The organism is Oleiharenicola lentus, assembly GCF_004118375.1.
In the GTDB taxonomy this organism is placed as follows: domain Bacteria; phylum Verrucomicrobiota; class Verrucomicrobiia; order Opitutales; family Opitutaceae; genus Lacunisphaera; species Lacunisphaera lenta.
The window spans coordinates 1,202,297-1,432,982 of the sequence record NZ_SDHX01000001.1 but is presented as its reverse complement, the minus strand read 5'-3'; the positions used below and the strand labels follow the sequence as shown (position 1 = coordinate 1,432,982).

201 protein-coding genes (2 of these 201 cut by a window edge) are annotated in these 230,686 nt (G+C 66.0%); 121 read left to right on the top strand and 80 right to left on the bottom strand.

Going from position 1 to position 230,686, the window contains the following annotated elements:
- The 3 genes in view from ESB00_RS05970 to ESB00_RS05960 are tightly spaced (at most 7 nt apart) and all read left to right on the top strand, a layout consistent with a single transcriptional unit that may run on beyond the window.
- A protein-coding gene (locus ESB00_RS05970; RefSeq protein ID WP_129046811.1) for a glycosyltransferase crosses the window boundary here: on the top strand, positions 1-2,865 show its 3' portion. Its footprint begins 1,194 nt before the window's first position; the window shows 2,865 of its 4,059 coding nt (coding positions 1,195-4,059); its start codon lies off the left edge, out of view; it ends in the stop codon at positions 2,863-2,865.
- A gap of 6 nt (positions 2,866-2,871) precedes the next feature.
- Positions 2,872-5,022, top strand: coding sequence for a glycosyltransferase family 4 protein (locus ESB00_RS05965; RefSeq protein WP_129046810.1), 2,151 nt, complete (start codon positions 2,872-2,874; stop codon positions 5,020-5,022).
- Between the two features lie 7 nt (positions 5,023-5,029).
- Positions 5,030-7,276 carry a glycosyltransferase gene (locus tag ESB00_RS05960; RefSeq protein ID WP_129046809.1) on the top strand — a complete coding sequence of 749 codons (2,247 nt, stop codon included), beginning with the start codon at positions 5,030-5,032 and terminating at the stop codon, positions 7,274-7,276.
- 2 nt (positions 7,277-7,278) lie between these two features.
- On the opposite strand, the gene ESB00_RS05955 is transcribed toward ESB00_RS05960, so the two are convergent.
- On the bottom strand, positions 7,279-9,366 hold the full coding sequence (locus tag ESB00_RS05955; protein ID WP_129046808.1) for an ArnT family glycosyltransferase: 2,088 nt from the start codon (positions 9,364-9,366) through the stop codon (positions 7,279-7,281).
- 187 nt (positions 9,367-9,553) lie between these two features.
- On the opposite strand from ESB00_RS05955, the gene ESB00_RS05950 reads away from it, so the two are divergent.
- On the top strand, positions 9,554-11,755 hold the full coding sequence (locus ESB00_RS05950; protein WP_129046807.1) for a glycosyltransferase family 4 protein: 2,202 nt from the start codon (positions 9,554-9,556) through the stop codon (positions 11,753-11,755).
- A gap of 48 nt (positions 11,756-11,803) precedes the next feature.
- On the opposite strand, the gene ESB00_RS05945 is transcribed toward ESB00_RS05950, so the two are convergent.
- The 3 genes from ESB00_RS05945 to ESB00_RS05935 all read right to left on the bottom strand — a co-directional run bounded on the left by ESB00_RS05945 (position 11,804) and on the right by ESB00_RS05935 (position 13,289).
- Complete coding sequence (locus ESB00_RS05945; protein ID WP_129046806.1) at positions 11,804-12,433, bottom strand: class I SAM-dependent methyltransferase; 630 nt, start codon at positions 12,431-12,433, stop codon at positions 11,804-11,806.
- A gap of 197 nt (positions 12,434-12,630) precedes the next feature.
- Complete coding sequence (locus tag ESB00_RS19950) at positions 12,631-12,864, bottom strand: translation initiation factor (protein ID WP_246026413.1); 234 nt, start codon at positions 12,862-12,864, stop codon at positions 12,631-12,633.
- A 167-nt stretch (positions 12,865-13,031) separates the two neighbouring features.
- Positions 13,032-13,289 (bottom strand): hypothetical protein, encoded by a 258-nt coding sequence (locus tag ESB00_RS05935; RefSeq protein WP_129046804.1) that lies wholly within the window; start codon positions 13,287-13,289, stop codon positions 13,032-13,034.
- Positions 13,290-13,468: 179 nt separating this feature from the next.
- On the opposite strand from ESB00_RS05935, the gene ESB00_RS05930 reads away from it, so the two are divergent.
- The 5 genes from ESB00_RS05930 to ESB00_RS05910 all read left to right on the top strand — a co-directional run bounded on the left by ESB00_RS05930 (position 13,469) and on the right by ESB00_RS05910 (position 20,709).
- The gene (locus ESB00_RS05930; protein ID WP_129046803.1) at positions 13,469-16,249 is read left to right on the top strand and encodes a 2-oxoglutarate dehydrogenase E1 component; all 2,781 of its coding nucleotides are present in this window, start codon (positions 13,469-13,471) and stop codon (positions 16,247-16,249) included.
- A 48-nt stretch (positions 16,250-16,297) separates the two neighbouring features.
- On the top strand, positions 16,298-17,497 hold the full coding sequence (odhB, locus tag ESB00_RS05925) for a 2-oxoglutarate dehydrogenase complex dihydrolipoyllysine-residue succinyltransferase (RefSeq protein WP_129046802.1): 1,200 nt from the start codon (positions 16,298-16,300) through the stop codon (positions 17,495-17,497).
- Between the two features lie 77 nt (positions 17,498-17,574).
- Positions 17,575-18,954, top strand: coding sequence for a dihydrolipoyl dehydrogenase (gene lpdA, locus ESB00_RS05920; protein WP_129046801.1), 1,380 nt, complete (start codon positions 17,575-17,577; stop codon positions 18,952-18,954).
- 63 nt (positions 18,955-19,017) lie between these two features.
- Positions 19,018-19,899, top strand: coding sequence for a DMT family transporter (locus ESB00_RS05915; RefSeq protein ID WP_129046800.1), 882 nt, complete (start codon positions 19,018-19,020; stop codon positions 19,897-19,899).
- 123 nt (positions 19,900-20,022) lie between these two features.
- A complete protein-coding gene (locus tag ESB00_RS05910; RefSeq protein WP_129046799.1) occupies positions 20,023-20,709 on the top strand; it encodes an HAD family hydrolase in 687 nt (228 codons plus the stop codon).
- A gap of 66 nt (positions 20,710-20,775) precedes the next feature.
- Here the strand turns inward: ESB00_RS05910 and ESB00_RS05905 are convergent, their stop codons facing one another.
- Positions 20,776-21,201 (bottom strand): hypothetical protein, encoded by a 426-nt coding sequence (locus ESB00_RS05905; protein ID WP_129046798.1) that lies wholly within the window; start codon positions 21,199-21,201, stop codon positions 20,776-20,778.
- 87 nt (positions 21,202-21,288) lie between these two features.
- Here ESB00_RS05905 and rpiB point away from each other — a divergent pair, with 87 nt between their 5' ends.
- The 11 genes from rpiB to ESB00_RS05850 all read left to right on the top strand — a co-directional run bounded on the left by rpiB (position 21,289) and on the right by ESB00_RS05850 (position 28,797).
- Positions 21,289-21,726, top strand: a complete 438-nt coding sequence (gene rpiB, locus ESB00_RS05900) for a ribose 5-phosphate isomerase B (RefSeq protein ID WP_129046797.1) — start codon at positions 21,289-21,291, stop codon at positions 21,724-21,726.
- Positions 21,727-21,903: 177 nt separating this feature from the next.
- On the top strand, positions 21,904-22,347 hold the full coding sequence (locus ESB00_RS05895; protein WP_129046796.1) for a MarR family winged helix-turn-helix transcriptional regulator: 444 nt from the start codon (positions 21,904-21,906) through the stop codon (positions 22,345-22,347).
- 34 nt (positions 22,348-22,381) lie between these two features.
- Entirely contained in the window at positions 22,382-23,326 is a 945-nt protein-coding gene (locus tag ESB00_RS05890; RefSeq protein ID WP_129046795.1) for a ring-cleaving dioxygenase, read from the top strand.
- Positions 23,327-23,459: 133 nt separating this feature from the next.
- Complete coding sequence (locus ESB00_RS05885; protein WP_129046794.1) at positions 23,460-24,080, top strand: alpha/beta hydrolase; 621 nt, start codon at positions 23,460-23,462, stop codon at positions 24,078-24,080.
- Positions 24,081-24,279: 199 nt separating this feature from the next.
- A complete protein-coding gene (locus tag ESB00_RS05880; protein ID WP_246026412.1) occupies positions 24,280-24,804 on the top strand; it encodes a KdsC family phosphatase in 525 nt (174 codons plus the stop codon).
- Between the two features lie 6 nt (positions 24,805-24,810).
- Positions 24,811-25,248, top strand: a complete 438-nt coding sequence (gene lptC, locus ESB00_RS05875; protein ID WP_129046793.1) for an LPS export ABC transporter periplasmic protein LptC — start codon at positions 24,811-24,813, stop codon at positions 25,246-25,248.
- On the top strand, positions 25,245-25,808 hold the full coding sequence (locus tag ESB00_RS05870; RefSeq protein ID WP_129046792.1) for an LptA/OstA family protein: 564 nt from the start codon (positions 25,245-25,247) through the stop codon (positions 25,806-25,808). Before lptC ends, ESB00_RS05870 begins: the two co-directional genes overlap by 4 nt.
- A 2-nt stretch (positions 25,809-25,810) precedes the next feature.
- Positions 25,811-26,551, top strand: a complete 741-nt coding sequence (gene lptB, locus ESB00_RS05865) for an LPS export ABC transporter ATP-binding protein (protein WP_129046791.1) — start codon at positions 25,811-25,813, stop codon at positions 26,549-26,551.
- 176 nt (positions 26,552-26,727) lie between these two features.
- Entirely contained in the window at positions 26,728-27,771 is a 1,044-nt protein-coding gene (hprK, locus tag ESB00_RS05860; protein WP_129046790.1) for an HPr(Ser) kinase/phosphatase, read from the top strand.
- Between the two features lie 4 nt (positions 27,772-27,775).
- Entirely contained in the window at positions 27,776-28,528 is a 753-nt protein-coding gene (gene rph / locus ESB00_RS05855; RefSeq protein WP_129046789.1) for a ribonuclease PH, read from the top strand.
- A gap of 32 nt (positions 28,529-28,560) precedes the next feature.
- Positions 28,561-28,797 carry a hypothetical protein gene (locus ESB00_RS05850; RefSeq protein WP_129046788.1) on the top strand — a complete coding sequence of 79 codons (237 nt, stop codon included), beginning with the start codon at positions 28,561-28,563 and terminating at the stop codon, positions 28,795-28,797.
- A 62-nt stretch (positions 28,798-28,859) separates the two neighbouring features.
- Here the strand turns inward: ESB00_RS05850 and ESB00_RS05845 are convergent, their stop codons facing one another.
- From ESB00_RS05845 to ESB00_RS05830, 4 genes are all read right to left on the bottom strand, one after another.
- Positions 28,860-29,657, bottom strand: a complete 798-nt coding sequence (locus tag ESB00_RS05845) for an urease accessory protein UreD (RefSeq protein ID WP_246026411.1) — start codon at positions 29,655-29,657, stop codon at positions 28,860-28,862.
- 178 nt (positions 29,658-29,835) lie between these two features.
- Complete coding sequence (gene ureG, locus ESB00_RS05840) at positions 29,836-30,456, bottom strand: urease accessory protein UreG (protein WP_129046786.1); 621 nt, start codon at positions 30,454-30,456, stop codon at positions 29,836-29,838.
- A 31-nt stretch (positions 30,457-30,487) separates the two neighbouring features.
- Positions 30,488-31,201 (bottom strand): urease accessory protein UreF, encoded by a 714-nt coding sequence (locus tag ESB00_RS05835; protein WP_129046785.1) that lies wholly within the window; start codon positions 31,199-31,201, stop codon positions 30,488-30,490.
- Positions 31,173-31,637 (bottom strand): urease accessory protein UreE, encoded by a 465-nt coding sequence (locus ESB00_RS05830; protein ID WP_129046784.1) that lies wholly within the window; start codon positions 31,635-31,637, stop codon positions 31,173-31,175. Before ESB00_RS05830 ends, ESB00_RS05835 begins: the two co-directional genes overlap by 29 nt.
- Positions 31,638-31,771: 134 nt before the next feature.
- Here ESB00_RS05830 and ESB00_RS05825 point away from each other — a divergent pair, with 134 nt between their 5' ends.
- Complete coding sequence (locus ESB00_RS05825; RefSeq protein WP_129046783.1) at positions 31,772-32,101, top strand: DMT family transporter; 330 nt, start codon at positions 31,772-31,774, stop codon at positions 32,099-32,101.
- 76 nt (positions 32,102-32,177) lie between these two features.
- Here the strand turns inward: ESB00_RS05825 and ureC are convergent, their stop codons facing one another.
- The 10 genes from ureC to ESB00_RS05775 all read right to left on the bottom strand — a co-directional run bounded on the left by ureC (position 32,178) and on the right by ESB00_RS05775 (position 42,711).
- Complete coding sequence (gene ureC, locus ESB00_RS05820) at positions 32,178-33,947, bottom strand: urease subunit alpha (protein WP_129046782.1); 1,770 nt, start codon at positions 33,945-33,947, stop codon at positions 32,178-32,180.
- On the bottom strand, positions 33,944-34,309 hold the full coding sequence (locus ESB00_RS05815; protein ID WP_129046781.1) for an urease subunit beta: 366 nt from the start codon (positions 34,307-34,309) through the stop codon (positions 33,944-33,946). The genes ureC and ESB00_RS05815 overlap by 4 nt, the downstream gene beginning before the upstream one ends.
- Positions 34,310-34,421: 112 nt before the next feature.
- Positions 34,422-34,724, bottom strand: coding sequence for an urease subunit gamma (locus ESB00_RS05810; protein ID WP_129046780.1), 303 nt, complete (start codon positions 34,722-34,724; stop codon positions 34,422-34,424).
- Between the two features lie 10 nt (positions 34,725-34,734).
- Positions 34,735-35,529 carry an ABC transporter ATP-binding protein gene (locus ESB00_RS05805; RefSeq protein ID WP_129046779.1) on the bottom strand — a complete coding sequence of 265 codons (795 nt, stop codon included), beginning with the start codon at positions 35,527-35,529 and terminating at the stop codon, positions 34,735-34,737.
- A gap of 91 nt (positions 35,530-35,620) precedes the next feature.
- Positions 35,621-36,397: an urea ABC transporter ATP-binding protein UrtD gene (gene urtD / locus ESB00_RS05800; RefSeq protein WP_129046778.1), complete on the bottom strand. Its 777-nt coding sequence runs from the start codon at positions 36,395-36,397 to the stop codon at positions 35,621-35,623.
- A gap of 23 nt (positions 36,398-36,420) precedes the next feature.
- A complete protein-coding gene (gene urtC / locus ESB00_RS05795; RefSeq protein ID WP_129046777.1) occupies positions 36,421-37,575 on the bottom strand; it encodes an urea ABC transporter permease subunit UrtC in 1,155 nt (384 codons plus the stop codon).
- Entirely contained in the window at positions 37,568-39,340 is a 1,773-nt protein-coding gene (gene urtB, locus ESB00_RS05790; RefSeq protein ID WP_129046776.1) for an urea ABC transporter permease subunit UrtB, read from the bottom strand. Before urtB ends, urtC begins: the two co-directional genes overlap by 8 nt.
- 222 nt (positions 39,341-39,562) lie before the next feature.
- Positions 39,563-40,810, bottom strand: a complete 1,248-nt coding sequence (urtA, locus tag ESB00_RS05785; protein WP_129046775.1) for an urea ABC transporter substrate-binding protein — start codon at positions 40,808-40,810, stop codon at positions 39,563-39,565.
- A gap of 153 nt (positions 40,811-40,963) precedes the next feature.
- Positions 40,964-41,956 carry an outer membrane beta-barrel protein gene (locus ESB00_RS05780; protein WP_129046774.1) on the bottom strand — a complete coding sequence of 331 codons (993 nt, stop codon included), beginning with the start codon at positions 41,954-41,956 and terminating at the stop codon, positions 40,964-40,966.
- Positions 41,957-42,213: 257 nt separating this feature from the next.
- Positions 42,214-42,711, bottom strand: a complete 498-nt coding sequence (locus ESB00_RS05775) for a phage regulatory CII family protein (RefSeq protein ID WP_129046773.1) — start codon at positions 42,709-42,711, stop codon at positions 42,214-42,216.
- Positions 42,712-42,915: 204 nt separating this feature from the next.
- Here ESB00_RS05775 and sucC point away from each other — a divergent pair, with 204 nt between their 5' ends.
- From sucC to ESB00_RS05755, 4 genes are all read left to right on the top strand, one after another.
- Complete coding sequence (sucC, locus tag ESB00_RS05770; RefSeq protein WP_129046772.1) at positions 42,916-44,100, top strand: ADP-forming succinate--CoA ligase subunit beta; 1,185 nt, start codon at positions 42,916-42,918, stop codon at positions 44,098-44,100.
- 99 nt (positions 44,101-44,199) lie between these two features.
- On the top strand, positions 44,200-45,123 hold the full coding sequence (gene sucD / locus ESB00_RS05765; protein ID WP_129046771.1) for a succinate--CoA ligase subunit alpha: 924 nt from the start codon (positions 44,200-44,202) through the stop codon (positions 45,121-45,123).
- A gap of 79 nt (positions 45,124-45,202) precedes the next feature.
- Entirely contained in the window at positions 45,203-45,631 is a 429-nt protein-coding gene (locus ESB00_RS05760) for an HIT family protein (RefSeq protein WP_129046770.1), read from the top strand.
- An 87-nt stretch (positions 45,632-45,718) separates the two neighbouring features.
- Positions 45,719-46,582: a rhomboid family intramembrane serine protease gene (locus ESB00_RS05755; RefSeq protein ID WP_129046769.1), complete on the top strand. Its 864-nt coding sequence runs from the start codon at positions 45,719-45,721 to the stop codon at positions 46,580-46,582.
- 135 nt (positions 46,583-46,717) lie between these two features.
- Here ESB00_RS05755 and ESB00_RS05750 read toward each other — a convergent pair whose 3' ends face one another.
- A complete protein-coding gene (locus ESB00_RS05750; RefSeq protein ID WP_129046768.1) occupies positions 46,718-47,557 on the bottom strand; it encodes an inositol monophosphatase family protein in 840 nt (279 codons plus the stop codon).
- A gap of 107 nt (positions 47,558-47,664) precedes the next feature.
- Here ESB00_RS05750 and ESB00_RS05745 point away from each other — a divergent pair, with 107 nt between their 5' ends.
- On the top strand, positions 47,665-48,414 hold the full coding sequence (locus tag ESB00_RS05745; RefSeq protein WP_129046767.1) for a metallophosphoesterase family protein: 750 nt from the start codon (positions 47,665-47,667) through the stop codon (positions 48,412-48,414).
- 135 nt (positions 48,415-48,549) lie between these two features.
- On the opposite strand, the gene ESB00_RS05740 is transcribed toward ESB00_RS05745, so the two are convergent.
- Positions 48,550-49,014, bottom strand: coding sequence for a Crp/Fnr family transcriptional regulator (locus ESB00_RS05740; protein WP_129046766.1), 465 nt, complete (start codon positions 49,012-49,014; stop codon positions 48,550-48,552).
- Positions 49,015-49,189: 175 nt separating this feature from the next.
- Between ESB00_RS05740 and ESB00_RS05735 the strand changes: the two genes are divergently transcribed.
- Complete coding sequence (locus tag ESB00_RS05735; protein WP_129046765.1) at positions 49,190-49,945, top strand: GAF domain-containing protein; 756 nt, start codon at positions 49,190-49,192, stop codon at positions 49,943-49,945.
- A 170-nt stretch (positions 49,946-50,115) separates the two neighbouring features.
- Here the strand turns inward: ESB00_RS05735 and ESB00_RS05730 are convergent, their stop codons facing one another.
- The 7 genes from ESB00_RS05730 to ESB00_RS05700 all read right to left on the bottom strand — a co-directional run bounded on the left by ESB00_RS05730 (position 50,116) and on the right by ESB00_RS05700 (position 56,782).
- A complete protein-coding gene (locus tag ESB00_RS05730) occupies positions 50,116-51,585 on the bottom strand; it encodes an alpha-L-fucosidase (protein ID WP_129046764.1) in 1,470 nt (489 codons plus the stop codon).
- A 222-nt stretch (positions 51,586-51,807) separates the two neighbouring features.
- Positions 51,808-53,652 (bottom strand): OPT family oligopeptide transporter, encoded by a 1,845-nt coding sequence (locus ESB00_RS05725; protein WP_129046763.1) that lies wholly within the window; start codon positions 53,650-53,652, stop codon positions 51,808-51,810.
- A 320-nt stretch (positions 53,653-53,972) separates the two neighbouring features.
- Entirely contained in the window at positions 53,973-54,320 is a 348-nt protein-coding gene (locus tag ESB00_RS05720) for a hypothetical protein (protein ID WP_129046762.1), read from the bottom strand.
- A gap of 23 nt (positions 54,321-54,343) precedes the next feature.
- Positions 54,344-54,796, bottom strand: coding sequence for a hypothetical protein (locus tag ESB00_RS05715; protein ID WP_164976069.1), 453 nt, complete (start codon positions 54,794-54,796; stop codon positions 54,344-54,346).
- A 100-nt stretch (positions 54,797-54,896) separates the two neighbouring features.
- Positions 54,897-55,388, bottom strand: a complete 492-nt coding sequence (locus tag ESB00_RS05710; protein ID WP_129046760.1) for a hypothetical protein — start codon at positions 55,386-55,388, stop codon at positions 54,897-54,899.
- 42 nt (positions 55,389-55,430) lie between these two features.
- Positions 55,431-55,961 (bottom strand): P-loop NTPase family protein, encoded by a 531-nt coding sequence (locus ESB00_RS05705; RefSeq protein WP_129046759.1) that lies wholly within the window; start codon positions 55,959-55,961, stop codon positions 55,431-55,433.
- 152 nt (positions 55,962-56,113) lie between these two features.
- Positions 56,114-56,782, bottom strand: a complete 669-nt coding sequence (locus tag ESB00_RS05700; protein ID WP_129046758.1) for a DTW domain-containing protein — start codon at positions 56,780-56,782, stop codon at positions 56,114-56,116.
- Positions 56,783-57,189: 407 nt separating this feature from the next.
- On the opposite strand from ESB00_RS05700, the gene ESB00_RS05695 reads away from it, so the two are divergent.
- Positions 57,190-57,705, top strand: a complete 516-nt coding sequence (locus ESB00_RS05695; RefSeq protein WP_218938688.1) for a hypothetical protein — start codon at positions 57,190-57,192, stop codon at positions 57,703-57,705.
- Between the two features lie 49 nt (positions 57,706-57,754).
- Here ESB00_RS05695 and ESB00_RS20225 read toward each other — a convergent pair whose 3' ends face one another.
- Positions 57,755-59,668, bottom strand: a complete 1,914-nt coding sequence (locus ESB00_RS20225; RefSeq protein WP_129046756.1) for a methyl-accepting chemotaxis protein — start codon at positions 59,666-59,668, stop codon at positions 57,755-57,757.
- A 227-nt stretch (positions 59,669-59,895) separates the two neighbouring features.
- On the opposite strand from ESB00_RS20225, the gene ESB00_RS05685 reads away from it, so the two are divergent.
- The gene (locus tag ESB00_RS05685; RefSeq protein ID WP_129046755.1) at positions 59,896-60,204 is read left to right on the top strand and encodes a DUF1272 domain-containing protein; all 309 of its coding nucleotides are present in this window, start codon (positions 59,896-59,898) and stop codon (positions 60,202-60,204) included.
- Between the two features lie 125 nt (positions 60,205-60,329).
- Here ESB00_RS05685 and ESB00_RS05680 read toward each other — a convergent pair whose 3' ends face one another.
- Complete coding sequence (locus ESB00_RS05680) at positions 60,330-60,815, bottom strand: FKBP-type peptidyl-prolyl cis-trans isomerase (RefSeq protein WP_129046754.1); 486 nt, start codon at positions 60,813-60,815, stop codon at positions 60,330-60,332.
- Positions 60,816-60,905: 90 nt separating this feature from the next.
- Here ESB00_RS05680 and ESB00_RS05675 point away from each other — a divergent pair, with 90 nt between their 5' ends.
- The 5 genes from ESB00_RS05675 (at position 60,906) to ESB00_RS05655 (ending at position 63,731) form a co-directional block, all read left to right on the top strand.
- The gene (locus tag ESB00_RS05675) at positions 60,906-61,235 is read left to right on the top strand and encodes a metalloregulator ArsR/SmtB family transcription factor (protein WP_129046753.1); all 330 of its coding nucleotides are present in this window, start codon (positions 60,906-60,908) and stop codon (positions 61,233-61,235) included.
- Positions 61,232-61,789, top strand: coding sequence for an SRPBCC family protein (locus tag ESB00_RS05670; RefSeq protein WP_129046752.1), 558 nt, complete (start codon positions 61,232-61,234; stop codon positions 61,787-61,789). The genes ESB00_RS05675 and ESB00_RS05670 overlap by 4 nt, the downstream gene beginning before the upstream one ends.
- 93 nt (positions 61,790-61,882) lie before the next feature.
- Positions 61,883-62,605 (top strand): DUF899 domain-containing protein, encoded by a 723-nt coding sequence (locus ESB00_RS05665; RefSeq protein ID WP_129046751.1) that lies wholly within the window; start codon positions 61,883-61,885, stop codon positions 62,603-62,605.
- Positions 62,589-62,825: a hypothetical protein gene (locus tag ESB00_RS05660; RefSeq protein ID WP_129046750.1), complete on the top strand. Its 237-nt coding sequence runs from the start codon at positions 62,589-62,591 to the stop codon at positions 62,823-62,825. Before ESB00_RS05665 ends, ESB00_RS05660 begins: the two co-directional genes overlap by 17 nt.
- 63 nt (positions 62,826-62,888) lie before the next feature.
- Positions 62,889-63,731 carry an HDOD domain-containing protein gene (locus tag ESB00_RS05655; RefSeq protein WP_129046749.1) on the top strand — a complete coding sequence of 281 codons (843 nt, stop codon included), beginning with the start codon at positions 62,889-62,891 and terminating at the stop codon, positions 63,729-63,731.
- Between the two features lie 6 nt (positions 63,732-63,737).
- On the opposite strand, the gene ESB00_RS05650 is transcribed toward ESB00_RS05655, so the two are convergent.
- Positions 63,738-66,149, bottom strand: a complete 2,412-nt coding sequence (locus ESB00_RS05650; protein WP_129046748.1) for an alpha-L-rhamnosidase-related protein — start codon at positions 66,147-66,149, stop codon at positions 63,738-63,740.
- 122 nt (positions 66,150-66,271) lie between these two features.
- Between ESB00_RS05650 and ESB00_RS05645 the strand changes: the two genes are divergently transcribed.
- The 3 genes from ESB00_RS05645 to ESB00_RS05635 all read left to right on the top strand — a co-directional run bounded on the left by ESB00_RS05645 (position 66,272) and on the right by ESB00_RS05635 (position 69,135).
- Entirely contained in the window at positions 66,272-66,637 is a 366-nt protein-coding gene (locus ESB00_RS05645) for a DUF1428 domain-containing protein (protein ID WP_129046747.1), read from the top strand.
- Positions 66,634-67,476, top strand: coding sequence for an endonuclease/exonuclease/phosphatase family protein (locus tag ESB00_RS05640; RefSeq protein WP_218938687.1), 843 nt, complete (start codon positions 66,634-66,636; stop codon positions 67,474-67,476). The genes ESB00_RS05645 and ESB00_RS05640 overlap by 4 nt, the downstream gene beginning before the upstream one ends.
- A 159-nt stretch (positions 67,477-67,635) precedes the next feature.
- A complete protein-coding gene (locus tag ESB00_RS05635; RefSeq protein WP_129046746.1) occupies positions 67,636-69,135 on the top strand; it encodes an SLC5 family protein in 1,500 nt (499 codons plus the stop codon).
- Between the two features lie 219 nt (positions 69,136-69,354).
- Here the strand turns inward: ESB00_RS05635 and ESB00_RS05630 are convergent, their stop codons facing one another.
- Positions 69,355-69,753 (bottom strand): VOC family protein, encoded by a 399-nt coding sequence (locus tag ESB00_RS05630; RefSeq protein ID WP_129046745.1) that lies wholly within the window; start codon positions 69,751-69,753, stop codon positions 69,355-69,357.
- Positions 69,754-69,898: 145 nt separating this feature from the next.
- On the opposite strand from ESB00_RS05630, the gene ESB00_RS05625 reads away from it, so the two are divergent.
- The 4 genes from ESB00_RS05625 to ESB00_RS05610 all read left to right on the top strand — a co-directional run bounded on the left by ESB00_RS05625 (position 69,899) and on the right by ESB00_RS05610 (position 73,250).
- On the top strand, positions 69,899-70,270 hold the full coding sequence (locus ESB00_RS05625) for a Dabb family protein (protein ID WP_129046744.1): 372 nt from the start codon (positions 69,899-69,901) through the stop codon (positions 70,268-70,270).
- Positions 70,271-70,429: 159 nt separating this feature from the next.
- Entirely contained in the window at positions 70,430-71,389 is a 960-nt protein-coding gene (locus tag ESB00_RS05620; protein ID WP_129046743.1) for a glycoside hydrolase family 43 protein, read from the top strand.
- A 211-nt stretch (positions 71,390-71,600) separates the two neighbouring features.
- On the top strand, positions 71,601-72,065 hold the full coding sequence (locus ESB00_RS05615) for a hypothetical protein (RefSeq protein WP_129046742.1): 465 nt from the start codon (positions 71,601-71,603) through the stop codon (positions 72,063-72,065).
- 276 nt (positions 72,066-72,341) lie between these two features.
- A complete protein-coding gene (locus ESB00_RS05610) occupies positions 72,342-73,250 on the top strand; it encodes a hypothetical protein (protein WP_129046741.1) in 909 nt (302 codons plus the stop codon).
- A 10-nt stretch (positions 73,251-73,260) separates the two neighbouring features.
- On the opposite strand, the gene ESB00_RS05605 is transcribed toward ESB00_RS05610, so the two are convergent.
- The gene (locus ESB00_RS05605; RefSeq protein ID WP_129046740.1) at positions 73,261-75,381 is read right to left on the bottom strand and encodes an outer membrane protein assembly factor BamB family protein; all 2,121 of its coding nucleotides are present in this window, start codon (positions 75,379-75,381) and stop codon (positions 73,261-73,263) included.
- A 280-nt stretch (positions 75,382-75,661) separates the two neighbouring features.
- On the opposite strand from ESB00_RS05605, the gene ESB00_RS05600 reads away from it, so the two are divergent.
- From ESB00_RS05600 to ESB00_RS05580, 5 genes are all read left to right on the top strand, one after another.
- Complete coding sequence (locus ESB00_RS05600; protein ID WP_129046739.1) at positions 75,662-76,507, top strand: alpha/beta hydrolase; 846 nt, start codon at positions 75,662-75,664, stop codon at positions 76,505-76,507.
- Positions 76,508-76,612: 105 nt separating this feature from the next.
- A complete protein-coding gene (locus ESB00_RS05595; protein WP_129046738.1) occupies positions 76,613-77,038 on the top strand; it encodes a response regulator in 426 nt (141 codons plus the stop codon).
- Between the two features lie 86 nt (positions 77,039-77,124).
- Positions 77,125-79,284: a M3 family metallopeptidase gene (locus tag ESB00_RS05590; RefSeq protein ID WP_129046737.1), complete on the top strand. Its 2,160-nt coding sequence runs from the start codon at positions 77,125-77,127 to the stop codon at positions 79,282-79,284.
- Positions 79,285-79,375: 91 nt separating this feature from the next.
- The gene (locus ESB00_RS05585) at positions 79,376-79,780 is read left to right on the top strand and encodes a response regulator (RefSeq protein ID WP_129046736.1); all 405 of its coding nucleotides are present in this window, start codon (positions 79,376-79,378) and stop codon (positions 79,778-79,780) included.
- 84 nt (positions 79,781-79,864) lie between these two features.
- Positions 79,865-80,290, top strand: a complete 426-nt coding sequence (locus ESB00_RS05580; protein ID WP_129046735.1) for a hypothetical protein — start codon at positions 79,865-79,867, stop codon at positions 80,288-80,290.
- A gap of 12 nt (positions 80,291-80,302) precedes the next feature.
- On the opposite strand, the gene ESB00_RS05575 is transcribed toward ESB00_RS05580, so the two are convergent.
- The gene (locus tag ESB00_RS05575; protein WP_129046734.1) at positions 80,303-80,869 is read right to left on the bottom strand and encodes a pseudouridine synthase; all 567 of its coding nucleotides are present in this window, start codon (positions 80,867-80,869) and stop codon (positions 80,303-80,305) included.
- A gap of 86 nt (positions 80,870-80,955) precedes the next feature.
- On the bottom strand, positions 80,956-81,606 hold the full coding sequence (locus ESB00_RS05570) for an NADPH-dependent F420 reductase (RefSeq protein WP_129046733.1): 651 nt from the start codon (positions 81,604-81,606) through the stop codon (positions 80,956-80,958).
- Positions 81,607-81,674: 68 nt separating this feature from the next.
- Between ESB00_RS05570 and ESB00_RS05565 the strand changes: the two genes are divergently transcribed.
- The gene (locus ESB00_RS05565) at positions 81,675-82,850 is read left to right on the top strand and encodes a hydrolase (protein WP_129046732.1); all 1,176 of its coding nucleotides are present in this window, start codon (positions 81,675-81,677) and stop codon (positions 82,848-82,850) included.
- Positions 82,851-83,057: 207 nt separating this feature from the next.
- Here the strand turns inward: ESB00_RS05565 and ESB00_RS05560 are convergent, their stop codons facing one another.
- The 3 genes from ESB00_RS05560 to ESB00_RS05550 all read right to left on the bottom strand — a co-directional run bounded on the left by ESB00_RS05560 (position 83,058) and on the right by ESB00_RS05550 (position 86,306).
- Entirely contained in the window at positions 83,058-83,501 is a 444-nt protein-coding gene (locus ESB00_RS05560; protein ID WP_129046731.1) for a Crp/Fnr family transcriptional regulator, read from the bottom strand.
- Positions 83,502-83,637: 136 nt separating this feature from the next.
- Complete coding sequence (trhA, locus tag ESB00_RS05555; RefSeq protein WP_129046730.1) at positions 83,638-84,291, bottom strand: PAQR family membrane homeostasis protein TrhA; 654 nt, start codon at positions 84,289-84,291, stop codon at positions 83,638-83,640.
- A gap of 56 nt (positions 84,292-84,347) precedes the next feature.
- On the bottom strand, positions 84,348-86,306 hold the full coding sequence (locus ESB00_RS05550) for a tetratricopeptide repeat protein (RefSeq protein ID WP_129046729.1): 1,959 nt from the start codon (positions 86,304-86,306) through the stop codon (positions 84,348-84,350).
- A 267-nt stretch (positions 86,307-86,573) separates the two neighbouring features.
- Between ESB00_RS05550 and ESB00_RS05545 the strand changes: the two genes are divergently transcribed.
- The 5 genes from ESB00_RS05545 (at position 86,574) to ESB00_RS05525 (ending at position 98,063) form a co-directional block, all read left to right on the top strand.
- A complete protein-coding gene (locus ESB00_RS05545) occupies positions 86,574-89,825 on the top strand; it encodes a TonB-dependent receptor (protein ID WP_164976068.1) in 3,252 nt (1,083 codons plus the stop codon).
- A 1,203-nt stretch (positions 89,826-91,028) separates the two neighbouring features.
- The gene (locus ESB00_RS05540; protein ID WP_129046727.1) at positions 91,029-92,114 is read left to right on the top strand and encodes a ribonucleotide-diphosphate reductase subunit beta; all 1,086 of its coding nucleotides are present in this window, start codon (positions 91,029-91,031) and stop codon (positions 92,112-92,114) included.
- Positions 92,115-92,232: 118 nt separating this feature from the next.
- Positions 92,233-95,643: a ribonucleoside-diphosphate reductase subunit alpha gene (locus ESB00_RS05535; RefSeq protein WP_129046726.1), complete on the top strand. Its 3,411-nt coding sequence runs from the start codon at positions 92,233-92,235 to the stop codon at positions 95,641-95,643.
- A 432-nt stretch (positions 95,644-96,075) separates the two neighbouring features.
- On the top strand, positions 96,076-97,074 hold the full coding sequence (locus tag ESB00_RS05530) for a YecA family protein (RefSeq protein WP_218938686.1): 999 nt from the start codon (positions 96,076-96,078) through the stop codon (positions 97,072-97,074).
- Positions 97,075-97,367: 293 nt separating this feature from the next.
- Positions 97,368-98,063, top strand: coding sequence for a DUF6624 domain-containing protein (locus tag ESB00_RS05525; RefSeq protein ID WP_129046724.1), 696 nt, complete (start codon positions 97,368-97,370; stop codon positions 98,061-98,063).
- 751 nt (positions 98,064-98,814) lie between these two features.
- On the opposite strand, the gene ESB00_RS05520 is transcribed toward ESB00_RS05525, so the two are convergent.
- The 4 genes from ESB00_RS05520 to ESB00_RS05505 all read right to left on the bottom strand — a co-directional run bounded on the left by ESB00_RS05520 (position 98,815) and on the right by ESB00_RS05505 (position 102,605).
- Positions 98,815-99,138, bottom strand: a complete 324-nt coding sequence (locus tag ESB00_RS05520; protein WP_129046723.1) for a hypothetical protein — start codon at positions 99,136-99,138, stop codon at positions 98,815-98,817.
- A 232-nt stretch (positions 99,139-99,370) separates the two neighbouring features.
- The gene (locus tag ESB00_RS05515) at positions 99,371-99,838 is read right to left on the bottom strand and encodes a DUF4440 domain-containing protein (RefSeq protein ID WP_129046722.1); all 468 of its coding nucleotides are present in this window, start codon (positions 99,836-99,838) and stop codon (positions 99,371-99,373) included.
- 194 nt (positions 99,839-100,032) lie between these two features.
- The gene (locus tag ESB00_RS05510) at positions 100,033-101,271 is read right to left on the bottom strand and encodes an amidohydrolase family protein (RefSeq protein ID WP_129046721.1); all 1,239 of its coding nucleotides are present in this window, start codon (positions 101,269-101,271) and stop codon (positions 100,033-100,035) included.
- The gene (locus tag ESB00_RS05505; protein ID WP_129046720.1) at positions 101,268-102,605 is read right to left on the bottom strand and encodes an amidohydrolase family protein; all 1,338 of its coding nucleotides are present in this window, start codon (positions 102,603-102,605) and stop codon (positions 101,268-101,270) included. Before ESB00_RS05505 ends, ESB00_RS05510 begins: the two co-directional genes overlap by 4 nt.
- A 265-nt stretch (positions 102,606-102,870) precedes the next feature.
- Here ESB00_RS05505 and ESB00_RS05500 point away from each other — a divergent pair, with 265 nt between their 5' ends.
- Positions 102,871-103,446 (top strand): hypothetical protein, encoded by a 576-nt coding sequence (locus tag ESB00_RS05500; RefSeq protein WP_129046719.1) that lies wholly within the window; start codon positions 102,871-102,873, stop codon positions 103,444-103,446.
- A 236-nt stretch (positions 103,447-103,682) separates the two neighbouring features.
- On the top strand, positions 103,683-104,309 hold the full coding sequence (locus ESB00_RS05495) for a hypothetical protein (protein WP_129046718.1): 627 nt from the start codon (positions 103,683-103,685) through the stop codon (positions 104,307-104,309).
- A gap of 200 nt (positions 104,310-104,509) precedes the next feature.
- Here the strand turns inward: ESB00_RS05495 and ESB00_RS05490 are convergent, their stop codons facing one another.
- Positions 104,510-105,373, bottom strand: a complete 864-nt coding sequence (locus tag ESB00_RS05490; protein WP_129046717.1) for a hypothetical protein — start codon at positions 105,371-105,373, stop codon at positions 104,510-104,512.
- A gap of 355 nt (positions 105,374-105,728) precedes the next feature.
- Here ESB00_RS05490 and ESB00_RS05485 point away from each other — a divergent pair, with 355 nt between their 5' ends.
- The gene (locus ESB00_RS05485; protein ID WP_129046716.1) at positions 105,729-107,594 is read left to right on the top strand and encodes a sulfatase-like hydrolase/transferase; all 1,866 of its coding nucleotides are present in this window, start codon (positions 105,729-105,731) and stop codon (positions 107,592-107,594) included.
- Positions 107,595-107,791: 197 nt separating this feature from the next.
- On the opposite strand, the gene ESB00_RS05480 is transcribed toward ESB00_RS05485, so the two are convergent.
- Positions 107,792-109,096, bottom strand: coding sequence for a DNA polymerase Y family protein (locus ESB00_RS05480; protein WP_129046715.1), 1,305 nt, complete (start codon positions 109,094-109,096; stop codon positions 107,792-107,794).
- A gap of 211 nt (positions 109,097-109,307) precedes the next feature.
- Positions 109,308-109,916 (bottom strand): hypothetical protein, encoded by a 609-nt coding sequence (locus ESB00_RS05475; protein WP_129046714.1) that lies wholly within the window; start codon positions 109,914-109,916, stop codon positions 109,308-109,310.
- Positions 109,917-110,227: 311 nt separating this feature from the next.
- Here ESB00_RS05475 and ESB00_RS05470 point away from each other — a divergent pair, with 311 nt between their 5' ends.
- From ESB00_RS05470 to ESB00_RS05450, 5 genes are all read left to right on the top strand, one after another.
- Entirely contained in the window at positions 110,228-110,641 is a 414-nt protein-coding gene (locus tag ESB00_RS05470) for a DUF1801 domain-containing protein (protein WP_129046713.1), read from the top strand.
- Between the two features lie 106 nt (positions 110,642-110,747).
- Positions 110,748-111,011 carry a YkgJ family cysteine cluster protein gene (locus ESB00_RS05465; RefSeq protein ID WP_129046712.1) on the top strand — a complete coding sequence of 88 codons (264 nt, stop codon included), beginning with the start codon at positions 110,748-110,750 and terminating at the stop codon, positions 111,009-111,011.
- A 354-nt stretch (positions 111,012-111,365) separates the two neighbouring features.
- Positions 111,366-111,833, top strand: coding sequence for a GNAT family N-acetyltransferase (locus ESB00_RS05460; protein WP_179954372.1), 468 nt, complete (start codon positions 111,366-111,368; stop codon positions 111,831-111,833).
- A gap of 288 nt (positions 111,834-112,121) precedes the next feature.
- Positions 112,122-112,889, top strand: a complete 768-nt coding sequence (deoC, locus tag ESB00_RS05455; protein ID WP_129046711.1) for a deoxyribose-phosphate aldolase — start codon at positions 112,122-112,124, stop codon at positions 112,887-112,889.
- Positions 112,890-112,964: 75 nt separating this feature from the next.
- Complete coding sequence (locus tag ESB00_RS05450) at positions 112,965-113,312, top strand: DUF4174 domain-containing protein (protein ID WP_129046710.1); 348 nt, start codon at positions 112,965-112,967, stop codon at positions 113,310-113,312.
- Between the two features lie 113 nt (positions 113,313-113,425).
- On the opposite strand, the gene ESB00_RS05445 is transcribed toward ESB00_RS05450, so the two are convergent.
- From ESB00_RS05445 to ESB00_RS05435, 3 genes are all read right to left on the bottom strand, one after another.
- Positions 113,426-113,761, bottom strand: a complete 336-nt coding sequence (locus ESB00_RS05445) for an RNA recognition motif domain-containing protein (protein ID WP_164976067.1) — start codon at positions 113,759-113,761, stop codon at positions 113,426-113,428.
- Between the two features lie 431 nt (positions 113,762-114,192).
- Positions 114,193-115,080, bottom strand: a complete 888-nt coding sequence (locus ESB00_RS05440) for a hypothetical protein (RefSeq protein WP_129046708.1) — start codon at positions 115,078-115,080, stop codon at positions 114,193-114,195.
- Positions 115,081-115,183: 103 nt separating this feature from the next.
- Positions 115,184-116,164: a DUF533 domain-containing protein gene (locus tag ESB00_RS05435; protein WP_129046707.1), complete on the bottom strand. Its 981-nt coding sequence runs from the start codon at positions 116,162-116,164 to the stop codon at positions 115,184-115,186.
- A gap of 257 nt (positions 116,165-116,421) precedes the next feature.
- Between ESB00_RS05435 and ESB00_RS05430 the strand changes: the two genes are divergently transcribed.
- From ESB00_RS05430 to ESB00_RS05420, 3 genes are read left to right on the top strand one after another with little or no spacing between them, the layout of a single operon-like run.
- The gene (locus tag ESB00_RS05430) at positions 116,422-117,264 is read left to right on the top strand and encodes an oxidoreductase (RefSeq protein ID WP_164976066.1); all 843 of its coding nucleotides are present in this window, start codon (positions 116,422-116,424) and stop codon (positions 117,262-117,264) included.
- A 5-nt stretch (positions 117,265-117,269) separates the two neighbouring features.
- Positions 117,270-117,440: a DUF2256 domain-containing protein gene (locus ESB00_RS20165; RefSeq protein WP_129046705.1), complete on the top strand. Its 171-nt coding sequence runs from the start codon at positions 117,270-117,272 to the stop codon at positions 117,438-117,440.
- Complete coding sequence (locus tag ESB00_RS05420; protein ID WP_129046704.1) at positions 117,437-117,868, top strand: acyl-CoA thioesterase; 432 nt, start codon at positions 117,437-117,439, stop codon at positions 117,866-117,868. Before ESB00_RS20165 ends, ESB00_RS05420 begins: the two co-directional genes overlap by 4 nt.
- A 19-nt stretch (positions 117,869-117,887) precedes the next feature.
- Here the strand turns inward: ESB00_RS05420 and ESB00_RS05415 are convergent, their stop codons facing one another.
- Positions 117,888-118,439: a lipocalin family protein gene (locus ESB00_RS05415; RefSeq protein ID WP_129046703.1), complete on the bottom strand. Its 552-nt coding sequence runs from the start codon at positions 118,437-118,439 to the stop codon at positions 117,888-117,890.
- 90 nt (positions 118,440-118,529) lie between these two features.
- Here ESB00_RS05415 and ESB00_RS05410 point away from each other — a divergent pair, with 90 nt between their 5' ends.
- The 4 genes from ESB00_RS05410 to ESB00_RS05395 all read left to right on the top strand — a co-directional run bounded on the left by ESB00_RS05410 (position 118,530) and on the right by ESB00_RS05395 (position 122,299).
- Entirely contained in the window at positions 118,530-119,453 is a 924-nt protein-coding gene (locus tag ESB00_RS05410) for an MBL fold metallo-hydrolase (protein ID WP_129046702.1), read from the top strand.
- 122 nt (positions 119,454-119,575) lie between these two features.
- A complete protein-coding gene (locus tag ESB00_RS05405) occupies positions 119,576-120,280 on the top strand; it encodes a YkgJ family cysteine cluster protein (protein ID WP_129046701.1) in 705 nt (234 codons plus the stop codon).
- A complete protein-coding gene (gene yihA, locus ESB00_RS05400; RefSeq protein WP_129046700.1) occupies positions 120,277-120,864 on the top strand; it encodes a ribosome biogenesis GTP-binding protein YihA/YsxC in 588 nt (195 codons plus the stop codon). The genes ESB00_RS05405 and yihA overlap by 4 nt, the downstream gene beginning before the upstream one ends.
- 118 nt (positions 120,865-120,982) lie before the next feature.
- Positions 120,983-122,299: an MFS transporter gene (locus tag ESB00_RS05395; RefSeq protein ID WP_164976065.1), complete on the top strand. Its 1,317-nt coding sequence runs from the start codon at positions 120,983-120,985 to the stop codon at positions 122,297-122,299.
- 9 nt (positions 122,300-122,308) lie between these two features.
- On the opposite strand, the gene ESB00_RS05390 is transcribed toward ESB00_RS05395, so the two are convergent.
- The gene (locus ESB00_RS05390) at positions 122,309-122,734 is read right to left on the bottom strand and encodes an ExbD/TolR family protein (RefSeq protein WP_129046698.1); all 426 of its coding nucleotides are present in this window, start codon (positions 122,732-122,734) and stop codon (positions 122,309-122,311) included.
- A gap of 203 nt (positions 122,735-122,937) precedes the next feature.
- Here ESB00_RS05390 and ESB00_RS05385 point away from each other — a divergent pair, with 203 nt between their 5' ends.
- The 3 genes from ESB00_RS05385 (at position 122,938) to ESB00_RS05375 (ending at position 125,584) form a co-directional block, all read left to right on the top strand.
- A complete protein-coding gene (locus ESB00_RS05385; protein ID WP_129046697.1) occupies positions 122,938-123,648 on the top strand; it encodes a hypothetical protein in 711 nt (236 codons plus the stop codon).
- A 281-nt stretch (positions 123,649-123,929) separates the two neighbouring features.
- Positions 123,930-125,009: a 16S rRNA (cytosine(1402)-N(4))-methyltransferase RsmH gene (gene rsmH / locus ESB00_RS05380; RefSeq protein ID WP_218938684.1), complete on the top strand. Its 1,080-nt coding sequence runs from the start codon at positions 123,930-123,932 to the stop codon at positions 125,007-125,009.
- 185 nt (positions 125,010-125,194) lie between these two features.
- On the top strand, positions 125,195-125,584 hold the full coding sequence (locus tag ESB00_RS05375) for a hypothetical protein (RefSeq protein WP_129046695.1): 390 nt from the start codon (positions 125,195-125,197) through the stop codon (positions 125,582-125,584).
- Between the two features lie 74 nt (positions 125,585-125,658).
- Here the strand turns inward: ESB00_RS05375 and ESB00_RS05370 are convergent, their stop codons facing one another.
- A complete protein-coding gene (locus ESB00_RS05370) occupies positions 125,659-126,474 on the bottom strand; it encodes a metallophosphoesterase (protein WP_164976064.1) in 816 nt (271 codons plus the stop codon).
- Positions 126,475-126,612: 138 nt separating this feature from the next.
- Between ESB00_RS05370 and ESB00_RS05365 the strand changes: the two genes are divergently transcribed.
- On the top strand, positions 126,613-127,215 hold the full coding sequence (locus ESB00_RS05365; protein ID WP_129046693.1) for a DUF2306 domain-containing protein: 603 nt from the start codon (positions 126,613-126,615) through the stop codon (positions 127,213-127,215).
- Between the two features lie 8 nt (positions 127,216-127,223).
- Here the strand turns inward: ESB00_RS05365 and sixA are convergent, their stop codons facing one another.
- From sixA to ESB00_RS05350, 3 genes are all read right to left on the bottom strand, one after another.
- Complete coding sequence (sixA, locus tag ESB00_RS05360) at positions 127,224-127,688, bottom strand: phosphohistidine phosphatase SixA (RefSeq protein WP_164976063.1); 465 nt, start codon at positions 127,686-127,688, stop codon at positions 127,224-127,226.
- A 105-nt stretch (positions 127,689-127,793) separates the two neighbouring features.
- On the bottom strand, positions 127,794-128,189 hold the full coding sequence (locus ESB00_RS05355; protein WP_129046691.1) for a hypothetical protein: 396 nt from the start codon (positions 128,187-128,189) through the stop codon (positions 127,794-127,796).
- 412 nt (positions 128,190-128,601) lie between these two features.
- Positions 128,602-128,817, bottom strand: coding sequence for a hypothetical protein (locus ESB00_RS05350; RefSeq protein ID WP_129046690.1), 216 nt, complete (start codon positions 128,815-128,817; stop codon positions 128,602-128,604).
- A gap of 343 nt (positions 128,818-129,160) precedes the next feature.
- On the opposite strand from ESB00_RS05350, the gene ESB00_RS05345 reads away from it, so the two are divergent.
- The gene (locus ESB00_RS05345; protein WP_129046689.1) at positions 129,161-129,844 is read left to right on the top strand and encodes a choice-of-anchor N protein; all 684 of its coding nucleotides are present in this window, start codon (positions 129,161-129,163) and stop codon (positions 129,842-129,844) included.
- Between the two features lie 541 nt (positions 129,845-130,385).
- A complete protein-coding gene (locus tag ESB00_RS05340; protein ID WP_129046688.1) occupies positions 130,386-130,736 on the top strand; it encodes a hypothetical protein in 351 nt (116 codons plus the stop codon).
- A gap of 409 nt (positions 130,737-131,145) precedes the next feature.
- On the opposite strand, the gene ESB00_RS05335 is transcribed toward ESB00_RS05340, so the two are convergent.
- A complete protein-coding gene (locus ESB00_RS05335; protein WP_129046687.1) occupies positions 131,146-131,997 on the bottom strand; it encodes a hypothetical protein in 852 nt (283 codons plus the stop codon).
- A 174-nt stretch (positions 131,998-132,171) separates the two neighbouring features.
- Here ESB00_RS05335 and ESB00_RS05330 point away from each other — a divergent pair, with 174 nt between their 5' ends.
- On the top strand, positions 132,172-133,335 hold the full coding sequence (locus tag ESB00_RS05330) for a XylR family transcriptional regulator (RefSeq protein WP_129046686.1): 1,164 nt from the start codon (positions 132,172-132,174) through the stop codon (positions 133,333-133,335).
- Between the two features lie 155 nt (positions 133,336-133,490).
- Positions 133,491-134,027, top strand: coding sequence for a malectin (locus tag ESB00_RS05325; RefSeq protein ID WP_129046685.1), 537 nt, complete (start codon positions 133,491-133,493; stop codon positions 134,025-134,027).
- A 79-nt stretch (positions 134,028-134,106) separates the two neighbouring features.
- On the opposite strand, the gene ESB00_RS05320 is transcribed toward ESB00_RS05325, so the two are convergent.
- The 3 genes from ESB00_RS05320 to ESB00_RS05310 form a co-directional block, all read right to left on the bottom strand.
- Positions 134,107-135,897 carry an outer membrane protein assembly factor BamB family protein gene (locus tag ESB00_RS05320; RefSeq protein ID WP_164976062.1) on the bottom strand — a complete coding sequence of 597 codons (1,791 nt, stop codon included), beginning with the start codon at positions 135,895-135,897 and terminating at the stop codon, positions 134,107-134,109.
- A 197-nt stretch (positions 135,898-136,094) separates the two neighbouring features.
- Positions 136,095-136,931 (bottom strand): hypothetical protein, encoded by an 837-nt coding sequence (locus ESB00_RS05315; RefSeq protein ID WP_129046683.1) that lies wholly within the window; start codon positions 136,929-136,931, stop codon positions 136,095-136,097.
- Positions 136,932-136,983: 52 nt separating this feature from the next.
- Complete coding sequence (locus ESB00_RS05310) at positions 136,984-137,712, bottom strand: class I SAM-dependent methyltransferase (protein ID WP_164976061.1); 729 nt, start codon at positions 137,710-137,712, stop codon at positions 136,984-136,986.
- 103 nt (positions 137,713-137,815) lie between these two features.
- On the opposite strand from ESB00_RS05310, the gene ESB00_RS05305 reads away from it, so the two are divergent.
- A complete protein-coding gene (locus ESB00_RS05305; RefSeq protein ID WP_164976060.1) occupies positions 137,816-138,787 on the top strand; it encodes a lysylphosphatidylglycerol synthase transmembrane domain-containing protein in 972 nt (323 codons plus the stop codon).
- Between the two features lie 13 nt (positions 138,788-138,800).
- Here ESB00_RS05305 and ESB00_RS05300 read toward each other — a convergent pair whose 3' ends face one another.
- A complete protein-coding gene (locus ESB00_RS05300; RefSeq protein ID WP_129046680.1) occupies positions 138,801-139,634 on the bottom strand; it encodes a hypothetical protein in 834 nt (277 codons plus the stop codon).
- Positions 139,635-139,748: 114 nt separating this feature from the next.
- Between ESB00_RS05300 and ESB00_RS05295 the strand changes: the two genes are divergently transcribed.
- The 6 genes from ESB00_RS05295 (at position 139,749) to ESB00_RS05275 (ending at position 147,391) form a co-directional block, all read left to right on the top strand.
- Complete coding sequence (locus tag ESB00_RS05295) at positions 139,749-140,234, top strand: asparaginase domain-containing protein (RefSeq protein ID WP_129046679.1); 486 nt, start codon at positions 139,749-139,751, stop codon at positions 140,232-140,234.
- The gene (locus ESB00_RS19600) at positions 140,231-140,395 is read left to right on the top strand and encodes a hypothetical protein (RefSeq protein WP_164976059.1); all 165 of its coding nucleotides are present in this window, start codon (positions 140,231-140,233) and stop codon (positions 140,393-140,395) included. The genes ESB00_RS05295 and ESB00_RS19600 overlap by 4 nt, the downstream gene beginning before the upstream one ends.
- Positions 140,396-140,406: 11 nt before the next feature.
- Positions 140,407-141,414, top strand: coding sequence for a L,D-transpeptidase family protein (locus tag ESB00_RS05290; RefSeq protein ID WP_129046678.1), 1,008 nt, complete (start codon positions 140,407-140,409; stop codon positions 141,412-141,414).
- Positions 141,415-141,529: 115 nt separating this feature from the next.
- Complete coding sequence (locus ESB00_RS05285; RefSeq protein ID WP_129046677.1) at positions 141,530-142,546, top strand: glycoside hydrolase family 5 protein; 1,017 nt, start codon at positions 141,530-141,532, stop codon at positions 142,544-142,546.
- Between the two features lie 84 nt (positions 142,547-142,630).
- A complete protein-coding gene (locus tag ESB00_RS05280) occupies positions 142,631-145,264 on the top strand; it encodes a DEAD/DEAH box helicase (protein ID WP_129046676.1) in 2,634 nt (877 codons plus the stop codon).
- A gap of 105 nt (positions 145,265-145,369) precedes the next feature.
- Complete coding sequence (locus tag ESB00_RS05275) at positions 145,370-147,391, top strand: alpha/beta hydrolase family protein (RefSeq protein ID WP_164976058.1); 2,022 nt, start codon at positions 145,370-145,372, stop codon at positions 147,389-147,391.
- 96 nt (positions 147,392-147,487) lie between these two features.
- Here ESB00_RS05275 and ESB00_RS05270 read toward each other — a convergent pair whose 3' ends face one another.
- On the bottom strand, positions 147,488-148,645 hold the full coding sequence (locus tag ESB00_RS05270; RefSeq protein WP_129046674.1) for a redoxin domain-containing protein: 1,158 nt from the start codon (positions 148,643-148,645) through the stop codon (positions 147,488-147,490).
- Between the two features lie 101 nt (positions 148,646-148,746).
- Between ESB00_RS05270 and ESB00_RS05265 the strand changes: the two genes are divergently transcribed.
- From ESB00_RS05265 to ESB00_RS05245, 5 genes are all read left to right on the top strand, one after another.
- A complete protein-coding gene (locus ESB00_RS05265) occupies positions 148,747-149,781 on the top strand; it encodes a glycosyl hydrolase (protein ID WP_164976057.1) in 1,035 nt (344 codons plus the stop codon).
- Between the two features lie 169 nt (positions 149,782-149,950).
- Positions 149,951-150,391 carry a TlpA family protein disulfide reductase gene (locus ESB00_RS05260; RefSeq protein WP_129046672.1) on the top strand — a complete coding sequence of 147 codons (441 nt, stop codon included), beginning with the start codon at positions 149,951-149,953 and terminating at the stop codon, positions 150,389-150,391.
- A 5-nt stretch (positions 150,392-150,396) separates the two neighbouring features.
- The gene (locus tag ESB00_RS05255) at positions 150,397-151,290 is read left to right on the top strand and encodes a DUF1684 domain-containing protein (protein WP_129046671.1); all 894 of its coding nucleotides are present in this window, start codon (positions 150,397-150,399) and stop codon (positions 151,288-151,290) included.
- Between the two features lie 4 nt (positions 151,291-151,294).
- Positions 151,295-151,723 (top strand): TlpA family protein disulfide reductase, encoded by a 429-nt coding sequence (locus tag ESB00_RS05250; protein WP_129046670.1) that lies wholly within the window; start codon positions 151,295-151,297, stop codon positions 151,721-151,723.
- A 191-nt stretch (positions 151,724-151,914) separates the two neighbouring features.
- A complete protein-coding gene (locus ESB00_RS05245; RefSeq protein ID WP_129046669.1) occupies positions 151,915-152,139 on the top strand; it encodes a hypothetical protein in 225 nt (74 codons plus the stop codon).
- A 64-nt stretch (positions 152,140-152,203) separates the two neighbouring features.
- Here ESB00_RS05245 and ESB00_RS05240 read toward each other — a convergent pair whose 3' ends face one another.
- From ESB00_RS05240 to ESB00_RS05225, 4 genes are all read right to left on the bottom strand, one after another.
- Entirely contained in the window at positions 152,204-152,887 is a 684-nt protein-coding gene (locus ESB00_RS05240; protein ID WP_129046668.1) for a DsbA family oxidoreductase, read from the bottom strand.
- A 98-nt stretch (positions 152,888-152,985) separates the two neighbouring features.
- Positions 152,986-153,732, bottom strand: coding sequence for a DUF748 domain-containing protein (locus ESB00_RS05235; protein ID WP_129046667.1), 747 nt, complete (start codon positions 153,730-153,732; stop codon positions 152,986-152,988).
- A 55-nt stretch (positions 153,733-153,787) separates the two neighbouring features.
- A complete protein-coding gene (locus ESB00_RS05230; RefSeq protein ID WP_129046666.1) occupies positions 153,788-154,519 on the bottom strand; it encodes a response regulator in 732 nt (243 codons plus the stop codon).
- Positions 154,520-154,571: 52 nt separating this feature from the next.
- Positions 154,572-155,300 carry a response regulator transcription factor gene (locus ESB00_RS05225; RefSeq protein WP_129046665.1) on the bottom strand — a complete coding sequence of 243 codons (729 nt, stop codon included), beginning with the start codon at positions 155,298-155,300 and terminating at the stop codon, positions 154,572-154,574.
- A 118-nt stretch (positions 155,301-155,418) separates the two neighbouring features.
- Here ESB00_RS05225 and ESB00_RS05220 point away from each other — a divergent pair, with 118 nt between their 5' ends.
- Together ESB00_RS05220 and ESB00_RS05215 are read left to right on the top strand one after the other, a co-directional pair.
- Complete coding sequence (locus tag ESB00_RS05220) at positions 155,419-157,050, top strand: methyl-accepting chemotaxis protein (protein WP_246026410.1); 1,632 nt, start codon at positions 155,419-155,421, stop codon at positions 157,048-157,050.
- 324 nt (positions 157,051-157,374) lie between these two features.
- Entirely contained in the window at positions 157,375-159,216 is a 1,842-nt protein-coding gene (locus ESB00_RS05215; protein WP_129046664.1) for a toprim domain-containing protein, read from the top strand.
- A gap of 368 nt (positions 159,217-159,584) precedes the next feature.
- Here ESB00_RS05215 and ESB00_RS05210 read toward each other — a convergent pair whose 3' ends face one another.
- Positions 159,585-160,637 (bottom strand): VPDSG-CTERM sorting domain-containing protein, encoded by a 1,053-nt coding sequence (locus tag ESB00_RS05210; protein ID WP_218938683.1) that lies wholly within the window; start codon positions 160,635-160,637, stop codon positions 159,585-159,587.
- Between the two features lie 333 nt (positions 160,638-160,970).
- Here ESB00_RS05210 and ESB00_RS05205 point away from each other — a divergent pair, with 333 nt between their 5' ends.
- From ESB00_RS05205 to ESB00_RS05165, 9 genes are all read left to right on the top strand, one after another.
- On the top strand, positions 160,971-162,800 hold the full coding sequence (locus ESB00_RS05205; RefSeq protein WP_129046663.1) for a tetratricopeptide repeat protein: 1,830 nt from the start codon (positions 160,971-160,973) through the stop codon (positions 162,798-162,800).
- 208 nt (positions 162,801-163,008) lie between these two features.
- A complete protein-coding gene (locus ESB00_RS05200; RefSeq protein ID WP_129046662.1) occupies positions 163,009-165,216 on the top strand; it encodes a DNA gyrase/topoisomerase IV subunit A in 2,208 nt (735 codons plus the stop codon).
- Between the two features lie 14 nt (positions 165,217-165,230).
- Positions 165,231-166,781 (top strand): ATP-binding protein, encoded by a 1,551-nt coding sequence (locus ESB00_RS05195; RefSeq protein WP_129046661.1) that lies wholly within the window; start codon positions 165,231-165,233, stop codon positions 166,779-166,781.
- Positions 166,766-167,794, top strand: a complete 1,029-nt coding sequence (locus ESB00_RS05190) for a PD-(D/E)XK motif protein (RefSeq protein ID WP_218938682.1) — start codon at positions 166,766-166,768, stop codon at positions 167,792-167,794. The genes ESB00_RS05195 and ESB00_RS05190 overlap by 16 nt, the downstream gene beginning before the upstream one ends.
- Positions 167,791-170,619, top strand: a complete 2,829-nt coding sequence (locus ESB00_RS05185; protein ID WP_129046659.1) for a Z1 domain-containing protein — start codon at positions 167,791-167,793, stop codon at positions 170,617-170,619. Before ESB00_RS05190 ends, ESB00_RS05185 begins: the two co-directional genes overlap by 4 nt.
- Positions 170,620-170,859: 240 nt before the next feature.
- The gene (gene dcm, locus ESB00_RS05180; protein WP_342791787.1) at positions 170,860-171,963 is read left to right on the top strand and encodes a DNA (cytosine-5-)-methyltransferase; all 1,104 of its coding nucleotides are present in this window, start codon (positions 170,860-170,862) and stop codon (positions 171,961-171,963) included.
- Between the two features lie 21 nt (positions 171,964-171,984).
- A complete protein-coding gene (locus tag ESB00_RS05175) occupies positions 171,985-172,959 on the top strand; it encodes an HNH endonuclease (RefSeq protein ID WP_129046657.1) in 975 nt (324 codons plus the stop codon).
- Between the two features lie 3 nt (positions 172,960-172,962).
- Positions 172,963-173,460 carry a very short patch repair endonuclease gene (locus ESB00_RS05170; protein ID WP_281278154.1) on the top strand — a complete coding sequence of 166 codons (498 nt, stop codon included), beginning with the start codon at positions 172,963-172,965 and terminating at the stop codon, positions 173,458-173,460.
- A 566-nt stretch (positions 173,461-174,026) separates the two neighbouring features.
- Positions 174,027-174,647 (top strand): hypothetical protein, encoded by a 621-nt coding sequence (locus tag ESB00_RS05165; RefSeq protein WP_129046655.1) that lies wholly within the window; start codon positions 174,027-174,029, stop codon positions 174,645-174,647.
- 33 nt (positions 174,648-174,680) lie between these two features.
- Here ESB00_RS05165 and ESB00_RS05160 read toward each other — a convergent pair whose 3' ends face one another.
- Together ESB00_RS05160 and ESB00_RS05155 are read right to left on the bottom strand one after the other, a co-directional pair.
- Positions 174,681-176,765 (bottom strand): ArnT family glycosyltransferase, encoded by a 2,085-nt coding sequence (locus tag ESB00_RS05160; protein ID WP_129046654.1) that lies wholly within the window; start codon positions 176,763-176,765, stop codon positions 174,681-174,683.
- Between the two features lie 58 nt (positions 176,766-176,823).
- Entirely contained in the window at positions 176,824-178,911 is a 2,088-nt protein-coding gene (locus ESB00_RS05155; protein WP_164976055.1) for an ArnT family glycosyltransferase, read from the bottom strand.
- Positions 178,912-179,186: 275 nt separating this feature from the next.
- On the opposite strand from ESB00_RS05155, the gene ESB00_RS05150 reads away from it, so the two are divergent.
- The 5 genes from ESB00_RS05150 to ESB00_RS05130 all read left to right on the top strand — a co-directional run bounded on the left by ESB00_RS05150 (position 179,187) and on the right by ESB00_RS05130 (position 188,078).
- The gene (locus ESB00_RS05150) at positions 179,187-181,433 is read left to right on the top strand and encodes a glycosyltransferase family 4 protein (RefSeq protein WP_129046652.1); all 2,247 of its coding nucleotides are present in this window, start codon (positions 179,187-179,189) and stop codon (positions 181,431-181,433) included.
- 3 nt (positions 181,434-181,436) lie between these two features.
- Positions 181,437-183,344 (top strand): glycosyltransferase, encoded by a 1,908-nt coding sequence (locus ESB00_RS05145; RefSeq protein ID WP_129046651.1) that lies wholly within the window; start codon positions 181,437-181,439, stop codon positions 183,342-183,344.
- Positions 183,345-183,504: 160 nt separating this feature from the next.
- Complete coding sequence (locus ESB00_RS05140) at positions 183,505-183,747, top strand: plasmid mobilization protein (RefSeq protein ID WP_129046650.1); 243 nt, start codon at positions 183,505-183,507, stop codon at positions 183,745-183,747.
- A complete protein-coding gene (locus tag ESB00_RS05135; RefSeq protein ID WP_129046649.1) occupies positions 183,744-184,136 on the top strand; it encodes a PIN domain-containing protein in 393 nt (130 codons plus the stop codon). Before ESB00_RS05140 ends, ESB00_RS05135 begins: the two co-directional genes overlap by 4 nt.
- Positions 184,137-184,199: 63 nt before the next feature.
- Positions 184,200-188,078 (top strand): glycosyltransferase, encoded by a 3,879-nt coding sequence (locus ESB00_RS05130; RefSeq protein ID WP_129046648.1) that lies wholly within the window; start codon positions 184,200-184,202, stop codon positions 188,076-188,078.
- 7 nt (positions 188,079-188,085) lie between these two features.
- Here ESB00_RS05130 and ESB00_RS05125 read toward each other — a convergent pair whose 3' ends face one another.
- The gene (locus ESB00_RS05125) at positions 188,086-190,554 is read right to left on the bottom strand and encodes a hypothetical protein (protein WP_129046647.1); all 2,469 of its coding nucleotides are present in this window, start codon (positions 190,552-190,554) and stop codon (positions 188,086-188,088) included.
- A gap of 109 nt (positions 190,555-190,663) precedes the next feature.
- Positions 190,664-193,087 carry a hypothetical protein gene (locus tag ESB00_RS05120; protein WP_129046646.1) on the bottom strand — a complete coding sequence of 808 codons (2,424 nt, stop codon included), beginning with the start codon at positions 193,085-193,087 and terminating at the stop codon, positions 190,664-190,666.
- A gap of 239 nt (positions 193,088-193,326) precedes the next feature.
- On the opposite strand from ESB00_RS05120, the gene ESB00_RS05115 reads away from it, so the two are divergent.
- From ESB00_RS05115 to ESB00_RS05095, 5 genes are read left to right on the top strand one after another with little or no spacing between them, the layout of a single operon-like run.
- Positions 193,327-195,348 carry a hypothetical protein gene (locus ESB00_RS05115; protein WP_129046645.1) on the top strand — a complete coding sequence of 674 codons (2,022 nt, stop codon included), beginning with the start codon at positions 193,327-193,329 and terminating at the stop codon, positions 195,346-195,348.
- A gap of 6 nt (positions 195,349-195,354) precedes the next feature.
- Positions 195,355-197,451, top strand: coding sequence for an ArnT family glycosyltransferase (locus ESB00_RS05110; RefSeq protein WP_129046644.1), 2,097 nt, complete (start codon positions 195,355-195,357; stop codon positions 197,449-197,451).
- A gap of 14 nt (positions 197,452-197,465) precedes the next feature.
- Entirely contained in the window at positions 197,466-199,814 is a 2,349-nt protein-coding gene (locus tag ESB00_RS05105; protein ID WP_129046643.1) for a hypothetical protein, read from the top strand.
- A gap of 40 nt (positions 199,815-199,854) precedes the next feature.
- The gene (locus tag ESB00_RS05100; RefSeq protein WP_129046642.1) at positions 199,855-202,215 is read left to right on the top strand and encodes a hypothetical protein; all 2,361 of its coding nucleotides are present in this window, start codon (positions 199,855-199,857) and stop codon (positions 202,213-202,215) included.
- 22 nt (positions 202,216-202,237) lie between these two features.
- Complete coding sequence (locus ESB00_RS05095) at positions 202,238-206,095, top strand: hypothetical protein (RefSeq protein ID WP_129046641.1); 3,858 nt, start codon at positions 202,238-202,240, stop codon at positions 206,093-206,095.
- 392 nt (positions 206,096-206,487) lie between these two features.
- Here ESB00_RS05095 and ESB00_RS05090 read toward each other — a convergent pair whose 3' ends face one another.
- The 3 genes from ESB00_RS05090 to ESB00_RS05080 form a co-directional block, all read right to left on the bottom strand.
- On the bottom strand, positions 206,488-206,817 hold the full coding sequence (locus ESB00_RS05090) for a DUF7677 family protein (RefSeq protein WP_129046640.1): 330 nt from the start codon (positions 206,815-206,817) through the stop codon (positions 206,488-206,490).
- A gap of 29 nt (positions 206,818-206,846) precedes the next feature.
- Positions 206,847-207,446, bottom strand: coding sequence for a DUF805 domain-containing protein (locus ESB00_RS05085; RefSeq protein WP_129046639.1), 600 nt, complete (start codon positions 207,444-207,446; stop codon positions 206,847-206,849).
- Between the two features lie 80 nt (positions 207,447-207,526).
- Positions 207,527-207,898 carry a hypothetical protein gene (locus ESB00_RS05080; protein WP_129046638.1) on the bottom strand — a complete coding sequence of 124 codons (372 nt, stop codon included), beginning with the start codon at positions 207,896-207,898 and terminating at the stop codon, positions 207,527-207,529.
- Between the two features lie 323 nt (positions 207,899-208,221).
- On the opposite strand from ESB00_RS05080, the gene ESB00_RS05075 reads away from it, so the two are divergent.
- From ESB00_RS05075 to ESB00_RS05055, 5 genes are all read left to right on the top strand, one after another.
- Positions 208,222-208,407 (top strand): hypothetical protein, encoded by a 186-nt coding sequence (locus ESB00_RS05075; RefSeq protein WP_129046637.1) that lies wholly within the window; start codon positions 208,222-208,224, stop codon positions 208,405-208,407.
- 257 nt (positions 208,408-208,664) lie between these two features.
- The gene (locus ESB00_RS05070; RefSeq protein WP_129046636.1) at positions 208,665-209,291 is read left to right on the top strand and encodes an RNA polymerase sigma factor; all 627 of its coding nucleotides are present in this window, start codon (positions 208,665-208,667) and stop codon (positions 209,289-209,291) included.
- Positions 209,288-210,292, top strand: a complete 1,005-nt coding sequence (locus ESB00_RS05065) for a FecR domain-containing protein (RefSeq protein ID WP_129046635.1) — start codon at positions 209,288-209,290, stop codon at positions 210,290-210,292. The genes ESB00_RS05070 and ESB00_RS05065 overlap by 4 nt, the downstream gene beginning before the upstream one ends.
- A 174-nt stretch (positions 210,293-210,466) precedes the next feature.
- On the top strand, positions 210,467-213,751 hold the full coding sequence (locus tag ESB00_RS05060; RefSeq protein ID WP_129046634.1) for a TonB-dependent receptor plug domain-containing protein: 3,285 nt from the start codon (positions 210,467-210,469) through the stop codon (positions 213,749-213,751).
- A gap of 70 nt (positions 213,752-213,821) precedes the next feature.
- A complete protein-coding gene (locus ESB00_RS05055) occupies positions 213,822-214,292 on the top strand; it encodes an energy transducer TonB (RefSeq protein ID WP_164976054.1) in 471 nt (156 codons plus the stop codon).
- 333 nt (positions 214,293-214,625) lie between these two features.
- Here ESB00_RS05055 and ESB00_RS05050 read toward each other — a convergent pair whose 3' ends face one another.
- Entirely contained in the window at positions 214,626-215,123 is a 498-nt protein-coding gene (locus ESB00_RS05050; protein WP_129046632.1) for a nucleotidyltransferase, read from the bottom strand.
- On the bottom strand, positions 215,086-215,280 hold the full coding sequence (locus tag ESB00_RS05045; RefSeq protein WP_129046631.1) for a hypothetical protein: 195 nt from the start codon (positions 215,278-215,280) through the stop codon (positions 215,086-215,088). Before ESB00_RS05045 ends, ESB00_RS05050 begins: the two co-directional genes overlap by 38 nt.
- 195 nt (positions 215,281-215,475) lie before the next feature.
- On the opposite strand from ESB00_RS05045, the gene ESB00_RS05040 reads away from it, so the two are divergent.
- Positions 215,476-216,669, top strand: coding sequence for a glycosyltransferase family 2 protein (locus tag ESB00_RS05040; protein ID WP_246026409.1), 1,194 nt, complete (start codon positions 215,476-215,478; stop codon positions 216,667-216,669).
- Positions 216,666-219,674, top strand: a complete 3,009-nt coding sequence (locus tag ESB00_RS05035) for a hypothetical protein (RefSeq protein ID WP_129046629.1) — start codon at positions 216,666-216,668, stop codon at positions 219,672-219,674. The genes ESB00_RS05040 and ESB00_RS05035 overlap by 4 nt, the downstream gene beginning before the upstream one ends.
- 34 nt (positions 219,675-219,708) lie before the next feature.
- Here the strand turns inward: ESB00_RS05035 and ESB00_RS05030 are convergent, their stop codons facing one another.
- Positions 219,709-220,152, bottom strand: coding sequence for a hypothetical protein (locus tag ESB00_RS05030; RefSeq protein WP_129046628.1), 444 nt, complete (start codon positions 220,150-220,152; stop codon positions 219,709-219,711).
- A 107-nt stretch (positions 220,153-220,259) separates the two neighbouring features.
- On the opposite strand from ESB00_RS05030, the gene ESB00_RS05025 reads away from it, so the two are divergent.
- Entirely contained in the window at positions 220,260-221,318 is a 1,059-nt protein-coding gene (locus ESB00_RS05025) for an NAD-dependent epimerase/dehydratase family protein (protein ID WP_129046627.1), read from the top strand.
- 48 nt (positions 221,319-221,366) lie between these two features.
- Positions 221,367-223,067, top strand: coding sequence for a uroporphyrinogen decarboxylase/cobalamine-independent methonine synthase family protein (locus tag ESB00_RS05020; RefSeq protein ID WP_129046626.1), 1,701 nt, complete (start codon positions 221,367-221,369; stop codon positions 223,065-223,067).
- A 19-nt stretch (positions 223,068-223,086) separates the two neighbouring features.
- Here the strand turns inward: ESB00_RS05020 and ESB00_RS05015 are convergent, their stop codons facing one another.
- Positions 223,087-223,512, bottom strand: a complete 426-nt coding sequence (locus ESB00_RS05015; protein ID WP_129046625.1) for a hypothetical protein — start codon at positions 223,510-223,512, stop codon at positions 223,087-223,089.
- Positions 223,513-223,577: 65 nt separating this feature from the next.
- Complete coding sequence (locus ESB00_RS05010; protein WP_129046624.1) at positions 223,578-224,639, bottom strand: 3-keto-disaccharide hydrolase; 1,062 nt, start codon at positions 224,637-224,639, stop codon at positions 223,578-223,580.
- A gap of 122 nt (positions 224,640-224,761) precedes the next feature.
- On the opposite strand from ESB00_RS05010, the gene ESB00_RS05005 reads away from it, so the two are divergent.
- Positions 224,762-225,178, top strand: coding sequence for a hypothetical protein (locus ESB00_RS05005; protein ID WP_129046623.1), 417 nt, complete (start codon positions 224,762-224,764; stop codon positions 225,176-225,178).
- A gap of 16 nt (positions 225,179-225,194) precedes the next feature.
- On the opposite strand, the gene ESB00_RS05000 is transcribed toward ESB00_RS05005, so the two are convergent.
- Positions 225,195-226,223: a sodium:calcium symporter gene (locus ESB00_RS05000; protein WP_246026408.1), complete on the bottom strand. Its 1,029-nt coding sequence runs from the start codon at positions 226,221-226,223 to the stop codon at positions 225,195-225,197.
- A 148-nt stretch (positions 226,224-226,371) separates the two neighbouring features.
- Here ESB00_RS05000 and def point away from each other — a divergent pair, with 148 nt between their 5' ends.
- From def to ESB00_RS04985, 3 genes are all read left to right on the top strand, one after another.
- The gene (gene def / locus ESB00_RS04995) at positions 226,372-226,941 is read left to right on the top strand and encodes a peptide deformylase (RefSeq protein ID WP_129046622.1); all 570 of its coding nucleotides are present in this window, start codon (positions 226,372-226,374) and stop codon (positions 226,939-226,941) included.
- 3 nt (positions 226,942-226,944) lie between these two features.
- On the top strand, positions 226,945-227,490 hold the full coding sequence (locus ESB00_RS04990) for a cob(I)yrinic acid a,c-diamide adenosyltransferase (RefSeq protein WP_129046621.1): 546 nt from the start codon (positions 226,945-226,947) through the stop codon (positions 227,488-227,490).
- Positions 227,491-227,560: 70 nt separating this feature from the next.
- Positions 227,561-228,184 (top strand): DUF6580 family putative transport protein, encoded by a 624-nt coding sequence (locus tag ESB00_RS04985; RefSeq protein ID WP_129046620.1) that lies wholly within the window; start codon positions 227,561-227,563, stop codon positions 228,182-228,184.
- 222 nt (positions 228,185-228,406) lie between these two features.
- Here the strand turns inward: ESB00_RS04985 and ESB00_RS04980 are convergent, their stop codons facing one another.
- Both ESB00_RS04980 and ESB00_RS04975 read right to left on the bottom strand, forming a co-directional pair.
- Complete coding sequence (locus tag ESB00_RS04980; RefSeq protein WP_129046619.1) at positions 228,407-230,683, bottom strand: GAF domain-containing protein; 2,277 nt, start codon at positions 230,681-230,683, stop codon at positions 228,407-228,409.
- Positions 230,673-230,686, bottom strand: partial view of a hypothetical protein gene (locus tag ESB00_RS04975; protein WP_129046618.1) — the 3' portion only. It continues 454 nt past the right edge of the window; 14 of the gene's 468 nt are visible here — the last part of the coding sequence; its start codon lies beyond the right edge, outside the window; the stop codon is at positions 230,673-230,675. The genes ESB00_RS04980 and ESB00_RS04975 overlap by 11 nt, the downstream gene beginning before the upstream one ends.

Genomic DNA, 230,686 nt, shown 5'->3' with positions numbered 1-230,686 from the left:
CCGGAGAAATACCTGCGCGAGCTCCTCGACTGCCTGCGGCAGCAGCTCTACCCGCGCTGGGAACTCTGCATCGCGGACGACGCCTCCCCGCAGCCGCACGTGCGCCGCATCCTCGAGGAAGCCGCCCGCGCCGACGCCCGGATCAAACCCGTTTTCCGCGCCGAGAACGGCCACATCTCCCGCGCGACCAACTCCGCACTCGATGTCGCCACCGGTGACTTCGTTGCCCTGCTCGATCACGACGATGTGCTGCCGCACGACTCGCTGCTGCACGTGGCCGAGGCGATCCTGCGCCACCCGACCGCTGGTTACCTCTATACCGACGAGGACAAGATCGACGACACCGGCCGGCGCTTCGACCCGCAGTTCAAGGGCGGTTGGAGCCCCGAGATGGCGATCACGCACAACTACACGCATCATCTCACCGTCATCCGCCGCGCCATCGTCGAAAAAGCCGGCCGGTTGCGCCCGGAGTTCAACGGCGCGCAGGACATCGATCTCTTCCTCCGCTGCTGGGAGCTGATCGACGCGAAGGACGTCATTCACGTTCCCTTCATCGGCTACCACTGGCGCGCCCACGCCGAGAGCACGGCCACGCGCGGCGACCAGAAGGGCTACCTCTTCGCCGCCGCCCGCAACGGCATCGCGGAAGCCATCGCGCGGCGTGGCCTGCGCGCCGAGCCAATGCTGCCGGAGTTCGCCAAAAATTACGCTCTCTGCCTCCACCAGCTGAAGTGGAGCCCCGACATCCTGCGCGAAAATCCGGTCACCATCGTCATCCCGACCAGGAACCGCGCCGACCTGCTCCAGACCTGCCTCGACTCACTCGCCCGCACCACGCCGCGCGAATCGGTGAAGGTCGTCATCGTGGACGACAACTCCGACGATCCGGCCACCCTCGCCTATCTCGCCTCCCTGCCCGCCCGCACCGATCTCCGGGTCGAGGTCGTGCACGCGCCGGCTCTGGCTGGCTCGAAGAACGATTCCGGCATCACCGTGCCCAAGACCGCCGAAACCGCGTCGCTCGCCGCCGCCGGCAAGGCGCTGCCCCCGGCCACTTCCGGTTTCAACTACTCGCGCCTAGTCAATCTCGGCACCGCCCGGGCGGACACGCCGTTGGTGCTTCATCTCAACAACGACGTCGAGGCGCTCGCGCCGGGCTGGCTGGAAGACATGGCCGGCTGGCTCAACGTGCCCGGCGTCGGCGTCGTCGGCGCCAAGCTCCTCTACCCTGACGGCACGGTGAACCACGCCGGCATCTCGCTCAGCCACGCGGACGGGCTGCCCCACGTGCTTTTCGAACGTGAACCCGCTGAGGAGCTCGGCTACATGTTTCTGCCGCACGCCGCACGCAACGTCGCCGCTGTCACCGGCGCGTGCCTGCTCACCCGCACCGATCTCTACCGCCGGCTCGACGGTTTCGACGAACCGAGCCTTCAAGTCGCCTACAACGACGTGGACTTCTGCCTTCGCGCGGGCGACGCCGGTTTCCGCACGGTCGTCAGCCCGCAGGCCGTGCTCCGCCACGTCGGCAGCGCCTCGCGCGGCCGGGTTTATGCCGAGCGCGAGCACGTCGCCTACATCGCCCGCCACGGCACACGGCGCGACCCCTACATCAGTGAGACGCTCGCGTTTCCGCCGCGCAACCTCCCGCTCAATCCCTACCACCAGCGCTGCGCCGAGACCCCGCGCCCCTTCCGCGCGCTGCTTATCACGCCCAATCTCAAGTTCGAGGGCGCGCCCATCTTCCTGTTCGAGCTCGCGCGCTTCCTCGCCGCGCAGCCCGGGGTGAGTCTAACGGTCGCCACCGCCGAGGACGGCCCGCTCCGCGCGCGCTTCGAGGGCGCCGGCCTCAAGGTCGAGCGCTGGGATGTGTCCGCGCTCACGGGCGCGCAAAACCCGGAAGCCTTCGCCGCGGCGCTGAAACAGTTTGCCGCCACCCGGAACTGGGACGCCGCCGAGGTCATCATCGGCAACACGCTGCTCAGCTTCTGGGCCGTGCATCTCGCGGCGCATCTCGGCCGGCCGTCGGCGCTTTACCTCCACGAAAGCAGCGCGGTGAAACGCTTCTTCCACGCCTCGCTGCCCGTGCTCATGCACCCGGTGGCCGAGGAGGCGCTGCGGCTCGCCACCCGCGTGGTGTTCACCGCGCAGTCCACGCGCGACATCCACGAGGAACTAAACCTCAACGACAATTTCCGCCTGCTGCCCAGCTGGGTGGATTTCGCCCGCATCGACGCCTTCGCCGCCGCCCACGCGCCGGCCGAACTCCGTCGCAAGCACGGCCTCGACCCCGACGCCGCCATCGTCGTCAACGTCGGCTCCGTCTGCGAGCGCAAGGGCCAGCACATCTACATCCGCGGCATCGACCTCCTGCGCAAGGAACTGCCCGATCTCTTCCCCGGAAAGAAAATCCAGTGGGTCATCGTTGGTGCGCGCGACGGACTCTACATGGAGACGCTGCGCGAGGACATCGCGCTCATGGGCCTGCAGGACACGGTCAAGATCTTCGCCGAGACGCCCGACATCTACGACTTCTACCGCCTGGCCGACCTGCTCGTCTGCACGAGCTTCGAGGAATCATTCCCGCGCGTGATCCTCGAGGCCATGGTCTTCGGCAACCGTATCGTCAGCACCGATGTGAACGGCATCGCCGAGATGCTCACCAACACCGACGAGGCCTACCTCGTGCCCGCCGGCGACCAGCACAAGCTCGCGGCCGCGCTTAAACGCGCGCTCGCCGACCACTTCGCCGGCAGCACCAAGATGCTCTCGATGGCCCGCGCTCGCGCCGCCCGCCACTACCACCACAGCCGCACCCTGCCCCGGCACCTGCAGGTGATCCGCGAGGCGTGGCTCGGCTGATCCTCCATGACCCCGCCCGACTGGCAGTCCGCGATCGAGATCCATCCGACCGGGTGGGTTTGCCCGTCGGAACCGTTCTGGGTCGCCGGCTGGGTGGCGTCTCCTGCTCTCGTTCCCGTGGACGTGCGCGCGTGGCTCGGGCCGATGCCATTTCTCGGTCTCTCCGGCCTGCCGCGTCCGGACAAGGAAATCGCGACCCGCGGACGCGCCGGCCCGCCGCAGGCAGGATTTTCCTTTCTCCTGAAACCAGTCCCCGGTGCGAACAACCTCCGCATCGAGGTGCGTGACCAGCACGGCCGGTGGACGGAAATCTTCCGGCAACCGGTCACCTCCGCCGGAACCCCACTCCCGGCTCCGCCGGCGCCCTCCGGTCCCGAGCCGCTGCTCGATCTGCTGCGCGCGCACCAGACGCGGCCCGGCGAAAGCTGGAGCACCCTCGCCCAGGAAATCCTGACGGCTGCCGTCGCCGAGAATTTCGACGTGATGCCGAGCCCGCCCTTCCAAGGCGCACTGGAGGAGATGGGCCCGCGCACCGCGATCTCCTACGATCATCTGCTTGTCACCGGTTGGATCGCCCACCGCGAACAGCGCATCACCGCGCTCACCGCCTTTCTCGACACCTCCGCGCCGCGGCCGCTGCTGCACGGCCTGTCTCGCCCCGATGTCGGCTCGCTGTTTCCCGGCCTCGTGGACGGCGCGCGGTCCCGCTTCGCCGGCTACCTGCGAATTCCGCCCGCCGCGCCGCGTCCGCTGGCGCTGCGGATCTTTGCCGATCTGGCCGACGGGCGGCGCGAACTCGTCTTCCTGAAACGCTTCCGGCCAGTGCTCGTGAGCGGCGCCGGCACCGACCTGCCGCCTTTCTCGCGCTGGAAATTCGCGCGGGCCTCCTGGGCGCTGAAACAGGCCGGCTGGCCGGCTTCGGACGCCCGTCGCACCCTGCGCGAAGCCTGGACCGCCTGGCGCCACGCCGCACCGGTTGCGGACGCACTCCCGCCGACCACAACCGAGCCCGCCGCCACTGCGTCACGCCCGCTGCGCGTCACGCTCGTGTCGCACAACCTCAACTTCGAGGGCGCGCCGCTCTTCCTGCTCGAATATGCGCGCTACCTTGCGACCTTGCCCGGCTGGCAGGTGCGCGTGGTTTCGCCGAGCGAGGGCCCGCTGCGCGCGGCTTTCGCCGCCCTCGGCGTGGCGGTGACGTTGGCTGACCCCTCGGAATCTTCCGACGCCTCCCCCGAATGGCAGCAAGCCGACGTGATCGTGGCCAATACCCTGGTCGCCACTTGGGCCGTGCATCTCGCGCACCGCATCGGGAAACCGGCCATTCTCTACGTTCACGAGAGCGTCAATGCGCGCCGCTTTTTCGCCCTCCAACTCGACCGGCCCGCGATCGAGCGCGTCGAGCAGGCCTTCGCCCTCGCCAGCCGCGTGGTCTTCATCGCCGATGCCGCCCGCCGCGTGCACGCGGCGCTGGAACGCTCCGCCAACTTCCGCGTCATACCCGGTTGGATCGACATCGCCCGCATCGACGCCTACGCCGCCGCGCACGACCGCGCCGCCCTGCGCCGGGAACTCGGCCTGACCGACGACGCCGTCGTGTTCGCAGCCATCGGTTCACTCATGCCCCGCAAGGGCCAGCATGTTTTCCTCTCCACCGTCGCCCGCCTGCGCTCGCTAGCCCCGGCCGGCGCCCCGCTCGTGTTCCTCCTCGTCGGCGGCCAGGCGCCCATCGATCCCTATGCCGACCTGCTGCGCGCCCAGGCCGCCGGTCTGCCCGGCGCGGACATCCGCTTCATCGGACACTCGGCGGATCCCTACCGCTTCTTCCTCACGGCCGATGTCTTCGTGTGCGCCAGCCTTGAGGAGGCCCTGCCGCGCGTCGTGATGGAAGCCGCGGCGTTTGGCCGGCTCATCGTGACCACCCACGTGAACGGCATCCCGGAACTGCTCGGGCCGGAAGACGCGTGGTTTGCCCCGCCCGACGACGCCGGCCGGCTCGCCGACGCCATGCTCGCCGCCCTCGCCGCGCAGCAGCGCGGCGACTTCTCCCGTGGCCAGCGCGCACGCGCCGCTGTCGCACCGCACTTTGACAGCGCTGGCCTCCTGCCCCGGCACGCCGATCTGATTCGCACCGTGGCGGCGGTTCCGTCCTCCTAAGCCACCGATGAGCGAGACCACCCACGCTTACTCCCATCTCGAATCCCCCGCCCCGGGCGCCCGCCTGCCGCAGGGGCGGCACACGCTGCGCGGTTGGGTCTGGCCGAAAACCGGCGGTGTGTTTTGTGACGTCCGCGCACGCATCGGCGCCCGCTTGTTCGCCGGCGTGCACGGTTTGCCGCGGCAGGATCTAGCGACGCATTTCAACACCGGCCGCCCCGTCGCCCTCGCCGAGTTCTACGTGAACGTGTGGCTCGAACCGGGCCCGGTCGAGATTGTCCTAGAAGCCCTCGAGATTGACGGACGCTGGCGCGCTTTCCAGTCGGTCATCTACACCGTGGGTCCGGCCCAGCCTCCGGTGGATTTCGCCGTGCCCGCCGGTCCGTTGCGGTGGATCGATCACGGCCACGGGCTCCGCCGGCTGCTGCACGCAGCCGCCCGGCAGCCGGAGCAACCCTTGCCCGCGCTCGCGCGGCAGCTCGCCGGCGAAATTTCGTGGCCGCGCGTGCTGCGCGACGCGCCCGCGCCGCTGCTGGGTTTTGTGGACGAACCCGCGTCCGCCTGCTGCTGCCGCTTCGGTCGCATCCCGGCTTTCGGTCATCTCTTCCATCCGCAGATCCCCACCCGTCGCATCCTCGCCACGGTGGATCTCCAGTCGTGGCAGCCGCTCGAGATTCATCGTCCCTCACCCGGGCCCGCGGCCCACTACGCCCAGTTCCCCAACGCCCAGGCCTGTGGCTTCACCGGTCTCGTGGACGTGCCGGCGCAGCTGCCGAATCCGGTCAGTCTCCGCCTCTACGCCGAGTTGGAGGACGGCAGTCTGCACCTCGGACCGGTGGTGCGCACCCGCCTGCACACGCAGGAAGACGAGAAACCCCTCCCGACGACCCGGGCGTTTTCCTTCGACGAGGCGCTTGCGGCGTGGGACGCAGCCTTGGCAGAACTCGGACTGCCCGTGACCCGTGATGCAGAATTGGAGCGCTATCTCTCCACGCTGCGCGTCGAGCACGAGTCCACCTCCCGCCCGCGTCCCGCCGCCACCGCGCGCCTGCAGGAATCACCGCCGCGCCCGACCCAGCCGATCCCGCAGCGCGTGCTTCTCGCCACCCACGGCCTGAGCCTGCAGGGCGCCCCGCGGTTCCTGCTCGAACTCGGCCGGGCCCTCGCCGCCGCGGGCGCGAGCCTCGATGTCGTCAGCGCCGAGGACGGCCCGCTGCGGGCGGAGTTCGAACAGCTCGGCGCGCGCGTGCAGGTTCTCGACTGCGCCGCGGTCATGAGCGCCGACACCGCCGAAGCCGGCGCAACCGCCGTGGCCGCCCTCGCCCGCGCCGGCGGCTGGGCTTCCGCCGACCTCGTGATCGCGAACAGCTTCACGACCTTCTGGGCGGTGCATGCGGCCAAGGCCGCGCAGCGTCCCGTGCTCTTCTACGTTCACGAGAGCACCACGCCGGCAGTCTTCTACGGGACGCGGGTTCCTCCCGCGGTCGTCACGCTCGCCGAGCAGGCCTTCGCCCTCGCCGACGCCGTGTCCTTCACCACCGCCTCGACCCGCCGCTGCCACCTCGCCTACGGGCGGCCCGAGCGGCACCATTTCACTCCCGGCTGGGTGGACATCGCCGGACTCGACCACTGGATCGCAGCCCAGAACCGCGACGCCCTGCGTCAGGCGCTCGGCGTGCAGCCGGGCGAACAGCTCGTCTGCAACATCGGCACCGTCTCCGACCGCAAAGGCCAGCACACCTTCGCGCGCGCCGTTGACCTGCTCTGGCGCCGTCACCCTGAGCTCGCGAGCCGCACGCGCTTCATACTGCTCGGTGGACGCGACACGCCCTTCGACACGATGTTGGGCGATGCGCTCGCCAACCTCGGCCGCGCCAATCTCGTCGTGCATGAGGAGACCACCGACTACCTGCGCTACTACCTCGCGGCGGATCTGTTCGTCTGCTCCAGCTACGAGGAATCGTCCCCGCGCGTCGTGTTCGAGGCGATGGCCTGCCGCACGCCGATCCTTGCCTCCGCGGTGCATGGGATTCCCGAGCTTGTGCGCGACGGTCTGGAAGCCGTGTTGCTGCCGCCCGGTGACACCGTCGCATGGAGCCATGGCCTCGCTCGTTTGCTTGCGACTCCCGCCCTCGGCCGCGAACTGGCCGCCCGGGCCCGCGCCCGGGCGGAAAACCTTTTCGCCGTTCCGGCAGTCATGCCGCGCCATCTCGCGCTCGCCGCCCTGGTGGCCGCCGGACCTCGGACAGCCTGAATTTATTTCACCTCGATCCTCGCCCAATAAAGCCAGTCAAAGGCCGAGCCCTGGCGCGGGCGCGCGGAGAAACGCAGTATCTCACCGGGCACCGGCTCATGGGGGATCACTAGTTTCAACTTTCCGCGGTCCCCGGGTTGATTGGCCGGATCCAGCTCACGCCGGAAAATCTCCCGTTCGGCACCACCCATGATGGCCGTGATCGTGAGCTCGACCCCGTCGGTCTTGGCGCCCTCACGGGTGTAGGCCTCCTCCACCAGTCCAGCGTCCCACTCAATGTGGGTGGCGCCGCGGGGCGGCTTGATCCAGAGATCGCACGCCGGGTGCGCAAAGATCGCCTTCTCCTTCTCTGGCTCCGGCCAGACATAGCCCAACCCCTGCTCGAAATACGCCCGCAGCGGCGCGGGAGAAATCTTCGGATAATCCGACATCGCATAGGCTGCCAGCACCGCCTGGGGCTTCTGCGGACCAGGAGTGACCGGCGGCAGCGGTGGGTTGATGATGTCGCCGTAATTGTTCACCTTGCGGAGGCTTTCCTTAAAACGGTCGCGGTAGCGCAGACTGCAATAGATCTCCGCCAAGGGATGGATGGCCGTCGGCTCGCGCTCGAGATTGAAGGCGGCCGCCGCCCGGGCTGCGATGGCCTTGTTGCCGCGCTGCGCCCCCACGAGCACCAGGGCCGCGACATCCTCGTCCATGAGCTCACCGAACGCCCGGTCCAGGTAGGCGGCATCATTCTCCAAGCCAGCCCGGATCATGAGCGCCTTGCGCTGCGCGTAGTAGGGAATGATCGCGGACCAATCGGCGCCGGAAATGATGATCACCGTGTCCTGCGGCAGGTAGTCCCGGATCGCCAGCGTGTAGGAAAAACCGCCGTCCGTCGGCGCGACCTGTTGGGGATAATAGCTGCGGAAGTAGGTGTGCAGGTTCGCCGCCACCGGCACGATCAGCAGCGGCCAGCACACCCACCGTGGCAGGCGGGAATCCAGCGCACCGAGGAACATCCAGCCGAACGCGGCGCACAGAAACAGCGCGCACGAGTAGAAATAGTAGTCCTGATAGGCGTAGGCCCACGGGAAGAGAAATTGCGAAACAAAGAACACCCCCGCCAGGCCGAGGGCCGGCCATCGCACCCGCGGCAGTGCCACCAGGCCCGCCACCAGGAGCGTCAGCAGCAACCACGGCGCCATGATACCCTCGGCCCAGCGGTTCGACAAAATGCCCCAGGTTTTCGGCGCCAGTCCGGCCGCAAGGTCGCTGAAACCCCAGTTGCCCTGCACCAGGTTTTTCGAGGTGAAGATCCAGGCCGAGGCATGCGCCTCCTTGATCGGGTCCGTCACCGTGATCCACCAGCGCAAGGTTCCGAGCGGCACCAACACCCCGGCCAGCCCCCAGAACACCGTATCCGCCGACCGCCCCCACTGCCGCGTGCGCAGGTCGCTCCACAGGAGCCAGGCCCCGTAGGCCGCCCCGGGGATCAGCCAGACCGCATAGACCGCGCTCTTCACCAGCGCCGCCAGCGTGCCGGCGAAAGTGGCAAACAGAAACCAGGTCCAGCGCCGCCGCTCCATCATCCGCACGAACGCATACAGCCACCACGCGCTGCCCATCAGGGCCATCGCATCGATCAGAAAGGCCCGCGAATAAAAGATATAGAGCGGACACGGCAGGATCAGGCCGACCACGAACAGCCGGCGGGTCCGCGAAACCAGTCCCATCCGCCCCAGCAGAAGGAACGCCGCGGGCAACGTGAGATAGAAACAGCCGAGCGATATCGCCCGCGCGGCCACATGATGGGGCAGATCCAGCAACCGGCTCAGGCCGACGACCGACCACTGGTAAATCGGCACCTCCAGGAGGACCGAAACCCAAGGTTTTCCGACGATCGGCGCCTCATACAGCAGCGAAAAATCATTCTGCCGGTCGATGAAGTGGGTGATCAACCCGGTCTGCGTCTGCCGGAACTCATGTCCCGCCAGAAAACCCGAACTCCAGCTGCGGGTGACCAACCAGAAATGCCCCAGCAGCAGGACGCAGAAGATCCCGACCAGGATCTGGCCTTCGCGGCGGGCTGGAGGTTGCTCTGGCATCAAGGTCTGAAAACTAGGGACTCAACGGAGCGGCAACGATTTTTTGGAGAGGGTCGACGACCGCGGAGCCAGATTCGCCTCATGACCGGTGAACGCATACAACCCGCCATCCGGTCACACCGAACATCCGGCGCATTTCCTGAGTTGTGCCGGCCCGGATAGTTTCGCACCGTCCCGCCTCATTTTCATGCACGAGACCCCCTCCGCATTCCTGCACTTCGACCCGCCGCTCCCCGGCCTGGTCGGCGGCACGATCCTGCAGGGCTGGCTGGTGGGAAAACCGGGCCACGACTACACGGATGTGCGCACGGTGTGCGGCAACGCGGTCTTTCCCGGCGTCCATGGCAACCCGCGGCGCGACCTCGCGGAATTCTTCAAGGCGCCCCAGCCCTTCCTGCTCGCCGGCTTCTCCATCACCATGACGCTGCCGGAAGGCCGGCACCGCCTGCGCTTCGAGGCGCTGGCGATCACCGGCCGCTGGGAGGAACTCGGAGCGCTCGACTGGAACGTGAACGCTGCCGAGGCCCGGCCCGACCCCGAGGGACTCACGCCGCTCAACGCCGACGCCTTTGGCGAAGCCCTGCGCGTGGCTCTGCGCCGGCTGGCTCAGCCTTCAGCCACCATCGAGGAAACCGTCCGCGATGTGATTGCGGAAACCCCGCTCCGCCACCACCTCCAGCACCCGCCCCGCCCCTTCCACGGGCATCTCGACCAACCGCGCACCTGGGAGCGTTCACTCTTCGGGCGTCTGCCCATTTCCGGTTGGATTTACCACGAGTCCCAACCGATCAAGCGCGTGCTCGCCACGGTGGACCTGCAGGCCGTGCAGGTGCTGAAGCTCGGCCGCGCCACCGAGTTTCTGAAGGAGCGCTCAGGGAATTCCCCGCTGGCCACGCACTGCGGCTACGACGGCTTTCTTGACCTTCCCTCCCAGCTGCCGCTGCCGGTCACCGTCCGCATCTACGCCGAGCTCGCCGACGGCAGCTGGCACCTCGGCTCCGTGGCGCGCTTCACGCAAACCGACCACGAGTTCCTCAAGCAGGCTTACGGACGCTTCTCCCCGTTCACCTTCTGGCGCACCTGGCGCGCCCTCTCCCGCAAGGCGACATCCGCCGGTTGGCATCTGCCCGAGGGACGCGGTGCAGTGGTCCGGCAGGTCTGGCAGGAATATGGTGAGCAGGCCCCCCGCGGCCACGGACCAGCCCCGCGTCGTCCGGTTACGGGCGTGCCGCGCCCGGGAATTCATTTGTTCACGCACAACCTCAACCGCGAGGGTGCTCCGCTTTTCCTCTTGGAATACGCCCGCCAGTTGCGCCAGCAGTCCGCCGGCCCGATCACGGTCACCAGCGGAGCCGAGGGCCGTTTGCGCCAGGATTTCGAGCAACTCGGCGCAAAGGTGCAGGTGGTTGACGCGACCCCGCTGCTCCGCGGCCGGACCGCCGGCCAGGTTCGGGCCCAGATCGGTGAACTCGCGCGCCAGGTGGATCTGACCGGCGCGGGCCTCGTGGTCGCGAACACGCTCTCCGCCTGGTGGGGCGTGCATCTGGCCCGGGCCGCCAGCGTACCGTCCTTGTTCTACATCCACGAAAGCACCTCGCCCAACGGATTTTTCCGCGGACTGCTGCCGGCCCCGGCTCTCGCCGAAGTGGAGGAAACCTTTCGCCTGGCCGATCGGGTCTCCTTCCTCACCGCGACTACCCGGCACTACTACCAGGCGTTGTCCGACGGGTCCAACTACCGGCTCAATCCGGGTTGGATCGAACGTGAAGCAATCGAGGCCTTTCGCCGCCAGCATCCGCGCGGGATGCTTCGCGCGGAACTGGGCGTCGCGCCCGAGCGCCGCCTCGTGATCAACGTTGGCAGCGTGTGCGAGCGCAAGGGCCAGCATGTCTTCGCCCGCGCCGTGGACCTGCTCTGGCGCCGGGCGCCGGCGCTGGCGGCTTCCGCCGACTTCCTCATGGTCGGGGGACGCAACACAACCTACGACGAGGACCTCGCGCACTTTCTCGCCGGGCTCGGCAGGCCCAATCTGCGGATCGTGCCCGAAAACGCGGGCGTTTACCGGTATTACGGTGCGGCCGACCTATTCGTTTGCTCCAGCTACGAGGAATCGTTCCCGCGCGTAGTGCTCGAAGCGATGGCCTTTGCGCTGCCGATCCTCAGCACCAACGTGCACGGCATACCCGAAATGGCGCGACCGGACCGCGAAGCCCTCCTGGTCCCGCCCGGTGACACCGCCGCGCTCGCGGAGGGATTGCATCGCTTGCTCGCCGCTCCCGAGCCCGGACGCTCCCTTGCGGCCTCCGCCTTGGCCCGGGTGGGAGAGTTTGACCTTGCCCGCGTGCTGCCCCGCCACCTCGCCCTCGCCCGCGAACTGGCCCCGATCTGAGCGGCCGCTCCACTCCCGGACCGCAGCGGGCTGCCCTGGGCCCGCTCCTCAGGCCTTCTGCAGCAAGAGCCCCTCGTAAACGCCAAATTGGGCCGGCACGTAATCCACGCAGGATACCCGACGCCTGATCTCCGTGGCGTGTCTTTCCGGAAAGTCGGTTTCCCCCTCCCAAAAATTCCGATCATCCCAGTTGTCGAGATACACATGGCCGCCGCTCCTCACCTTGCGGAAGCCGTTTGCCAGACAACGCCCACGCGGGCCTCCATCAATGAACAACAGGTCGAGACTGCCATCCTCCACGCCGGCAAAATCGGCCATCCGGTCGGCCTGCCATTCATGGCGCAAATCGACGTTTCCGATCCTTTCCTGACGGATGATCGCGGCGAGACGGTCATGCCACTCCCTCGAAGCCTCGATGCTGACCACGCAGCTGGCGCGGGCCGAAAGCCAAAGCGTCGAATAGCCGGCCCCGACCTCCCACACCACGGCATCCCGGGTCAGAATCGCCGCCAGTTCCTTCTGGGCCGCAAACGGTATCCAAGGCTGTCGCGGGATGCGTCCGAAGGCCTTTCGGATCACGGCCTGCCCGATCGCGCGCACCCCGTTGGGCAGCTGTCGCCAGCCGACAAATGTCCCCGTGGAGGTATGGAACCGTGCCATATGACCGGAGAGGTTCACGACGGTGCACCGCCCAGCTCAAACCTGTTTTTGCAACCCGCCTCATCGTTGTGTGGCTGACGTTGCGCGTCGGGCTGCTGTCGTTACCCGGGAGCTTGGGCGGCCGATGTGCGGCACCTCAGCAAATGCGCGGCCAACAGGCTTTCGACCAGTGAACACGGCCGCGAGGCGGCGAGCTCGGCCCTGTTACCCGCGGCTTATCCGCCCGCAAATACCGGCCGGAAGCCGGCGGCACTCAGGATCTGCGCGATCTTCTCGCGCTGGTCGCCCTGGATCTCAATGTCGCCGTCCTTCACCGTGCCGCCGCAGCCGCAGGCATTGCGCATTTTTTTCGCAAGCGATTCTTTCTCCGGCAGACCGATGCCCACGAAGCCGGTGACCAGCGTCACGGTCTTGCCGCCGCGCCCGGCGGTTGTGCGTTTGATGTCCACCCGGCCGCGGTTCTTGGCAGGCGGAGGTGTAATTGGGGTCGGTGATCCCGGTTTACCGGGTGCACCACGCCCGGCCGGGGCCTGTGGCAAACCCGCTGCACTCAGGGATGCGAACGGATTGGCACCGAGCGATTGGCCGCCGTCGGTGGGAATTTTATCGGGCGGGGTCATGCGTGCCCTCCTCCGCATCCGCCCGGCGGAGAGGAAGGCCGCGCGCCGAGTTCGTCGGCCGCGCCCAGCCAGGCCAGCGCCTTGGCGTAACTGCGACCTTCCAGAAAGTGCCGGAGCTGCGGGTGCAGTTCCTGCCGATGCGTGCTCAGCAGGGCCTCGACCTCGTTCAACGCGCTGGAGAGCGCCACCCCATCAGAACTCTTTATCGCGCCATTGAAACGGATAAGCGCGGCTTTGATTTTGGTTTCGGCCATGGCGTTATGACTTTATTAAGTTATCTAAACCAATGGTTTAAATCGCTGCCAATCCAATCGGCGCGGCGGGAAGCGCCCGGGAATCCACTTGTCTCGTTTTCGGCGTGATGCATTGATGCACCTCCCCCGTTTACTAACCGCCTCCGCGGTAGCAAGCGGGGACACCTCTTTTTCCTTCCATGAATTCCGTCACCGTTTCCCCCAGCGCCAATGCTGCCCTCATCGAGGAGTATCATCAGCGCTGGCTCGACAATCCCGACTCGGTCGATCCGACCTGGCGCGCGTTCTTCCAGGGCTTCACGCTCGGTGGCGGCCAACTCGCTCCTTCGGCCGCGCCGGCCGCCGGGAGTGTAGCCATTGTGGACAGCCTGAAACAGGCCAGCGTCCACTACCTCATCAACGCCTACCGCGCCATCGGCCACACCCAGGCTCACCTCGACCCGCTCAGCGGCACCCCTGCCCCGCAACCGCGCCTCCAGCTGGATCAGTTCAACCTCTCCGCGGCCGATCTCGACACCTCCTTTGACACCGGCACCTACCTCGGCGGCGGCCAGATGAAGCTCCGCGACATCGTCGCCACCCTCGAGAAAACCTACTGCGGCCACGTCGGCGTTGAATACGCCCATATCCAGGACACCGAGGCCCGCCGCTGGCTCCAGGAACGCATCGAGTCCACTCGCCTCCAGCCGAAGTTCACCAAGCCGCAGAAAGTCCGCATCCTCCGCCGCGTCCACAAGGCCGAGCTCTTCGAAAAATTTCTCCATACGAAATACGTCGGCCAGAAGCGCTTCTCCCTGGAGGGTGGCGAGACCATCATTGCCGCGCTCGACGCCGTGATCGACCACTGTCCCGGCGCCGGCGTCGAGGAGATCGTCATGGGCATGGCCCACCGCGGCCGCCTCAACGTCCTGTGCAGCGTGATGCGCAAGTCCTTCGACCAGCTCTTCGAGCAGTTCTCCGAGAATTACATCCCCGACACCGTGGCCGGCGACGGAGACGTGAAGTATCACCTCGGCTACGAGTCCATTCTCACCACCACCTCGGGCAAGAAGGTCGAGGTCCGCCTCGCCGCCAATCCGTCGCACCTCGAGATCGTCAACCCCGTGGTCGAGGGCAAGGCCCGCGCCCGCCAGCGCATCCGCGGCGACGCCAAGGAACGCCGCAAGGTCATGCCGCTGCTCATCCACGGCGACGCCGCCGTGGCCGGCCAGGGCATCGTGGCCGAGACACTCAATTTCTCGCAACTCCCCGGCTACCGCACGGGCGGCACCGTGCACTTCGTCATCAACAACCAGATCGGCTTCACCACCGATCCGCGCGACTCGCGCTCGACCCGCTATTGCACCGACATCGCCAAGCTCGTCGAGGCGCCGATCTTCCACGTCAACGGCGACGACCCCGAGGCCGTCTGCATGATCGCGCAGCTCGCCGTGGATTTCCGCGTGCAGTTCAAGCGCGACGTGTTCGTGGACATGTATTGCTACCGCAAGCACGGCCACAACGAGACCGACGAGCCGTCGTTCACCCAGCCGATGCTCTACCGCAAGATCGCGGCCCACAAGCAGGTGTCCGCACTCTACACGCGCCAGCTCGTCGAAGCCGGCACCATCTCCGAGGCCGAGGGCGAGGAGATCAAGGCCGAGTATTCCGCCGCGCTCGACGAGAACCTGGCCAAGGCCAAGACCCGCGAGGCCGCCAAGGCCGAGAAGCGAAAGGCCGCCGCTGCGACCATCGAGAACCCCGGCGCCGCCGCCTTCAAGGGTTCCAACGCGGTCTTCCAGCCGGCCTTCAAGCACACGCCGGTGAACACCGCTGTCGACGCCGCCACGCTCGACCAGGTCGTGCGCGCGCTCACCACCGTGCCGGAGAACTTCAAGGTCCACTCCAAGATCAAGCGCTTCACCGAGGCCCGCGCCGAGGCCCACAAGCACGGCGGTCCCTACGACTGGGGCATGGGCGAGGCCCTCGCCTTCGGCACGCTCCTGCTCGACGGCACGCCCGTCCGCCTCAGCGGCCAGGACTGCGAGCGCGGCACCTTCACCCACCGCCACGCGGTGTTCAACGACACCGAGACCGGTGAGAAATACACGCCGTTGAACGCCATCGCGCCGGACAAGCAGGGCAAGCTCTGCGTCTATAACTCCCTTCTCTCCGAGGCCGCCGTGCTCGGCTTCGACTACGGCTACTCGCTCGATTACCCGGAGATGCTCTGCATCTGGGAGGCCCAGTTCGGCGACTTCGCCAACGGCGCGCAGGTCGTCATCGACCAGTTCATCACCAGCGGCGAGTCGAAGTGGCAGCGTTGCAGCGGCATCACGCTCCTCCTCCCGCATGGCTACGAGGGGCAGGGCCCCGAGCACTCCTCCGCCCGCCTCGAGCGCTTCCTCCAGCTCTGCGCCGAGAACAACATCCAGGTGGTCAATCTCACCACGCCCGCCCAGCTCTTCCACGGCCTGCGCCGCCAGATGAAGCGCGACTTCAAGAAGCCGCTCGTCGTGATGTCGCCCAAATCCCTCCTTCGCCACCCGGGCGCTGTTTCCAAATTGGAGGATTTCACCACCGGCTCGTTCCAGGAGATCATCGACGATCCCATCGAGTCGGAGAAGTGCGACCGCGTGATCCTTTGCTCGGGCAAGGTCTATTACGACCTCATCGACTACCGGGAGAAGAACAAGGTGGCCAACACCGCCATCATCCGCGTCGAGCAGCTCTACCCGCTGCACCGCGACCGCCTCGCCGAGCTCGCCGACGCCTACGGCCGCGACGCCCGCCTCGTCTGGTGCCAGGAGGAGCCGCAGAACATGGGCGCGTGGTCCTTCATCGCTCCGCAGCTCGAGGAAATCTTCGGCCGCAAGCCCGCCTACGCCGGCCGCGATGCCGCCTCCTCGCCTGCCGTCGGCCTCCTCGCCTTGCACCGCATGCAGCTCGCCACCTTCCTCCGCAACGCCTTCACGCTCTGATCTGGCACCTCCCCAGATCCAAGAACCCAGACCCTAGACCCAACTCTCATGGCCATTGACGTCAAAATCCCCCCGATGGGCGAATCCATCACCTCCGGCGTGCTCGCCAAGTGGCACGTCGCTGATGGCACCATCGTCAAGAAAGACCAGCCTCTCTTCGAACTGGAGACCGACAAGATCACCTCCGAGGGCACCGCCGAAGCTGACGGCAAGCTCACCATCAAGGTCGCCGCCGGCACCGACGTGAAGATCGGCGAAGTCGTCGCCACCATTGACGAAACGGCGACGGCTGGCGCGTCAGTGCCCGCGGCCTCCAGCCAAAAATTGGAAGTCGAAAATCAAAAATCTGGCGACGTTGTCGCCTCCCCCGCCGTCCGCCGCCTCGCCGCGGAAACGGGGATTGATCCCGCGACGGTCACCGGCACCGGCAAGGCCGGACGCGTCACCAAGGGCGACATGCTCGCCGCCTCGGTCAGCAAACCGCCCTTCGCCGCACCGGCACCCGCTGCCACCGCTCCAGTGGCGGCACCCTCCGTAGCTTCAGCTAAGGAGAGGCAGACGCGCACCAAGATGAGCAAGCTGCGCCAGACCATCGCCAAGCGCCTGGTCTCCGCCCAGCACGAGGCCGCCATGCTCACCACGTTCAACGAGGTGGACATGTCCGCCGTGATGGAGCTGCGCAAAAAATACCAGGACGACTTCGTCAAGAAGCACGGCGTGAAGCTCGGCTTCATGAGCTTCTTCACCAAGGCCGTCGTTCACGCCCTCCGCGAGGTGCCCGGCGTCAACGCCACCATCGACGGCGACACCGTCGTCCAAAATCACTATTACGACATCAGCATGGCCGTCTCGACGGACAAGGGCCTCATGGTCCCCGTCATCCGCGGGTGCGATACGCTCGACATGGCCGGTATCGAAAAGGCCATCGCCGAGACCGCCAAGAAGGCCCGCGAGGGCAAGATCGGCCTCGACGACCTCAGCGGCGGTGTCTTCACCATCACCAACGGCGGGATCTTTGGCTCGATGCTCTCCACGCCGATCCTCAACGCCCCGCAGAGCGCCATCCTCGGGCTCCACGCCATCAACGAGCGCCCGATCGCGCTCAACGGCCAGGTTGTCATCCGTCCGATGATGTATCTCGCCCTCAGCTACGACCACCGCCTCGTGGACGGCAAGGAAGCCGTCACCTTCCTCGTGAAGGTGAAGCAGGCCATCGAGGACCCCGCCCGCCTCCTGATCGGAGCCTAAGCCATCCAACCTTTCACAGGAGATAACGGAGGTAGCAGAGAATCCCTCGCTCCGTTCTCTCCGTTTCCTCCTGTAAAATGTCCTCTGAAAATTTCGACCTGATCGTCATCGGCGCCGGCCCCGGCGGCTATGTCTGCGCGTTCCGTGCCGCGCAACTCGGCCTCAAGGTCGCGCTCGTCGAGAAACGCCCCACCCTCGGTGGCACCTGCCTCAACGTCGGCTGCATTCCCAGCAAGGCCCTGCTCCATTCCTCCGAGCAGTTCGTCTTCGCCAAGCACCACGCCGCCGCCCACGGCATCAAGCTCGCCGGCGTCGAGGTGGACCTCGCGACCATGCTGAAGAAGAAGGACGACGTCGTGACCAAGCTCACCGGCGGCGTCGCCCAGCTCGCCAAGGCCCGCAAGATCACCGTAGTCACCGGCGCCGCGTCCTTCGTCAACGCCACCACGGTGGCGGTCGGCGACCGCTCGCTGACCGCCAAAAACATTGTCATCGCCACCGGCTCCGCCCCGGTCGAGCTGCCCTTCCTCAAGTTCGACGGCCAGACCGTCATCTCCAGCGACCACGCCATCGCGTTGCCCGCCGTGCCCAAGAAGCTCGTCGTGGTCGGCGGCGGCGTCATCGGTCTCGAGCTCGGTTCCGTCTGGGCCCGCCTCGGCGCCGAGGTCACCGTCGTTGAGTTCCTGCCGAAGATCGCCGCGACCTATGACGACGACATCGTCCGCAATTTCACGCGCCTGCTCCAGAAACAAGGCCTCAAGATCGAGGTGAACGCCAAGGTGACGGGCTACACTCACGGCATCCTCACGGCCGAGCGCGAGGGCCAGAAACTCGAATTCCCCGCCGACGTCGTACTCGTGGCCGTCGGCCGCCGCCCCTTCACCGACGGCCTCGGTTTGGAGAAGGCTGGCGTCCAGCTCACCGACAAGAAGCGCATCAAGGTGGACGCGCACCTCAAGACCACCGCCCCCGGCGTCTGGGCCATCGGCGACGTCATTGACGGCCCGATGCTCGCCCACAAGGCCGAGGAGGACGGCGTCGCCGTCGCCGAGTGGATCGCGGGCAAGCCCGGCCACATCAACTGGGACCTCATGCCCGGCATCGTCTATACCGACCCGGAGGTCGCCTCTGTCGGCCTCGGCGAGGACGAGGCGAAGAAGCGCGGCCTCGCGATCAACGTCGGCAAGTTCAACTTTGCCGCCAACGGCCGCGCCATCGCCGCCGACGCCACCGACGGCTACGTGAAGATCATCGCCGACGCGAAGACCGACAAGATCCTCGGTGCCCAGATCATCGGCCGCGGCGCCGGCGAACTCATCAGCGAGATCGTGACTCACATGGAATACGGCGGCAGCGCCGAAGACCTCGGTCGCACGATCCACGCCCACCCCACCATGAGCGAAGCCGTGAAAGAAGCCGGCCTGGCCGTGAGCAAGTCGGCAATACACAGCCTGTGATCGCGGCCCATACAGCCTGACCTCCCTTGACCGCGCCGGCCTTGGCGCGGTCTTTTTCTTTTCATGTCCGCTTCCGCCCATCGCCGTGCCCTCGCCCTGATGCTGCTTTCCGCCGCGTCTTTCACGGCCAACGTGCTGCTGGTGCGCGCGCTCGACAACCTGCACTTTGCGAACATCTGGCTCGTGTCCTGCGCACGCTTCCTCGTCGGCCTGGGGGTCGTCGCCGTGGTCTATCGCCGCGAATGGCAGCCGCTGCACCTCGTGCGCAATCCCCGGCTGATTGAGCGCGGCCTGCTCGGCGGGATTGGCGTTTACCTGACCTATCTCTGCGTGGTGAAACTCGGCGCGGGTCGCGCCACCTTCATCAACAACACCTACGTCATCTGGGGCGCGCTGCTCGCCGCGTGGGTGCTGCGGGAAAAACTGCGACCCTCCCTGCTCGTGGGCGGCGTGGGCGCACTCACGGGGCTGGCGCTGCTCACCAACGTGCTCGGCGGTGGCAACGCACCCGGACCCTACGACGGACTTGCGGTGCTCTCGGCCCTCGTGTCCGCGTGGGTGGTGGTCACGATCCGCCAACTGCATGCCAGTGAGCATTCCTCCACGATCTTCGCCGCGCAGTGCTTCTACGGCCTGCTGATCTGCGGCATCCCGGCGCTGCTGCAGCTGCAACCCATCAGCGGACTCGGCCTCGCCGTGACGGCCATCGCCAGCGTCACCGCCGCTGTCGGCCAGCTGGCCATGACGCGTGCCTTCCGCGACCTCAGCGTGGCCGAGGGTTCGCTGCTCCAGATGCTCGTGCCCGTGGGCATCGCGGTCGGCGGAGTGGTGTTCTTCCACGAGCGGTTCACCACGCACGAACTCATCGGCGCCGCCCTGATCCTCGGCGGCACGACCTTCATCGCCCTCCGCCAGCCCATCCGCGCGAACGCCGAGGCGGAATGAGTTATTTCTGCAGGGGCGTGCCTTGTGCGCGCCCTTGCCTCAATCCGGGCGCGGTCAAGCCACGCGCCTACTACACGGCTCATTTTTCGTGTCTTTCGTGTGTTTCGTGGTCTCCTGCTTTCCGTGAAAAAACTCATTCTCTGGGACATCGACGGCACGCTCATCGTCTCGCACGGCGCGGGCATTCGCGCCATGGAGAAGGCGCTGACCAAACGCTTCGGCGTCAAGGTGAGCCTCGACACGATCGACTGGGCCGGCCGCACCGACACCTGGCTCACGGGCGAAATCTTCCGCCATGTCGGCCTGCCCGACACGCCGCAAAACGCCCACGACTACCTCGAGGCCTACCTTGAGCTGCTGCCGCAGGAACTGGCGGCCGGCCCGCAGGGCCACGTGTTGCCGGGCGTGTTCGAACTGCTTGAGCAACTGCACCGTCGTGCCGACGTCGCCCAGGGCCTGCTCACGGGCAACCTGAAGCGTGGCGCGGAGTTCAAGCTCACCCACTACAAGGTCTGGCACTACTTCGAGTTCGGCGCCTTCGCCGACGACAGCCCGCGCCGCAATGACCTAGGCCCGCACGCCCTGCGCCGCGCGAAGGAACGGCATGCCGTGGAATTCGATCCGGCGAACACTTTTATCCTCGGCGACACTCCGCACGACATCGAATGCGGCAAGGTCATCGGCGCGAAAACCATCGGCGTCGCCACCGGCCGCTACCACGTCGAGGAACTGGCCGCGCACCAACCTACAGCGGTGTTCAAAGATTTCAGCGACACCGCGGCGTTTTTGCGGGTGATCGACGCGGGGTGAAATTTTTGGAGGGCTCAGCTCCAGCTGAGCCGCGGCCCGGCCCATCGGGAGATGGGCCCTCCACGGCTACCGCGTCACCGTCTCCACCGCCACCACGTGGCCGTCGCGCAGGATCAAGCGCATCGTCTCCATGTCGGCATCGGGCGTGGAACTCATGCTGATGCCCGTGCTGGTGCTGCGATAGCCACCGCTGCCGATGGCCAGGCCGATGCTCAGGCGCGGACGGTTGCGGTAATAAACCCAGACCTCGCTCTCCTCGTTGGTCTCGTCGCGGCGGGAGAGTTTCCGTCCCGGCTTGCCCAGCGCCATCTCGGCCATCTCCGCCGTGTAGCCCACCTCGACGCGGCCTTCGCGGATGTTGCGGCGCACATCGGACGGATATTCCGAGAAGGCACCGCGGTTGGCGTCGATGCGGCTTTGCGGCGTGGACGTCGCACAACCGGCCGTGAAAGCGGTGACGAGCAGCAGGAGGAAGGCGGATAAGACGCGCATGGCGGGATTTTGGTTTGCCGCGCAAGGCGGCGGGCGAATTATGGACAGCCTGCCCGGAAACGGGTTCATTTTCCAGCGCCACGACCCATGAAAAAATTCACCATCGCCATCGGTTCCGACCACGCCGGCTTCGCCTACAAGGAGAAGATCAAAGCCATGCTCCTCGCCGAGGGCCACACGGTCCGCGACTACGGCACCAGCTCCGACGCGCCCTGCGATTATCCCGATTTCATTCGCCCCGTGGCCGAGGCCGTCGCCCGCGGTGAATATGAGCGCGGCATCGTGCTCGGCGGATCGGGCAACGGCGAGGCCATCGTGGCCAACCGGGTGAAAGGCGTTCGCTGCGGCCTCTGCTGGACCGAACAGGTCGCCATCTGGAACCGCTCACACAACGATGGCAATGTCCTCTCCCTCGGCCAGCGCACCGTGACCGAGGATGAAGCACTCAAGATCGTTAAGATCTGGCTCGCCACCGAGTTCGAAGGCGGTCGCCACCTCGGCCGCATCAACAAGATCGACGCCTGAGCGGACAAGCACCGTTGGGTCTTCCTTGGATCGTTTTAGGGGCGGCGCTTGCGCCGCCCTCGCGCTCTAGGTCGCCGCAAGCGGCGACCCTACAACGCTGATAACGGAAACATTTTCCCATCAGTGTCTTATATAAATGATTTGACATTGTAGCATTATTCTGGATCCTCTCGCGTCATGGGAACAAGACACCGCGGCTCCATCGAAGAAATCAACGCCCTGAATGCCTTCATCAAGCTTCAGCGGGCGGCGGAGTCGGTATCAGCCCGGGTTCACAGTGTGTTGCCGGACGATCTCACGATCACTCAGTTCGGCGTCCTGGAAGCCCTGCACCACATCGGGCCGCTGTGCCAGAGCGAGTTGGCCGAAAAACTCCTCAAGAGCGGGGGCAATCTCACCCTCGTCGTGGACAACCTCGAGAAGGCCGGCCTCGTCTTGCGCGAACGCGATCCCGCCGACCGGCGCTTCGTGGTCGTGAAGCTGACCCCCAAGGGGCAGACCTTCATCGCCGCGCTTTTCCCGAAGGTCGTTGCCAACGTCACCCGCGAGATGGCCACCCTCTCTTCCACCGAGCTCTTCGACCTCGGCCGCCTGTGCAAGAAGATCGGCCGCCAGGCCTGAGTTCTTCATGCCCATTACTTCAACATCAAAGTTTATGAAAACCCAAACATCCCACGTCACCGGCCTCCACCACATCACGGCCATCTCTTCGGACGTTAAGCGCAACGTCCAGTTCTACACCCAGGTCCTCGGCCTGCGCTTCGTGAAGAAGTCCGTCAACCAGGACGACACCGGGACCTACCACCTCTACTACGGCAACTACACCGGCGCCCCCGGCACCGCGCTCACGTTCTTCCCGTGGGCCGGTCTGCCGCGCGGTCGTCCGGGCCGCGGTCAGGCCTACGCCACCGCCTTCTCCGTGCCCGCCGGTTCACTCCCTTTCTGGCAGGAACGGCTCGCGCGCCTGAAGGTCGCGACCTTCCCGGTCGAGGAACGCTACGGCGACCAAGTCCTGCCCTTCATGGATCATGACGGCCTGCGCCTCGAGCTAGTCGCCACGGCGGAAAACGATCCGCGTCCGCCGACGCCTTCCAAGGAAATCCCGGCCGAGCACGCCATCCGTGGCTTCCACAGCACAACGCTCGCACTGAACGACGCGTCCGCCACCGCGGCCGTGCTCACGGAGCAGATGGGTTACCGCCAAGTAGAAGAGGGTGGCTACCGCGCGCGCTTCACCGCGGGCGACGGCGGTCCCGGCACCTACGTGGACCTGCTCGTTGATCCCGCCATCCCGCGTGGCCTCAACGGCGCGGGCACCGTCCACCACGTGGCCTTCCGCGTACCCGACGACGATGCGCAGGTCGCCGCCCGCTCCGTGCTCCAGGAGAACGCCCTGATGGTCAGCCCGGTCATCGACCGTGCTTACTTCAAGTCGATCTACTATCGCGAGCCCGCCGGCGTGCTTTTCGAGATCGCCACGGACCAGCCCGGCTTCGCCATCGACGAACCCGTCGAGACGCTCGGCACGAAACTCTCACTGCCGCCGCATCTCGAACCCCACCGCGCCGAGATCGAAGCCTCCCTGCCGAAGCTCAGCTGAACCTAATTCTGTCATTGCGAGCCCTGCTCAGCAGGACGTGGCATTCCAGTCCCTCGACAGGCCCGGGACCTTGAACTTGTCGAAACGGCTGGACCGCTTCGTCGCTGCGCTCCTCGCGCTGACACTCCTTTCCATGAGCACCCTCTCCTACACCCACCGCTTCGAACCCGCCACCGCCGCCGGCGCATCTCCCCTGCTGCTTCTCCACGGCACAGGCGGCAACGAGCATGATCTCATCCCGCTCGGCCAGCAACTCGCCCCGGGTTCGGCGCTGCTGAGCCCGCGTGGCGACGTCAGCGAACACGGCATGCCGCGCTTCTTCCGGCGCTTTGCCGAAGGCGTTTTCGACCTCGACGATGTCGCAAAGCGCACCCACGCGCTGGCCGATTTCATCGCGGCTGCCGCGACGCAATACAGCTTCAACGCCGCCAAGCTGACCGCGCTCGGCTACTCCAACGGCGCCAACATCGCGGCCTCGATGTTCCTACTCCGGGCCGAGGCGCTCGCCGGCGCGGTGCTGCTGCGCCCGATGGTTGTGCTCGAACCGGCCCAGGTGCCCGACCTGACCGGCAAGCGCATCCTGCTGCTCTCCGGCCGACGCGACCCGATCGTGCCGGTGGACCACCCGGAGCGCCTCGCCTCGCAGTTCCGCGCCGCCGGCGCCAACATCACCCTCCAGTGGATCGACACCGGGCATCAGCTCACCGAAGCCGACCTCGCCCATGCCGCCCGGTTCCTGCAAGGGATACGCTAAACGCATAACGGTCGGATTGGTTTGTGGTCGGATTTTCCGTGTAGGGTCGGCGCTTGCGCCGACCTCCTCCGCGAGGTCGGAGCAAGGTCCGACCCTACATCCGAGCCATCATGCGCCCACGAGCGGGTTGCCCACCTTGCTCTGAGATTTTGATTCCCGCGGGGGGGAATACCCGGCAACCTGCCGCCACTTCCCTCCCGTGGCCAAGTCCTCCTCCCGCACCTCGAAATCCAAAATCAGCCGCGCCCGTTGGGCCGCCATCCGGCTGTTCGCCATGGATGTGGACGGCGTGCTGACCGACGGCACGGTCGAGATTCACTCCGACGGCACGGAATCAAAACAGTTCTCCATCCTCGACGGCATGGGCATCGTGCGCCTCCACAAGGCCGGCATCGCCGTCGCCTGGATCTCCGGCCGGGCCTCCGGCGCCACCACGGCCCGCGCGACCGAGCTCCGCGTCCCCCACCTCATCCAGGGCCGCACCGACAAGCTCATGGCCCTGCAGGAGTTGGCCAGCCAGCTCGGCCTCGCCTCCGCGCAGGTTTGCTACATGGGTGACGACGACATCGACGCCCCGGCCATCAACTGGGCCGGCATCGGCGTGGCGCCCGCGACTTCCATGCCCGCCGCCCTCAAGGTCGCCGACCTGGTGGCCACCCGCGAGGCCGGACGCGGCGCCGTGCGCGAAGTGTGTGAACAAATCCTGGCCAACCGGGGTCAGTAACGCCGCATGCGTCTCATCCTGAGCCTCCTTTCGCTGCTGTCGGCTGCCACCTTGGCGTTCGCCGCGACCACCCGCATCGCCACCGACAAGCCAATCGTGAATTTCCGCCTGCCGCACTTCACGCCCGAGGGCTACCGCTCCTGGCTGGTGCGCGGCACCGAGGCACGTTACGTCAACGAGGACCTGGTCGAGATCAAGGAGCTCAACCTGACCCGGTTCAACCGGCAAGCCGACGAGAAAGTCGAGACCATGATCCTGAGTCCGGCGGCCCAACTGCGCCTTACCGACCGCCAGGTCAGCGGGCCCGAGTCCATCCGCATCATCAACGACCGCTTCGAGGCCTCCGGCTCGCAATGGAGCTACGACCATGAGGCGAATAAGATTTCCATCGCCAAAAACGTGCGCGTAATCCTGCACACCCAGCTGAACGACATCCTGAAATGAAGCTTCTTCGCCTTGGCCTGATCGCCAGCCTCGCCCTCGCCGGCGCCCTCCTCCGGGCGCAGAATGTCGAGCCGCAGAACACCGTCATCGAGAGCGAGTCCTTCGACTGGCGCAGCACCGACAAGGAAACCACTTCCGTCTTCACCGGCCGCGTGGTCGTGACCGCGACCAACATGAAGCTCACCTGCGACCGCCTCGAGATCGTCGCCCTGCGCTCCGGCGATCCCAAGGCCACCATCGGCAAGATCGAGGCCTTCAAGTCCCTCGTCGCCACCGGCAACGTCCGTATCATCCAGGGCGACCGCGAGGCCGCGTGCGGCAAGGCGGAGGTGCTGCCCGGCGACGACAAAATCATCCTCACTGGCTCGCCCGTTATTGTGGACCATTCCGTCAACTGGACCTGGACCGGCGACGAGCTCCACATGCTTCGCGGCGAACGCCGCATCACCGGAACCAACCCGCGCTTCACTGGCCCCGAGATCCAGGACCTCGGCGTGGACCTCGGCAAGAAGCCCGAGGCCGCCCCCGCCCCGGCTCCGGAAACGCCCAAGCAACCCTGAGCATGGTCGCCCCCTTCGACGCCACCGAGATCCGCACCGAGGCCCTGGTCAAGACCTACGGCCCGCGCTCCGTCGTGAACGGCGTGAACATCCGCGTCCGCGCCGGCGAGGTCGTCGGCCTGCTCGGCCCCAACGGCGCGGGCAAGACCACCACGTTCTACATGGTGGTCGGCCTCGTGCCCTCGTCCTCCGGCCGCGTGTTCATCGGCGACAAGGACGCCACCGACCTCCGTATGCACCGCCGCGCCCGCCTCGGCGTGGGCTACCTGCCGCAGGAGGCCTCCATCTTTCGCAAGCTCACCGTCGAGGAAAACGTCCTCGCCATCGTCGAGACGCTGCGCGTGTCGTCCGCCGACCGCCCGGCGCTGGTGAAGCACCACCTCGACGAACTCAGCCTCGGCCACCTCGCCAAGCAGAAGGCCTACACCCTTTCGGGCGGCGAGCGCCGCCGTCTCGAAATTGCCCGCGCGCTGGTCACCCGTCCGAAGTTCCTGCTGATGGATGAACCCTTTGCCGGCGTGGACCCCATCTCCGTGGCCGAGGTGCAGAAAATCATCCTCGAGCTGAAGCAACGCGGCATCGGCGTGCTCATCACCGACCACAACGTCCGCGAGACCCTGCGCATCGTGGACCGCGGCTATATCATCAACAAGGGCAAGGTCCTCACCGAGGGCGACGGCGACTTCCTCATCAACGACCCCCAGGCCCGCGAAATCTACCTCGGCAAGGACTTCGACCTGTAGCCCGGGCGGGCTCGCGTCCCGGCGAGCCGGGGTGGTGCAGAGCCGGCCTCCTGTCGGCGCCAAGCCTATGGCTGACACGCCGCACCGGCCGCCCAACAGCGAGTAGGAGCTTGTTGTCCGGTCATTCTTCCCCTACTCACTACCCGCCGCCCGCCCCTCACCACATCGGTCCAACCATGCCCGCCAAAGCCCTTCACGGCATCACTGTCTCGCACTTCTTCGAGACCTACGGCGCCAAACTCCAGCTCCAGCTCCTGCACGGCAGCAACGGCCTGCATCGCCTCATCCGGGAGGGCTCCATCAACCGCCCCGCCCTCGCGCTGACCGGTTTCTTCAAGTATTTCGCGAACAAGCGCATTCAGGTTCTCGGTGCCGCCGAGATGACCTACCTCAAGACCCTCACCCAGAAGCAGCAGGTCGAGATCTTCGGCGAAATGGCCAAACGCGGAATTCCCGCGATGGTCCTCACCCGCAATTACACCGCCACGCACCCGATGCTCGCGGTCTCGGAGGAGATGAACCTGCCCATCTTCCGTACGCCGCTCATCACGATGAACTTCGTGAACGCCGCGACGCTGTGCATCGACAACGAGTTCGCGCCGACCACCACCGAGCACGCCACCACCCTCGATGTGAAGGGCATCGGCGTGATGATCCGCGGCGACAGCGGCATCGGCAAATCCGAGTGCGCCCTGGCCCTGATCGAGCGCGGCCACTCCCTCGTGGCCGACGACCTCACCTGCATCCGGCTCATGGACGAACGCGAGCTCTCCGCCAGCTCCCGTCCGCTCAACCGCGGCTACATGGAGTGCCGCGGCATCGGCATCATCAACATCGCCGAGATGTTCGGCGTGAAGAGCATCCGCCTCGACAAGCGCATCGACCTCGTCGTTTCCCTCCGCGAGTGGTCGCCCGATGTCATCGAGGAGCGCACCGGTCTCGAAGAGAATTACTACAACATCCTCGGCGTGAAGGTGCCGCACATCGAGTTCTACGTCCGCCCCGGCCGCGACATCGCCCGCCTCATCGAGGTGGCCGCGCTCGTGCAGGCCCTCAAGCTCATGGGCCACGACCCGGCCCGCACCTTCAACGAGCGTCTCATCGCCCACATGGCCGAGCAGCAGTCGGCCGCCACCACCAGCCACCGCGTGGACTCCACCGTACCCTTCCCGCCCGATCAGGATGAAGACCCCGGTATCGCGGAAGACGCCCGCTCCTGAATTCATGCCCGCCCCCCGCTCCGACTCCCGCCTACCCGCCCAATTGCGCCCCATCACACTCGAGGCCGGCATCGCCCCCTACGCCTCGGGTTCCGTTCTCATCGGGTTCGGCAACACGCGCGTCATCTGCGCCGCCACGATCGAGCCCAAGGTCCCGTCCTGGATGAAACAGCAGGGCGTCAAGGGCGGCTGGCTCACCGCCGAGTATTCGATGCTGCCCTACAGCACGCTCGACCGGAAGCCCCGCGACATCAGCAAGGGCAAGATCGACGGCCGCACGATCGAAATCCAGCGCCTCATCGGCCGCTCCCTGCGCGCCGTGCTCGACCTCCAGAAACTCGGCGAAAACACCCTGTGGATTGACTGCGATGTGCTCCAGGCCGACGGCGGCACCCGCACCGCCTCCATCACCGGGGCCTACCTCGCCGCGCGCCTCGCCATCCAAAAGCTCCTCGACGCGAAGAAAATTGCCGAGAGCCCGCTCGTGGACTCCGTCGCCGCCGTCAGCGTCGGCCTGTTCAAAGGCGAGGCCCTCCTCGACCTCAATTACGTCGAGGACAAAGACGCCGAAGTGGACGCCAACGTCGTGATGACCGGCCGCGGCCAGTTCGTGGAAGTGCAAAGCAGCGGCGAGGAATCCACTTTCTCGCAGGAGCAGCTCGACGCCCTCCTCGGCCTCGCCAAGTCCGGCCTGCAGGAGCTGGCCGGCATCCAAAACGCCTTTCTGGCCAAGCACCTGCTGGCCGGAGCCTCCTGACCCGTTTGGCCCGCAAACTGCTTTTCTGACCTATGAAATCGCCCCGTCGCCTTTCGCTCGCCCTCGTCTCCTTAGCCCTGCCCGTGCTGGCGCACGCCCACCCCGGCCACGACGGTGACCACGACTTTGGTTGGGACTTCGAGCATCTGGTCAACCATCCCTTGGCGACCATCGCCTGCCTGTCCGTGCTCGTCGCGGCCGTCTGGGGCGTCCGGAAACTCGTGATATCGCGCAACGCCGCCAAGACCGAGCGCGCCAAGCGCGAGTGAGGTGTGGAGGGCTCGGCTCCAGCTGAGCCGCGGCCCATCGGGAAAGGGGTCCTCCAATATTCCTACAGCTTCCGCGGATCACACGCCATCCGCGGGTAGTTCGCCGCCAGAATCTCCCGAAGCGCCTTCAGGGTCCTGCGCAGCCGGATGCTGTCCGCCGCCACAAACTTGATGCTCCATCCGCCGCGGCGCAGCGTAGAAACGCCCACCCATACGCCGTCGCCATGTAGCATCCGGGCAGCTTCCACCCACGGTGCTTCGCCTTCCGCGATCAGCACCGCGTTGCCAAAGCAGGCCTTAGCGCCGGAACCGGTGAACGCGGCCAGCGCTTTCAGTCCGGCTCCACTTTGGTCGAAGCGTTCACGCAAAACCAACTCTCCGCCCACGCGGACCTCGGTCTCGAGGCACAGGCGGTCCCACAACCAGGCCTCGCCTTTGTGCGCGATGCGGCCGGGCATGAGCAAATCCACGAAAAACAACCCGCCGCCTGACTCCACTTCCACCGTCGTCGTCTGCCGGTAGCGGCTGCCGCGATGCGGCACGAGGGGCTCCGGCAGCACTTCCAGCCACCCGTCCTTGGCCACGGCGAAATGCTGCCGGCACTCCGCCGAGCCGTCCTTCATCTTGAAGACGCGGCTTGCGCTCGGAGTTGTGACGAGCAGTGCTGCACCCTTGGCCACGGCGATGTCCGACTCGAGGAAATCTCCTTCAAGGATGCCGGCCGTGGGATTGACGACCTGCACGAGCAGCGTGCCGGAATCCGCATCCCAGTAGGGCTTGCTCACATGATACGGCGCCCGGAAAGACTGCCCCGTCAGCGCCGTGCGCCCGTTCGCACCGGCGGTGGCTTTGAGTCGCATATGTCCGGAGAACTTTGTCATGCGCGAAACCCATCACAATCGCCCCTGCCTGTCATCCTGAGCGCAGCGAAGGATCCAGCGGCACGACCGCAAGCGCACATCCATCTGGATTCTTCGCTTGGCTCAGAATGACAATTGCGGGCCGTCATTGCTTCTCCTCGTGCCTGTTTGTCACCCATCATGCCTTGGCCTTCTTGCCGAACAGCACCTCGTGTTCGATCCAGGCGATCACCTGGTCGAGGTTGTGTTCGCGCTTGAGATCGCAGAACAGGAACGGCCGAGCCCCGCGCTGCACCTTGGCGTCGCGCTCCATCACGCCCAGATCGGCGCCGACCAGTGGGGCCAGGTCGATCTTGTTGATCACGAGCAGATCGCTGAACCGGATCGCGGGGCCGCCCTTGCGCGGAATCTTGTCCCCCTCGGCGACGTCGATCACGTAGATGAACGCGTCCACCAGTTCCGGTGAGAAGGTCGCGGTCAGGTTGTCGCCGCCGCTCTCCACGAGCAGCAGCTGCAGGTCGGGAAACTTCGCCTCCAGCGCGCGGCAGGCCTGTTCGTTCATCGTCGTGTCGTCGCGGATGGCCGTGTGCGGGCAACCGCCCGTTTCCACGCCCGCGATGCGCTCGGCCGGCAGCGCGCTGTGCTTGATCAGGAACTGCGCGTCCTCGGAGCAATAGATGTCATTCGTGACGACCGCCATCGAATAGCGGTCCCGCAGCTTCTGCGAGAGCCGGAGACAAAGCATGGTCTTGCCCGAACCAACCGGGCCGCCGATGCCGATGCGTGGAGCGCGCTTCATGATTTTCGATTTTGGATTCTCGATTTTCGATTTAGGAAATGAACATGCGACTGTCCGCGTGCTCGTGCCGGGCCGCCGCGATATCCAGCCAGGGGTTGAACCAGCCGATCTCCGCCACCGGCACCTGCTCGGCCGCGGCGACGACCACCGGTGCCTGCTGGAGCAGTTCGGTCAGCAGCGACTGACTGGCATTCTGACCCAGCCGCAGAAGCTTCATCGCCGCCGACAGCTGAGCCGCGACCGCCGCATAATACACCCCCGCCAACACGGCCGGCACAGGTGCGCCCAGCACCCGCCCCTCCAGCGCCGCGGCGATGGCCGCGGAAAAGGGCCAGCCCCCGGCATTCGAGCGTTTGAGATATTCCGAGGCCAGCGGATGCGGCCGCAGCGTCGCGATCAGCTCGGTGCGCTGCCGACCGATGTTGTCCGCCGCGAGCCGGGCCTCCTTCGCAGTCTTCAGGGCGGACGACAACCGGCAGAGTTCTCCGACCTGCGACCAGTTCTCCTCGCCGAGCGCGCGCCACGCCTGCGCCGCAAGGGGCAGTTCCGCCTGCCGCAACGCCGGCACCACCGACAGCAGCATGAAGTCCCGCAGCGTCGCGCGATCATGCACCACGCCTTCCTGCACCAAGCCCTCCAAGCCAAAGGAATGAGCGTAGCTCCCCGTCGGATAAAACGAATCGCCGGCCTGCAACAGACCCGCAATCCACGCGGCCTCAGTGTTGGTGACTTGGTCCGAGTTCATGGATGGACAGGTTGCCGCGAGCGAAGCGTCCCGGACGGAAAACCGCAGTCGTGGGCTTGAATGGCAGACCCAACCGCCCGAAAAGTTGACGAACCGCCGGTTCGTCGGGCGCCAGCAGGCGCGTCGGCTCGCTCTGCAGTTCCAAGTGCAAGTTGCCGACCGCCCAGCCGATGCCCGCCGCGGCGGACGGCGCCAGCTCCAGCGAAACCTCCAAGACCGCTTCCGGCATTTGACGGACGACATAGCGCTTCGTGCCCGTCTGCCAAAATGCTTCGCCGGGCTGCAGGCGTTTCTCCAACTCGAAGCCAAACTCCGCTCCGTCCTCTGCGGTTCCGCGCCAGATGCGCTTGGCCAGCGTGAGGCGCTCCACCGCCAACACCACTTCCGGCAGACTCGCGTCCGGAGTTCCAACAGGGGCGGTGATCAACTGGAGCATGGAAACCGGCAGCTAAGCGCCCCGCGTGCCAGTGAGGCAAGCCCGGGCATGCTCTGGACCGAAATTGGTTTGCTGCTTCCCGCCTCGCGTCCAATCAGGTGACACCACCCACGGCCATCACCACCCAAGTCCATATGAATTCCTGGTTCATTCTCATTGTCGCCGGCCTGCTCGAAGTTTGCTGGGCCAGCGCCCTCAAGTCCACGGCCGGATTCACCCGCCTGTGGCCAACTCTCTTTTTCGGCGTCACGCTGATTGGCAGCATGTATCTGCTAAGCGTGGCGGTGAAAACCTTGCCTGTGGGCACGGCCTACGCCGTCTGGGTCGGAATCGGCGCCGCCGGCACGGCGATCTTCGCCATGCTCTTTCACGGGGAAGCTATGACCGTCGCGAGGGGCGTGTTCCTGAGCCTGCTAATCTTTTCGATCGTGGGTTTGAAGATGACCACGATTACGGCAGCTTAATCGTCTCCTTATAGAGTCGCCGCTTTCGGCGACCTCGCGCATGAGGTCGGCGCAAGCACCGTCTCTACAATACAGATCAGAACAGGAAATAACGCTGGGCCAGCGGCAGGACCTTGGCGGGCTCGCAGGTCAGGTGCACGCCGTCGGCTTTGACGGTGTAGGTCTCGGGATCGACCTCGATCTTCGGCATGGCGTCGTTGAGGACCATGTCCTTCTTGCCGACCGTGCGGCAGGATTTGACGGGCTCAAGGCGGCGCGACAGGCCGAGCTGCTTGGGGCCGGTCTTGCTGCGGAGCGAGGCGGCGCTGACGAAGGTGACGCTCGTCTTGCCAATGGCCTTGCCGGCGGCGCCGAACTGCGGCCGATAGAAGGTCGGCTGCGGCGTGGGAATGGAGGCGTTCGGGTCGCCCATGTTGGCCCAGGCAATAAAGCCGCCCTTGAGCACGAGCTCGGGCTTCACGCCGAAGAGCGCGGGCTTGAAGATCACGAGGTCCGCGAGCTTGCCCACCTCGAGCGAGCCGACGATATGGGAGATGCCGTGCGCGATGGCGGGATTGATCGTGTATTTCGCAAGGTATCGGAGGGCGCGGAAGTTGTCGGCGGCCGGGTGCGACTTGTGCGTCATCGCGCCGAACTGCAGCTTCATCTTGTGCGCGGTCTGCCAGGTGCGGAGGATGACCTCGCCGATGCGGCCCATGGCCTGCGAGTCGGACGACATCATCGAAATGGCGCCGAGGTCATGCAGGCGATCCTCGGCGGCGATGGTCTCGGGGCGAATGCGCGACTCGGCGAAAGCCACGTCCTCGGGAATCTTGGCGTCGAGGTGGTGGCAGACCATGAGCATGTCGAGGTGCTCGTCGATGGTGTTGACCGTGTAAGGCCGCGTCGGGTTGGTGGACGACGGCAGGACGTTGGCCTCGCTGCACACGCGGATGATGTCAGGGGCATGACCGCCACCGGCGCCCTCGGAGTGGAAGGTGTGGATCGTGCGACCCTTGAAGGCGCGGATCGTGTCGTCCACGTAGCCGGACTCGTTGAGCGTGTCGGTGTGAATCGCGACCTGCACGTCGTAATCATCGGCCACGCCGAGGCACACGTCGATGGCGCCGGGCGTGGTGCCCCAGTCCTCGTGGAGTTTCAGGCCGATGGCGCCGGCCAGGATCTGGTCCTTGAGCGGCGCGGCGGTGCCGCAGTTGCCCTTGCCGAGGAAACCGAGGTTCATCGGGTAGGCTTCGGCGGCCTCGAGCATGCGGTGGATGTTCCATGCACCGGGCGTGCAGGTCGTGGCGAAGGTGCCGTGGGCCGGGCCGGTGCCGCCGCCGAGCATCGTGGTGATGCCGGAGCTGATGGCCTCGTCGATCTGCTGCGGGCAGATGAAATGGATGTGCGTGTCGATGCCGCCGGCGGTCATGATGCTCCCCTCGCCCGCGATGACCTCGGTGCCGGCGCCGACGATCATCGGGTTTTTCCTCTTGGTGCGCGGATCGACAAAGATGGAACCGATGCCGTTCTGGATGCCGGGATTGCCGGCGTGGCCAATTCCAACGATGAGGCCGTGCTTGATGCCGAGGTCGGCCTTGATGACACCGAGTACGGGATCGAGAATCGTGGCGTTCGTGATGACGAGGTCGAGTGACTCGGCATCCGTCGCGGTGGAAGACTGGCCCATGCCGTCGCGGATGACCTTGCCGCCGCCGAACTTCACCTCGTTGCCGTAGCCGCCGCCCTCAGCGATGAGGTCGCGCTCGACCTGAACAAACAGCTCGGTATCGGCGAGGCGCACACGGTCACCGACGGTGGGGCCGAACATCTCGGCGTATTGGCGACGGGAGAGCTTCAGACTCATTTTCGGGTTTTGATTTTTGATTTTGGATTGGCCGAGGCCTTGGGCTTGGCGTCCAGCTTGCCGTTGATCTTGGCCTGGAGGCCATAGACCTCACGCAGGCCGGCGAGGGCGACGAGTTCGACGCGCTTGGTGTCGCCGGCCTCAAAGCGCACGGCGGTGCCGGCGGGAATGTTGAGCCGGAAGCCGCGAGCGGCGGCACGGTCGAACTCCAGCGCCTCGTTGGTCTCGAAGAAATGGTAATGCGATCCCACCTGGATGGGACGATCCCCGGTGTTGGTGATGTCGAGCGTGAGCGTCTTGAGCCCGAGGTTGGCATCGAGCGCGGTCGCGTCGGGCGCGGGGATGATTTCGCCGGGAATCATGTAATTTTTGATTTTGGATTCTCGATTCTCGATTGGCCAAAGGACTGCGTGGCGGCCATGGCAGGCAGCGGTTTCCGCCTTAATCCAAAATCGAGAATCAAAAATCGAAAATTCATCTGATCGGATTATGCACCGTCACCAGCTTCGTGCCATCGGGGAACGTGGCCTCGACCTGCACGTCGTGGATCATCTCGGGGATGCCCTCCATGACGTCGCTTCGCTTGAGGATGGTGGTGCCGAAGCTCATGAGCTCGGCCACCGACTTGCCGTCACGGGCGCCTTCCATGATCTCGTAGGTGATGATGGCGACAGTCTCGGGATAGTTGAGCTTGAGACCGCGGGCCTGGCGGCGGCGGGCGAGGTCGGCGGCGGTGACGACCAGCAGTTTCTCACGTTCGCGGGGGGTCAGGTGCATGGGCGGCGGATCAGACCTGCAAGTGTTCCTTAACAACCTCGTCGGTCAAGCTGGCGATGGGACCGGAGACGACCACGACGCCGCGGTCCATGGCGTAGAAACGGTCGGCGACCTCTCGGCAGAAATCCACATATTGCTCAACGAGGAGGATGGCGAGGGCGTGGGTCTGCTTGAGCTTTTTGACGGCGCCCTTGATCTCTTCGACGTCCTTCGCCGCCTGATCGATGGCCTCGGGCGGGGCGGCCGGGGCCTTGAGCTTCTTCAGGGTGTCGCCGATCTGATCAATGATCGACGGCTGGATGCCCTCGGTGGGTTCATCGAGGATGAGAAGCTTGGGGTTGGTCAGCAGGGCGCGGGCGATGGCGAGCTGCTGTTGCTGGCCGCCGGAAAGTACACCGCCCTTGCGCTTCAGAAAGTCCTTCAGGATGGGGAAAAGCTCATAGACGCGCTCGAGCGCGGACTTGGCGTCGGCGCCCTTGCGACCGTGGACCACGAGGCCGATCTGGAGATTTTCCTCCACGGTCATGTGCGGAAAAATGTCGCGGCCCTGCGGCACGTAGCCGATGCCCGCCCGGGCGCGCACGTCCATGGGCAGCTTCTCAATCGGCTTGCCGTCAAACAGGATCGAGCCGGCCCGCACCGGGAGCACCCCGGTGATCGAGCGGAGCGTGGTGGTCTTGCCCACGCCGTTGCGGCCCATGAGGGCAACGACCTCGCCGGGATGCATCTCGAACTCAACGCCGCGCAGGATGCGCGAACCACCGATATAGGTTTCGAGTGCTGTAATTTTAAGCAGGGCAGTCATTTTGAACCACGAAGACACAGAGGCACAAAGAACCGAACCAAGACCCGCCGGGCCTTGGTGCCGTTGCCGTGGAAGACGGGGCGCAGCATCTTCATCGCGTGCCGTGTTTGCCGCGGCCGAGATAGACCTCGCGGACTTTTTGGTTGGACTGGACCTCGTCGAACTTGCCCTCGCAGAGCACCGTGCCCTGGTGCAGCACCGTGACCGTCCCATCGCGGGCGATCTGCTTCACGAACGCCATGTCGTGCTCGACGACGACGATGCTGTGCTTGCCCGAGAGGCTGATGAGCAGCTCGCCGGTGCGGTGGGTCTCCTCGTCGGTCATGCCCGCGGCGGGTTCGTCCACGAGGAGCAGCTTGGGTTGCTGCGCAAGCAACATGCCGATCTCGAGCCACTGCTTCTCGCCGTGGGCGAGCAAGCCGGCCTTCCAGTCGCGCTTGCCGTCGAGGCGCACGAGCTTGAGCAGCTCGTCAATGCGGTCGCGGTCGGTGGAGGAGAGGCGACGGAACAGTGACGCGAAGACCCCGCGCGGGCCGTTCAGCGAGAGGACGAGGTTGTCGAAGACGGTGTGCTCGGTATAGACGCTCGGGGTCTGGAACTTCCGGCTGATGCCGAGGCGGTTGATTTCGTATTCGTTGAGCGTGGTCAGGTCGTGATCCGTGGCGGGGTCGGCGCCGAACTCGATCTTGCCCTTGTCGGGCTGGGCGCGGCCGGTGATGAGGTCGAAGAAGGTGGACTTGCCCGCGCCGTTCGGACCGATGACGGTGCGCAGCTCGCCCTCGTAGAGGTAGAAGTTGAGGTTCGTGATGGCCTTGAAGCCATCGTAGGTCTTGGAGACATCCTCGACGGTGAGAATCGCGCGCGGCATCGGGAGAAGTTACAAAGGACGAATTACGATTTGGTCGGAGCCGAGGCCGGTGTCTCGGGGGAGGCGGTCTCCGCCTTGGGTTTGGTGAACTTCCGCCCCAGCGCCTTCAGGCGGGCGGGCAGGCTGACGAGTCCGCCGGGCAGGAAGAGCACGACGAGGATGAAGAGGCCGCCGAGGATGATGAGCCAGAGGTCGGGATAGGCGCGCGTGGCCCAGCTTTTGAGGAAGTTGATGCTGACCGCGCCGAGGATGGGACCGAGCAGCGTGCCGCGTCCGCCCACGGCCACCCACACGACAGCCTCCAGTGATTTTTCCGCCTGCATCTCGCCCGGGTTGATGATGCCGACCAGCGGCACGTAGAGCGCACCGCCGATGGCGGCGATAAGCGCGGCCAGCACGAAGACGAAGAGCTTGTAGTGCGCCGTGGCGTAGCCGCTGAAGAGCACGCGGTTCTCGCCGTCGCGGATCGCCTGCTGCACGAGGCCGAACTTTGTCCGCCCCAGCCAGCGGCAGAAGAGATAGACCAGCAGGAGCGTGACGGCCGCGGCGACATAGAGTCCGCGCTGCGTGCCGGAAGCCTGGATGTCGTGCCCGAGGATGAACTTGAAATCCGTGAACCCATTGTTGCCGCCAAGGAGCAGGTTGTTGCGGAAAAACATGATCGAGGCCGCGTAGGTCAGCGCCTGCGTGAGGATCGAGAAATAGACACCCTTGATGCGCGACCGGAACGCCAGAAACCCAAACAGGTAGGCCACCAATCCGGGCAGCAGCAGCACCATCATCATCGCGAAGGGGAAGCTGTCGAAGGGTTCCCAAAAGGCCGGCAACCGGTCCCAACCCAGAAACACGAGAAAGTCGGGAATCGGCTTCTTGTATTGGCCGAGTTCGCCGATCATGCGCATCAGATACATGCCGTGCATGTAGCCGCCCAAGGTGAAGAACAGCGCCTGGCCGAGGCTGAGCAGGCCGGTGGACCCCCAGAGCAGATTCACCGAAAGGGCGAGCAGCGCATAACAGAGGTATTTGCCCCAAAGCCGGATCGTGAAGTCGCTGACCACGCCGCTGGCATGCAGCAGCGGAAACACCACGATCATGGCGAAGGCCACGACCGCCACGATGCCGAGTTCGACCCGGTGGCGCGCCAGCCAGTTGTCAGGAGCGGGGGTGGAATTACTCATCGAGGCTGCGGCTGCGGGTGACAAAGAGGCCGGCGGGTTTCCACTGGAGGAAGAGGATGATGCCGCCGAGCACGAGAATCTTGCCGAACACGGCGGCATCCTGCGCGAGGTTCTGGAGGAAGCCGCCGATGCCCGGCACCCACGCGAGGCCGGGCGCCCAGTAGGGCAGATATTGTTGCAGCACCTGGTCGATGCCACCGATGCCGAAGGCACTGATGATCGTGCCGGCGATGCTCCCCACCCCGCCGACAACCACAACCATGAACGAATCGATGATATAACTCTGTCCGAGTGAGGGACCGACATTGCCAATCTGACTGAGGAAGGCGCCCGCGAGCCCCGCGAGGCCGCTGCCAAGGCCGAAGGTCAGCATGTTCACGCGCTCCGTGCGCACGCCCATGCAGGCGGCCATCTGCCGGTTCTGCATCGAAGCGCGGATGAGCAGGCCGAGGGAGGTCTTGGACAGCACCAGCCACATGCCGAACACGATGAGAATCGCGAACCCGATCACGAAGACACGATTCCAGCCGAGCAGCACGTCGTTCACCGTCCAGTTCCCGCTGAGATAGACCGGACTGGAGACCTGCACGTTGTTCGCGCCGAACATCAGGCGGAACACCTGCTGCAAAATCAGCGACACGCCCCAGGTCGCCAGCAGGCTTTCGAGCGGGCGCCGGTAAAGCCATTGAATGACGCTGCGCTCGAGCCCGATGCCAACGATGGCCGCCGCGAGAAAACTGAGCGGGAGGGCGGCAATGAAATACCACTGATAGGCCGAACCCGTGAGCCCCATGCCCGGAATCGGCAGGCTGAAACCGAAGAACGGGATCGTCACCCCCGCGCCAAAAATATTCTGCACGAGGTAGGTCGTGTAGGCGCCCACCGCGATCATCTCGCCGTGCGCCATATTGATGACGCGCATGAGGCCGAACGTGATGGCAAGGCCGAGCGCGGCGACGAGCAGGATGCTGCCGAGGCTGAAGCCGCGGAAGAGCGTGCCGAGAAAATCCACGGTCGAACGGTGCGATTCGACCGCATACATCGCCGACTTGGCGGCGGTGGCCACCGGCTCGTTCTTCTTTTCCTCAGCCTCCTTGAGGGCCCGCTGGAGAAAGTCGGTGCTCGAGAGCGTGTGCAACGCCTTGAGCTCGGCGAGCGCGGCGAGTTTCACCTCGTCCTTCGCATCCTTGAGTTGGATGAGAGCAACGGCCTCGCGCAAGGCCCGGTGGACGCGCGGGTCGGTTTCGCGCGGCAGGCGTTCCAGGAGGATGGCGAGCTTGGTGGTGTCCTGGGCGAGGCCGAAGGACTGGATCGCCTTGCTGCGGCGGTTGGGATCAGGCGAAACGATGTCGAACACGTCGAGCACGCCCTTCATGGCGCGGCGCAGGCTGGTCGTGTGGTCCACGGCCTTGAGCCCGCTGGACGCGAGGCGCAATGGCTGTCCCGCGGCGTCCAGCAGCGGCTCGCCGGAGTCCACCCGCAGGGCGGCGCGCGCTCCGTCGGCATCTTTTTCGCCGGTGAGCTGGACTGGCACGGGGGTTTCACCGTGGCGGTAAATGAAAAGCTGGTCGGTGCGCCAGGCCTCCAGGAGTGGCGGGATGACCTCGTCGGGATTGCCGGTGAGCGAGGTGATGAGCGTGCGCGTCTGGGCGGCATCCGGCGCGAGGATGGCCTGGACGATGGTGGCGCGGGCCGACTCGGCGGCCGGCGCGATCACGCCGAGGGGTAGCAGGGTGATCAGAAGCAAACGCTGAATATATTTCATGCTAACGGGAACTGACAGATGCTGGATTCATGCCAAAAAAAGCGGGGCGGGCTGTTAAACCCGCCCCGCGTCCAATACCTACAAACAAAGTGTGAGGCACTCGCCCTGCGCCTGTCATTACGAGCAGGCCCGTCTCCGGACGGACGAAGCAATCCAACTGGCTGGATCACACCCCGCCCGGCCATGCCGGACTCGCGATGACAAGGCGGTTTCGGCCGCGCCTTACTTGAACTTACCCTTGAGCCAGGGCTCGCCGTAAACGTTGTCGAAGGACTTCACGATCTTGAACTGGCCGTCGGCCTTGGTCTCGCCGATGAAGACGTTCTTCGTGACGTGCATGTTGGGCTGCGAGGTGACCCTGCCGCCGGGACCGTCGAAGGAGATCCCGCTCTTGAAGGCGGCGCGGACCTTGTCCACGTCGAAGGAGCCGGCCTTCTCGACCGCGGCCTTCCACAGGTAAACGCCCACATAGGAAAGCACCATCGGCGAGCAGGTCACGCGGCCTTCCTTCACGACGCCGGGGACGGTGGTCTTCTTGAGCCAGGCCTGGAAATCAGCGACGAACTTCTTGTTGGCCGGAGAGTCGATCGACTGGAAGTAGGTCCAGCAGCCGAGCTGGCCGACGAGCTGGTCGGCGGGCAGGCCGCGGAACTCATCCTCGGAGATCGAGAAGGAGACGACCGGGCAGGTCTCGGCAGTGAGGCCGGAGGCGGCGTATTCCTTGAAGAAGGGAACGTTGGTGTCGCCGTTGAGGGTCGAGATCACGCAGGCGTCGCCGGAGGCGGCGAACTGTTTGATCTCGGCGACGATCTGCTGGTAGTCGGTGTGGCCGAACGGCGTGTATTTGCCGGCGGAGATGATCTTGCCGGAACCGTCGCGACGGAAACCGCCGCCGATGTTGTCGAGCGGCACGCCCTTCGAGAGGAGATACTCGAGGAGCACGAGGTTCGTGGTCTGCGGATAGACGTAGTCGGAGCCGAGCAGGTAGAACTTCTTCTTGCCCTCGGCGAGGTAGTAGTCGACGGCGGGCGTGGCCTGCTGGTTGACGGCCTCGGCGGTGTACGCGACGTTCTGGGACTCTTCTTCACCCTCGTATTGCACCGGGTAGAAGAGCAGGCCGTTGTTCTTCTCGAACACGGGCAGCACGGACTTGCGGGACACGGAGGTCCAGCAACCGAAGGTCACGGCGACCTTGTCCTGCTCGAGGAGCTGGGTGGCCTTCTCGGCGAAGAGCGGCCAGTTCGAGGCGCCGTCCACGACGACGGGCTCGATCTTTTTGCCGAGCACGCCGCCCTTGGCGTTGATCTCGTCGAAGGTGAACAGGAGCACGTCGCGCAGCGAGGTTTCGCTGATCGCCATCGTGCCGGAGAGGGAGTGAAGCACGCCGACCTTGACGGTATCGGCGGCCTGGGCGTAAGCGGAGGCGAGAAGCGCGCCCGCGGCAATGAGGTAACGGGATGACTTGAACATGGTGTGTGACGGAAAAAATGTTTTTGAGGCGTGGGCCGGACGGCGCGGCGGATCAGCGCGCGCCGGCGGCGGGGATTCAAACAGCGGCCCGCTCCGGCGCGGCGATTTTCAAGATCGCCGCGGGAGGGAGGACGGCCGCGTCAGCGGACCGGATTAGAACTTGAAGATGACCTGCGCGCCGAAGAACGAGGCGCTCTCGGTGGAGAAGTCGTCGTATTTCGTGTAGCTGTATTCGAACAGCACGCCGAGGTTCGGCGTCACGGTCACGGCCGGGGAGATGGTGGCCTTGAAGAAGGTCGGGGTCGAGGTGGTCACGGCGACGGCCTCGTTCTCGCCGCCGGAGAGACGGCCGGTGAGGGTCCACTTGTCGTTCAGCGGGGCCATGGCGAGGAGCAGCCAGAAGTAGCCGTCGGCGTCGCCGGCGGCGGAATCGAGCTTCGAGTAGCAGTATTCCGCGGCGAGCGTGGTGCTGCCGACCTTGGTCTGGCCCCAGATGTCGAAGGTCGTGCGGTTGTCCTCGCTGCCGGCGACACCGCCGTCATAGGCGATGGCCGCGAAGAGGCTGGAGTCACCCTGGGTGAACTTCAGGTAGCCTTCGAAGCCGGCGCCGTTGTCGAGGTCGCCGTCACCCTTGTAGTAGGTCGGGCCATAGACGGAATCGAGCACGGCGAAGCCGCCGGTCACGCCCTCGGCCGTGTACTCCATCTTCACGCCGGAGTGATAGGCGGGGATGAAGCCGGAGAAGTCGTTGGCGTAGGAGATCTGCAGCATGTTCGGATAATCGAAGGCCTCATAGCCGAGCCAGCTGAGGAACTTGCCGACGGTGACCGTGGTGCCGGAATCGATCGTGTAGGTGGCATACGCATCGAGCACGACGGGGTCGTGGCTCGTGAAGGTGTGCAGGCTGATCGTGCCGGTGGTCTTCTCAAAGGTGGCGGTGGACTGCAGCTTGACCGAATCCACATCCATGAAGGAGTCGTCGGTGTCACCGGCGGTGCCGTTGTCCCACTCGGTGTAGGCGGCCGAACCGCTGATGTAGCCGGAGACGGAGAAGTTTTCGTTCAACTTCACCTCGGCCTGGGCCGTGGCGGCGAGAGCCAGGAGGGCGGAGGCCCATCCCGCGAGACGGAAGGATTGCTTGGTCATGAGTGCAGTAGGTTTTTGCTGGGTTTGTGTTGCGGACCGCCGGGCAAATGCCGCCCGTTGCGTCCGCCGCTGATTCAGCAACTCCCCTGCCAGCCCGAAACGAGCCCATTGTCATAACGGGCTCAAACGATTCATTGAAACCCCAGCGGGTGATGAAATGTTTTCATCCCTGGTGATTCTCCGAGTGAAAACACCCGGCCGCTTTCGGGTTCAACCGCTTGCCCGACGCGCCTCCGCGCCGCCAAACTCAACACGAACTAATCGCGCGGCTTGGCCGCATCAGGCTTCGTAATGGCCGCGGCCTGCAGCGCACCGAAATTCCCCTCCTCGCAGCTGTGCACGAAACCCTCGGTCACGGATTTCAGGTCTTCCCAGCGGCGACGGATCGCTTTCGCCTCGTCCTTGGAGATCGCATTGTCGGCCGCCGCGACCGCGATCACACCCAGCATGTCGGCAAATTCCTGCACGATGCTGTTCGTGAGCGGAATCAATTGGTAGGGATGCGGCTTGGCCTTGGGGTTCGTGATGAAGAAGCCGCCGGCACGCTCGCACACCCACTGGGCGATGCGCGTATCGTTGGTGATGCGCAGCAGCTGCTCGATGCGGTCGAGCGGGTTGTTGGCGCCGCTGCCGGTCTCGTCCTGCGGCGGCTCGGCCCACTTGTAAATGAGCGAAAGCGACAGGCCCATGTCGGCCGAAATCTGCTTCGCGCTGGTTTTCTTCAGGACCTCCTTGAGCAGCTCATGCGATTGCATGCGCGGATCTTGGCCTTTGGCCCTCCGATGGCAATCCTCCCTTGCCGCGCCGCGTGTCATGGCCGTCACTCCGGGCATAGATGAACTGTCCGACCACCCCCTGCCGCCCCACCCGCCGGGCCCCGCTTGGCGACTCCGCCGCGGGCCGCGCTTTTTTGTGTCAATTGCCCGGCCTTTGTGGCTAAAAGTCAGGTCCTCTTTCCCATGAACATTCACGAGTATCAGGCCAAGGCCCTCTTTGAAAAATACGGCGTCGCCGTCCCCCGGGGCGTCGCTGCCCGCACCCCCGCCGAGTTCGAGTCGGCGCTCGCCACCCTCGGCCACGAAGGCCCCATCATCGTCAAGTCCCAGATCCACGCGGGCGGCCGCGGCAAGGGCACCTTCACCGACGGCTTCAAGGGCGGCGTGAAGTTCGCCAAGACCAAGGCCGAGGCCCTTGAGCTGGCGAACCGGATGTTCAACAACACCCTCGTCACCGCCCAGACCGGCCCCGCCGGCCGCAAGGTCCAGACCGTCTATTTCACCCAGGCCTGCGACATCCAGAAGGAATACTACCTCGCCATCCTCCTCGACCGCGTGACATCCCGCCCGGTCATCGTCGCCTCCACCGAGGGCGGCGTCGAGATCGAGAAGGTCGCCCACGAGACCCCGGAGAAGATCTTCAAGATCGTCGTCGATCCCGCCGTCGGTCTCCAGGGCTACCAGGCCCGCGAGCTGGCCTTCCGTCTCGGCCTCACCGGTGATTATTTCAAGAACGCGGTGAAGCTCATCCCGGCCCTCTACAGGATGTTCTGGGAAACCGACGCCGCCATGGTCGAGGTCAACCCCCTCATCACCACCCCCACCGGCCAGGTGCTAGCCCTCGACGCCAAGGTCTCCTTCGACGACAACGCACTCTTCCGCCACCCCGAGATCGTCGCCCTCCGCGACCTCAACGAGGAAGACCCCAAGGAAATCGAGGCCTCGAAATACTCGCTCTCCTACATCGCCCTCGACGGCAACATCGCCTGCCTCGTCAACGGCGCCGGCCTCGCCATGAGCACGATGGACATCATCAAGCACTTTGGCGGCAGCCCGGCCAACTTCCTCGACGTCGGCGGCGGCGCCTCCAAGGACCAGGTCACCGCGGCCTTCAAGATCATCCTCACCGACCCCAACGTGAAGGGCATCCTCGTGAACATCTTCGGCGGCATCATGGACTGCAACACGATCGCCACCGGCGTCGTCGCCGCGGCCCGCGAGCTCACGCTCAAGATCCCGCTCGTCGTCCGCCTCGAGGGCAACAACGTCGCCGCCGGCAAGAAGACCCTCGCCGAGTCCGGCCTGAAGATCGACTCCGCCGACACCATGGCCGACGCCGCCCAGAAGATCGTCAAACTCGTCGCCTAAATAATTTGCCCACGGAACACACGGAATACACCGAAACCAAACCCTGAATTTCTTCTGTGTATTCCGTGTGTTCCGTGGGCCCAAAACTCCTTTCCTAAAATGTCCATTCTCATCACTCCTGAAACCAAGGTCCTCGTCCAGGGCATCACCGGCGAGTTCGGCGGACGCCACACCAAGCTCTCCCTCGACTACGGCACCACGATCGCCGCCGGCGTCACGCCCGGCAAGGGTGGCCAGTTCTTCGAGCACAACGGCCACAAGGTCCCGATCTTCAACACCGTCGCCGACGCCGTCGCCGCCACCGGCGCCACCGTCTCCGCCGTGTTTGTACCGCCGCCCTTCGCGGCCGACGCCATCCTCGAGGGCGCCGACGCCGGTCTCGACCTCGTGGTAGCAATCACCGAGGGCATTCCGATCCGCGACATGATCGCCGCCAAGCGCGCCATGGCCGGCAAGAAGACCCGTCTCATCGGGCCCAACTGCCCCGGCCTCGTCACGCCCGGCACCGGCAAGGACTCCACCGGCGGCTGCCGCATCGGCATCGCCCCCGGCTACATTCACAAGAAGGGCCACGTCGGCGTCGTCTCCCGCTCCGGCACCCTCACCTACGAAGCCGTGTTCCAGCTCACGTCCAAAGGCCTAGGCCAGACCACCTCCGTCGGCATCGGCGGCGACCCGGTCAACGGCACGTCGCACCTCGACGTCATCAAGATGTTCAACGACGACCCCGAGACCTGGGGCATCATCATGATCGGCGAGATCGGCGGCAACGCCGAGGTCGAGGCCGCGCGCTGGATCAAGGCCAACTGCAAGAAGCCCGTCGCGGGCTTCATCGCCGGCGCCACCGCCCCCGCGGGCCGCCGCATGGGCCACGCCGGCGCCGTCGTTGGCGGAGCCGAGGACACCGCCGCCGCCAAGATCGCCGTCTTCAAGGAGTGCGGCATCGAGTGCGCCGTCACCCCGTCCGACATGGCCGACGCCCTGATCCGCGCCGCCCAAGCCCGTGGCGCGAAGCTGGCGTAAGCCATTTCGTAATTCTATATTCTGGGCCGGACAACCATGTCCGGCCTTTTTTCCGCCTCACCCCGTCTGACAATACCCCATGAGCACCCTCCCCGACTGTTTCTATTGCCGCAAAGATCAGCGGCTGCACGACCTCATGATCGAGCTGGCGCCGCTCTCGGTCTCGACGCTCTACCTGTTCAAGGAACAAACCTACCGTGGTCGCTGCATCGTCGCCTTTCACGGCCACGTCAACGAACTCTACGAACTGCCCGAGGTCGAGCTGGCGAAGTTCACGGCGGATGTCGCCCGCGCCGCCAAGGCCATCCGCACCGCGATGGGCGCGGCCAAGATCAACTACGGCGCCTATTCCGACAAGCTTCCCCACCTGCACGTTCATCTCGTGCCCAAATACGTGGACGGTCCGGCCTGGGGCACGACCTTCACGATGATGCCCGACCCGAAGGTCCTGCTCTCCGTCGAGGAGTATGCCGCCTTGGGCGCCAAGATCCGCGCCGAGCTCGGCTGAGGCCAACTTGGCCGCCCAGTCCTCCCCGGAGGCATCCCGCGCTTGCGGAAATCAACCCGCGGCCGCATCCTGATTCAGATTACTCGCATGATCCGCTTCGATCCCAGCGACCAGACCCGCCCCGTGCTCCATATCGGCGAATACCCGCTGTATTCGCCGCATGTCATCGTGCTCGGCTATGTCTTGTCGATGCTGGTGACGACCACCTGTCTCGCGCTCCGGGTGAGCGCCCCGTTCGAGTGGTTGCCGTTCACCGCCACGGAAGTCCTGCGCGGCCAGGTGTGGCGGGTGTTCACCTACGGCCTGGTGAACGCCCCGAGCCTCTGGTTCGTGATCGATATGTTCATGCTCGTGTGGTTCGGGCGCGAGGTGGAGAAATTCTTCGGACGCCGCATCTTTCTCCAGCTCTACGCCGGACTCTACCTGCTGACGCCGGTGCTGTTCACGGTTCTCGGTCTGTTCGGCTGGAAACAGAGCATCAGCGGGCAGACCGGATCGTTCGGCGTCTTCATCGCCTTCGCCACGCTGTATCCTTCCGCGCCCTTCTTCTTCAACATCCTGGCCAAGTGGCTGGCCTGGGTTCTGGTCGCCATCTACTCCCTGATCCACCTGGCCAACCGTGATCTGCCGAGCCTGCTCTCGCTCTGGGCAGGAGCCGGCTTCGCGCACGGCTACGTGCGCTACGAGCAGGGCCGCTTCACGCTGCCCAAAATCCCCAACCCCTTTGCCCGCCTCCGTGGCCCGAAGTTCAAGGTTCTGCCCGGCCAAGCCCCGGAGAAACCCCGCACCGCTGCGCCGATCACCGCCCAGGGCATGGCCGATGTGGATGCCCTCCTCGACAAAATCGCCCGGTCGGGCATCCACAGCCTCACCCCCGAGGAGCGCGCCCAGCTCGATCGTTCCAGCGCCGAGTTGATGAAACGCAAGGGCGGCGCCCCGCGCTCGCGTTGAACGTCTCGCCTCTCCGGGACTGCCCGAAGTTTGGCCTGATTGGAGGCATGGCACTTCGGGAGGGCTCGCGTCCCTGCGAGCCTAACCCGGTCCGCAGAGATGCGGACCCTCCGCTTTGAGTCTGGTGCGCTGCTGTCAGCCGCCCGCAACCGAGGCCAGCACCGCCCGCATCTCCGCGTGGAGGCGGCCGTTGCTGGCCACGTAGCGCCCGCGATCCTGCCGCTGCGGATGCGACCCGCCGGCGTAGTCCGTCACCATGCCGCCGGCCTCGCGGGCGATGAGCATCCCCGCCATCGCGTCCCATGGCTTGAGATCCTTTTCCCAATAACCGTCGAGCCGGCCGGCGCCGAGCCAGCACAGGTCCAAAGCCGCGCTCCCCAGTCGGCGCTCGCCGCGGATGTGCTGCAGGAAAGCCGCCCATTCCCGCAGGTTGTTGTCGGGATTGGTATGCTTGTCGTAGGGGAATCCGCTGGAGACCACCGCGTCGCTCAACTTGTCCGTGAGCGTGACCCCGATGCGCTGTCCGTTCAACTGTGCCCCCTGCCCCGCCACCGCGGTGAAGAGCTCTCCGCGCACGGGATCATAAACGACGCCGAGCAGCGGTTCGCGCTCCGCCGTGGCGAGCGCGATGCTCGTGCAGAAATGAGGGAGCTTCGCCGCAAAGTTCACCGTGCCGTCCACCGGGTCCACAAACCAGTGATACGGCGCCGACGCGGCCGACGCGCCTTGTCCGCCGCCCTCTTCGCCCACGATATGATGATCCGGAAACCGCGCGAGCAGCTCGCGCACGATGAAGGCCTCCGCCTCGGTGTCGGCCGCCGTCACGACATCGGACCGGCTGCTCTTGCGCCCGGAAATCGGGATCGGCGCGGCGAAATGCCGCAGGATGATGTCCCCGGCGCCCCGCGCGATGGCGGCGACTGCAGGAAGGATTGAACCCGGCTGGAGCATGCCGCTGGTCTGCGGGATCAGCACGTGCGAATCAACTTCCGAAACACCCCGCTGCCCGCGCGACCCAAGCCTCTGGGCGGAATTGCGGGCGTCGCTGGCACGGGACAGGCTCTGTCCGGTCCACCTACCCCATGAAACTGCTCGTCGTGTCGGACCTGCACTTCAGCCTGCCCCAATTCGACTGGATTGCGCAGCAGGCGGAGCGTTTCGACGTGGTGATCATCGCGGGCGACCTGCTGGATGTCGCGGGGCACCTCGACCTGGATTCCCAGATTACCGTCGTGGTGAAATACCTTCGCACCATCAGCGCGAAGACCCGGCTGCTGGCCTGCTCGGGCAACCACGACGGCGACGAGAAGAACGAGTCGCAGGAGTATGTCGCCCGCTGGCTGCAGCGCGTGCGGGCCGCCGGTCTCACCGTGGACGGCGCCGGCGTTGACCTGAACGGCCTGCGCCTTTCGGTCTGCCCGTGGTGGGACGGCCCGGCCACGCGGGAGAAGATGCGCGCCTTCCTGCGCACGGAGCGCGCCGCTGCAACCGGCGCCTGGCTGTGGGTACATCACGCCCCGCCCGACGGCGTCGGCGTCAGCTGGACCGGCAAGGCCCACGCGGGTGACGCCTTCCTGGTGGAAACCATCGCCGAGTTGGCGCCCGACTTTGTGTTCTCCGGCCATATCCATAACTCGCCCTTCCGCAGCGGTGGTGCTTGGGCGGCGCGCGTCGGGCGCACCTGGGTTTTCAATCCCGGCCGCCAGTCCGGCGCGCCCCCGGCCTTCATCGAGCTCGACCTTGAGCGGCGAACCGCCCGCTGGGTTTCACAGGCGGGTGACGAGGAAGTCTCGCTCGATGCCGCCGAAGCCCCGCAATCAACTGGCTCCTAGTCAGGTTCCATTCGAACCCTGATCCCGGAAACAGGTAACCACGGTGAGTCCCGCCAAGGCGGGATGAAAGCGTGGCCGCACACAGAACCACGCTGTCGCTGCGCTCCAGCGCGGCTACACTCTGATTTTTCCGCCCTAATCATCCTGCGGCCGACGCGGGATGTTGCGCGGGTGCTTGTGCATCAGCGCGTCGAGCATCTCGTCGATCATGCCGAGGTGGTCCGACCGGTCGCGGAACTGGTGCTTGATGTCCACAAGGTAGCGGTTGAGCGAGTCGAGCCGCCGGGCGAGGATCGTCGCGGTATGCAGGGCGACGCCCGGCGTGGTCGCAAAAAACACCGCCGGATCGGACACATGCCGGAAAACGGTCTCGGTCAGCGCCTTCACCGTGGCGGTCGGGGTGGTCCCGAGCAGGAACGCCATGTCGCCGAACACCGCGCCCGGTTCGTAAACTTCGGCGATCAACTCGCCCTCCTTCAGGACCTCGACTTCACCACTCTCGAGAAAATACAGGCCGGCCAGCGGCTGGCCCTCGGTGATGACCACTTGGCCGGGTGCGAAGGCCACGGCAGGAAGATGCTTCAGCAGGCTCAAATCCATGGGGAAAGGGGTTGCTCCGGTTGAGCAGATTCCGGGCCGAAGCGCGGCCGTTCCCGTCAAACGGTGGCGAATAAGCAAAGTAACTAAACCCGATTCGGCGGCAGGAACCCATTGTTTGAAGGGAACCGCCGCGGTATAGTCTGCACGTCAAGGGCCCGGGTTTCCCCAACCCGTCATGTCTAAGCTTTCATCGTCACCTCCACCGGTAGCCGCACTTTCGCCCGCACTGCTCATCCGGGCCGTGCAGGATGTCTCCACCGCCGAATCACTCGACGCGATCATCACCATCGTGACTCACGCCGCGCGCACCGGCACCGGGGCCGATGGCGTGTCCTTCGTCCTCCGCGACGGCCACCAGTGCTTCTACGTGGACGAGGACAGCATCGCGCCGCTCTGGAAGGGTCGCCGCTTCCCGATGAGCGAATGTGTCAGCGGCTGGGCCATGCTGCATCGACAGGCGGTGGCGATTCCTGACATCACCCTGGATTTACGGATACCCCAGAACGCCTACCGTGCGACCTTCGTGCGCAGCCTCGTGATGGTGCCGATCCGCAGCCAGGATCCTCTCGGGGCGATCGGGGCCTACTGGGCATCCACCCATCATGTCTCGGCTGAGGCCGTGCACTGGCTGCAAGCGCTCGCCGATGCCACCAGCGCCGGCATCGAGGCGGTGCGTGCCGCCGACGAGGTGGCCGAGCTCCGGCGCAGTGCCTCGAGTGCACCGTTCGCCGACGGTCCGCGCGAGATGGTGCGCATGTGCGCCTGGACCAAGCGACTCTTCCACGACGGCCAATGGATGTCCATCGAGGCCTACCTCCGCTCCCGCTACGGCGTCACGGTCACGCACGGCATGTCCGACGACGCCCTCGCCCGCTTCAAGCAGGAGATCGACAGCGTCATGGGCGTCCCCCGCCCGCTCACCAAGGCGTAGAGGCTCGCAATAGTGAAGCCGGAGCGTGTCCGCGAAACTGGGGCCGGTCTCCGCACCGGCCGGATCGAAAACTATAGATCGGGGGGGGGCTCCGACTGGCCCGCACACGGCGTCGGGCGTAAAGCCCGACCTACTTCGGCCCCGCGGGAGCCGGGCCCTCCAGCGAACCTCTATCGTTTCACCGTCGCACCCGGGAGCTTCAGCACGTGCGCGTAGCGGCTCGGCGCCTCGTCGGGGCCCAGGTCGGGCAGCGTCACGACCAGCGCTGCGCCGCGACGCTCGACTTTCAGTTCACCAGACACACCGAGCAGAGTCACGCTGGCCCCGGCGGGCAGATCCACGTCGTGCAGAGTGAGTGTGCGGCCCGGCCAGCCGGCAGTAATGGCGTAGAGCGTGCCGGGCTTCTGCGTGAAGAAAACCTGCTTAACGGCCCGGCCGTCGCGCGGTTGCTGGCCGACCTGCTCGAGCAGTTCGTAGCGCACCTGGTAGTCACCATAGGCCTGTTCGGGGCGTTTGCCCTCGGTCCACTGGGCGGCGCGCGCGGCCGGCCGCGTGCCGTGGATGGCTTCGCCGTTCACGCGCAGCCAGTCGCCGATCTCGAGCAGGCGCTGCTCCATGAGCGGCGGGATGGTGCCGTCGGCCGCCGGCCCGATGTCGAGCAGCAGGTTGCCACCGCGACTGACGGTGTCGATCAGCAGGAGCACGAGTTCGCGTGTGCTGCGATAATCCTCCGCGCGCTCGGCGCGGTTGAGACCGTAGGAATGACCCATACCGCGGTTCTCCTCCCACGGGTGCGACCCGTCGGCGAGGCCGGCGGCGTATTCCGTGGTCCAGTAGCCGCCATGCTTGTGGCGCGTTTCTCCGCCCCAGCGGTCGTTGACCACGACTTCATCGCGCACGGGTGATTCGTTGAACAGCCATGCCAGCAGTTCCTCGCTGCGCCACCCGGCCGAGGGCATCTCCCACTCGCCATCGTTGAAGATCAGCGAGGGCCGGTAGCGGGTGACGACGTCCTTGAACTGCGGGATCATGTGCTCGTCCACGAAGCGCTTCCTGTCGGACAGCCAGAGCGGGTTGAACCACTCGTAGTAGGAAAAGTAGATGCCGAAGGTCAGCCCGCGCGCGCGGGTGGCGTCGGCGAGGTCGCCCAGCAGGTCGCGCTTCGGGCCGGTCTCGACGGCGTTCCACGGCCGGCCCCAGGTGCGGCTCGCCTCGGTGCTCGGCCAGAGGGCAAAGCCGTCGTGGTGCTTCGAGGTGAGCACGACGTATTTCGCGCCGGAGCGCGCGAAGACGTCCGCCCACTGCTCGGGCTTGAACAGCTCCGCCCGGAACTGCGGCGCGAAATCCCGGTAGTCGAAACCCGCGCCAAAGGTCGCCTCGTGATACGGCCGCCACGCCGCCTTCTTGGGGTCCTTGCTCAGCACGCACTGCCAATACCATTCCGCATACTGCCCCACCGGCGCCCAGGCCGGCACGGAATACACGCCCCAATGGATGAAGATGCCGAACTTCGCCTCGCCGAACCACGCCGGCGTCGGCCGCCGGTCGAGCGATTCCCACTTGGGTTCGTAGGGCGCGGCCGGAACGTTTGCACCAGCGGTCAGCAACAGGGACAGGGCAACCAGCGTCTTAATCTTCATGGGGTGGCTGCAGCATGCCCGGACCGCAGACTTTGCTCAAGTCCCCAAAACACCGGACACGGCCGGAGCCGGGTAGCCATGTAGACGCATTGGATCCCGCGGACGCGGGAGACAATGTGGTCTTCCCCGCGCGTCATCACACCCGTTTCCCGCTTGCGCGGCCACGCTTTCGTCCTGCGTCCGCTGGACTCAAGTGCGGCTAGTTTCTCGCACCGTTCCGCCTCAACCCGCGATCACCCCGGACACGATCAAAAACGCGATGAGGATGCCCATCAGGCTCTCGCCGGCGATGAGGCCCGAAGCCACGGGCACGACCAGTTTGTCCGCAACCGCGGGCCACTTCCGGCGCATCCATTCCGCAACGGCCGACCCGAGGAACATGGCGATGCAGTTGCTGCCCGGGATGACCATGGCGATGCCGAGGCCCGAGGCCGAGGGCAGCAGGGGACGGAGTTTGCGCGGCGCGAACTTCTCGAACAGCGAGAGCGCCACGCCGAGAATGAGCCCGACCACGATGGCGGTCTTGGACGACGGATGCAGCGCCGCGATGCCGCCTGAGAAAGCCTGCGACACGCCGGCCCACACCACGCACGATGGCGCCGGCCAGGCCTCGCCACCCAGCACGCTGGGATCGGGCAAAATGATGTTGAAGGCCGGCACCACGATCGCCGCTCCGGCCATCACGCCGAAGAGCTGCGCGTAAAGCTGGTGCCGGGGCTTGGCGCCGAGCAGCCAGCCGGTCTTGAGCGTCGTCAGCAGGTCTGCGGCATGCAGGCCGACGCCACCCGTGACGTTGGCGGACATGATGTTTCCGGCTACGTTGCCGGGCGTGATGATACCGTAGATCATCTGCGTAACCGGGCCCAGCGCCTTGGTCGGCGTGACATCGGTCTCGCCGGTCACGCGCGCGGCCACGAAACCCATCACGACCGCCAGCGGCACGGCGACCAATCCGGCCCAGAGAGGAATCTGAAACAGCCAGACCATCAGGCCGGTGACCACCGGCGCGAGCACGAGAAAGCCGACGGGGAACCACCACTCCGGACACTCCACCGCCTCGATCCCGCTCTCGGCGGGTTGCGCGCCCTTGCGACCAAAAATCCGACCGAGCCCGGAGAACGAGCGGGCGATGCTCTTGTAATCCAGCGCGAACGACGTGAGCCCCGACGCGACCAAAATCGCCGCGCCCGGCCAGAGCGTCCACGCCACGATGGCCTTGTAGCTGACGGTGGTGACGATCCCCTGCGCCACGAGCGCGGGCGCCAGCACGGCGTAGGTCAGGATGCCGCCGAGCAGCAAAGACCAGCCCGTGCGGAAACTCATGAGCGCGCCGCCGCCAAGCAACACGACCTCGGCCTTCAGCGAGAGCGTCCATTGCGCCAGCGTGTGCCCGGCCAGGCTGACCGGCAGGCCGAAGGTGCCGGGAATCCAGTGCCATGCGTCACGCAGCCACGTCAGCACCGCCGCCACGCCCGCCGACCCGGCGAGCCACGCAGCCTTGCCCTTGCCGCCGCCCGCCGCGGCGTCGTGGATCGAGCGGATGGTCTCCGCCGTCGCCGTGCCCGTGGGGAACGCGAGGCCCTCATGGTTGATGAGCTGGCGCTTGATCGGGATGGCCGCAAACACACCCAGCGCCGCGATGACGCCGAACCACACGATCATCGCTGTGGAATCGGGCCGCACCGTGGTGATCATGAACAGCGCGCCAAAGGCCGCCATGTTGCCTCCGCCCGTCATGAAACCCGCGCCCGAGGCTACCGTGGTCAGCGCGTTGTTCTCCAGCACGCCGAGCGGCTTCTTCACGATCCGCAGCGCCTGCAGGAACTGGAACGAGCCGAAGGCGAGGATGCACGCCGTCAGCGTCACGCCGAGACTCCAGCCCGTCTTGAAGAAGACGTAGATGTTCGAGAGGCACATCGCCGCCCCGATGAGCATGCCGACGACCACCGCGCGCACCGTGAGGTTGGCCTCGTGGGGCCGGTAGATGTTCTTCAGCCAGTCGGCCTCGCGCTCGTGAGCAGGAACTGTCGGGTTGGACACAGCGGGAGGAACGGAGGGGGCGGACATGCGATGGGGATGAAGAAGGACGGTGCCACCCAACCGTTATGACACAGCGCTCCGGTGAACAAGCCTTAGATGCCGCCAGTCATAAAAGTTTCAGCGAACAGCGCCCCAGGGCACTGGATCCTGAACTGCGTAAAGGCGGGCTGCACGATCTCCCGCGGCAGTCGTCATCCATCCTACTCGTTCCGTCCGCCGCCACCGCGTGCCCAACACAAAGCGTATCAGTGTTCCCAAACCTACTACGGCTCGCCGCGCCGTAGCTTCAGAGAAGGCGGGGCTTGTTCAACCGGCGTTCTGCTGCGCGCTACGGCGCAGCAGAACGCTCAGAGATCGGCCTCCTCCTTAAGAATCCATCGCCAACCTGATCGCGACATTTCTTCTCGAAGAACTTTGAACTTTTCTGGGGCGCGAGGGCCAACCCATGCCGTGTCGCTAGGAATCTCTATGCCGCACGATACGCAGGAAAAGCACGTATTGAACACCGACACTCTCTTCTTCAGGTCGCTCGCATCCAGGTAGGCTGTGTCGACTTCATACTCCAGCAGGTAGACATGGCGACAAAACGGGCACGCAAACACAGCAAAATCTTCGTCACCGCAGTTGGCCCCTCCGCGGGCCATGACTTTCGCGTAGTCAATCTCACCCTCGCCGATGTAGTCGCTATCGCTCATGGTTCTTGGCCGATTGATTGAGGTCAGCCACGGAGGGCAGCGGCAGCTGCCCAGAGTTGGCTGTGCCGGCTCAGAGATCGGCGTTCTTGAGGCGAATCGAACGCCGATGTGTCCACTGAATCCAGCGTGAACTGACCATTCTTCTCGGTGTAGGTATAGTGAATCACGAAGAACCCGCCTTCTTTGGAACCGAGGATGAACAGTCGGGCACTGCCTTTCGTGGCACCTTGGCTGCGGACGCGCGTCCAGTCGTCACGGAAAAAGCGAGCCAGCACGGCCAGGCCCTCTTTCTTCTGAGTGGTAAACGACGCGGTCCGGACACTTCCGACACGGGTTGTGATCTCCGAATGCGAGTAAGCTACCCGCAAAATCTCAGCGCGCTCTTTGTCGTAATCGGGGTCGAGCACCTTCGCGCCCAAGTATAGTGCCGCGAAAAGCCCGACAACGGAAACAAGGACTATCAACGCATGCTTCATCTTTCTTCCGCCGATCGTTAGAGATGTGCCGCGCGCGGGCGAGCGGAGAGTGAACCCTTCTGAATTACTGCATATGTGGAGCGGAGGAGGCCCATGCGAATCACGTTCCATTCCCGCGCGTTGGCACTGGCGACTGGATCGGCTCTCTCGCAGTAGCGCCGTGCGAACCACAGTGTCCGCGGTAGAGGAGGACTAGAATGAAGGGAAGACCGACGACCATGCATACGGCGAGAAAGACGAATGAAAGGGCCTGGAATCCAAATCCACCTATACCGAGGTTGAGGGTAAGGAATCCCAAAAGAGCGATTGCTTGAAGCAGCAATAATCCTTTTGCCAGCGGGTGTTTGAAATTCGCTATGCCAATCCAGATCGCAGCGGGGATGAGTCCGAGAGCACTCCAGAATGCAGCCGCCATGATCTTCGGCCAAACACCGTAATGAGGATCGGTCGGCGTAATAGTCGAGATGACGATGGCAGTAGCGGTCGTAGCCACCATGATTGCCGAGGGACCGATGACTGCGCTTTTCTTCATCTTTTCTTCGCCGATCGTTAAAGATGAGCCACGGCGCTCGATGGCGCGACTCGTGCGCAAGCACGAGGCGTGACAGCGAGTGCCGTTGGCTCTGGCGACTGGTTAGGCTGTTTTGGCATGGGCGTCGACTTCGCGGTTAAACTGCCGCAGCTCGGCAAGTGAGCGAATCACGATCACTCGCCTCGATTCACGCTGCGCATCAACCAGGGCACGCAAGCGCGGCATCGCATCTCGATCAATCAACCAAAGCATCTTCATAAGCGGCCAAGTCATCGGAAGCATCGGACAACCGGACGGTCCGTCAATTCGTGGGCGAAACAGACACATGAACTGACGCTTCAGCGCCCACCAATAATGCCGCCAAAGAGGAAAATCGATGAGCACAACGGTATCGCAGCGACGAAACCTTGCTTCAATCGCGTCGAACTCGCCCCAGCCGTCGATGATCCAACGCGGCTCTGAAACAAGCTTCGCATGCACCGTCGCGAACTCTTCTGCCGCCACGCGCTTCCATCCCGGACGCCACTGGAGCTGATCAACCGGATGAAGCGGCAACCGCAGCGCGTCGCGAAGTCTTCGAGAGAGCGTCGACTTTCCGCCACCCGCATTACCGATAACTGCGATGCGCGTCATTTTTTGCCTAACAGTATATTCAGCGGAACTCAGTTCCGCATAACATTCAGGGTTGGTTTTCCGCGAGCAAAGACACAAAGGCTTGCCGCGCAATGCTTGGTTTTGACGGATTCCGGTTTTGCCCAACGCATTTTACCGGACCAAAGCGGAACTCAAACCAACGGCCGCCGCCTATGTAGTTCGGTGAGCAGGTCGGGGAAGGCTTCCTTGATGGGCGACGCAACGAGAAATTCCTCGGCCTGGACCACAGCGCCGCGGGTGCGGAGGCCGGCATAGACGTGGAGTTCAAACTGCAGGCGCAGCTGGCGCTCGACCTCGGTCAGGCCAAGGGCGGCGAGGAGGAACAAAAGTGCCTCGGCGGTGGCGTATTTGCCCGACTGTTCCTGGCGACGCAGGCTGCTGCGGCTCTCGCCGGCGTCGGGCAGGCAGATGAGCCGGCCCCACCCCGCGACGTGCGACGACATGCGCGCGGCCTCGCCCCAGCTGCCGTCGAGCAGCAGCACCTGCACCTGCGAAAGATCGGCCCCGGTCGGCACGGCCTCGCCGCGCGGGTGCAGGATCCACAGCTCACGGCCGGGCCGGGCGATCTCCTCGCGCGGGGGCGGTTTTTCGCGGTGGAACACATGCTGCCGTGAACCCGCCAGCACGCGGTTCACCAGCCGCCCGGTGCTGGTGGGGCGCCAGAGCTCGCGCTGGTGGATCAGCACGTCCACCACCAGCGGGCTCGCGATCTCCGTGTGCGCCGCGCAGATGCACCAGCGCGGTGCGAAACGGCAGCGTTCGCACCGCGAGGTATGGTTGGTGATCAGGCTCCGGGCCATGGCGCCAAGCAGGCCGGCCCGCCCCCAGCGGGTCAACCTGAACCACGCCGGTTGTCTTCCCAGGTCCTCTCCAAAATCTCCCTATTGTCATCCTGAACGAAGTGAAGGATCCAGCATGATGGCCGCAGGCGGTTGCGCTCCTGGATCCTCCGCACGGCTCAGGATGACGGTAAGGATGTTTATTGGTGGTCCCACCCAAACAGGCTTCGGTTTGGTCCTGGCTCGCAGAATGACTACCTTCCTCAGTTTTGCGTCTTTTGTGCTTCCAGCCACTGCGTCGGCAGGGCGACTGGTCCTGGGCGGCGAGAGCGCCGCAACAGGATGTGGCCAATCCCTCCGTGGAATTGGATTCCGACGGCCTAATGTGTTGCCGGAACCGCCGTCCGACCCAAGGGTCACAGCACCCCATGGTTATCCTCCGCATGCTTCGCCCGGTCTGGTTTTTGTCGGGATGGCTGATGACCGGTGCGCCCGGTCTCCACGCCGATGATACCGTTCCCGCCTCGACCGTGACCCAGCCGGCGGAGCGCCCGACCCTGAGTGCGGCGCAGACCGACCAACTCGCGGCCCTCGCGGCCGAGGAATTGTCCCGCCCCGCGCCCAAGCCGCGTCCGCGACTCAAGGAGGGCGACGTGCTCAGCGAGCAAGGCCGCCTGCGCGTACACGGCGGCATGAGCGTGACCGTCGGGGCCAGCAGCCAGGGCAGTTTCTACGGCACCTCGGGCTGGGTCGGTTTTCACGACCCGGTCACTGGCCTCAGCGTGAGCTTCTCGTACTCGAGCTACAAGGGTGACGGCCTCGGCGGTTACTACCCGGGCTATGGCTACCCGTTGTTTTATCCCAGCGTCGGACCGGTCAGCGAAGCCCTCCCGGCGATGCGGGCGATGCCCTTCGTGAACGGCGAGCGCGGCGGCCGGCGCTGAGAGCGGCAAATCCGGGGTGAGGGCACCCCGGCTCCATTCGCTTTCCGTCTTAAACTCCGGCCAACACCGGACCGGGCGCAGGACGTCTTGAACCGGAATGAGAGGGTTTCTCGCTGCCGATCTTCGCGCGACGGGCAGTTGTGATCATGGCGTCGAGCCGGGCGACGGCGGCGGCGAGGCGTTCGATCTGCGCGCGCATTTCCGCGGCGGCGGCGGCGTTTTCCTCGGCCATCGCGGCGGTGCGGCGGGTGATCTCGCCGACGTGACCGATGGCCTGGTTGACCTGGGCCACGCCCTCCGTGCTCTGGTGCGAGGCCTGCTCCACCTCGCGGACGATCGCGTGATGGTCGGCCGTGATGCGGGAAATCTCGAGGAAGCTGGATTCCGTGCGCTTCGTAAGCTCGGTGCCCTGCCGGCTGTTGTGGACGGCAGTCTCGATCTTGGCGGCGGTCTCGCGGGCAGCCTGCGCGCTGCGCTGGGCGAGGTTGCGCACTTCCTCGGCCACGACCGAGAAGCCCGCGCCGGCCTCGCCGGCCCGCGCGGCCTCAACCGCGGCGTTGAGCGCAAGAACGTTGGTCTGAAAAGCGATGTCGTCGATGGTCTTGAGAATGCCGGCCACCTCGCCGGTGGACTTCTCGATACCGGCCATGGCGGCGGTCAACTCACCGAGACCGCGCTTGCCCTCCTCGGTGGCGGTCGCGGAGCGTTCCGCCAGGGCAGCCAGCTTCCGCATGTGCGTGACCGTCGCGGCCGAGGCTTCGGCCAGGCGCCGGACCTCGCCCTCGATGGCGTCGAGCGAGGCCGTCTGGGCACAGGCATCGTTGCTGAGCCGGCCGGCCGACTCGGCGATGACCTGGGCCGCATCGCGCACCTGCGTGCCGGACTCGTCCAGCTGGTGGCTGACCACCCGCAACGAGCGCGCGATGCCCCGCGAAATGGAAATCATGAGCAGGGAGAGGCCGACCACGGAAACCGCGCAGAAGGCCGACCAGCCCACCAGCCGCGTGCGCGCCTCGGCGAGCCGGGCGGCGGTGTAGGCCTCGGTCGCGGCGTTCACCTGCGCGGCGAGGCCCGTGAACGTGCGCTCCAGCCGGGCGGAGGGACCGCCCTGGTAGTCGGCGAGTGTGCCGAATTCCTTGAAACCCGTGGCCTTGGCGCCGCGATCCCGGAGCTTGCCGGCCAGACCGGTGACCAGCTGGTAGTCGGCATCGGCAGCGAGCCGGCCCACCGCGCCCGCGGTCTCCTCGTCAGCCAGGGTGTGCAGCCGCGACAGATGGTCGTCGATGCCGAGCAGCTTGAGCTTCATCTCCGTCACGGCCGTGTCGGACAACTTGTCGGTGCGCAGCGCCGTGGCGACGAGGCCGCGTACTTTCCAGAGGTCCTTCTGCAGACGGGCGACATTGTCCTGCGTGGTGATGCGCCGCACGAGTTCGGCGTCGTGCGTCTCCTGCGCGAGCGCGGGCAAAATGCCGGCTTGGGCGGCGAGAAAGGTGTCGTAGGCCGAGAGCGCCTTGCTCTTGAGCGGGGAGTCGAGGTCCTGCACCTGCGGACGCCCGGGGGCGAGGATCTCGGCGCGAAGGGCGTCGAGCCGGCCCTCGGCCGCGATCGCGGCGCGCAGCGCACCGCTGAAACGCGCGGAGGCCGCCGCCTGGTTCTCCGCGGCCAGGTCGCGCAGCCGCGCGAGCCGCTGCCGGCTGGCATCCACCCGGGCGGAGTAGCGCGCGAGCTGCTCCGCCGGGGCGCCCTCACCGAGGAACGCCGACGCGTAATAGGCGGCCTGCCGCTCATCGGTGATGTCTTTCGCCAGCTCGTAGGCCGTGCGGGAGACTTGGCTGGTGCGCTGGAAGTTGGCCAGGCTGTGGTATTCCTGCCAGGCGGCACGGATGACCAGCCCGGCAAAAACAGCCAGGCAGAGCAGTGCCGCCAGGCTGAGCACGAGGAGCTTGTGATGGATCTTGGTCATGGCAGCGCCAGCGCGACCAGGGTTGGCCCGAAAAAAGGGACGCACCACAGCCGGAGGGGGAAGCTGGAGCAGAAAGGGTTTTAGGTGACAGGCTGTTCATCGGCACAGCCTGGCCCGGACTTGAATGTGACGGGCAACGATGCTGCACCCGCCGTCCCGGCGGTCAGCTGTGCCGGCGCCACCGGTTCGCGACTCGACCCATCCGGATTTTCCGCGAATCTCGGGCCATGCTCGAACTCCGCCCCAGCTGCGAAAACTGCCACCGCGCGCTGCCGCCCGCCTCCACCGAGGCGCGCATCTGCTCCTACGAATGCACCTTCTGCGCCGACTGCGTCGAGGGCGTGCTCCTCAATGTGTGCCCCAACTGCGGCGGCGGATTCACCCCGCGTCCCGTGCGACCGGCCCGGAACTGGAAAGGCAACAACTACCTCGGTGCCGATCCGGCCTCGACCACCGTGAAGCACCGGCCCGTGGAGGCGGCAGCGCATGCCGCGTTCGCCGCGGAGATCCGGCTGATCGCACCGGAGCGGCGGTAAGACGAAACGGAGTTAAGTTCCGGCGTAGCCGCGTTGGAGCGAAGCGACAACGTGGTCGTCCCCTGACCACGCTTTCATCCCGCAAATGCGGGACTCAAACGCGGCTACGTCCCGGACTCGCCCCCCTACTCCCGCGGCAGCACCTCGAGCAGCTCCACATCGAACGTCAGGCCCGACACCGGCGGGATGCTGCCGGCGCGCATGCTGCCGTAGCCCAGGCTCGGCGGAATGTAGAGCACCGCGCGACCGCCGGGCTTGAGGTAGCCAATGCCCTCGGTCATCCCCCGCAGCAACTGGCTCAGCGCAAACTGCGCCGGCTTGCCCTTGGCACGGGTGTCATCGAATACCGTGCCGTCGGCCAGCGTCCCCGTGTAGTGGACGCGCACCTTGTCGGAGGCGGTCGGGGAAACGCCCTCGCCCGCCGTGATGAGCTTCACGCCGAGACCGCTGCTGCGCCAGTCGATCGCTTTATCCTGCGCCGCCGCGGCACCGAAGAACTTCTCCCGCTTCAGCTCCAGCTCGGACTTCACCGGCGCGGGCGGGGGCGGCGGTTCCTTGGGCGTGCAACCGGCGAGCAACAGGACGGCCAGAAGGGTAAACAAGCGCGACATGCCGCCAAACTAGGGCGCACAAGGACTCCGCCAAGACAGGATTTTCGTTTTAGTGCTTGCTTAATTAAGCGTTTGCTTAATATTTCCGCCATGCTCAGTCTCGAAGCCCTCGCCGATCCCACCCGCCGTCGCATCGTCGAGCTGCTCGCCCAGCGCGACCGCACCGCCGGCGAACTGGTTGACGAGTTTGACGTCAGCGCTCCCGCGATTTCCCAGCACCTCAACGTGCTCCGCGACGCCGGTCTCGTCGTCACCCGCGCCGAGGGCAAGTCCCGCATCCAGTCCCTCAACCCCGCCGGCCTCGACGAACTCGGCGCCTGGCTGGAAAAAACCCGCGCCTTCTGGTCGCGCCGCCTCGACGCCCTGGAGCGCGAGCTGCGCAGCGAGGACGCCGCCGCCAAGAAAGCTTCCAAAAAATGAAATCCACGCCCGACAACCAGGCCCACGCCCAGTTCAGCTCGCCCGGCGAACTGCGCATGGTCCGCCTCCTCCCCGGCCCGATCGAGCGGGTCTGGGACTACCTGATCAATCCCGAGAAGCGCATCCGCTGGCTCTCCGGCGGAATCTTCGAGGCGAAACCGGGCGGCAAGATCGAATTCATCATGCACCATGCCAAGCTCGCGCCGGGCGAGACGCCGCCGGAGAAGTTCAAGCACATCCACGACCCCGGCGTGACCTTCGGCGGCCGCGTGCTGCGCTGCGAACCGCCCCGGCTGCTCGTCCACACCTTCGGCGGCGACGACTCCGAGGTGACCTTCGAGCTGACCCCGCAGGGTTCGCAGGTGCTGCTCGTGCTCACGCACCGCGCCAAGGGCGAGGATCTGCCGGATCTCTGCAACTTCGCCAGCGGCTGGCATACGCACTGTGCCCTGCTCATCGCCGAGTTGGCGGGCAGCGCGCGTCCGCCGCTCTGGGCCACCCACTCCCGCCTGCTGCCCGAATACGAAAAACTCCGCGCCGCGGCGAAAGCCTAGCCCTCCGCCGGCCTAACCTCCGCGACTGCCATTCGAGACGTCCTGCGTCTCCCGGGCGGAGCCATGCCTTGCTCTTTCCCTCAACATCAACCCATGAATACCACATCACCCACCGTCACTCCTGCCCAATGGCTCGCCGCCCGCCGCGAGCTGCTCGGCGCCGAGAAGGAACTCACCCGCCAGCGCGACGCCCTCGCCGCCCGCCGCCGCGCCCTGCCCCGGGTGAAGATTGAAAAAGCCTACCATTTCGACTCCGAGCGCGGCCGTGTGTCGCTCGCCGACCTGTTCGCCGGCCGCAGCCAGCTCATGGTCCAGCATTTCATGCTCGGCTCCGGCTGGGACGAGGGCTGCAAGAGCTGCTCGTTCATGATGGACCACTTCGTCGCCACGACCATGCACCTCGCCGCGCGCGACGTGAGTTTCGCCGCCGTCTCGCACGCGCCGCTGGCGGAGATCCTGCCCTTCAAGCGGCGGATGGGCTGGAACGTGACCTGGGTTTCGGCCGCGGCGACGGACTTCAACGAGGATTTCCACGTGTCGTTCACGCCCGAGGACGTCGCCACCGGCCGGGTTTACTACAACTACGGTCCGCGCCCGTTCCCGCACGAGGAGGCGCCCGGCATCAGCATCTTCGCGCGCGAAGACGACGGCACGGTTTACCACACCTACTCCACCTACGGCCGAGGCGTCGAGGTGGTGATGGGCACCTACCACCTGCTCGACCTCGTGCCCAAGGGCCGCGACGAAGCCGGCCTCGACTACGGCATGGAATGGGTGCGCCACCACGATCGCTACGATCATGCGCCGGTCGGCTGAGCTGCTGCGCCGCGGCCTCATCCCCTTCGCCTGCGCGGCCTTGCTGCCCAAGTGCGGACTCTGTCTGCTGCCCGGTCTCGCCCTGCTCGCCGGCGGAGTCGAGCTGTGCGGCAGCGGGACGGCCACCGAGCCCGCCTGGCCATCCTGGCTGGCCGGCGCGGGTGGCATCCTCCTGCTGGGCTGGCTGGCGCTGAGGGTGCGTCGGCGCCCAAGGCAGTGAACCGTTCCAGCACACCCGTGGCCCCCTCAAGTCGGGCCGACTTGGTGCCGTTGTCAGGGGTCCATGTTGCAGACACCTGTTTCACCCGCCGAACTCATTGCCGCCGCCAAGGAGCTGCCGGGGGCGCCGCGCCTGCTCATCGAGCTGGGCACGCTCATCAACGACCCGGGCACCGACGCCCGCGAGGTGACCGAACTGCTCAAGCAGGACCCCGCCCTCGCCTCGCGGCTGATCCGCATGGCCAACAGCGCCGTCTATGCGCGGGCGGAACCCGTTTCCTCGACCGAGGACGCCGTCAGCTGCATCGGCTTTGCCGAGGTGCACCGCCTGGTCGGCGCGCTGGCCTCCGTGCAGCTGGCCGAACAGAAACTGCCGCTCCACGGCATCGACGCCGCCCGCCTGCGGCGCATCTCGCTGTTTGCCGCCGTCCTGATGGAGGAGCTGGCCGTCCCGGCGGGCGAAAGTCGCCGCAGATGCTACACGGTCGGCCTGCTCCGCTCCATCGGCATGATGGCCTTGGAACTCGTGCCGCGCACCGGCGGGGCCATCCAGCCCTTCAACCCCGCCGCCGGCCAACCCATCGACGAATGGGAAAAGGCCCACTGGGGCCTGGACAATTGCGAAGCCGCCCAGGTCATCCTCAAGGAGTGGCGCCTGCCCCACGAAACCGTGATCGCCATCCGGCACCACTATCGCCCCGGCCAGCTGCACAACCCGATCATCCACCTGCTCGCCCTGGCCGCGGCCTCCGCCTCCGACCGGTTTGAAGGCATCGCCGGGGAGGAGAGCTATTGGCAGCCGAGCGCCGACAATTTCCGCAAAGCCGGCCTGGAAATGCGCGACTACCAGATCGCGTCAGAGCGCGCGCAGCGAACCTTTCAACGTCTCGAAACAGCCCTCGGCTGACGCGGCTCAGGGCAGGCGCAGGCTTTGCGCTCCGCCGCGCAAGGCGATGCTCTTGCCGCCCCACTCCAAGCTGCCGGTCACACCCTCGGGCAGCGTGACGTCGGCGTGCAGACCGGCGCCTTCGCGCCGCAGCGCCACGACGATCTCGCCGCGCGGGTGCGGCATCTTCGCGGATGCCTGCTGGAGATGGCCAAGGTGCGGGGTGATGCGCACCGTCGCGAAGCCGGGCGAGCCGGGCTCGATGCCGCAGACGGTCGCGAGGAATTCATAGACCGGCGTCGCGCTCCACGCGTGGCAGTCGGAGCGGGTCGGGTCGGGTTTCTCGGCAAAGGTGGTGAGTCCGCGCGCGAGCATGTCGTGCCACTGGCCCAGACCGGCGAGATACTCGTCGCCGAGACCGGCCGCCTTTTTCGCCCGCAGCAGGTAGAATCGGAAATACGTCGTCGCCTGGATCAGCGAACGGTCGGCCTCCACGCGCTGCATGAGATCGCGGGCGGCGTCGCCGGTGACCGCACCGGAGAGCACGGCAAAGACGTTGGCGTGCTGGCTGAAGATATCCTTGGCTGGCGTGTCGGCGTAGAGCCGGCGGGCTGAATCCCAACAATGGCGGTTCACCGCGGCGAGCAACGCATCGGCGATTCGCCCATAGCGGGCGGCCAGCTCGGCCTGTCCGAGCGCGCGGCAGAGTTCGGCCGCACGCCGCAAGGTGCCGGCGTAGTGGAGCGTGACGATGCTCGACCCGCCGGTGCGGGCTCCGCTCGGCTCGCCGCCGATGCCCATCGCCTCGTTCCAGCCCCACTGGTCGGCCCAGTCCACAAAGGTCCAGTAGGGCAGCGGCCCGAGCAGGCCGGTGGCGGGATCGATCTTCGCCTCGAACCACGCGAGCACGGACTGCACACCGGTGAGCCGCGCCCGCAGGAAGGCGTCGTCGCTGCGGTGCCGCCAGTAGTCGTGCAGCATGTCCACCCAGAAGAGCGAAAACGTGTTGATAAGCTGCGGGCTGAAGGACGGATAACGGCTCTGCGTGAGCCCCTCGGGGAGGCGCGAACGGTCGTAGAGTTCGAGGGCGTTGCGCACGAGCCGGTCGTCGCCCGACACGTAGAGCGAGATGAGCGCCTGCAGGCGCGTGTCGCCGACGTATTGGAGCTGCTCGTAGTAGGGGCAGTCCACGTAGGTGTCGATCGCGCACAGCCGCGCCGTGCGCCAGCCGACCTCCCAAATCTTGGCCAGCGCCGGATCGTCGCTGGTGAATCGTGCGTTCTCCTTGAAGGGATAACCGGTGAACACCCCGCTGAGATCCTCGATCGTGAGCGGTTCGGTGCCGGTCTCGAGGTCGAGCTGCAGGTAACGGTAGGTGCGGAAATCCATCGGCGCGAAAAGCCGGCGCGTCCCGCCGTCGGGCCGGAAGCGGTCGCCCAGGCCGCGCAGCTCGCGGCCCTGGTGCTCGTCGCGGTGACCCTTCTGGCCCTTCGCATCGAAGAGTCCCTCGGCGTAGCGCAGGGTCACGCTCGCGCCGCGTCCGCCGCTCACGGTGAGCTGCGGGTAGGCGTTGGTCAGGTGGCCCTGGTCGAGCAGAATCGCGGCCTTGGTGCCGGCCGGCACGGTGAACGGCGCGGCCTGGGCCGGAAACCCGGCGGGAAGCGTCACGCCGCTGGCGCGCACGACGCGCGCGAGGCGCTCGGGCGTTTCCTCGAGCAGCGGAATCGAACGCGGCTTGAGCCAGTAATCCACGTCGGTGCCCCACCCGTGCGGCAACCCGTGACCGAGCACGCGCGGCGTGCTCCAGCCGTTCTCGGCAAAACCCGTCTGCTGCCAGCCCCACGGATGCTTCGCCGCGTCCACCTCGTCGCCCGGCCCCACCACGACGAACGTGTGCAGCCGGTCGCGATCCGCCCGGAACGGCGCGTAGGCGTCGGCCCGCGTGACCTTCCACGCCGCACCCGTGTCGGCGACGCGCTCGGCGGCCGTGTCGCCCTGCAGGAGGAACGCCGTGCGCAGCCCCATGCTCGGATACGGCGCGAGGTCACCGTAGCCGATGACCTGCGCGGCAATGACGTTGGTGCCGGACTTGAGCCAGGGCGCGAGGTCGAGGCTCTCGTAGCGCCACTCGGCCGGATCACTCGCCTGCGGGCCGCGCAACACGGGCTCGCCGTTCACCCAGAGCCGGTAGCGGGCATCGGCCGTCACATGCACGACGAAGCGCGCGGGTTTCGCCGCCAGATCGAAATTCCGGCGAAAGAGCCAGACGCCATAGTCCGCCTTTGGCGCCGCCGGGTGCGTGATCCAGCGGGCGGACCAGCGTTTGGCGAGGAGGTCGGGCGCAGGAGCCGGCCGGCCGCGGTCGGCGGAGGCCGCCGCGGCCATTAACAAACCAAGTGAAGTGATCGCGATCAAACCGCTCAGGCCTTGGGGTAGCATGCGGCAAGGCTGCGCCGCGGCGCGTGGGCTGACAAGCCCGCGGGAGGACTTTGCGCTCGTCAGCCATCGCCCGGCTGAGCCATGCTGCCGGCAGTTTCAACCCACCACCCCAGGAGGATGCCATGCCCCGCTACGTCGATGGTTTCGTGATCCCGATCAAGAAAAGCAAACTCGCCGCCTACCGCATCATCGCCACCAAGGCCGGCAAACTGTGGAAGAAACACGGCGCGCTCGACTACGTCGAAGCCGTCGGCGACGACCTGAAGATCAAGGGCATGGTCTCGTCCTTTCCCAAGATCGCAGGCCTCAAGCCCGGCGAGACCGTGTGCTTCTCGTTCATCACCTACAAATCCCGCAAGCACCGCGATGCGGTGAACCGGAAGGTCATGGCCGATCCGCACATCAACCAGATGTGCGATCCGAAGAAAAACCCCTTCGATTTCACGCGCATGAATTACGGCGGCTTCAAGGCCCTCGTGGATTTATGAGACCCCTGCTTGTCCTGCTGCTCGGCCTGACCGCGACCCTGGTCCGCGCCGCCGAGGCACCGCTGGTGCTGAAGGCGATGACCTACAACCTGCGCTACGCCAGCGACCGTGCGCCCCATGCGTGGCCCGACCGCCGGCCCGTGATGCAACAGCTCATCACGCGCGAGGCGCCGGATGTGATCGGCACGCAGGAAGGCCTTTACCCACAGCTGCGCGAACTCGCCGCCGGTTTACCGGACTACGAGTGGATCGGCCTCGGCCGCGCGGGCGGCAGTCAGGACGAGTTCTGCGCGATCTTCTACCGGCGCGACCGCTTCGAGCCGGTCGCTTTCGACCACCTCTGGCTGTCGGCCACGCCGGAGGTCGTGGGCTCGATCACCTGGGGTCATCGTTTCCGCCGGATGGCCACCTGGGTGCGCCTGCGCGAGCGCGCCACCGGCCGCGTGTTTGAAGTCTGGAACGCCCACTTTGACCACGAGGTCGAGGAGGCGCGGCAGAAGTCCGCCGCGCTGCTGCGTGATCGCATCGCCAAGGTCGAGGCCACGGTGCCCGTGGTGCTGGTGGGCGACTTCAACTGCCTCGCCGGCGGCAGCCGCGCCCACGCGATTTTCACGCAGGAGGGCGGCCTGACCGACACCTGGGACGCCGCGCCGCAGCGCGCGAACGCCACGCTGAACACGTTCAACAACTTTGAACCCGCCAAGCACGAGGGCGAGCGCATCGACTGGATCCTCGCCCGTCGCCCCGCCGCGGTCGACGCCGCCGGCATCGTGAATTACGACGGGCTCACGCAGTTCCCCAGCGACCACTTTCCGGTGACGGCCACGGTGCGGTTCTGAAGTTTTCAAGTGGGCGGCCAGCTCGCTGGCGCCACTCCATCAGCATACGTGGCGTGAGCAAGCTCACCGCCCACAAGACCCTTCCGGACTGTCCCACCGCGAAGTCGTTGAGGTGCCGGCCACGCTCGGGCAGCAACCCTCCACCCCACCCCAACCTGCATGTCCGCTTCCGCGCTGGTTCAATTCGTCGTCTTTCTTCTCCTCACCGGCCTCGTCGGCCTGATCACCTGGCTCCAGTGCCGGCGCGTCAAAAGCAGCGGCGATGAGGTGCGCGACCAGTTTCTCGCCGGCGGCGGCCTGAGCTGGGTGTTCATCGCCGGCTCGCTCACGCTGACCAACATCAGCACCGACACGCTCGTCGGCTGGAACGGCAACCAGATGCTGCTCGTGCTCTGCTGGGAACTGGCCGGCGTGCCCGGGCTCATCCTGCTGGCGAAGGTCTTCGTGCCGCTCTACTACAAATACAACTGCACGACGGTCACCGAACTGCTCGAGCGGCGCTACGGCGGCAACAAGCACATCCGCGCCACGGTCGGCGGCATCTTCCTGCTCGGCAGCGTGCTGATCTTCCTGCCGGCGATGCTCTACACCAGCTCGCTGCTCATGAAGTCGCTCTTCGCGCTCGACGTGCCGCTGGTGGCCATCGCCGCCGTGACCGCGATCATCGGCGCCGCCTACTCCATCGGCGGCGGCCTGCGCGCGGTGGCGGTGTCCGACACCTGGTGCGGCGTGCTGGTGTTTGGCATGGCGCTGCTCGTCGCCTTCCTCTCGCTCAACGCCACCGGCTGGAGCCTGGCCAACGTGCCGCCCGAGCGACTCACGCTCATCGGTGGGCCCGATTCCGTGCTGCCGTGGCCGACGCTGCTCACCGGCATGATCTTCACGCAGCTCTACTACTGGAGCACGAACCAGACGATCACCCAGCGCATCCTCGCCGCGCCGAACATCCGCGAGGCGCAGAAAGGCGCCTATGGCGCGGCGGCCATCCGCCTGCTGCTGGTGCCGCCGATGGTCGTGATTCCCGGCCTGTGCGCGTGGCAGCTGTTCGGCCCGCTGGGCGACGCCACCTACGGCCGGATCGTGGCGCACGTGCTGCCGGCGTGGCTCTCGGGCGCATTTGCCGCCGCGATGTTCGCCGCGGTGATGAGCAGCTACAACTCCACGCTGAATTCCGCCGCCTCGCTCTATGTCTGCGACCTGCATCGCGCCTACGTCAACCCCACCGGCGGCATCGGCCGACTGAGCACGTGGCTGCAGGTGGGCTTCGCGCTGTTCTCCATCGCGCTCGTGCCGTTCTACGCCGGGGCGGAGAGCATCATTCAGCTCATCCAACAGCTGCTCGGCCTCTTCAGCATGCCGATCCTTGCGGCCTTCATCACCGGCCTGCTCTTCCGCAACGTGGACGCCCGCGCCGTGATCGCGACGCTCGTCTTCGGCGCAGCGAGCTATGCGCTGCTGTCCTTCGGCTGGCCCGCGTGGCACCAGGCCGGCGTGGTGGCCCTGAAGCCGCCGCACTTCCTGCACCTGATGTTCGTCAACCTCTGGCTGTGCGTGGGGTTCGCACTGGTTTTGAACCGCCTGGCCTTCGGCCGTCGCGCTGAATTCGAATGGACAGCCTTTTCCCGCAGCAATCTGCGGGCCTTCTTCTCGACCAATTAGGACGCCGTCCAGAAGGACGGCGTTCAACTCGGCACCCGTGCGGCCTGGCGGGAAGTCTGGACCGTGCTCCGCGCCTGAGCCGGGAATGAGGCCGCGCATCCCACGAGCAAGAGACAGGACCAACCGGTGGTGCGCGTTGCTCCCCAACGCGCAAAGGATCTCCGCTGCGAAACAAGCGCCCTGAGGAGCAGGGCGCTCCACCTCAACAGCCCTACCCGTTCAGGCCCGCTGCAACAGGTCCCACTTGTTGCCGTAAAGATCGCGAAACACCGCCACCGTGCCGTAGGGCTCGCGACGAGGGGCCTCGTCGAAGACCACTCCTGCCGCCAGCATCGCCGCGTGATCGCGCGCGAAGTCGTCGGTTTCCAAAAAAAGAAACACGCGGCCGCCCGCCTGCCGGCCCACGGCCGCCGCTTGCTCCGGCGTGGCCGCCCGGGCCAGCAGCAGAGATGGCCCCGCTTCCCCCGCGCCCGCTGGCGCCACGCGCACCCAGCGCTTGTCCGGCCCGAGCGGCGTGTCCTCCAGCAGCCGGAAACCCAGCTGCCGCGTGAAAAACGCGACCGCCTCGTCGTAGTCACGCACGAGAAAGGTCACCGCACCGAATTGTTGCCGGGCCATGCCGGTGATTCAGACCGGTTGCCGGAGGCGGTCAATCCGGTCCGCACACAGAACGCCCTTGCGGAATCTTGATTCGCGATTCCTCTAGGCCCGGACGCCACCGCCCCCCGGCGGCGCGTCGATCCATCGAAAACCACACCCCACCATGAAGAAACTCCTCCTCACCCTCCTTGCCGCCACCTTCCTTTCTCTGGGCGTGGCGACCGCCACCGCCGCCGACGCCGCGCCCAAGAGCGTGATCCACGTCGTCTCCGTCAAGTGGAAGGCCGACGCCACGCCGGAGCAGATCAAGGCCGCCCTCGACGGCGTGCATGCCCTCCAGAAGGGCTACCCGGGCATCACCCGCGTCTGGACCAACACCATCAAGAAACAGGGCGACTGGTCCGCCGTGTTCGTCATGGAGTTCGCCAGCGCGCAGGCCCTGAAGGACTACTCCGGCAGCGACGCCCAGAAGGAGTGGTATAAGAGCTACCTTCCGATCCGCGAGCGCAGCAACACGCACGACGTGACCAACTGAGAGCCTCCTCAGGCCAGTGCGCCCTTCCGACCGCCCCCGACCCGGGGCGGTCTTTTTCTTGCCCACCCCTTTCCGTCCAACCGGCACCCGTTCTGCTCTAACAAGCGAATAAAATGCACCTAGCCAAACTCGCCGTCGGGGTCCCATCCTCGCCCCCTCATGCCTGATACCCCGCTGATCTCGCATCTCTACACGGCTGATCCTTCCGCGCACGTTTTCAACGGTCGGATCTACATCTATCCCTCCCACGACCGCGAGGGCAACATCCCCGACAACGACCTGGGCGACCAATACGACATGGTGGACTACCACGTCTTCTCGATGGATCGCGTGGGCGGAGCGGTCGTGGACCACGGCGTGGCCCTTGACCTGAAGGATGTGCCCTGGGCCAGCAAGCAGCTCTGGGCGCCGGATGCGGCTTTCCGGAACGGCAAATACTATCTCTATTTCCCCGCCCGCGACAAACAGGGCGTGTTCCGCATCGGCGTGGCCGTCGGTGATCGCCCCGAGGGTCCCTTCAAGGCCGAGCCGCAGCCCATCGCGGGCACCTTCAGCATCGATCCCTGTTGCCTGAACGACCACGACAGCGGCCGCGCCTGGCTCGTGTGGGGCGGCATCTGGGGCGGCCAGCTCCAGAAGTGGCGCAAGGGCAGCTTTGATCCCAACGGCGAGGAACCCGCCGCGTCCGAACCGGCCCTCGGCCCCCGCATCGCCGAACTGGGCGACGACATGAAGTCCTTCAAGGGCCCGGTGAGCGAAATCCAGATCCTCGACGAGCAGGGCAAACCGCTCCTCGCCGGCGATCACGACCGCCGCTACTTCGAGGGCCCGTGGATGCACAAATACCGCGGCGTTTACTACCTGTCCTATTCCACCGGCAACACGCACTACCTCGTCTATGCGACGGGCGACAACCCGCGCGGCCCTTTCACCTACCGCGGACGTTTCCTCGAGCCCGTCATCGGCTGGACCACGCACCACTCCATCGTCGAGCACGGCGACAAGTGGTGGCTGTTCCACCACGACGCCTCGCTCTCCGGCGGCAGAAACCACCTGCGCTGCGTGAAGGTCAAGGAACTCACCTACTCCGCCGAGGGCCTGATCAATCTCGTGCGCTGACCCTGTTCAGTCTCAGCTTCATCCAGGCCGTCCTGCGGGGACGGCCTTTTTGTTGGCCCCTGTCGACTGGAGTCGGGGTCGGTGAGCCCGGACCGGTCTGACCGAGGCCGGCACATTCCTGACAAGAATCCCCTCCGACGGGACGCACACCCGCCTTTCGGCTTCACTCGCGGGAAGGGTTCGGCACCTTGGCGGTGTTATGCTTCGCGCCATGTTCATCAAGCCAGCCCTCACCACCCTCCTTGCCGCCGCCCTCTTCCTGCCGTTTGCGTCGGCCGAAGCCAACAAGGAGCCCTCGCCGGCCGCCAAACCCGCCGCCAAGAAACTCGTCCTCGAAAAAGGCACCGGCGCGGCCGAAATCCGCAAGGCCTACGGCACACCGGATCAGATTTTGCCGATTGAATCTCCCGACAAGACGCTCAAGGCGGAGCAGTGGATCTACCGCCGCAAGGCCAAGGAGACCGTCACCCAGGAACACCTGGCCGACAACGTCGAGGTTTACACCTTCACGACCAACGTCACCAACGGCAACGGCACGCCGCAGCCGGTGAAAATCTCCACCCCGGTGCTGAAATCCAAGCGTGTCACGCTCTATCAGGTCACCAGCTTGCTGATCGTCGCCGGCCAGCTGGAACTCGCCAGGGTCCACCAGGAGCAGGAAGAGAGCTACCTGTAATCCGGAACCACGCAGTCGGGCCCCCATCCTGACTGAAATGCCCGAACCGATTGGTTGTAGGGCGGGATAAATTGCAGTGTAGCCGCTTTGGAGTACCGCGACAAAGTGGTCGTTCCCTGACCACGCTTTCGCCTGCGGCTTAAGCGCGGCTGATACAACTCTTCTGACTGCGCTAGGGCGGAACCCGAATCCGGGCCGAAGGCAGATATAAATATAAACGGGCCGTCGTGGCTTTTTCGAAGGGCGCCGTCCGCTTCAGGTGTTACGCCCGATGTGATGAAATCGCGCCTCCCCTTCGCCTTACTCGGTGCAGTCCTGGCGGCGGCCCTGCCCCGAATCCTCGCTGCCGAGGACGAAATCACCGCCGTCAGCGCCTCCGTTTACAACGGCTACCAGCGCACGCTGCTGGCCGACGGCTCATTCAAGCCCGAGCTCATCGCCTTCGGTGAAGGCGGACTGGCCGCAACCGCGAGCAAGGATCCGGACCTCGAAGGCATGTCCTTCCCGCAGATTGCCCGCACCCTCGCTCCCGCGCTCGCGCGCCAGGGCTACGTGTCCAACCCCGACCCGGAAAAGACCGACCTGCTGGTGATGGTGTATTGGGGCGGCACCGCCACCGACAGCCGGACCGCCGCCGGTTTCGCGATGGGCGCCGCGCCGATGCGGCCGCCTCCGCCGCCGCCCCGGGTCATCGCCGTAGGCCGCGTGCGGGTTTACGTGCCGAACAACGCCCCGGCCTCCGCGCCGCCACCCAGCCCTGATCAGGGCGCCTACGACACGATGGCGAGCATGCAGAACCGCGAGCGCGACCGGGACAACCAGCGCACCGCGCACCTGCTCGGTTACGGCGATGCCTTTGAGCGCGCCTCCCGCCAGCCCAACGGCCGCACCTACCTCGACCTCGTGGACGAGTTGGAGGACCCGCGCTACTACGTGATCCTGCAGGCCTATGATTTCCGGCTGCTCTGGAAGGAAAAGAAGCATCGCCTGCTTTGGGAGACGCGCTTCAGCATCCGCGCCCGCGGCCACGCCTTTGACGGGGCGCTCAACGCGATGACCCTTGCCGCCGCCCGCCATTTCGGTCGCGCCACCTCGGGACTCGATCGCCTGGGGCCGCCCGCCGGCGAGGTGAAGCTCGGCGACCCGGTGTTCAAGGAATACCTTGAGCCGGGAGCGAAGCCCTGACGGTCTCCGTTCACTTCGGCAGCGCGAAGGCCACGTAGGCGTCGCCGCTCTTCGTGCCCATCTTGCCGCCGCCGCAGGCGATCACGATGAACTGCCGCCCGCCCGCCTCGTAGGTCGCGGGTGTGGCGTAGGCCCCGGCGGGCAGCTTGAATCGCCACAACTCGCGGCCGGTCTTCGGATCAAAGGCCCGGAAATATTCATCCCGGGTTGCGCCGATGAAGAGCACGCCGCCCGCGGTCACGAGCGGTCCACCGTAGTTTTCCGTGCCGGTGGTCGGCACACCCTTGGCCGCGAGCTCCGGGTATTCGCCGAGTGGCACGCTCCAGCGGTATTCGCCGGTGTTCAAATCAATCGCGTTCAGCGTGCCCCAGGGTGGTTTCACGGCCGGATAACCCTCGGGGTCGAGCCAGCGGTTGTAGCCCGTATGCGTGTAGGGCGGCGGCACGGCCACGCCGGGCGCACGGTCCGGCATCCACGTCACCCACTCCGCGGCTTTGGCGGAATTGTCCGGGCGGTTCGGCGGCGCGTCGCCGAGCAAAAAGCCGGTGACCGCCTCGCGCTGCTTCTCCGTGAGAAAGCCCCAGGGCGGCATCACGCCGCGGCCCTTCGTGATCACCTCGAACACCTGCTCGCGGGTCAGGCGCTGGCCGATGTCCGTGAGCGCGGGAATGCTCGCCGCCGGGTTGCCCTCGCGGTTCACCCCGTGGCAACCAATGCAGTTCTGCCGGTAAACCTGCTCCCCCGGTGTGGCTGCGCCGCCCGTCTCCACCATCGTGAGGATCCAGGCCATTTCGTTGCTGTTCACGTAGAGCACACCCGCCGGGTCCACCGCCGAGCCGCCCCACTCCGCCCCGCCGTCGTAACCCGGGAAGATGATCGTGCCCTCGCGGCTCGGTGGCATGTAGGGCGTGTGCGGCCTCAGCCGCGCGAACTGCTGCAACACCGCCCGGTGCGCCTCGGGCGTGCGGTCGGTGATCTCGTTGACCGTGAAATGCTGGCGCGCAAACGCCGCGGGCTTGGCCGGCACCGGCTGGGTGGCGGCGGTGAGTTCACCGGCCAGGTCGGAGGTCGGGACCGCGATCTCATGGATCGGAAACAGCGGCTCGCCCGTCTCGCGGTGGAAGACGAACACGTGCCCGGACTTTGTCGTCTGCGCGACGGCGGGGATTTCCCGCCCGTCGCGGCGGATGGTGAGGAGGTTCGGCGGCGAGGGCGGGTCGCGGTCCCACAGGTCGTGGCGCACGAACTGGTAGTGCCAGACTTTTCGGCCCGTGGCGGCGTCGAGCGCGAGCAGGGTGTTGGCGTAGAGGTTGTCGCCATGCCGGTCGCCGCCCCAGAAGTCGAAGGCCGCCGAACCGACCGGACAGAACACAAGGCCGCGCTCCTCATCCAGCGTCATGCCGGTCCAGACATTGGCCCCGCCGACGCGCTGCCAGGCATCGGCCGGCCAGGTTTCATGACCGGGTTCGCCCGGGTGCGGAATCGTGTGAAAGGTCCAGACCAGTTCGCCCGTGCGCACGCTGTAAGCGCGGATGTGCCCCGGCGCGGCCGGCGCCGGTCCCTCGCCGGCGCGGAAACCCACGATGATGAGGTCGCGGAAGACGACACCGGGCGTGTTGGCCTGGATGGCGAGGCCGGTGGCGTCGCGACCGAGGCCTTGCGAAAGATCCACGCGGCCGCCGTTGCCGAAAGTCGCAATCAACTGGCCGGTCTTCGCGTCGAGCGCGTGCAGCCACTGGCCGTTGCCGAAGAGGATGCGCCGCTCCGTGCCGTCGGTCCACGTCGCGAGACCGCGGTTGAGGCCGTTAGGATTCTCCGGAGCGAAGCGCCACAGTTCGCGCCCCGTGGCGGCGTCGAGCGCGAACACCTTGGTCTGCGGCGTCGTGCCATAAAGCACGCCGTCGAGGATCAGCGGGTTGCACTGGATCTGCGTGGATCCCTCGCGCAGGTCGCCGGTGTTGAATGTCCAGGCCACCTCAAGCTGGGTGACGTTGGCCGGCGTTACCTGTGTCAGTGTCGAATAGTGGCTCGCCGCCTTGTCCCCCAGGTAAACCGGCCAGTCACGTCCGGCCGAGGCCTGCAGACACGAGCAGCCGCCGGCTGCGAAAAGCGCGAGGAGGGGTAACCGCATGCCCCCGACAGTTAAAACCCCCTCCGCCGTTGTCCACCCGATACCCGCACCGGCCCCGGCTCCCATCCCGCTTCCTCCCCGTCAGCCACTCCGCCACCAATGTTCGTATTACGAACATTGGGCCGGGTTTGGCGCCGTCGCCCGAGGGAGACGGCCCTGCGAATGTTCGTAATACGAACATTCGCAGGGCGGAGTGCGGGAGGACGGGTCTGGGCCTAACCGGGGCGGGTGCGGGAGGTTGCTATTTTCTGACGGCGCAGGAGTGTCTGGGGCGAAACCCATGCGCCTGCTGTTTTGCTTTGTGATGCTGGTTGCCGTCTTCCGGGCGGAGCAATCGACCCGCGGGCTTGTTTTTGCGCAGGCGGGCGACACCACCCTCAAGCTGGATCTTTACCGGCCGGACGGGGCTGCGGCGGGGGTCGTGGTCTGGGTGCACGGCGGAGCCTGGCGCAGCGGGTCGCGGGAGAGCGTAGATCTGAAGGGACTCACGGCACTGGGTTGGGCGGTGGCCAGCGTGGACTACCGCCTGTCCACCGCGGCGAAATTCCCGGCCCAGATCCATGACATCAAGGCTGCGATCCGCCACCTGCGCGCCCACGCCGGTGAGCTCGGCTTGCCCACGAACCGGTTCATCATCGCCGGCTCCTCCGCAGGGGCGCACCTCGCCGCGCTGGTGGGCGTAACCAACGGCCATCCCGGGCTCGAGGGCACCGTGGGCAGCGACCTGAAAATCTCCTCCGACGTGCAGGCCATCGTCAGTCTCTATGGTGCGAGCAACCTCACCACCATTCTCGCGCAATCCACGTCGCACGGCCTGAGCGTGCGGCAGCCCGCCCTCGACCTGCTCCTCGGCGGTCAACCCGACGCCGTGCCGGAGCTCGCGCGGCTCGCCAGTCCTGTGTTCCACGTCGATGCCGGCGATCCGCCCCTGCTGCTCATGCATGGTGACCAGGACCCACAGATGCCGATCAACCAGTCGCACGAGCTGACCGGCGCCTACGAGTCAGCCGGACGGCCCGTGGTCTTCAAGGTCGCGCACGGTTCCGCGCACGGCGGCCCGGCCTTCACCAGCGAGGCGAGCCTCCGTCTGATCGACGCGTTTCTGCGGGAGCACTTGCCGCGCTGAAAGTCTTCGGACCGTCGCAAGGCGACCGCGAGGGCGGGTTTTATTCAAAGGATTTTCGCAGAACATTTCGCAACCGGGCGTTTCCAAGGAGGAACCACCGACGAGATGACTTCCTCCGCCCCTTTCGTTCCCGCCGCCGCCAGCTTTCGTCCGAAGACCCGACCGCTGCGCATCCTCTACGCCGAAGACGTGCGCGAGCTGCGCGAACTCATGGGCCATGTGGTCGGCGCCGACGGACACATGCTCGAAACCTGCAGCAACGGGCTGCTCGCCTGCACGCATCTGCGCCTGGTGCCGTTCACCTACGACCTCGTGATCACCGACCACCACATGCCCGTGATGAACGGCCTGGAACTGGTGGAGGAAATCCGCCGGCTGCCCTACCCGGGCCGCATCATCGTCTTCAGCTCCGAGCTCAGCGAATCCGTGCACGAGGAGTATCTCGCACTCGGCGTGGACCGGGTGTTGGCCAAACCGGTGCGCCCCCAGGAACTGCGCGCGGTCATCGCCGAGCTGTTTCCGACCCTGTGAGCGGTGGAGCCGGCCCGCAGGTGGCCGGCTGGTTTATGACACTTGCTTTCGGGCCAGGGGGAGACTGTGTTTTGGGGAAATTCTGCATGAACCGCCCATTCCGCCTGCGTCATCTGCCTGTCCTCCCCCTCGTCCTGCTCGCCATCCAGCCCGGCAGCGCGAGCCCCGCCCCCGCCTCTCCCATGTCTGCCAATCCCCTGCTCAGCCCCAGCCCGCTCCCCTACCAACTGCCGCCCTTCGAGTTCATCAAGGACGAGCACTTCCAGCCCGCCTTTGAGCAGGGCATGGCGGAGAGCCTCCGGGAGATCGACGCCATCACGTCCAATCCCGCCGCCCCCACCTTCGACAACACCATCGTCGCCCTCGAACGCACGCGCTCCCTCCTCAACCGGACGAAAATCGCCTTCGAGACCCTCGTGCGCGGCAACACCAACCCGACGCTGGACCGGCTCGACGCGGTCATGGCCCCGCGTCTCGCGGCGCACACCGATGCCATCAACCTGAACCGCGCGCTGTTCGCACGCATCAAGGCCCTGCATGAACGTCGCGCCACCCTCGGGCTCGACCCCGAGTCACTCCGCCTGCTGGAGCGCTACTACAAGGACTTCGTCCGCGCCGGCGCCCTCCTCCCCGAGTCCGACCAGAGCATCCTGAAGGCCATGAACACCGAGCTCGCGTCGCTCTTCACGCAGTTCAAGCAGAACGTCCTGAAGGAAATCGGCGCCTCGGCTGTGCTCGTTGACACCCGGGAGGAGCTCGCCGGCCTGTCCGAGCCCGCGATCACGGCTGCGGCGGCGGCCGCCAAGGCGGCCGGCCACGAGGGCAAGTTCCTGCTGCGCCTCACCAACACCACCGGCCAGCCGCCGCTCGCCCTGCTCACGAACCGCGCCGTGCGCGAGAAGCTCATGGCCGCGTCCCTCGCCCGCGGCAGCCGCGGCGGGGAATTCGACAACCGCGAGATCGTCGTGCGGATGGCGAAGCTCCGGGCCGAGCGCGCCGCCCTGCTCGGCCACCCCAATCATGCCGCTTACCAGCTGACGCAGCAGACCGCGGGCACCGTGGACGCCGTCAACCGGCTCCTGACCCAGCTCGCCGCGCCCGCCGTGGCCAACGCCCGTCGCGAAGCCGCCGCCATGCAGAAGCTCATCGACGCCTCCGGCGCCCCCCACCCTTTGGGCGCCGCCGACTGGGCGCTCTACGCCGAGCGTGTCCGCCAGGAACGCTACGCCTTCGACGAAAACGATCTCCGCCCCTACTACGAGCTGAGGAGCGTGCTGGAGAACGGCGCGTTCTACGCGGCCACGCGGCTCTTCGGCATCACCTTCAAGGCCCGCCCCGATCTGAAGGGCTACCACCCCGACATGGTGGTTTACGAGGTCTTCAACGAGGACGGCTCTCCGCTGGCGCTCTTCCTCGGCGACTTCTACGCCCGCCCCAACAAGCGGGGCGGCGCGTGGATGGATGCTTACGTCCCGCAGAACGGGCTCGAGGGCAATCGCCCCGTCATCGCCAACCATCAGAACATCCCGAAGCCGCCCGCCGGCCAGCCCACTCTGCTGACCCACGACGAGGTCGAAACGCTCTTCCACGAGTTCGGCCATGCCCTGCACGGCATGTTCTCCGCCACCCGCTACCCGAAGTTCGCCGGCACCAACGTGCCGCAAGACTTCGTGGAATTCCCCTCCCAGGTGAACGAGATGTGGCGCATCTGGCCCGAGGTGCTCGCCCACTTCGCCAAGCACTACCAGACCGGCGAATCCATCCCCCAAGCCCTGCTCGACAAGCTCGCGGCCGCCGAGAAATTCAACCAGGGCTTTAAAACCACCGAAATCGTTGCCGCCAACGTCATCGACCAGGCTTGGCACCAGCTGAAGCCCGAGGAGGTGCCGGCGCCCGACCAGGTCGCCGCCTTCGAGGCCGACGCCCTCCGGAAGGCGGGTGTGGACTTCGTCCCCGTGCCGCCGCGCTACCGCAGCACCTATTTCTCGCACATCTTCTCAAGCGACGACTACTCCGCCGGCTACTATTCCTATTTCTGGAGCGAGGTGCTCGACGCGCACACCGTCGAGTGGATCAAGCAGAACGGCGGCCTCACCCGCGCCAACGGCGAACGGTTCCGTTCGGCCCTACTCTCGCGCGGCGGCAGCCGCGACGCCATGGAACTTTTCCGCGCCTTCACCGGCAGCGAACCCGACATCCGCCCGCTGCTCGAGCGCCGCGGCCTCGTGCCCGAGACGGCGAAGTAGCACGCAAAAAACGATTGGCAGGTTTTTGACAGAAGCCTGCGCGACAACCGGGAACTATTGTGTTAACGGTTGTCTTGTTCCCCACCTGGTCATGACCACCTCCGTCACCGAATCCGCCAATTCTGGAGCCACCCGCAAATCCCTGCGGGTGCTCTACGCGGACGACATGAAGGAACTGCGGCAGCTCATGGAGATCGTGCTCGGGCGCGACGGGCACGTGGTTGATTCGGTCGCCGATGGCAGCCTCGCGCTGGAGCGCGTGAGCAAGGACCTGCGGGCCTACGACGTCGTCATCACCGACCATCACATGCCCACGATCAGCGGGCTGGAGCTGGTGGCGGGACTGCGCGCGCTGAACTATCCCGGCAAGATCATCGTCTTCAGTTCGGAGCTGAGCATGACGGTGGACGAGGCCTACCGCAGCCACCGGGTGGACCACATCCTGCCGAAGCCGATCTTCCCCTCCGACCTGCGCGCGATCTTCGCCTCGCTCTGAGCCGGTTGGCGCGGCGCCTGCCGCTCGGATCGCTCCGCGAATCCGGTTGAAACCGGGCCGCTCTCTCGGCCATACCGTGCCGCGATGATGCGCCTGCTCCCCTTCCTTTTTTTCTCCGTGCTGCTGGCCGGCTGCACCTCGTATCAGACCATGCCGGGCTCAACCCGCCGGCTCGAGGGCAAGCAGCGCTACTTCGTGGTCGCCAACGGCAATGACAGCCGCGGCCTCGAGCACCGCATCGTGGCCTCGCTGCGTTCCCGCGGCCTGTCCGCCGAGTCCGGACCGCACACGATGATGCCCGACGACACCCAGGCCGCCGTCACCTACCGGGACCACTGGGCCTGGGACTTCGGCGAACGCCTGGTGCATCTGGAAATTTCCGTGATGGAACGGGGCACGCCCCAACCGATCGCGACGATCAGCTACAGCGCCAAAGTCCCCGGCCGCCAGACGGCGGCGGAGATCGTGGACGAGCTGATCGGCCGGCTGCTGCCCGCCGCCCCGCGCTGACCGCACCCGTCGTCAGGCGAAAACCGCCGCGCGCTCCGCGGCGGTCAATTCGCGCCATTCTCCGGGTGCCAGGTCGCCAAGCAGAAACTGCCCGGTCCGCACGCGCACGAGACGCAGCGTGGGGTGCCCGACCGCGGCGGTCATGCGGCGCACCTGCCGGTTCTTGCCCTCGATCAGCTCAAGCGCGAGCCAGCTGTCGGGCACGCTCTTCCGCACCCGAATCGGCGGATCGCGCGGCGCGATCGCCGGCGCCGGATCAAGCCGGCGCGCCGTGCAGGGTTGCGTGCGATAGCCGCCGATGCTCACACCCGCCGCGAGTTTCTTCAGCGCCTCGTCGGCCGGCACGCCCTCGACCTGCACCCAATACTCGCGCCGGTGCCCGGCTGCCGGGTCGAGCAGGCGCGAGTTGAGCCCGGCCTCGTCGGACAACAGCAGGAGGCCTTCCGAATCCGCATCCAGCCGCCCCAGCGCATAGACGCGCGGCGGGAGCTTGAAATCCGCCAGCGTGCGCCAGCGCGATCCCGGCTCGGGCGTGAACTGCGAGAGCACCCCGTAGGGCTTGTGGAGGGCGATCACCATGCCCCGTCAGGAAACACAAAGGAGCCAGGAAGCGAAGTTCGATCCCTCGGCTGCCTTGCGGCCCGGTGTTTCAATCCGGACAACCCTCAGCGCCGCAACACGCCCCAGGTGAAGTTGGGGTTGCGGCCGTTGCGGATGGCGAGGCGGATCCACATCAGCGCGAGCGGCTCGAGGCTGCGCGCCATGCCGAGACCGCCGGTGTCCACCGGTTCGAACCCGAGGTCCTTGGCCAGTTTCTCGACGATCTCCTTGGCCTCGTCGTCGTCGCTGCAGTGGAACAGCGCCGGCTTGAGGTCGCCGTAACCCGGGTAACCGGGGTTGGCAAAATTCTCCCAACCGTAGGTGTTGAAGGCCTTGGCCACGCGCGCGCCATCCGCGAGGCGCGCGATTTCCTCGGCCCCGGAGGTGGACGAGCCGAGCGAGAGGCTGAGACTGCCCTCGGCGTTGAGGGAAAGCGGGTTCGTGGCGTCGATGATGATCTTGTTGCGCACGTCGCCCATGGCGCTGATCACCTCGTTCACCGCCTGCCACGGCGTGGCGAGCACCACGACGTCGCCGACGCGCACGGCATCGGGAATCATCGCGGAGCTGGCGCTGGCCCCGATCTCGGCGAGCGGCGGCTGGGTCTTGCCGACCCCCGGATTGCGCACCCCGAAGATGATCGTGTGTCCGGCCTTCGCCCAGCTGCGGCCGAGCGCCCCACCCAGATTGCCCGCGCCGATGATCGCAATTTTCATGGTGACCGCAGGTTGACGTTTCCGCGGGCTTTGGCAACCACACAGGCGCAACCGTCCCAGTTTCTGCCATGGCCCATCCGGAAATCATCACCTCCCTGCCCAAGCGCGCGACCGAGCTGCGGGATCTGCTCGTCCGCTGGTGCAACCAGAACTCCGGCAGCGCCAGCCCCGCCGGGCTCGCCGCCATGCTGAAACTCCTGCAGGCCGAGTTTGGGCGGCTCGGACCGGCGGAAGCCGTGCCGCTGGCCGACACCTCCGCGCAGGCGCTGCGGGTGCGGGTGCGCCCCGGGGCGCCGTTGCAGATCCTGCTCAGCGGTCACTACGACACGGTCTACGATGCCGATCATCCTTTCCAGACCTGCACCCAGCTCTCCCCGGAGAAACTGCGCGGCCCGGGCACATCCGACATGAAGGGCGGCCTCGTCGTGATGCTGGCCGCGCTCCAGGCCTTTGAGAAAACCCCGCAGGCGGCGCGACTGGGTTACGAAATCCTGCTCGGCCCCGACGAAGAAACCGGTTCGCAGGGCACGGCTCCGCTGCTGGAAGAGGCCGCGAAACGCCACCGCTTCGCGCTCGTGTTCGAGCCCGCCCGCGCCAACGGCGATCTCGTCAAATCCCGCAAGGGCACCGGTATCTTCACCCTCACCTGCCACGGTCGCGCCGCCCACGCCGGCCGCGCCCCCGAGGCCGGCCGCAACGCCATCCTCGCGCTCTGCGACATCCTGCCGCGCGTCGAGGCGCTCACGCGCGAACTGCCCGGCGTGATGGTGAACATCGGCTCCGTCCGCGGCGGCGGGGCGGCCAACATCGTGCCCGATTTTGCGGAGGCGGTCGTCAACGCCCGCGTCACGCACGCCGGTGACGACGCGAAGTTCCTCAAGCGCCTGCACGAGATCTGCGCCCCCTGGCACGCCCGCGAGGGCTACCGGCTGGAGATTGGCGGCGGCTTCAATCGCGGCCCCAAGGTGGAGACGCCGGCCGAAACCGCGCTGTTCCAGGAGTGGCGCAAGGGCGCGCGCGAACTCGGCGTGGATTTCGACTGGCAGCACGTGGGCGGTGGCTCCGACGGCAACATCCTCTCCGCCGCCGGCCTGCCCAACCTCGACGGCCTCGGCTGCGTGGGCGACCACCTGCACAGCCCGGAGGAATATTGCCACCTGCCGAGCCTCACGCAGCGCGCCCAGATCGCGGCGCTCTTCCTCCACCGCGTGGCCGCGGGCGAGATCGCGCTGCCGGGGAGGTAAATTCCCGGGAGGCCGGAGTCGGGAGCACCGGAAGATAGTGCCCTGTTTCTTTGCTCGTCATCCTGAGTGGAACGAAGGATCCAAGGTGTCGGCGTGACCTTCAACTCCGCTTGGATCCTTCGCGCGGCTCAGGATGACGGTGAGAAAGTTTGGTCCTGCCTCCGGCCTCCGGTCTCCTGCCTCCCCGCTCCGCGCGGCTCCGCCGCGCTAATGCTTCACGTGGCAGAAATCGTCGTCGATGTGCCGCAGCCGGCGCGCGAGGTCCCGCGCGATGTTGAGCATCACGATGCCGTATTGCTCGGGTCGCTGCCGGTAGAGCTTGTAGAAGTCCACGCCCCGCAGCGTGCAGACCCGCGTCGGTTCCAGCGCGATCACGCTCGCGGAACGCGCCACGCTCTCCACCAAACTCATCTCCCCAAAAAAATCCCCGGGGCCGAACTCGGCCAGCTGCACCGCCGGCGCCTTCATGACCCGCACCCGGCCCGAGCGCACGAAATACATGCGGTCACCCGGCGCGCCCTCGCGCACGATCACGCTGCCGGCCGCATGGGTTTCCTCGGAGGCAAGTCCCTGGAGAAACTGCACCGCCTCGTCATCCAGCCCGGCCATGACGGGCAAACGGCGGATGAAATTGTCGGTCGGATCGGACATGGGGTGACGCGCCTTCCGGGGTAAAGGCAGGCTACCCGCCCCGCGCCCAAAAGCAACGACCGACCGTGGCGCCAGGTGGCGCCCGCGCTCCGGGCGGGCTTTCCGATCCAGCCGGCGCGGAGCGCAGGCTCCACCCTTATTGCGGCCCCGAGGGCACGACGTGAAAATACACCGCGGCCCAGTGGCAGATGCTGCCGCCCAGCACGAACAGGTGCCAGATCGCGTGGTGATAGGGCAGCCGCTTCCAAAGGTAGAACACCGCCCCGCCCGTGTAGCAGAGCCCGCCGGCCACGAGGAGTTTCATGCCGTCGGCCGACAGCGCCGCCATCAACGGTTTGATCGCAATCATCACGAGCCAACCCATGGCGAGGTAGATGAGCGTCGAGACCACCCGGAAGCGTCCGGCAAACCAGAACTTCAGCGTCACGCCGACGACCGCCAGCCCCCAGACGACGCCGAACAGACTCCAGCCCCACACCCCGCGCAGCGTCACGAGCACGAACGGCGTGTAGGTGCCGGCGATGAGCAGGAAAATCGCCGCGTGGTCGAACTTGCGGAGCAGGAGCCGCCGTTTCTCGCTTTCAACGCTGTGATAGGCGGTGGACGCCGTGTAGAGCAGCACGAGCGTCGTGCCGAAGATCGCGGTGCTGACCACATGCCAGGCGTCGCCATGCCGGGCGGAGGCCACGACCATCAGCACCAATCCCGCCACGCCGAGCAGCGCCCCCACCCCGTGCGTGAGGCGGTTGGCCAACTCTTCGGCTCGCGGATAGCTGGGGGCAGTGCTCATGGTGCTCAGAAAGGCACAGCCCCGCCACCGGCACGAGTGCAAAGGCCGCGGTCCGATCAACGCGTCAGCTGCCGGGCACGCGCCAGCGCGTCGGCAATTTCGCGATCCCCGGGGCGGGCGCGGGCCAGGATCTCCAGATGCGTCCGCGCCTCGGCCGGGCGGTTGAGATGCAGCAACAGCAGCAAGGCCAGCGTGCGCCGCGGCTCGAAATAATCCGGCTGGTGGCGTAGCGCCGTCTCGAACTCCTCCAAAGCCTCGGGTAATCGGTCGAGCTCGAGCAGGCTGTTGCCGAGGTTGTTGTGGGCCTCCGCGTAGTCCGGCCGCAGGCGCACCGCTTCGCGGTAATAAGCCGCAGCCGCCTCAAACCGCCCGAGCGCCGCGGCAGCGTTGCCCGCGCTGAAATGAAACTCGCCCACCCCGGGCTGCGCCCGAATCGCGGCTTCAAACTCGGCGAGGGCTTCGGCCGGGCGGCCGGATTCCATCAGCAAATCCCCCAAGTTGCGCCGCGAGGCGCCATGGGCCGGTTCCAAGCGGAGCACTTCGCGGTAGGCGGCCATCCCCTCCCGCGGTCGCCCCGCGCGGGCCAGCACGACGCCGAGGTTGTAGTGCGGCTCCGGCGCCGCCGGATCGAGTGCCACGGCCCGCCGCAAATGTTGCTCCGCCTCGGGCAAGCGCCCGGCGGCCAGCTCGGCGAGGCCGAGGTTGTGATGGGCGCGGACATTGGCGGGGCGTTTCGCGAGCGTATCGGCCCACAGGCCCTGCGCCGTCGCGTAGTCAAAATTGCGCGCATACGTCACCCCCGCCCAGATCACGGCCAGCCCTGCCGCCGCGATGCCCGCCCGCGACCCGAGCAGCCGATGGAGCCCGATCACGATGAGCATGACCGGCGCGAGCAACGCCAGATACATGCGGTGCTCGGCCATCGTCTGGGTGGCCACGGGCACGAAACTGGAGCTTGGGGCCAGCAGCCCGAAAAACCAGGCCCCAACGAGGCCAATCACCGGACGCCGCACCAGTGCATAAGCGACGGCCACCAGCAAAAACACGATGACGGCGACCTGCCACCAGACCGCCCCGAAGCCGGCCACCGTGGCCGTGCCGTAGTCAAAGACCAGCGGTTGCGGCCAGAGCGTCAGCCGCAGGTAATGAATAATGGCCTCGCCCTGCGTGAGCGCATAGGTCCACGGCGACACCTCCACCCCAAAGCCCGCCGTGCGGCCGCGTCCGCCGGTGCCGGCCACGAGCCAGGCGAGCAGCAACCAGGTGGCGGCGAGCGGGAGGTAACATTTCCAGCGCACCTGCCAGGCCCGGCGAAACGTGCCGGCCACCAAGGTCCGGTCATACAAAAAAATCATCAGCGGCGCCATCACCATGACCTCCTTGCAGGCCATGCCGGCAAGACAGGCCGCCACCGACAGCGTCAGCCAGGCCAGCCTTCCCTCCTCAGGTTTCAGGTTTCCCGTTTCAGGTTTCTCCGTCGCCCGAATGAAAGCATACAGGGCGACCAGGAAACACAGCCCCATCAGCGCCTCGGCCCGCTGGACAATGTAGGTGACCGCAGCGGTCTGCAGCGGGTGCAAGGCCCACAGCGCCGCGACACTCAGTCCCGCCGGCAAGGCCACCGAACTCCACCGCGGCGCCAGGGCCGGCAACAACAGGCTACGCCGGACCACGCCAAACAACACCAGGGCGGCGGCGGCGTGAATCAGTAAATTGACCGCGTGGTAACCGGTGACGGATTCCCCTCCGAGGGCATAATTCAGCGCCAGACTCAGGTTCACCAAGGGACGCCCGCTGACGGTCACGCCGCCATCGCCCAGCTCCGGCGCCAGCACCCGGGTGAGCGGCCAGAGCGCACGGATGCTCTCGTTGTGCACGATCGCCGGCAGATCATCGAACACGAAGGGGCCCCTGAAGCTGTTATGATAGGCCAACCCCAGCAGGAGGAGCAGCCCCGCTGCGCCCAGCCAGACTCCACGGCGGTCAGCAGGCTTGGGCGGGGGTGTCTGGGTCACGCCCCCGGATAGGAAGCAGGAATGCCCGCGAAGAAAACTGTTTTCTCCAGCCGATTCCCCGGGTCCGACCGGAAGACTGCACATGCTTGGCAAAAGGTATGCTCAGCGTGGTCGCCTGAACTGCGTTACATCCACGCAACAACCCGCCCTTGTCCGTAATTTGTAGGGGTTGGGAGCTTGACTATGACACGGTCGAGGCGTTCGCTGCGCACGTTCAATTGTTCGGGTCACCTACCTGACAAAGTTAGCAAACAACTGCATCACACCATGCAAAAATCGTTCCTAAAATCGTTAGTTCTCGCCGTGATCACGGGCCTTGCCCTGACACTTTCTCCCAGCGCTCTGGCCCAGCTTGTTTCCTCGGGCCTGACTGGAACCATCCGCGGTTCTGATGGCAATCCGGTGGCCGGCGCCTCCGTGACCGCCGTCTACACACCGACGAACGCCACGTTCACCGCCGTGACCAATGCCGCCGGTCGCTTCAACTTCCGCGGCCTGCCCGTCGGCGGTCCCTACACCCTCACCGCCAGCTCCACCGGCTACGCTGACGGCAAGGTGGAGGAGATCACCGCCGCGCTCGGCACCGACATCGAGGTGAACCTCACCCTGAAGTCCGATGTCCTCCAGCTCGAGAAACTCGTCGTCGGCGGCGACCAGACCGACCTCGACGCCTCGGCCACCGGCTCCGGCACGATCATCGGCAGCGACAAGCTCGGCAGCAAGCCGACCTCGGAGCGCTCCCTCGCCGACATGATCAGCGCCTCGCCGCTCGTCACCCTCCGCGACACCTTCGGCGACCGCGAAGAATCCCAGATCACCGCCGTCGGCCAGAACAACCGCTACAACTCCATCCAGATCGACGGTTCGCGCATCAACGACATGTTCGGCCTGAACGCGACCGGCCTCGCCTCGTTCTTCAACCCGCTCTCCCTCGACACCCTCGAGCAGCTGGCCGTCGCCGTGTCCCCCTATGACGTCCGCCAGGCCGGCTTCACCGGCGCCTCGATCAACGCCGTGACCAAGTCCGGCACCAACAAGTTCAAGGGCTCCGTCTATTACTACTACCGCAGCGACTCGCTCGGCAGCCTCGATCTCCAGGGCAACAACCCCCGTGAAGAGACGCTCACCGGCGCCAAGTTCCTCCCCCGCCTCGACCGCGAGACCATCGGCGCCACCCTCGGCGGCCCGATCATCAAGGACAAGCTGTTCTTCTTCGTGAACTATGAGAAGTTCGAGAGCACCATCGCCGGCCGCGACGCGCTCTTCGCCCCCGCCAACGAGCAGCAGCTCCTCGACCGCCTGAACGCCATCGCCACGGCCTCCGGCAAGTCCATTGACTGGGGTTCCGCCGTCACCGGCCAGACCGCCAACACCTCCGAGGACGAGAAGATCACCGCCAAGCTCGACTGGCAGATCAACTCCGACCACCGCGCCACCCTGCGCTACACGACCACCGAGGGTGTGGTGCCGCAGTTCGGCAACTTCGCCAACAACTCGATCAACCTGAACAGCGCCGGCACCGGCAACCTCGTGCACACCCCCGAGGGCCACTTCTACTCCCAGACCCGCGAGGAGAAGACCATCGCCGGTCAGATCAACAGCCAGTGGACGCCGAACTTCAAGACGGAGATCCGCTATTCCTCGACCACCCAGGATCAGCTGACCCCGCTTCAAACCGTCGCCCCGATCATCCAGATCAACGGCATCAGCGGCACCAACCTGAACACCAACACGGCCGCCACCGGCACCTATGTCGCCGGCACCGAGCAGTTCCGCCACGGCAACGAGATCGGCGTGGACAGCACCCAGATGGGGGCCACCGGCGACTACTTCTGGGGCGACTTCGTCTTCACCGGCGGCTTCGAGCGCGAGCAGACCGACTTCTACAATCTGTTCCGCCAAGGCTCGTTTGGTATCGTGCACTTCTCGTCACTGGCCAACTTCCTGACCGGCGACGTCGCGCGCATCACCCGCAACGTGTATGACCCGAACGTCCGCAACGTGGCCGACCTGTCCGACCTGGCCACCACCGGCGTCTTCGGCCAGGCCCGCTGGGACGTGAACTCCCGCCTCACCGTCACCGGCGGTCTGCGCTATGAGTTCGTGGACAGCAGCACGCCGACCTTCAACCCGACCTTCTTCTCCGCCACGGGCTTCCGCAACGACGGCACCCCGGATGGCACGAGCAGCATCTCGCCCCGCGTCGGCTTCAACCTCTCGATCGATGACGACCGCAAGACGCAGGTCCGCGGCGGCGTCGGCCACTTCTTCGGCCGCGCCCCGTGGGTGATCTTCTCGAACTCCTACGGCCAGACCGGCGTCGGCAGCGGCACGCTCGATTCCGCCCAGGGCCAGCTGCCCACGAGCCTGGTGTCCTATCTGCGGGACCACTTCGATCCCGCCAAGCCGATCGGCACCTACACCGACAACCCCGCCATCGCCCGCGAGGTGAACTGGGTGGATGACGGCACCGAGCTGCCCCAGTCCTGGCGCGCCAACCTCGCCTTCGACCACAAGATGGCGTTCCTCGACTCCATGCTCACCGCTGAGATTGTCCACAGCCGCGTGGACCAGGCCCTGTTCGTGACCAACGAGAATCTGCGCGAGACCACCATCGGCGCGGACGGCCGTCAGCGTTTTGCCGGCGCTCCCTCGAACCTCGCCAACCGCAAATACTCCGGCTACACGGCGATGATCCGCGTGCGTAACACCGACGTTGGCGATTCCACCTACTTCTCCATCCAGTGGTCCCGCCCGGTGAAGAACAAGTGGGGCTTCGACCTCGCCTACACCCGCGGCAGCTCGACCGAGGCCCAGTCCATCGGCCAGACGACCGCCGGCGGCCAGTGGTTCCGCAATGCCGTGTTCAACCAGAACAAGGTCGAGAATGGCCGTTCGGACTTCGAGATCCGCGACCGCATCCAGCTGTCGCTCACCCGCCAGTTCGAGTTCGTGAAGAACTTCCGCACCACCGCCTCGCTCTACTATGAAGGCCGCTCGGGCAACCCCTACAGCTGGGTCTTCAACGGCGACCTCAACGGTGACGGCACGAGCTTCAACGACCGCGTGGCCATCCCCACCGACGTCAACGATCCCCGCTTCGACTTCGCCGCCATGCCCCAGGCCGAGCGCGATGCGTTCTTCGCCTTCATTGACGCCGAGGGCCTCAGCCAGTGGGCCGGTGGCATTGCCCCCAAGAACTCGCACCGCGAGCCGTGGGTCAACCGCCTCGACCTCAAGCTCGTGCAGGACATCCCGGTCGCCGGCTTCGCGAAGATGCAGCTGTTCTTCGACTTCGTGAACTTCGGCTCCTTCATCAGCAAGGACACCTTCGGTTACACCGAGCTGGCGCCGAACCTCTCGAACGGCGTGTTCCGCACCCGCACGCTGACCTCGGCCACGAGCTACACCTCGTCGGGCCGCATCGCCCCGCGCTTTGCGACCACGCCCGCCGGCTTCGCCATCGACAACGGCATGTCCCGCTGGCGCATCCAGCTCGGCGCGAAGATCCTCTTCTGAGGAATCCGCTGACCACCGCTTCATTTGCCTCAAGGCGCCCCGTGAAAACGGGGCGCCTTTTTCTTTGGGCATGGCTTCGGGGCGCACTTCGAGGACTCCGTCTCGACCGCGCTGGACGATGAAATCTCCCTCTGATTTTCGGAGGGCCCGCGTCCCGGCGGGCCGCACCCGCAGGGGTACGCCGCGTGCGCACCCGTGCGACTCAATCAAAAGAGGAGCCACACTCGACGGAATCCCTCGGCCGTGTCCACCAACCCCTCAAATCCACGCAACCTGTCATCCTGAACGACGTGAAGGACCCACGAGAATATCCGTTGGCGGTTATGCCGCTGGATCCATGCCTGGCTGCTGATGACCGCAGGTCGAATGTCGCAAAAGCACGGTGGCCGACTTCGCCACACCCCGGCGCGGTGCGCCACCCCTCTCCAGAGGGGACCTCAAACCATGATGGCGAAAATCCCCGCTCGAGAGGGGTGCCCGCAGGGCGGGGTGTGGCGATCCAGCCGGATTGCTTCGTCGCTACGCTCCTCGCAATGACCGGCTAGAGCCTTTTCAGAAAAGGCGTACCAGCCGCGCTTGAGCCGGAGGCGAAAGCGTGGTCAGGGGACGACCACTTTGTCGCGGCGCTCCAAAGCGGCTACACTTCTTTTTAAACTGCTCTAAAAGCCAGGGGACGATGGTGTCGCCCGACCACGGGCAACGCGCCCGCCCCCACAGGCGCCGCCCTGCGCCCGCGGCTGCCTCCGCAAAAAAATCCCGCCCACCGCGTGCCCCTGAAAAATTTCGCGCCCGCGAATTTCCCTCGGGGATTTCCGCCCCGCTCCAAAATTTTCCGGTCAAGAAAAAATTTCCGCGGCGCAGCTTCGTTACGTTCCTGCGCCTTTTCAGAGTGAAAACGTCCTTCCCCCCGCCCGCTTGGACGCGATTTTCGCAAACGCGCCGCAGCGTGCAGGTTGTCCACACAAAAAGTGACGGAAAATTTGCAGAAGCGTTCGGAATTCTATTTGACCGTGCCGGAAGCGATTCCCATTAGTTGTGGTCAAGGTTCCGGGCATCCACATCCTGTGGTGGTCGACAACGTGTCGGGAAGTTTTAGCAAGTTCTGCTCGCTACGGCTTTTCGCGCGTCGCTAGACCACGGGACACGCATCGCTTTTCCCCATCAAGTTCCGTCTCTCACTCGCTTCTCGCCTAGGCTACTGCCATGCAAAAATCATTCTCCGTCGGTACCAAGACATTCGTTCTCGATCAGGACAAGGCTGAGGCCGCATTCGCCGCCAAGAAGGTCATCAACGGCCGCCAGGTCCCCTACTTCAACATCCTCCCCCTGAAATACCAGTGGGCCTACGATCTCTACAAGACGATGAAGGCCAACCACTGGGAGCCCGAGGACATCCCGATGGGCAAGGACATCGAGCAGTGGCGCGACCCCAAGACCGTGTCCGACATCGAGCGCTGGATCATCCGCATGGGCATCGGTTACTTCTCGGCCGCCGAGGGCATCGTCGGTGACAACATCCAGCACGTCGTTCGCGAGATCGTCACCGCCCCCGAGCTGAAGCTCGTCCTCGGCCGCCACGCCCACGAGGAGAACATCCACGCCGACTCGCTCCTCTACATGATTTCCTCCCTCGGCATCAACCCGCACGAGTGCGAGGCGATGTTCGAGGACATCAAGTCCATCGAGCGCAAGAACGAGTTCGTGAACAAGGTCAGTCGCGACCTCCGCCGCGACCTCGACATGACCCAGCCGGCCAACAAGAAGCTCCTCGCGAAAAACATCTTCGTGTTCGGCCAGTGCATGGAGGGCACCCAGTTCTACGGCCTCTTCGGCATGGTCCTCTCGCTTTATCGCCAGAACAAGTTCCCGGGCATCGGCCAGATGTTCCGCTACACCCTCCGCGACGAGTCCAACCACATCGAGCTCTTCCGGAACCTGTTCATGGATCTCATCAGCGAGAATCCCGACATCTGGACCGCCGACTTCAAGGAGGAGCTCCGCCAGACGATGGTCGAAGGCATCGCCCTCGAGAAGGATTTCATCCGCGACTGCCTGCCGGTCAACGCCGTCGGTCTCTCCATCGAGGAGTTCCTCACCTACATTGACTACATCGCCGATCGCCGCCTCGAGGGTTGCGGCCTCACCCCGCTCAACCCGGGCGTGAAGAACCCCCTCCCCTGGCTCGCGGAGATGATGGACATCAAGAAGGAGCAAAACTTCTTCGAGGGTCGCGTCACCGAATACCAGAAGTCCTCCGCCCTCGCCGGCGCCAGCGACGACGACCTCTGAGCCTCCGTTGGCGGGCGGGGTCTCCGCACCCCGCCTCCTCCGTCTTTCCGTCCTTCCTTCCTCCCTTCTCCCTCCTTCCTTCTCCCGTCCCTTTTCCCCGCACCCTCCCCATCCTGCCATGAGCAACCAAGTCACCCAAGACCTCGCCCTCAAGAAGCTCACCGTCACCCCCCAGGATCAGAAACCGAATTACAACTGGCGCGACATCCTCCGCGATGAGGACGTCTCCGTCCCCGAGGTCCAGGTCCTTTGCCCGCACGGCGAGGAACGCTTCGACCTCAGCGAGGTCGCCGACACCGTCGGCCGCTCCCTCGCCAACCTCCTCCTCGCCAAGGGCGAGAAGGACATCTTCTCCGACAAGAACCAGCGCTTCGTCGCCGGCGTGACCCGCGAAGTCGCCTCCAACCTCACCAAGAAAGCCCTCGAGCGCGGGCCCCTCCGCGTCTCCCTCCACGACCTCTACGTGCTCATCGAAAAGACCCTCGTCGACAACAACGCCCACGACGTCGCCAAGAGCCTCCTCCTCAAGCGCGCCTCCAAGCTCAACGCCTCCCGCGACACCCACGGCGTCACCGTCCGCCTCATCCGCCGCAACAACCAGGTCGTGCCCTGGAACGAGGCCAAGATCGAGATCGCCATCCGCAAGGCCTTCCTCTCCCTCCAGAAGGATCCCGCCCCCGCCACCGCCATCGCCCGCGCCATCAGCGAGCGCGCCCGCCAGGTGAAGCAGGCCTTCCTCCACATCGAGGAGGTCCAGGACATGGTCCAGGAGGAACTCATGAAGTCCGGCCACTACAAGGTCGCCGAGGACTACATCCTCTACCGCGCCCACCGCGCCGCCGCCCGCATCGCCTCCGGCAACGCCGACGAGACCTTCGCGCCCGCCGCTCCCGCCCAGCAGAACACCATGGTCGTCGTCACCAAGCCAGACGGCTCCACCTTCTTCTGGAACGGCGAGGACCTCAAGAAGCGCATCGAGTTCGCCTCCATCGGCCTCGACCTCTGCCTCTCCTCCGACGAGATCGAGACCGAGCTTCGCCGCGCCCTCTTCGACAACATCGCCCTCGGCGACCTCAACAACACGATCGTCCTCAACGCCAAGACCCTGATCGAGAAGGACGCCGACTTCGCCAAGTTCGCCGGCCGCATCCAGCTCACCTACATCTACGAGGAGGTCCTCGGCTGGGACATCGTCCGCGACGGCATCGGCGCGCTGAAGCGTTTCCACCAGCAGGCCTTCGCCAAATACATCGAGCACGGCGTGAACATCAAGCGCCTCTCCCCGCGCCTCAAGGAATACGACCTTCCCAAGATCGCCGCCGCCCTCGACCCGTCCGCCGACCTCGAGTTCGACTTCCTCGGCATCCAGACCCTCTACGACCGCTACCTGATCATCGACAAGACCGGCAAGCGCTCCCGCCGCATCGAGACGCCCCAGTTCTTCTGGATGCGCGTCGCCATGGGCCTCTTCCTCGATGAGAAGAAGAAGTCCCGCGAGGACTGGGCCATCCGCCTCTACGACCTCTACAAGAGCCGCCGCTTCTGCAGCTCCACCCCGACCCTCTTCAACGCCGGCACCCTCCACAGCCAGCTCTCGTCCTGCTACCTCTACTACGTGGACGACACCATCGAGGGCATCTTCCAGCGCGGCATCGCCGACAACGCCTACCTCTCCAAGTGGGCCGGCGGCCTCGGCGGCTCCTGGACCTCCGTCCGCGGCACCGGCGCGCACATCGCCGGCACCAACGGCGAGTCCCAGGGCGTCATCCCCTTCCTCAAGCTCCACAACGACCAGCTCGTCGCCGTCAACCAGGGCGGCAAGCGCAAGGGCTCCGGCTGCGCCTACCTCGAGTCCTGGCACAACGACATCTTCGAGTTCCTCGAGCTCCGCCGCAACACGGGTGACGACCGCCGCCGCACCCACGACATGAACACGGCCAACTGGATCCCCGACCTGTTCATGAAGCGCATGGAGCAGCGCGGCCACTGGACCCTCTTCCGCGCCAACGAGACCGCCGACCTCCACCACCTCTACGGCCGCAAGTTCGAGGAGGCCTACCTCCGCTACGAGAAGCTCGCCGAGGAGGGCAAGATCCAGGGCCACAAGATCGAGGCCCTCGAGCTCTGGAAGAAGATGCTCTCGATGCTCTTCGAGACCGGCCACCCCTGGATCACCTTCAAGGATCCCTGCAACGTCCGCTCCCCGCAGGACCACGTCGGCGTCATCCACTCCTCCAACCTCTGCACGGAGATCACGCTCAACACCTCCAACGACGAGACCGCCGTCTGCAACCTCGGCTCCGTCATCCTCGACAGCCACCTCAAGCCCGACGGCCACCTCGACCTCGAGAAGCTGCGCGAGACCATCCGTGTCGCCATCCGCGCCCTCGATAACGTCATCGACATCAATTACTATCCCACCGAGGCCGCCAAGCGCTCCAACCTGCGCCACCGCCCCATCGGCATGGGCGTCATGGGCCTCGCCAACGCCCTCTACCTGAAGGGCCTCGCCTTCGCCTCGCCCGAGGCCGTCGAGTTCAACGACGAGTTCATGGAGGCCATCGCCTTCTACGCCTACGAGGCCTCCTCCGACCTCGCCGCCGAGCGCGGCACCTACTCGACCTACAAGGGCTCGAAGTGGGACCGCGGCCTCCTGCCCCCCGACACCGTGGACCTCCTCGAGCAGGAGCGTGGCCTGCCCATCCAGGTCCCCCGCGGCGGCCGCATGAACTGGGAGCCCCTCCGCAAGAAGATCGCCAAGCAGGGCATGAGAAACTCCAACGTTCTCGCCATCGCCCCCACGGCCACGATCTCCAACATCACCAACACCTCCCCCTGCATCGAGCCCACCTACAAGAACCTGTATGTGAAATCGAACCTCTCGGGCGAGTTCGTGGTGCTGAATCCCTTCCTCGTGAAGGACCTCAAGGCCCGCGGCCTCTGGAACCAGGAGATGATCGACGCCCTCAAGTATTTCGACGGCGAGCTGAAGGACATCGAGGCCATCCCCGCCGACCTCAAGGCCCGCTACCTCACCGCCTTCGACGTCGAGTTCAAGTGGGTGATCGACGCCGCCGCCCGCCGCCAGAAGTGGATTGATCAGGCGCAGTCGGTGAACCTCTGGCTCAAGACGCCCGACCTGAAGACCCTCTCGCACATGTATCGCTCCGCCTGGCACGGCGGCCTCAAGACGACCTACTACCTCCGCACCCTCGGCGCCTCGAACATCGAGAAAGCCACGGTCACGGTGAAGAAGGAAGTCCGCGGCATCGCCGGCGAATCCAAGGCCGACACCGCCGCCCGCGACACCGCCGCGGCGACCGCCCTGAGCAACGTCGAACGGGCCGCGACCGCCACCGCCGCCCCCTTCGCCGTCGCCAGTGCCTCGGCCACCGTCGCCCCTGGAGGGTCGGTCTCCGCACCGACCGCTTCCTCACCCGCGCCGAAGAAGACCTATACCGCTGAGGAGAAGCGCGTGTGCTCGATCGAAGCCATGAAGAACGGCGAGGAATGCGAAGCCTGCCAGTGACGCGAAAGCGTCATCGCGCCGTAGCATTATGCGAAGGCGGATAATGCATCCCAACCACACTTCCTAAACTTCCGGGCCGCGGTCGACGAAAGTCACCGCGGCCTTTCAATTGCTCCACTATGCCATTATCCCGCACTCTTTGAGTTGGATTTTCAGGAAGAAGCCGAATCAATGAAGCAGAAAGTATATCTAGCCAATTTCCTGCATCCTCATCAGCGAATCGCTGCGAGGTCCCAAGACAGTCTCTCTGATGTTGAGATAGTGAAAGGCATCCATGTCTCGGAGGACGCATACGAATACCGACAACGCGTGATTCGGGATCTGTTGTCTGCGCTTATATTACACGATTCGATAATCGTAACCCAACTTAGCTTCTTGGAGCTTCTTAAGATTATCGGGGCAGATGATTGTCTCCTCCTATTTGAAACTGGAATGCTTGAGATCGCAGATGATGGCGGCTTCACCCCCGCCCTTAGGAAGAACTTTAAAGCATATGAGGTCACTACGATGGCAGACGTTCCTCGCAATAAGGTTCCTCCCACCGAAAGGATGCCCGGCCGTTTCGAACAAAGGTTGCCGCAAATTCTCGGCACCGATCATTTCAGACTGAAGTTGATTCAAACCGAACTAGAGCGACACACCATTGATGTCTCAAATCTCGAAGAACTTGGCAAACTGGTGCACGCGGAATTTGAGTATGACCTGAACAACGGAAACGTGCGTAGCCTCCTAGGACTGAAGTCACTGAACACCAGTTCTATTCTTCCCGAAGATGTCTTCAAGGTTCTACGCGTCCTCGAAGTAAACTCTCATCTCATTTTGACGCGCCGATTAAAAGCGGCCGCAGTTAATATCGAAGCCGGTTGCCGTTCCGTTCTCAAAACAAAGATTCCGCCCTCCCTTTCGTCTCAAGGCACACTGAGTTCGATTGAAGTGTTTCAGGATATCTTGCTCGGCAAGAGCATCCCAGATCTTGGAACTCTGTATCTCTCCAAGATTATAACCATGCGAGACGTATTGGAGATCCGCGACGGCCTTGATGGGATTATGTTTCGACAGTGGATCGCGAGCTCTCACTACGACAAAGATATTGTGCAAAAGAAGCTTCTCGAACCGAGAATCAAAGCGGGATTCTCAGAGAAAGCAGTGCGTTGGATTGTGCCAAGCGCCTTGAAGATCAGTGATTCGCTCGGAGGCAGCCTACTCTCAAAAACGGCGAGCTTCTTACTCAATTCGTTCCTAGATGATTGGCATCCTTCCGTTTTTCTGGATCAGCAACTAGCCGATAAGGTCGACAACAAGATCGCTGCGCATTCGGCGGAGCTAGAGCGCAAGCGGATTATTGAAAGGTTTGGCAAAATACCGCGCAATGATCCATGCCCTTGCGGTAGCGGCATAAAATTCAAGCGATGCCACGGCAGCAGTCTTTGATCAACTGGGGCCGAACTGAAGACGTCATGTTAGGGCAACCGGACGGGGTCAGGCTAGGGTTGCCCTGATTTGACGGACAGTGGGCAGGGCAACCGGACGGGGTCAGGCCTTGGGGCTTGGGGTTGATACCGTCGGTGTCCGTCAAATCAGGCCGACCCTAAGTCTTGACTCATAACTGAACCAGCCGACCGCCGGTTCAGCCACCGCGCCTGCATCCAACCGCCCGGCCCGCCAACGCAGGATTGCCTGCGCGCCCGATTCCGGTCTTCCTCCCCTCACGGGCCACCGGGTTTATGCGCGTCATTCTAGTCCTCCTGTTGCTGGCTACAGGCGCGGCTGCTGAACAATCACCAGCCGACCGCACTGTAGGCCGCCCGGAGTTCGCCGCCGTCCGCACCGAACTGCTGGCGATCGTGGAGTCGGACCAGAAATACCGCGAGGCTTACAACGAACTCGCCCGCATCCATCCGGTCCCCGATGCCGAGATGCGCACGCTGACCCGGAACATGCAGGAGGCAGACGCCGCCAATCTTCCGAAACTCGAAGCCATCCTCGCCCAGCACGGCTGGCTCGGTCCCGACGATGTCGGTCCCGACGCCAGCGGCGCTTTCTTCCTCGTCATCCAGCACAGCAACCTGCCGACCCAAAAGAAATACCTGCCCGCCATGCGCGAGGCCGTGAAAGCCGGCAAGGCCCGCGGTTCCTCGCTCGCTCTGCTCGAAGACCGCATCGAACTGCACGAGGGCCGCCCGCAGATCTACGGCAGCCAGCTGCGCTCCGACGGCGGCGGTGCCCTCTATGTCCAAGCGATGATCGATCCCGACCACGTGGACGAACGTCGCGCCGCCGTGGGCCTGCCACCCATGGCCGATTACCTGAAGCGCTGGGATCTCACCTGGGATCTTGCCGCCTACAAAGCCCGCCTCCCCGACTTGATCGCCAAGCTCTCCACCGCTGTCCGCCGCCCGCCCAAACCGCAAAGCCCGTAGCCAATCGGAGGACGTCAGGGTGGCCGGAAGTGAGCGTGCTAGGGTTGCCCTGATTTGACGGACAGTGGACCGGAGATAAAACCTGGGGAGTCCGCCTGAAGCCGGGAGGGCAACCGGACGGGGTCATGCTTTACCTCGGCGCCGGGTCGTGCGGCTGAATCAAGAGGACGTTCGAGAATTGTGGGGCAACCGGACGGGGTCAGGCCTTGGGGCTTGGAGGCAACCGGACGGGGTCAGGCCCTGGGGCTTGGGGTTGAAACTGTCGGAGTCCGGCAAATCAGGGTCGATCCGGGACCGATCAGACTACGTCAGGCCATGAATCTCGACGAAGCCGACAAGCCCGCGGCCCCGCAATTCCGGTGCGACTCAGCCGCTTTCCCGCTGGCGCTCCGACCAAGCTCCCGGCTCAACGCCAGCCGGTGCCGTTGCAGGCGGAGCAAGACGGTGCGGCGACTTCCTGGCCGGTCGCCGTGGACTCAAACCGGCTGCCGGTGACATAGCCTGCTTTGCCCGAGCCGAGGCAGCTGGCGCAGCGGCGGCGGGACGCCTGTCCGGAACCCTTGGGCAACCGGACGGGGTCAGGCCTTGGGGCTTGGGGTTGAAACTGTCGGAGTCCGGCAAATCAGGGTCGATCCGGGACCGATCAGACTACGTCAGGCCATGAATCTCGACGAAGCCGACAAGCCCGCGGCCCCGCAATTCCGGTGCGACTCAGCCGCTTTCCCGCTGGCGCTCCGACCAAGCTCCCGGCTCAACGCCAGCCGGTGCCGTTGCAGGCGGAGCAAGACGGTGCGGCGACTTCCTGGCCGGTCGCCGTGGATTCAAACCGGCTGCCGGTGACATAGCCTGCTTTGCCCGAGCCGAGGCAGCTGGCGCAGCGGCGGCGGGACGCCTGTCCGGAACCCTTGAGGCGACCCTGGAAGTCGAAGGCCGCGCCCGACGTCACGGCCGGGCCCGGCTGCGATTCCACCAGCCGGGTCGCCGCTTCGCGCTCTTGCGCGAGGTAGGAGTCCAGGAAGCGGTTGCCGGCGTTTTGCTTCAGCTCGCGTTCCCGGCGGTAACGGGCATCGGCCATGGCGGTTTCCCGGAGTTGGCGGATGCGGGTGAGGACGGATTTCGAGGATTCGCGGGAAGAGCCAAAGGGGTCATGCCTTACCTTTCACCTTTTCTCATTCGTCGACCTATAAGACCAATCTGAAGACGTCATGTCTTGATTTTTGACTAAAGCAGCCTGACCGCCGGTTCAGCCACTGCGCCTGCATCCAACCGTCCGGTCCGCCACCATGGCTCCGTTTTCTATCTTTCGCTTACTTCCTCGCCGGTTCGATCCGCGTCGAATGCAGGAGCGCCACCTGCCAGCCCTTGCCGGAGCGACGCAGCACCATGCTCTCCAGGTAGTCGCGATGGCGTGCACCCCGCTTGCTGTCATAGATGTCTGACCGGAGCGTGTAGACGGCCCAAGCCATGTCCCCCGCCGCCTTCACTTGGTGAAACTCAAAGCCATCGGTCCGCTTGAAATCGTTCTCGGGCTTGGGCAGGGCCGCGACGTCCTGATCGACGGTCATGATTTCGCCATGTTCCAGCAGCAGGTAGCCCTCGGCCAGCAAGGCCCGGTAGGCGACAGGGTCCATGGTCACAGAGTAGACCCGATAGACCTCGCGCACGAAGGCTCGAATCTCCTCCGCCTCCTCTGCGGTGGCCGCCTGTAGCGACGCCGGCAGGAACGCCACGCCCGCCATCGCCCCCGCACCCGTGAGGAATTCCTTGCGATTCATGCAACCACCCTACCCGCCACACAGTCCCTGACCAGCCGGAACGCCAATCGTAAGACTTCAGGCGACCGGAAGGGCAACCGGACGGGGTCAGGGCAACCGGATGGGTCAGGCCCTGGGGCTTGGGGTAAGCCGAGCCAAAGAAGTCTTTGGCTTCCCCGCGGGCGCGAAATCGACCGGCCCGGTGGGCGGCCGGATCAGGGGGCATAGAGCCGGCCGCCGATGATGGTGCCGGTGCAATGGGTGGTGTACTCGAAAGGATCGCCGTCGAAGAGGGCCAAATCGGCATCGAGGCCTGCGGCCAGCGCACCGGTGCGGCTGTCTATCCCGAGGATTCGGGCGGCACCGCGCGTGATGCTCGCAAGCGCGGCCTCGAAGCCCAGCCCCTGGGCGGCGGCCTCGGCGGCCTCAAAGAGCACAACCCGGGTTTTCGGCACGTAGGCCTCATAACTGCTCTGCAGGGCGATCGGCACGCCCGCGGCATGCAGCTTCGCGGCTGTCTCCATGCTGAGGTTTTCCATGTCCCCGAAACTGCGCTGCATCGTGGGATGGACAATGACGGGAAAGCCGCTGGCCTTGATTTCCGGGAGCACCAGCAGGGCGTCGGCGCAGCCATCAAGGATGATGCGGAGGTTGAATTCCTGGGCGACGCGCAGGGCCGACAGGATGTCCTGGTGGCGGTTGGCGGTCACGAGCAGCGGCTGGCTGCCGTCGAGGGCGCGCAGCAGGGTTTCATACTTGAGGTCACGGTCCGGACGCTTGGTCTCATCCTTGGCCGCGAGCTTGCGCGCGTATTCCTGCGTCTTGATGAGTTCCGCGCGCAGCATGGCAATGGCCTTCGAGCGGTTGCCGGGCGACTTGCCGGGTGCGCCCGGGCCGGCACCGTCGCCCTGCGCCAGGCCGTCGGCGCCGAGCGTGACGGAGGTCATGGCGGCAGGGACGATCACATCCTCGTCGGTCGTCCGGCCGAAGGTCTTCACGATCATGGTCTGGCCGGAGACCAGCGCGCGGGGGGCATGGCCCGTGTTGACGGTGGTGACGCCGAAGGATCGCACCCAGGCGACGAGGGGATCCTTGGCGTTGTAGGCGTCGATGGCGCGCAACTCGGGCTGGATGGCGGCGGACCGCTCCAGCATGTCCTGGTCGTGCGGCTGATTGAGCAGCCCGGACAGGCCGACGGTGCCGTGGGCATCGATGAGGCCCGGCGTGACAACCGCCGCGCGGACCACGCGGTAGCCCGCGGGAACCGGCAGCGTCGCGGCGGGGCCCACCGCCTCGATCTTGCCGTCGCGCAGCAGGACGACGCCGTTTGTCAGCGGCGCGCCCGTGAGCGTGTGCACCGTGTCGCCGAGGATGGCGAGGGTTTCGGCCGCGCGCAGCGCCGGCGCGAGGAGGCAGGCGAGCAGGAGGAGACGGAGTCGGGCGTTAATTTTCATTGGGCACCTCCCTGGGCGGCCTGGATCAAGTCCCAGGCGCTGGTGTAGCAGCAAAGGTGGGCGCGGCGGGACTCGCCGGCGCCCGGTCCTCCAACCGCCTGCAAATGATCGGCCGGGTCGGAGCGGTCGAAGACCATCCGGCCCTCGACCCAGGTCTGCTCCACGTGCGTGTAGACGCTCAGCGGATCGCCGGAGAGCACGATGAAGTCGGCATCCTTGCCGGGCTCGAGCGAGCCCACGCGCTTGTCCAGGCCGAGCATGGTGGCGTTGGCGAGGGTGACGGCCGCGAGCGCGCCCTGGCGGGTCATGCCGGCGCGCACGGCCAGCCCGGCCGAGCGGAGGAACCGGCGCGAGTCGAGGATCCCATCGTCGGTGTGCAGCCCGACGAGCACGCCGGCCTTTTCGAGGATGGCGGGTGTGCGCCAGTCGAGGTCCTTCGTCTCCAGCTTGCCGCCCGGGGAGTCCACGATGATGACCGAGCAGGGTGCCCGGGCCGCCGCGATTTCCTCCGCCACGGCCCAGCCGTCGCTCACATGGTGCAGCACGGGAGTGTAGCCGAACTCCCGGGCGATGCGCAGGACGGTGACGATGTCGTCGGCCCGGTGGGAGTGGTGATGGACGATGCGCCGGCCGTCGAGGACCTCGACGAGTTTTTCCAGCGCGAGGTCGCGCGGCGGCGCCTTTTCCGGGTCACCATTGGCATTGCGGACCTTGGTGCGGTATTCCTGCGCCTTGATGTATTGCGCGCGGACCAACGCCGCAGATTTGCCGCGCGTGCCCGGAAAGGGGCTCGCCTTGATGGAGTTGGTGCCGTTGGCCATCTTGAGGCCGCCGGCGACGGAGCCGTCGGGCAGCTCGATGAGGAGCCCGTTCACCGTGCCCGCCTCGCGGAGCTTGAGATAAAGCGTCTGACCGCTGATGAGATGGCCGGAGCCAGGCATGACGTTGACGGTGGTGACCCCGCCGGCCTGCGCTTTTTGAATCGAGGCATCGCGGGCGTCGATGGAATCAAGCACGCGTGTCTCCGGCTGAAGCGGACTCGAGGCGTCGCCCCCGCTGGCACCGCCGATGTGACTGTGGGAGTCGACGAGTCCCGGCATCAGGACCTTGCCGGACATATCATGAATGACGGCGTCGGCGGGAATGGACACCTGGCCGGTTGCTCCGACTGCGACAATCTTGCCGGCAGAAACCACGAGCACCCCGTCGGCCAAGGGTTCCCCGGCGATCGGAAAAATCTGGGCGCCGCGGAAGACCTGAGGTTTTTCCTGAGCCGTGAGGACAAGGGACAGCACAACTCCGGTCACGAGGCTTCCGAAAAAGCGGATAGTCATGCGGGGCAGGAAAGAATCCGACCAGCCGTGAGGCAAACACATAGCGACCGCCGCCGGGGTCTGGCATCCGCGGCCGGGGCCGGCACGGAGCGCTGGTGCGAGCTAAAGATGTCATCTTGACTGGCCGGCATCGCGTTGAAGACCGACAGGCCTTCTGCCCCAACCAACCCCTTGCCGACCCAGCGGCCGATTGAGCCACGCGTTCATTCTTCACCTTCACCGACCAGCGGTCATCCTCGTCTGACTCCCTGCCCCGGAGGCAATCATGCGGCTCTATCTGGCCCCGACGGATCGCAAGCTCACGACACGTCTTCTCCTCGTGCTGCTCGCCGCCGCCTTTGCCCACAACCTGTTCCATGAGTTCGGCCATTGGCTGGTGGGCGCGCTGCTCGGCAATCCGATGAGCATGAATCTGAACTTAGCCTGGCCCACCAGCGGGCATTATCGCGAGGATTGGCAGGCGGTGGCGAGCAGCCTGGGCGGGCCGGGCTGCTCGATCCTGATGGCCGCGGCGGCCTGGATCGTCGTGGAGAAATTCGGAACGGTTTACGCCTACCCCTTCCTGTTCTTCCCGCTTTACTGCCGGACGTTCTCCCTGCTCCTCGGCGGCTTCGCCAAACAGGACGAGGCATTCATCTCCGCCCGGCTGGGCCTGGGCCAATACACGGTCGCGCTCATCGTCTGCGTCATCCTCCTCGGGCTGGTCTGGCGCGGCAGCAGGCGGCTCAAGCTGGATCCCCAGGCTATCGGCAACTGGTGCGTCGCGGGCACCGGAGCCCAGCTGCTGGTGATCGCCACCCAGAAAATCATCCACCGACCAAGCCTGCTCCCGCCACGCTAACGCGACGTCTTCAGTTTGGCTCTGAAACGTCGCTTTTGTTTACGACTTGGAGAGGAATCACTGCTTGGTCTCGGGGGATTACAATCCCTTAAACCAATGCACATTAATATAAAGGGCGTCTATTTTAGAGTATTTTTGTTTTGGCACTTTTATTGCATTAACGATCGCGCGGTGACCAGCCGCACGCTGCACACAGCAACTGTTACCCGTCCTTCATCCCCAATAGAACCCACCCTATGAAAATTAATGCCCTCAAGTCCGCAGTCCTATCCTTGCTTTGCCTCGGATCCCTCGCGATCCACGCACGAGCAGATGTGATCGTCGATACCGGCACCCCAGACGACTCCACGCCGTGGAGCTTCGCCAACTGGCAATACTTCGGCGCCGAGTTCAACGTCACCCAAGACACGGTGATCAGCAGCGTCGAGGGGTACTTCAGCAACCAGTGGGGCACCGCCGGCAATGTGACGTTTGCGCTGCATGCGGACAACAGCTACAACCCGGGCGCGGTGCTCTACTCCTCCGCCTTGGCCATGGGTGGTTCAGATCCGCTCTCCTGGTATGGCGTCTTCGGCCTCAACTGGAGCATCGCCGCCGGCACCTACTGGGTTTCCTTCATGCCCGACAGCAACATCGCTGGCACGATGCCCGATGCTGCGCCGAACCCCCTGGCGCAATACTCCCAGGCCTCCGGCAACTACGGTTGGCAGGCCAATTATGCGAATGCGTGGGACCACTTGCACCTGGGCGTGCGCATCAACGGTGATGCCGCCGGCGTGCCGGATCACGGTTCAATCGCGCTGATCTGGGGCCTTGTCGGTCTGGTGGGTATTCTTGCCCATCGCCGGCAGCGCCGCGCCTGAGCCTCCGGTTCAGCCTCGTTCGTTCATCTCGAGCCCGCGTCTTGGACGCGGGCTTTTTTGTGTCCGCTTCGCTCAAGCCCCCAGGAACGCTGCGTGCAATGCAGCAGCAGGACGGGGCCGTTGTTTGCTGATTTGCACGCACGAGGCGTCCGGCCGTCACGCTCCGTCCAAGCCCGAGACTCGCCGCTCCCATTCTCCCGTCAGGGGGCGCCGGACACGGCCGGTGTGGCGTAGAGGCCGGAGAGCGCCGACCAACCGCTTTGGAACAGCGTGCCAAAGGTTCCGGCCTCCCCGGGGATCTGCCACGCCGTGGTGAAAACGCCCCGGCCGGTCGCACGCCAAGTGCCCGCGGCCGGCCGATGGTGGTGCCCGAAATAGGTGATCACCCAGAATTGTCCCGCCGCCTTGCCGCCCATCGCGACGGACATGAAGTTGTCCGCCGAACTCCGCCGCGGTTCCGGTTCGCCGTGGCAACTCACCTCCGCCTCGAGGGTTTCCCCTTCCAGGGCGAGGTGCAGGCGCCAGACCCCGGGCTTGGTCTCGTCCACCGCCAGGTCGACAAACTCCGCGGTCGGATCCGTGGCCAGCACCGCCGCCCGGTTCGGCACCTCGCGCGAATACCAACTCGCCAGCTGGATCCACTCCAGCGGCCCGCGCATGCGCCCGTCACGCGGCCCCTCGACGCGCGCCCACCAGAAGGCCATCGGCGTGCGGCCCGCCGGCACCGGACTCACCCCATCGACGAGAAACCGGCCGACCGACAGAAAGCACACGCTCCCCAACGCATAACGCGCCACCTGCGGATGCTCCCGCAGGAAGGTCGCGACTGCGGGATCGCTCTTGGCCGACTCCTCCACGGTGACCCACCGATAACCCGCCGGCAGCGAAACGCCCGTCGTGGCGGGATCAAAGAGATGATCGCGGCAAATCTCCGCGGCCACATCGGACAACTCCGACACGCTCCGCGCGCCCGGCGGCAACGTGCCATAGCGGCTCTCCGCCGCCCAACATCCGGCAGCGATCAGACCCAGAAAAAAACCGATCAAGCGCGCGACCGTTCTCATGGCAGCCGTCACCCTGCCGCGCCCGGCGCGTGGCACAAGCCCCGAACCCGCCGCGCCCGCATGCTTCTGCCGTCACGCCCGCATCCAACCGCCCAAGGCAACCAGACGAGGTCAGCCCTTGGGGCTGGGGGTTGAATCAGTCGGAGTCTGTGTATTTCGGACAACCCCAGGACCGGCGATGAGATGAATCATGCGGTGGGCGAAGCTCGTGGTCAGTATGGGAATTCTTGCGTGCCGGCCAAAACTGGATTGCTCATGCGGGGTGCGCGTTACCCCCGCCCTTCGGTCCCTTTGCCTCGCCTTCCATTGCTTGCGCGAGCCCTGAACCCGCCGGCACCGACCCCGCGAAATTCCCATGAACCTACTCCGCTTGGCCACGGTGTTGCTGCTGACCGCGTTGGGCGGCCATGCGGCCCAGGAACGTCCGAACATTGTCTGGCTCACCAGCGAGGACCACGGCCCCGAGATGGGCTGCTACGGCGACCCGCTGGCGCGCACGCCGAACATCGATGCTCTCGCCGCGCAGGGCATGCGTTACCGGCTCGTCTGGTCCACCGCCCCGGTGTGCGCGCCCGCGCGCACCGCGATCATCTCCGGCCTTTATCCGTTGAGTTCCGGCGGCATCCACATGCGCTCGATGGTGTCCCTGCCGCCGGGGATGCATCTCTACCCGCACTACCTGCGGGCGGCCGGCTATTACACCACGAACAACGACAAGGAGGACTACAACCTCCGCGCGCCGGCCGACCTCTGGGATGAATCGTCGAAAACCGCCCACTGGCGAAACCGGGCGCCGGGCCAGCCGTTTTTCGCGATCTTCAACTCCATGAAGAGCCATGAATCGCAGATCCGGAAACGTCCGCACGTGGCGGTCACGGATCCGGCGAAGGTACGCGTCCCGGCCTACCATCCGGACACGCCCGAGGTCCGCCAGGACTGGGCCCAATACTACGACAAGGTCAGCGAGGCCGACGCCGACGCCGGCGCGCGCCTGCGGGAGATCGAGGCGGCCGGCCTGGCGGAAGACACCATCATCTTCTACTACGGCGACCACGGCAGCGGCATGCCGCGGAGCAAGCGCAGGCCGTCGAACTCCGGCCTGCATGTCCCGCTGGTGGTTTACTTCCCCGAACGCTGGCGCCACCTGGCGCCCGCGGACTACACCCCGGGCGGTGAGTCCGCGCGGTTCGTCAGCTTTGTGGATCTGGCGCCGACGCTCCTGAGTCTGGGCGGAACCCCGCCACCCGCCTGGATGCAGGGTCAGGCCTTTGCCGGACCCCATGCCGCTCCGGGCCGCGCGCTGCTCTTCGGCGAGCGGGGCCGCATGGACGAGCGGCTGGACCTGGTCCGCAGCGTGACGGACGGCCGCTATGTGTATGTGCGGAACTACCTGCCGCAGGTTTCGCAGGGGCAACACGTCGGCTATCAGTTCCAGACCCCGACCACCCGGATCTGGCGCGCGCACTTCGACCAAGGGAAAACCAATGCGGCCCAGTCGCTCTTCTGGCAGGTGCCGAAGGCGCCGGAGGAACTCTACGACCTCACCACCGACCCCGACGAGGTGCACAATCTCGCCGCCCGGCCCGAGCACCGGCCGGTCCTGGAGCGGCTCCGCGAGGCGTTGCGCTCCCACCTGCTGGAGTCGCGCGACCTGGGCTTTCTGCCTGAGCGCGAACTGCATGCCCGGGCCAGCGGGGACACGCCCTACGCGCTCGGTCGCGATGCCGCCCGCTACCCGCTGGAAATCATCCTCGAGACGGCCGAGCTCGCCTCCGGCCTCGACCCGGCCGCGACGCCGGTGCTGGTGAAGCGTGCCCAACACGCCGACAGCGCCGTGCGCTATTGGGCGATCCTCGGCCTGCGCCTGCGCGGAGCTGACACCGTGCGCGCCGAGGAAGGCGCGCTGAGCCGGGCCCTGGCGGACGAATCGCCGGACGTGCGCATCGTCGCGGCCGAAGCCTTCGGTCACTTCGGCACCGCGGAGCAGCGCCGCGCCGCCCTCGAGGTTCTGCGCGGGCTCGCCTCTCCGCAGGAGAATGGCGTCTTCGTCTCCTTGTCCGCCCTGCAGGCGATCGAGGCCCTCGGCGAGCGCGCGGCGGAGCTCCACCCCTTCGTGGCCGGCCTAGATCCGCGCAGTCCCCTGCCCGATCCTCGCTTCAATGGTTATGTCGCTAGCCTGATCGAGAGCATCACCGGGAAACCTCCCGCCCGGCAGCCCTGAGACCGCTCAACCCGCCTCGCGCGCAATTTGGCCGGACTCACTCCATCGACATGGGCCGGGGTGCGCCGAGCTCACCGATCCAGGTGAACGATTCCATGTTGCAGGGCGGAGACCAAGGCTTGGGTGCGGTCACTCAAGCGACCGGACGGGTTCAGGCCGCTGTTGGTTGAGGTTGATCGGGCCCCGTGCCGCCCGGCCTAACAGCCTTCCCAGAAATCCGGGGCCTCGGTCCGCTTCAGAGGGCGCACGCGGCGTTCGCGGCGGGGGTCGATCTCCTCGACCTCGGGCGTGGGGATGCGCGTGAAGGCGATGCGCATCGGGGCATCCTTCGTCACCCCGAAGGCCCCGCCGAGATAGACCGTGCCGTGGCCGTAGGTCTGGTTGAGCGTGTCCACCGCGCCGAACAACCGCTCGCGGGCGTCCGCCTGCCCGGTGTCGAAGAGGTCGGGCGTGTGCGTGTGCAGCGGTAGCAGGCGCGTGAGCACCACGCCCACCTGCAAGGGCGCGCGCCGGCGCAGCTCGGCCGGGCGCCGCGCCCACACCAGCGCGAGGGCGCGGCTCAGCGCGAAGGTGTCCTGCGTCTCGTTGAACCGGATCTCGTCGGCCCACTTCGCGTCGTCGCGGTAGCCCACGAACACGCTGAGCGCGCCGGCGCAGTGCGCGATGTGCCGCAGGCGCATGGCGGCTTTTTGCAGCAGGCGGTGGAGCACGGCCCCGGCGCGGACGTCGGTGCGCAGGGCGGGCGGCAGCACGTGGGAGTGGCCGACGGTCTTGTGGCTCTCGCAGTGAAACGGGATGTGCTCCCCGCGCAGGCGGCAGAACATGCGCTCGCCCTCCACGCCGCCCCACACGCCGCGCAACTCGGCCTTGGTCGCGGCGTAGAGCTTCGCCACGGTGTCGATACCATGCGCCAGGAGCCGCGCCTCCATCCGTTCCCCGATGCCGAGGAAGTCCTGCAGCTTCAAGCCGAGCAGGCGTGCGGGCAGGTCGCGTTCCTCGATCACCACGAGGCCGTCAGGCTTCTGCAGGTCCGACGCCATCTTCGCGAGCATCCAGTTGGGCGCGATGCCGATGGAGCTGGTGAGACAGGACCCGACCGCGCGGCGCACGCGCGCCTTGATCTCGCGGGCCACGCGCTCGGCCTTTTCCCGCGGGGCGAAGGTGGCCGTGAGGTCGCACTCCATCTCGTCAATGGACTTGATCTCCGAGACGTGGATGCAGGCCTCGATCGCCTCGCGCAGCCGGCGGTGGTAGGCGATATAGACCTCGGGTCGCGCCTCGACCAGGGCCAGCTCCGGGCAGCGCAGCTTCGCCTCGCCCACGCCCATCTCGGCGCGCACGCCCCGGGCCTTGGCCGCGTAGCTCACCGAGATCGTGCAGGTCGTGTCGGCCACCACCGGCACCACCGCCACCGGCCGCCCGCGCAGCGGCGGACACTCCTGCTGCTCGCACGAGGCGAAGAAGGAGTTGAAATCCACCGCGAGCGTCCGGAGCGGGTGCATACCGGCATTCGCCGCCCGGCGGCAACCGTCCGCAAGACCCTAAACGGCATTGTGAACAACCTCCTGACAGCACCCTGTCAGCACAAGGCGCAACCCGATCCGCGGGCGGCGAGGGAGCAGGAGACCGCGCCACGGAGTCGAGGAACCCCGGCATGGGTCAGGCCGCGGGCGGTGGCAGCCACCCCATCAGGGCAACCCGCACCGGTCGCCTTCAGGGCGCGTAGGTGACCGTCCTCAGCCCCGCCACCCCGGTGATGGTGATCGTGCGGCCTTGGATGAGAACGGACGGATAGGTCTCATCCGCCACCGGGTAGATTTGCTTGATGTAGCGGTCGGGGCCGACGAGTTCCTCCAGCCTCACGGACGAGCCCCCATATTCCAGGTAGTATTGATCGGCGGCGGCCGAGATTTGCCGGGCGATCCCCATCACGGCCTTCTGATCGCTCGACGCCCGGGCACCCATGAGCAACCAGAACACGGCGCCCCAGCCGATGAACAGAAAAGCACCGAGCAGGCCCCACGCGCCGGGACTGCCCGCCCAGTTACGGCGCAGCCCCACCCGGACGAGCCAAGCCACCACGGCCAACGCGGGCACCGCCGCCACCAGCAGCAACCCCAAGCCCGTCAGGAATAGCCCGCCGACCAACGGCGCCAGCCAGCTGAAGATAAAGCCAAACGGAATCGTGACCAGGGGCGTGACCGCCAGAAACATCACGGCGACCCAGACTTTTTTCGGCCCGCCCTTGGCCGCGCCCGGGTTCTCCCCCGGCGGCGGTGTTTCCGAAGGATCAATTGGGTTCGGGGCGCTGTTTGGGTTCATGACGCAATATTCGCGGTTGGTTCGGGAGGGGCATCCTTGGATTTTCCACTCCGGTCTGCTAGATCTGCTAGGGCCCGTTTTACCCAAGGGCAATCTCAAGTCACCCTCGCGCCGAGCGGCGCGCTCCCGGTGGCCGACGGACGGGGTCGGCCGCTATTCCTTGATTTGACTTAGCTGATGTCCGCCCGGCTTCATCGCCTTCCCAATAGTCCGTCAAGTCAGGGCAACCCCAAGCTGCGGATGCCAGTGCTTGTTCCGGCCTGCATTTGTGTCCGTCCAATGGCCCGTCATTCGTTGAAGGGTTGAACACCATGAAAACAAAGCCAGCGAGCAACCCATCTGCCATCACCCAATACACCCAAGCGCAGACGCCGATACTGGCCGCCGTATGCGAGACGCTCCGCGGGGAGATCGAAGCGACCCTGCCCTCGGCCACGTCGAAGGTGTGGCACGCCATCCCCGTCTGGTTTGTCGGGGATATTCCCGTCGTCGGCTACAAGGCCACCGCCAAACAGGTGACCCTGCTCTTCTGGAACGGCCAGGCGCTCGGTGCACCGGAACTCAAGCCCGCCGGCAAATTCAAGGCCGCGCAGATTCAATTCACCGACGTGACGCAGATTCCCCTCCAAAAACTCCGCCGCTGGTTGAAGCAGGCCGGGAAGGATCTCTGGGACTACAGGGAGCTGCGGCCGAAAACCACCCAAGGCCGTGCCGCCAGATGCTAGTTTGCTCGAGGCCTCTGTCCGTCAAATCTGGGAACCCCGGGCCTCGTTTCTTCGGTCCCGGCAAAGAACCATCGCCACGGGGTGACCGACCTGCTGTCATGCCTCCATCTCTCTGACTCCCTATCTCCCTGCCTGCTCCGGCTGCGGGCGTTGCTGCCATCTCGTCGTCGAACTCCGCCCCGGTGACTGCATTCCAGAGGAACTGATCGCCTGCCATGATGGTGTGCCCTGCATGGACCAACGCGGCGACGGCGCCTGCGTGGCCCTCGATCCCCTGACCGCACTCTGCACCCTCTACGAGTCGCGGCCGCAAACCTGCCGCGACTTCGCCCGCGGCGGCACCCTCTGCCGCCAGGTTCTCTCTCTGTGAGTATATTTCCCAACGGCCTGCAGCATCCGTCATGCTTTCAACACGCCCCTGCCCATGAAATTCTCCCACCGAATTACAGTCGGCTCGGTTTCCCAACTGGCGACTGTGAAGTCCCGGACGAGGTGACCGTGATGGTGTTTCGGAATTGCGGCGCCCGTTGTGAGTCCGGCGACAGGGAACGTCTGCACCGCAGCGGAGCTTCGTGGAGAAGCGTCGTCGTTAGCCCCTGGTATTCCTGATCCAAGCCAGACCAAACCCGTCGAGTCCGAGCGGGGGGCAGCGTATGTGGTCTGTTTTGAAGGCTTCCCGCAACGTCGTGTTGCACACGGCGCCCCGGTCCTGATTGGCTGGGGCATGACGAATGAGGTGCGATTGCGCGCGGTGGAGGATGGCGACCTGCCGGTCTTCTTCGTCCACCAGCTGGACCCGGAGGCCACCCGCCTGGCGGCGTTTCCGTCGCGCGACCACGACGCCTTCATGGCGCACTGGGCGAAGATCCGGGCGACGCCGCTGGAAACGATCACGCGCACCATCCTCTTCCAAGGCCGGGTGGCGGGCCACCTCGGCAGCTGGGTCCAGGCCGGGCAACGCGAGGTCGGCTACTGGCTCGGCCGCGAATTCTGGGGCCGCGGCCTCGCCAGCGCCGCGCTGGACCAGCTGCTCGCCGAGCTGAAAACCCGCCCGCTCCACGCCCACGTTGCCCTGCACAACGCGGCCTCGATCCGCGTGCTGCAGAAATGCGGCTTCGTGATCACGGGCCGCGAAAAATTTCCCGACACCGAAATCGAGGAACTCACCCTCACCCTGACCGCCCCGAGCTGAGATGCATTGGCTCTAGTCCGCACGCTGCTCACCCCCGAAAGCCAGCAACCGCTGCCCGGCAGTCGCCGCCAGTAAAGTTCACGGCCCGGCCTTCTTCCTTCCGTGTGCAGTGTGTTCTGTGGTTACCCGCTCGATGCATACCCTAAAGATCGCCACTCCGCTGTCCCTAGTCCGTAGTCCATGGTCCTTAGTCCCTCGTCTCCCGATTGCCGTCTGACTCTCCGCCCGGGGTTATTCCCGGATTGTCGCCGGGCTCGGGTCGCGGTTTTCTGCAGCTCCCGCCCCACCATGACCCAGCCCAGCCTCACTGCTCTCGCCAAGATGATCGATCACTCCCTCCTGCACCCGACGATGTCGGATGCCGAGGTCGGGGCCGGTTGCCAACTCGCGCGCGACTACAACGTCGCGACCGCCTGCGTGAAACCCTACTCCATCCGCCAGGCCCTGGACATCTTCGCCGGCACCGACGTGCTGGCCTGCGCCGTCATCGGCTTCCCCCACGGCAACAGCACCACCCGCATCAAGGTCGTCGAGGCCGAGTCCGCCGCCCTCGCCGGCGCCCGGGAAATCGACATGGTCGTCAACCACGGCAAGGTGAAGTCCGGCGCCTGGGACTACGTGCAGCGTGAGATCGACCTCATCAATCAGGCCACCGTCGCCGCCGGCGCCATCCTCAAGGTGATTTTTGAAAACGATTACCTCACCGACGCGGAGATCATCCGGCTCTGCGAAATTTGCTCCGCGGTGAACGTCGCGTTCGTGAAAACCTCCACCGGCTACGGCTTCGTCAAGCAGGCCAACGGCCACTACAATTACCAGGGCGCCACGCCGGCGCACCTCCGGCTCATGCGCGCGCACACGGCGCCCCACATCCAGATCAAGGCCGCCGGCGGTGTCCGCACCCTCGACGATCTCCTCGCCGTGCGCGCGCTCGGCGTCACCCGCATCGGCGCCACCGCCACCAAGGCCATCCTCAACGCGGCCATCCAACGCGGCTTCCCCGGCTCCCTGCCGAGCCCGCACCTCGACACTTCCCCCACCCCCGCCGGCTACTGATCCCAAGAGCCGATCGCTCCACCTCGACGGCAAGTTCCCTGCTGGCGCGGCCGCGCCAGATGTGCACGTTGCCCGATGCGCATCCTCCTGCTGATCGTCCTCCTGGGCAGCTGCCTGGCCACGCCGGCTCGGGCTGCCGCCGACCACCGCGTGCTCGTGATCGCCGCGCCCTCGGTCAAAAATGACCAATACCGCGACCAAGCGGCGCTCCTGCTACCCGCGTGGTCCGGCTTGATCGAGCGGGACTTCGTGATCGAGACGCGTTTCGGCGCCTCGACGTTCACCGTCACCCTGATCGGCAAGGATGGCGGCGAGAAGCTACGCCGCTCCACCCCGCTGCCTCCCGAGGAACTGTTCGCGCTCGTGGACACCATGCCCATGCGTCGCGAAGAAATGCGCGAGCGCCCGCCCGCGCAGCGCTGACGGGCGGGAAGACGCGGGAGTTGAGGATACCTGAATCGCCTGAAGGCGTAACCTGCGGGTCCGGCCCGAGTCTGCGGGCCGGAAGCCGGTGGGTTAGCGGATAGGCCCCGGGCTTAGCGCCGCACGGGACCGCGCGCCGGACCGCCGGGTCCGCGGCGCGGGCCTGCCATCGGCAGCACGATCCGCCGGGGCGCCGGAGCGACCTTGGCCTCACGGGCCACGCTGACCGCCAGCTTGCGGCCGTGAAAATCCGCGTCGTTCATGCCCGCGATGGAGGCGGTCATGTCTCCGACCGTGGCATAGGTGATAAACGCATAAGTGGGCAGAGCCGTGTCGCGATCGGTGGCGACGAAAACCTTGGCAATGTCCCCGAACGGCCCGAAGGCGGTGCGCAGGTTCTCTTCGGTGGTGACTTCGGGCAGGTTGCTGACGTAAACGCGGCTATTCATACGGATATGCATGTGGACGAGGTAAACAGTCCGTTCCCGGAGTTGGGTTTCAGATCCGCGCAAACCGAGGTTCCAGCGAAGACCACCAGTCACTGCGGCGCAACATGCCACGCCGCCCTCACGATCCGGACATTCCGGGCAATAGCCAGACCCAATCGTGACGATTTTCCCCACCCTCAAGGGCGGATTAAATTGAAAGGTAGCCTCGTTGGAGCGCAGTCCCTCGACAGGCTCGGGACCCCTTCGGCGGCTGCTCAGGGCCTGAGCTTGTCGAACGGCTTGAGCTCGTCGAAACGGCGCCAACGTGATCGCCTCCCGGCCACGCTTTCGTCCCGTAGGCGCGGGACTCACTCGCGTATCGGGAATCCGCCTTTTCTGAAATAGCCCTTGTTTCGCTCAAGTGCCCCACCCACGACTCCCCCGAAGCCCACTCAAGGCACGACCGTGCCCAGCACGACGATGTCGTCGAGCCGGACGCTGCCCTCGTGCAGGCGCTTGGGCGGGTAGGCAAAGGTGAGACCTTCCTGCGGGCGGCCGAAATGCTGGCCCGAGACCTGCGAGATGCGATCCAGCGCCTCGGGAAAATTCACCCCGGCCGTGTTGATGCTCACACGCAGGGTCCACACGCGTTTCAGTTTCTTCGTCCCGACCAGCGTGCGCGCATCATAGGCCATCACGACGACAAAGTAGCACTCCTCGCGGGTCAGGTCGAAAAGTGTCTTGCGCCGCTCCTGTTCGGCGAGCGTGCCGTCGTCGCGGCTCATTTCCGCCGTGAAGCCGAGCAACGTGGCGGTGTCGGCGCCGCCCACATTCCGTTCCTCATTGAGCAGGGACTGCTGTTCCTGCCGCGCCGAGTTGGCGAGCTGGTCGAGGTTGCCCCGGAGAGCATCAGCTTGGAGAAAGTCGCCGGCTTCGATCGCCTGATCCAGCTCTCCCCGGAACACTTCCGCCTGGGTGCCCAGGTTGGCGAGCGTGTCGAAACCATCGGACAACGCCACGAGGTCGCGGTTGCGACCGGCCGTGGCGCCCCAGTGCACCACGAGCAGCAGGTCCGCCTGTGCAAGCGATGCGGCCGGATGAAAATCCTGCCGCCGGAGATCCTGTGCCAGCCGCCCCGCCAGGGCCCGGAAGGAAAACCGCTCGAGGCTCCGGTCCCGGGTGTTCCCGCTCAGAAATCGTCCCGGCATGAACACATAGCTTTGGGGCTGGAGCTTGCCGTCCACCCGGCGCTTTTCCAGGTAGTCGCCGAAGACGGAACTGCGGGCGATGACCAGCTTTTCGGCTGACAGGCTCGCCGGCAGCAACAGCAGGATCAGCATCGACCGGCACCGAGGGGATAGCGGGAAGCAGCGCATGGGCAACCGGGGCCGGTATTTGGCCCGGGCTGCCCAAAGTCGCAAGGCCGATTCAGAAAGCCCCAGCCTACGCGGGGTCCCGTTCAAGGTTCATGACCTCGGCCGGATTGAGCATGGCGGCGCGTTGCTGAATGCTGCCGGCGTGGCGGGAGAAGAGCTGCTGGCCGTCGCCCATGAGGCGTGCGTAGGTGTCCTTCAGCACCGCCGTCTCCATCTTGCGGCCGCCCGCATAATAGCGGTGCGCGAGCTGGCCGAGGGCCCACGTCGTGGCGAACGTGAAGGCCGCCCCGGTGGCCGCCTGCGCGGTGCCCCGGGCGAGACCGCCGAGCATCCCGCCGCCCAGCGCCTTGCCCACAAGCCCGCCCAACAGCTTGCGGGCGTAGCCCTCAACCGCCTGCGAGGCCAGACCGACGCCCGCCGTCGCCAGAAAGTCGCGGATGTGGCCGCGATCGAGGCTGTAGCCGTGCAGCTGGCCAACCCGGAAAACCATTTTCATCTGCAACGGCAAGATCGCCATGGACGCGAGCGACTGGGGCAACAGCTCCAGCGCGCCGTTCAGGATCGCGTAGTTGAGCACCATCTTGTCCACCGCAGCGGAATCCACCGCCGGCTGGGGCCGCGCGGCGGCGGGAGCCACGGAAACGGAAGGCAGTACCGGCGGCAGGGCGGCGGCCACGACGGCCGCTTCGCGCTCAATCGGCGCGGCCGGCCCGGCCCCGGCCAGGCCCAGGGCACCGCGCAGCTGCGCGAGGAAGGCCGCTTCGCCCGGATTGGGCGGCCCGTCGGTGTCGCAGACCCCGACGGCCATCTCATACGCCAGCACGCGCGATTCGGGCGAGGTCAGGCCGGCGACGGCCTGTGCCAGGTCGATGCGCTTCGCGACAACGTCCTGATAAACGGTCCAGAAATTGGGCCCGGAGTCGGCGCCGGCTCCGAGGCTTTCGGCGACGCGGCGCACGGCGGCGCGTTCAGCATCATCTTTGGCGCCATCGGCGAAGGCGGCCATGACCACCAGGGCGAGGATCGAGCGTTTCTCGGAATCGTTCATGAGGAATGAGTGCACAAAATAGTCACACCCGGTGGCGGCGGCCATTACGCGATTACGCCCCGTTTCCAATGGGTTCGTATTCGCCGGTGATCATGAAGGAAGCAGCAGCCCGAAAACGAGATGGTGCATGGCGCCGTGGGCTTGGCGGTCGGGATCCGGTCCCCTGCGGACAAGCCGATGCATCCGCCCGGCCCGGCCAGCCGTTGGATGGGTGTGCCTCGTCGCGAACCCCGCGGCGGGCGCCATTTTCTTCTTCCGTGAATCCATCCCGAGTCTGGCTCATCACCGGCTGCTCCCGCGGCCTCGGTCACGCCCTGGCCGTGGCCGCGCTCGCGCGGGGCGACCGGGTCGTCACCACCGCGCGGAATCCGCTCGACCTGGCGGCCCTGACGGCCGCGCATCCCGACACCTGTCGCGCCCTCGCGCTGGATGTGACCTCACCCACCCAGGTCACCGCCAGCGTGCTGGCCGCGCTGGAAGCCTTTGGCGGTATTGACGTGCTGGTGAACAACGCCGGCGCGGGCCTGCTGGGGGCGATCGAGGAGACGGACGAGGCCGAGATCGCGCGTTGCTTCGAGGTGAATTTCCTCGGTGCTCTGCGCGTGACCCGGGCCCTGCTGCCCCACTTTCGCGCCCGGCGCGGCGGTCAGGTGGTGTTCGTCAGCGCCGCCGCCGCGATCGCGAACTATCCGGGATTCGGGATCTACGGCGCCGCCAAACGCGCGCTGGAAGGCGCCGCGGAATCGCTGGCCCAGGAGGGCCGGCCCTTCGGGCTCCGCGTGACGCTCGTGCAACCCGGCCCGTTCCGCACCGGTTTCATCGGGGCGTCCCTGGCCCACGTCGCCGCTCCCCTGCCCGACTACGACACCACGCGCGGCAAGTTCGCGCGCACCCTCGCCGCGATGGACGGACGGCAGCCCGGTGACCCGGCCCGCGCCGCCGCCGCCATCCTGGCCGCGGTGGACGCCGAACGCCCGCCGCTGCGGCTCGTGCTCGGCGCCTACGCGACCGACAAGGCCCGCCGCACCCTCACGGCGGCGCAGCGCGAACTGGAAGCCTGGACCCCGGTCGCCGCGGCGACCGAATTCCCCACCCCCTGAGCCCGATGCCGCGCATGCGCCGCAAATCCGATTTGCCGCAGAAAACCTGCGGGGGGTGCGGGCGACCCTTCGCGTGGCGACGCAAGTGGGCGAAAGTGTGGGACGAGGTGAAATATTGCTCCGACGCCTGCCGTCAAAAACGCCACGCACCCCGCAGCGGCCCGGTTCTCCGATGATCCGACCCACCTTCACCCTCACCCGGCGCGTGGAATTCCACGAGACCGACGCCGCCGGTCTCATGCATTTCTCAAACTACTACCGCTGGATGGAAGTCTGCGAACACGAGTGGTTCCGCGCCCTCGGCTTGGAAAGCATGACGGTGGGCGCCGACGGCCACGCCCGCGGCTGGCCGCGGCGGGAGTCGAGCTGCACGCACCTGCGCCCGTTGCGCTGCGGCGACGTGGTGCGCATCTGCGCCACCATCGAGGAAGCGGGCGCCGCGTTCCTCGCCTACGGCTTCGTGTTCGAGAAAGACCGGGCCGGCCGCTGGACCGAGGTGGCACACGGAAGAATGACCACCATCCATGTCCGCAAAGATGCTGCCGCCCGCATGGAAGCCGAGCCCATGCCCGACTCCGTGCGCGCAGCCTTAGCCCCCGCGTGATGGTCTGCGGCGGGCCCGCTCAGGGCCGCGGCGACTGCGGCACGCGACGAAGCTGGCTGACATCATAACCCCAAGCCTGCAGCCGGGCGACATGGCCGGCGAAGTCGGTCTCCGGGATCACCGGCGTGCGCGCCATGATCCAGACATAGTCGCGGGCATTGCGCGCGATGATCGTCTGGGTGTAGCCCGGGTCGAGGTAGGCGATGAGGAACTCGGCCTTGACCGGCCAGATGAACTGCATGCCCCAGGTGGAATTGTCTTCGCGGTCACGCACAAAGCCCGTGGGCGTGTAGCGTTTCACCGGCCCGTCCGATCCGCCTTCCCGAAACGTGAAGGTCGTCGCGATCGTCCCGTCGGGCGCGAGGGCGTAGCTCTCCACCGCCTCATGCGCATCGCGCTCGATGAAGGTCGGGATGTGGGCGATCACATACCAGTCGCCCATGAAACGCGGCAGCTCAACCTTGGGCACGGGGGTTATCGGCGGGCGGGAAACGCTCGCACACCCGGTGAACAGGCCAAGCAGGGGGAACAGCGGAAGGAAAAGATGACGGAGCGGGATCACATCCACCATACGCGGCAATGCGGCCACCGGATGCGCTCACGCCCTCCGCTTGCGCTGCGCCCTGCTCCGCCCTAGAGACAACCGCGCCCCACGCCCTTCGTGAAATTCCACCCCGTCCTGCTCCTCCTGCTCGTCACCACCGGCTTGGCCCAGCCCCGCGAAGTCGGGCCCTTCACGGTCCACCCGATCATCCCGGGCGTGATGCGCATCGAGGATGCCAACCGCAGCAACCCCGCCGGCATCCAGCGCGATGCCCAGGGCGCCGTGACCGGTTTCAACAACTGTTCCGACATGTATCTGCTCGTCGGACGCGAGCGGGCCCTGCTGATCGACCTCTCCAACGCGATCAAGTGGGATGACTCGGCCGTCGCTTCACTCCAATCGCTGGTCGGCGAGGCAATCGGCGCGCGCAAACTCCACATCGCCATCACCCACTACCACGGCGACCACACGGGCATGCTGCCGGCCTTCAGGGACAACCCCGCCGTGACGTTTTGGATCCAGACGGATGAATTCAAGGGCCGGGAAATCTTTCCGCCGGAACGCACCGTCCCCATCGGCGGCGACTCCTCCCTCGACCTCGGCGGCGGCTTCGTGGTGGAGGCGCTGAAGATCCCCGGCCACACCGACCATTCCACCGCATATTTTCTGCGCGGGAAAAACCTGGTGTTCACCGGCGACGGACTCGGCTCGGGCAACGGCGTGTGGATCTTCTCCGCCGAGGGGTTTGCCCAATACCGCCGAACCGTTGACCGGTTGATCACCCATATCCGGACACCGGCCAACGGCATCGACGAGAGCCGGCTCGTCATCTTCGGCGGCCACCATTGGCAGAAGCGAGAGAAGGAAAAACTCACGATGCAATACCTCCTCGATATGCAGAAGCTCATCGCCGACATCAAGGCCGGCACCGCCCGCGAGGAACGCGTGACCTTCGGGCCCTACCTCAACACGAACTTCATCTCCGGCGAGGCGACCATCACCTGGAACAAGGCGGATGCGGAAAAATTCCGCGCGGAATAGGTTACCGCGCTGCGGCCTGGTCGGTTGACCTGAGCGGCAAGTTCCCGGCGGAGGACCGTCGGCTTCATGCCCGAGGATAGTGGTCGCAATTCCGCGGGACCCTGCGACACCTCAGGGAGCCCATGCCCGCCCGCCCGCCGCCCCTCGCCGAACGATTCGCCCTGTTCGACCGCACCATCGAGCAGATGGGGGCACGGTTGCTCAAGGTCCGGCATCCGCCGCAGATGCTGGCCACCCTGCGCTGGGGCATGGAGGAACTGGACCGGACTTATGCCGGGACCTCCGCCCGGGTGCGCGCCACCGTTGCCTGCCGGTCGGGGTGCGACGCCTGTTGCCGGGTGCCGGTGGACGTGCAGGCCCACGAGGTCTTCTTCGCCGCCGATCACATCCAGGTTAATTTTTCGCCCGCCGCCCTCGCCGATGTCATCGCCCGCCTCGCCGGCCACCGGCGCCGCGTCGCCGCCTTTGCCGCCGGCACGCGCGAGCACAGCCGCCAGACCTGCGAACTCCTCCACGAGGGTGCCTGCTCGATCTACGAAGGCCGCCCCGAGGCCTGCCGCTCGCACCACACCAGCGACGCCGCGCTCTGCGCCGCCCACCTGGCCGATCCGACGGTGGACATCAGCAAGGCCTACATCCCGGCCCTCCGCGCCCGCATGTTTGCCGTGACGCTGGGACTGGACGAGGCCATCGAGGCCGCCGGCTACGACGACCGCTCCTACGATTTCGGCTCCGCCCTGCATGAGGCGCTGACCAACAGCCTGTGCCTCGTGCGCTGGATGCGCCGGTCCGCCGCCTTCCCCGACAACTGCCTCTCCGACCCATGAAGATAAAATCCGCCGAATTCGAGACCAGCGCCACCGGCCTCGCCAATGTCCCCCGCCTCGCCCAACCCGAGATCGCGCTCATCGGCCGGTCCAACGTCGGCAAGTCCTCGTTGCTCAACCTGCTCGCCGAGCGCCGCGACCTCGCCCGCGTTTCCGACCTGCCGGGCAAGACGCGCCTGATGAATTTCTATTCCATCAACCGCAACTGGCGCCTCGTGGACCTGCCCGGCTACGGCTATGCCAAGGTTTCCAAGTCCGAGCGCGCCGATTTCAACGAAGCCGCCGCCGATTACATCGAAGGCCGGAAAAACCTGCGGGCCGTCCTGGTGCTCATCGACTCACGCCTCGAGCCCCAGCCCATTGACCTGGCCTTCGTCGAGTGGCTCGTGGAAACGAAGGTCACCTTCGGCGTCGTCTTCACCAAGACCGACAAACAGTCGGTCTCGCAGACCCAGGCCAGCGTGGCGCGCTTCCGCGCCGTCGCCCTCGACGGCCTCGACCCTGCGCCCGCGATTTTCCTCAGCTCCGCCAAGACCAAGGCCGGTCGCACGGAGATCCTCCGCTACATCGCCAGCCGGCTCTGAGCCGGAACCTGGCCGCAGATCCTGGTTCTGCGCGCCGGGAAAGCGCCCGCCCGGCACCGACGGCACGAATCCGGCCTTGTGTCATATCGGGTCGCCGGCAAGCTGCCGCGCACCCGCCGTGAGACTCCCCAATCTGCTGGCCACCAAGACCGGGCGCCTGGTCACCTTTTTCACGCTTTATCTCACCGAAGGCATTCCCCTCGGTTTCACGGCGACCGCCATCGCGACCCAGATGCGCCGGCAGGGCCTGGGACCCGCCGAGATCGGCGCCTTCGTCGGCTCGCTCTACCTGCCCTGGGCTTTCAAGTGGGTGATGGGGCCTTTCGTGGACGTGCTGTCCTCCGACCGCTTCGGCCGCCGCCGCGCCTGGATCATCGCCATGCAGGGCCTGCTCGTGCTTTCGCTGATGGCGGCGCTGCCGGTGAACTTCACCACCGAGGTGAAACTATTCACGCTGATAATTTTTCTGCACAACTGTTTTGCCGCCACGCAGGACGTGGCCATCGACGCGCTGGCCTGCTCGGTGCTGTCCGAAAAGGAACGCGGCCTCGCCAACGGCGTCATGTTTGGTGGCGCCTACCTGGGTCAGTCCATCGGTGGCGCCGGCGTGCTGCTACTCATCCCCTACACGGGCTTGCCGGCCACGTTTTTCTTTGTCTCCGCCGTGATTGTGTCGGTCACGGTGTTCATCGCGCTGCCGCTGAAGGAGCCCAAGGGGCCGCCCCGCGAACCCGTCTCCGGCCCGGCCGTTGCCGCCGCCGGACGGGAAATCGGCCGCTTTTGCCGCGACGCCTTTCGGGCGTTCACTCGTTCGCGGGCCGCCTGGCTTGGGCTGGTCTTCGCGATCATGCCGAGCGGGGCCTATGCGCTGAACCTCGCCCTCCAATCCAACCTCGCCGTCGAACTCGGCCTGAAGGACAGCGCCATTGCCCGGCTCAACCTGACGACGACCGTGATCACGGCCTTCTGCTGCATGGCGGGCGGCTGGCTTTCGGACCGTTACGGCCGGCGCAAGATGCTCGGACTGTTCATCGCCGGCACGCTGCTGCCCGGACTTTATCTGGCCTGGGAAATGTCCCGGCACGGCTGGATCATGCCCGTCGCGCAAGACCAGGCCAACCGCCCGGTGCCGGCGGCCGCGCTCGTCACGGCGTTCTGGGTCGCCTGCCTGTCGTTCGCCGTCTTCCACGGCCTGATGTATGGCACCCGCACGGCGCTGATGATGGACATCACCACGCCCGCCGTCGCCGCCACCCAGTTCACCGCCTACATGGCGATCTTCAACTTCGTGATCTCCTACTCCGCGACGTGGCAGGGCCTCGCGATCGAGCGCTGGGGCTACCCCCAGACGCTCGTGATGGACTCGCTCTTCGGCATCTTCTGCCTGGCCCTGCTGCCGTTCCTCAAACCACGACCGTCGGTGACGCCAACCTGATGCGCGGGCCTAGTCGCCGCCGCGCCGCGCCTTGGTCTCGACCGAGTAGTGGGTGATGCCGGCCCGGCGCACGTCGTCGAGCACGGCGATCATCGGGCCGAACTTCGCGCGTTCATCGCCGGTGATGAGCACGCGGGGCGTGTCGGTCTGGGACTTGTAATGATTCAACAACCCGGGAATCTGGTTTAATTCGACCAGCTCACGGTTCCAGTAGGCGGCGCCGCCATCGGTAACTTGGATGGTGACGAGCTCAGGCTTTTCCCGGACTTCGCCGGAGGACGGCAAGATGAGGGGCAGGACCTTCACGCGGTTGAGCGACAGCGTGAACAACACGAAGGTCGCCAGCAGGAAGAACACCACGTCGATCAGCGGGATGATCTCGACGCGGGCCCGGGGGCGCGCGGTGGCGGCAAAACGGGAGGAGCGCAGGAGCATGGGGATGAAGGGGTTCACCGTGAATCACGCACGGGGCGCCGAAACCTTAGAGGAATTATCCTCGGAACATGACCCGACCCGGTCGTCTTCGTGTAAGCCCCGCCGACGTGTTCCCTACGTGGGAACACGCAGGAGCAGGCCGTTGACAGAATTGGCCGACCCTAGAGCATGCGGCATCCGGCAGCAACCCGACCAAGGCAACCATGACTATCGCCGCCCGCTTCCTCCGCGCTTCAAATCTGACCGCCGTCAAGCCCCTCCTCTTGGCGTGCTTGATCGCCTTGCCCTCCGCCTTGCACGCCAATCCAAACCTGCTCCACAACGGCAGCCTGGAGGATACCAACCAGGGTTTCGTGAATCACGCCGCCAACTACATGGCGCTCGGACCGGGTTCGACCACGATCTCGGGTTGGACGGTGGCTGCTGGCACCACCGGACAGATCGTCTGGGCAAAGAGCCCGACCAGCGACGGCTATAACGCCGCCGCCGGCACGTATTTCGTGGACCTGAGCGGCTTCGGTGCCTCGTCACCCAACGGAGCGCTGCAACAGACGCTCCACGGCCTCGTGGTCGGCGAGACTTACAATGTGGCTTTCGACTTTTTCGGCGTCGCCTCGGCCGTGCAGGTCGGCGGTCTCTCCGTGGCCATGGGCGGCTACACGCCGGACCCACATGGGAACGTAGCCTGGATGCTCGCTTACGGTTCATTCGTCGCCTCGGCAACCGACCTGCTCTTCGAGGTGCGCAACCCTGCGCCCGGCAGCACCGTGGTGTTCCTGGACAACCTCTCAGTCACGGCCAAAACCTCCCCCGCCAATCCGCCCGCCAACTCGGTGCCGGACGGCGGCAGCCCGTTGCTCTGTCTGGGTACGGTCATGGCCGGCTTTGTCGCGTTGGCCCGCCACCGTCGCTGAGCGCCGAAAGCACGGTTAAGATTCAACCGCGGCCCGCTTGTGCCGAAATACAAGTATCCGCCGGTTCCTTCAGAAAAAACTCCAGGCATACTATCCCAATACATGCCTCTGCCGTCCCAACCCAGTAGTCCCGGCTCCCACGGGAGACTCCTCGGCGACGAATGCGACGGCTAGGGCTTGGCCACCGAATTGGTCAACTCGCTGAAGGAACCGGCGGCCCAAATCCTCCGCCGCCCAAACCGGACCTTGTGTCCGGGTGCCGCCTCCGGCATTCCGACGCCGTGAGCGATCCCCATCCCGATCCCGGCGCCCCGTCGCCGGAGAAGCCCAAGCGCCGGCCCCGCTACGCCGGCAAGCATCCCCGCCGGTTCGAGGAGAAATACAAGGAGCTGAACCCGGAGCGCTACGCCGGCGACGTCGCCAAAGTCCTCGCCTCGGGCAAGACTCCCGCCGGCATGCACCGGCCAATCATGGTCGCCGAGATTTTGGAAGTGCTCGCCCCCAAACCCGGTGAAACCGCCGTGGACTGCACACTCGGCTATGGCGGCCACTCCCGCGAGATTCTGCCGCTGCTCGCGCCCGGCGGCCGCCTCATCGGCCTCGACGTCGATCCCATCGAACACCCAAAAACCACCGCCCGTCTGCGCGACGCCGGCTTCGGCGAAGACGTCTTCACCGCCGTCCGTTCCAACTTCGCCGGCCTGGCCAAGGTCCTCGCGCAGCTCGGCCTCAGCGGGGCCGACGCCATCCTCGCTGATCTCGGCGTCTCCTCGATGCAACTCGACGATCCGGCCCGCGGTTTCACCTTCAAGACCGACAGCCCGCTCGACCTGCGCTTGAATCCGTCGCGCCCACCCTCGGCGGCGGATTGGCTGGCCAAGGCTTCGGAGGATGCGCTTGCCGAAGCGCTCGCGGCCAATTCCGACGAACCGCATGCGGCTCTTCTCGCGCGCGAGCTCACGAGCCGTCGCACCGACACACCCTTCACGCGCACCATCCAACTGGCCGACGCGATCCGCGAGATCCTGCGCGAACACCAGCCGCGCCTCGATACGGAGGCCGCCAACGACACCGTGCGGCGCGTGTTCCAGGCCCTGCGCATCGCGGTGAACGACGAGTTCGGCGTGCTCGACTTGTTCCTACGCCACCTGCCCCATTGCCTCAAACCCGGCGGGCGCGTCGCGATCCTCACCTTCCACTCCGGCGAGGACCGGCGCGTGAAACAGGCCTTCCGGGAAGGCGTGCGCACCGGCCTCTACACCGCCACCAACGAGGAAGTCGTCCGCGCCGGCCCCGCCGAGCGCCGCGCCAATCCCCGGAGCAGTTCGGCCAAACTCCGTTGGGCCATCCGCGCGGAATAAACGCCGGCGGGAGGAATATCCCGGTGGAGGGCAGAGAGCCCATCTGGCCGTCCCCGCCGGAATCGGCAATCTGTAGCGGCGGTCTGTGACCGCCGTCGGAGCGAATTGGCGGCCACAGACCGCCGCTACAACAAAGCCATCTGCGGGAGGCGCTAAGATTTTTCCCGCTGGCGCGTTGTCCGGAGATGAAGCGCAAACTCTGGCTGATTCCGCTGCTCGGCCTCGCCGCCTTCGCCATCTACTACCAGCACTGGAACACCCTGCAGGCGGCCCCGCGGTGTCATTCCCGCTGCACTGATCCAACCGCGGCACCAGTGGACGAGTTTGCCCATCGCGACGGCCGCAAGGAAGCGACGGCCGACCTGCGCCGGGGCCGGCTGACGATTCTCACCTACGGGCTGCCGGCCCCGTGGAGTCTCGCCCTGATGGAAGTGCTGCACCGGGATCACGGCATCGAGTTGCGCACCGTGGCCGGTTGTATCGTGACGAAAGGGCAAATGCGCTACGTCGATGAATACAACGAAGTCATGGAGCGTCATCTCACCGCCATCCACGGCGAGGCGTTCTTTGATTAGGCCGTGCGCAAGGCCAAGGTCTTCCACGCCGAGCGCATCCGCGCCTTGGCGGCGCAAAACGCCGCGGCTCAGGATTAAGTTCGCGAGCCGGAAAGGTGCAGCGGAATCGTGGCCAGCAACGCACCCGGCGCAAAATCGCTCCCGCATCGCCGGATCCGGCGGACCTCGACCCGGTCGGCGAAGATGTCCACGAGATTGCCGCCCAGCGGTTGGAAGAAGGAACCGGTGTTGATGATCGTGGGGCCGCCCGAATGACGCCACACCCCCGGAAAGTGCACATGACCGGTCACGACCACCTGCGTGGAGGAACGTTGCGCCACGGCCAGACGCGCGGCCAAACTTGGCAAGTCGCGCCACGCCCGCAGCATCGCCAGCACCTGGCGCGGAGGGAAGAAGGTGCGCGCGATCCACTTGAGGTGTGCGCGCCAGCCGCCGGTCACGTAATCGGGCAAATCCTCCTCCGCCCGCGCCACCGCGCGCGCCAGCCGCAGGCGCACGGCCGGCAGCGCAAAATCGGCGGAGGGATCGGCGGCGCGTTCCGCGGCCAGCAAGCGCCGGAGCTGCCCGGCATGCCGGCTCCAGGGCGTCAGCCCGTCGAGGAAGATGTCGCCATGCGTCACCCAAATTCGGTCTTTTGCCAGCAGGAGCTCATGGGTGTCGCTGATGTCGGGATCGTGATTGCCGGTGATAAACGTCACCGCAGGCACCCGTTGGCGGAAAAAATTGCGCAACGCCTCGACCATGGCGGGCGACACATCTCGCCGCATCTCGCAGCTGTCGCCATTGAGCACGAGTTCCGGCACGCCCTCGAGCAGCGGGAGCAACTGCTGGAAGTCCCGGACCAGCGTGCGGGCGTCGTAGCAGTGAAGGTCCGATAGGATGCGGATCACGCCCGCAGGCAATGCCGCTCGCGCCGGCATGGCAACCATCGAGGTTTGCCCGGAGACCGCGCACTGTCGCTTTGACTCCCCGCCGCAGGGCCGGCCTCATCCCGGCATGCCTGCCGACGAACTTGCCAGTCCACTCCCATGATTTCGTTCTCCCGCTGGCTGGTGCTGATTCTCTCGCTGGGGGTGACCGGTTACGGCCTCTACGCTTACCTCGCCCTTCCGCCGGGAACGTCGGTCCATCCCGACATGAAGGCCGCTTACGCCGCGCACCCCGGTCGGATTGTGGCGCACGTGGCGTTCTCCGCCTTGGCGCTTGCAGTCGGGCCATTGCAATTTTTCCCGGCCTTGCGAGCCCGGCGAAGGCTGCACCGCGGGCTCGGTTACCTCTATTTTCTCGGTGTGATGGGCGGAGGAATCGCGGGTTTTTGCACGGCCTTCATTGCCTATGGAGGTCTCGTGGCAAGGGTCGGGTTCGGGATGCTGGCGCTGGTCTGGCTCTGGACCGCACTGGCTGCGATCCATGCGGCGCGCCGTCGTGATTTCGAGGCACATGAGCGCTGGGCGCTGCGCAGTTTCGCCCTGACCTTTGCGGCGGTTACCCTGCGGCTCTACATGCCGTTGTTCTTTGCCGCCGGCATCGCCTTCGAGGATTTCTACCCGGTGCAGGCGTGGCTCTGCTGGGTGCCCAACCTGATTTTGCTCGAGTGGATGCTGCTCGGCCGGGCCAAGGCGCAGAAGTAAGCCAACGCTCAGGCGATTTCCTTGGGCGACACCTGCCATCGCAGGGCCCAGCGACCGTCCTTGCGCTCCAGCGCGGCAACCGCGCCCTTTTTGAGCACCAGCACCGGATGCTCGGCACGGCCCAGGATCAGCAAGGTGGCCAGCGCGCTAAGATGCGGCTCATGACCGACCACGGCAACCGACCGGCGGATGGATTTCAGCTTCGCCGCCATCGTCGCCGGGTTGGCATACGGTTCAACGCCCGCGACCTCGCTGAGCTTGGCGTCGAGTTCCATGTCGCCGGCCAGCAAGGCCGCGGTGTTTTTCGCCCGCTCGAGCGGACTGTGCCAGAATTCGCGCGTCTTGAGCCGGCCGCTGCGCCGGAGAAACTTCGCCATCGCGCGAATTTGGCGCCGGCCTTTGTCGCTCAGGGGACGCCGGGCATCGTCGTCGCCCTCCACCGCGTGCGCGTGCCGGATGAGATAAATCGTCATGCGGCGCATCCTGCGGGGAAGCGGCGCAAGGCGACAAGAGTCCAATTGTGACGTATTTCGTCACAATTCGCGAAGCCGGAAACAGAGATGCGAACGGCGGCGGCGTCAGGGCCGTTCGAGTCGCGAACTGGAATCCTCCGATGCCGGCAAGGTGTTGGCGGGCGTCACCCCGGCTGCCAGGAGTTCCGCGCGGAGCCGCGGCAGGTAGCGATCCGCCAGGTCCTCCAAGCGGAGCGTCAGCCGGTCGGTCCGCACGTCCTCACCGAGAAAGGCGAGGATGTCGGTGAGCTCGACGAGTTCCTCGTCGAGGAAGTGCTCCTCGATCACCGCCTGGCTGCCCTCGAGCGCAGCCATGCCGGGCCAGGGCTGTTCGCCCGCCGGGTCGCCGGGGCAGATCGCGACCGCGCCGCACAGGCGCGCGCGGCTGATCCGCGCGGCAAACTCGCCGAGGCGTTGGTAGGCGTAAGCCACGTTGGCGAGCCGCGCCTGGCGGAGCAACATGTCACGTTGATGAAGAAGGTGGTGGATATTCATGGCGGGTTCTCCTTGGTTGCGGGTGGTTGTCTCGCTGGACCGGATGATAACCTGCACGGCGGACAAGCCGCCGCGGCCCATGCCGTGGCACTGTCCTGACTCAATCGCTGGCGCTGTCCCTGTCGTTTGCCTGACCTGCTAACTCGTAGAAGTGTCGCTAACGCGGAATCTGACGCTCTGTCCTTGTCTGACTCAAATCACGATCCTGACCGTGCATCTGACGACCTGACATCGAACTCCCCTACACATCGGCACAACCCGCCTCGTCGCAAGGAGAATCTCCGCTGGTCTCACGTCCACTCAGAACACCCGACCGGCCGCAAACAACGGCCCCCGACCCCGGGAGAGGTCGGAGCAGCGCGCGGCCGTGAGCGACAGCTCAATCCGCGTGCGGAGCAACCCAGAGCGCGGTGGCGATCACTGCCAGCATCAGCGTGGGCCCGATAATCCAGGCGGGATTGATGGGCACTTGCCAGTGGTTCATCGCCCACCACACAAGCGCACACTTCGCCAGGATCACCACCCACGCCACGCCGAGAAACCAGCGCATCCGCACCGGATACCGCGTCGCATCCACATTGAGGGAATGAGGCATGCTGAAGGATAATCTGGTTTCACAGCATTGGCTGCGCATCCCTTGACTAAATATCTCTGGCCTTGATTAGAATTTACCGGTTCGGGCCTCCGAACATTCCACTTCGAGAAGATGCTTCCTGTTCGGGGAGGCTTTAATGAAAAGGCCGCCAAGCGCACAGAGTTGGACTATCCTTAAACAGGGTATTTCGAACCTATTCGGTTGTCGGAAAAGTTAGCGAGAGTCAGGATGAATAGCATTCAAAAATCACCCTTAAATACTCTCTTCTATATGTAATGCATGATTTTATGTATTTTACGAAATCTGTGGCACAGGTTCAGCTAGCTATAGGGAAACATTTTCCATGAAGAAACCTTTCATCGCATTAGTCGCAGCCGCCACCGTGTTCGGAACCACCGCTTATGGTATCCCGACCCTTCAACTTGATGCGTCCAACGCCGCATATGATGCCGCGACCGAAACGACGTTAGCCAGCAGCCCGGAGTTCACCCTCTTTGCCCTGTTCAACGGGCTTACTCCGAGCGGCACCTACTACATCTCGGCCGCTTTGACTCCGGCCACGCCGTCAGGGAACTACGGTTCCTTCAAGTTCAACGGAACCACGGTCAACGTCACTTCGGACATGAGCTGGGGCACTCCCACCTTACTGCCCAGCCACGACATCTTTCCGACCTACTACAAGGAGTTCGCATTCACCTTCTCTACTTCTGATAATTCGAACCGGTTCACCAACTATGATGTCCAGTCAGTTGTAGGCGAACACACCGGACCGATCCAGAGCAATACTGGCAACTCGCGGTTCGCCGCATTCTCCATCGATTTGAGCGGTCTGGCCCCGGAAACCGGGATCCATTTTGACCTCTACAACTATTCCACCAAGCAAAACGGAGAGCTGAAAATCAAGTTCGCCCCCTTCTCCCATGATGCCGGTGGCAACAACTTGGTGCCAGATGGCGGCAACACCGCCCTGTTGATCGGCTTGGGCTTGGTGTGCCTTGGACTGTTCAAGGGCAGAAATGCGCGCTAACGCTGAACAAGAATCCTGACTTGCACGAAGCCGTCGGAAAATTCCGACGGCTTTTTTCTGCAACATCCCGCCTTCACAGGAACGACCTGGACGATTTCCCAAAACAGAATTTTGTCGCGCCAAGAACCCGTCACAATACACGTGTCGACTGTCAACGAAGCCATGAAGCCGCGGAGGAGACAAAGCAGGAGCCCACACCCAAACTTCATGGCGTGTCTTTCGCCTGATCTGTTTCCGCCCCTGCGCCAAAGCTCAGACTTTCCCGAGCAATAAGCACACCCTGCGCATGGTTTGGCTTGCCAAGTGAAAATTTCGAAACATTCGTTTTTTCGTCACCTAGATTAGGCGGAAGTATTTTAGTGAAATACCTTCTCCAGCAGCACCCCTCAATTCGACTCCTTCATGGGCGGCCCCACCGGCCGCCCTTTTTGCTATCCGCAAACAAGTTGCGAAGCGAAAACCAGGTAGCCGCTCCCCCCTCTTTCTTCCCCGGGCTGATGTTTCTCCTGCCCGGCTTCGTCAGGTTCATTCCTACCCCCTAATGACCCTCTCCGTTTTTCTGATTCTCACCTTCGCCGCGCTGGTGCTCACCTCGAGCGGAAGCTTTATCCATGCGATCCGCCACGCCATGGAGGGCTACGAAGATGAGGTCGGCTTCCATTTCGGTCCGACACCCGCCACGCTTTTCCTTTCCCCTGCCCCGACTGTCCCTTCCACCCCATTTCTACCCGACAACACTGAAAGGGCGAGTCCGCCCTCGGATGTGAAACCGGAAGGACGGAAAATCCTCGGCTCCAAGCCCCCGATGCTCCCGGTCGAACTTCAGGCAGAAGACCTGAAATCGCCGCCCAAGCATTCCAACGAGTCCCCCGCCCAGCCGGGCAATATCTGAGGCTGCAGCTTCCGCTGCGGCTCTCTTTGCCCCCGCCAAAGAAAAACCGCCCCGGAGGAAATCCCCCGGGGCGGCGTTGTTTTCTTAGCGATAGGAGCGCACCCGGCGATCGCGACCGGCCATGAAATAAATCACGACGGCGGCGAACCAAGCTACTCCAATGGTGGCGATGGTCAGCATGACTTATCGTCTCCTTTGTTGCCGCCCTAGGCGGCTTGAGAGTCCGTTCCCCGTGAGGGGTTCAGACTGTTTCATAGAACAACTGGACGGTTACCAACCCCGTCCATCGCCGACCAAAATGGTTTGCTTGGCCCAGAATGCAAGCAAGGGGCTGTTATTTTTCTAAACCCTCGCAGCCATCATCTTATGTGACCATCAAGGAGGGACCCCGTCCGGTAATCCCACCCCATCAGCGCCGGCTGAGTTCCCGGCTCTCCGCCTTCTGGTCTTCCAGGCAATCAACACAAACACCGTGAGTGAACGTGATCTGGCTGCGGCAGGAAAAATACTCCTCCAACTGCTGCCAGTAACCCTTGTCGTTGCGGACTTTTTTGCACCAGGCGCAGATCGGCAACAAACCGGACAAGGTTTGCACCTCGGCATGGGCGCTGGAGAGCTCGTCGTGGCGGACCTGGAGGTTGGCGATCAGGATGCCGGCAAACAGCGCGACCATGAAGAAGCTGACTTCGAGATCACCGACAACTTGCAGAGCCAAGGCCGCGCCCTCCCACCCCTGCAGGGTGAACAGCGCCGCCAAGGCCACGCGGAGGGCATGAAAGACCGCATGGGCCAGAAAAATTTTGGCCGGGGCAAAGGCCGGTTTGAAGTAATAAGGCGATGCGCGGTAAAGGCACCAGGCCGAGGCCAGGGAAAGCCCGCCCCAGATGAGCCCGTTGGATACCATGCGCCAGCTGGAATACTCATTCTGCCAGATGAAAAAGATCAGGCTGGCTGCATGCAGTCCGAGTACGCCCCAGATAAGCCGTTTCCGGAGGCGCAAACCTGCGGTGCGCTGCGTGCCGAGGAACAGGGCGGCATGCCCGGCCGTCACGAGCAACGGCGGCACCAACCGTCCAAACCAATACGGTAAGCCGGACCGCATCGCGAAAAACACATCGGCCACCGTCATGATCCACGCGGCGATCATCCAATAGCGCATCGCCGCCGTCCGTCCCTGCGCCATCCAGTAGTGGGTCATCAGGCACGCGAGAATCGTGCAAATGATGATGTTGGTCAGATACGTGACGGTCTCTTGTCCCATGTGTTTCCGGTTGGCACCATACGGCCGCATCCCGGCATGGGAAGCTGATTCTCATTTCCGCCGGCAGGCTGCGCCCGCCGGCCAATCCCGGGGCAGGCCTTCGGTTCAAGCCGGGGAGTTCGTTAGCACACCGCCGCACTTGCATGCCTTCGCGGAGTGCGCAGCATCTGCTTGATGACCCGCCCGAAGATCCTGCTCGTTTTCCTCATGCGATTCGAGGAGGCCGCCCGCATGCTGCAGGGGATCGTGCAGCACGAGCGCTCGCACCGGCAGTGGGCGACTTTCCTGGACGACGAGGCCCGCGCGATGAGTGACCCCGATTTTCTGCGCGGTGAAAAATGGTCGGGCGTCATCAGCCGGCACACAACCCCGGCGCTGGTTAAGGGTTGTGCGAAACTCGGCATCCCGCTGGTGGACCTCAACGACACCCCGCCCTTCCCCGGCGTGCCGAAGATCCGGCCGAACAACCACGCCATCGGCCACCTGGGCGCCGAGCATTTTCTCGAGCGCGGCTTCCGGCACTTTGCCTTCTGTGGCTTCGGCAACGAAGGCTGGTCCTGCGAGCGGCGCGACGGGTTTGTCGAGGCCCTGCGCCTTGCCGGCCAGGGCTGCGATGTGCTCGACGTCGAATACCCCGGCATCATCACCCCCGATTGGAACGCCAGCCAGTCGCGCATCATCGGCTCGTGGCTGCGCCGTCTGCCCCGCCCCTGCGCCATCATGGCCTGCGTGGATGTGCGCGCCTTTCAGGTCATTGCCGCCGCCCAGCAAGCCGGGCTCAAGGTCCCCGAGGAGTTCGCGCTGCTCGGGGTGAACAACGATGTCGTGCGCTGCGAACTCTCCGACCCGCCGCTTTCCAGCGTGGCCCTCAACGCCCACCAGTCCGGCTATCACGCCGCCGAGGTGCTCGACCACCTCCTGCGCGGCCGGGCTCCCGAGGCGATGGACGTCCGCATCGATCCGGTGGGCGTCGTCACCCGCCTATCCACCGACATCCTGGCCGTGGGCGACCGCAACGTGAGCACGGCGCTCAACTACATCCGCGAACACGCGTGCAAGGGACTGAGCGTGGAGGAGGTCGTCACCCACACGGCCGCCTCGCGCAGCCAGTTGGAGAAAAAGTTCCGCCGCTTCATCGGCCGCTCCCCGCAGGCGGAGATCCGCCGGGTGCAGCTCGCCCGCGCCAAGGAACTGCTCACCGAGACCGACCTGCCGCTGAAGAGCATCGCCGGGCTCACGGGTTTCGAGCACATTGAGTATCTCTCCGTGGTCTTCAAGCGCATGACCGGCGAGTCGCCGGGGCAATACCGCAAGCGCACGCGCACCAAGCCCCACTGATCCGGTCTATTGTTGCGGGCACCGCCGCACTTGCTCCAACGCCGTTCCCCGCTAGGCCTCACCGGCATGTCCTCCGCCCCGGCCGCCCGGTCGCACGCCCCGGAATCTGCCGCCACCTCCGCAGCCATGCCGGCACATCCTCTCCCGCTTTCCCCATGAAAAACCCGCATCCCCACCGCCCGCTCCTGTTCACCCTGACCGCCGCGCTCGCGCTCGGCTGCACGGCCTTCGCCCTGGCCGCCGAGGCCATCCGCATCCGCGCCGGCACCACCAAGGACCACACCGATGAAAACGGCGTGGTCTGGCTCGCCGACCAGGGCTTCAACGGCGGCGACACCATCGACCGCACGGGCATCGTCGTGGCCAACACCAAGACCCCGTCGATCTACACCGCCGAGCGCTACAGCCTGAGCGGCTTCACCCGCAAGCTGCCCAACGGAAAATACACCGTGAAACTCCACTTCGCCGAGACCTACGAGGGCATCTACGGCAAGGGCGAGCGGGTGTTCTCGTTCAACGTCGAGGGCCGGGAGTTCAAGGACTTCGACGTCACCGCCCGGGCCGGAGGCGTGATGCGCGCCCATGTGGAAACCGTCGAGGTGGAGGTCAAGGACGGCCAGCTCGACATCACTTTCACGCACAACATCGAGAATCCCGAGATCAACGCGCTCGAGATCATCCCGGCGTCTTAAAGTCTTTCCGCCAAAACGACAGGGTGGAACCGGCTGAACCGGTTCCACCCTGCTTGTTGGGTGAGTCCGAAGATTCGCCTCAGAATTCGTAGGCTTGGATCTGGTCGCCGCCCTTGAAGTAGAAAATGCGGCCGGCGGCCTCGTCCGCGAGATACTTGGGTTCCTTGTCCCCGAGCGCCAGGCGGCGGTCGGTTTCACCGTTGCCGAGATTCACTCCCACCAGGCCCACACCACCGCCATGCTCCTTCTCGAGCTTGGTGATGATGTAGGTGTAACCGCCTGAGCTCTTGGAACCGCCAATCTTGCGGGCGCGCGTCTCGGTGTAACGGTTGTAGCGGTCGAGGGCATTCTGGATGTTCTCCATGCCCTGGCGGCCGCCGGAGGTCATGATGCTGCCGTTTTGCGCCACCTGCGCGTTGCCCTGGGCCGAGGCCGCGAGCGTCACGGCGAACATCGCGATCGTGGCGAAGGCGTCACTGGGCGCGGCGTAGTAGAGCGACCACTTCTGGCCTTTGGCCACCGGGTCGAAGCCGAGCAGGTGCTGTTTGCCCTGCACGACGATGTGGCCGTCCTGCCGCGTAATGGCCACCGGCACGTCGAGCCGCGCTTTGCTGGAGGAACTCACGGCCTTGACCGTGCCCATGAGACCGCCCGTGAGACCCAGGCCGATCTTCGCAATGTCTCCGCCGCCCATCTTGCGCTTGAACTCGATTGGCACGCGGAAGATTTCCTCCACCGTCGCGCCGGCGCTGAGACCGACCAGCTCCTTGCCGTCCGCGAACATCACCGCCCCGATTTCGGGCAACGCCATGAGGTTGGTCAGGCCACCCTCGATCTTCTTGTCCTGATAGAGCGGCTTGCCGTCAGCGGCGGACACCACGACCACGCCAAGCGGCTCCTTGAGCATCACGGTCTGGCCGTTGGAGAAGTTGCCGCCATAGCGGGCGTAGATCTTGTCGTCGATGACCTCGATCTGCGTGACGATGGCGTTGTCCCGCGCCTTGAAGAGCCCGGCGTATTCCGAGATGCGGTCGCTCTTCCAGAGGGTGGCGCCGGTTTCCTTGTTGATCGCATGGATGCTGCCGCCACCGGCACCATAGAGGACGTCGCCCACGATGCGCAAAGGCGCGTAGGTGCGCTTCAGGCCCTTGTCGCCCGGGGGAAACTCGACCCCCCACTTGATGGCACCGGTGTTGAGGTCGAGCGCGTGCACGCCGAGGTAACCGAGATAAAGCGTGTCCCCTTCAAGCACGGGATCGTGGTAGCCCGAGAGGTCCATGCGCGGCATGAACTTTCCGGAATTGTCCGCCATGTGCAGCGGGATGCCGTTGGCCTTCGTGAGCAGGGTGGACCACTTGCGCTCGCCCGTGGCGAGGTCGTGGGCAAAGAGGAAGGTGCCGTGCTCCTGGCCCTTGCCGTCCTTCCAGGTGGTCATCACGAGGATGGCCAGGCCCTTCTCCGGCACGGGAATGGTCCCGAGATACTGGCCCGACACCTCGGGCGCGGTCCACTCGGTCTCGCCCGTGAGGTAATCGATCAGCGTGAACGTGGACTTGGAATTGGCCATGCCCGAAAACTGGTTGCAGAGCAGGAACGGCGTGCCGGGAATCTCGCGCGCGTTCATCGTGTTGCTCTTCTTGAAGGTGGCGTTCTTCCAGAGCACCTTGCCCGTGTCGGGGTCGATGCAGTGGATGGCCGAATCGGTGCCGACGAGCAGCACGCCGAGATCGGTCAGGGTTTCCCACTTGGCGTCTTCGCCCAGCGGCAGGGTCCAGACTGGCTTGCTGGCGGCAGCCCAGCCGGAAATGGCGGCGGTCAGCAAGGCGACCGCTGCGACGGTGCGGAACGAACGGAGGATGGGGGCAATCATGGTCCCCGATTCTAGGAGAACTCGCCCGCCCCGCCAATGCGTAGTCCTACGTAGGCGCTCCGGCGCCCACGCCATCCTCCCGGGGAAAGGATCGCGCCAACGCGAAGGAAGACCGGTCAGGCACGGCCCGCCTCCTCCCGCCGGCGGCTGGCGCGATTCCTTTGGGTCGTAACCCGGGAGCCGGCCCCGGGGAGCCTTTACTCAGCCGGGGTTTCGACCGCTCCGAGGATCTGCACGTCCTTCATGTCCACCTTGCCGGTGGGATTCAGCCGGCGGATGAGTCCGTTGCTGTCGCGCCCAAAATAGCGCGAGGCAAACATGCTCATGTCCGGCAGTGCGGCGATGAAGTTGTTGCCCTGGGAAGCGATGTTGTAACGCGTGGACCAGAGCGGCACGAGCCGCTTCTCCTTCCAGGCGGCTTTGAAGTCGAACGCCGTCATGATGACGAAATAGCGCGGTTCCTCCACGTCGGCCACCAAGTCGCCATAGACAGTGCCATGCACCCCCCAGGCGCGCAGGCCATGGTGGTGGGCGAGCGCCTCGCGGTAGCCGAGCAAGCCAGCATTGCTGAAGTTGGCCGAATCGCGCCGCCGGTTGGCCTCGTCCATCAGGGAGGAGGCTCCATACCAGTCGCCATTCATGTCCGCCGCCTGCTGCATCGTGCCATCGGACAACAGCGACGAGACGCCATAGCCGTCGGTCGCACCCCAATAGACGTAGATCAACAGGTCGGTGTCCTCGGGGTTGGCCGCGGCCACGTAGTTTTGCCGGGTGAGAGCCGGGCTCAGGAGGTGCACAACCTGCTTGAAAGTCGCGTTGTCCACCGAACGGTCACGGATGCGCCCCAGCACGGGACCACCGTTGGCGAATGCGATGCGTTCGGGCTTGAATCCACCCAGAGCGGAAGGCGTGCGGACATAGTTGTTGAAAACCTTGGAGTAGACGGCCGTCTCTTCCTCCTCGACGCGGTTCTGGGCTGACGAAACCACCGCCACGCAGAGCGCGGCGGCTAACAGGGCATTGCGGGGTAACATGGGCTTTGGGGGATTGATTGACACTGCTGGGACCCGGCCTGGAGGCAATTGTTCACTTGCGGGCCGCCACAAAGACCGAGCTCCCCGCCGGCAGCGGCCAGCCCCGCTTGGTCCAGGCATGCTCCCCTGCCGCCATGGTGGAGAAAACCGCCTCCACCGGTGCGGCATAAACCTGCACGTCACTCGTCGGTTGTGCGGGCGGAAACAGCTTTCGCCGCGCCGCGATCAGGGGCAGGGGCAGCAGATTGGCGTAACTCGCAAACCGCACCGCCAATCCCGCCGCTTGAAACAGGGCGACCAGTTCCGGTCGCGTGTAGCGGTGCTTGGTCTGGCAGGCGTCGTCATGATAGGACCAGAGCCAGCGGTAGGCGGGCACATTGACCAACACCGCGCCACCGGGCCGCACCACGCGCGCAAACTCGCGCAACGCCTGCGCGTGGTCCTCCACCTGGCAGACCACGTCGGCGGACACGACCGCATCAAACGTCGCGTCCGCAAACGGCAGGCTCGTGATCGAGCCCTGCACGATCTCTGCGCCGGTGCGCTCACGGGCCAGTTCGCAGGCCAGCGGCATGAAATCCAATCCCGTGATCCGCCAGCCGGGATTCGCCGCACGCAGCGACTTGATCAGTCCGCCGGTGCCGCAGCCGGCGTCGAGCACGCGGGCTTCCCGCTCGGGCTGGAGCCGCCCCAGCCAGTGCGCCATCCGTCGGTTCAGCGCACGGAAATACCACATCCGGTCCTCGGTCTCGGCGAGCTTGCGGTATTCGTCCAGTTGCATCGGGCCGGCAAATGTCCGCGCTCCCGGCTCCGCGTGGCGAACAAATTCCACGGCGCGGCGGCCGCGGCTTGCGTCAGTCCGCCGGACTGGCATCACCCGAGTCGTGCGCTGGTTCTCCTTCCTGCAAAGCCCCGTGGGCGTCGTGCTGCGCTACGCGCTGACGCTTGGCCTGCTCGGCTGGCTGGTCACGCGCGTGGAGTGGACGGCACTCGGCGGACTGCGCGCCCTCGACTGGCGGCTGGCCGTTCCGGCGATCCTCCTCGCGGGCCTCGCCTACCCGCTGCAAATTGTCCGCTGGCAGGTGCTGCTGCGCGCCCAAGGTTTCGCCGTTCCGGCTGGTCGCGTCCATTTCGCCAGCTGGGCCGGTTTTTTCTACAATTCGTTCCTGCCCGGCGGCATCGCGGGCGACGCGGTGCGGTTCAACCTGCTCTGGCAACACGCCCCGGACCGCAAGACCGCCGCCGCCACCGGGTTGCTGGCCGATCGCCTTGTCGGGTTGGCGGCCTTGTTTGGCCTCGCCGCACTGTTCCTCGGGCTGCATCTCGCCGCGGGCAACGCCAGCGAATCCGAGCGGTTGCTGCTCCTGGCCAGCGCCGGCGGTTTCATCGCGCTGTTGGGCGGGGCCGCGACCCTGGCATGGCCACGACTCTGGGCGCCCCTCGCCACACGGCTCCTGGGCAGTGAGCGCACGGCCGTGCTCCACGCCGCCCTGCTGCCGTTGACTAAAATCCGGGTCGCGACGTTGTGTCTGCTGCTGAGTATCACGGTTTGGCTGGCCGACTTTGCCGCCCTCTGGTTGCTCGCCCGCGCCGTTGGGCTGGAACCGGGATTCTGGAGCCTGTCCGCAGCTTCCGCCGGCGCCTACGTGGTGGCGTCACTGCCACTCAGCATCGGGGGTCACGGCCTGCGCGAGGGCACTCTGGTCGCCCTGCTCCACTTGCTGGGCATCGGATCGGGACAGGAAACGCTGGTCGCATTGCTGGCCCTGGCCTTCTTCGCGCTGTCCGTCGGTTGGAGCTTGGTCGGCGGTGTCGTGGTGCTGTTCGCGCCCAAGCTCCCCGCTCGCTTCGCCTGATCGGCCACCCGCCTCACATCCGCTCGTAGCGGGAGTGCGCGCGCCGCCAGTCCGAACGCCCGGGCGGAACCGCGTGGTCATCGCGTCCACGTCCGCGATGCTCACGCTGGCTGCCATCATAGCTGCGTCGCTCAGGCAGGGCCGGACTACTGATGATCGGGCTGATGACCGGCGTCGTGGGCGTTTCGTAAACCGGCTTGGGCGAATCGTAGTAGGTATAGCTAACCGGCCAGAGGGCAAATTCCTGGTGGTAGTCGTAGCGGTCGCGATAACGCGGGTAGCTGCGCACGCGGTAGTAAACGGGTTCGCGCTCGGCCTCGGCCGCGGCCACCCGCGCTTCCAATTCGCGCAAACGCAGCGAATCCGCCTCCCGGCGCGCCTTTTCCTCCCGTTGCTCGCTGAGCTTCAGCCGGGCGATGGTCAGCGGCTCGGCGCAGGGCACGGCGGGATAGCGCCGGCTGAAGTCTTCCCAAAAAGCCACCTGGTAGGCGACCGGCGACGCCAGAAAAGCCGCATCCGCCAGCTTGCGGTCCCGCAGGGCCGTGCCTTCCGCCTGGGATTGTGAACGCTGCGCGGAGAGCTGGGTCTGCAAACGTTCTTCCCGCGCCGCCCACACCGCCTGCTCCTCCTCCGAACGCAAATCGACCCGGGTGACCCGGCCCGCGCTCAGCTCAACCGAGCCGCGCTCATACAGGAGCACCTGCCGCGCCCCGAGTTGCATCTGCCCATTCGGTTTGCCCAGGACCGCGCGCACCTCGTCGAGTGAGGCCCCGGGGCTCACCCCGGCGCCCGCTCCCACGGCAGTCATCAGGGCAAACAGGGCGGCGCTCAGGACGGGGGTTTTCATGCCGTTTAGGACACCGGCAAGCTAGGTTGGTTCACGCCGGAATCAAACGGTTTTACCTTTTACACGCCCGCAATCCGCATTGAACCGGCCCCGCCCGTGGTCATTTTCCCGCCCATGCGCATCCGAGTCATCACCGCCGGCGGCACCATCGACAAAGTGTATTTCGACGACGCCAGCACCTTCAACGTCGGCGACCCCCAGGTCGGCCCGCTGTTCAAGGAAGCCAACGTCACCTTCGACTACGTCGTGGAGTCGGTTATGCAGAAGGACAGCCTGCACATGACCGATGAGGACCGCGCCCTGATCCGGGCCCGCGTGGCCGCCGCCCCCGAAAACCTCATCCTCATCACCCACGGCACCGACACCATGACCGCAACCGCGGCGCACCTCACCGGCCTGCCCGGAAAGGTCATTGTGTTCACCGGGTCGATGGTGCCGGCGCGCTTCCGGCAGACCGATGCATTTTTCAACCTCGGGTGCGCCGTCGGTGCGCTGCAGGTGCTGCCGCCCGGCGTCTATATCGCCATGAACGGACGCGTCTTCCCCGCCACCGAAGTGAAGAAGAACCGCGCCGAAAGCCGGTTCGAGCCCAAGGCATGAAGAAGCCCACGGTCGAGCAACGGAAGAGCATGTGCACCGGCAAGCGCCGCTACCGCACCCAGGGCGACGCCCTCGACGCCGCGCTTTGCGCCGGGGTCGAGCGCCAACGCGCAGCCTACCGTTGCACCGTGTGCGGTCACTGGCACCTCACCTCGCGCTGACTCCCGCCGCCATGCCGTTTCTGCTTTTCCTCCTCCTGGGCGCCGCCGTCATCATGCGCGGACAATCCGCCACCGAACCCCCGCCGCGACCCGAGGACACCCCGGCCCTGCCCGCCGAGGAGGCGATCGAAGAACCGGGCGCCGAACCCGAGTCACCGCCCGGACGACCGGTGAACGACTGGCTCGAAGCCCAGGTCGAACTGCATCGTCGCGGTTTTTCCTGCGGCTCGATCGATGGCGTGCGCGGCGCACAGACCGCCGCCGCCCTCAAGGCCTGGCAAAAAAACGAAGGCCTGCGCGAATCCGGCGACCTGGATCGCGCCACCAAGGCGGCCCTGCTCCTTTCCGAACCCGCCCTCACCGACTACATCTTCACCGTTGAGGACAGCGCCGCCACCGCCGCCGTGCCCGACACCTGGCTCGGAAAATCCGAACTCGACGCCCTGCGCCACGCCACGCCGCTGGAAATGATTGCCGAGCGCTTCCGCGCCAATCCCAAGCTGCTCGCGAAGGTCAACCCCGGCGTGAACTGGGACGATCTGCTGCCCGGCACGAGGCTCGTCGTACCCTCCGCCGATCCCGTCCTCGCTCCCGGAAAGGTCGCGCGCATCCACATCTACCTCGCCGAGAAAATCCTCCAGGCCGTGGACGAGACCGGCCGCATCCTGCTGCACAGTCCCGTAAGCATCGCACGCAACGTCGAAAAACGCCCCGTCGGTGAGCTGCACGTCACGGTCGTCATTCCGGATCCCAACTACACCTTCGACCCGGTCGTCTTCCCGGAGGTGCCCGAGGCGCAGGAACTCGGCCGCAAGCTCATCATCGCCCCCGGTCCGAACAACCCCGTCGGCGTCGCCTGGATCGGTCTTGATCGCACCGGCTACGGCATCCACGGCACCCCCGACCCCGAAAAGGTCGGCCGCACCGAGTCCCACGGCTGCTTCCGCCTCGCCAACTGGGACGCCCGCGTCCTCGTCCGCCTCGCCTGGGTCGGATTGCCGGTGACAGTGGATCCGTAACCCCGGACCCGCGGGCCGCGCGCTTGCCCGCGCCGGATATTGAATAACCAATGCTGGGATTCTCAATTCTCTGCGTTTGCCGCCCGATGCATCCCGGAATTAAGTGCCGCACCCCATGATCCAGCTCCGCCCCGCCTTTCTTTGCGCGACCCTTGCCGTTGCGCTCGCTCAATCAGGCTGCGCCACTACGCCCTCCTCCGCCCCGACCGCCGCACCGGAACCTGCCACCAGCGGCATTGTCCGCCAGCACGGCCGCCTGCAGGTCCAGGGCAACCGCATCGTCGGCACCCACGGCCGACCGGTCAGCCTCGCGGGCAACAGCTTTTTCTGGAGCCAGTGGATGGGACGCTTCTACCAGGCCGAAACCGTCGCCTGGCTGAAAAAGGACTGGGGCGCCACGATCGTCCGCGCCGCCCTCGGGGTGCACCAGGAGGACGGCTACCTCCAGCATCCCAAGGAAAACAAACAGCGCGTCCTGAAGGTGGTGGACGCCGCTGTCGCCCACGACCTCTACGTCATCATCGACTGGCACGACCACCACGCGGAAGACCACGCCGCCCAGGCCGCCGATTTCTTCGCCGACATGGCCAGGCGCTACGGCCACCTGCCCAACGTCATCTACGAAATCTACAACGAGCCGCTGCGGGTCTCGTGGCCGGACACGGTCAAACCTTACGCCGAAAAGGTGATCGCCGCCATCCGCCAGCATGACCCCGACAACTTGATCGTCGTCGGGACTCCCTTTTGGGCCCAGCGCGTGGACCTCGCCGCCGCCGACCCGATCAAGGATCCCAACGTCGCCTACGCGCTCCATTTCTACGCCGGCACCCACAAGGCGGACCTCCGCGCCAGGGCGGAACAGGCCCTCTCGCTTGGCGCTGCGCTCTTCGTCACCGAATGGGGCACCTGCAACGCCGATGGCAACGGCCCGATCGACCAGGCCTCCGTCCGCGAGTGGATGGACTTCATGCGGAAACACGAACTCAGCCACTGCAACTGGTCCGTCTCCGACAAACGCGAGACCGCCTCCATCGTCAAACCCGGCGCCGCTTCGAAGGGCGGATGGAGTGACAGTGACCTGACGCCCTCCGGTCTCTTTGTCCGCGACCTGATTCGCAACTGGGGAAAGTGACCGGTTGCTCCCGGCCGGGGCGGAACTGAGGCCCGAGGATTTTCTTTGGCCTTTGGCGGTTGGGCGGTTGGAGTGCCTTGGCCCATGCTCCGCCTGCTGTTGCCGCCCAACCTCGAAGCCGCCATCCCGCGCGACGCCATCGCCATCCGGGTGGAGCTCGACCTTTTGCCGGGCGACCGGCCCGGACCAACACCGGCCAGCCCGCCCAGCCAGAGCGGAGGCTCGGCGACTGGGCTTGGGCCGGCTGCGGCCGGCAACAGGAACGCCGGAACGGCGCCCGGCGATCTTCCCGAAAACCTGCTGCCCGGCCTCGCCCTGCTCCAGCGCCTCGGCGTGAAGCCCCAGCCCGCCTCGCTCATCCAGCTCACCCGCCCGCAACTGCGCGAGCTGATCACCGCCCTCGCCGGCCAGCCCGTGTTTTTCTACGGCACCCTGCCCGAAGTCCCCCTCGCCTGGCACGGGACCGAGCTCTCCGGCGTCAGCGAACTGCTCAACGCCGCGCCCCCGCCCAATGTTCGTAATACGAACATTCGCCCGGCCGCCTCCCCCGGGCCCACCGCCGCCAATGTTCGTAATACGAACATTGGGCGGGCACCGGCGCCGGCGGGGGAATCGGGCTCGCCGCTGCTCATCGACGGCTCGGAGCACTTTCTGGCGGTCATGCTCCCGGCGCGTGGCTCGGTGCATTACGACGCGGTGCTGGAGTTCCTGCGCGAGCATCGCTTCGTGCTCGATCCGCTCAACCGCAAGTGGTGGCTGCGCGACCGGCACCGCGTGCTGAACCTCCTCGCCACGCATGGCCGCCGGTTGCGCGAGGACTTTGGCGCGGAGTTCACCGACAACTTCAAGCGCAACACGGCCCGGCTGCGGGAAGCCGAGGCCTCCGCCGAGGTCTCGGAATCACCCGACGGCTACGACGTGTCGCTCGGGCTCAATGCCGGCCGGGCCACCGAGACGCAGGTGCGCGAGGCGGTCGCCAGCGGCCGCGGCTACGTCGAGGACGGCCAGGCCATCTACCTGATCGACCAAAGCCGTCTCGAAAAAATCCAGGCCGCGCACCGCAAGCTCGCCGGCGATCCCACCGGGACCGGCAGCGCCGTCCGCCAGCACCGCATCAGCAAGGCCCGCGCGGCCGAGGTGAACGATTTGCTCGAGGAACTCGCGCCGCATTTCCAGGCACCCGAGACCTGGCGCCGCCGCAGCGCCGCCTTGCGCAACCTGACCTCGCTGCCGCCCGCACCGGTGCCCGCCGCGCTCGATGCCATCCTGCGACCCTACCAGAAACTCGGCGTCGCGTGGCTCTGGCACCTTTACCGGCAGGAAGTCGGCGGCATCCTCGCCGACGAGATGGGCCTCGGCAAAACCCTGCAGGCGCTGGCGCTGGTGGCCGCGGCCCGGGCCGCAAACACTCGCGCCGTGCTGCCGGCCTTTGCCTCGGTTTCGCGTAGCCAGAACCGGGGACAAACACCGGCCGGCGAGCACGCCGGAACGGTGCCCCACTTGGTCGTCTGCCCCGCCTCGCTCGTCGAAAACTGGCGGCGCGAAGCCGCGCGCTTCGCGCCGGAACTCAAAGTCTTCGTCCATCACGGCACCCGCCGCCTCGCCGGCAGGGACTTCGCCGCCCACGACCTCGTCCTCACGTCCTACGGCACGCTCGCGCGCGACACCGTGCTGTTCGAGTCCGTCGAGTTCGACCTCATCCTCGCCGACGAGGCACAGCACCTGAAAAACCGCCGCACCCAGGCCGCCCAGTCGCTGCGCGCCCTGCGCGGACGCGGCCGGTTCCTGCTCACCGGCACCCCGCTGGAGAACTCGCTCGACGACCTGCGCTCGCTCTTCGAGTTCCTGATGCCCGGCTTCCTCGCCAAGGTCCCGCCCAGCCTCAAACGCGATGAACGTTCCTGGCACGACGCCCAGCTGCGGACGCAGACCGCGCCCTACATCCTGCGCCGCACCAAGGCCGCCGTCGCCCCTGAACTGCCGGAGAAGATCGAGCAGACGATCTGGTGCGAGCCCACCCCGGCGCAGGCCGCGCTCTACCGCCGCATGCAGGAGGACAGCGAACGTGAACTGCTGGACCTCGCCGCGCAGGGCTCGTCCGAGGGCAACCTGCGCTTCGCCGTTTTCACCCAGCTGCTGCGTCTGCGCCAAATCTGCTGCGACCCGCGGCTGGTGCCTTCCGCCCGCAACGCGGCCGCAGCCGACTCCGCCAAGCTCGACGCCTTCCGCGAACTGCTCGCCGAGAGCATCGACGAAGGCCACCGCATGCTCGTGTTCTCGCAGTTCACCGCGCTGCTCGGCCTGCTTCGCGAGGAGCTCGACGCCCAGGGAGTGCCCTGCTGCTACCTCGACGGCTCGCTCACGCCCAAGGCGCGGCAGGCCGCGGTGGACAAGTTTCAAAACGACGCCGCGATCCCCGTCTTCCTCATCTCGCTCAAAGCCGGCGGCACCGGCCTCAACCTCACGGGCGCCGACATCGTCGTGCATTTCGACCCGTGGTGGAATCCCGCGGCCGAGGCGCAGGCCACCGACCGCGCGCACCGCATCGGGCAGACCAAGGTCGTCACGAGCTACAAGCTCATCTGCTCCGGCACCGTTGAGGAGAAAGTGCTCGCCCTCCAGGACACCAAGCGCGCGCTCCTCGCCGACGTCTTCGAGGCCAGCGACGAGGCCGCCGCGAGCCTCAGCCTCGCCGACCTGCGCGAGTTGCTGAAATAGCGAGTCATAGCCAAGGGGTGCGGCAGGTCCCGGCTTGCCCGGCTTCAATCCGCCCCAAGAATGCCCTCGCTTCGTCGGGCCAGCGAAGCGCCACCCCATCCCCCTATGAAACGGATCCTCCGTGCCTGCCTCGCCTGTGCCCTGACGGCCCATTCGCTCCTCGCCGCCGACAAGTTCGACCTTGAGCGCGTCACCCCGGTCCCCGCCGACCAACCGATCCCGACGCAGGACTTTTTCCGGCCCCGCGCCCTGTCGCAGCCCAGTCTCAACCGGGCGGGCACCCACATTGCCGCACTCGTCGCCGCCGACGAGGACAAGCACATGTTGATGGTTTACGACATCGCCACGGCCAAGCCCGACACGCTTGCCTTCCGGGGGGCCCGCGACATCTACGGCATTTCCTGGCTCAGCAACACGCGGGTCCTTTTCCACCTCGCCTCCCGCAAGATGTACGGCCTCGGCATCATGGCCGCCGACATCAGCAACCTGCGCGACGCCTACGCGCTCCAGCAGTATAACGGCTCCAGCCTGGTTTCGATCCCGCTCGAAAAGCCGACCCACCCGCTGATCTGGAACCGGAACGACATCGAGAACCGCCGGGACACCGGCGTCTCCGCCATCGATTCCCGCAATCGCAGCGCCTCCATCGTGGATCTCACGGTCACGATGAACGACTTCGAATACATGGCGAAGCGCGACAAGGTGCGCGACAGCAACCAGAAGGCCGTGGACCACAGCTACCCTTTGCCGCCTGAGGCCGGTGTGACCTACCGCTACATGGCCGACAAAAAGGGCAACCTCGCCTACGCCTTCACCTCGCACAACGGCAACCTCTCCATGTTCCGCCTCGAAGGGGAGAAGTGGATCCGTTGCCCGGTCGATCTCGAGGAAATCGACATCCTCGACAACGCCAACGAGCCAGGGCAGCTGCTCGTCATCGGGCCGGCCAAGGACGGCAAACCCAACCCGCTGCAGCTGCTCGACGCCGCCACCGGCCAGCTCGGTGACATCGTGCTGCAGGACCCCGCCTACGATTTCAACGGCTGGACCTACAACAACCCGGCCACCGGTGACGTGCTCGGCGCCGTCTTTCAGAAGGGCGGCCCGCGCGTCTATTGGTTCAACGAGGACTACAAGGCGCTCCAGAAGATTCTCGACGGCATGTTCCCCAAGCAGGTCGTGCGCATCATCGGCAGCGACGACCAGCACGCGATCTTCCTCGTCGCCACTTTCTCGGACCGCCAGCCGGTCGCCTACCATTGGGTCAACCTCGCCACCCGCCAGGCCGGCCTGTTCAAGAACTCCGCCCCGTGGATCGACCCGGCCCGCATGCAGCCGATGCAGATCGTGCAGTTCAAGACGCGCGACGGCCACAAGCTCGAAGGCTACCTCACCCTGCCCGCCGGCGCCTCCAAGGAAAACCCCGCCCCCCTCGTCGTGCTCTGTCACGGCGGTCCCTGGGCCCGCGACAACTGGGGCTTCAACGGCGAGGTGCAGTTCCTCGCCTATCACGGCTATGCCGTCCTCCAGCCCAATTACCGCGGCTCCACCGGCTCGGTCGGCCGGTTCCCGGCGGAGGACGAATATGACTTCGTGAAGATGCACCACGACGTGACCGATGCCGTGAAAACCATCCTCCGCACCGGCCTCGTCGACCAGAACCGCGTGGGCATCATGGGCGCCTCCTTCGGCGGCTACCTCGCCGTGTCGGGCGCCGCGCACGAGAGCGACCTCTACCGCTGCGCCGTCACCAACGCCGGTGTCTTCGACTGGGCCCTGCAGGTGCAGTCGGAAAAATACGACCAATACGACCGCCCCTTTTACGGTCGCATGATCAAGAAGCTCGGCGACCCGAAGAAGGAGGAGGCGAAATATGAGGCCATGTCCCCCTTGCGCCACGTCGCCAAGATCAGGGCCCCGGTCTTCGTCGCGGGTGGCAAGGACGACCAGACCGTCGAGATCGGCCAGTCCCGCAAGCTGGTCGCCGAGCTCGACCGCCACAACATTCCCCATGAAAAGTTCTTCGTCGGCGGCGAAGGCCACGGCATGGCCCACCTCAAGAACGAGGTCGAACTCTACGACCAGATCCTCGTCTTCCTCGACCGGCACCTGATGCCGAAGCGGTGAGGGGGAGCCGGCGCTCCGCGCGGGCAGGTTTCGCTTTTCCTGGTCAACCCGCGCGGTGCGCGGGTTCCACCCGGGTGTCCGATGGCCGCGCGGCGCTCAGCGGTCGTAAACCTTGTCCGCGTTCACCCAGGGCGTGACTTTGTCCAGCGCGGGATAAATCGCCCGGCGCAGCGCGAGAAAGTTGATCGAGCCGCTCTCGCGGTAGAGCACCTCGCCCTTCGGGCCGATGAGCAGCGTGTAGGGCAGCTCGCCGTTCCACTCCTTGTCGAAGGCCTCGATGAAGGCGTATTTGTCCTTCTCGCCGAAGATCAGGTTGCGGCCGGAGGATTTTTTCTCCTTCAGGAAATTCAGGACCTTGGCCTCTTCGTCGGGGAACTGCGCGGCGACCGTCACCATCTCGAAGCCTCGGTGGCGGAAGCGCAGGTTCTGCTCGATGAGCTCGTCAAACTCCGAGACGCACGGCCCGCACCACGTGGCCCAGAAATTCACCAGCCGGAGCTTGCCGGAGTCGGTGTTGGCGCGCAGGGCCTTGATGCCGGCCACGTCCACTTTCTCGAGCGTGACGGGTTCGCGGGCGACCTTGGCGCGCCAGCGCAGGTTGTCCTCGACCTTGTCCTTCCACTTCACCGAGCAACCGAAGACCCGTGTGGTCTTCACCTCGGGATCCTTGCCCGCCAGCAGCGCGTCGAGCGCGGCGCGGGTGTCATGCCCGGTGGCGAGGTCCTCGCGCTCGGAGTTGTCGATGCGGCCCTGGAAGCGCAGCCTGCGCTCCTGGTCGAAGATATAGACGTGCGGCGTGGCGATGGCGCCGAACTTCATCGTCAGTTCCTGCGTCTCGCCGTCGTCCAGGTAGGGAAAGTTCCACTGGTGGTCCTTGTGCCGGATGACCATCTCCTCAAACGAATCGCCCAGGTCGCCGTAGCCCTGCTCGTCGAGCCGGACGGCCGGCGCGTGATTGGGATTGATGGCGACGAGCGCCACGCCCTTCGGGCCGTATTGGGCCGCGAGGCGCTTCAGACGCTCCTCGTAGGCCTGGGCGGTCGGGCAGTGGTTGCAGGTAAAGACGACCGCCAGGATTTTCGCGGCGGCGAAATCAGCGGGCTTGTACATCTTGCCGTCCACCCCCGGCAGGGCGAAATCGGGCAATGGCGAACCGATGGCCATGACGGGCGGATTCGCCGCGACCGCGGTGAGGGCGGCGCCGGCCAGCAGGCCACAGGCAAGGAGCAGACGCAGGGGGCGTGGGGTAATCATCGGACCCACCAAAACCACGGGACCGAGGCGCGCAAGCGGCACGTTGCTCTATTGTCATGACAAGGTTGCGCGGCCGCGAAACTTCTCCACGTTTCAACCCAATGATCCGCCCCATCCTTGCGCTCCTCGCTTCCACCCTGTTGCTCACGGCCCGTGCCGCCGACCCCGCCGCGCCGGCCGATGCCCAGCTCAACCCCCAGGGCCGCGCCATCCTGGCTTGGTTCCAGCAGCTGCAAGCCTCGCCGCAATTGCGCCTCGTCTCCGGTCAATTCGCCGGCTGGAGCGGCACCGCCAGCATCGGTGAACTCGGCAAAATCCACCAGGCCTCGGGCCGGTGGCCCGTGATGATCGGTCTCGATTACTGCGGATGGAGAGAGGGCGACAAGCCCGACATGGCCCTCATCGACGTGCGCCAGCCCAATGAACTGGCCCGCGCCTACTGGCAGGCCGGCGGACTCGTCAACCTTTCCTGGCACGCCCCCAACCCCAGCGGCGCCAGTCTCAAGACCAACAATCTCAAGCTCGCCGACGTGCTCAAACCCGGCCCGTTGCACGACGCCTGGCTGAAGTCCCTCGATACGGTTGCCGCCGGATTGCAGGAACTGCAGACGGCCGGCGTCGTCGTGATCTGGCGTCCGCTGCACGAGATGAACGGCGGCTGGTTCTGGTGGGGCGCCCAGGAGCCTGCGGACTTCATCGCGCTCTGGCGCCACATGTTCGACTACTTCACGCACAAGAAGGGCCTCCACAATCTCATCTGGGCCTGGGGCCCGAACCACGGCCAGAAACACGCCGACCTCTACTACCCCGGCGACGCTTACGCCGACCTCATCGGCCTCGACGCCTACACCGAGCACATCAATCCCGACAAGATCGTCGGCTTCGACCGTCTGGCCAAAATCAAGAAACCTGTCGGTCTGACCGAGTTCGGCCCCCACGGTGCCTCCAATCCTCCTGGCAACTTCGACTTTCGCCGCCTGCTTGACGGCGTCGAAAAGAATTTCCCGCAGCTCCGGCACTTCCTCTGCTGGAACGAAAAATGGAATCCCGCCGAGAACCACTTCGCGAAGGAATTCTACAACGACCCGCGCGTCATCACCCGCGACCAGGTCCCCGCCGGGCTCTCCGGCCGCTGAACCCGGCCTCCCCTCCCCCTGGCAAGCACGCCCGCCCACCGATGTTCGTATTACGAACATTCGGGAGCCCTCTCCCTAGGCGCACTCAGACCAATGTTCGTAATACGAACATTGGTTCCGCCGGATGCGCCGCTTGCGCAACGGCGCATTCCTGCCATCGTGACTACGCATGAAACGCCTCTTCACCCTGCTTGCCGTTGCCGGTTTGTTTTCCTCCGCGCTGATCGGCGCCACCAAGTCCGCCGAGCCGCTGCGCATCGCGCAGGGCGAGACCGTCCAGCTCTCCGACTACCTCGTGCCGGGCAAGACGGTGATCTTCGACTTCACCAGCAAATACTGCCCGCCCTGCCGCGCCTACGACGAGCCGTTGCACAAACTGCACACCACGCGTGACGACCTCGTGGTCGTGAAGGTGGACATCAACCGCCCGGGCGTCACGCGCATCGACTGGGACTCGCCGGTCGCCCAGCAGTTCGAACTCCGGTCCATCCCGCAGTTCAAGGTCTATGGCCCCGACGGCAAACTGCTCGCCGAGGACCGCATCAGCCAGCAGGTCCGCGATGCCGCGGCCCGCAAGCTCGTGGACCGCTGGATCGCTAAGCTGAAGTGAATCCCATGCCGCCCCGCCTCCTCCGCATTTTCCTGCTGGCGGGCGTGCTCGCCGCCCCCGCCTTCGCGGCCGATCCCGCCGACTACGTCCAGTCCGTCGAGCAATGGCGCGCCGGCCGCCTTGAGCGCCTCACCCGCGCCGACGGCTGGCTCGCGCTCATCGGCCGTCACCCCCTGGAGGTCGGCGTGTGGTCCGTCGGCTCCGCCCCGGGCAACGCGATCCGGCTCGCGGCCGGGCCCGACCAGCTCGGTACCGTCACCCGCACCGGCGACAACACCCTCACCTTCGCCCTGGCCGACGGCGTGGAGGCCGCCATCGACGGCACGACCGAGCGCACCGCCCCGCTCGCTACCAGCAGCGCCGGGAAACCCACCTACGTGCGCGCCGGCACGGTCAATTTCTACATCCTCGAGCAGGGCGGTCGCTACTTCCTGCGCGTGCGCGACAGCGAATCCGCCCGCCGCAAGAACTTCGCCGGTCTCGACAACTATCCCGTGGACCCGAAGTGGCGCATCGAGGCGAACTGGGTGCCCTTTGCCACCCCGCGCCAGCTGCCCATCACCAACGTGGTCGGCCTCACCCAGGATGCCGCCTGCCCGGGTAAGGCCGTGTTCACCCTCGACGGACGGACCTACGAACTGCTGCCCCTGCAGGACTCGCCCGACGACGACCTGTTCTTCATCCTCACCGACGCCACAGCCGGCGAGGAGACCTACGAGGCCAGCCGCTTCCTCTACAGCGCGCCGCCCAAGGACGGGAAGGTCGTCCTCGACTTCAACCGGCTCTACAACCCGCCCTGCGCGTTCACCCCCTTCACCACCTGCCCCCTGCCGCCGAAGGAGAACGTCCTGCCCTTCCGGCTCACCGCCGGAGAGAAGAAATACCGGGACAAACCTTGAGCCCATGAGCCGGACGCTTCTCGCCCTCGCCCTCCTGCTGTCCATCCCCGGCGCGCGCGCGGCGGAAAAGGGGCCCGAACCCCTGGTCGTGGCCCGCGGAGAGCGCGTTGAACTCGCCGACTACCTTGTGGCCGGGAAGATCACGGTCTTCGATTTCACCAGCCGCTATTGTGGGCCGTGCCGGATGTATGACGAACCGCTCAAGGGCCTGCACCAGAAACGGGCCGACCTCGCCGTGGTCAAGGTCGACATCAACCGGCCCGACGTGAAGCGCATCGACTGGGACTCCCCGGTCGCGCGGCAGTATCACATGGATTCCCTCCCGCGCTTCAAGATCTTCGGCCCCGACGGCAAGCTGCTGGCCGAGGATGTCGGCGACCACAAGCCGGCCCGCGCCCTGGTCAACGAGTGGTGCGAGGCGCTTGGCTACTGAGGGCGCGAACCGGCCCGCGCCCCCACCGTCCGCCCGTGGCGCTTCTGCCGCCGGCGGAAGCCAATCCGTGCACAGGGTTGGTGAGCCCTTGCGCCGGCCCGCGGCTTGACCGGCCGGCCCCGCGGGCGGATACTTCCCTCACGCCCCGGGCGTCAGCCCGGCAACCCCCAACCCTCGACCCCGTTCCTCCAATGAACTGGAAGATTGAGATCACGGAACCGCACAGCGGCGAACTCGGCGAAGCCATCAAACACGAAGACCACGGCTTCGCCATGGAAGAATACAGCTACGAACCCGGCCACAAACTGGAGGTGTTCGTCCACGACACCTCGGACCCGCAGTGGCACATTTTCACGGACCTCGACTCGGGGCACCGTTTCAAGATCCCCCCGCAACGCTACCGGCACATCGCCTGAGCGGCGAAACCAGTAGCCGCGCTGAAGCGCAGCGACAGCGTGGTCCGCGCAATACCGCGCTTGCTCACACCTTCGGCACCGCGCCGTGATGCGTGAGGTGCGCGGCGTAGGCCGCGGAGTCCGCCAGCATCGCGTCAATGGTCGCGGCCAGCGGCTCGATCCGCACGAGGCCGGAGAACACCGCCTTGTCACCGATGGGGTCGGTCAACACGAAAGCCGGCCGCTGGTTGATCTGGTGGGCATGAAAATCCGCCGTGCTGGTGGCGACGCGGTCCTTCACCACGTTGGACTCGGCGGCCTTGAGCAGCTTCTTGGGGTCGATCTTGGCCTGCCCTGAGCCTGTCGAATGGGCCGCCTTGGCCGCGACCTTTACCGCCGTGGCCAGATCACCAATCTTCTGGCCCTCGCGCAGCGCGGCGTGCGCCAGCGCGAGGCGGATCTCGTCGCCGTTGAAACCGAAGTCCCGCGCGGCCTCGGCCACCAGGTTGGGCGCCTCGTAGCGGCCCTTGCGCTCCGCCTCGAACCAGCCGGAGTTCAGCATGTAGGGCGAGTGCATCACCGTGCCTCCGCTGCGCCGGTAGAACCAGTCGCACTGCGCCTGCGACCCCGGGAAGTCGCCGGGATTCATGAGGGCGATGCGCCATTCAAACTCCACACGCCCGGCATAGCTTCTCTTCAGCTCCGTCCAGACCGGCTCGGCCCAGTGGCACCAGGACGACAACACCTCGAGGTAGTAGGTGACTTTCATGATGCGATGCTCTCGCGGGGTGGCCCGCCCGTCAACCGTCCGGCGTGACCGCGCGTGTCACACGGGAGTGCAACGGAGCCCGGCACACCTTGCGTGGCTCAGTCTTTTTTGAACAGTCCCTTGATGGCGTCGCCGGCGTTCTTCGCGGCCTCCTTGACCTGCTCGACCGTCATGGAGCCCGAGGCCGAGCCGACCTGCCCGAGCGCGTTGGCCGTGCCGCTCACGATGCTGCCCAGCACGCTGGACATGATTTCCCCGGCCAGTTCGTCGGCCGTGATGCCGCCTCGGTCCACGCCGATATTGTCCAGGCTCACCGGTGGCAGCGGCACGGGCAGCGCGGTCGCCCCGAGCCCGAGCGTGGCCTTGGCGTTGGTCAGGCGGAATTGCTTCACGACAAACTTCACCGGCTTGGCGTCGTTGGTCGCGGCCTGGTTCTCGCCGCTGCCCGAGAACTTCTCAATGTTCTTCAGCAGGTCCTTGATGTTGCTGGAGACGATCTTCGTCTCGTAGTTGAAGACCGGTTCGTCGATGACGATTTCGTTGATCACGACATGTTCGCCGAAAATGGAGAAGGGCTCGACGTCCACATGCACCTTGCCCAGCGAAAAGGCATTGCCCTCGCTCCAGCCCTTGGGGTTGCCGACCGTCAGGCCGGAGAGCGTGCCCGAACCGGTCAGCGGGGACAGGTGCGCGCCGGCCAGCTCGACCTTCGTCTGCGTGAGCTTCGGACCGAGGGTGTTCACCCCGGTTTTCACGATCGAGCCGAGGAAATAGGCCACGCCGATGTAGACGGCGATGAGGACGATCAGGCTGCCGAGCCCGAGAACGAGGAGCGCTTTTTTCATGAGGGAGGAGATGACTCGCTCCACCCCTACCCGGTTCCATGCGCCCGGCAAGCCGCTACGCCGCAGCGGGTCGCATGGCGGCCAGCTTTCGCCGGATGTGCCCGGTTTCGGCTGCGACCCGCTTGAGAATCGCCCCCCAGTCAAAGCCGGGTTGCTGGGTCACGATGAGCTGCGCGGATTCCAACTCGCTGAGTTCCTCGGCCAGGCGCCGGGCCCCGAGGTTGGCCGCCGCGCCCTTGAGCGCGTTGAGCCGGATGCCGGTGGTTGGTTCCCGAAATTTTTCCGCGGCGGCCGTCAGCTCGGCCGAGAGCTTTTCCACCTCGGCCTGCACGCCCTCCAGCAGCTGTTCGATCTGGCCGGGGTCGAGGCCGAGCCGCTCCGCCACCTTGGCCACGGGTTCGATCCGGCAACCGTCGCCGCGTTGCGCCACGGCCCGGTGCACCTGGCGGATGATATGGTCGCGCTTGTAGGGCTTGGTGATGTAGTGGCTGACCGCCAGCTGCGTGGCCTGCTCCACGGAACCGCGGTCATTCAAGGCGGTGCAGAAAATGATGGGTTGATCCTCAAAACGCGGATCATCCCGCATGCGGGCCGCGAGTTGGAGCCCGTTGAGCTCGGGCATCATGATGTCGAGGATGCACAGGTCGAACGCCGGGCCGGTCTCGAGGAGCTTCCACGCCTCCGCCCCGTTGGCCGAGGTCACAACCTCGCAGCCGGGCTCCTTCTCCAACATCATGCGGAGAATCAGTTGGGAATAGGGGTCGTCTTCGGCAATGAGGATGCGCATGGGAATCAGCGGTTACCCGACATCGTCACAATCCGCGTCGGGTTGAAGCCCTCTACGCCGCCACCGGCTCGAGATCCGCCTGCATCCGGTAGCCGCCGGGCACGGTGATGATCCAGCGGGGAGCGTCGGCCGAATCACCCAGCTTGTGCCGGAGTCGGTAGATGTGCGTCTCCACGGTGCGGGTTGGCAGTTCGCCATCGTAACCCCACAGCTCGTGCAGAATGAAGCTGCGCGGCAATGTCCGGTCGCCGTGCCGGGCAAAAAGCGCCAGCAGCGCCAGTTCCGTGCGCGTCAGGTGCAGGTCGCCCGCGCTGTTCCGCGCGGAGCTCCGGGCCAGGTCCACCACCGTGTCCCCAAAATGCAGGACCGGCAACCGCGCCGGGGCCGCGGCCCCGTGGCGCCGCAACGAGGCATTGACCCGGGCCAGCAACTCCCGGTCGTCACAAGGCTTGCAGATGTAATCGTCCGCCCCCTCCGTCAGCCCGCGCACCCGGCAGTCCACGCTGGTTTCGGAGGAGAAAATGATGACCGGGCCTTCGAATCCGAGTTGGCGGAGTCGCGCCAGGGTGCCCCAGCCGTCCAAGCCGGGCATGTTGACATCGAGAATCACCAGGTCGGCCGGATGCTGGCTCCAGCTCCGCAATCCTTCCAAACCGTCACCCGCCTCCATCACCTGATAACCGGCGTGGCGCAGCACCTCGGAGCACACCGCACGGTGCAGATCGCAATCATCGACGAGGAGTATCTTGGGGTGAAGCGAGACTGGGAAATGGACAGACATGTTGGCGGCCCGCCCTTAATTCGACACCTCCCCCCCCCGGTTGAGCGCTTTGTGACCATTTTGTGACTTCCCGGAGGCATCCGGCCAACCGATTGGGGGAAACACACGGAAACTCTCCATGACATTAGGCACAAAAATCATCATTGCCGTCCTGGTGGCCCTCGCGCTGAGCGTAGGCGCCGCCTTGTTCGTCCAGAGCCGGGTTATCCACCAACAGGGCGTGAGCATGACAATCAATGAGATGCGCTCCATGGTGGTCGAAGCCGAGAATGTCCGCGAAAGCATCTCCGCGCTCGGCCAGCGCGGGGCCTTTGATCGCAAGAAGCTGTTTGAGGAATACAAGGCCTCCGGCGATCTCCGCGGCTCCACCCTCTACCGCACCATCCCGGTCGTCGCCGCTTGGGAAGCCATCCGCCAGGCCGCCAGCGGCTCCGGCTACACCTTCCGCGTGCCCAAGCACCAGGCCCGCAACCCCGACAACACGCCGACCGCCGCCGAGGCCGAGATCCTCCGCCAGCTCGAATCCGGCACCCAGGCCGAATACATCCACGAAGACCGCGCGGCCAACCAGCTGGTTTTCGCCCGGCCCATCAAGCTCAGCCAGGACTGCCTCGCCTGCCACGGCGATCCCGCCAACAGCCCGACCAAGGACGGCAAGGACATCCTCGGCTTCACCATGGAAAACTGGAAGACCGGCGAGGTGCACGGCGCCTTCGTGCTCACCACCTCCCTCGACCGCGTGGACGCCATCGCCCGCGCCAGCATGCTGCGCACCGTCGGCTGGGTCCTCCCGCTCGCGGTCGTTGTCGGCCTGACCTTCACCCTCTTCAACCGCCGCGTGATCGTGAAACCCCTGCGCGATTCCATCAGCCACATCGAGCGCGCCAGCACCGAGACCAGCGCCGCCTCGCGCCAGATCAACGCCGCCAGCCACCAGCTCGCCAGCGGCGCCAGCGAACAGGCCGCCTCCCTCGAGGAAACCTCCGCCTCGCTCGAGGAACTCGCGTCCATGACCAAGCGCAACGCCGACCACGCCCGGGAGGCCCGCACCACCGCCGGCCAGGCCCGGGTCACCGCGGACACCGGCAGCACCCGCATGCACCAGATGGAAACCGCCATGCACTCCATCGAGGCGGCCAACCAGGAAATCACCAAGATTCTCAAGACCATCGACGAGATCGCCTTCCAGACCAACATCCTCGCGCTCAACGCCGCGGTCGAGGCCGCCCGCGCCGGCGAGCATGGCGCCGGCTTCGCCGTCGTCGCCGAGGAAGTCCGCGCCCTCGCGCAGCGCTCGGCCTCGGCCGCCAAGGAGACCGCCACCAAGATCGAGGATTGCGTGCAGAAGAGCCAGCACGGCGTGCAGATCAGCACCGAGGCCGCCCACAGCTTCGAGGAAATCCTCGGCCACGTCCGCACCCTCGAACGCCTCGTCGGCGAGATCGCGACCGCCTCGGAGGAACAGAGCCAGGGTGTCGCCCAGATCAACACCGCCGTCGCGCAGATGGACAAGGTCACCCAGCTCAACGCCAGCAGCGCCGAGGAAACCTCCGCCGCCGCCACCGAGCTCAATTCCCAGGCCGCCGCCCTCAACGACGCCATCGCCCGCCTGCACGGCATCATCGAGGTGGGCGCCGGGCACGCTTCCGGCCACGCCGCGGCCCCGATCGTCAGGCCCGCGCGCCCCACGGGCCCCGCGCCCTCGCGGGCGGCTGCGCGCCAGGCCAACGACACCGCGCACTTCGTCTGACGCCCGGCCCGCAGCCGGGCCGGTTCCACTTCCTCCTTGGCGAGGATTCACCGGCTGCGCCTTTCCGGCGGACACGTGCGTGTCCGCCGGCTTCTTCTAGTTTCGGTCGCTTCGATCGGACGCGAAACCGGTTTGCACCTATCCTACGGAAGGCCTGCTTCCGGCCGGCCGGCCACCCATCCGCGTCACTTGGCACTTGCCTCCCGCAAAGCGGGTTACTCAGTTTCGTGCCGGCGACCGCCCGACCCGGTTCCGCGGCGGGTATTACTTTCACTTTTCCCATCCGCGTTCCCGCATTCCGCCTTCTGCACTACGCAACCCTTCATGGCCTCCAACTACACTGAAGCCAGCATCAAGACCCTCAGCTCGCTCGAGCACATCCGCCTCCGCCCGGGCATGTATATCGGGCGCCTCGGCAACGGCGCGCACGCCGAGGACGGCATCTACGTCCTGCTCAAGGAGACCATCGACAACTCCATCGACGAATTCATGATGGGCGGCGGCCGCAAGATCGAGGTCGAGCTCACCGACCGCACCGTCAGGGTCCGCGACTACGGCCGCGGCATCCCGCTCGGCAAACTGGTGGACTGCGTCTCCATCATCAACACCGGCGCCAAATACGATTCCGAGACCTTCCAGAAGGCCGTCGGCCTCAACGGCGTCGGCCAGAAGGCCGTCAACGCCCTCTCCCTCACCTACCGCGCCCAGGCCATCCGCGACGGCGAGACCAAGGTCGTCGAGTTCGAGCAGGGCAAGCTGAAGTCCCAGTCGCGCGTCACCAAGACTGATGAGCGTACCGGCACGATCATCGAGTTCACGCCCGACGAGAAACTCTTCGGCAAGGACTTCAGGTTCCGCACCGAGTTCATCGAGGACATGCTCTGGAACTACGCCTTCCTCAACCGCGGCCTCACCCTCACGCTCAACGGCAAGCCCTTCAAGTCCGAGCACGGCCTCAAGGATCTCCTCACCAAGGAACTCTCCGGCGAACCCCTCTACCCCATCATCCACCTCGAGGGCGAGGACATCGAGATCGCCGTCACCCACGGCAAGCACTACGGCGAGGAATACTGGTCTTTCGTCAACGGCCAGCACACCACCATGGGCGGCACCCACCTCGCCGCCTTCCGCGAGGCCTTCGTCGAGACCCTGCGCAACCATTTCAAAAAGGACTTCGACGCCGCCGACGTCCGCCAGTCCATCGACGCCGCCATCGTCGTCCGTGTGCAGGAGCCGGTCTTCGAGTCCCAGACCAAGACCAAGCTCGGTTCCACCGAGGTCGGCCCCAAGGGCCCCACGATCAAGGAATTCGTCGGCAAGTTCGTCCAGCAGGCCCTCGACGTCTATCTCCACAAAAACCGCGAGACCGCCGAGATCATCAAGCAGAAGATCGAGGAGAACGAACACGAGCGCAAGGAGCTCGCCGGCATCCGCAACATCGCCCGCGAGCGCGCCAAGAAGGCCTCGCTCCACAACAAGAAGCTCCGCGACTGCCGCCTCCACCTCGGCGACCGCAACCCGCGCGCCGAGGAGTCCACCCTCTTCATCGTCGAGGGCGACTCCGCCGCCGGCTCCCTCACCGCCACGCGCGACGTCCAGACCCAGGCCGTCTTCGCCCTCAAGGGCAAGCCGCTCAACACCTACGGCCTCACCAAGAAGGTCATCTACGAGAACGAGGAATTCCACCTCCTCCAGTCCGCCCTCAACATCGAGGACGGCCTCGACGGCCTGCGCTACAACCGGATCGTCATCGCCACCGACGCCGACGTGGACGGCATGCACATCCGGCTGCTGCTGCTTTCGTTCTTCCTCCAGTTCTTCCCCGACGTCATCCGCAACAACCATCTCTTCATCCTGCAGACGCCGCTCTTCCGCGTCCGCAACAAGAAGATCACCCGCTATTGCTACGACGAACGTGAGAAGCAGGCCGCCATCGAAGAATGCGGCGCCAGCCACGAGATCACCCGCTTCAAGGGCCTCGGCGAAATCAGCGCGGGCGAGTTCAAGGACTTCATCGGCGAGAACATCCGCCTCGACCCGGTGAACCTCCACCACCTCTACAGCTCCGACGAACTCCTGAGCTTCTTCATGGGCAAGAACACCCCCGAGCGGCAGGACTTCATCATCGACAACCTCCGCGTGGAGAAGGACCTCGTGGAGGCGTGAGCGACTCCAAGTGACAAGTCACAAGGATCAAGTAACAAGAACCCTTTGACTCCCGCCCACCCGTCATTCTGAGCCTCGCGAAGAATCCAGCCCCCGCTTCCTTTCTTTCCTGCTACTTGTTACCTGAAACTTGAAACTTTTCCTCCCCTAGATGGCCAAGAAGAAACCCACCAAGAAGTCCGACCAGCCCGAGCTGCCGCTCGACGCCGCAGGGCCCGAAGCGGGCACGGATTCTTAAATTGGACGCATCGCTCTGCGCGGAGATGGCTAAGCAACCCTGGAACCGGAAGTTTCCGACACCCTTCGGGTTCAGCAAAAAAAGAGCCGGCCCGCAGGCCGGCTCGGAAAATACAAGTTACCCGGATGATTTATGCGCGGGCGAACCGGCGGCGCAGAAACGCCATGCCGCCAGCCGCGAGGCCCAGCAGCGCCACGGTGGAGCCGCTGTCCGGCACGCCAGGTGCCGGCGTGTCGTTCACTTGAGAAATCTCGGCCGAAATGCGCAGACCCATGAAGAACAGGTTGTCGTCGTTGCTGGGGTTCTTCGAGTAGATCGAGAATGACGTATCGCCCGCGCTCAGGAACGGCTTCAGGCTGTAGAGCTCGTCGTCATAGGAAGAGCTTCCGGTGCTAAAGGCGCTGCCAGGATTGGCATTGGAGTCACCGATGCCACCAGCAGTGATGAGACCGCCATCCGACAGGATTCCGTCATCATAGCCGCCCGCCGACGAAGTGAGCCGGGTGCCGTTGATGTCGACCTGGCTGCTCTGGGATCCACCGGTGCTGAAGCTGATGGCCAGCGACATGTCGGCGACAAAGTTGGGATCGGAAACGTTGCCGAGCGGGTTGGCGAAATTGACCGAGCTGGTCTCGCCGGCGGTGTTCAGGCCGCCATCGAGGAACACCACACTGCCAGTGGCCAGGCTGCTGTGCTCATAAACGATGGCCAGCACCTCGCCATCGATGAAGGAGTTCTTCGTGCCTTCATTGACCGCCCAGCTGAAGTTGCCGCCACCGGCCGCCAGACTGGTAACGATTGAGGTCACGTCGGCACGTGCGGTGAACCAGTTGCCGATGTCGGGCCGGTTCGGGATCGCGGAAGCGCCAACGAGCGCGTCAAACGTCACCGCATTGCCGGCGAGCGTGATGCCCGAGCTGTTGTAATCGGTCAGGGTCTTCGGAGAATTGGCATACCACGGATACGGCGTGCCCGCGCTATAGAGGTAGGCGGCCTTGATGCTGGCTCCGACAGGGATCTGGGCTTGGATCATGCCGGCGGGGGAATTGTTGCTGCCAACGGCGTCAATCGACATGCCAACCTTACCGTTCCAGATGCCAACGGGTTGAAGGTCGGCCTTCACGGTGGGAGCGATCGCTAGCGCCGTCGCGGCGATTGCGGTGAGGATCAATTTGTTTTTCATGAAGTTAAGTGTGTGGAGTAACGCGACATGAGACGCATTAGGTGTGCCACAACTCGGGCAAGTCTTGTGCAGCAATACATGAAGCTGGATATCAGAGCCTTAAATCCTTCACGTAGGCGAATACGTATAACGGGAAGCGCCGCCATAACGTCAATAATTCCGACACTTTCAGCCGACCGCGACATGCGGAAAACTTGCGCCGGCAGGAGACCCGCAAGTCCGCACCTCCGAACCGGCATCATGATTTCGTATTTGTTGTTCCGCAGCGTAACCCCACCGGCGAATTGTTTGATCGCAAACGAGGCAGCGATCTTCGATCTCTCGCGCATCCCCATGCATCCGTTTTTTCTGTCTCGGCCTTTTCGCACGCTTTTTGTCACGGCCCTCCTTGCCGGTTCGTTCGTTTCATCCGCCGCCATCTCGGTCCAGATTCCGGCCGCTGATCTGGAGCTGAAGTCACCGCGCTATGCCCCCGCCCTCCAGTCGCTTCGCCGCAGTGACTTTCATGAAGTGCACCGGCTCGCCGGGGCCTTGTTGGCCGAGAACGAAAAGGATTCCTCCGCCCACCTGTTGCGGGCCCTGGCGTATGTGGGCCAGGAAAAACACCTCCAGGCGATCGACCAGGCCGTTGCGGCCCGCGGGGCCGAGGGCCGGGACGCCGTCGCCATCCTCCGTGTGCTGGCTACCACCTACGCAAGGTCCAGCCGGCCTTACCTCGCCTACGCCTGCCTGCAACGAGCCCGGACCATCGGCACCACTCCCGCGATCGATCGCGACCTCGCGCTGATCTATCTGGGGCAGGGCCGCGTCGCCAAGGCACGAGCACTCTTGGAAGGGCTGCCGCCTGAGCATGCCGACCCGGAGGCCCTTAGTCGCTGTTGTCTCATGCTCGGTGATCTGCCCGCCGCGCAAGCCGCGGCCCGGCGGGCGCTGGAACTTGATCCCAAAAATCACCGCGCCCTCCTGCTCCGCGGCACCGCCGAACTGCTCGCCGGCGAAACCGCGGCCGCGGCCACTTTCCGCCAGCTCACGGAGAACAGCGACGGCGCTGCACTCGTCGGTCACTATGTCGGTCTCGCCGCCTTTGCCCGGCGGGACTACGGAACTGCGCTCACGGCGATGCAATCCCTCCTGCAGAAGCACCCCGGCCTGCGCGAAGCGCATCTCATCGCCGGCCTGAGCCTCCAGATGCAGTCCCGCCACGAGGAAGCACGGAGCAGCGCCGAAGCCGTCCTCGCCGGCAATCCGCAGGACGCGGTGGCGAGCCTCCTGCTGGCAGCCGCGGAAAAAGGTGCCGGGCGCAAGGACGAGGCCCTGCGTGCCCTGCACCGCAGCGATGCCGTGCTGATCGAGTTCGAGACTCCGTCCGCCGGCGGCGCCCGCGACTGGACCGCGGCCCAGGCCGGACAATTCGCCGCGGCCACCTTCCTGCTCACAGAAGGCCTCGCCCGCGATGCTCGCTCCTGGGCGACAGACGGCGACACCACCGCCGACCCTTTGCTGGCCCTCATCGCCGTCCGCGCCGATCTCGCGCTGGGGCGTCGTGAGGCGGTATCAGCCGCCTGCACCGCACTGGTCGAGCGGCACCCGCAGCTGGTCACGCCGTTAACCGAGCTGGCGCAACTGGCCGCGACTGAAGCCCGCGCCGGGCAGGTTCGCGCACACTTGCAGGCGGCGGTGGCCCGCTCCGGTGCTTCCGTCCGGCTCCAGCTCGTCGCCGGCGAGATCGCCTACCGTAGCGGCCTCTATGATCTGGCCGAGACTTGCTTCCGCCGTGTGATCGTTTTGGACCCAAGCTCCGCGGTTGGCCACAACCAGCTGGCCTGGACCCTCGCCGACAAACTCCGCCGGCCGGCCGAGGCGCTGCCCCTCGCCAAAACCGCCCTCAACCTCTCACCTCGCAATCCGAACAGCATCGACACGCTCGCCTGGACCAACCACCTGCTCGGCGATGACCTGGAAGCGCTACGGCTCTATCAGCCTCTGCTCAAGGCCCTCCCGATCAACCCATCAACCTTGCACCGCATGGCCTTGGTCCATGAAAAGGTCGGCCGCAAGGGTATCGCGGCGGAACTCTACGAAAAGGCCCTGTCGATTTCAGATGATTTTCCAGAGGCGGCCGCGTCCGAGCAGTCGTTGCACGCTATTTGGGCCACTTTCTGAGCTGTTGAACCGGGCTTAGCTCCGCGCAAAACGAAACGTTGACCGGAGCCCGCGGATTTCCCTCCCTCAATCGGGCGGATTCACGCACCTCATCCTTCGTCACACTGAGCAACGCGAAGTTTCCGAGCGCACCGAAAGAGTCCTCCCGCCTTAATTCCTCCCTCTCCTCATCCTTGTTACCTGAAACTTGAAACTTTTCCTCCCCTAGATGGCCAAGAAGAAACCTTCCAAGAAGTCCGACCAGCCCGAGCTGCCGCTTGACGCGGCAGTGCCCGAAGCGGGCACGAAACCTGAAACCGGAAACCTGAAACCTGAAGGTTCCGACGCCTCAGGCAAGGGTGAACCCTCTGCTGCCTCGGCTCTTCAGGTTTCAGGTCTCAGCTCTCAGGTTTCCGAGGATGCCGCTTCGGCTCCTCCGGCCGCGAAGCGGCCGAAGGGCCAGAAGGTCCAGGACGAACAGGCCCCGCTCGCGCTGGCCTACCGCAACTGGTTCCTCGACTACGCCTCCTACGTCATCCTCGACCGCGCCGTCCCGCACATTGACGACGGCCTGAAGCCCGTGCAGCGCCGCGTGCTCCACACGCTCTGGGACATGGATGACGGCCGCTTCCACAAGGTCGCCAACGTCGTCGGCGCCACGATGAAGCTCCACCCGCACGGCGACGCCTCCATCGGCGCCGCCCTCGTGAGCATCGCCCAGCGCGGCTGGCTCATCGAGCCGCAGGGCAACTTCGGCAACACCCTCACCGGCGACGACGCGGCCGCGCCGCGTTACATCGAGGCGCGCCTCACGCCCTTCGCCCGCGAGGTCCTCTTCAACCCGAAGACCACCACCTGGCAGGCCAGCTACGACGGCCGCACCAAGGAGCCCGTCACGCTCCCGGCCAAGTTCCCCATCGTCCTCCTCGAGGGCGCCGACGGCATCGCGGTCGGCCTCTCCACCAAGATCCTCCCGCACAACTTCAACGACCTCTGCCGCGCGGCGATCAACCACCTCCAGGGAAAAACCTTCCGCATTCTCCCCGATTTCCCCACCGGCGGCACCGCCGACTTCACGGAATACAACGACGGCGAGCGCGGCGGCAAGGTGAAGGTCCGCGCCAAGATCGAGGAGCGCTCCAAGTATCTCCTCGCCGTCACGGAGCTCCCCTTCGGCGTCACCACCGAGTCTCTCATCGAGTCCATCCTCGCCGCCAACGCCAAGGGCAAGATCAAGATCAAGCACGTGGACGACAACACGGCCGACAAGGTCGAGATCCTCATCCACCTCCCGCAGGGTGCCGAGGCCGACAAGGTCATCCAGCAGCTCTACGTGTTCACCAGCTGCCAGGTGCAGCTCAACCCCGCCGCCTGCGTCATCGTCCGCGATCCCACCACCGGCCAGGACAAGCCCGTCTTCACCGGTGTGCGCGACATCCTCAAGGCCAGCGCCGACGCCACCAAGGAGCTCCTCAAGCGCGAGCTCGAAATCAAGCTCGGCGAACTCGAGCAGCAGTGGCACTGGGATTCCCTCGAGCGCATCTTCATCGAGGAGCGCATCTACCGCCTCATCGAGAAATCCAAGACCTGGGAGTCCGTCCTCGAGGAAATCCGCGGCGGCCTGAAGCCGTTCCTCAAACAGCTCAAGCGCGAGGTCACCGACGACGACATCGTCCGCCTCACCGAGATCCGCATCAAGCGCATCTCCGCCTACAACCGCTTCCAGGCCGACGAGGCCATGAAGAAGATCGAGGAGGGCATCAAGGAGACGAAGGGCAACCTGAAGAAGCTCACGGAATACGCCGTCGCCTGGTTCGAGATGCTCCAGGAGAAATACGGCAAGGGCATCAAACGGAAGACCAGTTACGACGAGATCGAGCAGATCGACGCCTCGGCCGTGGTCTCCGCCAACCAGCGCCTCTACGTCAACCGCGAGGACGGCTTCATCGGCCTCAACTGGCGCCAGCACGAATTCGTCACCGAGTGCACGATCCTCGACAGCGTCCTCACGATCATGGGCGACGCCTCCCTCAAGGTCACGAAGGTCGCCGACAAGACCTTCATGGGCCGCGATATTCGCCACGTCGCCATCTGGCCCAAGGACGGCGACACGCGTTTCTACACGATGGTCTATCGCGACGGCCCCGAGGGGAAATGCTACGCCAAGAAATTCCAGATCGGCGGCCTGAGCCGCGACAAACTCTACCCCCTCGCCAAGACCGAAGGCTCGAAGCTCATCTGGCTCGACGTCGCCGAGAAGGAAAAAGACATGCCCAAGTCCATCCACGTGAGCCTCGACGGCCGCTCCGGCGCGAGAGTGCGCGAGTTGGACTTCGACCTCACGCCTGTCCCCGTCAGCACCCGCACCTCCAAAGGCCTCCTCGTGACCAAGTGGGCCATCAAAGAGGTTAAAGTTAACGATCTGGCGCTCAAGTAACTCGAAAGAAAATCATGAATAATCCGGCGCCAAGTGAGGGGAAAGGAGACGGTAGTTTTGAAGGCGTTGAATTTAGCGGGCAAGAGACAGTTCGACCAACACCTGACATTCTTGATGCCCTCGAACGTGATTATCCGCTTGAGGCGAGCATAGCAGATCTCGTTGACAACTCGATCGACGCACGGGCTCGCAATGTTCTAATTCGCTTCATTCGGACCAAACGTAAACTAACCAGTCTTTGCATCGCCGACGATGGCGACGGCATGACCGCGACGGGCATTCGGCTGGCTATGCAGTTTGCAGCCCGGCGCGCCTACAAGAGCCGGGACTTGGGGATGTTTGGCGTTGGCCTTAAGACGGCCTCCCTCAGCCAGGCCGACAGCCTGATCGTCGCTTCGCGGGCTCGCGCCGGCGAAGCGGTGGGCAGGCGGTGGACGAAGGCCGGCATAAAAAAACATGACTGGCAGCTCGATATTCTTACGAAACGCAGTGCAGAGACCATCCTCGGACACAACTGGGGCACACTAGGTGCAATCAGAAAGGGAACCGTCGTCAGATGGGACGATGTCTACGATTTTGATCGGCTTCACACGGGGTTGGATGAATACTTGGAGTCGGCGAAAACGCGCATCAAGAACCACCTCGGCCTCAAGCTTCACCGTTTTCTCTCGCGGAAACAGGTTCGCATCCAGATTGAGGTCGAGGAGTCAGACACGGGCGAGGTAGGCCCTCCGAGTCAAGTCCTACCTATGAACCCCTTTCCGCCGAAGGATCTGAGTGGCGCCCGCGGATTTCCAAAAGACTTCGTGGTTCGATTTCCAAATGTAGGGAACGTTACAATGCGAGGGCATATCTGGCGTAAGAAATCCAAGGACGAGGGCTACAAACTGGGCGGGGGGCGCGTGGCGGACCATCAAGGGTTTTATTTCTTCCGCCACGACCGGCTCATTCAAGACGGAGGCTGGTGCGGTCTGATCGGCACGAACGAACCGCATATGAGCCTTGCCCGGATCGAAGTCGACATTCCGGACACGCTGCGCGGGTATCTCAAAGTGAGAAGCAACAAGGCAGGGGTGGACGTTCCGGCAACGTTTGCGAGTGCCATCGAAAATGCGCGCGCCCGCGATGGCTCGTCTATCGAGGATTATCTCAAAACAGCGGACGAAGTCTATCGGCGCCGCGGAGAACAGAAGCCCCGTCCGCTCGTCGCGCCCGGCAGCGGCATACCCGCTGAAGTGCAGAAGGTTCTCGAAAATCAAGACGTGCGGTTTGTTCGCGGACGAAAATGCTCGATCGGCTGGTCCAAGAAAAAGGGCTTGGGATTCATCCATATCGACCAAGAGAACCGGAAAATAATCCTCAACGACCGCTACCGGAAAATGCTGCTGCGCGGCGCTCACGGGGGAGGCACAGACCTTCCGTTGCTGCGGACGTTGCTCTACTTCGTTTTCGAATCCCTGCTCGCCGGGCAGCGCATTGGTCCTGTGGAACGAATGCGGCTCGAGGCAATCCAGGCATCCGCGAATGCCGCCTTGAAACTGGAGGCGCAATGGGCAGGCGTGTAGGCAAGCCATCCCGCAGTCTCGTCGGTGCGCATCGCCTGCGATGGGAAGTTTTCGAGAAGCGCATCAATCGCGAACAACCCTCGGTCGAGTCCTCAGCCGGGCCGCCGGAAGTGCACTTCTTTACCGAACCTGGCGGCCGCCGTATCGGCGCCCGCTTTTTTGCCCGCAGCACGGGGACAGTTACAAACCGGCTTACGGAAGTCACCGTGCGGGAAATCGGCGTCGCGGAGAAAACCGCACTGGAAGTCTCCACCGGGAACCCGGCGCTCTACCGCGATTTCTACAGTCTCTGCTGCGCAATCGCGGACCGTGTGCAAATCAACAAACAACTGCTCGACGACGCGGTGACCCAGACCCTGAAATCATGGGCCGCGCTGATACGCAGCAGATCTCTTATGCCGGAGACGGCTCAGACCGGGCTGCTCGGGGAGCTCCTGTTCCTGGAGCGGGCCGCCGGTGTCCTTGGCTGGCAGGCTGCGGCTGACTCCTGGTTCGGACCGGATTCGGAGGAGCACGATTTCGTGCTTCCGGAAGCGGATGTGGAGGTTAAGTCGACCACGCAGGAACAGCGGATTCACCACATCGGATCCCTCGGCCAGCTTTCCCCCAAGGGTTCACGCGAGCTGTATCTCGTATCTGTCCAGCTCACTAGGGCGGGGCCCAGCGGCAGCGCAGTTTCGCTGCCGGATATGGTAGCCTCCGTGCTCGCATCGGCGGGGGCCGCCGCACCCGCCGCGGCAGAGCTGATCCGAGACCGGATCCGGCAGCAGGGATGGGAGGACGAAGATGCTCCGCACTACCGGTCGTATTACCATCTCCGGGCTCCGATGATGGCTATTCCCGTAAGCGGTGATTTTCCCGCGATCGTTCCCGGGACCTTGGACAGTCTCGGCCAATTGGCGGTTGCACGGATAAAGCACGTCGAATATTCGATCAACGTGGATGGTCTCGGAGTCGCTCACGGCACAAAGCAATTCAACCGGACGCTTTTCGGCTCCGTGAAAAAACGATGAGCGACAAGCTGGAATCTATCATTTCCCAGGCTCTCGCCGGAATGAACGGCGGACCGAGCCCGCTGATGAGGGCCATCGACTTCTATGCAGAGCAGGCGGACGCCGGCGGCGCCGGGCGCGAGCTGCCGAAACGCATCGGCGCGGGCCCGAACGATGAGGTCCGCAAGTTGCTCAACGAGCATCTGAGCATCTGGGACTATGAGGGAAACGCCGCGTGGACCGGATCTACCGCGCCGAACACGATTGCCCGGCGCAACCGCGTCTACGATCTCCTGCGCGTAGACGGCCCGCTGCGAGCGGCGCTGGAGAAGCACCTGCCCCCATACCAAGGCGCAAAGGCCACGGTGATCGAAGACCCGAAGGCCTTGCAGGATTGGTATACCTTGGACTTCCGACGGAAGCACAATTTCTACTGGAAACGGCTCCGGAAATTCCTGCGCAAGCAGGGCAAAATCGACAATGACGGGATCAATTCTGTCGACGCATCCGCCGATCGGGTCATCGAACGCCTCGCCGACCCAGCTTCCGCCGACATCTACCAGGCGCGGGGCCTCGTGGTCGGGCACGTGCAAAGCGGAAAGACGACGAACTTCACCGCGGTCATCGCCAAGGCGATCGATGCGGGATACCGCCTCATCATCGTCCTGTCCGGCACGACCAATCTACTACGCAACCAGACCCAGCGGCGCTTGGACATGCAGCTAGTGGGCCGGGAGAATATCCTACGCGGCGCATCCGAACCGGATGTCGGGCACGACTACGTCGAGGACGAAGGCTGGCCGGACAAGTTCATCACCTACGGGAAGCTGCCGAGCCTGCTCGGGCATGTCGACATTCACCGGCTTACCAGCCATGAGGATTTCAGGCAGAGGGATGCCGGCCTGAACCCGTTGGAGTTTGAGTTCGAGAAGCGCGATCGCAGGCTGCCGCTGTATGACCGCGAAAATCTGGATCACGCCGGCGCCCGGATTGCGGTCGTGAAAAAACAGCGCGAGCGGCTGAAGGCACTCAAGGAAGAGCTTCGCGCCGTCGGCAAGGAGAAGTGCGCGGAGGTTCCGACGCTCATCATCGACGATGAATCGGACCAAGCCTCGGTGAACACCGTGAACCCCAAGGCCGTCGACCGCAAAAGAAGCGCAATCAACGAGGACATTGTCGCCATCCTGAAGCTGCTACCCCGCGCCAACTACCTCGGATACACCGCGACTCCCTTTGCAAACGTATTCATCAACCCGAAGGATTCCCAGGACATCTATCCGCGCAGCTTCATCATCTCGCTCCCGCGGCCGGGCGGCTACATGGGCGCCCAGGAATTCATCGACTTCGAACCAGTAGAACCGGGCCATCTTTCAAACGAAAAGGCCTATATAAGGGACATACCGACAAGAGAGGCCCCAGGAGATGACCGCCTACTGGAGGCGTTGGACCTCTTTGTCCTGACAGGCGCCATCAAGAAATTCCGGGAAGAAAAGGACGGACTGGAATTTAAGCACCATACAATGCTGGTTCATCATTCGGTCAGCAAGGATGACCACAAGCTCCTGGTCCGGAGGATTGAGGCACTGTGGAGGAAGGCCGGATACGACTCGCCCAGTTCCTACGCGCCGCGCCTACAGAAGCTGCTGGATGACGACATCCGGCCGGTCTGGAAAGACCGTGGACAGCTCCATGGATTGCGGATGCCGAAAAACCTTTCCGAACTGCGGCCGTATCTTGGTGCTGCGCTGGATGAGATCCGGAAAGGCAAGAGTCCCGTCCTGATGGTGAACAGCGCGGAGGGCGCGGAAGTTCCCGACTTTGACGCCCGCGGAGGCGTGTGGAAAATAATCGTTGGAGGGACAAAGCTGTCACGCGGCTACACGATCGAAGGCTTGACGGTCTCCTATTTCCGGCGCCGGTCCAAAATGCAAGATACACTCATGCAGATGGGGCGCTGGTTCGGTTACAGGCCCGGCTTCTCCGATCTGGTGAGGCTGTTCATAGGAAGGTCTGAACCAGTCAGCAAGACCGGCAATGCGACCATCGATCTCTACCGTGCGTTTGAATTAATGTGCCGCGACGAGGAAGATTTTCGAGCCCAGCTGGCAATGTATGAAGGGAAGGGCGGCATAACTCCCCTTGAGGTGCCCGCCTTAGTGTTTAATTCGCATCCCCGCCTTCGGCCGACATCGCGGGCCAAGATGTATTATGCCAGAATCACGTGGGCCGCGTTTGACTACCGCGAGCCGACGAGCCAAGCCGCCGCGAGCTCGGGGCGTAAGACCAATGAACGGCTTTTTTCAAAATTCATCTCTAAACTCAGGATAGCCGAGGTGGAGGTCTCTGCATCCGGTTCGCGATCGCCCGGTATCAAATACAAATGGGCACTGGCATCTCATGCAGAAGTGGTGTCTCTGCTGAGTGGAACCAAATGGGACAGGACCGACAACCCGATAGCCGCAGAGATTGAATTTCTCAGTCGGAATTTAGCGCCAGTGGACTCTTGGCTATTCCTTGCGCCGCAGATCAGTGGAGACGCACGACCGTGGAATGTCGGGCCAGAAAGCTTCGAATGTATTTCCCGCACCCGATTGGAAACAGCATCCCGGTTCGGTGTGTATTCCTCTCCGAAGCACCTCGCATTTGCGAAGTGGCTGGTGGGGGGAGCGGAAGGTAATTTTGAATCCAGCCTCAAACCGCGGAAACGGACCGGTGTCCTCCTGTTTTATCCGACTAGGGAACTGCTCGCTTCGGGAAAGCCTAGGGAGAACCTACCTGTCATGGGATTCGGAATTGTGATTCCACGGCCGGATGGGCCGGGACAACGCATCGCATTCAGCGTGTAATCTTCCGCCACGATGGTTATATAGGGGCCAGCGGACAGGCCGTCAGGTCACGAACGAAAGTCCGGAGCCGCGTGCTGCTTACCTTTGAGCCATACTATGTGCCTCCTGACATAAGGCTGTCAGTCATTGCAGCTATTCTGGCGGAAAGACGTGACAGGGCTTGCTCATAGCCGACGTGACTTTAAATCCATAACCCACTTGAATACTAAGATTGCTCACAAAAAGAAAAAGACCTCCTGCATCAAGGAGGAACAAGGAGCGTATAGTGTAAATGGAAGCACACCGCACCATCCCCTACGTTTTATTGATCTCTTCTGCGGCATTGGCGGATTCCGCTATGCCTTTGAAAGCGTGGGTGCCAAATGCGTGTTCTCGAGCGATTGGGATAAATACTCGCAGATCACTTATGAGGCCAATTTCGGGCACAAGCCTGTCGGAGATATTCATTCCGTAGCGGTAGCCGATATACCAGAACATGATATTCTCTGCGGCGGCTTTCCGTGCCAGCCCTTCAGCTTAGCTGGTGTCTCTAAGAAAAACAGTCTTGGGCGCAAACATGGCTTCGATGACGAGAAACAGGGCAACCTGTTTTTCTCGATCGCCGACATACTTGATTACCACAAACCAGAAGCGTTTGTCTTGGAGAACGTCAAAAACCTCAAGAGCCACGATGGCGGGCGCACCTTCAAAGTCATACACGAGACCCTTACCGAAGCTCTCGGCTATCAGGTCTATTACAAGGTAATCGATGCCATCGGGCTTGTTCCTCAACACCGGGAGCGCATTTTCCTAGTCGGTTTTAAAACCCCCAGGTATTTCGAGTTCCCAAAGTTCCCGGCCAAAGGCCCTAAACTCGCGTCGATCTTGGATAAAGAAGTAGACCCGAAATACACTCTCACACCGAAGCTGTGGGAGTATTTGCAAAACTACGCCAAGAAGCATGCCGCTGCCGGCAACGGTTTCGGCTTCGGCAAGGTGGACGGAACAATGACCGCACGAACTCTGAGCGCGCGTTATCACAAGGATGGCTCTGAAATCCTGATCGATCAGGGTTCGGGGCGCATTCCGCGTCGCCTGACACCACGCGAATGCGCTAGGCTTATGGGCTATCCGGAATCTCACAAAATTCCGGTCTCAGATACACAAGCTTATCGGCAGTTCGGAAACTCTGTCGTGATGCCCGTGGTCGCCAAAATTGCACAGGAAGTCGTTGCTGCACTGAGCAGACCAGTTGGCTTCACACCGGAATTGCACCTAACGTCAGCCGAGAGCAAAATTAGCATCGCCCTACCGGCTCATTCCAAAAATGTAGTGTATAAGCAGAAACTGAAACGAACGAACTGAGGATTCGAAATCTTCTAGATTATGAGCATCCTAACCTTCCTCCAATCTCCGGAATGGGATGCTCCATTCTTCAAGCGTCTTGCGCATAACGACACCGGGGGAGCAATCGGCCACCAAGCCGGTATGGTCCTACCGAAGGATCTAAGACGATTCCTGCCAGTTTTGGATGAAAACAGGACAAACCCAAACGAACCGACGGTCGACCGGCACTTGCTCGTCGAGATGTTTGTCGGCACAATACATCTGGCAAACGGAGTTGTTCGATACCAATTTCAGACGTGGGGAGGAACACGCTCTCCAGAAAGTCGAATAACCGATGGATTTCAGCCTCTGCGGAATCGTGCTGAAGAAGGAGATATCCTCATCATGCAACGACGCGCGATGCTTCTTAATCGGTTCAGGCTAGTTCTAATCAAAAGGAATGCCCCTGAATTCGCGGTTATCGAAGAATACACAGAAGGCCGGCGATGGGGTCCTCTCTCCACAAACGTGATGCCAGTCACCCAATCTGATCTTATCGTAGCAAGTTCTGAGATCACAGATGCCATACGACAACCCTTCCAGCTATTGAGGACGACTGTCCCGCGTGCAGAGACACGACAGGGGCGGATTGCGCGTAGCTCGGTTTTTAGTGAGAGAGTTCGAAGAGAATATTCGCGAAGGTGCGCAGTGAGTGGAATTGTGATCGCAACCCCCACAGAACTCTACGAAGCCGAATCCGCTCACGTCGTGCCACTGAGTGAAGGAGGAACTGATGACATCCGCAACGGTTTCGCATTGTCTCAAACTCTACATTGGGCCTTCGACAAAGGCCTGTTTGGTATCTCCCATACCCGTAGGATTTATATCCCAAGAAGGGTTAGCGCGATGACCGTAAACTCCTACCTGAATCAATTTGCCGGATGCGAAATTAATGAAGCATCTACTCCTGCCCTGCGGGTGCATCCAGATGCGTTCAGGTGGCATTTTGAGAAAATGGTAACCCAGTGGGATTAATCAGTGGATGTCTACTCGAAGACGAAACGGTCGGCTGTGATGTCCCGCATCCGCAGCACTGGAAACAAGGCCACCGAACTGCAGCTGATTCAGATTTTCCGGGCAAATGGCATCAGGGGATGGAGAAGAGGAGCTTCGCTCCAGTGGAAAGTTGGAAGTGCGAAGTTGAAGACGTTCAGGGTGAAACCCGACTTCGTCTTCCCTAAACTTAAGACGGCGGTGTTTGTGGACGGTTGCTTCTGGCACGGCTGTCCGAAACACGCGATCTGGCCGAAGACCCGCGCGGCCTTCTGGCGGAAAAAGATCGAGGGCAACCGGACCCGCGACCGCCGCGTAAACCGCGCCCTGCGCGGACGCGGCTGGGCAGTGATTCGCATTTGGGAGCATGAGCTTCGCCGAAAGAATGAAGCTTGTTTGCTCCGCAGATTGGCCGTCGTGGGAGGGACGAAGCCCGGCAGGGCGAAGATGGTCGCACCGAAAGGCGCGGCCCCGAAGCGATAGCGCAGGGGTGGCTAAACCGGGTGCCCGCCGGGCAGGGTTGGCCACAACACGAGCTCCGCCGTCGGGATCAGGCCAAGCTGATCCGACGGCTCTCGAATTTATGTCCTCGCCGCCCCTAGGGCACCCGCTGCGTCCACCCTTCCCCCACCCTCGAAGAGAAGTAACAAGGATCAAGGAACCAGTCCTCTGACTTCCGACTTCAGTCCCTGGTCCCTCGTGCTTGGTCCCAAGTCCCTCCTCACCCGCCCCCTGCCGCCGTGCTTCCGCCCCAATGTTCGTATTACGAACATTGCCCCTTGCGGGGCCGGGTGCCTCCCGCCTGCGCGCTTTCACTGCGACGCCGCGCCCCGAGGGAAACCCGCCGGCCCGGGGCCGTTCCGGCCCACTCCCCTTGAGAGCCGCCCGAGCCCAATGTTCGTAATACGAACATTGGGCTCGGGGCCTCGCGGGCATGGGTGCGGCGTGGAGCAATCAGGTGTTCGGGTGGCGGGTGCGGGCCGCAAAGCCGCAATTCATGCGCAGCTTCTGTCGTGGCCGGTCCGGTGCGGCGCGGGTAAGATTTTCGCATGAAAACACCCCGCCGACTCCTCATCTTCGGCTTCGCCCTGTTCCTCCCCATCGCCGCGCTGGCCGCGTCCTGGCAGCGCAATGTGACGCTGCACGGCGTCCTGTTTACCAAGGTCCGCACCGACGCCGCGGGCTTTCATGTCGGCGAAATCGACACCGAAACCGTGGTCGGCGGGCGCGCCTGCCGCCCGGGCTGGCTTCATCTCCACCCCGACGGCACGCCCGCGGCCTTCACCGCCGCGCACGAGATCGCGCTCCCGCGCCTCACCATTCCCGCCGGCACCTGGGTGCGGCAGGACACCGCCGGCAACATCACCACCTGCGCGTTTCCCACCGACACGACCGTGCAGGGTCACCTCTGCCGCGGCACGGGCGGCCCCAAGGGCGTGCAGACCGCGTTTTATCCCGACGGTGCGCTGAAGCAGTTTTTCCCGGTCCGCCCGACGACCCTCGACGGCGTGCCCTGCGCCCCGGGTCTGGTGCGCGGCGCGATCGAACTGCACGCCAACGGCCGCCTGAAGTCCTGCCTGCTCGGCGACACCTGGGTCCACGCCGGTCGCAAGCTCCGCAAGGGCACCCGCATCACCCTCACTGCCGACGGTCAGCTGCAATCACCCTAAGCCGCGCCGGCAGAGCGGAACTCGCGCAGAATCCTACTTCACCTCGATCTTGATCAGGTAGGCCCAGTCGAAGGCCGTGGTCTCGTAGGGTCGCGTGGAGAAGCGCAGCTTGTCGCCGGGTTGCGGCGTGTAGGAGATCACCGCATGCTGGTCGCCCCGGTCGTTGACCACGCGGCCCGGGTCCAGCACGCGGCGGTAGAGCCGGCGCGTTTGTCCGTCGGGTTGCTCGGCGTAGATGTTGAACTCGACGCCGTCGGTGCGCGCCTCGGGTTTTTCATAGGCGCCGGCGAAAATGCCGAAGCTCCAGCGAATTTCGCGCGCCCCGGCCGGCGGCTCGATCCAGAGGTCGGCGTCCGGGTGGGCGGAGAGCACGGCGATGCGCCCGTGGGTCAGCCAGTCGAGGCCGAACTGGAAGTTCGCCTGGTAGGGCGCGGGCGAGAGGTTGGGGAAGGAGCTGCGGGCCATCTCAGGCGGGAAGGTGATCAGGCCCTTGACCGGCTCCGTCGAGAGCGCCCCCGGCGGCAGCGTGAGCTGCGGGTATTTGCGCGTGCTCTGCAGGATGAGCTGCAGGCTCTTCGAGTAGGTGCGCGACGCGTAGATGTCGGCCGTGTGGAACGACACCGTGGGCTGGCTCGTGTCGATGTCGAAGCGCGACGCCGCCATGTTGATGAACGCCCGGTTCTGCCGGAGCTCGTTGAACACGATCAGCGCGGAGACTTCCTCACCCTCCAGATCCTTGAACGCCCGCTCGAGGTAGGCCCGGTCGTGTTCCAGCCCGTTGCGGATCATGAGCGCCCGGCGCTGGGCGTAGAGCGGGGTGACCGCCGACCAGTCCGCACCGGCCACGATGAGCACCGTGTTTTCCGGCGTGTAGTCGCGCAGCAGCTCCGTGAACGAATAGCCACCCTGGTGCCAGGTGCTCTGCCCGACCCGGTAATCCTGCCAGTAGGCCCGCACCTGCCCGGCAAAGGGCACGAGCACCAGCACGCCGACCACCCATCGCGGCAGCCGCGAGTCCACGAGCCCGAGCAGCGTGTACCCCAGCCCCACGACCAGGAACACGGCGCAGGCGTAGAAGTAATAGTCCTGGTAGGCATAGGCGAACGGGAACATGGCCTGCGCGACGAAGAACGGTGCCGCCGTCCCCAGCACCCGCCAGCGCACCGCCGGCAGCAGCAGGCCCGCGCCCAGGTAGGCGAAGACCAGCCAGCGCGACATGATGCCCTGTTCCCAGCAGTGGAGGAGATTTTTCCAGAGCTCGGCCGAGAAGAGCGCCTTCAGCTCGAACAGGCCCCAGTTGCCCTGCGTGAGGTTTTTCGAGGTGAAGATCCACGCCGAGGCGTGCGCGGCCTTGATCGGATCGGTGTAGGCCACCCAGGCGCGCAGCGCCACCAGCCCGACCACCACCGTGGCGAGCCCCCACGCGACCGTCCGCAACGTGGCCTTCCAGCCGGCCCGCGTGCGCAGGTCCTGCCCGAGCAGCCACGCGCCGTAGGTCGCGCCCGGCACCAGCCACGCGGCCCAGACCGCGCTCTTGATCAGGGCGGCGGCGGTGCCGGTGACGACCGCGGCCGCCAGCCAGGCCGGGCTGCGCCGCTCCATCGCGCGCACAAAGGCCACGAGCCACCACGCGCTGAACATCAGCGCCATCGAGTCCATCAGGAACGCCCGCGAATAGTAGATGTAGAGCGGCGTGCACAGGACCAGCGCCAGCATCAGCATCCGCCGCGGCTTCGGCAGACCGAGCCGGCCGAGCAGCAGCCACACCGCGGGCAAGGTCAGGTAGAAACACGCCGCCGTCACCGTGCGCGCCGCCACCACGTGCGGCCAGCCGGTCGCCCGGCTCAGCAGCACCACCGCCCACTCGTAGATCGGCACCTCCAGCAGGAGCGACACCCAGGGCTTGCCGAAGATGGGCACCTCGTAGAGCAGCCCGAAGTTGTCCTGCTGGTCGATGTAGTGCGCCACGATCGCCGTGTGCGCCTGCCGGAACTCGTGCCCCGACATGAAGCCCATCGTCCAGTGGTAGCCGATCCCGCAGACGCTGTAGATCAGCGCCGCGACCAGCAGGCCGGTCCACAGCCGTGCTTCCTTGGAGGATGTTTCCGGCGAAACCATGCGGACAGAAAAAACCGGGAGAATTTTCCGGGCAATAATTTATCGGGCCGCCGCGCGCTCAGGGCTCGATCCTGATTGCCGCGAAGTAGGCCCAGTCGCGCTCGGGGGTTTCAAAGGGGCCGCTCGAGAAGCGCAGCACCTCTCCCGGCCGCAGGGAGCAGGCGATGGTTTCCGTCTGCTCGCCGCGGTGCGCCGGGTTGGCCCACGGGTCCAGCACCCGCCGGTGGAGGCGCCGTTCGCTGCCGTCGGGCAGTTCGCCCGTGATGATGAACTCCACGCCGTCGGTCTTCGACGTGGGATTCTCGTAGGCGCCCGGCAGCAGGCCGTAGGTCCAGGTGATCCGCGTCGCGTCCGCCGGCGGCTTGATCCAGAGGTTCGCGTCGGGATGGGCGGAGAGCACCTGGCGCCCGCCGACGCCCATCCAGCCCAGTCCGAACTGGAAATCCGCCTGAAACGGCGCCGGCTGGAACGCCTTGAACTCGCTCTGCGCGCGCTCCGGGGTGATCGCCACGAGGTGTTTCCACACGGCCTCGTCCGCGCGCGGCGGATGCACGGTCACACCGGCATAAGGCGCGGCCGACGCCAGCCGCGTGCGCAGCTCCGCCGCCAGTCGCTTTGGCACATACACGTCCACCTCCTGGTAGGAAAAGGTCGGGCCGCGCGGGTCGAGTCCCAGCCGGCTCGCCGCGATCGTGATGAGATTCTGATGCTGCCGCAGCGGACCGTGGAGCACGAGGGCCGAGATGTTTTCGCCCTCCAGGTCGTTGAAGGCACGGCGCAGGTAGGCACGGTCGTCCTCGAGGCCGTTGCGGATCATGAGCGCCTTGCGCTGGGAGTAATACGGCACGATGCCCGCCCAGTCGGCCCCGGCGATCACCAGGACGCTGCCCTCCGGCGTGTGGTCGCGCAGCAGGTCGGTCAGCGGAAAACCGCCTTTCAGATCGGCACTCTGCCCGACGCGGTAGTCCTGCCAGTAGGCGTGCACCTGCGCGGCGAAGGGCACGGCCACGACCAGGGCGACCAAGACGCGCGGCCAGCGGGTATCGAGCAGCCCGACCATAGTGAAACCCAGGGCCGCCAGCACGAACACCGCGATGGAATAGAAATAGTAGTCCTGGTAGGCATAGGCGTTCGGGAACAGCGCCTGCGCCGCGAAGAAGGCCGCCCCGAGCCCCAGCACCGGCCCGCGCACCCGCGGCAGCGCCAGACCGGCCAGCAACCCGCCCGCGATGATCCAGCGCGACGCGATCGCCTGCTCCCAGCAGTGCAACAGCTGACGCCACACTTCCGCCGAGAACAGCGCGCGCAGGTCAAACAAACCCCAGTTGCCCTGCGAAAGGGTTTTGGAAGTGAAGATCCACGCCGAGGCGTGCGCGGCCTTGATGGGATCGGTGTAGGCGATCCACGCCCGCAACGCCCCGAGCGCCACGACCACCGTCGCCAATCCCCACGCCAGCGTTTGCCCCGGCGCGCGCCAGCCCGTCCCCGCCCGCAGATCCCGCCAGAGCAGCCACGCTCCGTAAGCCGCAGCCGGCGGCAGCCAGACGGCAAAGGTCGCGCTCTTCACCAGGGCGGCCCCTGTGCCGGCCACCGTGGCCAGCACCAGCCACGGCCAGCGCCGCTCATCCATCGCGCGCACGAACGCCAGCAGCCACCACGCGCTGAAGCAGAACGCCATCGCATCAATCAGGAACGCCCGCGAGTAGTAGATGTAAACCGGGGCGCAGAGGATCAGCGCCAGCACCAGCAGGCGCCGCGGCCGGGGCAGACCGAACCGGCCGAGCAAGAGGTAGAGCGCCGGCAACGAGAGATAAAAGCAGGCCGCCGACACCGAGCGCGCCGCCATGAAATGCGGCAGCCCCGTGGCCCGGCTCAGGCCGACCACCACCCACTCGTAAAGCGGCACCTCCATCAGGATCGAGACCCACGGCTTGCCCACCAGCGGGGTCTCGTAGAGCAGGGAGAAGTTGTCGTCCCGGTCGATGTAGTGGGTGATCAGCGCCGTCTGGGTCTGCCGGAACTCGTGGCCGGACAAAAAGCCCTTCGTCCAGTGGTAGGTGACGCCATGCAGGCTGTAGGCCAGGGCGACCAGGAAAAGTCCGACCAGCAGTCTGCTCTCGGTGCGGGAAGGTGCCTGGACGGACATACCGCGACAAAAAAGGACCGTGAAAATGCGTAGCAACATCTATTCAGCGCCTCTGACAACCGAGGCGGCGAAACCCGCCACCTTAACCCACCTATTTCACACCACGAGGAGAGAAACATGCGCCCTGACGGGCCGACTTTGTCGGGGCTAACCGCGACGAAGTCGCTTTTGCCGACGGCAAAACGGATATTTCTGATTCAGGGTCTTTCATTGGCGTGAAAAATCCGGGTTAACGTTGACTGCCCGGCGGCATTGGCGTGCCTTGGCGGCTCCGCATGATCATCGACACCCCGCAGTGGAAGCTCGCGATCGAGGTGCATCCGGCCGACTGGCGGTTCCCGGCGGGTTTCACGTGGCTGGCCGGCTGGCTCTGGTCGCCGGAAAAGCGCGTGCTCACCGACCTGCGGGCCTGGGTGGACGGACGTTGCTTCCTCGCGAACTGGGGTCTGCCGAAGCCCGGTCTCGACGAGGTTTATCTGCACCGCCCCGGCCCGCCCTACCTCGGTTTCACCCTGCTGCTCGCACCCCACGCGGGCGCCTCGCTCCTGCGCATCGAGGTCCGCGACCAGACCAACACCTGGCGGGAAATCTTCCGCACGCCCATCACGGTGACTGCCGAGGCCGCCGGCTGCCCGCCGCCAAAAAGTTTCCCCGACCTCCTCCCCGCGCAACTCAACCCGCTGCTCCAGCTCCAGGTGCGCCGGCCGGGCGTGCCGTTGCCGGCGCTGGCCGACGAGATCGTCTCGGGCGCGATCACCGAGCTGCACCACTCCCTGCCCAACCCGCCGTTCTTCGGCGCGCTGGAGGCCCCGCGCGAGATCGGCTGGGTGCGCTTCGGCCGGCTCTCCATCACCGGCTGGCTCGCGCACCGCGAGCGCCGCATCACGCGCCTGACCGCGATGGTGGACCCGCTGCAGGAGGGCACCCTGCTCTACGGCCTGCCGCGGACCGACGTCGGCGGCGAGTTCACCGGACTCGCCGGCGCGGAGAAATCCGCCTTCGTCGGCCACGTGGACCTGCCGGCCGACACCGCCGTGCCCGTGCTGCTGAAACTTTTCGCCGAGCTTGACAACGGCGAGAAGCACTTTGTCTTCGGCCAGCGTTTCACCCCGCGCCTGCTCGCCGGGGCCGAGACCTCCCTGCCCGTGCGCTCGCTGCGCACCTTCGCGTCGGCCGCGTGGGAACTGCGCAAATCCGCCCAGCGCCACGGCCTGCCCGTCGGCGACTGGTCGTCCGTACGCCCGGCGGTGCGCACCGCGTGGACGGCCTTCGCCACCGAAGCCCCGCCGAAACCCGGCCGCGCCCGCCTCGCCCCCGAGCCAGCCGCGCCGCGCGATCCCTCCGCGCCGCTGTGCGTGCTCGTGGTGACGCACAACCTCAACTTCGAGGGCGCCCCGTGGTTCATCTTCGAGCTGGCCCGGCACCTCGCGGCCCAGCCGGGCGTGACCGTGCGCGTGGTCTCGCCGCAGGAAGGCCCGATGCGCCGCGTCTTCGCCGACGCCGGCATGCCGGTCGAGGTCGTGGATGTCGCGCCCGTGATGGCGGCGAAATCCGCGGGCGAGTTCACGGAGCGCCTCGCGACCGTGTCCGCGCAGCTGCCCTGGACCGAGACCGACCTCGTCATCGCCAACACGATGGTCACGTTCTGGGCCGTTCATGCCGCGCGCGCCGTGAACAAACCCATCGCGCTCTACGTCCACGAGAGCTCGGCCATCCGCCGCTTCTTCAAGCAGGATTACGACCCCGCGCTTTTCCCGATCATCGAGGACGGCTTCCGCCTCGCCGACCGCGTCGTGTTCACCGCCGATTCCTCGCGCCGGGTCTTCGCGCACCTCGGCAGCCGCGGTAATTTCTCGCTGCTCCCGAGTTGGGTGGATGCGGGCCGGGTGGACGCCTTCGCCGCCGCCCACCGCGCCGCCGACCTGCGCCGCAAGCACGGGCTCGACCCCGAGGCCGTGCTCGTCGTGAACATCGGCTCCGTCTGCGAGCGCAAGGGCCAGCACGTGTTCATCCAGGCCGTCGAGCTGCTGAAGGAGGAACTCGCCCGCACCTACCCCGGGCGGAAGATCCAGTTTCTCATGGTCGGCGCGCGGCCCGGGTTGTTTCTCGAGACGCTCAAGGAGGAACTCGCCCGGCTGCAACTCGGCGAGCTCGCGCACTTCCTGCCGGAGACGGGCGAGATCTTCGACTTCTACCACCTCGCCGACATTTTCTGCTGCACCAGCTTCGAGGAATCCTTCCCGCGCGTGCTGCTTGAGTCCGCGGCCTTCCGGAAGCTGATCGTCTCCACCGACGTGAACGGCATCGCCGAGATGATCGGGCCCGAGGACGCGTGGCTCATCCCCGCCGGTGACCGCTACCGGCTCGCCGACGCGTTGAAGCAGGCGCTGGCCGCGCATTTTGCCGGCGACCGCACGCGCCCGGAAAAAGCCCGCGCCGCCGTGCTCCGGAAATACCACGAGGCGCAGTCGCTGCCCCGGCATGTCCGATTGATGCGCGCCGTGGCCGAGCGCCGCACCTGAGCCATGCAGGAAACCGCCGCCTGCTTCCACAATCTCGAATGGCCGTCTGAGCACGCGCGGCTGGCCGGCCCCGTCGTCTGGCTCCGCGGCTGGCTCGTGGCCAAGCCCGGCTGCGCCTTCACCGATGTCCGCGTGCGCCACGGCGACGGCACGCATCTCGGCGTGCTCGGCCTCCCGCGCGTGGATCTCGCCGCGCATTTTCGCGCGGAACGTTCCTGGCTGCCCGCGGAGTTCATCCTCGGCGTGCCGGTGACCGACGGGGCCGTCACGCTCACGCTCGAGGCCCAGGATGCAGACGGCGCATGGATCGCCCTGCGCACGATCAACCTGATAGTGGCCCCCGACGGCGCGCCCGCCCCGCGGGTCGAGGGCCGGCTCGAAACCTCGCCCGACGGCACCTGGACCGTGCGCGACGCGCATCACCCGTTTCACGGCCATCTCGACCAACCCGGCCCGACGCCGCGGCCGCACGAGGGCCGCGCCCCGGTCTTCGGCTGGCTGCTCGACGAGACCAAGCCCCTCGCCGGCGTGCTCGCGACGACCGACCTGCTGGTGTTCAACCACCTCGCGCACAGCCTCACCGACGACGCCCTCGCCGCCAAATTTCCCCAGCACGCCGGTGCCCGTCACGCTCGCCTGCGCGGCGCCGTGGACCTCCCTGCCACGCTCACCCACCCCGCCTGCCTGCGCGTTTACGCGCAAAGCCCCGACGGCACGGTCTCCCTCTGTTTCGCGCAACGAATCACGCCCGCGACCCATCCAGGTGGAACCCGCGCTCCACGCGAGTTGCTCGACGCAACCTACTCCTCGTTGGCCGCCCGCACCCTGCCTGCTCTTCCGTCGGCCCGCCCGCGGCGCCTGCTGGTCGTGTTGCGCACGCTTTGGCCAGACGACGCCTCGCTGCGCGCGCTCGACATCGTGCGCCACCTCGTCGCCTCGCATCGCTGGGCGGCTCGCGTGGTAAGCACGGAGGACGGGCCGCTGCGTCAGGACTTTGAACAGGCCGGCGCCGAGTCGCTCATCGTCAATCCCGCGCCGCTCTTCGCCGCGCCCGACAAGCCAACCGCGCAGGCGGCGCTCTCCGGCCTGCAACGCGCAATCTGGTGGGGCCACCTCGACGCCGTGGCGGTGTTCGATCCTGTCTGCGGCTGGGCGCTCACGCTCGCCCGTCGTCAGGGCATCCCCGCCCTCCTCGACTGCTCGGCCGACGAACCGATGGAGCCCGACCCGACGGCCAGCCCCGCCGTGCAAAGCCTGTTGCGCGATGCCTGGCGGCAGGCCACGGCCGTGTGCTTCGCGTCCGCCGCCGCGTCTGCCGCCCAGACCGGTCAGCTGTCCGGACTCCCGGCCGCCTTGGTCCCGCAATGGCATTCGCCGGTGCTGCCGCCGCTCCCTGCGTCCGAGGCCCCGCGCCACGCCTTCGCTCCGCTGCGCACCGTTGAGTGGTTGCAACGTCGCCACCCCGCCGTCGCCGCCCGCTGGACCTTCCGGCAGGGGCCCGCCCGGCTCAACCAGCCCGAACAGCTCGCGAGCCTGGACGACCGTTTCAACGCGCCCGCCCTCCAACGCCCCGCGGCGTGGAGCCTCGACGGCGTCACGCTCTGCCTCGGACCGCTGTTCGGCCGCGGCCCGCTGCGACCCGTGCTCGATGCCGCCGCCGCCGGCCTCCCGCTCGCCGCCCCGCGCACGCCGACCACGGCGGAATGGTTCGCCGACACCCGCCTGCCCCTCGTCGCACCCGACAACCCCCTCGCGCTCGCCCACGCCCTGCTCGCCCACGATGCCGCCCCAACGCTGCACGTCCGCGAATCCACCCGCGCCGCCGAGCTGATCCGAGACCGCCACGCCCCCGCCGCGCTGTTACCCCGCTGGACCGAAGTCCTGACCCACGTCGCCGCCACCCGCGGCTGAGGGCTTGCGCCACCGGACCGGCTCTGCCCTCGATCAGCGGCTGGCTCCTGTCCAGGACCAAGGCGTATTTCACGGACATCCGCTCCGGCGCACCCCGCGCACAATCCGGCACGCGGGGCAGAACTTGACGCCGAGAGGAACCGGGTAATAAAGTAATACCATGCCCGTTCTCAGTTTCAAAGTGGATCACAAGTCCGCGAGCCGCATCCGGGCGAACGCCCGGGCGGCCAAGACCTCGGTCTCGGCCTACCTGCGCAAGGCTGCGCTCGGTGAGAGCGATCAGATCCCGGCCAAGATCGTGCGCGGGAAGCACCCGGTTTCAGGCCTCCCGTTCAACGCGGCCCGTCCCAGCCGGGTGGTCACAGAGGATGAAATTCGGACCGCCCTCGCTGACTTTCCGTGATCTATCTCCTGGACGTAAACGCGCTCCTTGCGTGGGAGCATGGCAACTCACCGCACCATGCGGCCTTTCATGCCTGGGTCCGGCAGGTGGGCCGGGCCAATTTGCGCACCTGCGCGCACAGTGAGTTGGGGTTTTTGCGGGTATCGATGCAGGTCTTCGGCTACAATCTGTCCCAGGCGACCACCGCCCTCACCGAGTTGAAAAAACATGCGGGCGGCTTTGTCGCCACCGCTCCTTCGCCCCAACTGCCGCCGTGGGCCAGCACCGCCGCGAAAACTTCCGACGGTTATCTGGCGCAGATCGCCCGCGAAAACAAAATGCGCCTGGCGACCCTTGACGCGGGCATCAAGGATCCGGTGGTGGAATTGATCGGCCCCGTGAAGTCCTGACCGCCACCCGCGGCTGAGGGCTTGCGCCACCGGACCGGCTCTGCCTTGGTTCAGCGACCGCGCGTGAACGAAAACGACTCCTACATTTTCGACGTTGAACTGCCCACCGAGTGGGTGTTTTCCGGCGAACCCACCTGGATCAGCGGCTGGTTTGTGTCCAAGACCGAGGCGTATTTCACGGACATCCGCGCGGTGACCGGCGGGGCCGTCCACCTCGGCATCCTCGGCATCCCGCGGCCGGACGTCGAGGAGCGCCACCGCCGCCGCATCGGCCTGCCTCATGCCGGCTTCGTGCTGCAGGTGTGCCCGCCGCTGGGCGCCAAGGATCTCCGCCTTGAGCTGCTCGACCACGGCGGCAACTGGGTGGAAATCTGGCGCACCGGCGTGCGCGTGAAGCAGGGTCCGTCCTTCGGCGGCCGGCTGATCTCCGGCATCGTTCCCGACCAGCTCCGAAAGCTCCTGCAGGCGCGCCGCACCGATCCCGCCGCCGACCTCGCCCCGCTGGCGCGGCGGCTCGTGCGCGAGTCCGCCGTCGTGCCGCTCGACTCGCTGCCCAACCCGCCGTTCTTCGGCGCGCTCGAGAAACCGCTGCTCACCGGCGGCTCGCAGTTCGGCAAGGTCACCGTCGAGGGCTGGATCATCCACCAGGAGCAGCGCATCCGCCGGCTCGTCGCCTCCACCCACCCGCTCGTCGAGGTCGAGATGGACTACGGCGACCGCGAGCGACTCGACGCCGGCGCGATGTTCCCCGGCCACCCCTACGCGGCGAAGTCCCAGTATTTCGGCATGGTGGACATCGACGAGAGCGCGACCGATCCGTCGTGCCTGAAGATCTTCGCCGACCTCGAGGACGGCTCGCGCCACCTCGTGTTCGTCCGCCGCTTCTACCAGCGCGGCTGCACCCAGGAGGAGCGCCCGCTGCCGGAGTTCAGCCGCGGCACCTTCGCGGAAGTCGCCTGGGCCTTCGCCGCCGCCTGCCGCGCCGACGGCGTGCGGCTGGGCAAACTCTCCGCCTACTGGGAGCAGTGCCAGAAAGCCTACCGCCTCTACCAGCGCTTCGCCCCGGTCTCGCTCGCCCACCTGCGCCAGAGCGGTCCGGACGCCTACACCGCATGGCAGCGCGCCAACGCCCTCACCCCGCGCCTGCGCCAGTTGCTCGAAGCCTCGGCCCAGGCCAAGGGCGCCGACGCCCCGCGCTTCACCGTGCTTGTGGACACCCGCAGCTGCACGCCCGACCACCTCCGCGAGTTGGGCGACTCGCTGCGCGCGCAAATCTACCGGCACTGGCAGGCGTGCTTCATCGGCGCAGCCGCGCCGACGGGCGACAGCCGGTTCCGCGCCCTGCCGGTCAACGAACCGACCGCCTTCGCCGCCACGCTCAACGCCGCCGCCGCGCAGGCCCGCGGCACCCATGTCGCCCTCCTGCCCGGCCACTCGCGGCTGAGCCCCGATGCGCTCATCGAGATTGCCGATGCCATCGCCGCCAATCCGGCGCTCGATCTCATCTACACCGACGAGGACCGCATGGACGATGCCGGCCGGCGGAGTGATCCGGTCTTCAAGCCGGCGTGGAGTCCCGCGCTCGCCGATTCCGGCCTGTTCCCCGGCCAGCTTTGCGTCGTGCGTCAGGAGCGCGCCACCGCCGTCGGCGGTTTCCGCGCCGAAAATCCGCTCCTCCCGTGGTTCGACCTGCTGCTACGCGTGGCGGACTCTCTGCCGACCGACCGCGTCGCCCATCTGTCGCTGGTTTGCCACCACGCCCGCGCCTCCGTTTCCGCGCAGACCGATCCGGCCGACCCGAGCGTGGAGGAGGCCCGGCGCGCGCTCGCCGACGCCGCGCAACGCCGCCATCGCAACACCGCGCCCTTTTTGCCGGAGAGCGGTCACCACCGCCGGCTGCGTTACCACCAGTTCCGCCCCGAGCCGGGCATCCTCGCCCGCCTGCCGGTGACGATTGTCATCCCGACGCGTGACCGCCTCCACCTGCTGCAGGAATGCGTCGAGCTGCTGGAGGAGACGGTGGACTGGCGCCACGTGAAGCTCGTCATCGCCGACGACCACTCGCGCGACGCCGACGCCGTGCGCTACCTCGCCGCGATCCAGGAACGCACCGACCTGCGCTGCGTGGTCGTGCGCCCTGCAGATCGCGCCGCGCCGTTCAACTACTCGAACCTCGTCAACCTCGCGCTGCCGCACCTCAACACGCCGCTGGTGCTGCATTTGAACAACGACGTGAACGCCCTCGAGCCCGGCTGGCTGGAGGAAATGGCGTCCTGGTTCATCCAGCCCGACGTCGGCGTCGTCGGCGCGAAACTCATCTACCCCGACCGCACGCTCAACCACACCGGGATCGTCGTCGGCCCGCACGGCGGCCTCGCCGACACGCCGTTCGCCCGGGCGAATCCCGCCGACGTGCCCGTCGCGTGGCACGACGCCGCGCGCGAGGTGTCGGCCGTCACCGGCGCCTGCCTGCTGACGCGCACCGACCTCTACCGCGAGTTGGGCGGCTTCGACGAAAAGGACTTCGGCGTCGCCTACAACGACGTGGACTGGTGCCTCCGCGTGCGCGCCGCCGGCCGGCGTGTGATCTACACGCCGCAGGCCAAGCTCATGCACTGGGGCAGCGCCACGCGCGGCGTGACCTTCGACGACGCCGAGCACATCGCTTTTGCCACACGTTACCCGGCCATCCGCGATCCCTACCTCAGCCGGCATCTCTCCTTGCAGGGCAACCAGCTCGCCGTCACGACCGGTGCCCCCGCCACCGTGGCGCGCGCCGGCAAGCTCCGCCTGCTGCTGCTCACGCACAACCTCAACCTCGAGGGCGCCCCGCTCTTCCTGCTCGAATACGCCACCTGGATGGTGCGCGAGGCGGGTTTCTCCCTGGAAGTGCTCGCGTCGCAGGACGGCCCGCTCCGTTCCTCCTACGAGGCGCTCGGCGCGCACATCACGGTGATCGACGCCGGCCCGCTCTACGCCTCGCCCGACGAGGACACCTTTCACCAGCGCCTCGGGGAGATCAAACACCGCCTCGACTGGGACAGTATCGACCTCGTGGTCTGCAACACACTCGTCAGTTTCTGGGGCGTGCTGCTGGCCGCGCGCGCGGGCAAGCCCTCGCTGTTCTACATTCACGAAAGCGCGACGGTCTTCCGGTTCTTCGAGCGCAAGCTGGAGCTCGACCTGCACCGGCTCGTGGCCGAGGCCTTCCACCGCGCCACCCGCGCACTGTTCCTCTGCCAGGCCACGCGCGCCTACTACGAGGACCACAACGTCAGCGGCAACTTCCGCCTCGTGCCGAGCTGGATCAACCTCGACGACATCGACACGTTCCGCGCCACGCACACCCGCGCGGCGATGCGGCGCAAACACGGCTTCGCCGACGACGAGACGATCATCGCCAACATCGGCACCGTCTGCGAGCGCAAGGGCCAGCACGTCTTCCTGCGCGCCATCGAGCATTTCAACCGGCAGGGCCACCGCGGGAAATTCCGCTTCGTCATGGTCGGCGCCCGTCCGGGTATCTACCTCGACCTGCTCAAGCGCGACCTCGCCCGCCTTGAGCTGCCCAACGTCACGCTCATCCCCGAGACGCGCGAGGTCTTCGACTTCTTCGTGGCGGCCGACCAGTTCGTCTGCACGAGCTACGAGGAGTCGTTCCCGCGCGTGGTGATGGAGGCGATGGCGTTCCGCACGCCGATCGTCACGACCGACGTCCATGGCATCGCCGAGATGATCGGCCAGCGCCAGCAGGGCTACCTCGTGAAGCCCGGCGACCACCTCGGCCTCTCGCGCATGATGTGGACCTGCCTCGCCAAGGAACGCAGCGGCAAATCGCTGACGCCCACCGCCTATTCGAAGGCGTTGCGCCTCTACGACCATCACAAGGTCCTGCCCTTCCACGTGGACCTCGCCCGCGAGGCCTGGCTGGCGCACACCTGAACGGCGCTCAGGGTTGCAGCGAGCTGCGGGTCACCCGCACGCGTGCCGGGGCCAGCCCCTCGCCGACGTCCACGAGTACACCGATCCAACCGCCCGGCTCGGCGGTCCAGGCCCGGAACTCAAAGGGTCGCTCGCGGCTCAACTGCTCCTGCTGGAGGATTTGCAGGCGACCGCCCTTATACCACACGACCCGCGCCACCGAGGGCCGTCCCTCCGACTCGGCACAGGTCACGCGTCCGTGGAATTCACCGACCATGCCGGCGGTGTGCAGCCAGACCTCGCCACCGGGCAACAGTTCGAGGCCGTCACCGGCCGGGCGGCCGTTCCGCACCACCAGCTCGGCGGGACGCCAGGCGATGTCGCCGAAAAGACTCGCGCCCAACGCCGGCTCCGGCGCCGCCTCGGGCGACTGGTAGGGCCGCAGATGCGGCGCACCCGGCACCTCGCCCGCGTGCGTGATCTCAAGGTCGCGGTAACCGGCGAGCAGGGCCCGCTGTTGTCCGCCCGGCTGCATGACCCAGAGCAGGAGCTGCTTTCCCGAGCCATCCACCTCGAAGGGCACCTTCACTTCGTCCTGCCCGGCCGGCAGCTCAATCGCCTGTGACCAGCGCACATCCTCCGGCACGGCCCCGTGCACGATCACCTTGAAATGCGCCTGGAGCAGGCCGGATTCCCGCCCGGGCATGCGCCGCACCATCGCCACACCGCGCAGGCGGAATATGGGCACGCGCAAGAGCACCTGGCCCGCCTCGCCCACGGTGCCGAGAAGGTGGGTGCCGCTGCCCGTGGGCGTGGCCCGCAGGGGCCGGCGGTCGAAATGCAGGACGCGGCCGTCCACGTTGCCGCCCAGTTTGCCCAGGGTCGCAAAACTGTCCACCTGCCGGTCCGGCACATCCTCCTGCCGGCGCCACCGCGCCACGACCGGTCCAACCTGATCGCGCACGAAATGCTCGTCCAACACCGTGCGCAAGGCCTCGGGCCAGTGGGCGAAGGCGATGGTCGTGAACGCCGCCCGGCGTGTCTCCGAGTAAAGGAAACCCTCGCGCAGCCGGCCGACCGACGCCTCGTTGTAGGTCGTGTCCCAGTGCGCCCAGAGCGGCTGACCCTTTTCGCGCGCGCTCGGGTAGAACCGTTCGAGCAGCTCCAAACCCGGGCCGTAGAACACCGGCCGCGCGTTGCCTTCCTCGTAACCGGCCAGCTCGCGGCCCACGGCCTGCAGGCTGAGAAAAACATCCGGCGGCACCCGCAGGCCCCGCAGCGCCGCGCAAGCCGTCTCCGTCTCCGCCGCGGGCCGGTAGGCGCTCCGCGGTTCCGCGGAGTAGCCGAACTGCGAGCGCTGCCCCGCCCAGGCCGACCACCATGCCGCCGCGCCCAGCACGACGGCCGGCAGGACAAACCCCACAGTGAAAACGCGGCCCGGCGGCTCCGGCTGAAAGCCCAGCCACACGCTCACGAGCAGGGCCAGCCACGCCGCCACGCCCACCCACGCGATCTCGAAATTCGTCGCGAGCAGGGCCGCGCCCGCAGCCGCCGCGCCGAGCACCGCCAGCCCCAGCAGGACGCGGTCGATCCCCGGCCGGGACGACGTCGCGCCGCGCCAGCAGCCGGCGAAGGTGGCCAGCGTCAGCACCAGGCCCGCCAGCCCCACCTGTGGCAAAACGAGTTTGCCGTAGTAGTCGTGCAGCGGCGCGAACAGGAACTCCCGTGACGCGATGCGCTCCAACAGCGCGAAACGTGAACCCGCGGCGAGCCCGATGACATTGCTGCGCCACAATTCGAACGAGGCTCCGGTCCACGCGAGTTCAACCGTCAGCGGCAGCACCACGCCCGCAACAACCAGGCCGAGCACCGTCACCGCCACCCGCCCCGCGCCCGCCCGGCCGGTCAGGCCGGCCCGCAGCGCCCAGGCGAGGGCCACGGCAAGCGCGACGAGATGAAAGTTGAGCTTGTTCACGCCGCCGAGCACCAGCCCGGCCAGCGCGAGCAGATGCCAGGGCCAGTCCGCCTTGCGCAGCACGGGCGCCACCGCGGTCGCCCACGCGACCAGCGCGAGCGTGAACACGCCCAGCGTGTTGTGCCACAGGATCGTGTGCTGCGCGGCCGCACCCATCGTGACGACCCCGCCCACGGCCGCGGCCGCCCACCCGGACCAGCGCCGCACGAGCATGAGGGGCAGCAGCAACCCGCTCGCGAGAATCAGCCCCGCTCCGCCGCGCGCCAGCGCCGCGTAGGTGCCGCCGCCGATCTTTTCCACCAGCCAGTTCAGCCCGAGAAAACCCGCCTGAATTGAAGTGGTGAAATCCACATACGGCCGCTCCCCGCGCTCCATCAGGCCGTTGGCGGTGATAACCAAGCCGTAGTCGTAGAGATCGCGCAGGTAACCGTGGTTCCGCCACCAGGGCAGCAGCGCAACCAAGGTCACGACCGCGAGCAGGCACCAGAAGACGGGCGGGAGTCGGTGACGGGGATCGGTCATGCGTGGGCGAAAATTGGGCGGGACCTGCCGGTGGGGGCAAGCCCTCTTGCCGGAGTGACACACCCGCAGTAGGCGGCACCCGACGGCCCAAGGCTCGCTTCCACGCGGCTCAGCCCTGCGTGGCCTTGTATACCAGCACGCGCACCGGGGTCGCCTTCAGCAGCGGATCAACGGAGAGAATCAGCCAGCCGCCCGGTTCCGCGCACCACATCTTGAAGTCCGCCTTCCGGTCGCCGTCCCGCGCGATCATTTGCGTGAACACCTCCAGGCGGCCGCCGCGATACCACATGCCCCGCACGAACGGGATATGCGCCGGGTCCCACGCCTCCACCAGGGCCTGCCCGGAAAACTCCGTCACAAAGCCCTCCACCTTCAGCCAGAGTTCGCCGCCGGGGAGCAGTTCGACGCCCTGGTCCGTCACCCGGCCGTTGCGCATGAAGGCCTTCGCCGGGCGCCAACTCCCGGGCAGCAGCTTCGCCAGCGTCGGCTCATCCAGCGGCGTGCCCGGCGTCCGGCCCGGATAAAGCCACTCCGGGTTCTCGGGTCCGGCATTGAACGTGTGCAGCAGCTGCGGCCCGCGCCAGCCCGCGAGGATCACGCCCTTGGCCTCGTCTGGAACATCCACGGTGAAGAACGCCGCCATGCCGCTGCTGTCGATCGCGTAGGGCACGCGGATTTCCTCCTCGCCGGCCGGCAGCTCCACGCGCTGGCGCCAGCGCTCGAACCGCGCCTCGGGATTCGCCTGCGCGTAGATCGCGAATTCCGCCGCCGCGGCCCGGGGCGGCGCCCCGTCCGCCCGGCGCACGACCACCTCGCCCTGCAGGCGGTTGCTCTGCGCCTTGAGCAGCATCGTGCCCCGGCCCTCGCCGAACGCGATGAACTGGTTCCACTCGTTTTTCCCCGCAAACCGCCCGGCCGACACGAGCTGACGCGAGTCCGCGTTGCCGCCGAAGACCCGCGTGAACCAGATGGGCGAACCCGACACGCCGTCGGCGACGTTCGCGCTGTAAACGGAAAATATCTCGCCCAGCGGCAGCTTGTCGAAACGGTGCGTCAGCAGCGGCAGCTGCCGCTGTTCCCAGTAATCGAGCACCCGGGACACCGTGATTTCCCGGATGGTGCCGTCACCGAGCAGCTGCGCCAACCGGGCCGACTCGGCGCGACCATCGCTGTTGCCCGGCTGACGATAGACGGAGATCGGCAGACCCGGCGTCGCCATCGCCGGCCAGAGGTGCGCGGCCCATTCCGTGCCGGGACCGTAGAAGTGCCCCGCGCGGCGCTCGGCCGGCAGCGCGGCCCGCCAGGCCCCCAGCTCCCGCAGCGACTCGACCGTCTCGGGCGGCATGAAGGTGCCGCGAAAATAACCGAAGTCGGGGCCGGCGCTTCCGGCGTCCACATAGGCCGCCCGCGGGCTGCCGGAGTGGCCGAACTGAGAACGCTGTCCGATCCACGCCGAATGCCACGCGACCGCCCCGATGCCCAGCGCCGATGCGAGCATCACGGCGTTGAACCAGCGTCCCTGCGCCGGCAGCCCGAAGCCGAGCCACAGCGCCACCAGCAGCGCAAGCCAGCCGCCGATGCCGGTGTAGGCGATGTCCATGTTGGTGGCGAGCAGCACCACGCCGCCGGCGTAGGCCACGAGGCCGCAGACCACGGGCAGGATCCGTTCCCACCACCCGGCCTCGCGCCAGGTGTGGATCAGGATCTGCCCAACGGTTTGCACGGTCAGCACCAGGCCGATGAGACCAACCGGTTTCAACAGCAGGCCGTAGTAATGGTCGTTGAACGGCGTGAGGAGGTATTTCGGGGAAAACGCCTCCAGCGCCATGCCGCTGCGGCTCGACGCGGGCAGCGTGATCACGTTGTGCCACCAGGTGGCGAACGACGCGCCGGTCCAGGCCATCTCCGCGAGCACGGGCAGGGCCAGGGCCCCGAGGTAAAACAGGACGGTCAGCAACACGCGACCGGCCGACGCGCGGCCATTGAGCCCGGCGCGCACCGCCCAGGCCAGGGCCAGCGCCACGGCCATGAGTTGCATGTTGATCTTGTTGATGCCGCCGAAAAACAGGCCCGCCAGCGCGAGCAGGTGCCAGCCGAGGTGCTCGCGCCGCAACACCGGCGCGACCGCGCCCGCCCACGCGACCACGGTCAGGCAGATCACGCCCCACGGGTTGTACCACCACAGCGTGTGCTGTGACACCGTCGCGCACACCAACCCACCCGCCATGACCGCCGCGGCGGGGAGCGACCAGCGCCGGGCCAGCATGCCGAGCAGGACCGCGTAGGAAATCAGGATGCTCGCGGCCCCGCCGAGGGTCATCGCCTGAAACGTGCCGCCACCGACCTTCTCCGACGCCCAGTTGAGAAAATACCAACCGGCCTGCGCCGGCGTGATAAAATCGACGTAGGGTTTCTGCCCCGCCTCGATGCGGCCCGCGCCGGCCATCGCCAGACCGTAGTCAAAGAAACTGCGCAGGTGCGTGTGGTTGCGCCACCACGGCGCCAGCGCCAGCACCGCGAACAGCCCCACCACGGCCCACGCGGCCCATGACGGTCTGGTTTTGGAACTGGGGCTCGCCGGTGTCAGAGGCGCGAGCAAACAACGCCCTCCGCCGGACGGGCAAGCGCGTTCTGAATATCCCGGCTCGCGTTGTCCCGATGGCGGGGTGCGGTCGCCCGCCGGTCATGGCGAAACCGCGGCCGCATCGCGCACCCCGTGACCCGCTTTCATGCTGACAGCCGGCGGCGGGCCGCCTTTCGTTGGCCGTCTTCATGCCCAGCCTGTTCGCCAGCCCGAGGCCCCGCCTCCTCTCCTTCCTCACGGTCGCCCTCGCCGCCCTGGTCTTCGCGCTGTTCACGCAGCACGCGTGGGAGGACTACTACATCACCTACCGTTCCAGCAAAAACCTGGCGACGGGGCACGGCTTGGTCTTCAACCACGGCGACCGCCTGCACACCTTCACCTCGCCGCTCGGCGTGCTGCTGCCGGCGGTGGCGAGCCTGCTCACGGGCAACAGCTCCGATGCGGCCGCGCTGTGGATTTTCCGTTTCATGTGCATCGCCGCGCTGGGCGGCGCGGCCGCCGTGCTCGTCGGGCTCGCCCGCCGGCTGGCCTGGCCCGGGGTGGCCGCCGCCCTGCTCGCGCTGTTGCTGGCCACCGACGCCAAGATGCTGGACTTCACGATCAACGGCATGGAGACGGCGTTCATGCTGCTGTTCCTCGGTCTCGCGCTGCGGGCGCATTTCACGCCCGGCCCGCGCCAGTGGCTGCACCTCGGCGGCGCGTGGGCGGGCCTCATGTGGACCCGGCCCGACAGTTTCATCTACATCGGGCTCGTGGCCGCGGGCTGCTGGATCTTCAACGACCCCGCCCGCACCGGCGGCGACCGCCGGGCACAACTGCTCGTCTTCCTCAAGGCCGGGCTGCTCACCACCGCGCTCTACGCTCCGTGGCTGCTGTGGGCCTGGTGGTATTACGGTTCGCCCGTGCCGCACACCATCGTGGCCAAGGGCGCGCAAAGCGGCGGGCTCCTCGCCTGGACGCGTTTCCGGGAAAACTTCTGGCAGTTGCCGTGGAAAATCTGGTCGGGCGACACCGCGGCGCTGGGCGTGTTCCTGCCGTCCTACCACATGTTTCCCGCCTGGCCCGCCTGGCTGTGGCCGTTCGGCCGCGTGCTCGCGACGCTCGCCAGCGTGATCTGGCTGCTGCCGAAAGTGCGCCCCGAGGCGCGGGTCGCGTCGCTCGCCTTCTTCTTCGCCGCGGCCTACCTGTCCTTCGTCCCCTACTTCCCGTTCCCCTGGTACCTGCCGCCGGTGGGCCTGCTCGCCTTCGTCGCGCTCGCGAGCGTGCTCGGCCAGCTCTGGACCGCGGGCGGGGCGGTCGGCCGCTGGGTCACGGGCGCAGTGGGCGTCCTGCTGCTGGCCGTCGGACTCTTCATGACGGTCGGCACGGCGCGCCAGATGCGGGCGCAGCAAACCCTCATCGAGGACGGCACGCGGCGCGAAATCGGCGAGTGGCTCCGCGCCAATGCGAAACCCTCGGACACCGTGTTCATGGAGCCGCTCGGCTACATCGGCTTCTTCTCCGGTCTGAAAACCTACGACTGGCCGGGCCTGTCCTCCCGCGAGGTCACGGATGCCTGCCGGCTCGTCGGCACGCCCTGGGCCCATCTCATTCTTTATCTCCAGCCCGACTGGCTCGTGCTCCGCGCCACCAGCGACGGGCAGCTCGAGCGCATCTCCGGCGAACTCGTCGCATCCGCCTATGAACGCGTGCGCGAGTTCAACCGCAGCGCCGACGTCGCACAGCTCGACGTGCCCGGCCGGTCCCTGCTCGAGTTCGACGCCCACTTCATTGTTTACCGGCGCAAACAGGTGCTGCGGCAGGATCGGGACGGTTACCGCATCGCCGCGCTGATGCCGTCGAATCCGCAGAACGCCCTCGGCCGGCCCATGCGGCTCGTGCACGCTCCGGGCATCCTCGTCGCCCCGCTGCCGCCCGGCGTCCGCACGCTGGACGTGGCCTACGGCATCCCCGACGGCGCCCGGGAACAACCCTACGCGACCAACGGTGCGACCTTTGAGGTGTGGCTCACCGACGGCCGCGAGCGGACGCGGCTGCTGTCCCGCTCGCTCGACCCCGTGGCCCAAGCCGCGGATCGCGGCCTGCAACAGCTTTCCGTCACCCTGCCCGACCGCCGCCATCCGACCGATGCCTGGCTGTCGTTCCTCACGCATTCCAACGGCAACACGGCCAAGGACTGGACGTTCTGGTCCGATCCCGAGCTCCGGTAATCCGCCATGCGTTTCCTGCCGCCCCGGACCACTTCGCTCCTCGTGCTGCTGCTGATCACGGCGGGCACGCTCTGGCTGCGGTGGCCGGCCTTCAGCTTCGGGCTCTGGAATCTCGACGAAGCGATCCACGCCACCGCCGCGCGCGCGATCCTCGACGGCGGCGTGCTCTACCGCGACGCCATCGACCAGCGCACGCCGCTCAGCTATTACGCCGTGGCGGGCGTCTTTGCGATTTTCGGCGAGAACAACCTCTGGGCCGTGCGCTGCGCCATCGCGCTGCTGATCGCCGGCACCGGCTGGCTGCTGTTTCTCGCCGGCCGTACGCTGCGCGGCGGATTCGCCGGCATCGCCGCGGCCGCTTTGTTTGTGCTGCTGACCACCGCGATGCTCTACGCGGGCGACGCCAACGCCGCCAACACGGAGTGGTTCGTGGCGTTCTTCACCAGTGCGGGCGCCGCGGTGTTGCTGCTCGGCGGCACGAAGCCGTCGGCGCGGCAGATTTTTCTGACCGGCGCGCTGTTCGGGTGCGCGTTCCTGTCCAAACAACCCGCGCTGCTCGACGCGGCCGCGCCCTTTGCCACCCTGCTTTACCTCGGCTGGCGGGCGAACCGGCCGCCCCGCCGGCTGGCGCTGACGCTGCTCACCCTCATCGGCGGCTGGCTGGCGCCGGTGCTGCTGACCGCCGGCTACCTGGCGGCGCGCGGCGCGCTTGGTGACGCGATTTTCTACACCTGGATCTACAACCTGCGGTTCTACGGACCGGAAACCACGCTCGCCGACCGAGTGATGAGCGCGCTGCTGCCGTTCCGTCTGCTCGGCGCGGCCCAACCCGGGTTGCTGGCGCTGTGGTTTGCGGGCGCGGGGTTTGTTCTGCACCGCGTGCTGCAACGCCGCCCCGAACCCGCGGAACAGGCGACGAACCCGGGCTTGCTGTTCGTGGCGGTCTGGTCGCTCGTCGCCCTTGCCGGGGCGGCGGCGGGCGGGCGTGATTTCCAGCATTACCACATCCAGTTCCTCGCCCCTTTTTCCCTCGGCGCCGGCCTCGCCCTCGCACTGCTGCCGGGTTGGCTGGGGTCGGCACGCAGTCGCTGGTTGCGCGTCGCCGCGGCTTTGCTGCTCGCGCTCGTCACCTACCACACCGCGGTGCTTGCCCTGAGCGCGCGCCGGCCCAACCGCGTCGTTCCCGTGGATCCTTCGATGCGCGTGTCGAACCACATCCGCGAACACAGCAACGCCGCCGACCGCATCTTCGTGTGGGGCTACCACCCGGACATCTACCTCCTGGCCGATCGCCTGCCCGCGAGCCGGTTCCTCTACGCCTCGTTCCTCACCGGCCTCGTGCCTTGGACCAACGGTGCTCCGGGCGTCGATACGAGCTACGCCATCGTGCCGGGCGCGATGGACACGCTGTTGCGCGACCTCGCCGCGAGTCGTCCGCTCTTCATCGTGGACTGCAGCGCGGGCCCCAACCGTTTCTGGTCGAAGTATCCGCTGGAGAAATTCCCGCCGCTGCACGCCTTCATCCGCGCCGGCTACAAGCAGGTGGAATCGCACTACTTCCTGCCGCAGGGCTTCCGGCTTTTTCAGCGCAAGGAACCGGGGGAGATCGTGCCGGAGGAGGCGTTCCCGCTTCTGCCACCGGCGGTTACCGACCAGTTCACCCTCGGCACCCTGGGCTCGCCGCTGGTGCCCGTGCGCGCGAGCGCCCGCCACGGCGCCGACGTGACCATGGTGGACCGGCATTTGGAATTCTTCGCCCACGCGCCCTCGACCATCACCTACCGTGTGCCCGCGAACGCGGCCTTTCTGCGCGGCGGGTTCGGCATCCGGCCCGGCGCCTATGCCCCCGAGAACAAGGGCCCGACCGACGGCGCGGAATTCCTTGTGCGCTGGCGCCCCGACGGCGGCAAGGAGGAGATCCTCTTCCGGCATCTGCTGCGCCCCCGCGATGAGCCCGCCGACCGCAGGGTGCATGGTTTCCGCGTCGCGCTCCCGCCGCACCAGGGCGGCGAGTTGGAACTGGTGATCACCGCTGGCCCCTACGAGAACACCGCCAGCGACTGGACCTACTGGAGCGACCTCCTGCTGGAATACTCCCGCTGACCCGCCCCGCCCGCATGTCCGCCGCCTCCAGCCTCACTGCCAACCGGGTGCTTCGCGCGCTGTGCTTCGCCGCCCTGGCGGCGGGTGCTTTCATCCTGCCGGCCATGCCGTCGCTCGGTCTCGACTCGGCGTGGCAGATGGCGCTGGGCCGCGTGTTCGCCGACGACCGCGCCTTCGGCACGGAGGTCGTGTTCACCTACGGCCCCCTCGGCTGGACCATGGGCAACATGTATTGGGGCGCGCAATGGGGCGCGCTCGTCGCGTGGCACGCGGGCCTCGCGCTCATCCTGGCCGCGCTGCTCACCTGGCAGGCCTTCCGACTGCCGCCGCTTCACCGGGTCGGCTTTCTGCTGTTCTTCCTCACCCTCGGCGTGCGGCATGAGGACATCCTGCAGCAGGCCGCGATCGCGCTGGCCGGCTGGGAACTGATCCGCCGCTCCGCCGGACCGTGGCAGCGCTCCTCGGTCGCGCTGCTCGCCCTGCTGGCGCTGCTGTCGCTCGTGAAGTTCACCAACCTCGTGCTGGCCGTCGCGCTGGTCGCGCTGGCCTCCGCCGCTCCGCTGGCCCGGCGCGACTGGCGGGCCGCGGCGAAGGGGCCGGCGTGGTGGGCTGGCCTGTTCCTCGCGGGCTGGCTGTTCTGCGGGCAGAACCCGCTCCATCTGCCGGCTTACCTGTGGCACTCGTGGGAGATCAGCAGCGGCTATCAGGATGCGATGGGTTGGTCCTGCCCGAGCGTGCAGCTTTACCACGGCCTCGCGACGGCGGCGCTCCTCGTCGGGCTCCTCGGGCTGCGCGCGCTGGCCGACCGCGACCGCGGGCGCGGGTGGGCGCTTGCCGCCGGCGCGGCGGCCTATCTTTTCCTGAGCTGGAAACACGGCTTCATCCGCGCCGACGGCCACCAGCTGGTGTTCTACTTCGCGGCGCTCGCGGTGGTCGTGAGCCCGCTGCACCTGCCCGGCGACGCCCTCCGCTGGCCCTGGCCGCGCCGGCTGCTGCTGGTCGCGACGGCGCTGCTCGCCCTGCGCGGCGCGGAACTGGCCACACCCGGAGTCGCCCCCGCCACGCTCGCGACGCTGAAGGACCGTCTGCAACGCCAGGCCTCGCTCCTGCTTGAGCCGCGCACCCTGCGCGCGCAATACGACTGGACCCTCGACTCGCTGCGCGCGGAGGTGCCGCTGCCGCTCGTGCGCCGCGTGGTCGGCGACCGGCCGATCGACGTGCTGGGCTATGAGCAGGACGTCCTTCTGCTGAACCGTTTCAACTACGCGCCGCGCCCCGTCTTCCAGGGCTACTCCGCCTACACGCCCCGGCTCGCCCGCCTGAACCGTGATTACTTCGAATCGGAGCGCGCGCCGGAGTTCGTGCTGTTCAAGCTGCAGACGGTGGACGACCGCCTGCCGAGCATGGACGATCCGCTGGTGCTCGACCTGCTGCCGCAGCGCTACCGCTATCTTTTCACCGAGCGCGGCTTCACGCTCTGGCAACGCAAGGCGGCACCCGCCGGTCCGGCGGCTTCGCCCGCGCCCGTGCGCAGCGTGACCGCCCGCCTCGGCGAACCGGTTGATCTCACCGATCTGGGCGACCGCTCTGTGTGGGTGCGAATCGATTACCGGCTCAACCTGCTCGGGCGCGTCCGCCGCCTGCTGCTCAAGCCGCCGATGATGCGGCTCAAGGTGACGGACACCACCGGCGCCGTCTCGGATCACCGCCTGCCCGCGCCGATCGCCGCGACGGGTTTTCCGCTCAGTCCGCTGGTCCACGACATTTCCGAGTTTCTCCGCGCAGCCAATGGCGAACCCGGCCGGCGCGTGGCTTCGTTTGTCCTCGAACCCGCCCCGCAGGACCGCGACTGCTTCCAACCGGAGGTCGCCGTGGAAATCTCGGTCACGACGACCGCGCCGGGCACCGGCTGGGCCGCCCTGTCGCTCGGGTCGCCGGAGCTCCCGTTGGAGTTTGTGCGGGGCACCGCCCCGTTTGGCGCCCAGCTCTCGCAGGTGGAGGGCGGGCTGGAATACTATGCCCACGCGCCCTCCTCGCTCGTTTACCGCGCCGCTGCCGGCGCCACCACCCTGCGCGGAAGCTTCGGTCTCTACGATGGAGCCTACGCCGCGACCAACGCCGGCGCCTCGGACGGCGCGGAATTCCTCGTGCACTGGCACGCGGCGGACGGCCGGTCGGAAATGATCTTCCGCCGCCTGCTGCGCCCGCGCGATGAGCCGGCCGATCGCGGTCCGCAGGATTTTGCCGTGCCGCTGCCTGCCGGGGCCGGCGAACTGGAGTTCGCCATCGGGCCCGGCCCGGCCGGCAACTCCGCGAGCGACTGGACCTACTGGCGCCACCTGCGCCTCGAAAATTCCCACTAGACGCCCCCCGCCCCCGAACCTAGGAATGGCCCCTCAATCCATGGAAACCGCGTCCGCCCCCTCCGCCCGCCCGGGTCTCCTTGACTGGACCTTCCGGGGCCTCGGCTTCGTCGCGATGGTGCTGGTCGCCTTCACGCTGCCCTATTTCCCGGCCATGGAGCTCGACTCCTCCTGGCGCATGGCGATCGGGAAATTTTTTATGGAGGGCCGCCAGTTCGGCCGGGAAGTCGTGTTCACCTACGGCCCGCTCGGCTGGGCGATGGGCAAGACCTTCTGGGGCGCCAACTGGAACGTCCTCGTCGGCTGGCATATCGTGCAGGCCATCGTGTTCTCCGCCGTCGTCTTCTGGCACGCTTACCGGCTGACCGGATACGCGCGGGTGTTTTTCTTCCTGTTCTTCTTTCTGTTCGGCCTCTCCTACCAGGACGCGATTCACCAGACGGTCATGGCTTTCGCCGGCTGGGAACTGATCCGCCGCAGCGAGGAGTCCTGGCGCTGGTCTTCCCTCGGGTGGATTGCACTGCTGGTGGTCCTCTCGCTGGTCAAGTTCACCAACCTCCTGCTCGGCTTCTTCCTCGTGCTTGTCGCCTGCGCGCTCGCGCTCTGGAAGACCCGGCGCGCCACCGGGCTGATCGTGCCCGGCGTGTTCCTCGCGCTCTTCATCGCCGGCTGGGCCGCCTGCGGCCAGAACCCGCTCAACCTGCCCGCCTACTTCATCAGCTCCTGGCAGATCAGCCAGGGTTACCAGGACGCGATGGGCCTCTCCTGCCCCTCCGGCCAGCTCTACCGCGGGCTGGGTGTCGTGGCGCTGGTCGTGGCCTTCCTTGGCGTGAACTTCCTCACGAGCGCCGACCGCGTGCGCAACGGCGCCCTCACGCTCGGGGCGCTGGCCCTGCTCTACCTCAACTGGAAACACGGTTACATCCGCGCCGACGGCCACCAGATCGGCTTCTTCTACGCCGCGCTCACCGTGATCGTCAGCGCGCCCCTGGTGCTCGAGCCCTCGCCGGTGCTCCGCTGGCTCAAGCACACGCTGCTGGCCGCGGCCGGCCTCCTGGCGATCGTCAGCTGCGACCTCGTGCTGCCCGGCCTCGTGCGCGGCGCGCTGGGCGGCGCCCAGAACAACGTCAACACCCACGCCGGGTTCTTCCTCGGCGTGAACCACGGCCGCGAGGTTTACGCCGGCAAGTGGGAGGCCGAGCGCAACAACTACGACCTGCGCAAGGTCAAGGAGACCGTCGGCCGCGCCTCGCTCGACGTGCTCGGCTTCGAGCAGGCCATCGCGCTGTTCAACGGCTTCAACTACCAGCCGCGCCCCGTCTTCCAGGGCTACTCCGCCTACACGCCCTACCTGTCGCGTCTGAACCACGACTACTACGCCTCGGACCGCGCGCCGGAGTTCGTGCTCTTCAAGCTCCAGACCCTCGACGGCCGGCTCGCCATGATGGACGACCCCGACGTCCTGCGCCTGCTCGTGCAGCGCTACACCTACCTGTTCTCCGAACAGGGCTTCACCCTCTGGCAGCGCAAGCCGGGCGCCTTCGACGCCGCGGCCTTCGAGCCCAAACTCCTGCGCACCGCAACGACGACGATCGGCGCGGACCTCGACGTCTCCGACCTCGCCGCCGACCAGGGCGTGTGGGTCGAGATCGACTACCGCTTCAACCTCCTCGGCAAGCTCCGCCGCTTCCTCTTCCGTCCGCCGCTGGTGAACCTGCGCATCACCGACGACCGCGGCGTCGAGTCCGTCCACCGCCTGCCCCAGCCCATCGGCCGCGGCGGCTTCATGCTCAGCCCCGTGGTGGACGACATGCTCTCCTACATGCACGCCGCCGGCGGCAAGCCCCCGCGCCGCGCCGCCCGCATCCGCGTCGAGACCGCGCCGCAGGACCGCGACTGCCTGCAGGAGGAGGTTGTCGTGCGCTTGTCCGCGCTGCCGCCCTCCGACGCAGGCAAGGACTACTTCAAGAGCGCCGACCGCGCCAAGTTCCACATGTTCTCCGAGCCGCCGATCTCCTACGAGGCGCACAATCCGCCGAACGAGGACCTCATCGACTCGCGCACGGTCATGATCATGCACGCGCCCAGCCAGATGATCTTCGCCGTGCCCGCCGGCACCACGATGATCCAGGGCGACTTCGGCTTCGTCGCCGGCGCCTACTCGAAGGGCGGCAACACCAACGGCGCGCTCTTCACCGTGTATTGGACCGACGGCTCCGACCGCATGGTCCTGCACGAGCGCTACCTCAACCCGGTGCCGCGCCTCAACGACCGCGGGCTCCAGCATTTCTCCGCCCGCCTGCCGAAGGGCACCGGCCATGTCGTGATGCGCATCGACCCGGGCGAGCACGGCGAATACGCCTTCGACTGGACCGGCTGGACCGGCATCGAATTCAAGTGAACCGGCCCGCCGCCACCCGTTGATGTCGCCCGCTGCCTCCAGTCGCGCGTGGTTCTGGACGGCGGTCGCGCTCACCGTCGCCAAACTCTGGCTCACCTCGGGCCAGACGATCTACGCCATCGGCGCGGCCATCCACGACGACAAGCTCTTCGCCCTCCAGGCCGCGCATCTCATCAACGGCGACTGGCTCGGGCCCTACAACCAGTTCACGCTGGCGAAAGGTCCGTTCTTCCCGCTCTTCCTCGCCGGCGTCTTCTGGACCGGCCTGCCGCTCATCCTCGCGCAACAGCTGGTTTACGCGGGCGCCGCCGCCACGCTCACCCGCGCCCTGCGGCCGTGGTTCACGTCGGCCGGCGCACAGTTCGGCCTCTACACGCTGCTGCTCGCCAACCCCATGACCTGGGACGCCGGCAACCTCGGCCGGCTCATGCGGCAGAACGTCTACACGCCGCTCGCGCTGCTCGTGGTCGCGGGCCTCGTGCGCCTGTTCCACCACCGCCGCGAATCCTGGCGAAAACAGGCCGCCCCCGCCGCGCTCGGCGGCCTGGCGCTCGGCTGTTTTTGGCTGACGCGCGAGGAAAGCGTCTGGCTGCTGCCCGCCGTCGGCCTGCTCCTCTTCGGTGTCGCCGCGTCACTCGGCCGCGAACTCGCCACCCGCTGGCGGACGCTCGCCGTGAGCCTCGGTCTGTTTGTCGGCGCCGCCGTGCTGCCCTCGCTCATCGTCTCGACCCTGAATTACCGCCACTATGGCTGGTTCGGCACGGTTGAGTTCCGCGCGAAGGATTTCAAAGATGCCTACGGCGCGCTCACCCGGCTCCAGGTCGGTCCGGAGCTGCCGCACCAGGTGCCGGTCACGCGCCAGATGCGCGAGGCGGCCTATGAGCTGAGCCCGGCCTTTGCTCAGCTGCGTCCGCACCTGGAGGGCCCGATCGGCGAACACTGGGTCGAGAAAAACCTCTTCCCCGCCAGCGAGCGCCAAATCCGCGGCGGCTGGTTCGTGTGGGCGATCCGCGACGCCATGGCCGCCGCCGGCCTCGCGCCCGATGCCGGCACGGCGATGCGGCACTACCGGCGCATCGCCGACGAACTCAACGCCGCTTGCGACGCCGGCAAGGTGCCCGCCCGCCCGCGTCGCTCGGGCTTCGTGCCGCCGCTCAGCGAAAAGGACGTCGGTCCGCTGGCCGACGGCGCGGCCGAGTACCTCGCGTTTTTTATCCAGTTCAAGGGCTTCACCGCCCGCGCGCCCGACAGCGTCGGCGATTACGCCGAGCTCAAGCCGTTCCGGGACATCGTGAACATGCGCCTGAGCCACGCGCCGCGCTCGCCCGATCCGCTCCCGCCGGCCCAGGCCGAAGTCGCCCGTGCCAAGGTGGAACGCCTCGAATCCTTCGGCCTGCTGATCGGCCGTCTGTTTGGCTGGCTTGGGCCGCTGGTGCTCTTTGTCGGCCTCGTGCGCACGCTCGAGTCCGCCGTCAACCACCGCCCCACCTTCCGCCTCGGGCTGGCGCTCGCGCTGCTCGGTGGTTGCGCGGCCTACCTCGTCATCAACGTGCTCGTGCACGTCACGGCCTTCTTCAACATGAGCCCGGCGGCGATGGCCTCCGCCTACCCACTCTACCTTGTCGCGCTCGCGGCCATCGTGGCCGACGCCTGTGCCGCGTGGCGTCAACCCGCTGCGGCCGACACGCCGGTTGCTTCGACAACCGTCGCGGCCAACCCGCACCGCCTCTGGCTCGTGCCGACGGGAGTGATGGTGTTCGTTTTCGCCGCGCGCCTGCGGGAAATCGCGACCTACGCCGCCGACATCCCCTACAACGACCAGTGGATCATCGAGGCGCAGCAGATCATCGGCCCGTGGCTCGACGGAACGCTGCGGCCCTGGACCTTCTTCACGCCGCACTTCGAGCACCTGCCGGTGTGGACGCGCCTCCTGAGCTGGCTGCAGGTCGTGTTCACCGGCCGCTGGGACCCGCTCGTGCAGATGACGCTCAACGCCGCGCTGCATTCGCTGTTCATCGGGCTCGTCGCCCGCTGGGCGTGGCGGACCTTCTCCGCGCGCGGCGCGGGCCTCGTCTCCGCGGTGCTGCTGCTCGGCGGCGCGCTGCCCTTCGCCTGGGAAAACATCGCGTGGGGCTTCCAGTCGCAGTTCCCGTTGGCGCTGCTCTGCCTCTTTGTCCACGTGCACGGCGCGCACACGCAGGAGCCCGGCAGTCGCCGCTGGTGGTTCGCGCAGGGCATGGGCATGGCCGGACTCGGCACGCTCGCGAGCATGTGGGCCGCGCCGCTGGCGGTGGTCGCCGCCATCCTATGGACCGGCCAACGGGAACGCCGCCGCCTGGTCGCCCCGGCCGTGGTGGCGGGAATCGGGCTCGCGATGTTCGGCCTCATCCACTGGCAGGCCGGCGGCCGCGCCGGTCCGGCCAACGAAGCCCGCAGCCTGCTCGACGTGCTGCATGGCGTGATCTTCCAACTCGGCTGGCCGAGCAACCTGCCCGGCGCCGCGGCCATCCTGCAGGTGCCGTGGCTCGTGCACGCGCTGCGCCTGCGCGGGCGGTCCGATGCCAACGCCGCCGACCGCATCATCTTTTCCCTCGGGCTCTGGAATCTCGCCCACGCCGTGGGCCTGGCGCTGGCGCGCGGCGGCGGCACCGAGGGCCATGTCTCGCGCTACGGCGACCTGTTGTTCATCGGCGCGCTGGCCGGTGCGCTCGCCCTCACGCGCCTTGTGCCCGCCCCCGGCCGCGTGCGCTGGCCCTTCATGGCCGGCGCGACGCTCTGGGGTGCGCTGCTCGTCGCAGGCCTCTGGCAAAACGCCACCGAGGGCCACGCCGCGTATTTCCACCAGACCGCCGCCCAGAGCAACCAGGTGCGGCGCGAGGCGCTCCGCGCCTACCTCGAACGCGGCGATCCCCAGCCGATGGAGCAGAAGGAAACGCGTTGGGTGCTGACCAACAGCCCCGAACTCGTGCGCCCGCTGCTCGACCGGGCGGACTTCCGCGCGCTGTTGCCCGCGTCGGTGAACCCCGCCGGCGACACCGCACTCGGCCGCCTCAACCGCGGCCTGCAGGAGCGCTGGCCCTGGTGGCTGCTCGGCGGCGGCCTGCTGCTGAGCGCGGGCCTGGTCCTGACCTTTGCGCGCCCGACTCACGACCAACCGCTGACACAGCTCGCGCCCGGCACCGACCGCTGGCCCGGCTGGGTGGCCTTGGCCGGCGCCGTGGCCTGCACCGGCGCTCTGTTCCTCTGGAGCAACCCACTCGTCTTCAGCCGGGAGGCGCGTTGGACGCAGATGCTTGGCGGCGACGCCGCGCTGACGGACATCACCTACGACTTCACGTTTAACTCACCCCTGCCGCCCGAACGGCTGCAGGGTGCCGCCCCGCTCTCGCCGCCGGAACTGCGCAACCGTTTCTACGGAACCGCCCCCGAGGGCCCGGGCTGGACGGGCACCATCTTGAGCTCCTCCTTCACGCTCAGCCAGCCCTGGCTCGTCGTGCCCTTCGCCGGCTATCCGACGGGCGACGGCAACGGCCTGCGCCTGCGCCTGCTCGACCACGAGGGCATCTGGCAGGGCGAGGAGATCAGCTGTCCCGGCCCGAATCAGGAAGGCATCGCCTACTGGACGGTGGACGTCACCGCCCATCGCGGCCGGCTGGCCCGGCTGGTGCTCTACGACGGCCGCACCGAGGGCCAAGCTTGGATCGCCGTCGCCCCGCCCATTCCCACGGACCGCCCGAATCTCGCCGTGGACCTGACCCAGCGCCTCCAGCGCGAAAGCCAGAGCCGCCTCCACGCCACGCTGGCAGTCCTCGCCCTCGCCTTCTCCCTCGGTGCCTTTGCCTGTTGGCGGAACCGCCGAATCGCAGGCGGGATTGCATGAGCAAATCACACCCCCTTGCCGGGTGCCGTGATCGCTTCACTCCTGTCGCACTTCAAACCTGATACTATTCTCTTCGAAGCCGCACCAGAATTTCATCGGTAGCACAGCATCCCTTTCGTGATGGCACGAACATACTCGCTCTTCTCGTATCCCGGATTTCGGCGCTCGAGTTCCGCTGGGATGACTATCCAACCCTCAACAGGCTGGTTCTTAACTTCGGATATGTGATCCCACTTGCGCTCCCAGATCTCGGATACCAACAGGTATGCAGCTTCCTCAAGGGGCGATAGTTTGATCTTTGAGGTCATTTTTCTTTTGGATCGATTACTATGAACCTTAGTCGGGCGCCAACCCGGACATTGGCTCTGGCAACAGGAGATCGGCATTCTTCTTCATGATCTTTTCGGATCAATCTTTGGTGGCGGTTGGTGGAGGGCAACCTCCCAGCCTTCGAATTCCGGCTCCGGGCGCCGACCGGTGACATAAGAGAGTATATACTGAGCCGCTCTTCTTTCGGCATGACGTGCGTTGATGACCTGACCGCGCTCGTCGCACTCGAGGACGTTCGCGTAAATGGCGTAAACCTGCTCTAGCGCGCTCGGCTCTTCAAAAATGCACGAATAATCGATGCCCTCTAGGATCGGATGACCGACGCTGCGATTGGCGATCCAGAATGAGAACGTCCTGAGTGCACCGCTTACTGATTCACTTAAACGAGGCATGGTGATTTTTCTCCGCCAGTAAATTGAAGTCAGGGACGCGTAGCCTTTGGTTGATCGACAGAGACCGGGGCGCCAGCCGGCGTTTCCGGTAGTTGCTTGGCGCTCCCGTCCTCTGCCTTTGATGGGATAAAGAATAAAACAAAAAACGTCAGAAATGCAGTGAACGGGAAGAGCGCAAAGACTATCGCCATTCCCGAAGGCACGCCCGCGTCACGACACCGCGGTAACAGCAAGCCAAGGGCACAATACAGAAAGCTGGAGACGGCCAGAATGACAAAACTGGCCGGTTGGAGAAACGGGATGAACTCGAGAAGAACCGCCAGCGCGACGGTGCCGAAGACAACGCTGGCGGCTCTGATCCTGTATTGCCTGCGGTCCAGACGCGCTGGCAGCAGCCAGGTATCGGTCACCAGCACTCGGCCCGGTCCTGATGGCAACGATGGAGGAACCGTGCTCGCAAACTTCGCCACCGAGTCGGTGGCCAGACCACGCTGCTCCAGTTCCACCAGCATGATCGCCACTGCCTCTGGCGTATATTGCTGCTTCTCAACGGAAGCAGCCCGAGCCAATCGCTCCAGTGGCCAGGTCGAGTAAAGCTGACGAAGTGACGCTTCTTCTTTTGGGGACATAGTTTCTATCGGCCAACGTTTACGATGCGTCCTGACTGCATGTCAGCCGGGACATTGGGATGGGCTTCCGGATTAGCGATCTAAGCATAAACGGGATGATCTATGCGGGTTGGAAGATACTCTTCCACTACAGTGCCGGCGGGTGCATCCAAAGCACGCAAAGCCGCCAATATGACCGCCAATCCTTCTTCGCGTTTCGTCAGGATGACGTCTATGCCGCAATACTCGATGGTCTTGCCTTCACCCAGCTGCGACCCGCCGCCGCATACGTTACCAACCCCAAGTCCAGAAAGTTTGTCCGCTAGCGGATCCTCAAAGCGATCACCGCGCTCAACAGGTCCGATATTCCCGGGAATCTTAATGTAGAAGAAATGCTCGCCTCTTTTTTGAGCATCACAGGCAAAATCAAACATCACCGCCTCTCGACCTGAATAGGGATTCTCTTGGGGCATTGTTCTTGTGCCTATTATCTACGACGAGCCATGGACGCGCGCAGTTCCGACCTGGGCTCGGTGGGCTGTGGAAAAGTGTGACGAGGGCAATGTCTTAAATGCTGCACCATCTTGCTGGCTGGTCCGGGGTGGCCGCGGCCCTCGGCTTCCCGGATTGGTCAGGACTTGATACGCCCCCGAGGGACGACGTCAATGTCACCGGTGCCGGGAGATATCCTCGGTTGATCCGAAAGGGCGACGGGGCAGCAGCGTCGCAGGTATAGCCCCGGAGCTGCGCCCGGAGCCGCACTTGACGACCCCGTTTTTGGGACGAATCTTCCTGCGTGGAGAAACCTGCGATCAAGATCCTCGGCCATTTGCGGCAGACTTCGTGGCCGCGTTTCGCCCGGTTGCAGCGCACCGCCGCCCGGTTGGCGCGGGGACGCGGCCAACCCAAGGGCATCTACAAGTTCGCCAGCAACGAGGCCTGCACCGTATGGACCGAGAGTCTGAACCGCACCGGGAAGTAGCCCGCGTCCCCACCGATGGCAGCTTCCTGCAGGCGCTGATCCAAACCCGCAACCCGGCCTCCTGAACGCGCGCGTGGAGTGATCGCTGGTTCCCGGGTAAGGCGAACTGGGTTAATGTCTTCTCCGGCCACATCTGGCGCGCCCATGCCTAACCCATGGGGCAAAGGGAGGAACCGGTCGGTCAATAATCGCACCGCCGGATAGCGGGTCGGGGCTGCGCGGTTGTCTTCAGTGGTGAAGTGTTACACGCTACCACCATGTCCGAACCGCCGCCCAGTGACCGGACCTTCGCCGGGCTCTACCAGCGCACGCTCACGCCGCTGCGGCAGCACCTCGCCCGGATCCTCGGGAATTCCGCGGAGGCGCAGGACGTCGCCCACGACGCCTACCTGCGGGTCTATCCGCTCGTGGAGAAGCAGCAGGCGGAAAAACCCGAGGCCCTCCTCTACACCACGGCCCGCCGCCTCGCCTTCAACCGCCTCAAGCGCCGCCGCATCGTGCCCTTCCTGCCGGAACCGCCGGCCGACGATGTCCTGCCCTCCGCCGCACCCGGCGTGGCCCAGCAGGTGATGGCCCGCCAGGAACTCCAGCAGCTGGAGCAGGCCATCGCCGCCCTGCCCGAGGGCTGCCGCAAAGTCCTCCTCCTCCGCAAGGTCGAACTCCTCTCCCACCAGGAAATCGCCGACCGCCTCGGCATCGCCATCAGCACCGTCGAAAAACAGCACGCCCGCGCCCTCCGCTTGCTGAAGGCCGCGCTGCAAAATACCGGCGGAGCTTCCCGCCCCGCCGTCCCCTCTGTGGACCTCCGTTCTCCCTTCTCCCTTCGCCCTTCTCCGTCGTCCCCGGCCACCCCCGCCTCGCGTTCCGAGGCCTTCCCGTCATGAATCCTTCCACGCCTCCTACCGCCCAAGCCGACGAACAGGCTGCCCTCTGGGCCGCCCGCCTCGACGGTTCCGAGCTGTCCGCCGCCGACCAGCGCGAACTCGCCGCCTGGCTCGCCGCCGACCCGGCGCACCGCCCGCTCCTTGCCTCCTACTGCCAGTTTTCCGCCGATCTCGAGCAGCAGCTGCCGTTGCTTGCAGGGGTCAGGGACGAGTTGGCGGAATCCCCCACCGCGTCAATGGCTGTCCGTCCGTTTCCCTGGTTGCGCCGTCCGGCATGGGCCGGTGCGACGCTCGCGGCGGCCGCGGCCCTTGCGGTTTTTCTGTGGCCCGGCCAGCCACAGAATCATTCTCAAAACCTCGGCACCGCGGTCGCCACCCGGCAGGAATTCACCCTGCCCGACGGCTCGCAGGTCGAGCTGAACGCCCAGACCGCCGCCGCCGTCGAGCTCACCGCCACGGAGCGCCGCGTGCGGCTCGCGGGCGGCGAGGCCTTTTTCCGCGTGGCCAAGGACCCCGCCCGGCCGTTCTACGTCGAGACGCCCGCCGGCTCCGTGCGCGTGACCGGCACCGCGTTCAACGTCCGCACCGAGTCCGCCGCGAGCCTCGAGGTCACGGTGCGCGAGGGCTCCGTGCAGGTGCGCCCCGGTGGCGGCGGCGCGCCGCAGAACCTCACCGGCGGTGACCGACTCGTGCGCGACGCGCAGCAAATCAACCTAGCCCGCCTGAGCGCCGGCCAGCTCGACGACACGCTGGCCTGGCGTCAGGGCCGCATCGTCTTCGCCGACACGCCGCTGCGCGAGGCCCTGGCGCGTTTCGCCCGCTATCACGGACGCACGCTCACGGCCAGCACCGCCGCCGCCGGCAAGCGTGTGGGCGGCAACTACAGCCTCGACGATCTCGACGGTTTTCTCGCCTTCCTCGAGGAGACCGAGGGCATGAACCTGCGCGTCAGCCGCGAGACCGACGGCGCCATCCGGGTCCGCCTGCCCGACGAAAGCTGAGCCGGATCCATGCAGGCGATACCACACCCCCTCGGCTTATCCGCTCGGGAAGGTGGAGCCCGCGCGGAGCGCAGGTTCCACCCCGGACCAACTTCGCCGGCGCAGCGTCTGGCAGGTTGGTGGAACGCGTTGCTCCCAACGCGTTGTTCGACACCCGCTCGTAGAACCAACGTCTTGGGGACAAGCCGTTCCACCTCGATCTTCGTATTCCGCCTTGGCCTGCTCGCCGCCAGCCTGCTGCTGGGTGTGATCAGTCGGGCCGCCCCGGTGGACTTCAACCTGCCGGCGCAGCCCGCCGCCGAGGCCCTGCTGGCCTTCTCGCGCCAGGCGGGCGTGGAGGTGCTCTATTCCTACGACGACCTGCGCACCGTGCAGGCGCAGGCGGTCAGCGGCCGCCTGGAACCGGCGCAGGCGCTGGAACAGCTGCTCAAGGACACGGGCTTCGCCGCCCGGCGAAACCTGCGCGGGAAATTCGTGATCACGCGCGTCGTGTCCACGACCGGTGCGATCACCGGGCGTATCCTGACGCCGGCCGGCGAGCCCGCCGCGAACCTGCCGGTCGCCCTCGCCGGCACGCGCCTGCGCACGACCACCGATTCGAACGGGGCCTTCGTGTTTCCGACCGTCGCACCCGGCACGCACCGGCTTTTCGCCGGCGGCCCCGGCTACCAGTTGCTGGAGCAAACCGGCCTCGCGGTGGAGACCGGCAGCGCGCTTGACCTCGGCTCGCTCCGGCTGCGCGCCGCCGCCGACATCACGGTGCTCGATCCCTATGTCGTGACCGAGCGCAACGACCGCCTGCCCATCGGCGAAGGCGTGGGCGCCGCCCCGCGCCGCGCCGCCGGCAACCTTGACCTGCCGCGCACGGCGGACAACGCGCTGCCGTTCACGGTCTTCAACCGTGAGCAGATTGTCCGCAGCGGCGTCGTGCAGCTGAACGAGTTCCTCCAGCGCGAGCTCCTCGAGTCCAACACCACCCAGCCGCCCGAGCAGGACAGCACGCAGGGCAGCATCATCTCGGGCAGCTCCAACCTCCAGCTGCGTGGCTACGGCTCCGACGAGACCGTCATCCTCGTCAACGGCCGGCGTCTGCCGGAAACCTTCACGAACGTCCCCGGCGAGCTCGGCACCCCCGACGTGAACCTCGTGCCGCTCTCGCTCGTGCAGCAGATCGAGGTGCTCCCGACCTCGGCCTCGGCCCTCTACACCGGCAACGCCGTCGGCGGCGTGATCAACATCGTGCTCACGCCCGACCTCGACGGCACGGAGCTGCGCACCACCTACACCAATGCCATGGGCGGATTCGATGCCCCGCAGGCCTCCGTCTCGCTCTCCCACGGCCGCACCCTGCTCGACGGCCGGCTGCGCCTGCGCCTCAACGCCACCTTTACGGAGACCGCGCCCGCGGTGGAGAGCGAGCTCGGCTACCAGCGCGCCCGGCTCGTGCGCACCCCGGCGGGCTTTGCGCCGCGCGACACGCCCAATGTCGTCAGCGCCGACGGCTCGCCCCTGTTTGGGGCCGGCACGGCCAACTTCGCGTCCGTCCCGCCGGGGGCCGACGGTCGCGGCGGGCTGGCCGCGTTCACCGGCAGGCAGGGCGTGTTCAGCACCGGCCCCTTCGATCCGCCGGGCGGCCTCGCGACGAACCCCAACAGCCAGGATTTCCTCTACGGGCGCGAGCAGCGCCGCGCCACCTGGTATGGCTCGGCGGTGTTCGATGCCACGCCCTGGCTCCAGCTTGGCCTCGACGCCAGCTACGGCCGCACGATCGTGCACCGCGGCCACGAGGTCTTCGCGGCCGAGCTGGAACTCGCCCGCGCCAACACCACGCTGAATCCCTTCGGCCAGGACCTGCGCGTCGCCCTGCACGAGACCACGCCAGCCCTCGGCCAGAATTACAACGAGGCGCAGCTCGACTCCTTCTCCTTCGTGGGTGGCGCACTGCTGAAGCTCCCGGGCGACTGGAAGCTGACCTTCGACGCCCAATATGCCCGCAACGTCGCACGTTACCGCGGGCTGGTGGGCGTGGATCACGACCGTTGGCAGCAGCTCGTGGACGCCGGTCTCTACCAACCGTTGCGGGACACGCAGGTACACGGCCCACCGCAGGAGTTCTACGACCGCGCGCTCATCCATCACGGCGGGCCGGGGCGGTTCGTGACGCTCGGCGACTACCACACGATCGAGGGCGCCGCCCGGCTCACCCACGAGGCGCTGCCGCTGCCCACCGGCGAGGGCACGCTCAACCTCGGGGCCGACTACCGGCTCAACCGCCTCGCGCCCTACACCTCCGCGCCGCGCTTCGCCGACGGCACCCCGGCCGCAGCGATTGAGGAATGGAGCGGTCGCACGCTCGAGCGCATCAGCGTCTTCGGCGAAATCCAGGCCCCGCTCGTGCCCGTGCGGATGCTGCCGCGGGCCATCAGGTCGGTCGAGACCGACACCGCCGTCCGCTACATCGTTTCCACCCAGTCCAATGAGACGAATCTCGCGCCGACCTTCGGCCTCAAGGTAGATCTCCGCAACGGCCTCGCCTTCCGCGCCTCCTACACCACGTCCAACCGGTTTCCCAACCCGGTGATGAGCCGCCGGCTGGACCAAGGCAGTGGCAGCGGCTCGGGCGCCGATCTCGTGAGCATCGTTGATCCGGTTCGCGGCGAGAGCTACTTCACCGACGCGAAGGTGGCGGTGAATCCGGACATCCGCGCCGAATCCGCCGTCACGCAGACCGCCGGCCTGGTCTTCACCCGCGGCCGCACGCACCGCTTCCGCGCCTCGCTGGATTTCGCCGACACCACCAAGACCGACGAGATCATCGGGCTCACGGCCCAGACCGTGGTGAACCTCGAATCCTTTTTCCCCGACCGGGTGGAGCGCGATCCCGCCGGCACCGGCCGCATCACCACCCTGCTGACCGGCTTTGCCAACGTGTCTCAGCGGCACTCGCAGAACTGGAACCTCGCGGCCGAATACGCCTGGAGCGGCTTCCTCGGCGGCACGCTCGAGCTGCGCGGCCGCTGGGTGTGGTTTCAGCGTTACGCCAACCAACTCGACCCGTCGCAACCCGTCGTGGACCAGCTCGATCATCCCGACGGCACCGCGCCCGGCCTGCTGCGTCACCGCCTCACCTTCGGCGCCGCGTGGACCGGCCCGGCCTGGGGTTTTGGCGTGGACGGACACTACCTCGGCGAGCGCACACTGCCCCTCATCGAGCAAGCCGCCCAGGGCGCCAGCCGGATCAAGCCCTACTGGCAGTTCGACGCCTTCGCCCAGACCGACCTCACGCGCTGGCTGCCGGGCAACCCGCAGAACTTCCGCCTGCATGCCCAGCTGCGCGTGAACAACCTCTCCGGCTTCGACTTCCCGAAATACGCCGCCGACCCCACCGGCGCCGGCGTCCAGCCCTACGGCGACTGGCGCGGCCGCACCTACTCGCTGTCGGTGACCGCGAGCTTTTAGAGCCAGCAATCATATTTTCATGGGTGATGAACCCCGTTGCGTGGAGCGTGTCGAAGATGGCTCGTTATCCATGAATCACCCCTATAGACATTCAATCCTCGCGGCGATTTTACCGGCGATTATGTGGGCCCTTGCCGGCTGCAGCACCCACCAACCGGTCGTTTCGTCGATCACGGCCAAGCCCATCGGCACGATGATGCACAAGGGCCTGGAAGTCTCGGTTTTCGATGCCAACCAGGTGCGCTGCGACAAGTCCACGCCACCGGTCTATCCGACAGAAGCAAAGCGAAACCGGATCCAGGGAGTCGGAGTAGTCCGGATCATCGTGGATCAAACCGGAGAAGCGATTGACTACACCGTCGTCAGCAGCTCACCCACGGCGGAGTTTGGCCAGGCGGTGTTGGACGCGGCCAAGCGTTGGAAATACTATCCGATGGCTGACGAGAACGGACGTCCGGTCATCTACATCCTGGAACAAACCATCCGATTCAACCTGGGGGAAGAAATGCCCGCAGCTGGCGGCGGCTGGAACGGATTGTGATGCGCTGAAAGTCCGGAAAGGAATGCTTTAACATCTGTTCCAGGATCAAGACAGACCTCATGCAAAGTCCGCGAAGGTCGCACAGGAAGACCGAAACCTTGGCGGACTTGGACCAGTTTAAATTGAAGTGTAGCCGCTTTGGAGCGCAGTCCCTCGACAGGCTCGGGACCTTGAGCTTGTCGAAACGGCGACAAAGTGGTCGTCCCCTGACCCCGCTTTCGCCTGCGGCTTAAGCGCGGCTACAACTCTTATGAATGTGCTATAGCGCGAGGTATTCCAAGTCCGAGCCGTCGGCGCGGGAGCTTGGGCTTCCGGAGTCAATAGAGGCGCGGCTCAGCGCGGCTCCGATCGCCCGAGCTGGCGTTTGGCCTGGATGGCGCGCAGCTCCTTGGCCACAAGCTTGTCCTTGTCACGGCCCAGAGTCTCCTTGGCCTTAATCAAGTCCTCCATGGAAATGACGTGGCAGGTTCGCCCGAACAGCGGAACCGCGATGGCGTGCTGCAACAGGGCTTGGTAATCTCCGATGCCCAGCACACTGCCGAGCACATCCACGACGCCCGCATCTGTCTCGAGATAGACGTTGGCCAGAGGCTGGCCCGCCGGCGGGTGCTCCAGAAACGACAGCCGCTGGTGGGTCATGCGATGCACCGGGTGCAGATCGGCCAGCGCGGATCGCAGTTTCGCCACGTTTTCGGGCGACATCACCGCGCAGATGTCGAGATCCTCAGTGACGTAGGTGGATCCGTGCAGGACGCCGGCAAATCCACCCACCACCACGAAGTCCAGACCCGCGTCAGCGAATCTCTGCAGCAGAACGTGCAGACTTTTCATAGGCGGCTCCGGCTTCCTTCAGGGCCCACATCAGCTCCTGCGCCGAGGCGTGCCGCAGCACGCGTTCCTCGTAGCTGAGCGCGAGGTTGGAATCCACCAAAGCCAGATCGATGCCGGCGCGGCGGGCTTCCTCGATGGCTTGGGCGGGATCATCCATTTCGCGCAGTATTGTGATCTCACCGCCGTCCGCAAAGCCGGAATTTTTCGGGTTCGCAAAAAGGTGGAGCCCGCGCTCCATCGCGGGCTGGGATCGAGCCAACCGGCGCGGAGCACCGGTTCCACCAAAACTGACCGGCGCACGACTGGCATTTCTGCCTTTGCCATGCCCTCGGCCGGTGTTTTGCTCCGGGGCGTGTCCGCCCCCGTCCCATCACCCGCCGCCGCGGCGCCTGAACTCACCGTCGTCATCCCCTGCCTCAACGAGGCGCGGACGATCACCGGCTGCGTGCGCGAGGCGATGGACGCGCTCGCCGCCAGCAGCATCGCGGGCGAGGTGGTCGTGGCCGACAACGGCAGCACCGACGGCTCGCAGGACCTCGCGACCAAGGCCGGCGCGCGCGTGGTGCCCATCGCGGTCAAGGGCTACGGCAACGCCCTGCGCGGCGGCATCGCGGCGGCCCGCGGCCGGTTCATCCTCATGGGCGACGCCGACGGCAGCTACAACTTCGGCCACCTGCCCCGCTTCGTCGAGCGCCTGCGCGCGGGCGCGGACCTCGTGATGGGCAACCGGTTCCTCGGCGGCATCGAGCCCGGCGCGATGCCGTGGAAAAACCGCCACATCGGCAACCCGATCCTCTCGTTCATCGGCCGGCTGTTCTTCCGCACCGGCATCGGCGACTTCCACTGCGGCCTGCGCGCCTTCACCGCCGACGCTTATCGCCGCATGGACCTGCGCACCACCGGCATGGAGCTGGCGTCGGAAATCGTCATCAAGTCCGTGCTCTTCGGCCTGCGCGTCGAGGAAGTGCCGACCGTGCTGCGCAAGGACGGCCGCGACCGGCCGCCGCACCTGCGGCCGTGGCGCGACGGCTGGCGGCACCTGCGTTTCATGCTCCTGTTCAGCCCGCGCTGGCTGTTCTGGTATCCGGGCATCTTGCTGATGGCGGCGGGTCTGCTGCTCGGCGGCGCGCTCGTGCAGGGTCCGCTCCCGCTCGGGCGGGTGACGCTCGACGTGCACACGCTGCTCTTCGCGGCGGTCGCGGTGCTGATCGGTTTCCAGGCCGCGTCTTTTGCGGTGCTGAGCAAGTTCTTCGCGATCCGCGCCGGGCTGCGTCGGGCCGAGGCGGGCTTCGACGAATGGTTCCGCCACGTGACGCTCGAGGCGGGACTGGTTTCGGGCACGGTGCTCGTGGTGCTCGGCCTGATTTTGTCCGTCGGCGCGGTCTGGATCTGGGGCGGCCAGGGCTTCGGCCCCCTGCACAACCCGACGGCGACGCTGCGCTGGGTGATCCCCGGCGCCCTCTGCCTCGTGCTGGGCTGCCAGATGATCCTCACGAGTTTCTTCCTCGGCGTGCTGCGGCTCGACACGCGCTCTGAAACCGCATGACGCCCGCGCTCCGGAACCGCCTCTGGCTCGGCGCGGCGCTCCTGCTCACGGTCGCCAAGCTCTGGCTGAGCCGCGGCCAGGGCGTGTTTGCCATCGGCGGCGCCGGGCACGACGACCGGCTGTTCATCGAGCTCGCTCAACACCTCGTGCGCGGCGACTGGCTCGGCCCCTACAACGAGCTGACCCTGGCCAAGGGCCCATTCTATTCCCTCTTCATCGCGGCGGCGTTCATGGTCGGGCTGCCGCTGTTTTTCGCCCAGCACCTGTTTTACGCCGCGGCCTGCGGGGCCTTCGTGCGCGCGCTGCGGCCGGCGATCGCGTCGGCCGGGGCACGATTCGCCATCTACGCCCTCCTGCTCTGGAACCCGATGACCTACGACGCCCACAGCATGGGACGCGTGCTGCGCCAGCAGGTCTATGGTCCGCTGGGGCTGATGATTTTTGCCGGACTGGTCGCCCTCTATCTGCGCCGGAACGAGAACGTGCGCCGCCAGGGCCCGTGGGCGGTGCTGGCCGGAGCGGCGGCGGGGTGTTTCTACCTCACGCGCGAGGAGGTGCTGTGGTTCCTCCCGAGCGTGACCCTGCTCGCCGGCGCCTGCCTGTGGGGCGCGTGGCGGCTGTCGCGCGACACCGTGATGCGCACGGGGGCGATGCTGGCCCTGGCGTTCGGCGTCGCGGCCGGGCCCGTTTACCTGGTCTGCGCCCAGAACAAGCGGCACTATGACTGGTTCGGCACCTGCGAGTTTCGCGCCCAGGAATTTCAGGATGCCTACGGCGCAATGCTCCGGGTTCGGGTTGGGCCCGAGATTCCCTTCGTGCCGGTTACGCGCGAGGCCCGCGAGGCGATGGCGGCGGTGAGCCCTCGGTTCGCGGTGTTGCAGCGTCAGTTTGAGGCCGGCGGTCTGGCGGAAGGCTGGGCCGGCGCCTCGGAGTTTTTCACCAAGCGGCCGGCCGCAGAGGGCCAGATCGGCGGCGGCTGGTTCATGTGGGCCGTGCGCGAAGCGGTGGCCAAATCCGGCAACGCGGGCAACGCCCAGCAGGCGATCATCTTTTACCGCGAGATGGCGCGCGAACTCAACCGCGCCGCCGACGAGAGCCGGCTGCCGGCGGGCCCGCGCCGCAGCGGTTTCCTTCCGCCGTGGCGCGACGACCAGACGCCCGCCTTCGTGCGCGCGACGCGGGATTTTGCGGACTTCGTGATTCGCTTCAGCCGCTTCGCCGGCCGGCCGCCGCCCAGCACCGGTTCGCCGGAGGAGCTGCAGCTCTTCCACGATCTCACGCGCGAACGCCTGTCCCCGCCGGAGGGCGAACTCGATGTCGTCGGCGCCAAGCGCTACCTGCTCAACGTGTGGAAGGCCGACACGCTGCACGCCATCGGCAAGGCGCTGCGCCCGGTGCTCATGGTGCTGTTCTGGTCCGCTCAGCTGCTCGCCCTGGCCCGGGTCGGCTGGCTGCTCTGGCACCGGCGCTGGACGTATCCGCTCACGGTGGCCGCCGCGGCGTGGGGCGCCGTGGCCGCATCCATCCTGATGCACGCGGCGATCGAGGCCTCGTCGTTTCCCGTGCTGACGATTTCCTCCTTCGCGCCGGTATATCCGCTGGTGCTGTTGTTCATCGTCGCCGTGGGCTGGGACGCCGCCGCGGCGTGGGCGGCCCGCCGGGCAACACCCGGGGCCACGGAGCCCAAGGGAGCGGAGGGCGACATGGCCGCCCGCCCCGCCCCCGACGGAACGCCGCGTTGGCTTTGGGCGGTGACCGGGCTGGCGGCGCTCGCGCCTTTTCTGATCTGGCAGGGGCAGTTCCGGACGCTTTTCTGGTTTGGCGACGATTTGTTCCTGCTGGACCAAATGGCGGTGATGGGGACCGGGTCGTGGATCTGGCGAGTGTTCTCCGAGAACTTTGTGCCGCTCTTCAAGCTGGGCTGGGCCGGGGCCGTGTTCAGCCTGAACGGCAGTTATCCGCTGATGCTGGCGCTGCTTTGGCTGACCCACGCCGCCAACATCGGTCTGTTCACCCGCTGGCTGCTGCGCACCGGCCTCCCGGCCGGGGTCGTGCTCCCGGTCGCGGCCCTGTTCGCGCTGACGCCCGGCAACCTCGAGAGCCTGGGCTGGGCCGTGCAATGGTCGGCGCTCCTCGCCACCCTCTTTCTGCTCCTCGGGCTCAATTTTCTGCCCTCGGCCCGGGACTCCGACGGGGACTGGATTGGACGCAAGGACCTGTGGCTCGCACTGTGCGTGACCGCCAGCGCCTGCTGTTTTTCGCGCGGCGTGATCAGCGGCGGCGTGATCGGCCTGGGGCTGCTGCTGCCGGGCGTGCTCGCCGGGGATCGCGGCACCCTCCTGCGGTCCTTGCCGCGCGGGCTGCTTTGCTTGCTGCCGGCCGTGGCGGTGGCATTGGTGATCAAGCTGAATTCCTCCGGCCTGCATCAACGCTTCGGCGAGAATGGCGGGGCCGCGCTGGAATTTGGCCTGAGTTATTTTTTGCTGAACCCCTGGCACACCCTGCTGGGCGGCTCGCTCCACCCGGGCGCGCTCCTGACCGCGGCCGGCCTGAAACTCGGGTTGCTGGGTGCCGCCCTCGCGCTGGCCACGGAACGCACCCGCCCCGTGCTGCTGCTCGCGCTGGCCTACGATCTCGGCAGTTCCCTGCTGCTGGGCATCGGCCGGCATGACACCGGGTTTCTCGCGGCGATGAGTTCGCGTTACCAATACAGCTCGCTGCTCGGGTCGCTCCCCAGCGTGGCCATCCTGCTCGCCGCGGTGTGGCCGCGCCTGTCGGCGTCACGCGCCCGATTCGGGGCCGCGCTGCTGACCGTGCTTGTCGTCGGGTTCTGCCTGCGGGGCTGGCCGGCGGTCTTGCGGGACTTCACGGGCTGGCGCGGCACCGAACTTCGCCGGCTCATCTTCGCCCCCGCCACCCAGGATCCGGCGGTGCGCGTGCCGGCGCTGGAGTTCATGCACATCGAGCGGGCCAAGGCGCTGCAACGCGCCTACAACCTGCACTGACCGCGTATAGCCCGCTTTGCTCGCACGCGGCGGCTCAGCGCACCACGACCGGTATAGCCACGGATTTCGCCGGTGGCTCCTGCCATTTCTCCCACCCGGCATGCCAACGGATGGCCGCGCCCCGGTAATCCACGTCACCGGCCAGCCCGTCGCGAAAGGCCACGCGCAAACGCACCCGGATCTCGGAACCCGCCGGGCCGGCCGTGATGTCGCGTTCCTGCCGGGTTTCGGGTCCCAGCTTGTCGAGATAGCACAGCCCGGCCCAGGTCCGACCGCCATCCGTTGAGAAATCCGCCTGGAAAAGCCCCACTTGTTCACCCTGCCCTGCCGTGGTGCTGGCGATGAGGACGATCCGGCACGCCTCGCCGGCTTTGGTGGTCGGCGGCGCCTCGATGGCCACCGAACGCTCCACGGCCAGGCCCGTCGCCGCCAACCCGAGCAGCAAGACCAACCCGTGCATGCAGGAACGCAAAAGCATGGTCCCGATGACGCCCTCGGGCCGCGCCAAGGCAAGCGCGTTCCCGGACACAAAATCGGCTGGAAACCCGCTCCAGCGCCTGTCTGGCTGACCGCTCCCGCTTCACCATGGCAAAGACCCTTCTCGTCACCGGCTCCTCGGGCCTCATCGGCTCGGAAGTCTGCGTTTATTTCGCCTCGCTCGGCTACACCGTGCATGGCGTGGACAACAATCAGCGCGCCGTGTTCTTCGGCCCGCAGGGCGACACGCGCTGGAACCAGAGCCGGCTCGCGCAGGAGCTGAAGGGCTTCGTCCACCACGAACTCGACATCCGCGACCGCGCCGGCGTACTCGCCCTCGTGAAGGCGGTGAAGCCGTCGGTCATCGTGCACACCGCCGCCCAGCCCTCGCACGACCGCGCCGCCGCGATCCCGTTCGACGACTTCGACACCAACGCCGTCGGCACCCTGAACTTCCTCGAGGCCGCGCGCCAGGCCTGCCCCGAATCGCCCTTCGTGCACATGAGCACGAACAAGGTTTATGGCGACGCCCCCAACACCATCAAGCTGACCGAACTCGCCACGCGCTGGGACTACGCCGACCCAGCCTACGCGCACGGTATCGCCGAGACCTTCACCATCGATCAGTCGAAGCACTCGCTCTTCGGCGCGTCCAAGGTCGCGGCCGACGTGATGGTCCAGGAATACGGCCGCTATTTCAACCTGCCGACCTGCGCGCTGCGCGGCGGCTGCCTCACCGGCCCGAACCACTCGGGCGTCGAACTGCACGGCTTCCTCTCCTACCTCGTGAAGTGCAACCTCGAGGGCCGCGAATACAAGGTTTTCGGCTACAAGGGCAAACAGGTGCGCGACAACATCCACTCGCTCGACGTGGCGCGCTTCATGGCGGCCTTCGTCGAGGCCCCGCGCGCGGGCGAGGTTTACAACCTCGGCGGCGGCAAGGCCAACAGCACCTCCATCCTCGAGGCCTTCAAGATCGCCGAGAAGTTCTCGGGCAAGGCGCAGGTCTTCACCTACGTGGACCAAAACCGCGCCGGCGACCACATCTGCTACTACTCCGACCTGCGCAAGATGAAGGCCCACTACCCGAATTGGGACATCACGCAGTCGCTCGAGGAGACCATCCGCCAGATCGTCGAGGCCTGGAAGGTGCGGCCCAAGGCCTGAGCGCCCGCGGGCCGTCCGACCATGCCAATCACCCGCGGCTGAAGCCCGATGGAAGCGGTCCGCGAATTCTTCTTCTGGCTGGACGGCGCGCCGTGGCGCTTCTGGACACCGGCCTGGCTGCTGTTCGGTGCGACGGCGTTCCTCGCACTCCGTCCGCAAGGCCAGACGACCGGCAAACTCAACCAGCCCGGTTGGTTCATCGCCGCGGTATTCCTCACGCTCCTCGCGTTCCGTTGGCCCACCTGGTTCTACCGGCTGGACCTGAACCCCGACGAGGCGCAGATCGTGTCGGGCGCGCTCACGCTCGACCGCTTCCTCCTGCCGTGGAAACACCTCGATCCCACGACCCACGGGCCGCTCTGCGAATACTTCCTGGTCTTTGCCTCGTGGCTCGGCGCGCCGTTCAACTACGTGACCGCCCGCGTGGTGGCCGCGCTGCTGCAGGCGGGAGCCTTGGTGGCGGTGTGGGCTACGCTGCGGAGAATCATGGACGAATCGCCGGCCCGGTTGGCCGTGCTGCCCGGGTTGGCTTTCTGGAGCCTGACCTCCTGGGACGATTTCCTGCATTACTCCAGCGAGCTGCCCGGCATTTTCCTGATGGCGTGGGGCGGCTATTATCTCGTACGGACACTGCTGACCCCGACGGAGCGCCCGGCGGTGCGCACCGCGTTTCTGGCCGGTTGCCTTCTCGGGGCCGTGCCCTACGGGAAACTCCAGTCCACGCCGCACGCCGGGCTCATCGGCTTGATCGGCCTCGTGCTGGTCTGGCGGCTGGTCCGTGATCAGGCGGTGCGGTGGCGGCGGCTGGCCGGCCTGATCGGCGGCGCCGTGACGCCGTCGGTGCTGCACGGTCTCTACCTGACCGTCTTCGGCCTCTGGGGACAGTTCTGGTTCACCTACATTGTCAGTGCCGTTGATTTTCTGGACACCTCCGCGCACCGCTTTGCGGACATGCCGGGACGATTCCTCCACCTCGCCGCCACGTCGCCCTCGTTCAGCTGGTTCTTCTGGGGCAACCTTGCTTTTGCCCTCCTCTATCTGCGCTCACCCCGCCGCTCGGAACTCCTGCGCGCCGCGATTCCGCTGGCCGGGATTTCGCTGGCCGCGGCCTGGTTCACCGTGATTCGCCCGGGGCGTGAGTCGGCGCACTACCTCCACCTGCTGGTGATTCCCGTCACCACGCTGGCGGGGGTGATCCTCGGCAACGCCTGGCCCGACCAGCCCGCCGCAGGCGTCAGTCGCGCGTGGAAAACGCTCGGGGCCTTCGCCCTGCTCGCGCTGGGACCGCAAGCCCTGAATCAGGCGGTCGCCTATCACCGCTTCGTCGGCCACGCGCAACGGCACTGGGAAGCGCCCCTTTCCGGCACGGCCGCCTACCTGCGGGCGCGCCTGCTTCCCGGCGACACGCTGGCGATGTGGGGCTGGGCGCCGCATCTGCATGTGGAAACGCAGCTGCCCCACGCCACGCGCGAGGCCCAGAGCGGAAACCAGATCATGCAGTGGCCGCTCACGGACTTTTTCGTGGACCGCTACCTCGGCGACCTGGCGCGCTGGCGGCCCGTCTGGTTCGTGGATGCGGTCGGCCCGGGTGCCTTCATCTTCGACGACCGCACCCGTCACGCCCACGAGTCCGTGCCGGCGCTGCGGCAGTGGATTGCCGACCACTACGACTTCGTGGCCGAGATCGCCCCCCTGCGGATCTACCGGCTGAAGGACGTGGAACGACCGGTGACCGCGGCCAATCGCTGAGACCGGTGGCGCGAGCGCCTTACTTGACCTCGATGGTCACGCTCTTTGCGGGCGGAGTTGCCCACTTGGTCCAGCTGCCGCCCCAGTCGAGCGGCTTGCCGGCAAAATCCACGTCGCCGGACTTGCCGCCGCGGTAGGCCATGCGCGCCCGGACCATCGCCGGGGAGCCAGCCGCGCCGGCCCGGAAGTCGATCGCCCGCGTGTGGGAGCGGCCGACCTTTTCCGCATAGACCGGAATCCACGACTTGCCGCCGTCGCTGGAATACTCGACCTGGAAAAAGCCGATCTGCTCACCGTCGGTCGCCGCGGTGTTCGCGGTCACCACGACATGGATGTTTTCGCCGGGCTTCACCCCGGCGGGCGCCGTGATGGTCAGGCCGCGTTCGATCGCCAGGGCCGGGAGTGCGGTGAGCAACAGGGACAGGAGCAGGTGGCTGATTTTCATGGGAGGTCTGACAGGTAAAATGAAACCGGGTTCTCTCGCAATTTTTGGTCGCGCGGGCTCCGGGCTCAGGGGGTCGCACGCTCCAGGACCATCGCGCGGGCGAAGTCCTCACCGACGGTGACCTGCGCCTTCTTCTTGTCGCCGGTGAAGTCGAACTTCACCTGGACGTCGGTGCCGGCGGCGTAGAAATGCGTGGTCGAAGCGGCGGTGAGCACGAGATCGGCGCCGGCCATCTTCAATCCAAGCCGGCCGTCGGGCAGGCGGCTGATCTTCGCCGTGTTCCACTGGCCGGGACGGCCGTAATCGCCCACGTAAGTCTCGAGCAGGGTGTCGGCGAGCACCAGGGCCGGGTGGCGATGCTGGCCCAGTTCGCGCACCCAGATGTTGCGGTAGCGGACGGGATTGCCGTGGTCCTGCATGGCGATGGGCAGGCGCTCGGGATGGGCCTCATAGGGCGGGCGGCCGATCCACGTGGTGGGACCGGTCAGCTCGACGTTGTTCTGCACCAGCACGCCGTTGTGCAGCACGGTGACCCGCGCCTTCGAGATCAGTTTGCCGGCATCGTCGAAGCGGGGGGCGGTCCAGATGATGTCGTAGGTCTGCCACTGGCCGGGCGCGCGCGTGACGTTCGCCAGCGGCGGATACTGGCTGTAAACCGAACCGGCCGAACCGTCGGCGTAGGTCTTGTTGTCGTGGGAATCGAGCACCTGCACCTCGTACCGGCCGCGGCCAAAGAACACGCCGCTGTTGCCACGTCCCTGGCTGCTGCCCTCGACCTTGGTCGGGGCGGTCCACTCGATGTGCAGCTGGCAGTCGCCGAAACCGGCGAGCGTGCGGATGTAACCGCTGCCGGGCACGCACTCCAGCGCGCCGTCCTTCACCACCCACTTGGTCAGGGAACCATCCATGGCCACCCAGTTGGCGAGGCTCTGGCCGTCAAACAGCACCACGGCGTCGGAGGGGGGCCGGCCGGGTTGCTCCTGCGTGCTCGGGGTGCCGGGGTCCACCACCGGCGGCAGCGGCCGGTCCCGGTCGTGCACGAGCCAGGCGGGATCAGGCTGGGCAACGAGACGGGTGGCGGAAAGGAAGGCGAGCAGGCCGAGGAGGCAGATTGACGGGTTTTTCATGGGGCGAGCCGACAGCTTGATTCGCCCGCCCGGAGCTGTCCAACGCAAACCGGACGCGCGCCCGCGCGGCTTCGGCCAAGAATCTTCTGGCCACGCCAGACCGGGGCTGAAAAATCCCCCGCATGAATCTCGCCGACGCCCGCACTGCCGTCATCCTCGCCTTCGGTCGCATGGACAGCCTGTTCAAGCGGCCGCTCTTCGACGAGTGGGTGCTCGTGAAGCTCGGCAGCGAGGCCGGCGCCATCCTCGCCTACCACGGTCCGCGCGCGGAATCCTACCAGCGCCGCTTCAAGACCGACATTGCCCCGCTGCAGACCGAGATCCAGGGCCGCAAGATGGCCGTCGGCGACTTCGAGTTCGCGCCCAACGCCCATGGCGCGCACTTCGACGCCTGCATCCGCCTCGGCCCCGGCGCCTACCTGTTTTGCAACAACACGACGATGTCGATGGACGACATCCGTAAGGATCCGCAGTGGCTCGCGGCGCAGCGGCCGTTTGCCGAGCTGGCCTCCGCCTTCCGGGCCGATCCGCTGGACTGAGCGGTCCGCGACGGGTTCAGCCGGCCAGGCCGAGATAGACAAATCCGCCATACGCCGCGCACATCAGCGCGCCGGCCCAGCGCGGCAGGCCGCCGGCCAAGGCAAGGAACAGCATGTGCGTCACCGCCGCACCGCAGATCAGCAGGAAGGAGTTGAGCGCGAAGGCCGGCACCGGCACGGGCTTCGCCAGCGCGAACAGGCCGAGGCACAGCGGAATGCAGATATGACCGTCGCCGACCTGGGAACTGAACACCACGTCCGCCCGCCGCCGCCAACCCCAGTAGAGCGCGAGGATGGCGTTGGGCAGCACCATGAGCCAGCCGGTCACCCAGCCGAGGTTGTCGCGGCTGATGAAGCCGGTGCGCTGGGCCGAGATCCATGACACGAGCCAGTCGATGGTCTCGAAGAGAAAATAGGCGCAAACCAGCACGACCAGCCCATCGGCGTAAAACTTCCAGCCGAAGGAGACCCGGTGCCGCACGTTGTGCTTCATCACGTCGAACACCTGCACACACTGCCAGAAGAGGAAGAGCCCGATGAGCGCCCAGCCGTCGGTCTCGGTGAGTTTACCATCGCGCCCGAGCAACCAGACCGCCGCCGTGAAGAACAACACGGCCGTCAGCGTGAGCAGCAGCGAGAGCCGGTTGATCTGCGCCTCGGTGCCGCCGCCCTTCGTCGGCCGGGCAGCCTTGCCCCCGGCCTTGCCGCCCTTGCCGCCGCCCGCGCCGGGCAGGATCGCGAGCCCCCAGCACAACGCCGGCACCCCGAGCAGCAGCGTGAGATTGGTGACGTTGTTCACGAGGCAGTTGGTGAGCACCTCCGACGCGGCCCCGAACTTCGGCACCATCAGCGCCACGAAGATCAGGTTCCCCAGTCCCGAGCAGTAGGGCAGCAGCAGGGTCCCGAGCGCCGTGCCCTCCAGGCCGGAATCCAGCATCGCCTCCAGGCGCCAGAGCATGAGCAGCGACACGCCCAGGAAGACCACGAGGTAGGCAAGCGGGTCGTTCAGCGCGAGCGAGTCGAGCAGGTTGGGCAGCAGATTCACGCGGGGGAGTCAGGGCATTGCCGGCCCGGCTGTAAATGGCGGAAGCGTCCCCGGGACGCGGTCCCGTCACCCGGCCAGCGACCGGGAACAAAAGATTTGCCGCCCGTCTGCGACGACAAATAGCCTGCGCCGTCCCTCCTCCTCACCCATGGTTCTCCCGATCGTTCACTTCAACAGCCCCGTCCTGCGCAAAAAAGGCGTGAAGGTGGAAAAGTTCGACGCTGCCCTCGCCCAGCTGGCGGAAGACATGATTGACACCATGCACGCGGCGAACGGCATCGGCCTCGCCGCCCAGCAAATCGGGCAGGCCCTCCAGCTCTGCGTGCTCGACCTGCGCGAGACTCAGGCCGATTTTGCCTGGGAATACGACGGAGCCCGTCCGCCGCTGGAGCTCTTCATGCCGCTCACGCTCGTGAACCCCGACCTCAAGATCGTGCCCGAGCCGACCACTTCCTACGAGGAAGGCTGCCTGTCCTTCCCCGAGATCCGCGGCGACGTCGTGCGCCCCGACGAGGTCACGGTCAAGTTCCAGGACGTGTCCGGCACGCCGCACACGCTGCGCTGCAACGGCCTGCTCGCGCGTTGTGTGCAACACGAGTTCGACCACCTCCAGGGCATCCTCTTCATCGACCGCATGGCCAAGGACGTCCTTGCCGTCATCGACCCGGAGCTGAAGGCCCTCAAGAAGCAGACCCGCGACGCCGGCAAGAAGCCCTGAGCGATGAGCGGTTCCCGCCCCCAGTCCATCGCCACGCGCAAGGGCGACGACGGCACCACCAGCCTGCTCTACGGCCAGCGCGTGCCCAAGGATCACCCTCAGATCGAGGCCGTCGGCACGCTCGATGAACTCAACGTGGCCATCGGCGCCGCCAAGGCCGCGCGCGCGCCCGGCACCGACGCGGCCCCGCTCGAAGCCATCCAGCGCGACCTGATCGCGCTCATGGGCGAGGTCTCCTGCGCCGAAGCCGATGCGGCCCGCCACGCGGCGTCGAAATTTGCCCGCCTCAGCGAAGCCGACCTCGCCCGCCTCGACGCTGCCGTCGCTGCCCTCGAAGCCAAGGGCCTGCGCTTCGACGGCTGGGCCACGCCGGGCGCCAATCCCTATTCCGCCGCCCTGGAAGTCGCCCGCACCACCGCCCGCCGCTGCGAGCGTCGGCTGGCCGCCCTCCCCGCAGCCGGCCGCCACCTGCGCCCGCTCATCGGCCAGTATGTCAACCGTGCATCGGATTTGCTCTGGCTCATGGCCAGGGAAGCGGAGAACTCATGAGGAGCAAATGACACGAAACGACGCTTTTTTCGTTTTGTCCCACCCCTCCGCCCCGGCCTAAAAATCCTCCATGCGCACCGCCGCCATCGTCCTCATCCTGCTCGCACTCGCCTACCGGGTGCTGCCGACGCTGGACATGACCTGGGCCAATTTTGCGCCGTTCGCCGCGATCGCGTTCTGCGGCGCCGTGTATTTCCGCGACAAGCGCCTGTGGCTGCTGCCTTTCGCGGGGCTCTGCCTCACGGATCTTTACGTCAACTGGTTCTACGCCCGCGAATATGGCTACCACCTGGAGTGGACCGGCTACGTCGCCCGCGTGATCAGCTTCGCCGCCGGCCTCGGACTCGGCTGGTGGGTGTCCACCCGCAAATCCTGGCTCTGGCTGCTCAACGGCTCCCTGCTCGGTGCGCTGCTGTTCTACTTCGTCACCAACACGCTGTCGTGGTGGAGCGACGCCTTCTACGCCAAGACCCTCGCCGGCTGGTGGCAGGCGCTCACGATCGGCCACCCGGAGTATCCGCCCACGATCTATTTTTTCCGCAACACCCTCTTCGGCGACCTCATGTTCACCGGCCTCTTCGCCGGCGTGATGGAGTGGATCGCCAAACGCAACGAGGAGCCCAGCCTGCTCGACGACGAGGAGGAAGAAACCGAGGGCGAGAAACAACCCGCCGAGGCGGAAGTGAAGGAGTGACCGTCCGCCGGACGGAAAGCTCAGCGACGAAGGTAGAACGTTGGACTGGAGGCGGCACGATCAGTCCCGCCTCCACCACCGACCTGTCATCCTGAGCGCAGCGAAGGATCCAGCGATCACGGACATCCGTTGCGCTTCCTCTGGATGCTTCGCTGCGCTCAGCATGACAGGCTGCGAAACTCTTCCGCCTTTCTGTGTTTTCCGTGAATTCCGTGGGCAACCCTACTTCGACTTCATCACCCACACGCCGTCCCATTTTCCCTCGGGCGGATGGGCTTTGAGGTATTCGCAGCGCTCGATGTAGGTCGCGCTGAGCCTGTCGCCGGGGTGGAGGCTGAGCGCTTCCTTGAAGGACTTGATGGCGCGGTCGAAGTCGCCTTTGCGGTAGTAGCCGAGCGCGCCGCGAAACTGGCTCAGCACCTCGGACAGGTGCGGGAAGCTTTCTTCGGTGTGGTAGTCGAGCACCTCGTGCACGCCAACCGGCTCGGTCTTGCCCTTCACGATCACGCGGTCCACCTCGCGCGTGCGGTAGGTGCCCTTGAGCTTCGTCCGCGTGAACTCGCTGATGAGGATCTGCGCCGAATACTCCTTGCACGCGCTCTCCAGCCGCGAGGCGAGGTTCACGCCGTCGCCGATGACCGTGAAATCCATGCGCTTCGGCGATCCGATGTTGCCCGACACCACGGTGTCGGTGTTCAGGCCGATGCCCATGAGGATGGGCTTCTGGCCGCGCTCCTGGCGCGTGCGGTTGAGCGCGCGCAGCTCCGTGGTCATGGCGATGGCGGCGCGCACGGCGCGGTCGGCGTCGTCGCCGCGCGCGACCGGGATGCCGAACTCGGCCATGATTGCGTCGCCGATGAACTTGTCGAGCATGCCGCCCTCCTGCGTGATGCAGTTCACCATCACCGTGAAATACTCGTTGAGCAGCGCGACCGTGCCCTGCGCGCCCAGCTCCTCGGTCAGCGTGGTGAAGGCGCGGATGTCGGAGAACAGCATCGTGGCCTCGACGCTCTGGCCGCCGAGGATCTCTCCGCCCGCGGCGAGCAGGCGGTCGGCGAGGCCGGGGTCCATGTAGCGCGCCATCGTGGATTTCATGCGCTTCTCGTTGCTGATGTTTTCCAGCATGAGCAGCGTGCCGGCGCGCGCACCCTTGAGGCTGATGAGCGGCTGGACGGTGAGGTTGACGCTCAGCTTCTCGCCGCGCGCCTCCATCTCGGCGTCCATCAGCACGTCGGTCTTGCGGCCCTCGCTCACCACCTTGAGACGCTCGACAATCCAGGCATTGGCGCCGGTGAAGAAATCGGCCGCGTTCTTCCCGATCACGTCGGCCTCGCGGTATTTCAGGATGCGGTAGCCGGCGGCGTTGCAGGTCTGGATCCGGCCGTCCTCGGCGAGGGTGATGACGCCGTTCGACATGCTCTCCAGCATCGACTGGTTGTAGTTCTTCATCGTCTGCACGTCGTCGAAGAGCTTGGCGTTCTCCAGCGCGATGGAGACCTGCGCGGTGAAGGCCTTGAGCCGCGCCTCGTCCTCGGCGGTGAACGGCCCGCCGCGCTTGTTCAGCGCCTGCGTGACGCCGATCACCTTGCCGTGCTTGTTGACGACGGGCACGCAGAGGATGGAGCGGGTGAAGTAGCCGGTCTTTTTGTCGAACGCCGGGTTGAAGCGCAGGTCGGCGTAGGCGTGCGGGATGTTGATCGTCTTGCCCGACTGGAAGACCGCGCCCGCGATGCCCGCGGTGTTGGGCAGCTTGATCTGCACGGCGCTGAGCCCCTCGCCCACCTCGGACCAGAGTTCGCCGGTCTTCTCGTTGTTGAGGAACAGCGTGGAGCGGTCGGCCTTCAGCATGCGCGTGGCCTCGCTCATCACGCGGCGCAGCAGCAGCGACAGGTCGAGCGAGCTGGTGATGTCGGCCACGAGGTCGAGGAACTCCATCTCCTGCTGCCGCGTCTTCTTCATCTTCTCGATGAACTGCGTGCTCTGCAGGGCCGACGCCGCCTGCAAAGCCATCGCCTCAAGCAGACCAAGGTCGTCGCGCGTGAACCGGCCGCGCCGTTTGTTCAGCGTCTGCACCACGCCGATGACCTCGCCGCGCGCCGTGCGCACCGGGGCGCAGAGCACGGACTTGGTCGTGAAACCGGTGTTCTCGTCCACCTCGCGGTGGAAACGCGGGTCGGCGTAGGCATTGTGCACGATCTCGCCCTGGCCGGACTGAAACACGGCGCCGGCGATGCCCGCGGTGTTGAGGATGCGGATCTCGCGGTTGAAGGTGCCCTGGGCGACGCGCGAGTAGAGTTCGCCCGTGACGGGGTCGTTGAGGAAGAGCGTGCCGCGCTCGGCGTTGGTCTCGTTGGCCACGAGCTGCACGAGGGTGGCAAGCAACTCGTCGAGACTCTCGATCGCGGCGACCTGCTGCGTGAGCTTCACGAGCATCTCGGCGCGCCGGAGGCGGGCACGAAAGGCGGCGGGAGAGTCGGAGGCGGCGCGCTTAGCGGACATGGT

Coding starts and splice junctions, on each gene's coding strand:
- ESB00_RS05965 (WP_129046810.1), top strand. CDS start 2,872: ATGACCCCGCCCGACTGGCAGTCCGCGATCGAGATCCATCCGACCGGG.
- ESB00_RS05960 (WP_129046809.1), top strand. CDS start 5,030: ATGAGCGAGACCACCCACGCTTACTCCCATCTCGAATCCCCCGCCCCG.
- ESB00_RS05955 (WP_129046808.1), bottom strand. CDS start 9,366: ATGCCAGAGCAACCTCCAGCCCGCCGCGAAGGCCAGATCCTGGTCGGG.
- ESB00_RS05950 (WP_129046807.1), top strand. CDS start 9,554: ATGCACGAGACCCCCTCCGCATTCCTGCACTTCGACCCGCCGCTCCCC.
- ESB00_RS05935 (WP_129046804.1), bottom strand. CDS start 13,289: ATGGCCGAAACCAAAATCAAAGCCGCGCTTATCCGTTTCAATGGCGCG.
- ESB00_RS05930 (WP_129046803.1), top strand. CDS start 13,469: ATGAATTCCGTCACCGTTTCCCCCAGCGCCAATGCTGCCCTCATCGAG.
- odhB (WP_129046802.1), top strand. CDS start 16,298: ATGGCCATTGACGTCAAAATCCCCCCGATGGGCGAATCCATCACCTCC.
- lpdA (WP_129046801.1), top strand. CDS start 17,575: ATGTCCTCTGAAAATTTCGACCTGATCGTCATCGGCGCCGGCCCCGGC.
- ESB00_RS05915 (WP_129046800.1), top strand. CDS start 19,018: ATGTCCGCTTCCGCCCATCGCCGTGCCCTCGCCCTGATGCTGCTTTCC.
- ESB00_RS05905 (WP_129046798.1), bottom strand. CDS start 21,201: ATGCGCGTCTTATCCGCCTTCCTCCTGCTGCTCGTCACCGCTTTCACG.
- rpiB (WP_129046797.1), top strand. CDS start 21,289: ATGAAAAAATTCACCATCGCCATCGGTTCCGACCACGCCGGCTTCGCC.
- ESB00_RS05895 (WP_129046796.1), top strand. CDS start 21,904: ATGGGAACAAGACACCGCGGCTCCATCGAAGAAATCAACGCCCTGAAT.
- ESB00_RS05890 (WP_129046795.1), top strand. CDS start 22,382: ATGAAAACCCAAACATCCCACGTCACCGGCCTCCACCACATCACGGCC.
- ESB00_RS05885 (WP_129046794.1), top strand. CDS start 23,460: ATGAGCACCCTCTCCTACACCCACCGCTTCGAACCCGCCACCGCCGCC.
- lptC (WP_129046793.1), top strand. CDS start 24,811: ATGCGTCTCATCCTGAGCCTCCTTTCGCTGCTGTCGGCTGCCACCTTG.
- ESB00_RS05870 (WP_129046792.1), top strand. CDS start 25,245: ATGAAGCTTCTTCGCCTTGGCCTGATCGCCAGCCTCGCCCTCGCCGGC.
- lptB (WP_129046791.1), top strand. CDS start 25,811: ATGGTCGCCCCCTTCGACGCCACCGAGATCCGCACCGAGGCCCTGGTC.
- hprK (WP_129046790.1), top strand. CDS start 26,728: ATGCCCGCCAAAGCCCTTCACGGCATCACTGTCTCGCACTTCTTCGAG.
- rph (WP_129046789.1), top strand. CDS start 27,776: ATGCCCGCCCCCCGCTCCGACTCCCGCCTACCCGCCCAATTGCGCCCC.
- ESB00_RS05850 (WP_129046788.1), top strand. CDS start 28,561: ATGAAATCGCCCCGTCGCCTTTCGCTCGCCCTCGTCTCCTTAGCCCTG.
- ESB00_RS05845 (WP_246026411.1), bottom strand. CDS start 29,657: ATGCGACTCAAAGCCACCGCCGGTGCGAACGGGCGCACGGCGCTGACG.
- ureG (WP_129046786.1), bottom strand. CDS start 30,456: ATGAAGCGCGCTCCACGCATCGGCATCGGCGGCCCGGTTGGTTCGGGC.
- ESB00_RS05835 (WP_129046785.1), bottom strand. CDS start 31,201: ATGAACTCGGACCAAGTCACCAACACTGAGGCCGCGTGGATTGCGGGT.
- ESB00_RS05830 (WP_129046784.1), bottom strand. CDS start 31,637: ATGCTCCAGTTGATCACCGCCCCTGTTGGAACTCCGGACGCGAGTCTG.
- ESB00_RS05825 (WP_129046783.1), top strand. CDS start 31,772: ATGAATTCCTGGTTCATTCTCATTGTCGCCGGCCTGCTCGAAGTTTGC.
- ureC (WP_129046782.1), bottom strand. CDS start 33,947: ATGAGTCTGAAGCTCTCCCGTCGCCAATACGCCGAGATGTTCGGCCCC.
- ESB00_RS05815 (WP_129046781.1), bottom strand. CDS start 34,309: ATGATTCCCGGCGAAATCATCCCCGCGCCCGACGCGACCGCGCTCGAT.
- ESB00_RS05810 (WP_129046780.1), bottom strand. CDS start 34,724: ATGCACCTGACCCCCCGCGAACGTGAGAAACTGCTGGTCGTCACCGCC.
- ESB00_RS05805 (WP_129046779.1), bottom strand. CDS start 35,529: ATGACTGCCCTGCTTAAAATTACAGCACTCGAAACCTATATCGGTGGT.
- urtD (WP_129046778.1), bottom strand. CDS start 36,397: ATGCCGCGCGCGATTCTCACCGTCGAGGATGTCTCCAAGACCTACGAT.
- urtC (WP_129046777.1), bottom strand. CDS start 37,575: ATGAGTAATTCCACCCCCGCTCCTGACAACTGGCTGGCGCGCCACCGG.
- urtB (WP_129046776.1), bottom strand. CDS start 39,340: ATGAAATATATTCAGCGTTTGCTTCTGATCACCCTGCTACCCCTCGGC.
- urtA (WP_129046775.1), bottom strand. CDS start 40,810: ATGTTCAAGTCATCCCGTTACCTCATTGCCGCGGGCGCGCTTCTCGCC.
- ESB00_RS05780 (WP_129046774.1), bottom strand. CDS start 41,956: ATGACCAAGCAATCCTTCCGTCTCGCGGGATGGGCCTCCGCCCTCCTG.
- ESB00_RS05775 (WP_129046773.1), bottom strand. CDS start 42,711: ATGCAATCGCATGAGCTGCTCAAGGAGGTCCTGAAGAAAACCAGCGCG.
- sucC (WP_129046772.1), top strand. CDS start 42,916: ATGAACATTCACGAGTATCAGGCCAAGGCCCTCTTTGAAAAATACGGC.
- sucD (WP_129046771.1), top strand. CDS start 44,200: ATGTCCATTCTCATCACTCCTGAAACCAAGGTCCTCGTCCAGGGCATC.
- ESB00_RS05760 (WP_129046770.1), top strand. CDS start 45,203: ATGAGCACCCTCCCCGACTGTTTCTATTGCCGCAAAGATCAGCGGCTG.
- ESB00_RS05755 (WP_129046769.1), top strand. CDS start 45,719: ATGATCCGCTTCGATCCCAGCGACCAGACCCGCCCCGTGCTCCATATC.
- ESB00_RS05745 (WP_129046767.1), top strand. CDS start 47,665: ATGAAACTGCTCGTCGTGTCGGACCTGCACTTCAGCCTGCCCCAATTC.
- ESB00_RS05740 (WP_129046766.1), bottom strand. CDS start 49,014: ATGGATTTGAGCCTGCTGAAGCATCTTCCTGCCGTGGCCTTCGCACCC.
- ESB00_RS05735 (WP_129046765.1), top strand. CDS start 49,190: ATGTCTAAGCTTTCATCGTCACCTCCACCGGTAGCCGCACTTTCGCCC.
- ESB00_RS05730 (WP_129046764.1), bottom strand. CDS start 51,585: ATGAAGATTAAGACGCTGGTTGCCCTGTCCCTGTTGCTGACCGCTGGT.
- ESB00_RS05725 (WP_129046763.1), bottom strand. CDS start 53,652: ATGTCCGCCCCCTCCGTTCCTCCCGCTGTGTCCAACCCGACAGTTCCT.
- ESB00_RS05720 (WP_129046762.1), bottom strand. CDS start 54,320: ATGAGCGATAGCGACTACATCGGCGAGGGTGAGATTGACTACGCGAAA.
- ESB00_RS05715 (WP_164976069.1), bottom strand. CDS start 54,796: ATGAAGCATGCGTTGATAGTCCTTGTTTCCGTTGTCGGGCTTTTCGCG.
- ESB00_RS05705 (WP_129046759.1), bottom strand. CDS start 55,961: ATGACGCGCATCGCAGTTATCGGTAATGCGGGTGGCGGAAAGTCGACG.
- ESB00_RS05700 (WP_129046758.1), bottom strand. CDS start 56,782: ATGGCCCGGAGCCTGATCACCAACCATACCTCGCGGTGCGAACGCTGC.
- ESB00_RS05695 (WP_218938688.1), top strand. CDS start 57,190: ATGGTTATCCTCCGCATGCTTCGCCCGGTCTGGTTTTTGTCGGGATGG.
- ESB00_RS20225 (WP_129046756.1), bottom strand. CDS start 59,668: ATGACCAAGATCCATCACAAGCTCCTCGTGCTCAGCCTGGCGGCACTG.
- ESB00_RS05685 (WP_129046755.1), top strand. CDS start 59,896: ATGCTCGAACTCCGCCCCAGCTGCGAAAACTGCCACCGCGCGCTGCCG.
- ESB00_RS05680 (WP_129046754.1), bottom strand. CDS start 60,815: ATGTCGCGCTTGTTTACCCTTCTGGCCGTCCTGTTGCTCGCCGGTTGC.
- ESB00_RS05675 (WP_129046753.1), top strand. CDS start 60,906: ATGCTCAGTCTCGAAGCCCTCGCCGATCCCACCCGCCGTCGCATCGTC.
- ESB00_RS05670 (WP_129046752.1), top strand. CDS start 61,232: ATGAAATCCACGCCCGACAACCAGGCCCACGCCCAGTTCAGCTCGCCC.
- ESB00_RS05665 (WP_129046751.1), top strand. CDS start 61,883: ATGAATACCACATCACCCACCGTCACTCCTGCCCAATGGCTCGCCGCC.
- ESB00_RS05660 (WP_129046750.1), top strand. CDS start 62,589: ATGCGCCGGTCGGCTGAGCTGCTGCGCCGCGGCCTCATCCCCTTCGCC.
- ESB00_RS05655 (WP_129046749.1), top strand. CDS start 62,889: ATGTTGCAGACACCTGTTTCACCCGCCGAACTCATTGCCGCCGCCAAG.
- ESB00_RS05650 (WP_129046748.1), bottom strand. CDS start 66,149: ATGCTACCCCAAGGCCTGAGCGGTTTGATCGCGATCACTTCACTTGGT.
- ESB00_RS05645 (WP_129046747.1), top strand. CDS start 66,272: ATGCCCCGCTACGTCGATGGTTTCGTGATCCCGATCAAGAAAAGCAAA.
- ESB00_RS05640 (WP_218938687.1), top strand. CDS start 66,634: ATGAGACCCCTGCTTGTCCTGCTGCTCGGCCTGACCGCGACCCTGGTC.
- ESB00_RS05635 (WP_129046746.1), top strand. CDS start 67,636: ATGTCCGCTTCCGCGCTGGTTCAATTCGTCGTCTTTCTTCTCCTCACC.
- ESB00_RS05630 (WP_129046745.1), bottom strand. CDS start 69,753: ATGGCCCGGCAACAATTCGGTGCGGTGACCTTTCTCGTGCGTGACTAC.
- ESB00_RS05625 (WP_129046744.1), top strand. CDS start 69,899: ATGAAGAAACTCCTCCTCACCCTCCTTGCCGCCACCTTCCTTTCTCTG.
- ESB00_RS05620 (WP_129046743.1), top strand. CDS start 70,430: ATGCCTGATACCCCGCTGATCTCGCATCTCTACACGGCTGATCCTTCC.
- ESB00_RS05615 (WP_129046742.1), top strand. CDS start 71,601: ATGTTCATCAAGCCAGCCCTCACCACCCTCCTTGCCGCCGCCCTCTTC.
- ESB00_RS05610 (WP_129046741.1), top strand. CDS start 72,342: ATGAAATCGCGCCTCCCCTTCGCCTTACTCGGTGCAGTCCTGGCGGCG.
- ESB00_RS05605 (WP_129046740.1), bottom strand. CDS start 75,381: ATGCGGTTACCCCTCCTCGCGCTTTTCGCAGCCGGCGGCTGCTCGTGT.
- ESB00_RS05600 (WP_129046739.1), top strand. CDS start 75,662: ATGCGCCTGCTGTTTTGCTTTGTGATGCTGGTTGCCGTCTTCCGGGCG.
- ESB00_RS05595 (WP_129046738.1), top strand. CDS start 76,613: ATGACTTCCTCCGCCCCTTTCGTTCCCGCCGCCGCCAGCTTTCGTCCG.
- ESB00_RS05590 (WP_129046737.1), top strand. CDS start 77,125: ATGAACCGCCCATTCCGCCTGCGTCATCTGCCTGTCCTCCCCCTCGTC.
- ESB00_RS05585 (WP_129046736.1), top strand. CDS start 79,376: ATGACCACCTCCGTCACCGAATCCGCCAATTCTGGAGCCACCCGCAAA.
- ESB00_RS05580 (WP_129046735.1), top strand. CDS start 79,865: ATGATGCGCCTGCTCCCCTTCCTTTTTTTCTCCGTGCTGCTGGCCGGC.
- ESB00_RS05575 (WP_129046734.1), bottom strand. CDS start 80,869: ATGGTGATCGCCCTCCACAAGCCCTACGGGGTGCTCTCGCAGTTCACG.
- ESB00_RS05570 (WP_129046733.1), bottom strand. CDS start 81,606: ATGAAAATTGCGATCATCGGCGCGGGCAATCTGGGTGGGGCGCTCGGC.
- ESB00_RS05565 (WP_129046732.1), top strand. CDS start 81,675: ATGGCCCATCCGGAAATCATCACCTCCCTGCCCAAGCGCGCGACCGAG.
- ESB00_RS05560 (WP_129046731.1), bottom strand. CDS start 83,501: ATGTCCGATCCGACCGACAATTTCATCCGCCGTTTGCCCGTCATGGCC.
- trhA (WP_129046730.1), bottom strand. CDS start 84,291: ATGAGCACTGCCCCCAGCTATCCGCGAGCCGAAGAGTTGGCCAACCGC.
- ESB00_RS05545 (WP_164976068.1), top strand. CDS start 86,574: ATGCAAAAATCGTTCCTAAAATCGTTAGTTCTCGCCGTGATCACGGGC.
- ESB00_RS05540 (WP_129046727.1), top strand. CDS start 91,029: ATGCAAAAATCATTCTCCGTCGGTACCAAGACATTCGTTCTCGATCAG.
- ESB00_RS05535 (WP_129046726.1), top strand. CDS start 92,233: ATGAGCAACCAAGTCACCCAAGACCTCGCCCTCAAGAAGCTCACCGTC.
- ESB00_RS05530 (WP_218938686.1), top strand. CDS start 96,076: ATGCTTGAGATCGCAGATGATGGCGGCTTCACCCCCGCCCTTAGGAAG.
- ESB00_RS05525 (WP_129046724.1), top strand. CDS start 97,368: ATGCGCGTCATTCTAGTCCTCCTGTTGCTGGCTACAGGCGCGGCTGCT.
- ESB00_RS05520 (WP_129046723.1), bottom strand. CDS start 99,138: ATGGCCGATGCCCGTTACCGCCGGGAACGCGAGCTGAAGCAAAACGCC.
- ESB00_RS05515 (WP_129046722.1), bottom strand. CDS start 99,838: ATGAATCGCAAGGAATTCCTCACGGGTGCGGGGGCGATGGCGGGCGTG.
- ESB00_RS05510 (WP_129046721.1), bottom strand. CDS start 101,271: ATGAAAATTAACGCCCGACTCCGTCTCCTCCTGCTCGCCTGCCTCCTC.
- ESB00_RS05505 (WP_129046720.1), bottom strand. CDS start 102,605: ATGACTATCCGCTTTTTCGGAAGCCTCGTGACCGGAGTTGTGCTGTCC.
- ESB00_RS05500 (WP_129046719.1), top strand. CDS start 102,871: ATGCGGCTCTATCTGGCCCCGACGGATCGCAAGCTCACGACACGTCTT.
- ESB00_RS05495 (WP_129046718.1), top strand. CDS start 103,683: ATGAAAATTAATGCCCTCAAGTCCGCAGTCCTATCCTTGCTTTGCCTC.
- ESB00_RS05490 (WP_129046717.1), bottom strand. CDS start 105,373: ATGAGAACGGTCGCGCGCTTGATCGGTTTTTTTCTGGGTCTGATCGCT.
- ESB00_RS05485 (WP_129046716.1), top strand. CDS start 105,729: ATGAACCTACTCCGCTTGGCCACGGTGTTGCTGCTGACCGCGTTGGGC.
- ESB00_RS05480 (WP_129046715.1), bottom strand. CDS start 109,096: ATGCACCCGCTCCGGACGCTCGCGGTGGATTTCAACTCCTTCTTCGCC.
- ESB00_RS05475 (WP_129046714.1), bottom strand. CDS start 109,916: ATGAACCCAAACAGCGCCCCGAACCCAATTGATCCTTCGGAAACACCG.
- ESB00_RS05470 (WP_129046713.1), top strand. CDS start 110,228: ATGAAAACAAAGCCAGCGAGCAACCCATCTGCCATCACCCAATACACC.
- ESB00_RS05460 (WP_179954372.1), top strand. CDS start 111,366: ATGACGAATGAGGTGCGATTGCGCGCGGTGGAGGATGGCGACCTGCCG.
- deoC (WP_129046711.1), top strand. CDS start 112,122: ATGACCCAGCCCAGCCTCACTGCTCTCGCCAAGATGATCGATCACTCC.
- ESB00_RS05450 (WP_129046710.1), top strand. CDS start 112,965: ATGCGCATCCTCCTGCTGATCGTCCTCCTGGGCAGCTGCCTGGCCACG.
- ESB00_RS05445 (WP_164976067.1), bottom strand. CDS start 113,761: ATGAATAGCCGCGTTTACGTCAGCAACCTGCCCGAAGTCACCACCGAA.
- ESB00_RS05440 (WP_129046708.1), bottom strand. CDS start 115,080: ATGCTGATCCTGCTGTTGCTGCCGGCGAGCCTGTCAGCCGAAAAGCTG.
- ESB00_RS05435 (WP_129046707.1), bottom strand. CDS start 116,164: ATGAACGATTCCGAGAAACGCTCGATCCTCGCCCTGGTGGTCATGGCC.
- ESB00_RS20165 (WP_129046705.1), top strand. CDS start 117,270: ATGCCGCGCATGCGCCGCAAATCCGATTTGCCGCAGAAAACCTGCGGG.
- ESB00_RS05420 (WP_129046704.1), top strand. CDS start 117,437: ATGATCCGACCCACCTTCACCCTCACCCGGCGCGTGGAATTCCACGAG.
- ESB00_RS05415 (WP_129046703.1), bottom strand. CDS start 118,439: ATGGTGGATGTGATCCCGCTCCGTCATCTTTTCCTTCCGCTGTTCCCC.
- ESB00_RS05405 (WP_129046701.1), top strand. CDS start 119,576: ATGCCCGCCCGCCCGCCGCCCCTCGCCGAACGATTCGCCCTGTTCGAC.
- yihA (WP_129046700.1), top strand. CDS start 120,277: ATGAAGATAAAATCCGCCGAATTCGAGACCAGCGCCACCGGCCTCGCC.
- ESB00_RS05390 (WP_129046698.1), bottom strand. CDS start 122,734: ATGCTCCTGCGCTCCTCCCGTTTTGCCGCCACCGCGCGCCCCCGGGCC.
- ESB00_RS05385 (WP_129046697.1), top strand. CDS start 122,938: ATGACTATCGCCGCCCGCTTCCTCCGCGCTTCAAATCTGACCGCCGTC.
- ESB00_RS05375 (WP_129046695.1), top strand. CDS start 125,195: ATGAAGCGCAAACTCTGGCTGATTCCGCTGCTCGGCCTCGCCGCCTTC.
- ESB00_RS05365 (WP_129046693.1), top strand. CDS start 126,613: ATGATTTCGTTCTCCCGCTGGCTGGTGCTGATTCTCTCGCTGGGGGTG.
- sixA (WP_164976063.1), bottom strand. CDS start 127,688: ATGACGATTTATCTCATCCGGCACGCGCACGCGGTGGAGGGCGACGAC.
- ESB00_RS05355 (WP_129046691.1), bottom strand. CDS start 128,189: ATGTTGCTCCGCCAGGCGCGGCTCGCCAACGTGGCTTACGCCTACCAA.
- ESB00_RS05350 (WP_129046690.1), bottom strand. CDS start 128,817: ATGCCTCATTCCCTCAATGTGGATGCGACGCGGTATCCGGTGCGGATG.
- ESB00_RS05345 (WP_129046689.1), top strand. CDS start 129,161: ATGAAGAAACCTTTCATCGCATTAGTCGCAGCCGCCACCGTGTTCGGA.
- ESB00_RS05340 (WP_129046688.1), top strand. CDS start 130,386: ATGACCCTCTCCGTTTTTCTGATTCTCACCTTCGCCGCGCTGGTGCTC.
- ESB00_RS05335 (WP_129046687.1), bottom strand. CDS start 131,997: ATGGGACAAGAGACCGTCACGTATCTGACCAACATCATCATTTGCACG.
- ESB00_RS05330 (WP_129046686.1), top strand. CDS start 132,172: ATGACCCGCCCGAAGATCCTGCTCGTTTTCCTCATGCGATTCGAGGAG.
- ESB00_RS05325 (WP_129046685.1), top strand. CDS start 133,491: ATGAAAAACCCGCATCCCCACCGCCCGCTCCTGTTCACCCTGACCGCC.
- ESB00_RS05320 (WP_164976062.1), bottom strand. CDS start 135,897: ATGATTGCCCCCATCCTCCGTTCGTTCCGCACCGTCGCAGCGGTCGCC.
- ESB00_RS05315 (WP_129046683.1), bottom strand. CDS start 136,931: ATGTTACCCCGCAATGCCCTGTTAGCCGCCGCGCTCTGCGTGGCGGTG.
- ESB00_RS05310 (WP_164976061.1), bottom strand. CDS start 137,712: ATGCAACTGGACGAATACCGCAAGCTCGCCGAGACCGAGGACCGGATG.
- ESB00_RS05300 (WP_129046680.1), bottom strand. CDS start 139,634: ATGAAAACCCCCGTCCTGAGCGCCGCCCTGTTTGCCCTGATGACTGCC.
- ESB00_RS05295 (WP_129046679.1), top strand. CDS start 139,749: ATGCGCATCCGAGTCATCACCGCCGGCGGCACCATCGACAAAGTGTAT.
- ESB00_RS19600 (WP_164976059.1), top strand. CDS start 140,231: ATGAAGAAGCCCACGGTCGAGCAACGGAAGAGCATGTGCACCGGCAAG.
- ESB00_RS05290 (WP_129046678.1), top strand. CDS start 140,407: ATGCCGTTTCTGCTTTTCCTCCTCCTGGGCGCCGCCGTCATCATGCGC.
- ESB00_RS05285 (WP_129046677.1), top strand. CDS start 141,530: ATGATCCAGCTCCGCCCCGCCTTTCTTTGCGCGACCCTTGCCGTTGCG.
- ESB00_RS05280 (WP_129046676.1), top strand. CDS start 142,631: ATGCTCCGCCTGCTGTTGCCGCCCAACCTCGAAGCCGCCATCCCGCGC.
- ESB00_RS05275 (WP_164976058.1), top strand. CDS start 145,370: ATGAAACGGATCCTCCGTGCCTGCCTCGCCTGTGCCCTGACGGCCCAT.
- ESB00_RS05270 (WP_129046674.1), bottom strand. CDS start 148,645: ATGATTACCCCACGCCCCCTGCGTCTGCTCCTTGCCTGTGGCCTGCTG.
- ESB00_RS05265 (WP_164976057.1), top strand. CDS start 148,747: ATGATCCGCCCCATCCTTGCGCTCCTCGCTTCCACCCTGTTGCTCACG.
- ESB00_RS05260 (WP_129046672.1), top strand. CDS start 149,951: ATGAAACGCCTCTTCACCCTGCTTGCCGTTGCCGGTTTGTTTTCCTCC.
- ESB00_RS05255 (WP_129046671.1), top strand. CDS start 150,397: ATGCCGCCCCGCCTCCTCCGCATTTTCCTGCTGGCGGGCGTGCTCGCC.
- ESB00_RS05250 (WP_129046670.1), top strand. CDS start 151,295: ATGAGCCGGACGCTTCTCGCCCTCGCCCTCCTGCTGTCCATCCCCGGC.
- ESB00_RS05245 (WP_129046669.1), top strand. CDS start 151,915: ATGAACTGGAAGATTGAGATCACGGAACCGCACAGCGGCGAACTCGGC.
- ESB00_RS05240 (WP_129046668.1), bottom strand. CDS start 152,887: ATGAAAGTCACCTACTACCTCGAGGTGTTGTCGTCCTGGTGCCACTGG.
- ESB00_RS05235 (WP_129046667.1), bottom strand. CDS start 153,732: ATGAAAAAAGCGCTCCTCGTTCTCGGGCTCGGCAGCCTGATCGTCCTC.
- ESB00_RS05230 (WP_129046666.1), bottom strand. CDS start 154,519: ATGCGCATCCTCATTGCCGAAGACGACCCCTATTCCCAACTGATTCTC.
- ESB00_RS05225 (WP_129046665.1), bottom strand. CDS start 155,300: ATGTCTGTCCATTTCCCAGTCTCGCTTCACCCCAAGATACTCCTCGTC.
- ESB00_RS05220 (WP_246026410.1), top strand. CDS start 155,419: ATGACATTAGGCACAAAAATCATCATTGCCGTCCTGGTGGCCCTCGCG.
- ESB00_RS05215 (WP_129046664.1), top strand. CDS start 157,375: ATGGCCTCCAACTACACTGAAGCCAGCATCAAGACCCTCAGCTCGCTC.
- ESB00_RS05210 (WP_218938683.1), bottom strand. CDS start 160,637: ATGAAAAACAAATTGATCCTCACCGCAATCGCCGCGACGGCGCTAGCG.
- ESB00_RS05205 (WP_129046663.1), top strand. CDS start 160,971: ATGCATCCGTTTTTTCTGTCTCGGCCTTTTCGCACGCTTTTTGTCACG.
- ESB00_RS05200 (WP_129046662.1), top strand. CDS start 163,009: ATGGCCAAGAAGAAACCTTCCAAGAAGTCCGACCAGCCCGAGCTGCCG.
- ESB00_RS05195 (WP_129046661.1), top strand. CDS start 165,231: ATGAATAATCCGGCGCCAAGTGAGGGGAAAGGAGACGGTAGTTTTGAA.
- ESB00_RS05190 (WP_218938682.1), top strand. CDS start 166,766: ATGGGCAGGCGTGTAGGCAAGCCATCCCGCAGTCTCGTCGGTGCGCAT.
- ESB00_RS05185 (WP_129046659.1), top strand. CDS start 167,791: ATGAGCGACAAGCTGGAATCTATCATTTCCCAGGCTCTCGCCGGAATG.
- ESB00_RS05175 (WP_129046657.1), top strand. CDS start 171,985: ATGAGCATCCTAACCTTCCTCCAATCTCCGGAATGGGATGCTCCATTC.
- ESB00_RS05165 (WP_129046655.1), top strand. CDS start 174,027: ATGAAAACACCCCGCCGACTCCTCATCTTCGGCTTCGCCCTGTTCCTC.
- ESB00_RS05160 (WP_129046654.1), bottom strand. CDS start 176,765: ATGGTTTCGCCGGAAACATCCTCCAAGGAAGCACGGCTGTGGACCGGC.
- ESB00_RS05155 (WP_164976055.1), bottom strand. CDS start 178,911: ATGTCCGTCCAGGCACCTTCCCGCACCGAGAGCAGACTGCTGGTCGGA.
- ESB00_RS05150 (WP_129046652.1), top strand. CDS start 179,187: ATGATCATCGACACCCCGCAGTGGAAGCTCGCGATCGAGGTGCATCCG.
- ESB00_RS05145 (WP_129046651.1), top strand. CDS start 181,437: ATGCAGGAAACCGCCGCCTGCTTCCACAATCTCGAATGGCCGTCTGAG.
- ESB00_RS05140 (WP_129046650.1), top strand. CDS start 183,505: ATGCCCGTTCTCAGTTTCAAAGTGGATCACAAGTCCGCGAGCCGCATC.
- ESB00_RS05125 (WP_129046647.1), bottom strand. CDS start 190,554: ATGACCGATCCCCGTCACCGACTCCCGCCCGTCTTCTGGTGCCTGCTC.
- ESB00_RS05115 (WP_129046645.1), top strand. CDS start 193,327: ATGCCCAGCCTGTTCGCCAGCCCGAGGCCCCGCCTCCTCTCCTTCCTC.
- ESB00_RS05110 (WP_129046644.1), top strand. CDS start 195,355: ATGCGTTTCCTGCCGCCCCGGACCACTTCGCTCCTCGTGCTGCTGCTG.
- ESB00_RS05105 (WP_129046643.1), top strand. CDS start 197,466: ATGTCCGCCGCCTCCAGCCTCACTGCCAACCGGGTGCTTCGCGCGCTG.
- ESB00_RS05100 (WP_129046642.1), top strand. CDS start 199,855: ATGGAAACCGCGTCCGCCCCCTCCGCCCGCCCGGGTCTCCTTGACTGG.
- ESB00_RS05095 (WP_129046641.1), top strand. CDS start 202,238: ATGTCGCCCGCTGCCTCCAGTCGCGCGTGGTTCTGGACGGCGGTCGCG.
- ESB00_RS05090 (WP_129046640.1), bottom strand. CDS start 206,817: ATGCCTCGTTTAAGTGAATCAGTAAGCGGTGCACTCAGGACGTTCTCA.
- ESB00_RS05085 (WP_129046639.1), bottom strand. CDS start 207,446: ATGTCCCCAAAAGAAGAAGCGTCACTTCGTCAGCTTTACTCGACCTGG.
- ESB00_RS05080 (WP_129046638.1), bottom strand. CDS start 207,898: ATGCCCCAAGAGAATCCCTATTCAGGTCGAGAGGCGGTGATGTTTGAT.
- ESB00_RS05070 (WP_129046636.1), top strand. CDS start 208,665: ATGTCCGAACCGCCGCCCAGTGACCGGACCTTCGCCGGGCTCTACCAG.
- ESB00_RS05065 (WP_129046635.1), top strand. CDS start 209,288: ATGAATCCTTCCACGCCTCCTACCGCCCAAGCCGACGAACAGGCTGCC.
- ESB00_RS05055 (WP_164976054.1), top strand. CDS start 213,822: ATGAATCACCCCTATAGACATTCAATCCTCGCGGCGATTTTACCGGCG.
- ESB00_RS05050 (WP_129046632.1), bottom strand. CDS start 215,123: ATGAAAAGTCTGCACGTTCTGCTGCAGAGATTCGCTGACGCGGGTCTG.
- ESB00_RS05045 (WP_129046631.1), bottom strand. CDS start 215,280: ATGGATGATCCCGCCCAAGCCATCGAGGAAGCCCGCCGCGCCGGCATC.
- ESB00_RS05035 (WP_129046629.1), top strand. CDS start 216,666: ATGACGCCCGCGCTCCGGAACCGCCTCTGGCTCGGCGCGGCGCTCCTG.
- ESB00_RS05030 (WP_129046628.1), bottom strand. CDS start 220,152: ATGCTTTTGCGTTCCTGCATGCACGGGTTGGTCTTGCTGCTCGGGTTG.
- ESB00_RS05025 (WP_129046627.1), top strand. CDS start 220,260: ATGGCAAAGACCCTTCTCGTCACCGGCTCCTCGGGCCTCATCGGCTCG.
- ESB00_RS05020 (WP_129046626.1), top strand. CDS start 221,367: ATGGAAGCGGTCCGCGAATTCTTCTTCTGGCTGGACGGCGCGCCGTGG.
- ESB00_RS05015 (WP_129046625.1), bottom strand. CDS start 223,512: ATGAAAATCAGCCACCTGCTCCTGTCCCTGTTGCTCACCGCACTCCCG.
- ESB00_RS05010 (WP_129046624.1), bottom strand. CDS start 224,639: ATGAAAAACCCGTCAATCTGCCTCCTCGGCCTGCTCGCCTTCCTTTCC.
- ESB00_RS05005 (WP_129046623.1), top strand. CDS start 224,762: ATGAATCTCGCCGACGCCCGCACTGCCGTCATCCTCGCCTTCGGTCGC.
- def (WP_129046622.1), top strand. CDS start 226,372: ATGGTTCTCCCGATCGTTCACTTCAACAGCCCCGTCCTGCGCAAAAAA.
- ESB00_RS04990 (WP_129046621.1), top strand. CDS start 226,945: ATGAGCGGTTCCCGCCCCCAGTCCATCGCCACGCGCAAGGGCGACGAC.
- ESB00_RS04985 (WP_129046620.1), top strand. CDS start 227,561: ATGCGCACCGCCGCCATCGTCCTCATCCTGCTCGCACTCGCCTACCGG.
- ESB00_RS04980 (WP_129046619.1), bottom strand. CDS start 230,683: ATGTCCGCTAAGCGCGCCGCCTCCGACTCTCCCGCCGCCTTTCGTGCC.